Source organism: Alphaproteobacteria bacterium, from assembly GCA_016124955.1.
In the GTDB taxonomy this organism is placed as follows: domain Bacteria; phylum Pseudomonadota; class Alphaproteobacteria; order UBA9219; family RFNS01; genus RI-461.
In genome coordinates this window covers 1-226,263 of sequence record WGMR01000006.1, presented here as the reverse complement: position 1 = coordinate 226,263, position 226,263 = coordinate 1, and the positions used below count along the sequence as shown (strand labels likewise).

Annotated in this window: 223 protein-coding genes, 8 tRNA genes and 2 other RNA genes (1 of these 233 only partly in view); 127 read left to right on the top strand and 106 right to left on the bottom strand. The window is 60.1% G+C overall.

Annotated elements, in window-relative coordinates:
• Positions 1-605, bottom strand: the 5' portion of a protein-coding gene (locus tag GC131_05710; GenBank protein MBI1273560.1) for a hypothetical protein. 10 nt of this gene lie to the left of the window's left edge; only the first 605 of its 615 coding nucleotides appear in the window; its start codon is at positions 603-605; its stop codon lies beyond the left edge, outside the window.
• Positions 606-873: 268 nt separating this feature from the next.
• Complete coding sequence (locus tag GC131_05705) at positions 874-1,377, bottom strand: hypothetical protein (protein MBI1273559.1); 504 nt, start codon at positions 1,375-1,377, stop codon at positions 874-876.
• Between the two features lie 345 nt (positions 1,378-1,722).
• Between GC131_05705 and GC131_05700 the strand changes: the two genes are divergently transcribed.
• Positions 1,723-1,956 (top strand): hypothetical protein, encoded by a 234-nt coding sequence (locus tag GC131_05700; protein MBI1273558.1) that lies wholly within the window; start codon positions 1,723-1,725, stop codon positions 1,954-1,956.
• Between the two features lie 19 nt (positions 1,957-1,975).
• On the opposite strand, the gene wbaP is transcribed toward GC131_05700, so the two are convergent.
• A complete protein-coding gene (gene wbaP / locus GC131_05695) occupies positions 1,976-3,484 on the bottom strand; it encodes an undecaprenyl-phosphate galactose phosphotransferase WbaP (GenBank protein MBI1273557.1) in 1,509 nt (502 codons plus the stop codon).
• 243 nt (positions 3,485-3,727) lie between these two features.
• Complete coding sequence (locus GC131_05690) at positions 3,728-4,885, bottom strand: hypothetical protein (protein ID MBI1273556.1); 1,158 nt, start codon at positions 4,883-4,885, stop codon at positions 3,728-3,730.
• Between the two features lie 131 nt (positions 4,886-5,016).
• On the opposite strand from GC131_05690, the gene GC131_05685 reads away from it, so the two are divergent.
• The 3 genes from GC131_05685 (at position 5,017) to GC131_05675 (ending at position 8,689) form a co-directional block, all read left to right on the top strand.
• Positions 5,017-6,273 carry a hypothetical protein gene (locus tag GC131_05685; protein ID MBI1273555.1) on the top strand — a complete coding sequence of 419 codons (1,257 nt, stop codon included), beginning with the start codon at positions 5,017-5,019 and terminating at the stop codon, positions 6,271-6,273.
• Positions 6,274-6,336: 63 nt separating this feature from the next.
• Positions 6,337-7,404 carry a hypothetical protein gene (locus GC131_05680; GenBank protein ID MBI1273554.1) on the top strand — a complete coding sequence of 356 codons (1,068 nt, stop codon included), beginning with the start codon at positions 6,337-6,339 and terminating at the stop codon, positions 7,402-7,404.
• Entirely contained in the window at positions 7,361-8,689 is a 1,329-nt protein-coding gene (locus GC131_05675) for a hypothetical protein (GenBank protein MBI1273553.1), read from the top strand. Before GC131_05680 ends, GC131_05675 begins: the two co-directional genes overlap by 44 nt.
• On the opposite strand, the gene GC131_05670 is transcribed toward GC131_05675, so the two are convergent.
• Together GC131_05670 and GC131_05665 are read right to left on the bottom strand one after the other, a co-directional pair.
• Positions 8,686-9,735: a glycosyltransferase gene (locus tag GC131_05670; GenBank protein ID MBI1273552.1), complete on the bottom strand. Its 1,050-nt coding sequence runs from the start codon at positions 9,733-9,735 to the stop codon at positions 8,686-8,688. The genes GC131_05675 and GC131_05670 overlap by 4 nt on opposite strands.
• A gap of 12 nt (positions 9,736-9,747) precedes the next feature.
• Entirely contained in the window at positions 9,748-10,557 is an 810-nt protein-coding gene (locus GC131_05665) for a hypothetical protein (protein MBI1273551.1), read from the bottom strand.
• A 207-nt stretch (positions 10,558-10,764) separates the two neighbouring features.
• Here GC131_05665 and GC131_05660 point away from each other — a divergent pair, with 207 nt between their 5' ends.
• Positions 10,765-11,610, top strand: a complete 846-nt coding sequence (locus GC131_05660; protein ID MBI1273550.1) for an N-acetylmuramoyl-L-alanine amidase — start codon at positions 10,765-10,767, stop codon at positions 11,608-11,610.
• Positions 11,611-11,615: 5 nt separating this feature from the next.
• Here GC131_05660 and metA read toward each other — a convergent pair whose 3' ends face one another.
• The 5 genes from metA to petA form a co-directional block, all read right to left on the bottom strand.
• Positions 11,616-12,584 (bottom strand): homoserine O-succinyltransferase, encoded by a 969-nt coding sequence (gene metA / locus GC131_05655; protein ID MBI1273549.1) that lies wholly within the window; start codon positions 12,582-12,584, stop codon positions 11,616-11,618.
• Positions 12,585-12,774: 190 nt separating this feature from the next.
• Positions 12,775-13,323 (bottom strand): DUF924 family protein, encoded by a 549-nt coding sequence (locus GC131_05650; protein ID MBI1273548.1) that lies wholly within the window; start codon positions 13,321-13,323, stop codon positions 12,775-12,777.
• 72 nt (positions 13,324-13,395) lie between these two features.
• Positions 13,396-14,175, bottom strand: coding sequence for a cytochrome c1 (locus GC131_05645; protein MBI1273547.1), 780 nt, complete (start codon positions 14,173-14,175; stop codon positions 13,396-13,398).
• 11 nt (positions 14,176-14,186) lie between these two features.
• Positions 14,187-15,461: a cytochrome b gene (locus GC131_05640; protein MBI1273546.1), complete on the bottom strand. Its 1,275-nt coding sequence runs from the start codon at positions 15,459-15,461 to the stop codon at positions 14,187-14,189.
• A gap of 23 nt (positions 15,462-15,484) precedes the next feature.
• A complete protein-coding gene (gene petA / locus GC131_05635) occupies positions 15,485-16,045 on the bottom strand; it encodes a ubiquinol-cytochrome c reductase iron-sulfur subunit (GenBank protein ID MBI1273545.1) in 561 nt (186 codons plus the stop codon).
• Between the two features lie 218 nt (positions 16,046-16,263).
• On the opposite strand from petA, the gene GC131_05630 reads away from it, so the two are divergent.
• Together GC131_05630 and hemF are read left to right on the top strand one after the other, a co-directional pair.
• Positions 16,264-16,725, top strand: coding sequence for a tRNA methyltransferase (locus GC131_05630; protein MBI1273544.1), 462 nt, complete (start codon positions 16,264-16,266; stop codon positions 16,723-16,725).
• The gene (gene hemF, locus GC131_05625; GenBank protein ID MBI1273543.1) at positions 16,725-17,621 is read left to right on the top strand and encodes an oxygen-dependent coproporphyrinogen oxidase; all 897 of its coding nucleotides are present in this window, start codon (positions 16,725-16,727) and stop codon (positions 17,619-17,621) included. The genes GC131_05630 and hemF overlap by 1 nt, the downstream gene beginning before the upstream one ends.
• A gap of 4 nt (positions 17,622-17,625) precedes the next feature.
• Here hemF and GC131_05620 read toward each other — a convergent pair whose 3' ends face one another.
• From GC131_05620 to GC131_05610, 3 genes are read right to left on the bottom strand one after another with little or no spacing between them, the layout of a single operon-like run.
• A complete protein-coding gene (locus GC131_05620; protein ID MBI1273542.1) occupies positions 17,626-18,447 on the bottom strand; it encodes a carbon-nitrogen hydrolase family protein in 822 nt (273 codons plus the stop codon).
• A complete protein-coding gene (gene grxC / locus GC131_05615; GenBank protein MBI1273541.1) occupies positions 18,444-18,707 on the bottom strand; it encodes a glutaredoxin 3 in 264 nt (87 codons plus the stop codon). Before grxC ends, GC131_05620 begins: the two co-directional genes overlap by 4 nt.
• Before the next feature lie 50 nt (positions 18,708-18,757).
• Positions 18,758-19,507 carry a ComF family protein gene (locus tag GC131_05610; protein ID MBI1273540.1) on the bottom strand — a complete coding sequence of 250 codons (750 nt, stop codon included), beginning with the start codon at positions 19,505-19,507 and terminating at the stop codon, positions 18,758-18,760.
• Positions 19,508-19,549: 42 nt separating this feature from the next.
• On the opposite strand from GC131_05610, the gene GC131_05605 reads away from it, so the two are divergent.
• Positions 19,550-20,371: a methyltransferase domain-containing protein gene (locus GC131_05605; protein MBI1273539.1), complete on the top strand. Its 822-nt coding sequence runs from the start codon at positions 19,550-19,552 to the stop codon at positions 20,369-20,371.
• Between the two features lie 10 nt (positions 20,372-20,381).
• Here GC131_05605 and GC131_05600 read toward each other — a convergent pair whose 3' ends face one another.
• A complete protein-coding gene (locus GC131_05600; GenBank protein ID MBI1273538.1) occupies positions 20,382-20,726 on the bottom strand; it encodes a hypothetical protein in 345 nt (114 codons plus the stop codon).
• A 391-nt stretch (positions 20,727-21,117) separates the two neighbouring features.
• On the bottom strand, positions 21,118-22,479 hold the full coding sequence (locus GC131_05595; GenBank protein ID MBI1273537.1) for a pentapeptide repeat-containing protein: 1,362 nt from the start codon (positions 22,477-22,479) through the stop codon (positions 21,118-21,120).
• 252 nt (positions 22,480-22,731) lie between these two features.
• Between GC131_05595 and GC131_05590 the strand changes: the two genes are divergently transcribed.
• Positions 22,732-24,921: a PAS domain S-box protein gene (locus GC131_05590; protein ID MBI1273536.1), complete on the top strand. Its 2,190-nt coding sequence runs from the start codon at positions 22,732-22,734 to the stop codon at positions 24,919-24,921.
• 5 nt (positions 24,922-24,926) lie between these two features.
• Here the strand turns inward: GC131_05590 and GC131_05585 are convergent, their stop codons facing one another.
• Entirely contained in the window at positions 24,927-25,322 is a 396-nt protein-coding gene (locus GC131_05585) for a DUF305 domain-containing protein (GenBank protein ID MBI1273535.1), read from the bottom strand.
• Positions 25,323-25,496: 174 nt separating this feature from the next.
• Here GC131_05585 and recO point away from each other — a divergent pair, with 174 nt between their 5' ends.
• Complete coding sequence (gene recO / locus GC131_05580) at positions 25,497-26,255, top strand: DNA repair protein RecO (protein MBI1273534.1); 759 nt, start codon at positions 25,497-25,499, stop codon at positions 26,253-26,255.
• A 50-nt stretch (positions 26,256-26,305) separates the two neighbouring features.
• Positions 26,306-28,567, top strand: a complete 2,262-nt coding sequence (gene parC, locus GC131_05575) for a DNA topoisomerase IV subunit A (GenBank protein ID MBI1273533.1) — start codon at positions 26,306-26,308, stop codon at positions 28,565-28,567.
• Here parC and GC131_05570 read toward each other — a convergent pair.
• The 7 genes from GC131_05570 to GC131_05540 are packed head-to-tail and all read right to left on the bottom strand — an operon-like array spanning position 28,560 to position 35,975.
• On the bottom strand, positions 28,560-28,778 hold the full coding sequence (locus tag GC131_05570) for a hypothetical protein (protein ID MBI1273532.1): 219 nt from the start codon (positions 28,776-28,778) through the stop codon (positions 28,560-28,562). The two genes, parC and GC131_05570, sit on opposite strands and share 8 nt — an antisense overlap.
• 17 nt (positions 28,779-28,795) lie before the next feature.
• A complete protein-coding gene (locus GC131_05565; protein ID MBI1273531.1) occupies positions 28,796-29,047 on the bottom strand; it encodes a hypothetical protein in 252 nt (83 codons plus the stop codon).
• Positions 29,044-29,763 carry an HAD-IA family hydrolase gene (locus GC131_05560; GenBank protein MBI1273530.1) on the bottom strand — a complete coding sequence of 240 codons (720 nt, stop codon included), beginning with the start codon at positions 29,761-29,763 and terminating at the stop codon, positions 29,044-29,046. The genes GC131_05565 and GC131_05560 overlap by 4 nt, the downstream gene beginning before the upstream one ends.
• Complete coding sequence (gene rlmN / locus GC131_05555; GenBank protein MBI1273529.1) at positions 29,757-30,959, bottom strand: 23S rRNA (adenine(2503)-C(2))-methyltransferase RlmN; 1,203 nt, start codon at positions 30,957-30,959, stop codon at positions 29,757-29,759. Before rlmN ends, GC131_05560 begins: the two co-directional genes overlap by 7 nt.
• Positions 30,960-31,016: 57 nt before the next feature.
• Entirely contained in the window at positions 31,017-31,571 is a 555-nt protein-coding gene (locus GC131_05550; GenBank protein MBI1273528.1) for a hypothetical protein, read from the bottom strand.
• 4 nt (positions 31,572-31,575) lie between these two features.
• Entirely contained in the window at positions 31,576-34,614 is a 3,039-nt protein-coding gene (locus tag GC131_05545; GenBank protein ID MBI1273527.1) for a glycosyl transferase family 51, read from the bottom strand.
• Between the two features lie 5 nt (positions 34,615-34,619).
• Positions 34,620-35,975, bottom strand: a complete 1,356-nt coding sequence (locus GC131_05540) for a histidine--tRNA ligase (GenBank protein MBI1273526.1) — start codon at positions 35,973-35,975, stop codon at positions 34,620-34,622.
• Between the two features lie 402 nt (positions 35,976-36,377).
• On the opposite strand from GC131_05540, the gene GC131_05535 reads away from it, so the two are divergent.
• The 5 genes from GC131_05535 to GC131_05515 all read left to right on the top strand — a co-directional run bounded on the left by GC131_05535 (position 36,378) and on the right by GC131_05515 (position 40,638).
• Positions 36,378-37,373 carry a hypothetical protein gene (locus tag GC131_05535; GenBank protein MBI1273525.1) on the top strand — a complete coding sequence of 332 codons (996 nt, stop codon included), beginning with the start codon at positions 36,378-36,380 and terminating at the stop codon, positions 37,371-37,373.
• 3 nt (positions 37,374-37,376) lie between these two features.
• Entirely contained in the window at positions 37,377-38,414 is a 1,038-nt protein-coding gene (locus GC131_05530; protein ID MBI1273524.1) for a hypothetical protein, read from the top strand.
• 69 nt (positions 38,415-38,483) lie between these two features.
• Positions 38,484-39,488, top strand: a complete 1,005-nt coding sequence (locus tag GC131_05525; protein MBI1273523.1) for an NAD(P)H-dependent glycerol-3-phosphate dehydrogenase — start codon at positions 38,484-38,486, stop codon at positions 39,486-39,488.
• On the top strand, positions 39,489-39,902 hold the full coding sequence (locus GC131_05520) for an EVE domain-containing protein (GenBank protein ID MBI1273522.1): 414 nt from the start codon (positions 39,489-39,491) through the stop codon (positions 39,900-39,902).
• A gap of 28 nt (positions 39,903-39,930) precedes the next feature.
• The gene (locus GC131_05515) at positions 39,931-40,638 is read left to right on the top strand and encodes a queuosine precursor transporter (protein MBI1273521.1); all 708 of its coding nucleotides are present in this window, start codon (positions 39,931-39,933) and stop codon (positions 40,636-40,638) included.
• A gap of 68 nt (positions 40,639-40,706) precedes the next feature.
• On the opposite strand, the gene GC131_05510 is transcribed toward GC131_05515, so the two are convergent.
• Positions 40,707-40,964, bottom strand: coding sequence for a hypothetical protein (locus tag GC131_05510; GenBank protein MBI1273520.1), 258 nt, complete (start codon positions 40,962-40,964; stop codon positions 40,707-40,709).
• Between the two features lie 275 nt (positions 40,965-41,239).
• On the opposite strand from GC131_05510, the gene GC131_05505 reads away from it, so the two are divergent.
• The 8 genes from GC131_05505 to GC131_05470 all read left to right on the top strand — a co-directional run bounded on the left by GC131_05505 (position 41,240) and on the right by GC131_05470 (position 48,675).
• Positions 41,240-41,575 (top strand): flagellar biosynthesis protein FlgC, encoded by a 336-nt coding sequence (locus GC131_05505; protein ID MBI1273519.1) that lies wholly within the window; start codon positions 41,240-41,242, stop codon positions 41,573-41,575.
• 128 nt (positions 41,576-41,703) lie between these two features.
• Positions 41,704-42,168, top strand: a complete 465-nt coding sequence (locus GC131_05500) for a serine/threonine protein kinase (protein ID MBI1273518.1) — start codon at positions 41,704-41,706, stop codon at positions 42,166-42,168.
• A 16-nt stretch (positions 42,169-42,184) separates the two neighbouring features.
• On the top strand, positions 42,185-43,096 hold the full coding sequence (gene rapZ / locus GC131_05495; GenBank protein MBI1273517.1) for an RNase adapter RapZ: 912 nt from the start codon (positions 42,185-42,187) through the stop codon (positions 43,094-43,096).
• Between the two features lie 33 nt (positions 43,097-43,129).
• A complete protein-coding gene (locus GC131_05490) occupies positions 43,130-43,531 on the top strand; it encodes a PTS fructose transporter subunit IIA (protein MBI1273516.1) in 402 nt (133 codons plus the stop codon).
• A 32-nt stretch (positions 43,532-43,563) separates the two neighbouring features.
• Positions 43,564-43,857, top strand: coding sequence for an HPr family phosphocarrier protein (locus GC131_05485; GenBank protein ID MBI1273515.1), 294 nt, complete (start codon positions 43,564-43,566; stop codon positions 43,855-43,857).
• Positions 43,854-45,659 carry a phosphoenolpyruvate--protein phosphotransferase gene (ptsP, locus tag GC131_05480; protein ID MBI1273514.1) on the top strand — a complete coding sequence of 602 codons (1,806 nt, stop codon included), beginning with the start codon at positions 43,854-43,856 and terminating at the stop codon, positions 45,657-45,659. The genes GC131_05485 and ptsP overlap by 4 nt, the downstream gene beginning before the upstream one ends.
• A 3-nt stretch (positions 45,660-45,662) precedes the next feature.
• Positions 45,663-47,264 (top strand): tetratricopeptide repeat protein, encoded by a 1,602-nt coding sequence (locus tag GC131_05475; GenBank protein MBI1273513.1) that lies wholly within the window; start codon positions 45,663-45,665, stop codon positions 47,262-47,264.
• 88 nt (positions 47,265-47,352) lie between these two features.
• Positions 47,353-48,675, top strand: a complete 1,323-nt coding sequence (locus GC131_05470) for an adenosylhomocysteinase (protein ID MBI1273512.1) — start codon at positions 47,353-47,355, stop codon at positions 48,673-48,675.
• Here GC131_05470 and GC131_05465 read toward each other — a convergent pair whose 3' ends face one another.
• Entirely contained in the window at positions 48,676-50,001 is a 1,326-nt protein-coding gene (locus GC131_05465; protein MBI1273511.1) for a hypothetical protein, read from the bottom strand.
• 547 nt (positions 50,002-50,548) lie between these two features.
• Between GC131_05465 and GC131_05460 the strand changes: the two genes are divergently transcribed.
• Genes GC131_05460 through trxA form a run of 7 tightly spaced genes read left to right on the top strand, consistent with a single transcriptional unit; the run spans position 50,549 to position 61,711 of the window.
• A complete protein-coding gene (locus tag GC131_05460) occupies positions 50,549-52,591 on the top strand; it encodes a PAS domain-containing protein (protein MBI1273510.1) in 2,043 nt (680 codons plus the stop codon).
• Positions 52,592-52,643: 52 nt separating this feature from the next.
• Positions 52,644-53,117 carry a tRNA (adenosine(37)-N6)-threonylcarbamoyltransferase complex ATPase subunit type 1 TsaE gene (tsaE, locus tag GC131_05455; GenBank protein ID MBI1273509.1) on the top strand — a complete coding sequence of 158 codons (474 nt, stop codon included), beginning with the start codon at positions 52,644-52,646 and terminating at the stop codon, positions 53,115-53,117.
• Entirely contained in the window at positions 53,114-54,094 is a 981-nt protein-coding gene (locus GC131_05450) for a phosphotransferase (protein MBI1273508.1), read from the top strand. Before tsaE ends, GC131_05450 begins: the two co-directional genes overlap by 4 nt.
• A 24-nt stretch (positions 54,095-54,118) precedes the next feature.
• Positions 54,119-54,865 (top strand): NTP transferase domain-containing protein, encoded by a 747-nt coding sequence (locus GC131_05445; protein ID MBI1273507.1) that lies wholly within the window; start codon positions 54,119-54,121, stop codon positions 54,863-54,865.
• Complete coding sequence (addB, locus tag GC131_05440) at positions 54,862-57,831, top strand: double-strand break repair protein AddB (protein ID MBI1273506.1); 2,970 nt, start codon at positions 54,862-54,864, stop codon at positions 57,829-57,831. Before GC131_05445 ends, addB begins: the two co-directional genes overlap by 4 nt.
• Complete coding sequence (gene addA / locus GC131_05435; protein ID MBI1273505.1) at positions 57,801-61,328, top strand: double-strand break repair helicase AddA; 3,528 nt, start codon at positions 57,801-57,803, stop codon at positions 61,326-61,328. Before addB ends, addA begins: the two co-directional genes overlap by 31 nt.
• Before the next feature lie 56 nt (positions 61,329-61,384).
• A complete protein-coding gene (trxA, locus tag GC131_05430) occupies positions 61,385-61,711 on the top strand; it encodes a thioredoxin TrxA (protein ID MBI1273504.1) in 327 nt (108 codons plus the stop codon).
• On the opposite strand, the gene GC131_05425 is transcribed toward trxA, so the two are convergent.
• Complete coding sequence (locus GC131_05425) at positions 61,708-62,061, bottom strand: hypothetical protein (GenBank protein ID MBI1273503.1); 354 nt, start codon at positions 62,059-62,061, stop codon at positions 61,708-61,710. The genes trxA and GC131_05425 overlap by 4 nt on opposite strands.
• A 150-nt stretch (positions 62,062-62,211) precedes the next feature.
• Positions 62,212-62,883: a hypothetical protein gene (locus GC131_05420; protein ID MBI1273502.1), complete on the bottom strand. Its 672-nt coding sequence runs from the start codon at positions 62,881-62,883 to the stop codon at positions 62,212-62,214.
• Positions 62,884-63,057: 174 nt separating this feature from the next.
• On the opposite strand from GC131_05420, the gene GC131_05415 reads away from it, so the two are divergent.
• Entirely contained in the window at positions 63,058-63,516 is a 459-nt protein-coding gene (locus GC131_05415; GenBank protein MBI1273501.1) for a hypothetical protein, read from the top strand.
• A 29-nt stretch (positions 63,517-63,545) separates the two neighbouring features.
• Here the strand turns inward: GC131_05415 and GC131_05410 are convergent, their stop codons facing one another.
• The 3 genes from GC131_05410 to GC131_05400 all read right to left on the bottom strand — a co-directional run bounded on the left by GC131_05410 (position 63,546) and on the right by GC131_05400 (position 67,359).
• Positions 63,546-66,092 carry an Hsp70 family protein gene (locus GC131_05410; protein ID MBI1273500.1) on the bottom strand — a complete coding sequence of 849 codons (2,547 nt, stop codon included), beginning with the start codon at positions 66,090-66,092 and terminating at the stop codon, positions 63,546-63,548.
• 85 nt (positions 66,093-66,177) lie between these two features.
• On the bottom strand, positions 66,178-66,369 hold the full coding sequence (locus GC131_05405) for a hypothetical protein (GenBank protein ID MBI1273499.1): 192 nt from the start codon (positions 66,367-66,369) through the stop codon (positions 66,178-66,180).
• 36 nt (positions 66,370-66,405) lie between these two features.
• Positions 66,406-67,359, bottom strand: a complete 954-nt coding sequence (locus GC131_05400) for an NAD-dependent epimerase/dehydratase family protein (protein MBI1273498.1) — start codon at positions 67,357-67,359, stop codon at positions 66,406-66,408.
• 242 nt (positions 67,360-67,601) lie between these two features.
• On the opposite strand from GC131_05400, the gene GC131_05395 reads away from it, so the two are divergent.
• The 8 genes from GC131_05395 to ptsN all read left to right on the top strand — a co-directional run bounded on the left by GC131_05395 (position 67,602) and on the right by ptsN (position 73,716).
• Positions 67,602-67,688: transfer RNA gene (locus tag GC131_05395), tRNA-Leu, on the top strand.
• 25 nt (positions 67,689-67,713) lie between these two features.
• Positions 67,714-68,349: a ribonuclease D gene (locus GC131_05390; protein ID MBI1273497.1), complete on the top strand. Its 636-nt coding sequence runs from the start codon at positions 67,714-67,716 to the stop codon at positions 68,347-68,349.
• The gene (lptC, locus tag GC131_05385; protein ID MBI1273496.1) at positions 68,207-69,085 is read left to right on the top strand and encodes an LPS export ABC transporter periplasmic protein LptC; all 879 of its coding nucleotides are present in this window, start codon (positions 68,207-68,209) and stop codon (positions 69,083-69,085) included. Before GC131_05390 ends, lptC begins: the two co-directional genes overlap by 143 nt.
• A gap of 2 nt (positions 69,086-69,087) precedes the next feature.
• Complete coding sequence (locus tag GC131_05380; protein ID MBI1273495.1) at positions 69,088-69,912, top strand: hypothetical protein; 825 nt, start codon at positions 69,088-69,090, stop codon at positions 69,910-69,912.
• Positions 69,913-69,927: 15 nt separating this feature from the next.
• Positions 69,928-70,725, top strand: a complete 798-nt coding sequence (gene lptB / locus GC131_05375) for an LPS export ABC transporter ATP-binding protein (GenBank protein MBI1273494.1) — start codon at positions 69,928-69,930, stop codon at positions 70,723-70,725.
• A gap of 154 nt (positions 70,726-70,879) precedes the next feature.
• Positions 70,880-72,373, top strand: coding sequence for an RNA polymerase factor sigma-54 (gene rpoN, locus GC131_05370; protein ID MBI1273493.1), 1,494 nt, complete (start codon positions 70,880-70,882; stop codon positions 72,371-72,373).
• Between the two features lie 209 nt (positions 72,374-72,582).
• A complete protein-coding gene (gene raiA / locus GC131_05365) occupies positions 72,583-73,236 on the top strand; it encodes a ribosome-associated translation inhibitor RaiA (GenBank protein MBI1273492.1) in 654 nt (217 codons plus the stop codon).
• A 15-nt stretch (positions 73,237-73,251) separates the two neighbouring features.
• On the top strand, positions 73,252-73,716 hold the full coding sequence (ptsN, locus tag GC131_05360; protein MBI1273491.1) for a PTS IIA-like nitrogen regulatory protein PtsN: 465 nt from the start codon (positions 73,252-73,254) through the stop codon (positions 73,714-73,716).
• 18 nt (positions 73,717-73,734) lie between these two features.
• Here the strand turns inward: ptsN and GC131_05355 are convergent, their stop codons facing one another.
• Positions 73,735-73,956 carry a DUF1150 family protein gene (locus tag GC131_05355; protein ID MBI1273490.1) on the bottom strand — a complete coding sequence of 74 codons (222 nt, stop codon included), beginning with the start codon at positions 73,954-73,956 and terminating at the stop codon, positions 73,735-73,737.
• A 255-nt stretch (positions 73,957-74,211) separates the two neighbouring features.
• Between GC131_05355 and GC131_05350 the strand changes: the two genes are divergently transcribed.
• Together GC131_05350 and ald are read left to right on the top strand one after the other, a co-directional pair.
• On the top strand, positions 74,212-75,072 hold the full coding sequence (locus GC131_05350; protein ID MBI1273489.1) for a ferritin-like domain-containing protein: 861 nt from the start codon (positions 74,212-74,214) through the stop codon (positions 75,070-75,072).
• Between the two features lie 9 nt (positions 75,073-75,081).
• On the top strand, positions 75,082-76,209 hold the full coding sequence (gene ald / locus GC131_05345; GenBank protein MBI1273488.1) for an alanine dehydrogenase: 1,128 nt from the start codon (positions 75,082-75,084) through the stop codon (positions 76,207-76,209).
• On the opposite strand, the gene GC131_05340 is transcribed toward ald, so the two are convergent.
• The 3 genes from GC131_05340 to GC131_05330 form a co-directional block, all read right to left on the bottom strand.
• Entirely contained in the window at positions 76,190-77,236 is a 1,047-nt protein-coding gene (locus tag GC131_05340; protein ID MBI1273487.1) for a M48 family metalloprotease, read from the bottom strand. The two genes, ald and GC131_05340, sit on opposite strands and share 20 nt — an antisense overlap.
• A 134-nt stretch (positions 77,237-77,370) precedes the next feature.
• Positions 77,371-78,675 (bottom strand): methyltransferase domain-containing protein, encoded by a 1,305-nt coding sequence (locus GC131_05335; GenBank protein MBI1273486.1) that lies wholly within the window; start codon positions 78,673-78,675, stop codon positions 77,371-77,373.
• 109 nt (positions 78,676-78,784) lie between these two features.
• Positions 78,785-80,137, bottom strand: coding sequence for a hypothetical protein (locus GC131_05330; protein MBI1273485.1), 1,353 nt, complete (start codon positions 80,135-80,137; stop codon positions 78,785-78,787).
• 320 nt (positions 80,138-80,457) lie between these two features.
• Between GC131_05330 and GC131_05325 the strand changes: the two genes are divergently transcribed.
• Entirely contained in the window at positions 80,458-81,702 is a 1,245-nt protein-coding gene (locus tag GC131_05325) for a phosphotransferase (GenBank protein ID MBI1273484.1), read from the top strand.
• 36 nt (positions 81,703-81,738) lie between these two features.
• Positions 81,739-82,896: a phosphotransferase gene (locus tag GC131_05320; protein ID MBI1273483.1), complete on the top strand. Its 1,158-nt coding sequence runs from the start codon at positions 81,739-81,741 to the stop codon at positions 82,894-82,896.
• Positions 82,897-83,006: 110 nt separating this feature from the next.
• On the opposite strand, the gene guaB is transcribed toward GC131_05320, so the two are convergent.
• Both guaB and GC131_05310 read right to left on the bottom strand, forming a co-directional pair.
• Positions 83,007-84,470: an IMP dehydrogenase gene (guaB, locus tag GC131_05315; GenBank protein ID MBI1273482.1), complete on the bottom strand. Its 1,464-nt coding sequence runs from the start codon at positions 84,468-84,470 to the stop codon at positions 83,007-83,009.
• A 131-nt stretch (positions 84,471-84,601) separates the two neighbouring features.
• On the bottom strand, positions 84,602-86,245 hold the full coding sequence (locus tag GC131_05310; GenBank protein ID MBI1273481.1) for a phosphoenolpyruvate carboxykinase: 1,644 nt from the start codon (positions 86,243-86,245) through the stop codon (positions 84,602-84,604).
• Between the two features lie 290 nt (positions 86,246-86,535).
• Between GC131_05310 and GC131_05305 the strand changes: the two genes are divergently transcribed.
• The 5 genes from GC131_05305 to GC131_05285 all read left to right on the top strand — a co-directional run bounded on the left by GC131_05305 (position 86,536) and on the right by GC131_05285 (position 91,475).
• Positions 86,536-87,240, top strand: a complete 705-nt coding sequence (locus GC131_05305; protein MBI1273480.1) for a response regulator — start codon at positions 86,536-86,538, stop codon at positions 87,238-87,240.
• On the top strand, positions 87,212-88,942 hold the full coding sequence (locus tag GC131_05300; protein ID MBI1273479.1) for a HAMP domain-containing protein: 1,731 nt from the start codon (positions 87,212-87,214) through the stop codon (positions 88,940-88,942). Before GC131_05305 ends, GC131_05300 begins: the two co-directional genes overlap by 29 nt.
• A 99-nt stretch (positions 88,943-89,041) precedes the next feature.
• Positions 89,042-90,217 (top strand): acetyl-CoA C-acyltransferase, encoded by a 1,176-nt coding sequence (locus tag GC131_05295; GenBank protein MBI1273478.1) that lies wholly within the window; start codon positions 89,042-89,044, stop codon positions 90,215-90,217.
• A 56-nt stretch (positions 90,218-90,273) separates the two neighbouring features.
• Entirely contained in the window at positions 90,274-90,996 is a 723-nt protein-coding gene (gene phbB / locus GC131_05290) for an acetoacetyl-CoA reductase (GenBank protein ID MBI1273477.1), read from the top strand.
• The gene (locus GC131_05285) at positions 90,993-91,475 is read left to right on the top strand and encodes an NUDIX domain-containing protein (GenBank protein MBI1273476.1); all 483 of its coding nucleotides are present in this window, start codon (positions 90,993-90,995) and stop codon (positions 91,473-91,475) included. Before phbB ends, GC131_05285 begins: the two co-directional genes overlap by 4 nt.
• Before the next feature lie 52 nt (positions 91,476-91,527).
• Here the strand turns inward: GC131_05285 and gloB are convergent, their stop codons facing one another.
• A complete protein-coding gene (gloB, locus tag GC131_05280; protein ID MBI1273475.1) occupies positions 91,528-92,310 on the bottom strand; it encodes a hydroxyacylglutathione hydrolase in 783 nt (260 codons plus the stop codon).
• Between the two features lie 82 nt (positions 92,311-92,392).
• On the opposite strand from gloB, the gene GC131_05275 reads away from it, so the two are divergent.
• The 5 genes from GC131_05275 to GC131_05255 are packed head-to-tail and all read left to right on the top strand — an operon-like array spanning position 92,393 to position 96,726.
• Positions 92,393-93,136, top strand: coding sequence for a methyltransferase domain-containing protein (locus GC131_05275; protein MBI1273474.1), 744 nt, complete (start codon positions 92,393-92,395; stop codon positions 93,134-93,136).
• Positions 92,977-94,044, top strand: coding sequence for a hypothetical protein (locus GC131_05270; protein MBI1273473.1), 1,068 nt, complete (start codon positions 92,977-92,979; stop codon positions 94,042-94,044). The genes GC131_05275 and GC131_05270 overlap by 160 nt, the downstream gene beginning before the upstream one ends.
• Positions 94,019-95,224 (top strand): histidinol-phosphate transaminase, encoded by a 1,206-nt coding sequence (locus GC131_05265; protein ID MBI1273472.1) that lies wholly within the window; start codon positions 94,019-94,021, stop codon positions 95,222-95,224. The genes GC131_05270 and GC131_05265 overlap by 26 nt, the downstream gene beginning before the upstream one ends.
• Positions 95,202-96,122 carry a prephenate/arogenate dehydrogenase family protein gene (locus GC131_05260; protein MBI1273471.1) on the top strand — a complete coding sequence of 307 codons (921 nt, stop codon included), beginning with the start codon at positions 95,202-95,204 and terminating at the stop codon, positions 96,120-96,122. Before GC131_05265 ends, GC131_05260 begins: the two co-directional genes overlap by 23 nt.
• 10 nt (positions 96,123-96,132) lie before the next feature.
• Complete coding sequence (locus tag GC131_05255; GenBank protein MBI1273470.1) at positions 96,133-96,726, top strand: hypothetical protein; 594 nt, start codon at positions 96,133-96,135, stop codon at positions 96,724-96,726.
• 9 nt (positions 96,727-96,735) lie between these two features.
• Here the strand turns inward: GC131_05255 and GC131_05250 are convergent, their stop codons facing one another.
• Positions 96,736-97,653: a DUF2125 domain-containing protein gene (locus tag GC131_05250; protein ID MBI1273469.1), complete on the bottom strand. Its 918-nt coding sequence runs from the start codon at positions 97,651-97,653 to the stop codon at positions 96,736-96,738.
• Between the two features lie 112 nt (positions 97,654-97,765).
• Here GC131_05250 and GC131_05245 point away from each other — a divergent pair, with 112 nt between their 5' ends.
• The 8 genes from GC131_05245 (at position 97,766) to GC131_05210 (ending at position 106,798) form a co-directional block, all read left to right on the top strand.
• The gene (locus GC131_05245; protein MBI1273468.1) at positions 97,766-98,701 is read left to right on the top strand and encodes a molecular chaperone Hsp33; all 936 of its coding nucleotides are present in this window, start codon (positions 97,766-97,768) and stop codon (positions 98,699-98,701) included.
• Between the two features lie 68 nt (positions 98,702-98,769).
• Positions 98,770-99,351 carry a hypothetical protein gene (locus GC131_05240; GenBank protein ID MBI1273467.1) on the top strand — a complete coding sequence of 194 codons (582 nt, stop codon included), beginning with the start codon at positions 98,770-98,772 and terminating at the stop codon, positions 99,349-99,351.
• A 9-nt stretch (positions 99,352-99,360) separates the two neighbouring features.
• Positions 99,361-101,004 carry a hypothetical protein gene (locus GC131_05235; GenBank protein MBI1273466.1) on the top strand — a complete coding sequence of 548 codons (1,644 nt, stop codon included), beginning with the start codon at positions 99,361-99,363 and terminating at the stop codon, positions 101,002-101,004.
• A 12-nt stretch (positions 101,005-101,016) separates the two neighbouring features.
• Positions 101,017-101,979, top strand: coding sequence for a glycosyltransferase (locus GC131_05230; GenBank protein MBI1273465.1), 963 nt, complete (start codon positions 101,017-101,019; stop codon positions 101,977-101,979).
• Positions 101,969-102,382: a GtrA family protein gene (locus tag GC131_05225; GenBank protein MBI1273464.1), complete on the top strand. Its 414-nt coding sequence runs from the start codon at positions 101,969-101,971 to the stop codon at positions 102,380-102,382. The genes GC131_05230 and GC131_05225 overlap by 11 nt, the downstream gene beginning before the upstream one ends.
• Positions 102,383-102,453: 71 nt before the next feature.
• The gene (gene clpB / locus GC131_05220; protein ID MBI1273463.1) at positions 102,454-105,042 is read left to right on the top strand and encodes an ATP-dependent chaperone ClpB; all 2,589 of its coding nucleotides are present in this window, start codon (positions 102,454-102,456) and stop codon (positions 105,040-105,042) included.
• A 136-nt stretch (positions 105,043-105,178) separates the two neighbouring features.
• The gene (locus tag GC131_05215) at positions 105,179-106,309 is read left to right on the top strand and encodes a hypothetical protein (protein MBI1273462.1); all 1,131 of its coding nucleotides are present in this window, start codon (positions 105,179-105,181) and stop codon (positions 106,307-106,309) included.
• A gap of 195 nt (positions 106,310-106,504) precedes the next feature.
• Entirely contained in the window at positions 106,505-106,798 is a 294-nt protein-coding gene (locus GC131_05210; GenBank protein ID MBI1273461.1) for a hypothetical protein, read from the top strand.
• Here GC131_05210 and GC131_05205 read toward each other — a convergent pair whose 3' ends face one another.
• Both GC131_05205 and GC131_05200 read right to left on the bottom strand, forming a co-directional pair.
• Positions 106,799-107,401, bottom strand: a complete 603-nt coding sequence (locus tag GC131_05205; protein MBI1273460.1) for a redoxin domain-containing protein — start codon at positions 107,399-107,401, stop codon at positions 106,799-106,801. It lies immediately after the preceding gene.
• A 134-nt stretch (positions 107,402-107,535) separates the two neighbouring features.
• The gene (locus tag GC131_05200) at positions 107,536-107,982 is read right to left on the bottom strand and encodes a DUF1761 family protein (GenBank protein MBI1273459.1); all 447 of its coding nucleotides are present in this window, start codon (positions 107,980-107,982) and stop codon (positions 107,536-107,538) included.
• Between the two features lie 318 nt (positions 107,983-108,300).
• On the opposite strand from GC131_05200, the gene GC131_05195 reads away from it, so the two are divergent.
• Positions 108,301-109,056 carry an adenylyl-sulfate kinase gene (locus tag GC131_05195; protein ID MBI1273458.1) on the top strand — a complete coding sequence of 252 codons (756 nt, stop codon included), beginning with the start codon at positions 108,301-108,303 and terminating at the stop codon, positions 109,054-109,056.
• Between the two features lie 2 nt (positions 109,057-109,058).
• On the opposite strand, the gene GC131_05190 is transcribed toward GC131_05195, so the two are convergent.
• Positions 109,059-109,928: a transporter substrate-binding domain-containing protein gene (locus GC131_05190; GenBank protein MBI1273457.1), complete on the bottom strand. Its 870-nt coding sequence runs from the start codon at positions 109,926-109,928 to the stop codon at positions 109,059-109,061.
• Between the two features lie 86 nt (positions 109,929-110,014).
• Between GC131_05190 and lysS the strand changes: the two genes are divergently transcribed.
• A complete protein-coding gene (gene lysS, locus GC131_05185) occupies positions 110,015-111,514 on the top strand; it encodes a lysine--tRNA ligase (protein MBI1273456.1) in 1,500 nt (499 codons plus the stop codon).
• A gap of 104 nt (positions 111,515-111,618) precedes the next feature.
• Positions 111,619-112,020, top strand: a complete 402-nt coding sequence (locus GC131_05180; GenBank protein MBI1273455.1) for a hypothetical protein — start codon at positions 111,619-111,621, stop codon at positions 112,018-112,020.
• Here GC131_05180 and GC131_05175 read toward each other — a convergent pair.
• The 4 genes from GC131_05175 to GC131_05160 all read right to left on the bottom strand — a co-directional run bounded on the left by GC131_05175 (position 112,014) and on the right by GC131_05160 (position 113,421).
• A complete protein-coding gene (locus GC131_05175) occupies positions 112,014-112,598 on the bottom strand; it encodes a 5-formyltetrahydrofolate cyclo-ligase (GenBank protein MBI1273454.1) in 585 nt (194 codons plus the stop codon). The genes GC131_05180 and GC131_05175 overlap by 7 nt on opposite strands.
• Positions 112,599-112,625: 27 nt before the next feature.
• Positions 112,626-112,782: non-coding RNA, 6S RNA (gene ssrS / locus GC131_05170), on the bottom strand.
• A gap of 80 nt (positions 112,783-112,862) precedes the next feature.
• Positions 112,863-113,168 carry a cell division protein ZapA gene (zapA, locus tag GC131_05165; protein ID MBI1273453.1) on the bottom strand — a complete coding sequence of 102 codons (306 nt, stop codon included), beginning with the start codon at positions 113,166-113,168 and terminating at the stop codon, positions 112,863-112,865.
• A 19-nt stretch (positions 113,169-113,187) separates the two neighbouring features.
• A complete protein-coding gene (locus tag GC131_05160; GenBank protein ID MBI1273452.1) occupies positions 113,188-113,421 on the bottom strand; it encodes a hypothetical protein in 234 nt (77 codons plus the stop codon).
• Between the two features lie 164 nt (positions 113,422-113,585).
• On the opposite strand from GC131_05160, the gene tkt reads away from it, so the two are divergent.
• The 3 genes from tkt to GC131_05145 all read left to right on the top strand — a co-directional run bounded on the left by tkt (position 113,586) and on the right by GC131_05145 (position 117,054).
• Entirely contained in the window at positions 113,586-115,616 is a 2,031-nt protein-coding gene (gene tkt, locus GC131_05155) for a transketolase (GenBank protein MBI1273451.1), read from the top strand.
• A gap of 96 nt (positions 115,617-115,712) precedes the next feature.
• On the top strand, positions 115,713-116,723 hold the full coding sequence (gap, locus tag GC131_05150) for a type I glyceraldehyde-3-phosphate dehydrogenase (protein ID MBI1273450.1): 1,011 nt from the start codon (positions 115,713-115,715) through the stop codon (positions 116,721-116,723).
• Positions 116,713-117,054 carry a hypothetical protein gene (locus GC131_05145; protein ID MBI1273449.1) on the top strand — a complete coding sequence of 114 codons (342 nt, stop codon included), beginning with the start codon at positions 116,713-116,715 and terminating at the stop codon, positions 117,052-117,054. Before gap ends, GC131_05145 begins: the two co-directional genes overlap by 11 nt.
• Here GC131_05145 and GC131_05140 read toward each other — a convergent pair.
• Positions 117,051-117,416, bottom strand: a complete 366-nt coding sequence (locus GC131_05140) for a helix-turn-helix domain-containing protein (protein ID MBI1273448.1) — start codon at positions 117,414-117,416, stop codon at positions 117,051-117,053. The genes GC131_05145 and GC131_05140 overlap by 4 nt on opposite strands.
• Between GC131_05140 and GC131_05135 the strand changes: the two genes are divergently transcribed.
• Positions 117,415-117,615 (top strand): hypothetical protein, encoded by a 201-nt coding sequence (locus GC131_05135; GenBank protein ID MBI1273447.1) that lies wholly within the window; start codon positions 117,415-117,417, stop codon positions 117,613-117,615. The two genes, GC131_05140 and GC131_05135, sit on opposite strands and share 2 nt — an antisense overlap.
• Positions 117,616-117,619: 4 nt before the next feature.
• Here the strand turns inward: GC131_05135 and hemA are convergent, their stop codons facing one another.
• Both hemA and GC131_05125 read right to left on the bottom strand, forming a co-directional pair.
• Entirely contained in the window at positions 117,620-118,852 is a 1,233-nt protein-coding gene (gene hemA / locus GC131_05130; GenBank protein MBI1273446.1) for a 5-aminolevulinate synthase, read from the bottom strand.
• A 114-nt stretch (positions 118,853-118,966) separates the two neighbouring features.
• A complete protein-coding gene (locus GC131_05125; protein ID MBI1273445.1) occupies positions 118,967-120,229 on the bottom strand; it encodes a glycosyltransferase in 1,263 nt (420 codons plus the stop codon).
• 5 nt (positions 120,230-120,234) lie between these two features.
• On the opposite strand from GC131_05125, the gene GC131_05120 reads away from it, so the two are divergent.
• The 5 genes from GC131_05120 to queF all read left to right on the top strand — a co-directional run bounded on the left by GC131_05120 (position 120,235) and on the right by queF (position 123,546).
• Positions 120,235-121,179 (top strand): glycosyltransferase, encoded by a 945-nt coding sequence (locus GC131_05120; GenBank protein MBI1273444.1) that lies wholly within the window; start codon positions 120,235-120,237, stop codon positions 121,177-121,179.
• 78 nt (positions 121,180-121,257) lie between these two features.
• Positions 121,258-121,956, top strand: coding sequence for a 7-cyano-7-deazaguanine synthase QueC (gene queC, locus GC131_05115; GenBank protein MBI1273443.1), 699 nt, complete (start codon positions 121,258-121,260; stop codon positions 121,954-121,956).
• Entirely contained in the window at positions 121,956-122,312 is a 357-nt protein-coding gene (gene queD, locus GC131_05110; protein ID MBI1273442.1) for a 6-carboxytetrahydropterin synthase QueD, read from the top strand. Before queC ends, queD begins: the two co-directional genes overlap by 1 nt.
• Positions 122,291-123,046 carry a 7-carboxy-7-deazaguanine synthase QueE gene (gene queE / locus GC131_05105; GenBank protein MBI1273441.1) on the top strand — a complete coding sequence of 252 codons (756 nt, stop codon included), beginning with the start codon at positions 122,291-122,293 and terminating at the stop codon, positions 123,044-123,046. The genes queD and queE overlap by 22 nt, the downstream gene beginning before the upstream one ends.
• Positions 123,047-123,075: 29 nt before the next feature.
• Positions 123,076-123,546 (top strand): NADPH-dependent 7-cyano-7-deazaguanine reductase QueF, encoded by a 471-nt coding sequence (gene queF, locus GC131_05100; protein ID MBI1273440.1) that lies wholly within the window; start codon positions 123,076-123,078, stop codon positions 123,544-123,546.
• Between the two features lies 1 nt (position 123,547).
• Here the strand turns inward: queF and GC131_05095 are convergent.
• Positions 123,548-123,624 (bottom strand) — tRNA-Arg (locus tag GC131_05095).
• A gap of 116 nt (positions 123,625-123,740) precedes the next feature.
• On the opposite strand from GC131_05095, the gene GC131_05090 reads away from it, so the two are divergent.
• Positions 123,741-125,246, top strand: a complete 1,506-nt coding sequence (locus tag GC131_05090; protein MBI1273439.1) for a tetratricopeptide repeat protein — start codon at positions 123,741-123,743, stop codon at positions 125,244-125,246.
• On the opposite strand, the gene GC131_05085 is transcribed toward GC131_05090, so the two are convergent.
• Both GC131_05085 and GC131_05080 read right to left on the bottom strand, forming a co-directional pair.
• Positions 125,243-126,109: a hypothetical protein gene (locus GC131_05085; protein ID MBI1273438.1), complete on the bottom strand. Its 867-nt coding sequence runs from the start codon at positions 126,107-126,109 to the stop codon at positions 125,243-125,245. The genes GC131_05090 and GC131_05085 overlap by 4 nt on opposite strands.
• Positions 126,110-126,116: 7 nt before the next feature.
• Complete coding sequence (locus tag GC131_05080; GenBank protein ID MBI1273437.1) at positions 126,117-127,082, bottom strand: ATP-binding cassette domain-containing protein; 966 nt, start codon at positions 127,080-127,082, stop codon at positions 126,117-126,119.
• Positions 127,083-127,186: 104 nt separating this feature from the next.
• On the opposite strand from GC131_05080, the gene GC131_05075 reads away from it, so the two are divergent.
• Genes GC131_05075 through polA form a run of 3 tightly spaced genes read left to right on the top strand, consistent with a single transcriptional unit; the run spans position 127,187 to position 131,032 of the window.
• On the top strand, positions 127,187-127,408 hold the full coding sequence (locus tag GC131_05075; GenBank protein ID MBI1273436.1) for a zinc-finger domain-containing protein: 222 nt from the start codon (positions 127,187-127,189) through the stop codon (positions 127,406-127,408).
• Positions 127,409-127,413: 5 nt separating this feature from the next.
• Positions 127,414-128,178 (top strand): SDR family NAD(P)-dependent oxidoreductase, encoded by a 765-nt coding sequence (locus GC131_05070; protein ID MBI1273435.1) that lies wholly within the window; start codon positions 127,414-127,416, stop codon positions 128,176-128,178.
• The gene (gene polA / locus GC131_05065) at positions 128,165-131,032 is read left to right on the top strand and encodes a DNA polymerase I (protein MBI1273434.1); all 2,868 of its coding nucleotides are present in this window, start codon (positions 128,165-128,167) and stop codon (positions 131,030-131,032) included. Before GC131_05070 ends, polA begins: the two co-directional genes overlap by 14 nt.
• 9 nt (positions 131,033-131,041) lie before the next feature.
• Here polA and folP read toward each other — a convergent pair whose 3' ends face one another.
• Together folP and folK are read right to left on the bottom strand one after the other, a co-directional pair.
• Positions 131,042-131,899 carry a dihydropteroate synthase gene (gene folP, locus GC131_05060; GenBank protein MBI1273433.1) on the bottom strand — a complete coding sequence of 286 codons (858 nt, stop codon included), beginning with the start codon at positions 131,897-131,899 and terminating at the stop codon, positions 131,042-131,044.
• A 21-nt stretch (positions 131,900-131,920) separates the two neighbouring features.
• Positions 131,921-132,454: a 2-amino-4-hydroxy-6-hydroxymethyldihydropteridine diphosphokinase gene (folK, locus tag GC131_05055; GenBank protein ID MBI1273432.1), complete on the bottom strand. Its 534-nt coding sequence runs from the start codon at positions 132,452-132,454 to the stop codon at positions 131,921-131,923.
• 108 nt (positions 132,455-132,562) lie between these two features.
• On the opposite strand from folK, the gene GC131_05050 reads away from it, so the two are divergent.
• A tRNA-Arg gene (locus GC131_05050) sits at positions 132,563-132,639 on the top strand.
• Positions 132,640-132,766: 127 nt separating this feature from the next.
• Here GC131_05050 and GC131_05045 read toward each other — a convergent pair.
• From GC131_05045 to GC131_05035, 3 genes are read right to left on the bottom strand one after another with little or no spacing between them, the layout of a single operon-like run.
• Positions 132,767-132,988, bottom strand: a complete 222-nt coding sequence (locus tag GC131_05045; GenBank protein MBI1273431.1) for a hypothetical protein — start codon at positions 132,986-132,988, stop codon at positions 132,767-132,769.
• Positions 132,985-133,458, bottom strand: a complete 474-nt coding sequence (locus tag GC131_05040) for a hypothetical protein (protein MBI1273430.1) — start codon at positions 133,456-133,458, stop codon at positions 132,985-132,987. The genes GC131_05045 and GC131_05040 overlap by 4 nt, the downstream gene beginning before the upstream one ends.
• A gap of 8 nt (positions 133,459-133,466) precedes the next feature.
• Positions 133,467-133,715, bottom strand: coding sequence for a hypothetical protein (locus GC131_05035; protein MBI1273429.1), 249 nt, complete (start codon positions 133,713-133,715; stop codon positions 133,467-133,469).
• Positions 133,716-134,300: 585 nt separating this feature from the next.
• Here GC131_05035 and ffs point away from each other — a divergent pair.
• The 11 genes from ffs to GC131_04980 all read left to right on the top strand — a co-directional run bounded on the left by ffs (position 134,301) and on the right by GC131_04980 (position 143,046).
• Positions 134,301-134,399, top strand: an RNA gene (gene ffs, locus GC131_05030) — signal recognition particle sRNA small type.
• A 107-nt stretch (positions 134,400-134,506) separates the two neighbouring features.
• On the top strand, positions 134,507-136,321 hold the full coding sequence (locus GC131_05025; protein ID MBI1273428.1) for a DNA polymerase III subunit gamma/tau: 1,815 nt from the start codon (positions 134,507-134,509) through the stop codon (positions 136,319-136,321).
• Between the two features lie 35 nt (positions 136,322-136,356).
• The gene (locus GC131_05020) at positions 136,357-136,683 is read left to right on the top strand and encodes a YbaB/EbfC family nucleoid-associated protein (GenBank protein ID MBI1273427.1); all 327 of its coding nucleotides are present in this window, start codon (positions 136,357-136,359) and stop codon (positions 136,681-136,683) included.
• A gap of 10 nt (positions 136,684-136,693) precedes the next feature.
• Positions 136,694-137,290, top strand: a complete 597-nt coding sequence (recR, locus tag GC131_05015; GenBank protein MBI1273426.1) for a recombination protein RecR — start codon at positions 136,694-136,696, stop codon at positions 137,288-137,290.
• Between the two features lie 12 nt (positions 137,291-137,302).
• Complete coding sequence (locus GC131_05010) at positions 137,303-137,755, top strand: hypothetical protein (GenBank protein ID MBI1273425.1); 453 nt, start codon at positions 137,303-137,305, stop codon at positions 137,753-137,755.
• A gap of 44 nt (positions 137,756-137,799) precedes the next feature.
• Positions 137,800-138,114, top strand: coding sequence for a hypothetical protein (locus GC131_05005; protein ID MBI1273424.1), 315 nt, complete (start codon positions 137,800-137,802; stop codon positions 138,112-138,114).
• A gap of 145 nt (positions 138,115-138,259) precedes the next feature.
• The gene (gene ltaE / locus GC131_05000) at positions 138,260-139,291 is read left to right on the top strand and encodes a low-specificity L-threonine aldolase (GenBank protein ID MBI1273423.1); all 1,032 of its coding nucleotides are present in this window, start codon (positions 138,260-138,262) and stop codon (positions 139,289-139,291) included.
• A 68-nt stretch (positions 139,292-139,359) separates the two neighbouring features.
• Positions 139,360-139,434, top strand: a tRNA-Thr gene (locus GC131_04995).
• A 17-nt stretch (positions 139,435-139,451) separates the two neighbouring features.
• Positions 139,452-139,838 carry a hypothetical protein gene (locus tag GC131_04990; GenBank protein ID MBI1273422.1) on the top strand — a complete coding sequence of 129 codons (387 nt, stop codon included), beginning with the start codon at positions 139,452-139,454 and terminating at the stop codon, positions 139,836-139,838.
• Positions 139,839-139,842: 4 nt separating this feature from the next.
• A complete protein-coding gene (pyk, locus tag GC131_04985; GenBank protein ID MBI1273421.1) occupies positions 139,843-141,297 on the top strand; it encodes a pyruvate kinase in 1,455 nt (484 codons plus the stop codon).
• A 6-nt stretch (positions 141,298-141,303) separates the two neighbouring features.
• Positions 141,304-143,046: a tetratricopeptide repeat protein gene (locus GC131_04980; GenBank protein MBI1273420.1), complete on the top strand. Its 1,743-nt coding sequence runs from the start codon at positions 141,304-141,306 to the stop codon at positions 143,044-143,046.
• Positions 143,047-143,054: 8 nt separating this feature from the next.
• On the opposite strand, the gene GC131_04975 is transcribed toward GC131_04980, so the two are convergent.
• Entirely contained in the window at positions 143,055-143,180 is a 126-nt protein-coding gene (locus tag GC131_04975) for a 50S ribosomal protein L36 (protein MBI1273419.1), read from the bottom strand.
• 592 nt (positions 143,181-143,772) lie between these two features.
• Between GC131_04975 and GC131_04970 the strand changes: the two genes are divergently transcribed.
• From GC131_04970 to GC131_04930, 9 genes are all read left to right on the top strand, one after another.
• Positions 143,773-144,534: an AAA family ATPase gene (locus GC131_04970; protein ID MBI1273418.1), complete on the top strand. Its 762-nt coding sequence runs from the start codon at positions 143,773-143,775 to the stop codon at positions 144,532-144,534.
• Between the two features lie 52 nt (positions 144,535-144,586).
• Positions 144,587-145,312 (top strand): SCO family protein, encoded by a 726-nt coding sequence (locus tag GC131_04965; protein ID MBI1273417.1) that lies wholly within the window; start codon positions 144,587-144,589, stop codon positions 145,310-145,312.
• A 97-nt stretch (positions 145,313-145,409) separates the two neighbouring features.
• On the top strand, positions 145,410-145,802 hold the full coding sequence (locus tag GC131_04960) for a hypothetical protein (protein ID MBI1273416.1): 393 nt from the start codon (positions 145,410-145,412) through the stop codon (positions 145,800-145,802).
• 24 nt (positions 145,803-145,826) lie between these two features.
• Positions 145,827-146,588 carry a F0F1 ATP synthase subunit A gene (locus tag GC131_04955; GenBank protein ID MBI1273415.1) on the top strand — a complete coding sequence of 254 codons (762 nt, stop codon included), beginning with the start codon at positions 145,827-145,829 and terminating at the stop codon, positions 146,586-146,588.
• 73 nt (positions 146,589-146,661) lie between these two features.
• On the top strand, positions 146,662-146,892 hold the full coding sequence (locus GC131_04950) for a F0F1 ATP synthase subunit C (GenBank protein ID MBI1273414.1): 231 nt from the start codon (positions 146,662-146,664) through the stop codon (positions 146,890-146,892).
• A 5-nt stretch (positions 146,893-146,897) separates the two neighbouring features.
• Entirely contained in the window at positions 146,898-147,509 is a 612-nt protein-coding gene (locus GC131_04945; GenBank protein ID MBI1273413.1) for a F0F1 ATP synthase subunit B', read from the top strand.
• 9 nt (positions 147,510-147,518) lie between these two features.
• Complete coding sequence (locus GC131_04940; GenBank protein ID MBI1273412.1) at positions 147,519-148,031, top strand: F0F1 ATP synthase subunit B; 513 nt, start codon at positions 147,519-147,521, stop codon at positions 148,029-148,031.
• A gap of 11 nt (positions 148,032-148,042) precedes the next feature.
• Positions 148,043-148,675 carry a hypothetical protein gene (locus GC131_04935; protein MBI1273411.1) on the top strand — a complete coding sequence of 211 codons (633 nt, stop codon included), beginning with the start codon at positions 148,043-148,045 and terminating at the stop codon, positions 148,673-148,675.
• A 53-nt stretch (positions 148,676-148,728) separates the two neighbouring features.
• Positions 148,729-149,667 carry a hypothetical protein gene (locus GC131_04930; protein ID MBI1273410.1) on the top strand — a complete coding sequence of 313 codons (939 nt, stop codon included), beginning with the start codon at positions 148,729-148,731 and terminating at the stop codon, positions 149,665-149,667.
• A gap of 3 nt (positions 149,668-149,670) precedes the next feature.
• Here the strand turns inward: GC131_04930 and GC131_04925 are convergent, their stop codons facing one another.
• From GC131_04925 to GC131_04890, 8 genes are all read right to left on the bottom strand, one after another.
• A complete protein-coding gene (locus tag GC131_04925) occupies positions 149,671-150,063 on the bottom strand; it encodes a hypothetical protein (GenBank protein MBI1273409.1) in 393 nt (130 codons plus the stop codon).
• A complete protein-coding gene (locus tag GC131_04920; GenBank protein ID MBI1273408.1) occupies positions 150,060-150,635 on the bottom strand; it encodes a hypothetical protein in 576 nt (191 codons plus the stop codon). Before GC131_04920 ends, GC131_04925 begins: the two co-directional genes overlap by 4 nt.
• Complete coding sequence (locus GC131_04915) at positions 150,632-152,101, bottom strand: hypothetical protein (protein ID MBI1273407.1); 1,470 nt, start codon at positions 152,099-152,101, stop codon at positions 150,632-150,634. The genes GC131_04920 and GC131_04915 overlap by 4 nt, the downstream gene beginning before the upstream one ends.
• A gap of 2 nt (positions 152,102-152,103) precedes the next feature.
• The gene (locus GC131_04910; protein MBI1273406.1) at positions 152,104-153,312 is read right to left on the bottom strand and encodes a hypothetical protein; all 1,209 of its coding nucleotides are present in this window, start codon (positions 153,310-153,312) and stop codon (positions 152,104-152,106) included.
• Positions 153,309-155,042 (bottom strand): secretion system protein E, encoded by a 1,734-nt coding sequence (locus GC131_04905; GenBank protein ID MBI1273405.1) that lies wholly within the window; start codon positions 155,040-155,042, stop codon positions 153,309-153,311. Before GC131_04905 ends, GC131_04910 begins: the two co-directional genes overlap by 4 nt.
• A gap of 4 nt (positions 155,043-155,046) precedes the next feature.
• Positions 155,047-156,138 (bottom strand): prepilin-type N-terminal cleavage/methylation domain-containing protein, encoded by a 1,092-nt coding sequence (locus GC131_04900; protein MBI1273404.1) that lies wholly within the window; start codon positions 156,136-156,138, stop codon positions 155,047-155,049.
• On the bottom strand, positions 155,918-156,655 hold the full coding sequence (locus GC131_04895; GenBank protein ID MBI1273403.1) for a prepilin-type N-terminal cleavage/methylation domain-containing protein: 738 nt from the start codon (positions 156,653-156,655) through the stop codon (positions 155,918-155,920). Before GC131_04895 ends, GC131_04900 begins: the two co-directional genes overlap by 221 nt.
• Before the next feature lie 118 nt (positions 156,656-156,773).
• A complete protein-coding gene (locus GC131_04890) occupies positions 156,774-158,648 on the bottom strand; it encodes a hypothetical protein (GenBank protein MBI1273402.1) in 1,875 nt (624 codons plus the stop codon).
• Positions 158,649-158,716: 68 nt separating this feature from the next.
• Between GC131_04890 and GC131_04885 the strand changes: the two genes are divergently transcribed.
• Entirely contained in the window at positions 158,717-159,343 is a 627-nt protein-coding gene (locus GC131_04885) for a hypothetical protein (GenBank protein ID MBI1273401.1), read from the top strand.
• Here the strand turns inward: GC131_04885 and truA are convergent.
• The 4 genes from truA to GC131_04865 are packed head-to-tail and all read right to left on the bottom strand — an operon-like array spanning position 159,334 to position 163,289.
• Complete coding sequence (gene truA, locus GC131_04880) at positions 159,334-160,074, bottom strand: tRNA pseudouridine(38-40) synthase TruA (protein MBI1273400.1); 741 nt, start codon at positions 160,072-160,074, stop codon at positions 159,334-159,336. The genes GC131_04885 and truA overlap by 10 nt on opposite strands.
• Positions 160,071-161,003 carry a methionyl-tRNA formyltransferase gene (locus GC131_04875; GenBank protein MBI1273399.1) on the bottom strand — a complete coding sequence of 311 codons (933 nt, stop codon included), beginning with the start codon at positions 161,001-161,003 and terminating at the stop codon, positions 160,071-160,073. The genes truA and GC131_04875 overlap by 4 nt, the downstream gene beginning before the upstream one ends.
• A complete protein-coding gene (locus GC131_04870; protein ID MBI1273398.1) occupies positions 160,996-161,514 on the bottom strand; it encodes a peptide deformylase in 519 nt (172 codons plus the stop codon). The genes GC131_04875 and GC131_04870 overlap by 8 nt, the downstream gene beginning before the upstream one ends.
• A gap of 32 nt (positions 161,515-161,546) precedes the next feature.
• Complete coding sequence (locus GC131_04865) at positions 161,547-163,289, bottom strand: tetratricopeptide repeat protein (protein MBI1273397.1); 1,743 nt, start codon at positions 163,287-163,289, stop codon at positions 161,547-161,549.
• Here GC131_04865 and GC131_04860 point away from each other — a divergent pair.
• From GC131_04860 to GC131_04850, 3 genes are read left to right on the top strand one after another with little or no spacing between them, the layout of a single operon-like run.
• Positions 163,249-164,013, top strand: coding sequence for an exopolysaccharide biosynthesis protein (locus tag GC131_04860; protein MBI1273396.1), 765 nt, complete (start codon positions 163,249-163,251; stop codon positions 164,011-164,013). The genes GC131_04865 and GC131_04860 overlap by 41 nt on opposite strands.
• Before the next feature lie 18 nt (positions 164,014-164,031).
• Positions 164,032-165,348 carry a DUF21 domain-containing protein gene (locus GC131_04855; GenBank protein ID MBI1273395.1) on the top strand — a complete coding sequence of 439 codons (1,317 nt, stop codon included), beginning with the start codon at positions 164,032-164,034 and terminating at the stop codon, positions 165,346-165,348.
• Positions 165,349-165,384: 36 nt separating this feature from the next.
• Positions 165,385-165,882, top strand: a complete 498-nt coding sequence (locus GC131_04850) for a hypothetical protein (protein MBI1273394.1) — start codon at positions 165,385-165,387, stop codon at positions 165,880-165,882.
• Here the strand turns inward: GC131_04850 and GC131_04845 are convergent, their stop codons facing one another.
• The 4 genes from GC131_04845 to GC131_04830 all read right to left on the bottom strand — a co-directional run bounded on the left by GC131_04845 (position 165,883) and on the right by GC131_04830 (position 171,973).
• Positions 165,883-166,551 (bottom strand): hypothetical protein, encoded by a 669-nt coding sequence (locus tag GC131_04845; GenBank protein MBI1273393.1) that lies wholly within the window; start codon positions 166,549-166,551, stop codon positions 165,883-165,885.
• Positions 166,541-169,135, bottom strand: coding sequence for a glycosyltransferase (locus tag GC131_04840; protein MBI1273392.1), 2,595 nt, complete (start codon positions 169,133-169,135; stop codon positions 166,541-166,543). Before GC131_04840 ends, GC131_04845 begins: the two co-directional genes overlap by 11 nt.
• A gap of 87 nt (positions 169,136-169,222) precedes the next feature.
• Positions 169,223-169,915, bottom strand: coding sequence for an organic solvent ABC transporter (locus tag GC131_04835; protein ID MBI1273391.1), 693 nt, complete (start codon positions 169,913-169,915; stop codon positions 169,223-169,225).
• Positions 169,916-170,020: 105 nt separating this feature from the next.
• Positions 170,021-171,973: a 1-deoxy-D-xylulose-5-phosphate synthase gene (locus tag GC131_04830; GenBank protein MBI1273390.1), complete on the bottom strand. Its 1,953-nt coding sequence runs from the start codon at positions 171,971-171,973 to the stop codon at positions 170,021-170,023.
• A gap of 480 nt (positions 171,974-172,453) precedes the next feature.
• Between GC131_04830 and GC131_04825 the strand changes: the two genes are divergently transcribed.
• Complete coding sequence (locus GC131_04825; protein MBI1273389.1) at positions 172,454-173,779, top strand: hypothetical protein; 1,326 nt, start codon at positions 172,454-172,456, stop codon at positions 173,777-173,779.
• A 35-nt stretch (positions 173,780-173,814) separates the two neighbouring features.
• Here GC131_04825 and GC131_04820 read toward each other — a convergent pair whose 3' ends face one another.
• Positions 173,815-174,507, bottom strand: coding sequence for a uracil-DNA glycosylase (locus GC131_04820; protein ID MBI1273388.1), 693 nt, complete (start codon positions 174,505-174,507; stop codon positions 173,815-173,817).
• Positions 174,508-174,792: 285 nt separating this feature from the next.
• Here GC131_04820 and GC131_04815 point away from each other — a divergent pair.
• The 3 genes from GC131_04815 (at position 174,793) to obgE (ending at position 177,217) form a co-directional block, all read left to right on the top strand.
• A tRNA-Val gene (locus GC131_04815) sits at positions 174,793-174,867 on the top strand.
• A 150-nt stretch (positions 174,868-175,017) separates the two neighbouring features.
• A complete protein-coding gene (locus tag GC131_04810; protein MBI1273387.1) occupies positions 175,018-176,040 on the top strand; it encodes a hypothetical protein in 1,023 nt (340 codons plus the stop codon).
• A gap of 37 nt (positions 176,041-176,077) precedes the next feature.
• On the top strand, positions 176,078-177,217 hold the full coding sequence (obgE, locus tag GC131_04805) for a GTPase ObgE (protein ID MBI1273386.1): 1,140 nt from the start codon (positions 176,078-176,080) through the stop codon (positions 177,215-177,217).
• A gap of 3 nt (positions 177,218-177,220) precedes the next feature.
• On the opposite strand, the gene GC131_04800 is transcribed toward obgE, so the two are convergent.
• The 5 genes from GC131_04800 to GC131_04780 form a co-directional block, all read right to left on the bottom strand.
• Positions 177,221-178,051 carry an iron permease gene (locus GC131_04800; GenBank protein ID MBI1273385.1) on the bottom strand — a complete coding sequence of 277 codons (831 nt, stop codon included), beginning with the start codon at positions 178,049-178,051 and terminating at the stop codon, positions 177,221-177,223.
• 25 nt (positions 178,052-178,076) lie between these two features.
• Entirely contained in the window at positions 178,077-178,412 is a 336-nt protein-coding gene (locus GC131_04795) for a cupredoxin domain-containing protein (protein ID MBI1273384.1), read from the bottom strand.
• 156 nt (positions 178,413-178,568) lie between these two features.
• Positions 178,569-178,919: a cupredoxin domain-containing protein gene (locus tag GC131_04790; protein MBI1273383.1), complete on the bottom strand. Its 351-nt coding sequence runs from the start codon at positions 178,917-178,919 to the stop codon at positions 178,569-178,571.
• 42 nt (positions 178,920-178,961) lie between these two features.
• Positions 178,962-179,792: a hypothetical protein gene (locus GC131_04785; protein ID MBI1273382.1), complete on the bottom strand. Its 831-nt coding sequence runs from the start codon at positions 179,790-179,792 to the stop codon at positions 178,962-178,964.
• A gap of 129 nt (positions 179,793-179,921) precedes the next feature.
• Positions 179,922-182,186 (bottom strand): NADP-dependent malic enzyme, encoded by a 2,265-nt coding sequence (locus GC131_04780; GenBank protein ID MBI1273381.1) that lies wholly within the window; start codon positions 182,184-182,186, stop codon positions 179,922-179,924.
• Positions 182,187-182,301: 115 nt separating this feature from the next.
• Here GC131_04780 and GC131_04775 point away from each other — a divergent pair, with 115 nt between their 5' ends.
• From GC131_04775 to lpxK, 7 genes are read left to right on the top strand one after another with little or no spacing between them, the layout of a single operon-like run.
• Complete coding sequence (locus tag GC131_04775) at positions 182,302-185,019, top strand: PAS domain S-box protein (protein ID MBI1273380.1); 2,718 nt, start codon at positions 182,302-182,304, stop codon at positions 185,017-185,019.
• Between the two features lie 32 nt (positions 185,020-185,051).
• The gene (locus GC131_04770) at positions 185,052-186,212 is read left to right on the top strand and encodes an EAL domain-containing protein (protein ID MBI1273379.1); all 1,161 of its coding nucleotides are present in this window, start codon (positions 185,052-185,054) and stop codon (positions 186,210-186,212) included.
• Positions 186,213-186,218: 6 nt separating this feature from the next.
• Positions 186,219-187,556 carry a TldD/PmbA family protein gene (locus GC131_04765; GenBank protein ID MBI1273378.1) on the top strand — a complete coding sequence of 446 codons (1,338 nt, stop codon included), beginning with the start codon at positions 186,219-186,221 and terminating at the stop codon, positions 187,554-187,556.
• A 44-nt stretch (positions 187,557-187,600) separates the two neighbouring features.
• Positions 187,601-188,464 carry a UDP-2,3-diacylglucosamine diphosphatase gene (locus GC131_04760; GenBank protein MBI1273377.1) on the top strand — a complete coding sequence of 288 codons (864 nt, stop codon included), beginning with the start codon at positions 187,601-187,603 and terminating at the stop codon, positions 188,462-188,464.
• Positions 188,461-189,597: a glycosyltransferase gene (locus tag GC131_04755; protein MBI1273376.1), complete on the top strand. Its 1,137-nt coding sequence runs from the start codon at positions 188,461-188,463 to the stop codon at positions 189,595-189,597. Before GC131_04760 ends, GC131_04755 begins: the two co-directional genes overlap by 4 nt.
• A 22-nt stretch (positions 189,598-189,619) precedes the next feature.
• Positions 189,620-190,903: a 3-deoxy-D-manno-octulosonic acid transferase gene (locus tag GC131_04750; GenBank protein ID MBI1273375.1), complete on the top strand. Its 1,284-nt coding sequence runs from the start codon at positions 189,620-189,622 to the stop codon at positions 190,901-190,903.
• The gene (gene lpxK / locus GC131_04745; GenBank protein MBI1273374.1) at positions 190,900-191,874 is read left to right on the top strand and encodes a tetraacyldisaccharide 4'-kinase; all 975 of its coding nucleotides are present in this window, start codon (positions 190,900-190,902) and stop codon (positions 191,872-191,874) included. Before GC131_04750 ends, lpxK begins: the two co-directional genes overlap by 4 nt.
• Here the strand turns inward: lpxK and GC131_04740 are convergent.
• Positions 191,871-193,286: an exodeoxyribonuclease VII large subunit gene (locus tag GC131_04740; protein ID MBI1273373.1), complete on the bottom strand. Its 1,416-nt coding sequence runs from the start codon at positions 193,284-193,286 to the stop codon at positions 191,871-191,873. The two genes, lpxK and GC131_04740, sit on opposite strands and share 4 nt — an antisense overlap.
• 45 nt (positions 193,287-193,331) lie before the next feature.
• Between GC131_04740 and purD the strand changes: the two genes are divergently transcribed.
• On the top strand, positions 193,332-194,612 hold the full coding sequence (gene purD / locus GC131_04735; protein MBI1273372.1) for a phosphoribosylamine--glycine ligase: 1,281 nt from the start codon (positions 193,332-193,334) through the stop codon (positions 194,610-194,612).
• On the opposite strand, the gene GC131_04730 is transcribed toward purD, so the two are convergent.
• Positions 194,609-195,040, bottom strand: a complete 432-nt coding sequence (locus tag GC131_04730) for a nucleoside deaminase (protein ID MBI1273371.1) — start codon at positions 195,038-195,040, stop codon at positions 194,609-194,611. The genes purD and GC131_04730 overlap by 4 nt on opposite strands.
• A 58-nt stretch (positions 195,041-195,098) precedes the next feature.
• Between GC131_04730 and GC131_04725 the strand changes: the two genes are divergently transcribed.
• Both GC131_04725 and rsmD read left to right on the top strand, forming a co-directional pair.
• Positions 195,099-195,890 (top strand): pseudouridine synthase, encoded by a 792-nt coding sequence (locus tag GC131_04725; protein ID MBI1273370.1) that lies wholly within the window; start codon positions 195,099-195,101, stop codon positions 195,888-195,890.
• A complete protein-coding gene (rsmD, locus tag GC131_04720; protein ID MBI1273369.1) occupies positions 195,890-196,435 on the top strand; it encodes a 16S rRNA (guanine(966)-N(2))-methyltransferase RsmD in 546 nt (181 codons plus the stop codon). Before GC131_04725 ends, rsmD begins: the two co-directional genes overlap by 1 nt.
• A gap of 3 nt (positions 196,436-196,438) precedes the next feature.
• Here rsmD and mutL read toward each other — a convergent pair whose 3' ends face one another.
• The 9 genes from mutL to GC131_04675 all read right to left on the bottom strand — a co-directional run bounded on the left by mutL (position 196,439) and on the right by GC131_04675 (position 208,997).
• Positions 196,439-198,232 (bottom strand): DNA mismatch repair endonuclease MutL, encoded by a 1,794-nt coding sequence (gene mutL / locus GC131_04715; protein MBI1273368.1) that lies wholly within the window; start codon positions 198,230-198,232, stop codon positions 196,439-196,441.
• 73 nt (positions 198,233-198,305) lie between these two features.
• Entirely contained in the window at positions 198,306-199,574 is a 1,269-nt protein-coding gene (locus GC131_04710; GenBank protein ID MBI1273367.1) for a pentapeptide repeat-containing protein, read from the bottom strand.
• A 92-nt stretch (positions 199,575-199,666) separates the two neighbouring features.
• On the bottom strand, positions 199,667-201,265 hold the full coding sequence (locus GC131_04705) for a glucose-6-phosphate isomerase (protein MBI1273366.1): 1,599 nt from the start codon (positions 201,263-201,265) through the stop codon (positions 199,667-199,669).
• A 20-nt stretch (positions 201,266-201,285) separates the two neighbouring features.
• The gene (locus GC131_04700; protein ID MBI1273365.1) at positions 201,286-202,632 is read right to left on the bottom strand and encodes an insulinase family protein; all 1,347 of its coding nucleotides are present in this window, start codon (positions 202,630-202,632) and stop codon (positions 201,286-201,288) included.
• Positions 202,629-204,020 (bottom strand): insulinase family protein, encoded by a 1,392-nt coding sequence (locus GC131_04695; protein MBI1273364.1) that lies wholly within the window; start codon positions 204,018-204,020, stop codon positions 202,629-202,631. The genes GC131_04700 and GC131_04695 overlap by 4 nt, the downstream gene beginning before the upstream one ends.
• Positions 204,020-204,565 carry a DUF3035 domain-containing protein gene (locus GC131_04690; GenBank protein MBI1273363.1) on the bottom strand — a complete coding sequence of 182 codons (546 nt, stop codon included), beginning with the start codon at positions 204,563-204,565 and terminating at the stop codon, positions 204,020-204,022. The genes GC131_04695 and GC131_04690 overlap by 1 nt, the downstream gene beginning before the upstream one ends.
• Before the next feature lie 77 nt (positions 204,566-204,642).
• Positions 204,643-205,179: a signal peptidase II gene (lspA, locus tag GC131_04685; GenBank protein ID MBI1273362.1), complete on the bottom strand. Its 537-nt coding sequence runs from the start codon at positions 205,177-205,179 to the stop codon at positions 204,643-204,645.
• On the bottom strand, positions 205,137-208,034 hold the full coding sequence (locus tag GC131_04680; protein MBI1273361.1) for an isoleucine--tRNA ligase: 2,898 nt from the start codon (positions 208,032-208,034) through the stop codon (positions 205,137-205,139). Before GC131_04680 ends, lspA begins: the two co-directional genes overlap by 43 nt.
• Positions 208,035-208,076: 42 nt before the next feature.
• A complete protein-coding gene (locus GC131_04675; GenBank protein MBI1273360.1) occupies positions 208,077-208,997 on the bottom strand; it encodes a bifunctional riboflavin kinase/FAD synthetase in 921 nt (306 codons plus the stop codon).
• 92 nt (positions 208,998-209,089) lie between these two features.
• Between GC131_04675 and GC131_04670 the strand changes: the two genes are divergently transcribed.
• A complete protein-coding gene (locus tag GC131_04670; protein MBI1273359.1) occupies positions 209,090-209,611 on the top strand; it encodes a L,D-transpeptidase family protein in 522 nt (173 codons plus the stop codon).
• A 37-nt stretch (positions 209,612-209,648) separates the two neighbouring features.
• Here GC131_04670 and GC131_04665 read toward each other — a convergent pair whose 3' ends face one another.
• From GC131_04665 to GC131_04650, 4 genes are all read right to left on the bottom strand, one after another.
• A complete protein-coding gene (locus GC131_04665; GenBank protein MBI1273358.1) occupies positions 209,649-209,918 on the bottom strand; it encodes a 50S ribosomal protein L27 in 270 nt (89 codons plus the stop codon).
• Between the two features lie 27 nt (positions 209,919-209,945).
• Entirely contained in the window at positions 209,946-210,260 is a 315-nt protein-coding gene (gene rplU / locus GC131_04660; protein MBI1273357.1) for a 50S ribosomal protein L21, read from the bottom strand.
• Between the two features lie 173 nt (positions 210,261-210,433).
• Entirely contained in the window at positions 210,434-211,531 is a 1,098-nt protein-coding gene (locus GC131_04655; protein ID MBI1273356.1) for a hypothetical protein, read from the bottom strand.
• Positions 211,532-211,686: 155 nt separating this feature from the next.
• Complete coding sequence (locus tag GC131_04650; protein ID MBI1273355.1) at positions 211,687-212,436, bottom strand: glycosyltransferase; 750 nt, start codon at positions 212,434-212,436, stop codon at positions 211,687-211,689.
• Between the two features lie 147 nt (positions 212,437-212,583).
• Between GC131_04650 and GC131_04645 the strand changes: the two genes are divergently transcribed.
• A tRNA-Arg gene (locus tag GC131_04645) sits at positions 212,584-212,660 on the top strand.
• A 190-nt stretch (positions 212,661-212,850) separates the two neighbouring features.
• On the top strand, positions 212,851-213,426 hold the full coding sequence (locus GC131_04640; protein ID MBI1273354.1) for a GNAT family N-acetyltransferase: 576 nt from the start codon (positions 212,851-212,853) through the stop codon (positions 213,424-213,426).
• Positions 213,427-213,434: 8 nt separating this feature from the next.
• Here the strand turns inward: GC131_04640 and folE are convergent, their stop codons facing one another.
• The 5 genes from folE to GC131_04615 form a co-directional block, all read right to left on the bottom strand.
• Positions 213,435-214,046 (bottom strand): GTP cyclohydrolase I FolE, encoded by a 612-nt coding sequence (gene folE, locus GC131_04635; GenBank protein ID MBI1273353.1) that lies wholly within the window; start codon positions 214,044-214,046, stop codon positions 213,435-213,437.
• Positions 214,047-214,072: 26 nt separating this feature from the next.
• Positions 214,073-215,092 carry an inorganic phosphate transporter gene (locus tag GC131_04630; GenBank protein MBI1273352.1) on the bottom strand — a complete coding sequence of 340 codons (1,020 nt, stop codon included), beginning with the start codon at positions 215,090-215,092 and terminating at the stop codon, positions 214,073-214,075.
• 4 nt (positions 215,093-215,096) lie between these two features.
• Entirely contained in the window at positions 215,097-215,714 is a 618-nt protein-coding gene (locus GC131_04625; GenBank protein MBI1273351.1) for a DUF47 family protein, read from the bottom strand.
• A gap of 79 nt (positions 215,715-215,793) precedes the next feature.
• Entirely contained in the window at positions 215,794-216,273 is a 480-nt protein-coding gene (locus GC131_04620) for a DUF2147 domain-containing protein (protein MBI1273350.1), read from the bottom strand.
• Positions 216,274-216,276: 3 nt separating this feature from the next.
• Positions 216,277-216,840: a DUF2147 domain-containing protein gene (locus tag GC131_04615; GenBank protein MBI1273349.1), complete on the bottom strand. Its 564-nt coding sequence runs from the start codon at positions 216,838-216,840 to the stop codon at positions 216,277-216,279.
• A gap of 180 nt (positions 216,841-217,020) precedes the next feature.
• Here GC131_04615 and GC131_04610 point away from each other — a divergent pair, with 180 nt between their 5' ends.
• The gene (locus GC131_04610) at positions 217,021-217,326 is read left to right on the top strand and encodes a hypothetical protein (protein ID MBI1273348.1); all 306 of its coding nucleotides are present in this window, start codon (positions 217,021-217,023) and stop codon (positions 217,324-217,326) included.
• 2 nt (positions 217,327-217,328) lie between these two features.
• Positions 217,329-217,673, top strand: coding sequence for a hypothetical protein (locus GC131_04605; protein ID MBI1273347.1), 345 nt, complete (start codon positions 217,329-217,331; stop codon positions 217,671-217,673).
• Positions 217,674-217,681: 8 nt separating this feature from the next.
• On the opposite strand, the gene GC131_04600 is transcribed toward GC131_04605, so the two are convergent.
• Both GC131_04600 and GC131_04595 read right to left on the bottom strand, forming a co-directional pair.
• Positions 217,682-218,752 carry a methyltransferase gene (locus GC131_04600; protein MBI1273346.1) on the bottom strand — a complete coding sequence of 357 codons (1,071 nt, stop codon included), beginning with the start codon at positions 218,750-218,752 and terminating at the stop codon, positions 217,682-217,684.
• A 2-nt stretch (positions 218,753-218,754) separates the two neighbouring features.
• Entirely contained in the window at positions 218,755-219,186 is a 432-nt protein-coding gene (locus GC131_04595; protein ID MBI1273345.1) for a hypothetical protein, read from the bottom strand.
• Between the two features lie 88 nt (positions 219,187-219,274).
• Here GC131_04595 and GC131_04590 point away from each other — a divergent pair, with 88 nt between their 5' ends.
• On the top strand, positions 219,275-219,784 hold the full coding sequence (locus tag GC131_04590; protein MBI1273344.1) for a TrmH family RNA methyltransferase: 510 nt from the start codon (positions 219,275-219,277) through the stop codon (positions 219,782-219,784).
• Positions 219,785-219,795: 11 nt separating this feature from the next.
• Here the strand turns inward: GC131_04590 and GC131_04585 are convergent, their stop codons facing one another.
• Together GC131_04585 and GC131_04580 are read right to left on the bottom strand one after the other, a co-directional pair.
• Entirely contained in the window at positions 219,796-220,248 is a 453-nt protein-coding gene (locus GC131_04585; protein MBI1273343.1) for a hypothetical protein, read from the bottom strand.
• Positions 220,249-220,286: 38 nt separating this feature from the next.
• Positions 220,287-220,362 (bottom strand) — tRNA-Ala (locus tag GC131_04580).
• Between the two features lie 223 nt (positions 220,363-220,585).
• Here GC131_04580 and GC131_04575 point away from each other — a divergent pair.
• Genes GC131_04575 through GC131_04565 form a run of 3 tightly spaced genes read left to right on the top strand, consistent with a single transcriptional unit; the run spans position 220,586 to position 222,874 of the window.
• Positions 220,586-220,897, top strand: coding sequence for a YggT family protein (locus GC131_04575; GenBank protein ID MBI1273342.1), 312 nt, complete (start codon positions 220,586-220,588; stop codon positions 220,895-220,897).
• A gap of 13 nt (positions 220,898-220,910) precedes the next feature.
• Positions 220,911-221,801: a bifunctional methylenetetrahydrofolate dehydrogenase/methenyltetrahydrofolate cyclohydrolase FolD gene (gene folD, locus GC131_04570; protein ID MBI1273341.1), complete on the top strand. Its 891-nt coding sequence runs from the start codon at positions 220,911-220,913 to the stop codon at positions 221,799-221,801.
• Between the two features lie 38 nt (positions 221,802-221,839).
• Positions 221,840-222,874 carry a magnesium transporter gene (locus tag GC131_04565; GenBank protein MBI1273340.1) on the top strand — a complete coding sequence of 345 codons (1,035 nt, stop codon included), beginning with the start codon at positions 221,840-221,842 and terminating at the stop codon, positions 222,872-222,874.
• A 7-nt stretch (positions 222,875-222,881) separates the two neighbouring features.
• Here the strand turns inward: GC131_04565 and ettA are convergent, their stop codons facing one another.
• Entirely contained in the window at positions 222,882-224,558 is a 1,677-nt protein-coding gene (ettA, locus tag GC131_04560) for an energy-dependent translational throttle protein EttA (GenBank protein MBI1273339.1), read from the bottom strand.
• 82 nt (positions 224,559-224,640) lie between these two features.
• A complete protein-coding gene (locus tag GC131_04555; GenBank protein ID MBI1273338.1) occupies positions 224,641-225,951 on the bottom strand; it encodes a hypothetical protein in 1,311 nt (436 codons plus the stop codon).
• Positions 225,952-226,186: 235 nt separating this feature from the next.
• Here GC131_04555 and GC131_04550 point away from each other — a divergent pair.
• Positions 226,187-226,262, top strand: a tRNA-Glu gene (locus tag GC131_04550).
• The last annotated feature ends 1 nt before the right edge of the window (position 226,263 follow it).

Below are 226,263 nucleotides of genomic sequence, written 5' to 3'. Positions count from 1 at the left end.
GTCTGAATGACCGTGGGCTGCTGGTTGTTGTTAGGGCGAAGGCCCATCTGACGGGCGAAGTTCAGCTGCTTCTGGACTTCGTCATCGCCCGTGAATTCCGAAGCGTCGGCAAGGACGTCGGCGTACAGGCCGGCATCAGCGGCAACGATCGAGGGCTGGCTGGCATAGGTCAGCGCGGCAGCGATGATCGAGCCGTTGTCCGACTGGCTGCCGGTGCCCTGGGCGTTGGCGGACTTCACCGCGTTAACAACTTCGCGCAAAGCTGCGGCCATCTGCTGGGCCGTTTCGAGCGGCAGATCGGCGCTGAACAGCGAACCGAGCTGGCCCATCGCGGCGGCGGCGAGGCTTGAGTTGCTTTCAAGGTTGTCCTTGACCCCGCCCAGAATGGCAACGGCAAGCGCGCCTTCCTGGCCCGGGTTGCTGGCGATCAGCTGTTGAAAGGCATCAGCGTTGTTGCCTGAAAACGCGCCGGCGACCTGTTCTGCAATCGTGGCGGCTGAAGCCGGCGACGCAGCCAAACCAATAGCGATAATTGCTGCACTCAAAAATTTTGTAATCTTCATGGCCTTAAACCCCTTCATGTGTTGCCTGCCGCTGCGCGGCAAGACGTTTCCTGTATAGTCCGGAAGGCCCGATATCTATACATCGCACCCTGCCGTGGTATAGAACAATCACTGCCGATTCACAAAGAAAAAATGCACAAAAAATCGGCATAAAGTTGTTTTTTAGAGGGGTTTTTGCCTTAACCATAAATGCCGTTTGGCGGGGCATGCGGGAAGGCCGCGCCGGGGCGGGCTGCGCAACAAAAGTTAACGGGCGGGAACATACCCCGCCCGTGAATTACGGTTAAATTACCTGGTTAATAGCTGGCGATCAGCTCACACCCGCACTGCCGGCGGGGCAACGCGACATTTCGTTGATCCAGTACTGGCTGGCGAAGGGCGCATAGCCCTGGCTGGTCAGCCATTTGTTCTGGATCGTGTAGGCTTCATATTCGCGCGCATCGGGGCAGGGATATTTGCGCTTCGAAAACAGCTGGGCATGGTGCGCCAGTTCGTGCACCAGAAGGCCGAGCTGAACCGGGTCTTCCGGGTCCCAACTGTAATTATCCATGATCACGGTGCCCGGGATGTACAGCGACCGCGCATCGGCAAAATGCACACCGGCCATGTTCATGACCATGTTGAATTTTTTGCGGCTCGCGACGATGTTCGGCATGGAAGGGACGCGCACACCCATTTCCCGCTCGACCCACGACATAAGCTGGCTTGCCAGCGGGCCTTGAATTTTCGTGCCATCATCAACATCGGCCCTGGCGGGGGCGGCCATAAGCAGCGTGGCCATCGCTATCAAACAAAAACCCTTCGAAAATTTCATATCTGCACCGGTCAAAATGATTCGGATAAATCAATCACCAGTTCAGGATAGGGTTAACGGCTTAAAGTGGCCTTAATCATGTTCGCAATTTGAGTTTTCGGGATTTGCGTAAAGTTTTAGGTAATAAAGCCTTATCGAAGGTAAACTGTGCTTGATTGGGCTTTAGAGGGTGTACTAGAAAGCCTGTATTGAATTTATTGCGATTTTGACGCTGCTATTTTTAAGGTGTTTTTTATGCCCGTATATATCAAAAGGGCCACTTTTAACGCCGCCAAATGGACGGCTGTTTTTGGCGCCGCGGCAACAGCATGTACGCTTGTAACAAGCTTTCCCGGATGGGGTGGCGTGGCTGCGATTGTTGCCGGCGGCGCGCTTGCAACGGCCATGATTTCCTGGGTCGTAAATGGCGGCGATCGACCGGCGACGGCCACAATGGTGACGCTTGCATTCGCCGCCGCCATTGCATGCGCAGTTGGCGGGCCGCTGATTTCACCGCAAACCCTTATGCTAACCCGCTTCGCGACAACCGGCTACATCGCCACGGCTGGCGCGACGATATTGGAGCATATGCGGCGGTAGGTAAGTGCCGGGCGAAGCTTCAGTACGCGCCCTTGCGGCACAGCAGAACCGGGAAGGTTTTGCAGAGAATGGCGATATCGTGCCAAAGCGACCAGTTGCGCACATACCAGCGATCGAGCTGCACGCGGCGTTCATAGGAAACATCGTTGCGGCCGCTGACCTGCCACAGACCCGTAAGGCCCGGACGCACCGAATGATAGAAGGTGGCGTCGCGGCCATAGCGCGCCACTTCGCCGGTGTTGATCGGGCGCGGGCCAACGAGGCTCATATCGCCCTTGATTACGTTAATCAGCTGCGGCAATTCGTCGATGCTGGTCTTGCGGATGAAGGCGCCGATCCTGGTGATGCGTGGATCATGCTTCAGCTTCTGGTCGCGCGCCCATTCGGCCGCTGCGGCGGGATCGGCCTTCAGGTGCGCTTCCAGCACATCCTTGCCGTTCAGCACCATGGAGCGAAACTTGATGCAGCTGAACATCTTGCCGTTTTCGCCGATACGCTTGTCAAAATAGAAAGCCGGGCCGCCATCGCGCTTGATGCAGGCGGAAACGAAAGCGAACAATGGTGACAGCGCGATCAGGCCGCCGAGCGCGAGCGCAATGTCGAACGTGCGCTTGATGAAGCGCGGCAACGGCTCTTCCAGCCGGTTGCAGCGGGTCAGCAGCATCACATCGTGATTGAAGAAATATTGCGCTTCCATGCCCAGCACCGGAATGCCGTGCAGCGGCGGGCTTACCGCGAACGGGATATCTTCGCGCGTCAGCTCCGCAATCGCGCTTTCGGCTTTCTGCAGTTCCGGCCCATCGAGCGCGACCAGCACGTAATCGACCTTGTACCAGTTGCAAAGACGCGTCCAGGAACCATCGGCATCATCGAGGTGGCCTTCAAGATCGCCGATTTGCGCGACCACGTTGTAGCCGAGATGCTGTTCCGACATGATCGCGGCGCGCGCGTCGATTGCGGTCGGGCCCATGCCGACCAGCAGCGTGCGCACTTCCCAGCGGCCGTTCTTCTTCAGCGCGCTGCGCAGCAGCGAACGCAGCACAACCATAAGCACGCCGCTCATCAGCCAGTTGCTCATGAGCCAGAGGCGCGAAAGGTCCTGCTTTGCGGCGAACTGCATAAAGCCGTCGATCAGGATGCAGAAGAATACGGCGCCGGCAATTTGCTGCACTTCGCTCCAGAAGGGCAGGCGGCTGCGGTAATGGCCCTTGTGGCCAAGCCATAGCATCGTGCCACAGGAAATGACGGCGAAGTTGAGCAAGCGCGGCAGCGCGTCGGCCGACAGCATATCGCCGAGCATGCGATCAAAAAACATGTGATTGACGATGGCGGCGACCAGCCACGAAATGATAAAGCCAGCGGTCAGCGCAACCGCGTCCGACACCATGAACATGCGCAGCGGCTTGCGGATATCGCGCAGCGGCAACGGCTCGGCCGGCGGCGCGAGCCGCAGTTCGGGTTGCTGTGCGAGCGCCTCAATAGCGTGTGCTTCCGCCTCAAGGTCGATTTTGCGTGCAAGCTGGTTCATCGTTGTTTTTCGGTTCCGCTTTATTCTGTCTTTAACAGCAAACTTGGGTCAAACCGGCAATAAATACAAAGGTTAATAAATCGTCCTTCAAACCAATTTCTGACTGTAGTTTTGTGGCCTAAAAAAAACCAGTTAAAAAATACTTTCAATCTATTTTTCTTCTTTAAATCCAGATAGTTGGACGTAACCTCTTGGATTCTTTAGCACTTGCAGCATAGCCGAAATATTACCAATTATGGTTAATCAGGCGCTGGCGGGCTGGGCTGTTTGGCTGCTGCGCTCCTCGACTCCGTAAAGTCCGCGCATGGCTGCGATAATCTGGTCTTCCTGTTCCTCAACCCAGCCGCGGCGCGCGGCAATAGCAAGCCAATAGGATCCGGCGTCGTTTTGCAGCGCGCGCACCTGCCGCGCCACAAGCCGCGGATCGAAATGCGTTGCGCTGTGCGCATAATCGGGGATACCGAGATCGTTGCAGGCGCCGACACCTTTGCGTTCGTACACAAGATGCACGGCGGGCATGCCACCGAGCAGCCCCATGAGCGTTCCGTGCAACCGCACGGAAACCATAACGCCGGTATCGCGCGCGGCGATCACCTGCTGCGTGGTGCGAAAAGTTTCGCCCCAGCCAAGTTCGCGGTAGAATTTTTCGTCATTATTGCTGCGCACCGCGCTTTGCGTGATCACTTCGATTTCCGGTAAAAGCGCACGCAACTGTTTCAACCGTGCAATGTATTGCGCGCGCACGAAGCGTGTGCGCGGCAGGTCGCGGGCAATCAAATAGGTCTTGGCCGCGCGCGGCATGTTATACAAATCCTGCGTGCGGAAAAGTTCGTTGATGGTGAGATCGGGCGCACGCAGCATGTTTTTGTGCGGGCCAAGGGCCGCGACGGAACGGTCGTCGCGCAGGCATACGCAATCGATCCCGCGCAACACGGTGCGGATCATGCTGCCGACGGGGCCATCAAGCGGGCCGATGCTGAGCGGCAAATAGAGGCTCGGCAGACCGCTGCCCACTGTCCACATCAGTTGCGGCAGATGAGCGATGGCCGTCTTGCCGCTTTCGGTTGCCCGTCCGCTTCGCAGATACCCGCCGCCGACACCGACGACCATGCGTACCTGGCTGCGCAAGCGGTCATAGAGCGGGTAGCGGATTTTTTGCCGCCGTACATGCGCGAACGCGATATCGCGCGCAATGATGGCGGCTTCGCGCGCGCGGCGCGCGCCGGTCACACCGGGGATTTGCAGAATATGGGGGAGGTCGCTGAACGAGGCGGCATCGGAGGCGCCCACGGTGATCACGCCGGCATCGGGCAAGGCCCGCTTTATAAGCGCCATGGCAAGATCTACCATAAGGCTATCGCCCTGGTTTGCGCGGCTATAGGCGTGGGCTAGCAGGATCATGCGCCGGCATCATACCGGCGCAGGCGGCACAGAGTCACCCAAAAATTTACCATATATGTATATGATATTATTATGTTTTTAGACGAAATAAGAGTGGTTTGCAAAAGCCGGGCGCATTCGATTGCACCATCATGCCGGACAGCTTAATAACCGTGGCTATGATAGTGCGATCCATCATCTTGTTGGCAGTGCTGCTGCCTGCCGTTTCTGCCGCCCATGCGGCAGACAGGATCGTGGGCGCAACGCAATATGATTATGGCGCGGTTTGCGACGGCAAGACCGACGATACCGGCACGCTGAAGAAATGGATGGCAAGCGGCGGCACATTGTTTCTGATGCCGGGCGTGTGCATCGTTTCCGATACGCTTGAAATGAATACCCCAAACCAGCGCCTTGCCGGCATGGGCGGCGAGTTGCGCTTTGTTGCCGGGATCAGACACGGTTACGGCATCCATGTGAAAGCGGACGGTGTGTGGGTTGACGGCGCGCGGCTATCGAACCCGAACGAGCTTGGTACCGGCGCGGGCGGCCGTAATGTCGGCATTCTTGTCGCCGCGCATTACAGCCGCGTGACCAACAACACAATCGATCGGTTCCAGAACGGCATACAGGTTTCCTCGCGCGGCGAATACCAGAACCACATCATCAGCGGCAACTTCATTCGCGATGTAACGGGCGCGGGCACCGGCGGCCCGGATGGCGATATCGGCGAGGATCGCGGCGACGGCATCACGGTATGGGGTGCGCAGGCAACCATCACCGGCAATGTTATCAACTGCAAGGCGGGTCATGATTGCCGCATCGGCATCCATGCCGAAGGGCTTGGCGATCAGCAGCGCGCATCGCCGCCGCGCAGCAACGAGATGTTTACGGCAACAGGCAATATCGTGACCGGCCCGTTCCGCCGCATGATCGTGTTCGAAGACGTGACACACGGCGCGATCAACGGCAACAGCACGGCGGGCGGTAACTGGTGGGGTATCGCTTCGATCCGCAGCAGCAACATCGCCATCACGGGCAACAGCGTTTTGTTTGACCGCGACCCGGATAACAAAGCCGGTTGGGGTTATAACCCGGAATATGCCGGGATCATGCTGTATGGCCGCAACCGGGGCGTGACCGTCGCGGGCAACGCCATAAAAATGACGGGCGCGGCGCTGGCCGGTATCAATTTGCAAGGGTTGCCGCTGCATAGCGGCCGCGATGACAGAAACAGCGACGTGACCATTACCGGCAACACAATCACCGCCACGAAGGCTACCCGGCACGGGATCAGGGCGGTTTACAGCGACAGGGTGACAATTGCCGACAATGCGGTGCATGGCGTGGCGGACAAGGATATTCTCCGTTTCGGGGCCGGCATAGAAGGCGCGCCCGGCGGGCGCTGAGCTTGCATCAACCCGTGCCGCCGGGGTATCTAGAAGCAGCCGCCATTTCCATCAGGCCATACCGTGCAACAGCCGCCCATCATCTCGTCCGTTCCCGATCAGAAGCCGCCGATGCGGGTGTCGAACGACCTGCGGCGCGTTTATACCCTTTTATGGTGCGTGATTTACCTGATGGTCTATCACGTGTTCCGCGATGCCGTTCCGGACGCGTTCTTGCGCGACGCCGATAAAATCGCCGATCTGGTTGTCGGCGGCGGGTGGGAAGCTTCCGCTTCCTTCATGTACACGGCGCAAATCCTTTCCCTGATCCCGTTGCCGTTGCAGGACATAGTCGTGAACGTTATCGGCATTGTCTCCATCGTCGCGCTGCTTTCGCCAATCCGCACGCTGTGGGGCATGGCTATTATTCCCGTGCTGCTGGTGCCCTTGATGCTCAGCTCGATGCTGGCGCCGACCAAGGAAACCATTGTCATTCTGCTCACACTGTTTGTCGCGATGACGGCCTATTCCAGGCGGGCCGCATCGCAGGTTCTGTGGATTATCGTCGCGCTCTATGCGGCCTATTGCTTCATCCGCATCTATTACGCCATTACGCTCGCGCTGCTGTTATCCTTCATCATCATCGAACGTACGACGCCGATGCTGCGCGTGCTGTATGTATTCGCCTGTATTGCGGTGGCGATGCTTTTGCCCGACCAGGTTTATATGCAGTTGCAAGGCAGCCGCGATACGGTTGCGCACTTCCTGACCACCGGGAGCATGTTCGAGGTTCGCACCGTTTTCTTCAACCTTTATCCGCCCGACAGTTTCTGGCATTTCATATGCAATTATGTCTATGCGTTTGTGGTGCTGAATTTTCCGTTCGTGCGCTTCATGACCTATAAGGAATTTATTTTGTTCGCGAACGTCGTGCTGTGGTTCAGCCTTTGCGTTACGGGGCTGCGGTATGTCGATGGGCCGAAGCGTTATTTGATTTTCCTGTTCATCGGGCATCTGATGGTGTCGATTTTGTTCGAGCCGGATTTCGGCAGCTATATGCGCCACACATCGAGCACGTTTATCTATCTTCTGCCCGCGCTCGCGATCTATGAGCAACGGCGGCTCGAACGCCGTTACGGCCATGCCGGGTAAATCGCGTATTCGGGAAAGCGCCGGGGTTTTTCTTAGCCTTGGGCTGCGCGGCGTTGCGCTGCTGGCCAAGTTCGGGCTGCTTATCTATATCTCGCGCTATATCGGTCTTGCGGAGCTCGGCGTTTACGGCCTGATTATGGCCGCGACGGTGGTGGGCGGCAAGGTCATGAGTCTCGGGCTCTATTTCGTTGCCAATCGCGACATGGTCGGCAGCGCGCCGCTGCGGCAGGCGGCAATTCTGCGTGATCAGCAAATCGTTTATTTTCTCACCTATGCCGCCACCGCCGCGCTGCTTATGTGCGGCTGGCCGCTGCTTGCGCCGGAACACAGGCACTATCTGGTGTATTTTATCGTGCTGCTGATCATCAACCATCAGGTGGTCGAACTGTTTCAGGCCATCATCGCGCTGCACCGGCAATTGGCGGCGAACTTTGTCATGTTTCTCAACAGCGCCTGGGGCTTCGCGGTGATCGCCGTGGGGATCCTGTGGCCTTCGTTCCGCACGCTGGAAGTTGTGCTGGATATCTGGATCATCGGCACCGCGCTTGCCGGCGTTGTCGCGCTTGTGATCCTTTCGCCGCTGCCGTTCGCGCAGGCACTGCGCGTGCGGCCCGATTGGCCGTGGATCGGGCAATCCATCAGGCGCAGCTTTCCGCTTTATCTCGCGCTGCTCGGGCAGCAGGGCGCGATGTATGTCGATCGCTATGTCGTGACATGGTTCGAAGGGGTCGAGATTGCAGGCGTGCTGGTGATGTTCTGGTCGTTTGGCAATGCTGTGCAGGTTTTGATACAGGCGGGCGTGCTGCAGACCGCGTATCCGAAGATGATCCAGCACTATAAATCGAACGACGAGCCGGCTTTCTGGGCGCAGGTGCGCGATCTGGTCACGAAGATCACCGCCGCAGGCGCGTTTTTCTGTGTCATCGCTGCTGCGGCGATTTTACCGGTGCTTGAGATTGTCGATCGTCCGCTGGCGCGGGATTATGTGGGTGTTTTCTGGTTCATGCTCGTGGCCTTTCTGATTAAATTCGTAGCCGACGCGCTTTACTACGCGCTTTATGCGCGCCATCGCGACCGCGAACTGGTGATCGCCAATGTTTCCGGCCTCGTGCTTTCGGGGCTGGCCAATATCGCGCTGGTCGCGCTGCTGGGCATATGGGGCGCTGTGGCGGCGCAAACAATCACGGCAATCTATCTTGTCGTTATGCAGGCGTGGTATTTGCGCGCGACGCGTACACAGCATGCCAGCGGCGCGATTCCGGGGGATCTCGGTCCGCCGGCCTAGGTTTGTTCCAGCCCGTAAAGCCCGGCCAGCGCTTGCCGCTGGGCCTCTTCGTTATAATTGGCGCGCAGCACAAGCGCGTTTTGCCGGAATGCTTCCCATCCTTGCCCGCCCGCCAGCATGGCGATGACCTCCGTTGCCGCCGCGGGCGTATTTACCGTTTCATTGACCGGCAGGGCGGCAAGCGCCGGTATGCCGCGCGCAAGGATGGGCAGATCGAGCTGCGCCGCTTCAAGCACCGACATGGGGCAGGCTTCCCATGCGGCGGTGTGGTAATAAAGATCGCAATCCGCGAGGCGGGTCAGGATATCGGCGTGGCTCAGCCAGCCGCTGACCTCGACTCCCGCGTCGCGCAGCACGGCCTCGGCTGCCGTATCGCCGCCTCCGAGCCAGACGAAGGACGCACGTACATTGTTATGCCGCGCCAGCGCTGCGGTGGCGGCGAAGAAACCGGGGTCTTTTTGCGGCGCTGCGCGGCCGACCATAGCGACGCGCAGCGGCGGCACCTGCTTTGCCTGCCGCGTTTTGCGGAGCTGGACAAGATGCGGCGGCACGGCCACCGCGTTAGGCAGCGGCACGATGCGCTGCCGCGCCAGCATGCGCCTTCCCAGCGCCGCTTCATGCGGCCCGACAGCCGCAAGCGTGCCGCCCATGAAGGCAAGCCCCTGTTCGATCATGAAGTAGGCGGCGCGTAACGGCGCGGTTATATCGCGCCGTTCGAAGGCATAGCAATGCGGCGTGTAGATAATTTTGGCGCGCGGCAGGCCGCTCATGCGCCCCCAGGCGCCCGCGAAGGAGGAATGCAGATGGATCCAATCGGGTTGCAGCTGGCGGTAAACGCGGCGGATTTCCCGCACAGGCGCGAACAGCCCGCGCGGCAGGGTATGTAGCCCGGCGACGGTGTTTTTCCAGGCAAGGCCGTTATCGTCGCCCGCGCGCACGGCCGCAAGCAAATGGTGTTCCGCCTGCGGCGCATTGCGCACATAGGCAAATAACGCGGTCGCGGTGCCGCCCCCGAGTGACTCGGTAATGTGCAGGATTTTCTTCACGCAGGCAGGAGGTTATTTCTTCTTATTGATTTCTTCAAGCCAGTTCGCGCCGTAGCGCATGCGCAGAATTTCGATCAGCTGCCCGTCGCAGCTATAGGTTATGCGGCGGTATTCTTCGGGCGTATCGACGTTGCCCTGCAGAATTTGGCGCTCCCGGCTCATATTATTGATAAGTTCTTTCATATACAGGTTCATTTTCTGGTTGAACATCTCTTCCATGTCGGCGCGGGAAGCGGCTTGCACATGGCCGATCTCGGCCAACGCGGCCTTCATGTACTTCTTGATCCGCGGCATGGCTTCGCTCAGGAAGCGTTCGTCGGTGGTGACGTGTTTGTGTTCGTGTTCCAGGACTTCCTTATAGGAACAGGACCGGCGCGGAATTTCGCGCGCGACATAGATGGTGTTATCGCGAAAACCTACATCGAGCCTGAGCGAGGTTATCTGTCCGCAAGCGTAGCCGCGCATGTTATCGACCACCGATATATCGTAGCGTATGTCGGTGATCAGCTCGGACGTCGCAAGCCCGACGGGGATATGCCCGCGACCCTGGCCGACCTGGTCGTTCGGGTCATGATCGGTAAATCTTATCGCCTTGCTGCTGCCGTTGCTCGCGAGACTGCCGAGTTCAGCCAGCCGTGTGCGGTCATCGATCCTAACCGACGAATGGATAGGGACAATCTTGACGACAGGTTCGCGGTAGCGAAGACATCGGCTTTTGGGGTTGATATCGCCAATGCCGTCGTCGGCCACCGCAACGGGAACCGATGCGGCAGGCGTAAGCAACGCGGCCGATAAGGCCAGAAGGACAAACGTGCGATTCATGGGCTTATTCGTTCAATAAATAAAATATAAAAGAGACACACCCTTTATACGCACAAAGGCTAGAACAAATATATTAATAAACCCCGTTTTTGACATACTTTCCCGTATGTTAGTGGTGTTGTGGTTAACGCGGACTTGGCGAAAGACAAAGTTTGCCTTTAAAATCAGGGCCGATTCGCATGCGTGCCGCTAACCATATTGCAGGCCATGACCAGTTTGCCACCCGAAAGAAAGACTCGAAGACTGTTTCTGCGCGCCGCGCTTGGCCTTGCGGGACTCAGCATAACGCTCGCGCTGCCGCGTGAACTTCTGGCGGCCACGCGCATCGTTGCCAGCACGCAAGTCCTGCCGCTTCCGCCGCACAAGCCGGTGGCGCCGCGCCTGCTGATGATTGATCCGGGGCATGGCGGCCGCGACCCGGGCGCCATTGGCCGCAGCGGCACGCTTGAAAAAGACATCACGCTCGATATCGGCCGGCGGCTGGTGGAGCAGCTTGCCGCGCAACGGCATATCGTGGCCAAGCTGACCCGCGATTCCGATACCTTTTTGCCGCTGGCCGATCGCGTGGCCGCCGCGCGCTCGGCGCGGGCCGATTTTCTGGTTTCGATCCACGCCGATAGCGCGCCCAACGCTTCCGCGCGCGGCCTTTCGGCCTATACGCTTTCCAAGAACGCTTCCGACGATTTTGCCAAGGCACTTGCGGCGCAGGAAAACCTTGCGGACGCGGCGGGCGGCTTGCCGCCGGTGGGTGACGAGGATGTAACCGCCATTTTGATGGACCTGACCGCCCGCCACACCCGTAACGCCGCGCAGCGCGCCAAGGTTTCGCTGATCGACGGTATCGGCAAGGACTGGAAATTGCTGGAAAACCCCATGCGTGCGGCCAATTTCGCGGTGCTGCGCGCGCCGGATGTGCCTTCGATCCTTATCGAAACCGGGTTTCTTTCGAACGCCAAGGATGAAGCCATTTTGAAACAGCCGGAAATGCGGGAAAAGATCGCGGCCCTTCTGGCGCGCGAACTGGCGCCCGTGCTGGCCCGCACGGCGGGTTAGTTAGTTCAGCCGGCGCGTTGCGCGCCGGCAAATTGCGCCAGCGTGGGCCGTTCGTCCGCCGCGAGCTGGCCCAGATCGTAGGGCGTATTCTGGTAGATATAGTTGACCCAGTTGGCGAAAAACAGGTGCCCGCTGGAACGCCAGCGGTTCTTGATTCCGGCTTCGGGATCGTTGCCGGTGAAATAATCGTGCGGCAAGGCGATAGGCTTGCCGGCATTGCGATCGCGCCGGTATTCGTGCGCCAGCGTTTGTGTGTCGTATTCCCAGTGGTTGATCATATAGAGCATGCGCCGCTTCTGTTCGCGGATCAGGGCAATGCCGGCGGCATCGGAATCAATCAGGCTCTCCAGCCCGGCATCAAGGATGTCCTGCCGTTTCACTTCGGTATGACGTGAAACCGGGATATAGAATTCGTCATTGAAGCCGCGTAACAAATCATTCTGCGCAGCACAAGCATAGTGGTTGTAGATTCCGAACAGCTTGGCGGGCAGCGGGTATCTTCGAATACCGTGAAAATGGTGCAAGGCCGCCATGGCCGCCCAGCACATGGTCAATGTCGTGAAAACATGGCTTTGGCTCCATGCCAGGATTTCCGTAAACTCTTTCCAATACCCCACTTCTTCAAACGGCAAGTGACCGAGCGGCGCGCCGGTGATGATCAGCGCGTCATAGCGCTCGTTCGTGTCGCGGGCCTGCTGCCATGTGCGGTAATGCGCGGTGATGTGGGCGGGCTCGGCGGTTTTCACGCTGTGCGTCCCGGGTACCAGCAGCGAAACCGAAACCTGCAGCGGCGTGTTGCCGATCAGCCGTGCGAGCTGGGTTTCGGTCGCGATTTTGTCCGGCATCAGGTTCAAAATGGCGATGCTGATGGGGCGTATATCCTGCTTGGCCGCGCGGCTGGCGGGGATAAAGGATATGCGTTCCTGTTCCAGCGTTTGCAGCGCGGGCAGGTTGTCGGAAATAATGAGCGGCATCGAAATGCTCCACGGTCAAGGTTCTGGACCTCACCGGAGCGCGGGGCGTCTGGCCCGTACCCGGTGCGCTTTAGCGTTTTTTATGCGGCGCAAGCTGCCCATCAAATTCCCGCAGGGCGGCAGGCCGCCCGCGCATACAATACGCAAAACGCTTTTTTGCTGTCAAGCAAGGCAAAGGAGGGGCGAAGTGCTAGAAACCGCCGCCGTTTTTCAGGAAGGCTTCCTCGGCCGCGGTGGATTGGCGGCCCAGCGCTTCGTTGCGGTGGGGGAAGCGGCCAAACTGCTGGATTGTGTTGAAGTGCCGTTCGGCCCATTCCAGCCATTCCGGGTTTTTGGTGCGTTCGCGCACATAGAAAAGCGCGAGCCGTTGATCGCCCATATTTTCGGAATGTTCGAACGGCAGATAGAAAAACAGTTTGAAGTTGACGTCGATGCGGTCATCGAAATGCTTGATGATTGACGTGCGCGCGAGATCGAGCGCGAGATCGTCGGTCGCGAACGCCTTGGCGGTGTTACGGAACATGTTGCGCGGAAACTGATCGAGCAGCAGCAAAAGCGCGAGCATGCCGGAGGGCGTTTCTTCCCATTCCTTCAACTGGCCGCTGGCGGCCTGTTCATACAGGGGGGTGAAACGCTTGGTGATTTCCTGGTCGAGTTCCGGCGCGGGCTTGAACCACTTCTGTTCGCCCACTTCCATGAACCAGAAATTGACTATGTCTTCGGCGGTTATTTTGCTCATAGGGGTTTACGCTAATGGTTAGTCGTTAGCAAAACCTTACCGGACCGGTCCGGGGCCGTAACAGGCGGGCAATTAGTGGAGTTTTTCCCACACCCTGCGTTTGGCCACATACATGATACCTGCAAAAACCAGCAGGAAAAGCAGAACCTGAAGCCCCATTTTCTTGCGCTCTTCAAGCTTCGGCTCGGCCGCCCAGGTAAGGAAGGTGGCAACGTCCGCCGCCATTTGCTCGGTCGTGGCTTCGGTGCCGTCGGCATAGCTGACCATGCCTTCGGCCAGCGGCGCGGGCATGGCGATCTGGTGGCCGGGAAAGTAGCTGTTGAAATGCATGCCCGGCATCATCTTGGCTTTATCTTCCTCGGTCGGTTCGGCATAGCCTGTCAGGATCGAATAAAGATAACTTTCGCCGCCATGGCGCGCCTTGGCGATCAGCGATAAATCGGGCGGCAGCGCGCCGTTGTTGGATGCGCGCGCGGCATTATCGTTCGCGAACGGGGACACGAAGCGGTCGGACGGGCGCGCGGGGCGCTCATACATGTCGCCGTTATCGTCGGGCCCGTCGGTGACGGTATATTGCGCGGCGATTGCCTTGACTTCGGCCTCGTTAAAGCCGATCGCCTGAAGGTTGCGGTAGGAAAGCAGCTTCAGGCTGTGGCACGCGGCACAAACTTCCTTGTAAACCTGAAATCCGCGCTGCAGCGCCGCGCGGTCGAAGGTGCCGAACGGCCCGGCATGGTGCCAGCCGTGCGGCGGTTCGCGCGGTTCGAGCGCCCCTTCGGAAGCGAAGGCCGGTGCGGTCAGTGCCGCAAGAACGGCAAGGGCGGCGAGCGAAAGGGCGGGCTTGAAGCGCATCGTTTTTCTCCTCAGGCTTTCCGGGCCGCAAGCACGGCTTCGGAAATGCTGCCGGGCAGGGGAAGGGTTTTTTCGAACCGTGGCAGCAGCGGCAGGACGACGAGGAAGTGCAGGAAGTAATAGGCGGTGCACAGCTGCCCGATGATCACGAACATGCCTTCGGGCGGGTTGGCGCCGACCCAGCCGAGCAGGATGCACACGGCGACCAGAACCCAGAAAAAGATGCGGTAAAGCGGGCGGAACACCGCGCTGCGCACCTTGGAACGGTCAAGCCATGGCAGCGCAAACAGCACGAGGATGGAGCCGAACATCAAGATCACGCCGCCCAGCTTGGAAGAGATCAGAATGATGTTGGTGAAGGGGATTGTGATGTCCATCGTGAAGGCACGCAGAATCGCGTAGAAGGGCAGGAAATACCATTCCGGCACGATATGCGCGGGCGTCACCATCGGGTTGGCGGGGATGTAATTATCCGGGTGGCCCATATGGTTGGGCAGGTAGAACACCATCACGGCATAAAAGATCATGAAGACCGTGATCGCGAAGAAATCCTTCACCGTGTAATAGGGGTTGAACGGCACCGTATCCTGCGGGCCCTTGGTATCGATCCCGAGCGGGTTGTTGCAGCCGACCACATGCATGGCGGCGACGTGCAGCACGACGACGCCGAGGATGACGAAGGGCAGCAGGTAATGCAGCGCGAAGAAACGGTTAAGCGTCGGGTTATCAACCGCGAAGCCGCCCCACAGCCAGGTGACGATGCTGTCGCCCACCAGGGGGATGGCGGAAAACAGGTTGGTGATCACGGTCGCGCCCCAGAAGCTCATTTGTCCCCAAGGCAGCACATAGCCCATGAAAGCCGTGGCCATCATCAAAAGCAGAATGACAACGCCGAGAATCCACAAAAGTTCGCGCGGCGCCTTGTAGGAACCATAGTAAAGCCCGCGGAATACGTGGATGAACACGGCGATGAAGAACAGCGATGCGCCGTTGCTGTGCAGATAGCGGATCAGCCAGCCGTAATTGACGTCGCGCATGATGCGTTCGACCGAATTGAAGGCGTGGTCGGTCGATGCGGTGTATTGCATGGCGAGGAAAATGCCGGTCGCGATCATGACCGCGAGCATGAAGCTGGCGATGCCGCCGAAGCTCCAGAGATAGTTGAAATTGCGCGGCGTCGGGAACGTGCCGTATTCCTGCTGCATCATCGTGAAGATGGGCAGGCGGCTGTCGATCCATTCGACCAGCGGATTTTTGAACGGGGTGCGGGTGCTGTTATGCGCCATGAAAGATGCTCCTAAGGGGCGGCCTAGCCGATACGGATGCGCGAAGCGTCGGTGAAGGTATAGGGCGGAATCGCAAGATTCTTCGGCGCCGGGCCTTTCCGGATGCGGCCCGCGGTATCGTAGGCCGAACCATGGCACGGGCAAAACCAGCCGTTAAATTCACCCTTGTCGTCGGTCGGTTTTTGGCCAAGCGGAATACAACCGAGATGCGTGCATACCCCGACCATCACCAGCCATTGCGGCAAGGCTTCGTCACCAAACTTGGAACTTTCCACACGTTCTGCGTCCGTTTGCGGATCGCGCAGCGTTCCGGTATCCACCGCGCGCGCGGCTTCTATTTCCGTTGCCGTGCGATGGCGGATGAAAACCGGCTTGCCGCGCCAGACGACCGTGATGGCCTGGCCTTCCTGCACGGGCGAAAGATCAACCTCGGTTGAGGCCAGCGCGAGTACGTCGGCCGAAGGGTTCATGCTGTGGATCAAGGGCCATGCCGCGACGGCGGCGCCGACGCCGGCCATCGCCGTGCCCGCAAGCAGAATAAAATCGCGTCTTGTTTCGCCCAGTTGATCGGTGCTGTCGGCCATCAAAAACCCCGCAGAAGAAATGCGCCATCATCCCGGCGGCGGAAGCCGCGTGAAGGGATTCGCGTAACACTATAACCGAGGCCTGTTTTGCGCCCGCTTGTGTAATTCCGTCAAGGGGTTATGGTTATATCCGCGCCTGAACCGCGCGGTTTGTGACATCCCCGCCATGGCGCGCGCTCGCGCGCCTGCCTTAGCGGCCCGTTTCTTTGGCCACCATAATGCCTCTGCGCCTCGCTCTATATCAGCCGGACATGCCACCCAATACCGGGGCCATGATGCGGCTGTGTGCTTGTTTCGGCATCGGAATGGACCTTATAGAGCCTTGTGGTTTCGTGGCCGACGATGCCCGTATCAAGCGCGTTGCTATGGATTATATCCAGCAGCTGCAGATGGCGCGGCACCGCTCGTGGCAGGCTTTTCTGGACCAGCTTGGTCCTAAACGACTGATATTGCTTACAGTTAATGGCGCGGTACCCTATACGCAGCATGCCTATAATGAGGACGATGTGTTATTGGTGGGGCGTGAAAGCGCAGGCGTGCCGCCCGAAGTGCATGACAGGGCCGATGCGCGGGTTGTGATCCCGCTTCGGCCGCCTGCGCGATCTTTGAATGTAGCGATGGCGGCGGGCATCGTGCTTGCGGAAGCCTTGCGCCAGACGGGACGTGAACGGGGAACGTAATGGGACAGCCGGCGGAAAAAACCGCGAACGAGAATTTTATCTGCTCCGATGCGCACAAGGAACGCGCAGTCGTTTGGTTTCGCGCCTTGCGCGACAGAATTTGCGCGGCGTTCGAGCAAATTGAAACCGAACTGACCGGCACGCATAGCGAATTACCCGCAGGCAAGTTTGAGCGCACGCCTTGGGACCGGCCCGAGGGCGGAGGCGGCGAAATATCCATCATGCGCGGGCGGGTGTTTGAAAAAGTTGGTGTGAACATTTCGGCCGTGTCCGGCGAATTTTCACCCGCCTTCCGCAAACAGATCCCGGGCGCCGAGAGCGACCCGCGCTTCTGGGCAAGCGGCGTCAGCCTTGTCGCGCATATGCGCTCTCCGCTCGTGCCCGCCGTGCATATGAATACGCGCATGATCGTCACCAGCCGCCATTGGTTCGGCGGCGGCGCCGATCTGACGCCGATGTTCCCGCAAAGCCCCGAAGCAAGCACGGATGCGCGCGATTTCCATGCCGTGCTGGAGGGCGCTTGCGCCCGTCATGGTGCGGATTTTTATTCCCGTTTCAAACAGGCCTGCGACGAATATTTCTTTTTGCCGCATCGGGGCGAGCCGCGCGGGGCGGGCGGTATTTTTTACGACTATCACGATACGGGCGATTGGGAGGCCGACTTTGCATTCACGCAGGATATCGGCCGCGCGTTTCTTGACGCCTATGCGCCGCTGGTGCGCCGCCGCATGAACGAGACGTGGACCCCGGAGCAGCGCGAAGCGCAGCTGGTGCGCCGCGGGCGCTATGTGGAGTTCAACCTGCTATACGATCGCGGTACGCAATTCGGGTTGCGCACCGGCGGCAATACCGAGGCGATCTTGATGTCGATGCCGCCTGAAGCGAAGTGGCCCTGATCGTTTAATTCGGCAACTGGAAGTTGCGTCCGTGTTGCAGGCTGGGCAGCGAAGCGCGGGTTTTCGCAACCTCGTCGATATCAAGGTCGGCGGCAATAAAGCCGGGCTCGTTTTCGGCCTCCGCGAGTATTTTGCCCCACGGGCTGACGATCAACGCGTGGCCGTATGTTTTCCGTCCGCCGTCATGCGTGCCGCATTGCGCGGGCGCGAGGACAAAGCAGCCGGTTTCCACCGCGCGCGTGCGCAAAAGAATATGCCAGTGCGCCTGCCCCGTCGGCACCGTAAAAGCAGCCGGTACGGTGATGATCGATGCGCCCGCTTCCGCCAGCGCGCGGTACAGCATCGGGAAGCGCATATCGTAACATATGGTCATGCCAAGCTTGCCCCACGGCACCGGCGCAAGCACGGCGCGATCCCCCGGCGCGCAAGTTTCGGATTCGCGGTAGCTTTCGCCGTTCGGCAAATCGACATCGAACATATGGATCTTGTCGTAAGCCGCAACGCGCTTGCCTTCCGGGTTGAAAAGATAGCAACGGTTGGCAATTTTTTCTGCGCCCAGCTTGATGGCGAGGCTGCCGCACATGATCCATGTGCCGGTTTCGCGCGCCAGGCCCGCGAAGAAGGGCAAGCCGGGGTGCTTGTCTTCGGGCAGCGCGGCTGCAAGCTTTCTGGCGCGGTCGGCCATCAGCATATCGACATTTTCCGGCAGCGCGATGAATTGCGCGCCGTCCTTGTGTGCGGTGCGCACCAGCGTGCCGGCGGTTTCAAGGTTGGGCGCGATTTCGGGCCCCGAGCTCATTTGTATGCAGGCGGCGCGGAACTTCATGGATCACCTTGCAGCAAAGGATCAAGCCTGCCGGCGCGGTCAAGCGCGTACAGATCGTCGAAGCCGCCTATGTGCTGCGCGCCGATGAATATTTGCGGGATCGTGCGTTTTCCGCCCGAACGTTGCAGCATTTCCCGCAACAACGCAGGGTCGCCCTGCACATTATGTTCGGTATAGGTGACGCCCTTTTTTTCAAGCAGCGCCTTGGCGCGCAAGCAATAGGGGCAGTTCGGGCCGCTATAGACAATAATATCAGGCATAGGATTCCTCCTATGGCATTATACCGCGCCATACGCCCTTTGCGCCAGTGTCATGAAAGCTTATGCACGCGCGCGAGCGCGAGCACGGAAACCGTCCCGGCGCCTTCTTCCAGCAATGTGCGGCTGCATGCGTTGACGGTCGCGCCGGTGGTCAGCACGTCATCGACCAGCAGCACGCGCATGCCCTGCAAGAACGGCGCGTGGCGCGGGTTGATGCGAAAGGCGTCTTTCACGTTTTTCGCGCGGTCGCGGCGATGCAGCGTGCCTTGCGATGGCGTGGCGCGGTGGCGGATCAGAAGATCGGGCACGCATTTTTTCCCGCTCATGCCGGCAAGCTCGCTTGCCAAAATCGCGGCCTGATTGTAGCGCCGCCGCACGAGACGGAAATAATGCAGCGGCACGGGCGCGATCATATCGCACCCGTCCAGCAATCCGCGCCCCGCGCGTTTCATCCACCCTGCCAGCGCCTGCGCCGCAAAGGTCTGGTCTGCATGTTTGAACCCGAGGATAAGCGCGCGGCTGGCATCGTCATACACCAGCGCGGCGCGCGCGGCGGAAAAGGCGGGCGGAAAACCGAGGCACTGGCCGCAGCGGCTGCCTTCCAGCGCGGGTACGGCGAAGGGGATGCCGCACCCGTCGCAGCAGGGCGGACCGATGAAGTTCAGCTTGCGCCAGCAATCGGCGCAAACCGCCTGTTGCTGCGCCACCGGCGCGCGGCAGGCGAGGCACAAAGGCGGCAGCACGGCATCGAGCATGCCGTCCCACAGTTTCATGAATGATGCGACAAGCGGCTTTGCCATCAAGGCTTTTCCGGGCGGAGGGGTTGGCCTTATAATAGCGCAATGCATGTTCCCCGCAAAGCCGCTTCGCCGGAAACAGGGCCCGCCCGGCTGTTCGATCGCGCGCTGCTGCGCCGCCGCTTCATGCGCGCCGCGCCGGGGCTTGCGGCGCATCGCTTTTTGTTCGAAGAGACGGGCGGACGTTTGATGGAACGGCTCGGTGATATCAAGCGGGAATTCCCTTGCGTGCTCGATCTCGGTTGCCGGGAAGCCGGGCTGGCGCGCCAAATCGCGGCGCGGGCGGGCACGCGGCAGGTGATTGCGGCAGGGCTTGCGCCGCCGGAAGGCGCTCGGGCAATTGTGGCAGACGAGGAATTTCTGCCCTTCGCGTCCGGCAGCTTCGATCTGATCGCCAGCAACCTTGCGCTGCACTGGGTCAACGACCTGCCCGGCACACTTTTGCAGGCGCGCGCCTGCCTGAAGCCGGGGGGGCTGTTTATTGCCGCGCTGCCGGGCGGCGCGACGCTGCGGGAATTGCGCGATTGCATGATGCGGGCCGAGCTGGATATAACAGGCGGCGCAAGCCCGCGCGTTTCACCCGCCGCAGGGCTACGCGATGCAGCCGCGCTCCTGCAGCGCGCGAATTTTGCGCTGCCGGTGGCGGACAGCGAGACGATAGAGGTGACATACGAAGACATGTTTGCCCTGATGCGCGATCTGCGCGGCATGGGCGAAGCGAACGCACAGATTGCGCGGCTGAAAATCCCGACACGCCGCGCCGTTTTCATGCGCGCGGCCGAATATTATGCGCGGGATTATGCGGAAGCCGGCGGGCGCATCCGCACGACCTTCGAGATCGTGTGGCTGCACGGCTGGGCGGAATAGTTTTCCTAATTCAGCCAGCGTTCAGGTGAGCGGTATAATGGCGCTGGAATTCCTGCTTTTGCTGGCTGCTCAAGGTCGATTCAAACCTTTCACGCTCTGGCGTAAAATGCGGGTTCATGACGCTCATGCCGGCATAGTTTTGGTTGATATATAATTGAAACTGGGCCAGCATCCTTGCCGCCGCTTCCAGTTTTCCGTCTTTGACAAGAGTATCGGCCCATGCGGTGAGTTGTTTGGAGGCGTCTTTATACAAGACTTCAGCGCCAATCACATCGCCGGGGTTGAAGCCGGATGAATAGTTTCCCCCGAATAGATGTAAATGCATGCTCGAAATGGTAACCGCAAACTTGGACATCTGGTTGGCGGCGCCGTAGCTGGTCTCTGCAAGCCGTGTTTTTGCCGTAGCCCAATTTTGTTGAGTTCTTCGGTGCTATTGTTTTGCATGTTGTATATGCAAGACCGCATATCCAGGCGGAGTAAACGGGCATCCTGCTCGCTGATTATTTTGTCCGCTTCGACAGCCCTGCGTTGCAAAGTTTTTCCGGCTTCCTGGACAACGGCGGCGGTGTTCTCTGAATCCCAGATTGGCTTGTTCGTATCGTAGTCGGGGACGTTCATATGTTTAATCCTGCAAAATGAAAGGCTCTTGATCCGATAATAACCGGTTTTTCCGAAAGTATTCAGTTGTGATGCGGGTGCGCGGCATTAACCACGAATCGCGGCAAGCGGCTGACGGAGCGGGCGTTCTAGCCCTTTGGCTTCGTATAGCCCGTGACGTTCACAAGCTTTGCGCTGCCCATTTCCGTGCCTTCGATATCGGCATCGGTGATGTCGGCGCCCGTAAGGTTGCCGAAGGTCAGATCGGCCGAAGCAAGACAGGCGTTGCGCAGATTGGCGCCGGAAAGATCGGCCCCGATCAGGTTCGCCTTGCGCAAATCGGCGCCGGCGAGGTTGGCGCCATCGAGCCAGGCATAGGGAAGCTGTGCCCGGCATTCCAGTTCGCGCGAGCCGATGATCTGCAGCATGTTGAGCCGCGCGCCCGCCAGAAGGGCGTTCGTGAGTGTCGCGCGCTCAAGCTTGATGCCGCGCAGATCGGCCCCCCGCAGATCCGCGTTACGCAAATCGGCGTACGAAAAATCGGCCATCACCATGCAGGCATCGCGCAGGTTCGCCTTGCCCAGCTTGGCGCCCGAAAGCAGCGCGCCCGCAAGGTTGCGGCCCTTCAGGTTCTGTTCGCTAAGATCGATCCCGCCGAGATCGAGCCGCCTGCCTCGCTTGCCGTTGGTTTCGATCCATTCCTTATGTTGCGACAAAAGCTGTTCGACCGTTTCGCCCAGCTCGCGTATCGTTTTCGCGACCACGATATTCTTGGCCGAAGCGTGCGCCAGCTGTTCGCTATCAAGGATGGTGCCGATCATCTTGGCTTCATCAAGGATGGCTTTTTCAAGATGCGCGCGCAGCATGTTGGCGCCGCGCAGCTCCGCCCCGGCCAGGTTTGCGCCCGCCATGTCGGCATCGCGCAAATCCACGCCGGTAAGGTTGGCGTTGTTGAGCATCACTTTCTCCATCTTCGCGCCGCGCAGCACCGCGCCGGTCAGATCGGTTTGCACCGTGAAGTTGCCGGAAATCCGTGCACCTTCCAGCTGCGCGCCATGTGCGGTTGTCAGGTCATCGGGGTTGACGGGCGCGCGCCGCGCCTTGGCCGCGCTCCAATCCACCTCGCCTTTCTTGTTCCATCGCACCAGTGTGCCGTCGCGCAAATCCGCCTGGATGAGTTTGGCGTAATTCATCTTGGCGCCGCGCAGCACCGAGCCGCGCATATCGGCTTTGCTGAGATCGGTGCGCATCATATCGGCCTTTTCAAGATCGACGCCGTAAAGGTTGGCGCCTGCGAGGCTGGAGCCGGATAGCCGCGCGTTGGAAAGTTTGGAGCCGCTGAAATCCGCTTCTGAAAGATCGATGCCGCTGAGATCGTAGTAGGAAAGATCCATCAGCTTCAGGTTCGCCCGCGCTCCGCCGCGTTGCAGCCTTCGGTAGGCTTGGTGCTTTTCAACGATGTGATAAACGTCTTCCAGGGAGGGGCGTTTTAACTGCTGCTCTTCGTCCATTTGAAGTACCTTTCATACGTAACTAATTAACTAAATTCTGTAAGTTAAGCATTTATCAAAAATTATAATAAAAAGTTAAGAAAATGCCCGGGAATCCACGTTTTCCACGCATTTTTTCTTAACCGGAACAAATGCTGCAATACGGCGAATACCATCACCGATCAATAAGTTAACGGCTTTTTAGGTATCAACAGCGGACAATTTTAACCTTGAAGCCCCGCATATCCTTCCGCTGCAAAAGGGCCGCATCATTTGGTTAGCCACATCGCCATCAAAAGCTGGGTCAATTGGCTGTTCAGCCTGCCGAAGTCGAAAAACTTCTGGCTGATGATCGGCGTGATCATTGTAGGCACTGCGGCGTCGAGCGGGTTTTTCTATTTCGTGCGCAGCGAGATCAACTGGTTTATCGCGCGCCAGCTTGAAAAGCCCGCGCTCAAGGCAATCGACAGCCTGCAGCGCGAAGTGCATGCGACGCAGGATGTTGTCAGCGCGCTCGCGGGCGCCTACCGGCTCAAACCCGATTTGCAGCAGGAGGAAATCCGGGAATTCACCGAACGGCTGAACATCGACGCGCTGGCGATAGCGGGTTTATACAAAATCATTGTGCACGAAGGCCGCATGGTGATCGAGCGCAGTATCCTTGACAAAGATTTCCGCCTCAACGACCAGCAATTGCTTGCGTCCGTCACGAAGCTTGAAGCATTGCTGGAGCATACGCGGGAGACCAAAAGCATCAGCTCGGCGATTTTGCCCGGCGATACGATCAGCGCGCATAACGGCAATGTATTATTCGTGGCGCTTGCGATCGCGCGACAACAGGATAGTTATATCCTGAGCGTAACGCCGGTCGCGCCGCTGTTCGAGGCAATCGGCGTGCTTGTGCGCGACGATGTGCTGACCAGCTTTGCCGCAATCGAAAACCCGGATTTCAACAAAACCCCGTTCTTTTTGCTCGGTCGCCCGGTGATGGACCATCGTTGGCTGGGTGAGGAACAGGCGGGCCACGATATCATTCGGCTCAACGACAGGATCTGGGCGGTCGATTATACGGCGCAGCCGCGCGGCAACTATGCCGCCGTGCTGGTTTTGCCCTATCTTGTATTGCTGATCGGCGGTTTTCTGACCATCGCCACCATGGTCTATATCCGCACGCTGCGCACGCGCAGCGTAACGGTGGCCGACCTCGCGCTTTCACTGCAGCGCGCCAATGACGAGCTGAACCGCAAGATCGTGGACGAAGAGCGCATGGCGCGGGCGCTGCGCGACAGCGAACACAAATACCGCAATATTTTCGAGAATGCCGGCATCGGCATCGTGCAGATCGCCGCCAACGGCGAATGGCTGAACGCCAACAAAACCGCGGCGCGGACGCTTGGGTACCTTGATCCGCCCGATATTCTGACCGAGCAGCCCGATTTGCGCGGCAAGCTGTTCGTGGACATGGAGGCGCGCGCCGCGTGGTTTACGCGCCTGCGCGAAAGCAACCAGCGCGACCACGAAATTGCGCTTTTTACCAAGGATCACAAGATCATCTGGGTAAATATGAGCGGCCACGTGGTGCGCGACCAGGCCGGGCAAGTGAATTACTACGAATGCACCATGTATGACGTGACCGAACGCCGGCAGGCCGAGCTGGGCCTTATCGCCGCCAAGGAGCAGGCCGATTTCGCGAACCGCAGTAAATCGGAGTTTCTTGCGAATATGAGCCACGAACTGCGCACGCCGCTTAACGCCATCATCGGCTTTTCCGAAATCATCAAGGACCAGCTGTTCGGGCAGGTGGGGCAGCCGCAATATGTGGAATACGCCAAGGATATTTATGACAGCGGCGAATTGCTGCTTTCCCTGATCAACGACATCCTTGATATGTCGAAGATCGAGGCGGGCAAGCGCGCGCTTTCCGAAACCGTTGTGGATATGGAAAAGGTTGTGCATGCCTGCGTGCGGCTGGTGGCTGCGCGCGCCAAATCCCACCGTTTGCGCATGAGCACGCGCGTGCCGAAAGATTTGCCGCATGTAAGGGCGGAAGAGCGTGCGCTCAAGCAGGTAATGACCAACCTTCTGACCAACGCCATCAAATTCACGCCCGAAGGCGGCGCCGTGACGCTTACGGCGGGCATGGACGGCAAGGGGCGGCTTTGCATCACGATCGAAGATACCGGGATCGGCATGGCGCCCGAAGATATCCCGCTCGCGCTCGCGCCCTTCGGTCAGATCGAAAGCGCGCTCAGCCGCAAGACGCAAGGCACGGGACTTGGATTACCGCTCACCAAGGCACTGGTCGAGCTGCATGGCGGTATTCTTGACGTTCAAAGCCAGCTCGGCATCGGCACCACCGTGACCGTGATCATCCCCAAGGACCGGTTGCAGCCCGTGACCGCGGAGGCAAGAACCGTGGCCGCCGCGCCGCCGGAAGAACCGGAAAAAGAGCCGGAAATGTAAATGTCCTAGTGATGATGTGCGGGGTTCATCGTACCCGGTTGCACTGGCACGGCATGGGCCGCAAGCCATTGGTTCATCATTTTAATCTCCCGCTCCTGCGCCTTGATGATGCCTTGGGCAAGCTTGCGGATTTTTTTGTCTTGGCCGTATTCCAGCACGATTTTGGCCATATCGACCGCGCCTTCATGGTGGGGGATCATGCCGCGCACGAAATCCACATCCGCATCGCCGCTGAACGGGATGGCCATGCCGTGATGCATTTTCATGTTCGATTCAATATAGGCCTTGGTGGAAGGTGCAGGCATTTTCGCCGGGGCGGCCTCCGGCCCGCTCTGGACATAGGCGGCGCCGCTGCAATTGCTGATTTTGCCGACGATGCATGACCGGCTTTGCGCATGCATGCAGGCGGCGGCGGGGCTGACGGCTGTGAACAGTAGAATTGCGGCGGCGAGGGAACAGGCGCGGATAATGGGCATGCTGATTTCTCCTTTGCATCATGGGGGGCGGGGGCGCTAGATTCTAGGGCATGAAGATACCGCCCTGCCCCGTCATCATGCAACCGCCCGGGAATTGCCATGGAATGGCTTGATGAAGGTATTGTGCTTGGCGCGCGGGCGCATGGCGAACATGCCACGATCGTCATGCTGCTGACGGCGGACCATGGCCGCCATGCCGGTCTTATGCCGGGCGGGCAGAAGGCAAAAGGCTTGCTGCAACCCGGCAACCATGTGCGCGCGCGCTGGCGCGCACGGCTGCCCGAACATCTGGGCAACTACTCGCTCGATCTGCTTGCCACCTGCGGCGCGCAATGGTTCGACGATGCCTTCGCGCTCGCTGCCATTTCAAGCGCCTGCGCGATGACCGATGCCGCGCTGCCCGAACGGCAACCCTTGCCGCATGTCTATGGCGCGCTGCTGGCGCTTTTGGCGCTCGAGGATTCCGCGCTCTGGGGCGCGGCTTATGTGAAATGGGAACTGGGGCTGCTCGCCGCGCTCGGCTACGGGCTCGATCTCACGCGCTGCGCGGTGGAGGGAACGGCCGTCAACCTTGCGTATGTCAGCCCGCGCACGGGGCGGGCAGTTTCGCAAGGCGCAGGCGCCGCCTACCGCGAAAGGCTTTTGATGCTGCCTCCCTTTTTGCTCGGCGAAGCCGGGTGGGAACCGCAAGAAGTGCTGCAAGGCCTTGCGCTCACCGGGCATTTTCTTTTGCGCCATGTGTTTGCGCAAAAAGGGCAGGCGGACCATGCGCCCCGCGCAGGCGCGCTGCCCGCCGCAAGGCAAAGGCTGGCCGATGTGCTGGAGCGGCGCGCCGGCGATAACCGCGCGACGGCTTGACCTTTTTGCGCCCGCCTGTCACACCAGCCGCATCAAAACATATGTGATTCATGCCCAAGAAAACCGCAGCCCGTAAAACCAAAACACCGCCGCCCGCCGCGCCCATAAGCGACAAGAAGCTGGCCGACGCGCTTTCGGAACGCTATCTGTCCTATGCGCTTTCGACCATCATGTCGCGCTCGCTTCCCGATGTGCGCGACGGGCTGAAGCCGGTGCACAGGCGGCTGATGTTCGCGATGCGCGAACTGAAGCTCGAACCCAGATTGCCGCCGAAAAAATCGGCGCGCGTTGTGGGCGATGTGATCGGCAAATTCCATCCGCACGGCGATACGGCGGTGTATGACGCGCTTGTGCGCATGGCGCAGGACTTTGCGCAGCGTTACCCGTTGATCGACGGGCAGGGCAATTTCGGCAATATCGATGGCGATAACGCCGCCGCCATGCGCTACACCGAAGCGCGTTTGACGGAAGTGGCGTGGCTTTTGCTGGAAGGGATCGACGACGACGCGATCGATTTCCGCCCCACTTATGACGGCAGCGGTATGGAACCCGCCGTGCTGCCTTCTGCCTTTCCGAACCTGCTTGCCAACGGTTCGGCCGGGATTGCGGTCGGCATGGCGACATCCATTCCCCCGCATAATGTGGCCGAGCTGTGCGATGCGTTGAAACACCTTATCCATTATCCCAATGCCGGGTTCGACAAGCTTGCGGGTTTTGTACCGGGGCCCGATTTTCCCACCGGCGGCATTCTGGTGGAATCGCGCGAAGCCGTGACGGAAGCCTATAAAACCGGGCGCGGCGCCTTCCGCGTGCGCGCGAAGTATGAAGTTGAGGATCTGAAGCAGGGCATGTGGCAGGTTGTTGTCACCGAAATTCCCTACCAGGTGCAGAAAGCGCGGCTGATCGAAAAAATCGCCGAATTGCTGAACGACAAGAAACTGCCGTTGCTTGATGACGTGCGGGACGAATCGGCCGACGACATAAGGCTTGTGCTGGTGCCGAAAAGCCGCAACGTCGATCCCAAGGTGCTGATGGAATCGCTGTACCGGCAAACCGAACTGGAAAGCCGCTTCGCACTTAACCTCAACGTGCTCGATAAGGATTGCGTGCCGCGCGTGATGAATTTGCGCGAAGTTTTGCGCGCATGGCTGGATCACCGCATGGAAGTGCTGGAGCGCCGCTCGCGCTACCGGCTCGGGCATATCGAACAGAGGCTTGAAATTCTTGCCGGCTATCTGATCGTCTATCTCGATATTGATAGGGTCATCAAAATCATCCGGCGCGAAGACGAACCCAAGCCTGCACTGATCAAGGCCTTCAAGCTTTCCGAAATGCAGGCGGAAGCGATTTTGAATATGCGGCTGCGCAGCTTGCGCAAGCTTGAGGAAATGGAAATCAGGCGCGAAGAAAAGGATTTGCAGGGCGAGCGTGCGGCGCTGAAGAAATTGTTGAAAGACGAAAAGGCCCGCTGGCAGGCTATTGAAGATGAGGTCGGTGCGCTCAAGAAAACCTTTGCCAAAACCACGCCGCTTGGCGCGCGCCGCACCGAAATTGCGGACGCGCCGCCCGAGATATTGGTGCCGGTGGAAGCCGTGATCATACGCGAAAACGTCACGGTTATTTGTTCGGCCAAGGGATGGTTGCGCGCGATGAAGGGGCATGTCGCCGAAGACAAGGCGGCGCGCGGCGCCGTGAAATACAAGGAGGGTGACGAGGAACGCTTCGTTATCAATGCCGAAACCACCGACAAGATGCTCATGCTCGCGGGTAACGGGCGTTTTTATACGCTTGGCGTCGATAAGCTACCGGGCGGCAGGGGTTTGGGCGAACCCGTGCGTCTGATGGTGGAAATGCCGCAGGAAGCCGAAATCGTGGCGCTGTTTAAATACCGGCAAGGGCAAAAACTGGTGGTTGCTTCAAGCGATGGCCGCGGTTTTATCGTTTCAATCGATGACGTGCTTGCGCAAACCAAGAACGGCAAGCAGGTGCTGAATGTCGGCGCCGGCGCGCAGGCTGCGGCATGCGCCCCTGTGGAAGGCGATCATATCGCCGCGATCGGCACCAACCGCAAACTGCTTGTGTTCCCGCTTGAGCAATTGCCGGAAATGGCGCGCGGGCGCGGCGTGATCTTGCAGAAATACAAGGATGGCGCGCTATCGGACGTGAAATGTATTACGCTGAAGGAAGGCCTTAGCTGGCAGGCGGGCGATAAGACGCGCACCGAAGCTGATTTGCGCGCATGGCTGGGCGAGCGCGCGCAAGCGGGCCGCATTGCGCCGACGGGTTTCGCGCGCAGCAACAAGTTTAGCTGATTTGCTCGGCAGGCCACTTTTTGTGAGCCAGCACCCACAACATGGTTACGTTTGCGAACGGCACGAGTATAAGCAGCGCCCAAAGCGGTTTGATGCCCATGCGCGCGAGGATAAAACCCGCCAGCCCGATTGCATAGGTCATCATCACGCCGAGCAGGGTGAAGGCGGCCCAAGGCGGCAGCGTGAAGAACCATGCGGTTGGCGCATGCAGCGTATCGAGCAGCTCGATCATGCCGCGCTCCAGTCTTTTTTGTTCGGCTTTGCCGGGCGGGGGATTTTGGGGATGCGCGGCCATGCGCGGTGACCGAGCGTACCCGCCACCAGCACAATGCCGAGGAACGGCAGCAGCAGGTTGGCGAATATCAGCAATCCCCAGGCGGGCCGTAGCCCCACGCGCCGGAATATCCGCATCAACGGCCAGAGCGAAAGCGCGCAGAACAGAAGCGCCCCGGTGACTGGATGTTGGAGAAAAGCGTTCATTGCGGTTGCGGATAAACGGGCGGAGTGATGGAGGACATATCGGAGGGCAAGTGCCCCGCATGCAATTCGGCGATGATGGCGCACAATTCGTCCTGCGTCGCTGGCAGAAAATGCGCGCCGGCGGCACGCAAAACATCGTTATCATGCGTGCCCCATTGCACGCCCACCGCAACGGTGCCGGCGCCGCGGCCCATCGCCACATCCATTTCCGTATCGCCCACCATCACGGTTTCAAACGGCTTGGCGTCAAGCTGCTGCATGACGTAGTTTAACTGATCGGGGAATGGTTTGCTTCTCAGGCCAAGCGGTTTGCGGCTTTCGTCGGCGAGGATGCAGGCGAAGTGATCCTGCATCTGTTCGCGCCGCAAAACGTGCATTAGCGGCGCATCCGGGCGGCTGGTGATGATGGCATGGCGATGCCCCGCTTCGGTGAGGCGTGCGAGCGTTTGCGGAATGCCGGGAAAAAGCCTGACCGGCGTTTCCGGCAATGCGTCAAGTGCGTGCAGGCGTTCATAAAAACCGCGCCTGATCTCGTTTTGTTGCGCATGCGTGCCGGGCCAGCCGTAATCGAACCATTGCGGGTGGCCGAAACCGCGTTTCAGCAGGGCCGGATCGGGGAATTTCAGGTTGTTCGCGGCGCAGTGCGCGCGCGCGGCGCTTTCGTAATGCGGGTAGCTATCGAGCAAGGTGCCATCGATATCCCAGACGATCAGCATGCCGCGCCGCCTTCCGCCGCCGCGAGCGCCAGCCCCTGCGCCCTGTCTTTTTCGGCGATGATTTTTTCGATCGCCGCGCGCTCGGCGGCCGAAACGCGCACACTGGCCGATTTTAGCTGCCCGCAGGCGGCCAGAATATCGCGCCCGCGCGGCGTGCGCACCGGGCTGGCATAGCCGGCGGCGTTAACGATATCGCCAAAACGCTGGATGCGCGCGTCGTCTGAACATTCGAACGGCGCACCGGGCCATGCGTTGAGGGGGATAAGGTTCACCTTGGACGGGATGCCGGCCAAAAGTTTTACGAGTGCCCGCGCATCGGCGTCGCTATCGTTCACGCCCTTCAGCATCACATATTCAAAAGTGATGCGGCGCGCATTGGTAAGGCCGGGATAGTTACGGCAGGCTTCCATCAGCTCGGCCAGCGGGTATTTGCGGTTAAGCGGGATGATTTTGTCGCGCAGCTCGTCCGTCACCGCATGCAGGCTGACCGCGAGATTGACATTCAGCTCAGCCCCGCAACGCTCGATCATCGGCACGACGCCGGATGTGGAAAGCGTGATACGTCGCTTGGATATGGCGATGCCTTCGCCATGCATCGCGATTTTGAGCGCTTTGGCGACGCTGTCGTAATTGTACAGCGGCTCGCCCATACCCATCATAACGATGTTGGAAAGCATGCGCTCGTCCTTCGTCGAAGGCCATTCCCCGAGGCAATCGCGCGCCAGCATGATCTGGCCCACAATTTCGGCCGAGGTAAGGTTGCGCACAAGCCGTTGCGTGCCGGTGTGGCAAAAACGGCAGGTCAGCGTACACCCGACCTGGCTGGAAACGCACAGCGCGCCGCGGTCCGCTTCGGGAATATGGACGGTTTCGACTTCCTGCCCGTCCGGCATGCGCAAAAGCCATTTGCGGGTGCCGTCGGTCGATTGCTGGTCTTGCGTGATGCCCGGGCGCGCGATGCTGAAATGCTCCGCCAGCGCCTTGCGGGCGGGTTTGGCCAGCGTCGTCATCTGTTCGAAATCCTGCACGCCCCAGCAATACATCCATGACCAGACCTGCTTGGCGCGGAACGGCTCAAGCCCGCGCGCGACAAGCGCATCCTTCAGCTCGTCCATCGAAAGGCCGATCAGGTTTTGCCGGCCATCCTGGGCGGCGGGCTGCGTTGGTACGGGCGTGGTATCCATGGGCGTTGTCATGCCCCGAACGGGGCCGCAAAGTCAAAGCTTTCGCATTTTGGCGGCAAATATAAAGGCTTACTGCGCGGCCACCTTGCAGGCCTTGTTCAGCGCCTTCCAGGCCGCCGTGGCGCCCTTCAGGCTATAGCTGTCGGTTATGCTGCTGCCCTTGCGGTCGCGCCCGCGTACCGTCAGGGCGCTTTTACCGTCACGCATGGCAGCGACGATGATGCGGTCGGTCGTCGCGTCGCGCCCCCATGCATGGTCCTTGTCGGTGAACATAATATAATTCTTGCCGTCGATCGTCAGGCGTACATCGCTTTGCGCAAGGTAATCGAAGCCCGCCGTAATGTGCAGAACGTTCAGGCTGTTTTCCGCCGGGCGGTGCGTGACCATAATGTACGTGTCGCCGCGCCCGCGCATGCGCGCCTGTTTTTTCGGTTCGCTCTTCATGAAGCAGACCGGCAGGCCGTTTTCCTTGTAGCTATAGACGGCCCAGTCGCCGAACCTGCCGTGCAGCATGGGCGCGCCGGGCGGCGCGGGCAGGGGTGGAAGCTGTTGCTGTTCGGCTGCTGCGGGTGCGGCCAAAGCGACCGCGAGAAGAAGCGGGAATATGAAGGCTGGGCGATTCATGGCCCTAGGGTAGCGAAGCTGCGCGTGCGGTTTCAACCGCGCTGATCGTGGCGGGCTGCTTTTCATCCACAAGTGGTTGTAAAATAGGGGCCATCGCCGTCAGCATCTGAGCTGGCAAGGCGCTTGTGAAGCTGTATTTTGCGGCGTCGGGCCCGGCCACATAGGCCGTGATGCTGCCGAACAGGCGGTCGTCGATGAAGAAAACGAGGGTGGCCGTGCGTTTAACGACGCGCGACGATATCAGCCGTCCGCCGGGCGCGAATTCATCGAAGCGATGATCGCCCGTGCCGGTTTTGCCGCCGACGGGCAGCAAATTACCCGCCGCATCCTTGAACACGCCGGAAACGCGGCGCGCGGTGCCGTTCGCAACCACATCCATCAACGCCGTGCGCACGGTGGCAACAACCTCATGCGGCAAAACCTTTTCGCCCGGTCGGTCTTTGCGGGTCATGGCGGTTTGGTAGGGCGTGCCCGGCGCGAATTCGACCGATTTCAACCGTACGGTCGGCAGCTTTACGCCGTCATTGACGATGATGCCCATCAGTTCGGCCAGCGCGCCCGGCTTGTCGGCCGAGCTGCCGATCGCGGTCGCGAGGCTCGGCACCAGCCGCCCGAACGGATAACCGAGCCGGGCCCAACGCTGCTGGATGGTATCGAAGGCATCCTGTTCGAGCAAAATGCGGATGCGGTTGTCTTGCGCCGATTTATGGCGCGTGCGGAAAAGCCAGCTATAGGTTTGCAAGCGCTGGTCGCGGCTGGCCTTCAGCATGTCGCGCCGCGCCACGCCACGGTTTTCGCGCAACCATCCGACCAGCCAAAGTTCAAGCGGGTGCACGCCCGCGATATAACCGCGGTCAGCAAGGTTATAGGCGTCGGTGCCGTAGCTGACGTAATAGCGCGCGACCTGTTCGTCGCTCAGCCGGCGGCCCGGCACGCGTTCGCGCAGAAATTCCGCCAGCGCGCTCGCGGGCTGTTCGGGATAGACCGAACGGTAAACGGTCGTCAGCGCCGTCATGCTTTTGCGGCTGCGTTTGATCAGCCGCTCGAACGACTCTTCCTCGTCCAGCTTGCTGTATTCGACGAAGTAGCGATTGAGAAAGACGCTGCCTTCCTGATCGGCGAAGCGTTCAAGATATTCCTGCCGCGCCGGGTAATCCGGGTCACCAAGTATGACCTGTTTGCGCTCCGGGCCCTGCGCGATCGTGTAATTGACGATATCGCGCATCAGCCGGATGAAGGGCAGGTTGATCGAATGGCGGAAGGCTTCCGCAAGCGGGACGATCCTGTGATCGTCCTTATGGTCGAAATTGTTGAAGCGATGCACGCCGCCGCCGGTATAGAAAGTTTCGCGCGGGTTGGCGGAATAGCTGCGCTGGATCGCGTCATCCAGCATGGCTTGAAGGTTGCGGTCCTTGTGTTCGCGCAGCCATGTGATCGTCCATTTGGTCAGCGCATCCGGCGCGTCTTCTGTCACCTCGGCCAGCGCGTCGTCGTCGAAGGCGGCAAAGCGCTTGTGCAATTCGCTGAGAATTTCGAGATAGGTGATCATGGTCCGCAGCTTTGCGGTGGAACCGAGATCGAGCTTGGCGCCTTCATTCAGATCGAGCGGCTGATCGAGATTATCGGCCTGTACGCGCACCTCGTTGCCGCCTTCGCCTTTTTCATACAGCACGATGGTCCAGTTGATTTTGGTCGGGTCACTGTTTTCACCCAGCAGGCGGAAGCCCTGCAGCCCGGCTTCCTTGAGAAAATCCGGGTCTTTCAGCTTTTGCAGGAAATCGGTCACTTTTTCCTGCACCGGCATATCGAGCGTTGTGGAAGCGCGCATGTCAAAGCGATCGAGCTCGTACAGGCTCTTGATGCCGAAAAGATTTAACAAATGCATGCGCACCGCGCTGACGGCCTTTTGTGCGACAAAGGAATAGCCGGGTACCGGCGGCGGCGCGGCAAGGAACAAAAGCTTTTCCTTCGCCGCCGCATCGCGCAGCTTGGCCGTGATCACGCCCGCCTGGGCGAGCTGCGTGAGCGTGATATCGATCAATTGCTCAAGCTCGCCGCGGTTGGTGGCCAGATAATAGGATGGCCGCCGCTGCGCAAGGATAAGCGCCAGCACATGGCGGTAGGCTTGCGCTTTGACGCGTAGCAAATCCCGGTCATCTTCATCGAAGTTCAGTTGCGCGCTGGTGTCGTGCAATTCGCGCCCGAACCATGCCCACAACCCGTCGCCCACGCCGTTGATTTCTCCCCAGCCCGCGCGGGCGGAAAGCGGCGTGGCGTTCAGATAGTCCAGCACGATTTGCCGGCGCGTGCCGGTAGTATCGGGCCCGTCCATATAGGCGCGCATGCTGGCGGAGATGATCTGCTTGATCTTTTCGCGCGCGCTTGATGTCTGGCCTTCGGGTGAAAAACGGAACTTTTCAATCTGCGTCGCAAGCGTGCTGCCGCCGCCGGTGTTGACGCTGGGCACGAACAGGCCAAGGATGTGGCCAAACCCGGCCAGCATGAAACGGTCCCATTCGATCGCCGGGTTACGCGTGGGCGACGCATCGGGGTCAAGCAGCTCGCGGTTTTCGATGAACAGAAGCGTGCCGGTCAGCACCGGCGGGATGGCGTCGAAATTATCGAAGGTGCGCGTGGGGTAGCGCATGCTGTGCAGCGCCGCGCCGTTGCGATCATAGATGGCAAGCCCGGCGGTGGTCTTGGCGCGGTAAATCGGGAAGCCGCCGAAATGCACGAAGCGCATAAATTCCTTGGAAGGCTGCGCCTGTGCATTCACTTCATAATTGCTGCCGCGCAGCGCCTTGATGAAGTAAGGCAGGTAGGTATAGCCAAGCCGCTGGTTATAGGGGCCGTAGGTTGGGAACCAGGCGGATTGCTGCGGCCCATCTTCGACCGCAACCGTCATGGATCCGGCCATTTGTGACAGGTTGCGCGCCTGCAGGCGGGAGCTGCGCATTTCTTCGCCCGCCCAGATGCAGACGGCGACGATCCCGCTGATGAACATCAGAATGACCAGCAGCCATATGGGTTTGATTGAACGCATCGCGCCTAGCCCGCCCGCGCTTGCAGAAGTTTCGCCATATGCGCCGGCAGGTCTGCCGCAGGCACGTCGCCTTGCTGCTTGGCGTCCAGATCCTTGACCGTGACAATGCCGCGCTGCTTTTCTTCGCTGCCAAGCAAAATGCAATATGGCACGCCGGTGCGGCTGGCGTATTTCATTTGTTTGTCGAGCTTGGCGGCTTCGAGATAAACTTCGGTGTTGATGCCTGCGCGCCGCAGCTGCGTGGCCAGCGCGAGGTAATCGGCACGCAGCGCGGGATCGAGGTTCGCGACAAGCACCTGCAGATTGCTGGCGCCGAGCCCGCGCCAGCCGTTGCCGCGCAAATGGTCGAACAGGCGCGTCGCGCCGATCGAGATGCCGACGCCGGGCAGGCTTGATTTCGTGTAGTGGCTGGCGAGGTTTTCATAGCGCCCGCCCGAACATACGCTGCCCAGCTGTGGCGCGTCCGCCAGAAAGGTTTCATAGACCGTGCCGGTATAGTAATCGAGCCCGCGCGCGATCGCGAGGTTGAGGCGCGCGCGTTCTTCCGGCACACCCAAGGCCACGAGAGCGGCGACGACGGCCGTCAGTTCATCGAAGCCTTCCTTGAACAGCGGGTTGTCAATTTTCTCGGCCTGCAGCGCGGCGACGATATCTTGCTTGCTGCCTTTCAGCGCGACGAGCCGCAGCATGCGCGCGGCATCCTTTTCCGCCATGCCAAGCGTGCCAAGCGCTTCGCGCACTTTGTCGGCGCCGATTTTGTCGATCTTGTCGATTTCGCGCAGCACAAGACCCTGCTTGTCCGCCGGGACATTCAGCGCCGCCGCAAGGCCGAGCAATATTTTGCGGTTGCTGAAATTGATCGTGAAATCGCCGACCTGCAGCTCTTCGAATATCTGCGCAATGATCGCGGGCATTTCGGCATCGAAGACGGGATCGAGCTTGTCTTTGCCGATCACGTCGATATCGCACTGGTAGAATTCGCGGAAGCGGCCCTTCTGCGCGCGCTCGCCGCGATAGACGCGCTGGATCTGGTAGCGGCGGAACGGGAAGGCGAGTTCGCGCTCGTGCTCCGCCACATAGCGCGCCAGCGGCACCGTCAGATCGAAACGCAGCGCGAGATCGATATCGTGCCCCTGTTCGCGCGCGCCCGAAGATTGCACGAAGTAAACCTGCTTTTCGGTTTCGCCGCCCGATTTGGTGAGCAGCACATCCTTGATCTCGAACGCCGGTGTTTCAACGGGCACGAACCCGAAACGTTCATAGCCGCGCCTGATGGTATCGAGCATGTGCTGGAACGCCATCTGCTCGCGCGGCAGCAGTTCCATTGTTCCGGCGGGGGTGCGTGGGGCGGTGATCGACATCGATGAGCAGCGTTCGGGCAAGAAAATATGAAGGAATGACAGACGTTTTAGCGGTTTATGAAGCAGAAAGCTATGAGTCGCTGCAGATTTTTACCCGCTTGCCTTTCCGTATAACCTATTGAATATAATTGTATTTTTTAAAACCTGTGGTCACCCGGTAACCCTGCCGCCGCTTGGCTTTATGCGATGTTTGCTGTCCATCGCAGCCGCCCGTATGGGGGGACAGGCAGGGCAGGCAGGGATTTTCGTGTCCGAATCGGTAATATGTTGGAAAATAACAAAATTTCCCGGTTTTTGTGACATTGAATTAACTGCGAATTAGCCTTTTCAGGCGATTATGGTTAACTCGGACCCACACATGCCCGGCCAGCCAGTCTGTGCCGGCGAGAGCACGAGCCTGCTATGAGCGAAGCCAGCCTGCGCGATCTCAATTTCTCGGACCTGTATGTCAGGCTCGATCAGAAGGAAGTTGCGCTCTATTTGCCGCGCAAGGCCGGGCGCACGCACGCCAACCTTGAGGTGCCGCCCGAATATGCGGCCGTGACGGAACGCCTCGCGGCCGAACTGAACAAGCGGCAGGACAGCGACGGTTCGATGGATTTCGAAGGGCTGCGCTTTCGCCTTTCCAAACAACATATGGCGGATGGCACGCACTGGGCCTGTATCCGCCGCATCAATACCGATATTCCCGAACTCGAGAAGCTTGGGTTGATGCCCACGCTGCTCAACCACATGCGTCAGCTTGGGCAGCGCGACGGGCTGGTCGTTGTTTCCGGCGCTACCGGGCAGGGCAAGACCACGACTGCGACCGCGCTGCTGGTCGATTTTCTGCGCCACTATGGCGGCACGGCGGTGACGATCGAGGATCCGACCGAATACATCATCAAGGGCCGTCACGGCGACAGCGGTTTCTGCTTTCAGGTCGAAGTGGGTTCCGATGAAGAGTGGGCCTCCGCGCTGAAACGCTCTTTGCGCTGGGCGCCGCGTTACATATTCGTGGGCGAAATCCGCACACCCAAGGCGGCCGAACAATTGCTGCGTGCCGCATCGACCGGGCATCTTGTCGTTACGACCGTGCATGCCGGTGCGCCCGAAGAGGCTTTGATGGGCATTATCCACCTTGCCGAACAGGCGATGGGCCCGGGGGTCGAAAACATTTTGTCTTCGAGCCTCACGGCCGTGATCTACCAGACCATGCGGGAAATGGGGCCCTATATCCGCTATCTGTTCACCGAAGAAAACGCGCCCGGTGATCCCGTGCGCTCGCTGATCCGTGAACGCAAAATCGGCATGATTTCGACCTACATCGACAAAATATCGGCCAAGCTTAACACGCAAGGCACGTTCGGCGCCGCCGCGCCGGGCATGCCCGTGGCGGCGGCTACGGGGAAACGGTAGGCCATGCAAACGCCCGGGCAACATGATTGGCAGCAGGACGGGCGGGAAAGCACGCGCTTGCGCGATCTGGCCTTCATGGATTTGTATCTGCGCATCGATAAGCCGGGGGAAGCCCGCTACCGTTCGCAGGCGCGCGACGAATCCAACGCATGGTCGCGGCCCTTGCCAACGGCCTATATGGCTGAAGCGGCACAAATCGCGGAAAAGGTCCGTGCCGATTTTACAACGCCCGACAGCGCGTTCGAATATGACGGCGTGCGCTTCCGCCTTTCCTACCAAAAGCTGGCCACGGGCGCCGAATGGGTGATTTTACGCCGCATCAACTCCAAGGTGCCGAAGCTGGAAGATCTGAACTACGCGCCGCAGATCATTAACATGCTGCGCTCGCTCGGGCGCCGCGACGGGCTTGTGCTGATCTCGGGCTCAACCGGCCACGGCAAAACGACAACCTCTTTCGCGCTGCTCAAGGATTATCTCGAACGCAACGGCGGCGTCGCGATCTCGATCGAAGACCCGGTCGAATACATGCTCGATGGCCCGGTGGGCGAAAACGGCTACTGCTATCAGGTGCAGGTCGAGGATAACGAAGATTGGGTCACGCCGCTCAAGCGCGCCTTGCGCTGGACGCCGCGCTATATGCTGGTTGGCGAAGTGCGCAGCCCGCGCGCGGCGGAACAGATTTTGCGCGCCGCCACCACGGGCCATCTTGTCATCACCACCATCCATGCCGGTTCGATAGAAGAAAGTTTGATGGGGCTCGTGCATCTTGCCGAACAAAGTATCGGCCATTCCGCCAACTTCATGCTGGCGCAGGGCCTGACGGCGGTTCTGCACCAGACGCTCGGCACCAATTGCCCGTTTCTGCGCTATATCACCACGGAAGACGGCCATAACGGCGACCCGGTGCGCGCCCTGATCCGCGAAGGCCGCATCGGCATGATCAACACCTATGTGGACAAGCTGATTGCCCGCATGAACATTCTTGCCGGCCCCGGCCCCACCAACACTTCCATCACCGGGCTCGATCTCGGCAAGCGCTAGGCGGACAAACACGGACTTCCCTGCGGCGGCCGTTATGGTTATGGTGTTCCCCGCATCAGGAGGCGCTTCATGGCTTCGACTTTCTCGCATTTTGGTATCATCGGCGCGGGCGCATGGGGCACGGCGCTCGGGCTCTCGCTCATACGCGCCGGGCGGCAGGCGACGATCTGGGCGCGGGAACCCGATATTATCGCCGCCATCAACAAGCAGCATCGCAACCCGGTATTTTTGCCCAAAATCCCGCTCGATCCCGGCCTTCACGCCAGCGGCGATTTTGATGATTTCAAGAAATGCGATGCGCTGGTGCTGGCGGTTCCGGCGCAGCATATGCGTGTCGTGTGCGCTGACCTGAAGAAAAAAATCAAACCGAAAATTCCGCTTATCATCTGTGCCAAGGGCATCGAGCAGAAAACGCTTTGTTTAATGAGCGAAGTCGTGACCAAAACGCTGCCCAAGCATCCCATCGCCGTGCTTTCCGGGCCGACCTTTGCGGCCGAAGTAGCCAAGAACATGCCCACGGCCGTGACGCTGGCCTGCAAGGATAAAAAGCTCGGCCCCGCGCTGGCCAAGGCTATCGGCAGCCGCACGCTGCGCCCCTATGTTTCAAGCGATGTTATTGGTGTGCAGATCGGCGGTGCGGTTAAGAACGTGCTGGCGATCGCCAGCGGGGTTGTTGAAGGCCACAAGCTGGGCGATAACGGCCGCGCCGCCATCATCACGCGCGGCCTTGCCGAACTGGCGCGGCTTGGCGTCGCGTGCGGCGGGCGCGCCGAAACCTTTATGGGGCTTTCCGGGCTCGGTGACCTTGTGCTGACATGCGCGGGGCAGCAATCCCGCAACATGACGCTGGGCTTCGCGCTGGGGCAGGGCAGGAAGCTGAAGGATATTCTGGGCGCGCGCCGCTCGGTGGCCGAAGGTGTCTATACCGCCGCCGCCGCCGTGAAGCTTGCGAAGAAGCACAAGGTTGATGTGCCGATTATCGCTGCGGTCGATGCCATTTTGAACCGCGATGCCGATGTGGACGATACCATCGTCGCGCTGCTGGCACGGCCGATCAAGCAGGAAACGCGCTAGATGGCCTATTGGCTGATGAAATCGGAACCGCATGTCTATCCGTGGGCCGAGCTGGCGCGTGACGGCAAGGGCGGCTGGGACGGTGTGCGCAACCATCAGGCGGCTAACAATATGCGCGCGATGACGCCGGGCGATCAGGCTTTCTTCTACCATTCCAACGAAGGGAAGGAGATTGTGGGCATTATGAAGATCGTCCGTGCCGCCTATCCCGACAAAAGCGACAAGGCAGGCAAGTTCGTGATGGTGGATGTGGTGCCCGTGCGGGCGTTGAAGAAACCGGTCACGCTGGCGCAGATCAAGGCCGACAAGGCGCTGAAGGATATGGCGCTGGTACGGCAGGGCAGGCTTTCGGTTTCGCCCGTAACGGCCGCGCAGTGGAAGCGCGTTCTGGCGCTGGGTGAGCAAAAAGGCTAGACTTAAAAAACACAACTGGAGGCTCGGTATGCTTGAGCGCGATTTAAGCCTGAAAGAAACCGGTAACGACAAGCAATGGCAGCCGCGCTATATAGAGATTGTCGGATCCCTATATATTTGTGCCCTTCTGATAACGTGGGTAACGGCAGGCAAGCTGTTTCAGGCAGGGCCGTTTGTGCTTAGCGCATCCATATTGATTTACCCGCTCAGTTGCGTTTTCGGCGATATTCTGACCGAAGTTTACGGGTTTAACCGCACCCGGCGGTTGATCTGGATGGGCTTCGTTTCCTGCTTAATGCTTCTGGCTTTCACGCAGATTTCTATATTTTTACCACCCGCGGCCGACTATACGCAGCAGGAAGCGTTTGCGGAAATTCATGGCGCTTTGCCGCGCGTTGCGCTTGCATCCTATGTGGCCTACCTGCTGTGCGAATTTACCAATTCATGGGTAATGTCACGAATGAAGATACGGTCGGCCGCGCGGAATTTTCCGGTTCGCGCCGTTGTTTCAACGGTGGCTGCGCAGTTTGTCGACAGCATTGCTTTTTATGGCATAGCATTTCTTGGCGTGGTTCCGACCGAAGTGGTCGTTTCCATGATTATAACCGCATGGCTTATCAAGATTGCCTATGAAACCCTTGTCGTGCCTTTTACGACGCTGTTCGTCGTCAAACTCAAGAAGCTTGAAGGGGTCGAACATTTTGATCGGCAGCCGACGCCGATTATGAAATTCTGATTTAACCAAGAAAAAAGCCCCGCTTGTTACCTCAAACGGGGCTTAAGTTTGGAAACTGTTCCGGGAAACTAGTAATACTGCTCCATCGTGGTGGCGATACGCTGCTCGATCGGCAGCGTCAGGCCAACTTCGTGGGCGGCGCGCACGATGCGTTCGCCGATCGAGCCGACGCGCGCAGCGGCAGCGGCATAGCCCGAAGAGGCGCGACGGATCGCGGCCAGCGTCTTGTCGAGCGCGACAAGATTGGTCTGGTTGGTCATGGCGATCAGGCGATCAAGCGTATCGTCCGTGCTCGGCATCGAGCGTTGTTCGCGTTCCTGGGCCATGGTTAAAACCTGCGTCTGTTGGTCGTTGGTTTTCATTTTTCTGTTCCCCTGACGATACCAGTGATTCTTAAATTCCCCGTTAATTTCGCGCCAACATGGTTACCAGCGATTTGCGGCGAATCTCGTTTCGTGATGATCAATAAAAAGCAGGGGAATCTTTCAAAAACATTAATGCTGACAGTGTAAAATGGCCCGAGTTATGAACACATCGTTAAGCATAGCGGTGAGCGGGCTCGAAACCTCGTTCAGACGCATACAGGCTTCGGCAAACAACATTGCCAATATCGGCCCGTGGACGGTTGCCTGCATCGCCGGGCGAACCGGCGGGCAGCTATCAGCCCGTGCGGGCCATATCGCTGCCCGTGTCTGACGGCGCTGGCGGCGGGCTTGGTGTGCGTACGGAGCTGCAAGCCTACGAACCTGCTTATTACGCCGCTTCCGACCCATTTTCGCCCTATGCCAATGCGGATGGGCTCGTGGCCACGCCCAATGTGGATCTGGCAAACGAGCTCGTGCAGATAAAAATGGCCGAGGTCGCATACAAGGCAAATGCCTCGATCATCAAGACCAGCAAGGAGATGGACGATTACCTCCTCGATGCGCTGGTTTGATTAATTTCGCTTAATCTTTCATCAACCAATTCATAGATTTTTAACTATAAAATTTTTTTTCGTCGCGCCCATGTGCGGCACAAACCTGCCCGGTTTGTCTATGTCCATGGGCGTGCTAACCTTGGCCCATGACAGCCCCGACCCTGATGCACGGCACCTGCCTGACCATAGATACCAAGGGCGTTTTGCTGACCGGCCCTTCGGGTATCGGCAAATCCGATCTCGCGCTGCGGCTGATCCGGCAGGGCGCGCGGCTGGTGGCTGACGATCAGGTGCATGTATTGTGGGATTGCGAACATGTGATCGCCCGCCCGCCGGAAACGTTGCGCGGGTTGCTTGAAATTTATGGCATCGGAATTGTGAGATTGCCGGAAGACAAGTTGTGCGCGCAAGCGCCGCTTTCGCTGGTGGTCGATCTTTTGCCGCACGATACCGCGCCCGAACGCATGCCCGAACCGGACAATATGATGCTGCTTGACCACCCCGTCAGGCGCATTAGGCTCGGCGCGCTGCATCCTTCCACCCCGGCCAAGATCTTCACGGCGCTTTGTTGCCCGCTGGTCGAGCAAACACTCTCGCCCGCCTCCACCTAACGCGCGAACGGACCATATGACCACGGCCGCCGAGAACGACAACAACCATGACGAAACCGGCGGACGCCGCAGGGTCGTGATCGTGACCGGCATGTCGGGCGCGGGTATGTCCACCGCGCTCAAGGCGCTCGAGGATCTGGGTTATGAGGCGGTGGATAACCTGCGTCTTGGTTTGATCGGCGCCTTGGTCAAGCAAACCGCGCGCAGCCACATGCCGCTCGCGGTCGGTGTCGATACGCGCAATCCGGATTTTTCCGTGGCCGCGCTGCTGACCGGCTACCAGCAATTGCAGGCGGACGGCGCGCTGGACGCGAAACTTGTATTTCTTGAATGTTCGGACGAAGCCCTGCAACAGCGTTTCACCGAAACGCGCCGCCGCCACCCGCTGGCGATTGACCGGCCCGTAAGCGACGGCATCAGGCAGGAACGCGAGATGCTTTGGCAGGTGCGCGATGAAGCCGACCATGTGCTCGATACCTCGTTGCTTTCGATCCACGAGTTGCGGAGGCTGATTGTCGGCCATTACCGGCTCGATGCGGCTTCCGGGCTTTCCCTGTTCATCACATCCTTCGCGTATCGCCGCGGATTGCCGCGCGAAGCCGACCTCGTGTTCGATGTGCGTTTTCTCAACAATCCGCACTGGCAACCGCATCTGCGCCAGATGACCGGGCTTGATGCCGATGTGGCCGAGTATATCGCGCAGGACCCGGATTACGCGAAATTCCTGTCCGGCCTCGGTGATTGGCTGATCACACTGCTGCCACGCTATGCGCAGGAGGGAAAAAGCTATCTTACCCTCGCTGTCGGCTGCACCGGCGGGCGGCATCGTTCGGTATTGGTCGCCGAGCAATTGGGTACTATAATAGCGGCGCAGGGCTATATTGTCGGTATTGGTCACCGCGATCTTGACCGGCGGGGCAAGGACTAGGCCCCTGCGAGGATAACAGGCGAAAGGTATTGCATGATCGGCATTGTACTTATCACCCACGGCAAGCTCGGCACCGAAATGCTTGCGGCGCTTGAACACGTCGTCGGCCCGCAGAAACAGGCGATGGCCATCAATATCGGCCCGCAGGACGATGTGGAAAAGCGCCGCGCCGATTTGCTGGCGGCGGTGGCGGCGGTGGACCGCGGCAAGGGCGTTGTGCTGCTGACCGATATGTTTGGCGGTACGCCAAGCAACCTCGCTATCTCGATCCTCGGCAAGGCGAAGGTTGAGGTGATCGCGGGCGTCAATTTGCCCATGCTGATCAAGCTTGCTTCGGTGCGTGAAAGCAAGGCGCTGGCCGATGCGGTGCAGGAAGCGCAGGAGGCCGGGCGCAAATACATCAACGTCGCCTCCGCCCTGCTGCAGGCTTCATAAATATGGATGCGGTGACCCCGGGGGCCGGCAATATGGACGAAGCGCAGCATTCCGGCGGCAGCCTTTGCGAAATGGTGCTCGTTTCCAACCAGCGCGGCTTGCATGCGCGCGCGGCGGCGAAGTTCGTCAAGCTCGCGGGCGGCTTCAAGGCGACGATCGAGGTCACCAAGGGCGATGTGCGGGTTTCCGGCTGTTCGATCATGGGGTTGATGATGCTGGCGGCGGCGCGCGGTACCACGCTCAAGGTTTGCGCCGAAGGCGCGGAAGCGCAGCAGGCGATCACGGCGCTGGTCGATCTGGTCAAACGCAAGTTCGATGAAGAATGATGACAAAAGCGGGCGGTGAAAAAACCCTGACGGGCATCGGCGTTGCCGCGGGCATCGCTATCGGCCCCGCCTATGTGATCGAAATGCGCGGCCTGCAGGTGCCCGAATATTCGGTGCCCGCGGGGCAGACCGATGAAGAGGTCATGCGCTTTCAGGCGGCGATGGAAAAATCGCGCCGCCAGATCGCCAAGCTCAAGAATAAAGCCTCCAGCCTGCCTGCCAACGCGGCGGAGGAAGTGGGCATTCTGCTCGAGGCCCATTTGGCGATGCTGACGGGCTCCCGGCTTGTACGCGGCGTGGAACAAAGCATCAAGCAGGACAAAATCAATGCCGAGGCGGCGATCCAGCGGCAAATCGGCATTATCAGCGAAGGCTTCCGCGCGATGGACGATGCCTATCTGGCGGCGCGCGTGACCGATATCCAGGAAGTGGGCTCGCGCCTGATCCGCAACTTGCTCGAACAGAAATACAATCCGTTCGATAACATCCCCGATGGCAGCATCATCATCACCGAGGAAATCACGCCTGCCGATACCGCGCTGATGGACCCGACGCATGTAAGCGGCTTTGCCGCCGTGCTCGGCGGCGCCGAAGGGCACGCCGCGATCATGGCGCGCGCGCTCGGGTTGCCCGCCGTGCTGGGCGTGGCCGCGCTTTTACAAGGTGTATCGACCGGCGACATTGTCGTGATCGACGGGCGGCGCGGTGAAGTCGTGGTGCGCCCGACCGCCGCGACGTTGAAGCAGGCACGGCAGCAGCTCGCGAAACGCAATCGCGAACAGGAAAAATTGAAGAGCTTGCGCAAGCTTCCGGCCGAAACGCAGGACGGCACCGTGATCGGCATGCACGCCAATCTTGAATTGCCGCGCGAGATTGATAATGCGCTTGCGGCCGGCGCGCAGGGCATCGGCCTGCTGCGGACAGAATTCATGTTCATGAACCGGCCCGATTTACCGGACGAAGACGAACAGTATGAAACGCTGAAGAAAATGCTCGGCAAGCTGGACGGCAGAATGCTGACCGTTCGCACGCTCGATGTCGGCGGCGAAAAGCTTGCGACCGCGCTGGGCGACAGCATAGGCATCAGCGCCAACCCGGCGCTGGGGCTGCGCGCCATACGGCTCGGCCTCAAGCAGCCGCAATTGCTTGATACCCAGCTTGCGGCCGCGCTGCGCGCTGCGGCGCATGGGCCGTTGCGCATCCTTGTGCCCATGGTTTCGACCGTGCAGCAGATGCTGCAGGTCAAGGAACATATGCTGCAGGTGGCAAAGAAACTGCAGCGCCGCGGCGTCAAATTGCCGGAGAAATTGCCGCTTGTAGGCGCGATGATCGAAATTCCCGGCGCGGCGCTGGCGGCGGACGCGCTGGCGCAGGTGAGCGACTTTTTCGCGATCGGCTCCAACGATCTTACGCAATATACGCTGGCGATCGACCGCGGCGACGAACAGGTGGCGGATTTATACAACCCGCTGCACCCCGCTGTGCTGCGCTTAATCCATTTTACCACCACGGCGGCATTGCGCGCGCGCATACCGGTTTCGCTGTGCGGCGAAATGGCGGGCGACCAGCGTTACGTGCCGCTGCTGATGGGGCTTGGTTTGCGCGAACTTTCGATGGCGCCTTCGCGCATCGCCGAGGTCAAGCGCACCATTCGCGGTCTCAGCCTGACGGAAGCGAGCGGCTTTGCCGGTATGATCATGGCCAAGGCCGATGAACAGGAAATCAGGCACCTGGTCGAACAGGGCGGCATGTTCACGCCGACAGGTTGGCAGCTCAAGAAAAACACCAAGCAGGCGGGCTAACCGGTGGCCGCGAACTGGCTCCGCGGCTCCGGTGCTTTGTTGCTGCTGGCGCTGGCCGTTATGGCTGTTTACGCCGATGTTTATGACAACGCCTTTCTGCTTGATGACGAATTTTTGATCCTCAAGAACGCCTTTTTGCGCAATTGGGACTCGCTTGGCGATATTTTCACGACATCCAGCACGGCCGGGTTCGGCGGTACCGATAATTTTTACAGGCCACTGCAAATAACGCTCTATCTGCTGGTTTATCAATTCGCGGGCGCGTCGGAACCGGCCTTTCATTTCCTGAATATTATGCTGCATGCGGCCAACGCCTGCTTGCTGCTTGTGCTCGCGCGCGGGCTCGGGTTCAACCCGGTCGCGGCGTTTCTGGCCGCGCTGCTGTGGGCGGTGCACCCGGTGCATACCGAGGCGGTGACGTATATGAGCGCGACCGCCGACGTGCTGTACGCATTTTTCTGTTTGCTGGGCGCGGCGGTGTTGGCGCATGGCCCGGCGCGGCGCGCCATGCTTCCGGCTTGCGTCTGCTTTATCGCCGGGCTGCTCGCCAAGGAAACCGCGATTATTTTCCCGTTGCTTGCGATCAGCGTTGTGAGCTTCAGGCATGAAGGCGCGGGCCGTGCCAGGGCGCTGCTTGCAACCTGGCCGCTTTGGCTCATTGCCGCCATCTATATTGCGCTGCGTTTTACCTTGCTTGATTTTGATGGAATGGATTTCTACAAAACTCCGAACCACTATAGCGAAGACATGGCTGTGCGAGTCTGGACTTTCCTCGCGACCCTGCCTGCCTATTTGCAAATGCTGTTCTGGCCCGCGGGGCTGCATATGGAGCGCGAATTCCCGGTCTTTGCCAGCGCAGCGGCCGGGCCGGTGCTTGGCGGCGCGGCGATCATGCTGCTTGCGTCCGCATTGTTCGTGCGCGGTGCTTTCGGCAAGGCCGGGCGCGGTGCGCGCTCGCTCGGTTGGGGAATATTCTGGGCGGGCGCTGCTTACGCGCCGTGCACGGGTATTCTGTTGCCGGTCAATGCGCTTGTGCTCGAACATTGGCTTTACCTGCCCGCTGCGGGGCTTGCGATTGGCGCGGGGGAGGCGGTTGCCGTTACGCTTGGCCGTTGGCGGCGTGCGCAGAGCTTTGCCGTTATAGCCGCGCTTGCGGTTGCCGCAACGCTTGGTATTTGCACCTATCGGCAAAATACGGTCTGGCGCGATGCCGTGACTTTCTACAGCCACATCCTGCGCCATGAAAGCGGCGTGGCGCGCGTTTATAACAATCTCGGCATGGCCTATGAAGAACGCGGCGATTACGCCCGCGCGGTCGAACAATACCGCAAGGCCATCGCCTTGTATGATGTCTATCCGCAAACGCACCATAATCTTGCGCTCGCGTTGCTGCGCGGCCCGGGTGCCCGCGCCCATCTGGCGGAAGCGATTGCCGAATTGCAGCGGGCGATCGAGATGGACCCGGGCTTCTTTCATGCCTATGGCGCGCTGGCGGATGCCTATGCGGCTATGGGCGATGCTGAACAGGCAGAGTTTTATCGCAGCCGTTTCAAGGCCTTGATGCAGGAAAAGCGCCTGCAGGCCTACCCGCGCGCGCAGCCCTAAAACAGGGCCCCCGGCAGGCCTTGCCGTGGTTGACCCTGCCGCGCCCACCCGCTAAAAGCAGGCAACCCTTTACACCATGGAGTCACGCATGACCGCCGCCACCGCCCAGAAAACCGCCCCCGCCAACCAGGATTGCAAGGTGCGCGACATGTCGCTCGCCGCATGGGGGCGCAAGGAAATCGATATCGCCGAAACCGAAATGCCGGGCCTGATGGCGGTGCGCGAAGAATACGGCAGCAAGCAGCCGCTCAAGGGTGCGCGCATCACTGGCTGCCTGCATATGACGATCCAGACCGCCGTGCTGATCGAAACGCTGACGCATCTGGGCGCGGAAGTGCGCTGGTCTTCATGCAACATCTTTTCGACGCAGGACCATGCCGCCGCCGCCATCGCCGCAGCAGGCATTCCCGTGTTCGCCTGGAAAGGCATGACCGAGGAAGAATACTGGTGGTGCATCGAACAGACCATCACCGGCCCCGGCGACTGGAAGCCCAACTTGCTGCTGGATGACGGCGGCGATCTGACCAAGCATATGCACGAAAAATACCCCGCGATGCTGAAGGATGTGCGCGGTGTTTCGGAAGAAACCACGACCGGCGTGCACCGCCTGCTTGAAATGGCGGCGCGCGGCAAGCTGCTGATCCCCGCCTTCAACGTGAACGACAGCGTGACGAAATCGAAGTTCGACAACCTGTATGGTTGCCGCGAAAGCCTGGTTGACGGCATCCGCCGCGCCACCGACGTGATGCTGGCCGGCAAGATCGCTTGCGTCGCCGGTTACGGCGATGTGGGTAAGGGTTCGGCCGCCAGCCTGCGCAGCGCCGGCGCCCGCGTTATGGTGACCGAAGTTGACCCCATCAACGCGTTGCAGGCGGCGATGGAAGGCTACCAGATCGTGACGATGGAAGATGCCGCGCCGCAGGCCGACATTTTCGTGACCGCCACCGGCAATGCCGACATTATCACGCTCGATCACATGCGGGCGATGAAGGATCGCGCAATCGTTTGCAACATCGGCCACTTCGATAACGAGATCCAGATCGAACAGCTGAGCAACATGAAGTGGGACGAAATCAAGCCGCAGGTGGACGAAGTGACGTTCCCCGACGGCAAGCGCCTGATCGTGCTGGCCAAGGGCCGGCTTGTGAACCTCGGTTGCGCCATGGGCCACCCCAGCTTTGTGATGAGCGCTTCGTTCACGAACCAGACGCTGGCGCAAATTGAGCTGTGGCAGAACCCGGGCCAGTACGAAAAGAAGGTTTATGTGCTGCCCAAGAAGCTGGATGAAAAGGTCGCGCGCCTGCATCTCGACAAGCTGGGCGCGAAGCTGACGAAGCTTTCGGCCAAGCAGGCCGAATATATCGGCGTTGACGTCGCAGGCCCGTACAAGCCGGATACGTACAGGTATTGATCAGTTTGGCGTATAGGCGGCTTTGGTGCGTGCAACCAGTTTTTGTGCGCGCTTGGCTGCCAGACTGATGAAGATGGCTATCTGATTCAAGTCGCCGCCCGAAATGCTGAGCATGCCGGGTTCGGTGATGCCAAACTTTTTCTGTAAAACGCCTGCGAATTCTTCGTCGTATCCCACGCTTTCACCGATCCCGTGCGCGCGCGCCTCGTTCGCGTCAAAGGTGTGCGTTTGGTAGAGCAGACGGTGATGGAACCCGTGCGGATGGTTCCTCGTCATGCCAAATTCGACTTTTTGTTCAAACTTTTTTGCCAGTTCGGCCGGCGTGACGGTATATGGCCGCCTTTTATGCCGCGCTTCCGCTTCGCGTCCGGCTTTTATCAATTCATCGACCAGCCCCGTCATGGCGTTAAGCTCAACATCTTTCATGCGCCATGTTATCAGGTTTCGCACCAGCTTGAATCGCAAAAGAGCGGGTGAGATCCAGCTTTTGCCGTTGATGATTTTGGCAACCCTGTAGGCAAGGGCATGCGCCTCGGTTTTGCGCGCAGCAATCCGTGTATTCATGGCGTCCAGGTCCCGGAGACTCGGCCATGGCGCCGCGCCGTTGGCTACGGCGCGCACAGACAGGTGTTTATATACATGTTCGCGGAATTCGGTATGCAGAGCATTTACTTCGGCTTGTGCTCTGACGCGTTCGCCTTCGTCCAGTTCGGTTTTGGATGCATGTGACGAGATAATTTCGACATTGTCGCCCGGCTTTCTCGAATGGGCTTGAAAAACGCCGATGCTGCCCACACCCGCTTCGGGATGCATGTGGATATGGTCGCAGATCGACGCGAGCCAGAATGCGGCTGAATAGGCGTTTTTAACCTTGGCGACGACCTTGATTCCGGGGTTTCTTTTTTTAAACTCTTCCAGCAGATACGCCATTTCCTTCATGGTGGTGCTATCGCCACCCGGCGAATCGAAATCCAGCACCAGAACTTTCAGGTCTTTGCACTCTTCGGCGATGGCAAGGCTTTCCTTAAAGCCGCCGGCGCGCACATGCGCGCCTATCTCGCCATGGATGGCGATGCTTGCGACCTGTGCGATAGCAGGCTGTTCCGTTTCTTCGGGTGCGGGATCTGGATGTACTGCGTTATCCGGGGCTAATGCCTGCAAAGTCATTTCTTGAAAATCCTTGCTACTTAAATATCGAGCGTAAAATACAAAAAAAGCGGGTTGTTTAGGAAAAATTAATAGTTTCACGAACATGTCCGTGGCGGTTAACCGTATAAACTGCCGTGATCGCAGCGTTTTATCCATGGTGCCCGATGGAATCGGCAAAAGTGGTTCCGGGGCCTGATTCTGCAAGACTCTTTTAACCACTGCCGGGCTACCCCTTAGGGTACGGAGGCGTGTGCGAGCGCGCTTTCGTGCCTTGTTTTGCACAGCCTAGCCCGGGTCCCTTATGCACGGTCTATCAAGCCATATCGCGCGTCTGGCCATTGCCCTCTATATCGTGGCAGTGCTGATCGGCGTTGGTGCGGGCGCGCAGCTTTGGCTGTTCACCAATGCGCTGCTTGTCGTGCTGGTTTTGACGACCGTGATCGCGGGCCTCGTTTTCTGGCTTGGCCGCGTTTACGGCAACGACCGCGAAGACATGAACAGGATGGCGGAAGAGCGCCGCCGTTCGCGCGCCGTGATCAATACCCAGCATCGCGGCTATTGCCTGTTCAACACCGAAGGGCTGCTGCTTGAAACTGCGGGCGCGCATACGCTGCTCGGTATCCAGAAACTCAACCATTTCGATGATCTCGTGAAGGCCGTGCGCGATGGGGCCGATCTGCTTTCCATGTTCCGCCAGTTGCAGCAAACGGGCGAACCGTTCGCGATGAACACCATAAGCGTCAAGGGCCGCCCCGTTACGGTGCGCGGTGTGCGTCAGCCCGGTGCGAAACCGGATGAAACGCTCGATGTCGTATGGGTTCGCGATTACAGCGAGATCCAGGCGCGGCTCGACAAGGCCAGTGACGAGGTCAAGACCGCGCATACGAACGCCGGCAAGGTCTATTCGATCCTTGATCGCTGCGGCTTTCCGGTCTGGATCATGGGTGACGATCTCAAGATCGTCTGGTGTAACAGCATGTATGCGCAGGCGGTTGATGCCGCACGCGAAGATGTGATCGAACGGCAGATCGAGCTGTTCCCGCACAATATTCAGCCCGGCACGCGTGCGCTGGCTTCACGTGCACTTGGCACCGGCCAGCCGCAAACCGAACGGCACCATCTTGTTGTCAACGGGCAGCGCCGTCTTGTAGAGGTGACCAAGGCCGCGCTTGAGCCGGAAGGCGAGAGCCGTAGCCAGATCATGGGCTATGCCATCGACGTGACGGCGGAAGAGGAAAAAGACGAAGCGTTGCAGCGTCATACGCTGGCGCACAACGAAGTGCTTGAAAATCTCGCGACGCCTATCGCGGTTTACGGCTCCGATCAGCGGCTGGAATTTTACAACCGCTCCTATGTTCGGCTGTGGGACCATGACGAGAATTTCCTGCAATCGAAACCGACGCTGGGCGAGATCATGGAGGATTTGCGTGTGCGCCGCCGCGTGCCGGAATATGCCGATTTCCAGCGTTATAAGCGCGAACGCACCGCTCTGTTCACCTCGCTGCTCGAGCCGCGCGAGGATATGATGCATATGCCGGATGGCACGGCCTTGCGTATCGTGACCGTGCCGCACCCGTTCGGCGGGCTGATGTTCGTGCACGAAGACGTGACCGACAAGCTTGCGCTCGAATCTTCCTACAACACGCTGATCGCCGTGCAGCGCGAAACACTGGACAACCTGGCCGAGGGCATCGCCGTGTTCGGCTCTGACGGGCGGCTGAAGCTTTCCAACCCTGCCTTTTCGCGCATCTGGAAAATGCCGCAGGAAGATCTGGAGAGCGAGCCGCATATCAGCGACCTGCTGGAGCGCATGAAGCCCTTCTACCATTACGATAACTGGGCCAAGTTCAAGGGCGAGATGATCTCCTACACGCTTGACCGTACCGCGCGCGCCGGGCGGCTGGACCGCGCCGACGGCGCGGTGATCGAATTTTCCACGGTGCCGTTGCCGGATGGCGCGGTGCTGAACAGCTATCTTGACGTAACCGACACGGTGAAGGTGGAGCAGGCGCTGCGCGCCAGCAACGCTGCGCTGGCCACGGCGGACCGGCTGAAATCGGAATTTGTCGCCAACGTATCCTATCAGCTTCGCACACCGCTCAACACCATCACGGGTTTCGCGGAAATCCTCAGCAACCAGTATTTCGGCACGCTGAACGAACGCCAGCTCGAATATGCACGCACCATGATGGAAAGCAGCAAACGGCTCAAAGCGCTGATCGACGACGTGCTCGATCTCGCGACTATCGAAGCCGGGCGCATGATGCTCGATCGACGCAGCGTGCAGGTCTCGCAGCTTTTGCAGGCGGTCAGCCACCTGATCGGCGAGCGCGCGCGGCAGCAATCTCTGGAAATTGTGGTCGATTGCGACGCCGCCGTCGGCAGTATCGAAGTGGATGAAAAACGCATCAAACAGGTTCTGTTCAATCTCGTCAGCAACGCCATTCAATACACCCCGCCGGGCGGTCGCATCGTGCTGCAGGGCCGCAGACAGGAACAATGGGTTACGCTGAACGTGGTTGATAACGGCATCGGCATCTCGTCGCAGGATCAGGAGCGGATTTGGGGTAAGTTCGAACGCGCCAATCCGCAAGCGCGGCAAAGCGGTGCCGGGCTCGGCCTCGCGCTGGTCCGCAGCTTTGTCGAACTGCATGGCGGCAGGATCGAACTCAAGAGCCAATTGAACCAGGGCACCACCATCACCTGCATACTGCCGGTGCGCATGCCGGAAACGCAGACGGCCGACAGACGCCTGGCAGCGGAATAAGCCCGTACAGGAAGCATTGAGCTTTGCCCGGCCCGGCCTTATTGTAGGCCGCATGGCCCTTCCAAGCCCGATCAAGACCCTGCATTTACCCAAACCCGCCGCGACGGAAACGCTTGCCGCGCGGCTCGCGCCGTTGCTGGAGCCGGGCGATGTTTTGGCGCTGCATGGCGCGCTTGGGGTGGGCAAAACCACGTTCGCGCGCGCCCTTGTGCGGGTGATGATGGACGATGAAGCGCTTGAAGTGCCTTCGCCCACCTTTACGCTTGTGCAGACTTACGAAACGCCGCTGGGCACGCTCTGGCATTTCGATCTTTATCGTATCAAGCGGCCCGAAGAAGTGGCCGAGCTCGGTTTCGACGATGCGCGGCGCGGAATCATGCTGGTCGAGTGGCCGGAACGTGCAGGCGGCATGCTGTCGCGCGCGCGGCTTGATCTTGTGTTCACGCTTTCACCCCACGGGAAGCACAGCGTCGAGCTGGCGGGCGATGCGCTGTGGCAGGCGCGGTTGCAACAGGTGGTTTTATGAGCGAAGCCGCAGCGGGCAATGAAGCGCTTGAGGTGTTTTTACGTGAAAACGGATGGGCCGTGGCCGCGGCTGAGCCCTTTGCGGCCGATTGGTCGCAGCGCCGCTATACGCGGCTACGCCGGGAAGATGCGCAAACGCATTCCGCAATTCTGATGCAGGCCGCGCCCGACAAACATTTCATGATGTTTGTGCGCATCGCCGCGCTTTTGCGCCGGATCGGCGCTTCGGCGCCGCGCATTTACGCCGCCGACAGCCTGCGCGGCTTTATGTTGCTTGAAGATTTCGGCGAACAGAATTTCGGCCGCATGATCGATGCGGGTGCGGATGCGCGCGCCCTTCTTTTGCGCGCAACCGATGCGCTGATCGAATTGCACAAAGCCTTTGTGCCCGCCGGCGCGCAGGGTATCGATTTACCCGTCTATGATGCGCAACGTTTTATAGAACTTCTGCAACCCTTCCTCGATAACCTTGCGCCAGCATTATCCGGCGGCGCGCGGGAAGATTTCTCGGCCATTTGGCGCGTGCTGCTGGCGCTGCCCGCGGCGCTGCCGCAAACGCTGATGCTGCGCGATTTCATGGCCGATAATCTGATGGACCTCCCGGGCCGCGAAGGCCGGCTTTCTGTCGGGTTGCTGGATTTTGAACTGGCCGGCATCGGCCCCGCCGCCTACGATCTTGCTTCGCTGACCGAACAGGTGCGCCGCGATATCCCCGAAGATGTGCGCGAAGCCGTTCTGGCGCGTTATCTGCAAGCCTTTCCCGGCCTGGACGGCGCACAACTGGCCGATGCCTGCGCCATTTTGTCCCTGCAGCGGCATATGCGCATTCTCGGCATGCTGGGCGCGCCCGATATGCCGCAAACATCGCCCCGCAAGGCTTTTGTGCCGCGCATAAGGACATTCATGAAAACGCGGCTGGCGCGGTCCGCGCTAAGCCCGCTTAAAGGCTGGGTTGCGGCGAATTTTCCTGAATTCTGATCCCGAATCTGCTACCCGTTTCCCATGAACCCGTTCATCCCCCATACCGCGATGGTCCTGGCCGCAGGCATCGGGACGCGCATGCGCCCGCTGACATTGGCGACCCCGAAGCCGCTTTTGCGCGCCGGGCCGCGCACCATGCTCGATCGCGCAATCGATAAGCTGAAGGCGGTCGGCGTCGTGCGGGTGGTTGTGAATATCAGCTATCTGGCCGACCAGATCGAAGCGCATCTTGCCGCCCGGCACGACATCAAGATCGTTTTATCACGCGAAGCGACGCCGCTTGAAACCGGCGGCGGGATCAAGCATGCGCTCGCGTGGCTGGGGGAAGAGCCGGTGTTCGTGGTCAATGCCGATTTGCCGTGGGAAGACCCGCGTGAGGACCGCGACGCTGCCGCGCTTGAAAAGCTTGTGCAAGCATGGGATCCGGCGGCGATGGACGTGCTTTTGCTGGTCAAGGAACGGGAAAAGGCGCGCGGGTTCGGCACAAAAGGTGATTTCGCGCTTTTCGAAGATGGCAGGCTCGCGCGCGCCGGGCTGCCGCAGCCGCTACCTTATGTTTTTATATCGGCCATGATCGTAAAGCCCGAACTGTACCGCACCGTGCAGGACAAGGCTTTTTCCAATAACGTTATCTTCGATGCCGCTGAAACCGCCGGGCGGCTTTATGGTGTCGTGCATGAAGGGGGCTGTTACCATATTGGCACGCCCGAAGACCTTGCGGAAGCAAACCGTCTGCTGGAAAGCGGGGAAGGCTGGCTGTTTCCATGACCGGCGCGCCGCGTGTCACCACCATACCGGCGCATGAAGATTTTTTGCGGCGCCTTGCCGAAGGTCTGGTGGCGCAGGCGGGGGGCGATCTTTTAAAACTTAGCGACACACGTATCTTTCTTCCCACCCGCCGGGCCTGCCGCGTGCTGGCGGAAAAGTTTCTTGAAGTGAGCGACGCATCTGCCGCGGTTTTGCCCACGATCCGGCCCTTCGGTGACCTTGAAGAAGATGAAAGCCTGCCGCCCGAAATAACGGGCATGGCCGGCGGATTGCCCGAACCTATGCCGAAGCTGCAACGGCAAATGCTGCTCACAAGGCTTGTGATGGAGCGGGAAGGTGGGCTTGGGCTCGATCGCGCAGCGCAGCTCGCGGCCGCGCTTGCAGGGCTCCTCGATCAGATGCAGCGCGAGGAAATTGACGACCCGGCAGTGATCGCGCGCCTTGTGCCTGAAAATTATGCCGCACACTGGCAGGAAGTCGTAAGGTTTTTGGCGATCGTGACCGCCGAATGGCCGAAAATCCTTGCCGAAAGAAATATGTGCGATCCGATGGCCTGGCGCGTTGCCATGCTGCGCGCGCAGGCCGATGCGTGGGAAAAATCGCCGCCGCCCTGGCCCGTGATCGCCGCCGGTTCCACGGGCTCCATGCCCTCAACCGCACGGCTTTTGAGGGTTATCGCGCATATGCCGCGGGGGACGGTCGTGCTGCCCGGACTGGACCGGGCGATGGACGGGGAAAGCTGGCAGGCGGCGGGCGATACGCACCCGCAAGCAAGCATCAAGCGCCTTCTTGGCGTCATCGGGGCGGCGCGCGAACAAGTAAATTTGTGGCCCGGGTGCAAAACGGCAACGACGCCGCGCACGCAATTTATCGCCGAAACGTTGCGCCCGGCTGCCGTAAGCGACGGCTGGCGCGCGCTGCGCGACGCGCCGTTCGATGCGGACGAAGCGCTTGCAGGGCTGCAAACGGTCACGGCCGCAAGCTTGCAGGAAGAAGCGACCGTGATCGCGCTTGCGATCCGCGAAGCGCTTGAAGACCGGTCGCGCCAAGTCGCGCTGGTGACCGCGAACCGCAATCTGGCCGAGCGCGTGCGCATGGGTTTGTGCCGTTGGGGGATTGAAGCGAACGATACCGCCGGCAGGCCGCTCGACGGCACGCGGCTCGGCAGCTTCATGCGGCTGGTGCTGGCCGGTTGCGGCAGCGAAGCGGGGGCGGTGGATTTTCTCGCGCTGCTCAAACATCCGCTGGCCGCCTGCGGCCACACGAGAATACAATGCCGTGTGTTTGCGCGCGCGATCGAACGCACGGCACTGCGCGGCCCGAAGCTGGGTGCGGGGCCGGGCGCGATCGTGCAGGCGTTGCAGGATGCCGGGGCCGAAGAAAGCCTTTTAAACTTTACGCAATTGCTTGGCGCTGACCTCGCGCGCCTTGGGGACATGCTGCATGGCACTTGCGGGCTGCATGAGCTGCTTGCGGCCCATACGGCGCTTTGTGAACGCCTTGCCGCGAAGGATGGCGTGCCCGGGGCCGATATTTTATGGACGGGCGACGATGGCAAGGCGGCGGCAGACTGGCTGAGCGAATGGTCGGCAGCCGCCGCGGAATTTCCACCCATCAAAGGGTGCGATTACCCGGCGTTGTTCAGCGCCATGATGACGCAGGCGGTGGTGCGGCCGCGCGGCGCACGAAGCGCGCATCCGCGCGTACAAATTATGGGCACGCTGGAAGCGCGGCTTCTGCATGCCGATATGGTGATTTTGGGCGGCATGAACGAGGGAAGCTGGCCGCCCGCTCCACCGCTCGATCCCTGGATGTCGCGTCCGATGCGGCAGGATTTCGGCCTGCCTTCGCCTGAAGAACGCACAGGCCATGCCGCGCATGATTTTGCCCAGCTTGCGGCCATGCCGCATGTGCTGGTGACCCGCGCGGCGCGCGAAGGCCGCGCGCCCACGGTGCCTTCGCGGCTTTTGCTGCGCCTTGGCGTCACGGTGCAGGCGCTTGGCCGCGACGGCGGGGCGCTTGGGGCGGATGACAAATGGCTCGGGCTCGCGCGTGCGCTCGACCGGCCCGAAGGCCCGCCCGCGCCCATGCAACGCCCGGCACCTTCCCCGCCGCGCGCGGCGCGCCCCATGCGCTTTACCGTAACGGATATCGGGCTGCTGATGCGTAACCCCTATGGCTTTTATGCAAAACGCGTTTTGAAGCTTAAGCCGCTCGATCCGCTCGATGCACCGCCAACGGCGGCCGAGCAGGGCAGCTTCATCCACGATATTCTGCATGCCTTCATGGAACGGCACCGCGACGGCATCAGAAATGTGGCGGAAGCGGAACGGGAGCTGATCGATGCAGGGCGCGGGGCTTACCAGAAATATCTGAACTACCCGGCGGTGGAAGCGTTCTGGTGGCCGCGTTTTGCCGCCATCGCCCGCGCCTTTGTGAAAAGACAATGCGCGCTGCAACAAACGCGCGCCTATGCGGCGGGCGAATGCGAAGCCGCGCTTCCGTTTCAGGCGGGCGGCGCGGAATATCTTCTGGAAGGCCGCGCCGACCGCATCGATCGCACGCAGGGTGGCTACGCGATTTGCGATTACAAAACCGGGCGCGTGCCATCGAAAGACGAGGTGAAGCACGGCTATGAACCGCAACTTGCCTTGCTTGGCTGGATGGCGGAAGCGGGCGCGTTCAAGGGGCTTGCGGCCGGCGGGGTGGATGAGCTGTCTTACTGGCATGTTTATCCCGACGAAGCGGGCGGCGCACCGCGTTCGCGCTGCCATTATGGCGCGGAAGAAACGCGGGCCTTGATCGATGAAGCGCGCGCGGGGCTGGAAGAAATCGTGGCCGCCTATGCCAGCGATACCGCACCCTATCACGTGATCCCGGTCGCCAAATACCGCCCGCATTACGATGATTACGCGCATCTCGCGCGTATCGCCGAATGGTCTGCTGCGGATGGGGAGGAAGCATGACCGTCCGCACCGCCATCACGCCCGAAGCCGCGCAATTGCACGCCGCAAACCCGGCACATTCGGCATGGGTCACGGCTTCGGCCGGTTCGGGTAAAACCAAGGTTCTGGTCGATCGCTTTGTGCGTCTTTTGCTGACGGGCGCGCCGCCCGAACGCATTTTGTGCCTGACCTTCACGCGCGCGGCCGCCACCGAAATGGCGATGCGTATCGCCGACATGCTGGGCGCGTGGGCCGTCATTGATGACGATGCGCTCGAAGATGCGCTGGCCACGCTGTTCGGCGCGCGCCAGCCGGCGTCAGCGCGCGCTTCGGCCCGGCGGCTGTTTGCGCGCGTGCTGGATTGCCCCGGCGGGCTGCGTATTAAAACGATCCATGCGTTTGCACAGGAAATATTGCACCGCTTCCCGCTCGAAGCCGGGGTTTCGCCGCACTACACGCTGATCGAAGATGAGCAGGAAAGGCTTTGGCTGCAGACGGTGCGGGATGAAGTTCTGGTGCTTGCGGCGCGGGAACCGGGCACATCGCTTGGCCGTGCCGTGGCATTGCTGGCCGAAAAATACGGCAACCAGCATTTCGATACCGTGCTGGCGGAAATTATCAGCCGGCGCACGCACTTTATTCATCTGCTTGATATGTACGGCGGCGGCGAAGCGCTTGTTGCCGCGATCCGTGAAAAACATGGATTTACAGCAAACCAAACTTCTGAAAGTTGTGCGCGCGCCACCGTGCAAAATGCCGCGTTCGACGGCGCGGCGCTGAAGCGGGTTGCTGCGCTGCTTGGCGGCGGCAGCGACAGGCAAAAGGGCTGGGGCGCAGTCATAGCCGATTGGCTTTCCGGCGACGAAGCGACGCGGATCGCGCAGCTGGAAAATTACGCAAAGGTTTTTTTGACAGACAAAAGCACGCCGCGGAAACTTTTGAACAAAGGTGACGATCAAAGTCTCGTGCCTGCCGCGGAGCGGGAGGCTGAACGGCTTTCAGCGGTGCGTGAAGCCATGAAGGCGGTCGAGATTCTGGAAGCGACCGGCGCGGTTGTTGCGTTGGCAGAAGGGCTTTTGACGCACTATCGCCGCCGCAAGGAATTGCACGCGGTGCTTGATTATACCGATCTGATCGACAAAACCGTTGCGCTGTTGGGGCGCGACGGAGCGGCGGCATGGGTGCTTTTCAAGCTTGATGGCGGTATTGATCACTTGCTGGTCGATGAGGCGCAGGATACGGGTGCGGCGCAATGGTCCATCATTAATGCGTTAACGGACGAATTCTTTTCCGGCGCGGGCGCGCGGGAAAATGCCGCACGCACGGTCTTTGTGGTGGGCGATGAAAAACAATCCATCTACAGCTTCCAGGGCGCCGACCCGGCCATGTTTGCGGCCCAGCGCGTACGCTATGTCGCCCGCGCCGCAGCGGCGGAGAAAGATTTCAAAGAAGTTGCGCTCGAAACGTCGTTTCGTTCGTCCCGCCCCGTGTTGCATGCGGTGGATGCAGTGTTCGCTGATGTGGAAACGCGCGCGGGCGTTTCGCAAACGCCTGTAAGGCACGTCGTTTCGGCACGCATGCGCGGCCAGCCCGGCGCGATTGAAGTGTGGCCGCCCATCACTGCCGCGCGGGCCGATATCGTGCCGTGGGCGGTTGCGGGCGATGGCGGGGGGCATGTGCCGCCGCCCGCCTTGCTGGCGCGCACCATCGCACGTCGCATCCATGGCTGGATCGCTGGCGGAGAAATGCTTGGCGCGCGCGGGCGTGCGATGCAGGCGGGCGACATCATGATCCTTGTGCGTCACCGCGATTCTCTGGTCGAACACATGGTGCGGGAACTGAAGGCGCTTGGCGTGCCGGTGGCGGGCGTGGACCGCATGAAGCTGGCGGAGCAAATCAGCGTGCTCGATATGCTCGCGCTGGCGCAATTCGTGTTGCTGCCGGAAGATGATCTAAACCTTGCATGCGTTCTGCGCGGGCCGCTTCTGGGGCTTGGCGAAGAAACCTTGTTTGCGCTGTGCCACGATCGCAAGGGCAGCTTGTGGCAGCAAATGAGCGCCTTGGCGGGCAGTGACCGCACGGTAGCCGCGGCGCGCGGCTACCTCGAAGGCTGGCTCGGCCGCGCCGACCAAACTAGCGTTTACACCTTCTTTGCCGGCATTCTGGATGAACCGTGCCCGGCCGATACCGTAAGTGGCCGCCGCGCCATGGTGAAACGGCTGGGCGCGGATGCGCTCGATCCGCTCGATGAGCTTTTAAACGCCGCGCAGGATTTCACGCGCCGCGCGCCGGGCTCGCTACAGCATTTCGTTTATGCCGTACTGCATGCCGAAAGCGAACTGAAGCGCGAGCAGGATCAGGGCCAGGGGCAGGTCCGGATCATGACCGTGCACGGCGCGAAGGGCCTGCAAGCGCCCATCGTGATTTTGCCCGACACGATGGCGCCGCCGCTGGCGCGGCAATTGCCGCGCATTTTGCTGGATGATGGCGGGCTGCCATGCTTTGTGCCTTCGCAGAAGAAAGCGCATGCGGCGGCGCTGGCGTTGCGGGAAGCGGCGCGGGTGCAGCAGCTCGAAGAATACCGCCGCCAGCTTTACGTGGCGCTGACCCGCGCGGAAGAGCGTTTGTATATCTATGGCTGGCACAACAAACAGGAAAAAGAAGAAAAACAGGAACAGGATGAAAGCGATGATGGCGAGGCCGCTGCTGCCGTTTCGTGGCATGATCTTGCGCGCCGCGCGCTGCGTCCGCTGGACCAGGAAGTCTATGCATCGCGGATAAAGACCGCCGAGGGCGCGCGCCCGGAAATCGCTTTCGCGGAAGGCAGGGCAGAAGGCATCGCGGCGCCGGAAGCGAAGGTCATATGCAAGGCTGCCGCACCGGCCACGATTTTACCGCCATGGGCCAGCCGCGCCGTTGCGGCGGAGACCGGCGGGTATGAGAGTATCGATGACGGCACACCGCGCGCCACCCCGCTTGGCGGCAAGCAGGGCGCGGACGAAAGGCGTTTTCTGCGCGGGAAGCTGGTCCATCGCTTGCTGCAAATCTTGACCGGGCCCGGTTTCCCGGCAGCGCAGCGGGCGGAACGTGCCGCGCAATTTTTGGCGCAACCCGCGCATGCGCTGACGGCGGAAGAACGGGCGACGATCACGCACGAGGTTATGGCGGTGCTGGAAGCGCCGGCTCATGCCGCGCTGTTCGGCGCGAACAGCCGGGCGGAAGTGCCGATCGCCGGGCGCAGCGGCGGCAGGCTCGTGAACCGCAGGATCGACCGGCTCTGCGTGCAAGACAACGAAGTGTGGATCGTGGATTACAAAACCGATCGCCTGCCACCGCAATCGCTCGATCGCGTGCCGGAAGAATACCGTGAACAGCTGGCCGATTATGCGGCATTGCTGGCGCAGGTTTACCCCGGCAGGGCGGTCAAGACCTTCCTGCTGTGGACATATGGGGAAAACGGGCCGTGCCTGCTGGAAGTGCCGGAAAAATACCGCAAAATGTCCGCGGCGGCGGCTTGACCTTTCGCCCGGCAGCACCAATATAGGGTTTATAACGACATATAAGGGAGAATCAGATGGGTAACGCCACCAGCGCCGTAAGCGACAACAATTTCGAAACCGACGTCCTGAAGGCGGAAGGGCCTGTTCTGGTCGATTTCTGGGCGGAATGGTGCGGCCCGTGCAAAATGATCGGGCCCGTGCTCGAGGAACTGGCGGGCGAAATGGGCGGACGGGTGAAGATCGTCAAGATGAATGTCGATGAAAACCCGGTGACACCGAGCAAGTTCGGCATTCGCAGCATTCCTACGCTTTTGCTGTTCAAGGGCGGGCAGGTTGCCTCGACCAAGGTCGGCGCCGTGCCGAAAACCCAGTTGCAGCAGTGGATCGAAGGCGAAATCTAGGCCGGCATGACGTTGGGCCCGCGCGGCACCATCACATCATAATAGGGACCCGGCGAACGCACAGGCAGGACGGGCGTGCTCTGTGCGCCCATTTGCATGAAACCGGCTATGACGGCCATGCCGATAACGAAGCCAAGCATAAATGGTGCGATCACAGGGTCGGGTTTGCCAAGAATGCGTCGCGACTCCGGAAAAAGGCCTCCGACAATTAACACGCCAAGGCCGAACAAGGTTGCTGCGCCAAGAAGCCAATGGGATAGCACAACCGCGGCTGCGATGTTGCCGATTGAAAGAGCGGCCGCCCCGCCGGTCAACATACCTGCGGCGAACGGGAAAAGAGATTTTGTCATAGCAAAAAACTGTTTAAACGCGGCCACGCCGCAATCGGGCGATCCTATAAAGACGCGCAGGTTAGAATCAAGGTTAAAACAGAGCTAGACCCTGTTTTTTGCCTCGATTCCTGAGGGGCTGATACTTATTTTCGGTAGTTCCGGAGGCGGTTAGCCGAATTCGCCCGGCGGCGGATCGATCGGCACGTTCAGGTCTTCAAGCAGAAGCTCTTCGTTCGTAAGCTTCATCTGGCCGATGGTAAAATGCTCGCTTTCGGCGGTCTCTTCATCGTACACGTCCATTTCCTGCGGCGCGATCTTGATGTCGGTGCGGAACAGCGCGTTCTTGAACACGACCGTTGCGGTCAGCGTATAAAGGTTATCCTTGGTGATGCCCTTATAGGTCACGGGCATCAGCTTTTCATTCACCTGCGCCTTTTCTTCGGGCTTGGCGATCTTGTGCCATTTCACTTCTTCGGGCTTTTCCACGATGATAAAGCGACCGAGCTGGCCGCGCACATAGTGGAAGAAAAACTTGGCGTAGGGGATCGTGGTCTTGCGTTCGAGCTTGATCGGCGCTTTTTCGTTGACCTGGTAGATGGGCTCGTTGGTCCAGTTCAGCAGAGCGATATCGCCCGGCTTGTAGAGCATGAAGCGCTCGTTCGGCCCATCGATGCTGCCATCTGCAAGGCCATAGAAATTATATTCGTCATAGAAAGGAACCGGCGCAACGCGGACCTTCGTTTTGCTTTCATGCAGCTTGTAGGAAGCGGCCGCGTTGACCTCGCTGATCAGACGGGCGGTTTCCTCGGCGCTGACATCCTGCCAATCGAGATAAATCATGCAGTTGCTCCTGACCGAACCTGAGAGAAATGAGAAAACCAGAGTATCGTTAAGAGTTGATTTAAAACCGCGCTTTTCTGCGTGGCAAGCCCGGTAAAAAACAAGCCATTTCAACGGAAAACTAGCATAACAGGCTTAATCGTTCCTTAAAACCTGCGGCGTTATGATGGCGTAATGATCGGCCCCGACACTGATTTTGGGCTGAAGACATGGCCCGGGCCGATGCAACGAGGGCCGCATATGAGGAGAACGGGCAGCGTATTTCGCACCTTTTGCACGGCAGCAGCTTTCGCGAGCCTGACGCTCCTTTTTCTCACACCCATCAAACCCGCGCACGCAACCGATTTCACCGCCAGTATTTCAACCGGCGGCATGAATATCATGAATGATGTGCCGGGCGTTTGCGCTTCCGCCGTCACGGTTTGCGGCCGGCAATTGAACCCGGTGGCGGCCGAACTGGGCGGCGGGTTCACGGTCAAGATCGACGGGCATTTCCGCTCCAGCTACGAATGCAACATGATCGAAGGGCGCCCGGCATGGGTGCCCGTTACGGTCGAAGGCACGTGCGAATCCGTTCCCGTGATCATGCTGCCCGCGCGTTACGACGAAGACGAGGCGTGGAACGTCGGCTGATCCGCCGCGTTATTTTCCGGCAAAAAATCTCAGGCCTTGACGATGGTCGCCAGTTCGCCCGTGGCGTCGGAAGCCGTAAGCGCGACGCGGCTATCGAGCAGGCGGCTGACAAGCGGGCGCAGCCCCTCGATGTCGCCCTTGCCCATCAGCGTGCCGCCTTCGGCGATCATTTTCTTGAATTCTTCCTGATCGGGGAACAAATAAGGTTCGCCCGCCAGTCGGTTGAACCACATCTTGACATATTCCGGGTCGCGCCACGCGGCGGCGAAGAAAATTTCCCGCATCTCGCCGATATGACGTTCCGCATCCTCGAACGCCGGGTTTTCGGTGTCGTCGATTACCTTTTGTGTCTTGCTGGCGTGGTTTTCGAAACGCGCCTTCTCGTTTTCGTCGGCGTGCGCCCGTCCCGCGCGGTAGAATACCATGGTCAGCTTGCCCAACTGTCTTTGCAGCATGGCGGCGCGGTGCTGCTTGCCGAGCCGCGCCGTATCTTGCCGCACGAAGCGAATTTCCTCGCACACCTTGCGTAGCGCTTCGGGCTCTGACGCGTCTTTTAGCGCCTCCTGCTGGCGTTTCAGCCGCGCGCGTAACTCGCCCAGATCCGCGCCGCCATCGGGCCCGAGCGCGGCTGCGATATCGCCGCATTCCTCTTCCGCCTGTCCCATCAGCGCTTCAGCGAACTTCCGGCCATGGTCGTTATCGAAGCTGACCTGTCCCGCCTGCGGCGAATAGAAGCGCGGCGTTTGCAGTTCGATGCCGCCGCCCTTGCCGCCGGCACTGCCGGGCAGGCTCACGCTGGCCTGTAGAAGGCCGCTATCGCTCATGCGCCAGTTGAAGACGATCGGGTCACCCGCCTTGATGGCATAGCCTTCCGGCAAATCGCCCCCGGCGATACGAAACACGCCGACACAAAGATTAAGCTCGACCTTGTCCGGATATTCCACCTGAAACAGCTCGAAGCCCAGATGCGCGGGGTCGCCCGCCTGCAAATCGCGTGCGCTTTTGAATGTTGTCTTGCCTTCCGCCGGCAGCATCGTGGCCTTTTCCACCAGCGGGTACAGAATATTGCTCTCGCCCTGCAGTTCCTTCAGCGCCTTGACCGCGATGGTCTGGCTTGCGGGGATCGCGGCGGTGGTCGCGACCGTGCGGGTGATGGTAAAATCATGGTCGTGCATGTCCAGCTGGCGGTCCTGCCCGTCAAACAGGCGGATTGCGAAGCGGTTTTCACCCATTTGCCGGACCGGAAGATCGATTACCAGCCCGTCTGTGAGTTCGAGAAAGTCGGAAGCCCAGCCATCTTGTCCCTCGACCTGAATCTGTTCGGCTTCGCCGGTGCTGCCGGTGATGCGCACTTTCAGTTTTTCTGCATCGTTGCCGGTTCGCAGCGGGTAATCGAAATGCAGGTTGATTGCGGTTTCGGCTTCGACATCCACGCTGGCCTTCACGGGCTTGCTGGTTACCTTGCCTTCCGCATTCCATTCGCGGCTTTCGCAATACCACGCCGCACCGACCGCAACGGCCGTCAGCGGATCGAGCTTCATGTCGGTGGGGATGCCAAGCTCGTGCGATACGATTTCGCGGACCAGGGGCGTGCGCGAAGGCCCGCCCACGAACACAACGCGGTCGATGTTTTCGTTGGTATAGTTGTTTTCCTCCAGCACCTGCCGCGCGACCGCGATGGTCTGGTCGATCGGCTCGCGGATCAGCTCTTCGTAGCGTTTGCGCGTCACCAAAACTTCAAGATATACATCGGTGCCGCTGGCGTCCTGCAGGCGCAGTTCCTCGTCGGATGCAAAAACGGTGGCTTCGGGCGCGTTGGAAAGCTCGATCTTGGCCTTTTCGGCGGCAAGGTGGGATATGCGGACAAGGCGCCGATATTGCGGATCGCGCTGGAAATTTTCAGGCAGATCGAAATTTTCGGCAAGCCACGGACGCACAACTTCGTTCACCAGCATGCGGTCGAAATCGCGCCCGCCCAGCATATTGATGCCCTGATGGGCGATGATGCTGACCTCGCCCTGCAAGCTTTGCGCGAGCGCGAGATCGAAAGTACCGCCGCCGAGATCGTAGATCAGAAACTGGCCCGAACGCTTGGCCGCGCCGCCCATGGCGGCGATGGCCGCCGCAACCGGTTCTTGCAGCAATTCGATATTTTGCAAGCCCGCCATCTGCGCGGCGCGCATGGTGGCTTCCGATTGCATCTGGTTGAAGGCGGCGGGGATGGTGATGACGGCGCCTTCGATTTCCGCGCCGCCGGTGGCCGTCGCGGCCTGCCCGAGAAGCTGGCGGATAATCTCGGCGCTGCATTCTTCGGGCGTCAGGCTCATATTCGTGGCGGGAATGCTGATCGGGGTCGATGTGCCCATCAGCCGCTTGAAGCCCATCGCCACGCTATCGGGTGCGAGCATCGCCTGGTCATAGGCGCGGCGACCGTAAAGACGGTGGCCGCGCTTGTCGAAATAAATCACGCTTGGCAGGATGTCGCTGCCATCGACCGGGCGAAACACGGTTGCCTCGCCGTCGATCAGCCCGGCGATCACGCTGTTGGAAGTGCCAAGGTCGATACCTATATACATGCCAGACCGTACATCAATTCATCAAGGAAACGGGGTGTTTGCGCACGCAAATGCGCCCGAGCCTATCGATAAAACAGCTCGGCGGTTAAATTAACGTAAATGGTAAATTCAGGCCGGTGAGATAGAGTATATAGGCAACAATCACGAATGCCGCGACCGCCACCAGAACCCACATCAGCTTCCAGCGCTGTTTGCGGTCGGACCCGCGGCGGGCGCGGTCTTCCATGAAGGTGCGCTGGCGGGCCTTGCTTTCGTCGGATGGCTGGCTATCGGTCATGGGAATACAATACAGCAAAAGCGGGAGTGCGCAAAATCATGCCGCTTTCGGGTGCGGCCTGCGGGTGAACCGGCCGCCGGCGCGGTAGCGGTCCATATAGGTGGGTAGAATAACCTCAAGCGCCGTCGGCGTAATGCCCAGATCGGCCAGTTTATGCGCGCCTTGGCTGACTATATTGTCGCGTTTGAGCAATTCGACCTGGTCCGGTGTCAGCAAGGGGCGGGGCAGCAGTTGCAGAAAATACGCCTTCAGTTTTGCGGCCCAGAACGGCGCGGGCACGAGCCAGCGGTCAAGCCCGGTTTCCGCCAGCATCAGTTTTAAAAGCTGTTTGAAGCTGTAAACTTGTGGACCGCCAAGTTCGTAGGTCTGCCCGCTTGCTTCGGTGCGGGAAAGCGCCGCCATGATGGCGTCCGCGACATCGCCGACATAAACCGGCTGGAATTTTGTCTTACCGCCGCCGATCAGCGGCAAGGCAGGAAACAGTTTTGCGAGCCCGGCGAACATGTTGAAAAAACCGTCTTCGGGCCCGAACACAATGCTGGGCCGCAGTACTGTCGTGCCGGGAAATTCTTCGCTCGCCGCTTCTTCGCCGGCCGCCTTGCTGCGCGCGTAGGCGGACTTGCTGGTCGCGTCGGCGCCAAGTGCGGAAACATGGATAAAACGTTTGACGTTCGCAGCCTTCGCTATGCGCGCGATGCGGCGCGGCACGTCGGCATGGATGGTGTTGAACCTGTTGCGCCCGCGCTGGAACAGGATGCCGGTCAGATTGACCGCGGCGTCGGACCCGCGCAGCGCGGCGGCGACCGAAGCGTCATCGCGCAGATTGCATGGCACGGCGACGATCTGTCCGACATTCCCGGCGTGCTTGAGCGGCAGAACGCGTTCGGGCGACCGGGTGGCGATATGGATGCGTATGCCGGTTTTGGCCAGTTCCCGCACAAGGTAGCGTCCGATAAAGCCGGTGCCGCCGAAAATGGTGATCTGTTGCATCGTCGCCTTTCACAAAAAACCAGATAAACAATTGATAAGTAAGCAAGTTAGCAGCAATTGCCGGGCGCGCCAAGCGCGGGGCCGCAAAAACAAAACTGGCAATTACGAGCGGTAAACCCTATTAGATATCAATGTGCTGGCGATCCCGGCGCGGCTTGACTTGGCGGCTGGCGGGCCTTACGACCTTGCCTCTGCCGGGTGACCGGTCAGGATGTGTTCAGCCCGTATCCGGCAACGGATATGCCCAAGTGGCGGAATTGGTAGACGCGCAGGTTTCAGGTACCTGTGGCAGCAATGTCGTGGAAGTTCGAGTCTTCTCTTGGGCACCATCCTTATTAGTAAGGGCATGAACATATGACGATTACTCTGCACCGGGGCGATATCCCGGCCGGCCTTTCTTTCGGCGATAGCATCGCGATCGATACCGAATCCATGGGACTGAACTGGTCGCGCGACCGGCTTTGCGTGGTGCAGCTTTCATCCGGTGATGGCAACGCCCATCTGGTACAGTTTCCCAAAGGTTCCTATGACGCGCCGAACCTTAAAAAACTTCTGACCGATCAGAAAGTCTTGAAGATATTCCATTATGCGCGCGCCGATATCGTGCCGATTGCGCATTATCTTGGCGTGATGACGCAACCGGTTTACTGCACCAAGATCGCCTCGGCGCTGGTCCGGACCTTTTCAAGCCGCCACAGCCTGAAGATCCTGACCAAGGATCTGCTCGGCATCGAACTGTCGAAGGAACAGCAAACTTCCGATTGGGGCGCAGACAAGCTGAGCGAAGATCAACAACGCTACGCCGCGACCGACGTGCTGCATCTGCACGCGATCAGGAAGAAACTTGATGAAATGCTGGCGCGCGAAGGCAGGACGGAAGCCGCAAAGGCGGCCATGGAATTCCTGCGCCACCGTGCGCAGCTTGATCTCGAAGGGTTCAAGGATATCGACATCTTCTCTTATAACCCCATCCCGATGGCGTTGTCGTAGGCACCGCCCGGCCATGGTGAGCGCACAGCCCATGACCCAAAAACCGCCGGAGCAGGATTTGCCCGATGATACAGATATGCCGCTTGGCGCGCCGCCGGCCGGCGGCAAGCAACCCCGCCGCTGGCAGCAGACGCGCAAACCGGTCGCACATGACCGCGGCCACAGCACGCGCGTGCGGTTTTTGCGCATCGCGCTGCCTGCGCTCGCGCTCTCTATAATCGCCGCCGTGTTTTATTGGCCGGTCGATGCGCCGCAAGTGAAGGTTGTATTGCCGGCGGAACTGCCGAAGGTCACGATGGAACAGCCGCGTTTTACCGGCACCGACAGTGCGGGCCAGCCCTTCGTGATCACGGCCACGCGCGCGCAGCAGCTTTCGGGCCGCATGGCGGTCGTCGATCTTGATAACCTCGAGGCGGAAATCAGTTTGAAAGGCGGCACGGATACGCGCGGCCGGGCACGGATTGGCCGCTTCGATCAGGAACAGCGGCGGCTCTGGCTCGGCGGCAACGTGCAGCTCTCCGACAGCCGCGGCCACCGCTTTGCCGCGTATGAACTGAATATCGATATTCCCACCCGTACGGCCTGGAGCGAAAAACCGGTGCGCCTGAGCGGCGATTTCGGTACGGTCACGGGCGACGGGATCAAGGTTTTCGACGGCGGCAAAACGGTTATCTTCACCGGTCGCAGCAAGGCCGTGCTGAGCGGCAAGCAAACAAAAACGGAAACGGCGGAATAACCATGTCTTATGCAAACCGATTGATCGTCTCCTTGATCGCCTGCCTTCTTGTATCGCCCGTTCAACCTGCGCGGGCGCAAAGTGAGGGCGGCCTGATGGGCGGCCTTGGCGGCGGTGCACCGATCGAGATTACAGCCGAAGAAAGCCTGGAATGGCACGAACCGGAACAAATGTATGCGGCGCGCGGCGCGGCCAAGGCGGTGCGCGGCGATTTTACGGTCACGGCCGATCAGCTTTTCGCCTACCAAAAAAAGAACGCCCAGGGGCAGGATGAAATCGTGCGGCTGGTAGCGGAGGGCAATGTGCATATCGCCTCGGCCAGGCAGGAAGCCTGGGGGCAGCGTGCGGTTTATGATGTGACGCAGAAAGTCGCTGTGTTGACCGGCAGCGGCCTGAAATTCGCGGGCAACGACACGGTGGTGACGGCGCGTGATCGGTTGGAATACTGGGAAGCGCAGCGCAAGGCGGTGGCGCGCGGTAACGCCATCGCTTCGCAAAACGACAGGCGGGTGGAAGCCGATGTGCTGACCGCGCAATTCGTTGAATTGCCGAACGGCAAGCAGGAGCTTGAGCAAATGCTGGCGCAGGGTAATGTAACGGTGGTCACCAAAACCGATGTCGCGCGCGGCGAAAAGGCGGTCTATGACATGCGACGCGATATCGCCATTATGTCGGGCGGCGTGCGCGTGACGCGCGGCCAGAGCCAGCTTGAAGGCGCGGTGGCGGAAGTCGATTTCGCGACCGGCCTGAGCCGCATCATGAGCAATGGCAGCCGCAAGGCGGGCGACGGACGGGTGCGCGCGCTGCTGGTACCGGATAAGAAATAGCGGGCAGGAACAGGCATGAAACCGAAGAAAAAAACGATACTGAAGGCTGTGCCTACGCCCATGGATGCGCTGCGCGCGCAGGCCGCGCCCGATACAGGCCTTTCGGCCGCGCATCTCGGCAAGCGCTACAAAAAACGCCCGGTTCTGCACGATGTAAGCCTCAGCTTGCAGCGGGGCGAGGTGGTTGGGCTGCTCGGGCCTAACGGCGCGGGCAAGACCACCTGCTTTTATATTCTCACCGGCCTCGTGCAGCCCGATGGCGGCACGATCATGCTTGATGGCGCCGATGTCACCGGCCTTCCCATGTACCGCCGCGCGCGCATGGGGCTCAGCTATTTGCCGCAGGAAGCCTCGATCTTCCGCGGGCTTTCGGTCGAAGATAATATCCGCGCCGTGCTTGAGGTTGTGTCGGCCGAGCGCGACGTGCGCGAACAAATGCTCGATGAACTGCTGGCCGAATTCGGCATCACCCATCTGCGTCGTGCGCCCGCGCTCGCGCTTTCGGGCGGCGAGCGGCGGCGCGTGGAAATTGCGCGCGCGCTGGCTTCGCAGCCGCACTTTATATTGCTCGATGAGCCGCTGGCGGGTATCGATCCGATCGCGCTCGCCGATATCCGCGATCTTGTCGGCCAATTGCGCGACCGCAATATAGGCGTGCTAATCACCGACCATAACGTACGCGCCACGCTGGAAATCGTTGACCGCGCCTATATCATTCATGACGGCAAGGTGCTGATGGAAGGCCTGCCGGAGGAGATTGTGGCCCATGCCGATGTGCGGCGTGTTTATCTGGGCGAAGAATTCAGGATGTAGGCTTGGGCGCGCGTATTTGCGCCAACCCTTAAATTCCCGTTAACGGGCCGCACGAATGAGCGGAAAAACGCCTGATTTTATTATCTCGGCAAATTCGGTGCCAAATTTCGCTCCGGCAATGAAGCCTTAACTTTCGTTGCGTAGCCTTGTTGGCATGAACGTGACGCAACGCCTCGACATACGTCAATCCCAGTCTCTGGTCATGACGCCGCAGCTGCAGCAAGCGATCAAGCTTCTGCAAATGTCGAACCTTGAGCTTGGCGCATTCGTGGCGGCGGAACTGGATAGCAACCCCTTGCTTGAACGTGCCGAAGGCGAAGGCGACGATTTTCCGGTGGCCGAAGATGTGCCGGTTGTAAGCGAAAGCGCTGCGGCCGGGGAATTGACCGGTGATTTGCCGGTGCAGGAATATACCGATAGCGGCAAGGAATATAATGCCGATGATGCGTGGGCTGACGGCGTGGCCCATAACGCGGCCGATGGTGCCGCCAGCAGCCTCGGGCAAATTCAGGGTCACGGCCAGCAATTCAGCGATGGCGAAACATCTTTCGAACAAACGGTGGCTGCCGCCGTAAGCCTGCGCGAACACCTGCTTTCGCAGGTTCATGTCGATCTGTACGAACCCGATGAACGCATGATCGGGAGCGCCCTGATTGAAATGCTGGACGAGGCAGGTTATCTGCCGCCCGATCTTGACCTCGTGCGTTCCCAGATGGGGGCGACCGAAGCGCAGTTCGCATCCGTGATCGAAAAGCTGCAATCGTTCGACCCGCCAGGTATTTTTGCCCGCTCGCTGCAGGAATGCCTTGCGTTGCAGTTGCGCGAAAAAAACCGGCTGGACCCGGCGATGGAAGCATTGTTGGCTAACCTTGGGTTGCTCGCGAAGAACGACAAGGCGCAGCTGATGAAGCTTTGCGGCGTGGACGCCGCAGATCTTGCCGATATGGTTACCGAGATTCGCGCGCTCAATCCCAAACCCGCCACGGCCTTCGTCAATGACGTGGCGCAGCCGGTGGTGCCGGATGTGATCTTGCGTGCCGTGCCCGGCGGCGGCTGGCATATCGAGCTAAACACCGAAACGCTACCGCGCGTGCTGGCCAACGAACGCTACTACAATCAGGTCAGTGGCTCTTCGCTCAAGGCGGGAGACAAAAGCTATATCAGCGAACGTTGGCAGCAGGCGAACTGGCTGGTCAAGGCGCTGCATCAGCGTGCGACCACGATTTTGAAAGTCGCGAGCGAAATTGTGCGCCAGCAGGATAAATTCTTTGTCTATGGCGTGGCACAGCTGAAGCCGCTTATCTTGCGCGATGTCGCGGCCGCGATCGAAATGCATGAATCGACCGTAAGCCGCGTGACCAGCAACAAGTTTATCGCCACGCCGCGCGGCATTTTCGAATTGAAGTATTTCTTCTCCACCGCCGTTGGCGGGTCGGAGGGCGGCGAAAGCGTGGCGGCCGAAGCCGTGCGTCACCGCATCAAGACCCTGATCGAAGCCGAGCGGCCGGACGATATTTTGTCGGACGATCGTATTGCGGCCATGCTGAAGCAGGAAGGCATATCGGTGGCGCGCCGTACGGTCGCCAAGTACCGGGAAAACATGCATCTTGGCTCATCGGCCGAACGGCGCCGGCAAAAGGCCTCGTGACCGCTTTTGCATGCCGTGTTATAATGGCATGAATGACTTAATTATACTTTTATTTCAACAGGTTAGGTAAACTTGACACCCTTGCGGGATGCTTTCTATGCTGACGGCCATGAACCAGAAGCCGCAGCAGTCCATACCGGTTTAGAAAAGTCGCTCTTCGTGGCGCACCTTGACTGTACGGCCCCTTAAACCATCAGGATTGAACCTCCATGCAATTGTCCGTCAAAGGCAAACAGGTTGATGTCGGCGATACGCTTCGCCAACATGTCGAAAAAAGTCTTTCCGAGATCGTCAGCAAGTATTTCAATGCCCCGCTTGATGCACAGGTAACCTTCTCGCGCGAAGCGCACATGTTCCGGGCCGATATTCAGGTTCATGCCCGCCGCGGCATTACGCTGCAAAGCAGCGCACTTTCCGGTGATGCTTACCCCGCTTTCGATGAAGCGGCCGGGCGCATGGCGACGCGGCTGCGCCGCTATAAAAGCCGGCTGCGCGACCATCACCAGCAACAGCAGCAGGATAGGGCGGAACAGGAAGCCATTATCGCCAGCTCATTCGTTCTGCACGGCCATCAGGATACGCATGAGGAAGAGATTGCCGAAAACCCTGTCGTTGTCGCCGAAATGACAACGCCGATCGATACGCTTGCCGTCAGCGAAGCCGTGATGCGGCTTGATCTTGGCGATCTGCCGGCGCTGATGTTTCGCAACCGCGCCAATGGCGGGTTGAACATGATCTACCGCCGCACGGACGGGCATATCGGCTGGATCGATCCTTCACAAAATGTTGCCGTCAACAAACCCGCCCAGAGCGCCGCATCGGGGGCCACCAAGCCCGCGGCCAAAACCGCGATCAACAAATAATAAACAGGCCTGCTCATGGAAAAATTCGTTACATCGGATAGTGTCGTTTGCAACCTTGCGGCTGCCGACAAAAAACAGCTTCTGCAGGCGCTTTCCGCGCTTGCCGCCGGGGTCGTCCCGGTGACGGACCATGCGATCTTCGACGTATTGCTGGAACGCGAACGTCTCGGCACCACGGGCGTTGGTCACGGTATTGCCATTCCGCACGGCAAGGTCGCCGGGCTGAAGCAGGTGCACGGCTTTTTTGCACGGCTTGCCGCCCCGGTCGCGTTTGACGCGATCGACGAACAGCCGGTCGATCTTGTGTTCATGCTGCTTGCACCCACAGATGCGGGCGGCGACCATTTGAAGGCGCTGGCGCAGGTTTCGCGCATCCTGCGCGACCAGAAGATGTGCGAACGTTTCCGCGCCGCGCGCGATAACGCCACGCTGTTCGGGCTTTTGACCGAAGCGCAGCAAGCCGCCGAAGCAGCCGCCTAAACGAATATTACTGGGTTTTTAGTGGACCGAAACCGCTTCCAGCTCGTGCTGGAGGATGGTGGCGAAGGCCAGTGCCCGTTCGTTGACGACCGTAAGCGGGGTGCCATCGGCGGCGAATACGGCGTGCAATGTCTGGCCATCGACGCGCACGGCCTTGACGTAAGCGTAACTTTCGAGGCCGAGGTTATTCAGCTCCTGGCTGTCGAAGATGCTTTTGCCTTCAAGTTCGTCAATCCGCATTGTAACCCGCCTCGAAATACCGGTTAAAATAACGCCCGGGTTTTGAAGCCCCGGAAACTGTTTTTTTCTATATTTTTACTATACGGGTAAGGCGATAAATAATCCTTAATTACGGCCTAAGCGGCGGGCGGAAGCCAAGTTTTCCACAGATTTCTTGTGTAAAAACCGAGTCGTCTTGACGCTCGCCGGAGCGCGCCGCAAAGTGTTGCCACAGATAGGTTGGATTTTAGGAAAATGCACGATCTCGCAGCCGCCATGCCGGCCGCCAAGGCCACAAAACAAACAGAGCAGGCGCCTTTCAAGCCGGGCACCGATGAGCATAAGCGCCGCTTCTGCCGTATGTTGCTCGATACCTTCGATGCTTATAAGCCCACCGTCATCGCCTGGCCCGCGCTTGCGCCGGATGCGCTGGTGCGGCTGATGGGGCTGCCGTTCTGGGATGTCGCGGTGCAGACAGAAGGCTTCGCATCGTGCCGTGTGCAGGCGCTCGCCGACCGTCTGGAGGACCCGCTTTTGAAGGAAGCGGTGCAGCTCAATGCCTTCGAAGAAGGCCGGCACAAGCTGGTGATCGAACATATGCTACGTTTTTATGGCATCAAGCTCGCGCCGGAGCCGGATTATGCGCCGCCGCGCGACGCGGAATGGGCCTTTATACGCACAGGCTATGGCGAATGTTTCGACAGTTTCTTCGCCTTCGGCCTGTTCGAACTGGCGCGCCGTTCCGGCTATTTTCCGCCTGCGTTGGTCGAGGTGTTTGAACCCGTGATCCATGAAGAAGGGCGGCACATTCTGTTCTTCGTGAACTGGCTGGCCTGGGCGCGGGCGCAAAAATCGCTGCCCGGCAAGCTGTGGTTTGTCGTGCGCTGCGCCGCCGCGCTTGCAATCAGCGCGTTTAACCGCCTGTCGCTGGCCGGGGCCGCCGATGGCGGCAAAAGCGGGGATAATTTTGTCAGCGCCGGAGGTGATGCGCTCGCGGTTTCCCTGACGCCACGTCTGTTCCTTGAAACCTGTCTTGCCGAAAACGACCGGCGCATGGCACAGTATGACCCGAACCTGCTGCGGCCACGGATCATGCCGTTTCTGGCGCGGCAGGCGCTTCGCTTCATGAAAAAATAGGGGGAACCGATGCTGGTTGGCGTGCCGAAGGAAATCAAGGTGCATGAATACCGCGTTGGGCTTACCCCCGCATCGGCGCGCGAGCTGGTGCAGGCGGGCCATAAGGTGATGGTTGAAGCCGGTGCGGGCGCCTCCATCGGTTTTGAAGACAGTCATTATAAAACGGCGGGCGCGGTCATCGCGCCGGACGCGAAGAAGATTTTTGCCGAAGCCGATATGATCGTGAAGGTCAAGGAACCGCAATTGCCGGAATGCGCCATGCTGCGCGAAGGGCAATTGCTATTCACTTATCTGCATCTTGCGCCCGACCCGGATCAAACCAAGGCATTGCTTAGATCCGGTTGCGTGGGCGTTGCATATGAAACCGTGACCGATAAGGCCGGTCGCCTGCCGCTTTTGACGCCGATGTCGGAAGTCGCGGGGCGTATGGCTGTGCAGGCCGGCGCGCATTACCTTGAAAAAGTGCAGGGCGGGCGCGGCGTGTTGCTTGGCGGCGTGCCGGGCGTGCTGCCGGCGCGCGTGGTTGTGCTGGGTGGCGGCGTTGTGGGCACCAACGCCGTGACCATCGCCGTGGGCATGGGCGCGCGGGTCAAGGTGATTGACCGCTCGTTGCCGCGTCTCGCTGAGCTGGACGCCATGTTCGGTCCCCGCATACAAACGGTTTATGCAACGAGCGAATCGATCGAAACACATGTGCTGGCGGCCGATCTTGTGATCGGCGCGGTGCTTATTCCTGGCGATGCGGCCCCCAAGCTGGTGACGCGCGATATGGTGCGGCGCATGCAGCGCGGCTCCGTGATTGTCGATGTTGCGATCGATCAGGGCGGTTGTGTCGAAACCGCGCGCCCGACCACACATGCCGACCCGGTCTATACGGTGGATGGTGTGATCCACTATTGCGTCGCCAACATGCCCGGCGGTGTGGCGCGCACATCGACCTTCGCGCTCAATAACGCCACGCTGCCCTATACGCTGGCGCTGGCGGGCAAGGGTTGGCGCAAGGCGCTGGCTGAAGATGCCGGGTTGCGCAACGGGCTTAACGTGGCCTACGGCAAGCTCACCCATGCCGGCGTGGCGCGTGCATTGGGGTTGGCTTGCGTGGATGCGGAAACAGCCATCAGCACATCTGTGCCCTAAGCTGCCGGGGCATGCTGCCTATGCGGCGGCTTCTTACAAAAGCATGGAGCTCGCCGACCTTGTCCAGATTCTGGCCTATGGTTTGTTCATCGGCCATTTTAAGTAATCTTATGACCCTGTCTTCCATCGCCGGATGCGTGGAAAACGTTTTGCGCCATAGCTGCATGCACAGGGCCGTCATTTTTTCCGGCCGAACCGTACTTTTTGACGTGTGGTGTTTTGCCAGCGCATAGGCAACCAATACCGGGTTGTCTATGAGCTTGGCCGCGGCTTTATCTGCGGCAAACTCCCTTTGCCGCCTGTAATGCATGGCGATGAAGTTCGTAACAAGTGGGACAATCAGTGCCAGGCCCAAAGCAAACGGGAATGGCAGCAGCATCAATGATGTTGCGAGCGGCGCGGCAGCTGTACCGGAGCCAGAAGAAAAAAGAGACAAGGCGCTTATAAACGCAACATGAAAAAAATTGATACGCACATAGGTGTTTGTGAAGGTTCTGGCATTTTCCAACGGCGGGAATCTTTTGTAATCCCGGTTCATCAGGTGGCCGATTTCATGAGCCAGTATTCCGTATCGCTCTTCATCGGTGTATTTGTCTTCGTCAAGAAACCCTTCGTTGACGGAAAGTACCGCGGCAAGCCCGGGTTCATGTATGACCCTGATGGAGCCATCAATTATTTTTGATCGCCATATGCCGTTGTATCCGCATAGAACAACGGGTGTTTTTCTTTCGTCCAGTCCCGCAGCTTCGCTTAGTTCCTCAACCATGGCGACGACTTGGCGGAATTTCCCGTATAGTCTGTGTGAAGGGTCTATGCTGTATGCCGCTTTCAATTTTTCCAGACGCGCAGGTCTTTGTTCGTTTGTTAGAAACGACCCGCCTCCGAAAGACTTGAAAAGAAGGGCTGTTGCTATGGTCATGGCCAATGCCACGGGATTATGGACCCCTACAATGACGGCAGCGGCAAGAGAAAACAGCCCGATATGATGGCTTGTTTCGGACAAGCCTTCTGGAAAAAAGTTTTTCATAAATAAATTGTGGCCATAGTTTATGCGGCGACGGCAATATAGCAACGGTCAGATTTAGTGCAATATAAATATAGGCTGTACGCAACGGAGCGCATTAACCATGCGGCTCCTGGAGCAAGTGAAGTTGGGAAAACCTACTTTTTCACCAGAACTGCGCAGAAAAAACCATCGGTGCCATGTTGCGCCGGGGTAAGGCGCAGGTAATCGCCCTTGCAGGGCGGCGGCGCGGTCCCAAGCGCATCGGGCCATATCTCGGCATAGGGAATGAGCGCAAAATCGGCATGCGCGGCCAGGAACTTTTCGATCTGTTCCTCGTTTTCTTCGCGCAATAACGAACAAGTAGCGTAAACCAGCCTGCCGCCCCGTTTCACCAGCCGCGCGGCGCTGGCCAGAATGCGGGCCTGCTTTTCCTGCAATTCCGTCAGCGCGGGAATATCGCGGCCCCAGCGCGCATCCGGGTTGCGGCGCCATGTGCCGGTCCCGGTGCATGGCGCGTCAACCAGCACGCGGTCGAAATCGCCCAGATGTTTTCTGACCCACGGGTCGTTTTCGTCCTTCAGATCCTGCGTTTTGATGTTGTGCAACCCGGCGCGGCGGAAACGTTCCTGCGCGCGCTTCAGCCTTTTATCCACGACATCGCATGCGACCACATGGCCCTTGTTCCGCATCTGTGCGGCGATGGCCAGCGTCTTGCCGCCTGCGCCTGCGCAAAAATCGGCGGCGCGCATGCCCGGGTTCGCATCGAGCAAGAGCGCGACGATCTGCGAGCCTTCATCCTGCACCTCGATCGCGCCTTGCTTGAACAAATCAAGATTGCCGAGCGGCATGCGCGCCGAAAGGCGCAGGCCCACGGGGGAAAGCTTGCACGGCACGGCTGGAATACCTTGCGCCTTCAGTTTTTCTATTGCTTCTTCGCGCGTTATCTTGACGGGGTTGGCCCGCAGATCGACCGGCGCTTCTTCCATCTGGGCCGCCAGTTCCCGCGCGGCGGCATCGCCGTACAGTGCATGCAGTTTTTCATAAACCCATTCCGGGCATTCATGCTGCGTAGCTTCGGGCATATGCGGGTGCGCGGCCGTGCGACCCTTCAGGTTTTTCAAAAGTTTCTGTTCGGCTTCGTCGCAAGGGGCGGGGGCAAATTTTTCGCCGTTGCAATCCTTCATGATACTGTCGCCTTCGCGGCCGCGTACGGTCATCAGCCATGTCAGAAGCCGCGTGCGCGAGGTATCGGGCGCTTGCAGATGCGCAAGCCACCAGCCGATGCGCCCGTGATGGCGGATCACGCCGTACAGCATGGTCGATATCGTGGAACGGTCTTTTGCGCCGATATAACGGTGGGTACGGAAGTACTGGCCCGCGGCTACGTCCGCCGGTCGCGGCATGGCGCGCAGGCTTTCAAGGATATCGATAGCGGCTTGCAGATGTGCGGCTGGTTTCATGGAAACTTATACTGTCTTTCTTGGCTGCTATGTGCGGCGCCCGGCTGCTGGCCCGGCAATATGGCACAAAAAGAAAGGGGAAATGCAAATTAGTTGGTGGCAGCCGTCATTACATATGACAGGCGGCGCGGGCGGCCTTTTTCCTGTGTGTCGGAATATGCGCGACGTGCGCCGCAACCCGCCTTGAGAAACGCGAACTGCCATGGCTAAAATCACGGCCCATTTTGTTGGATCTGTAATAGGCCAGCTCTTGTTCGTGCACTTTGCGCAACAGTTTCCTGCGCGTACGGCTATCGATGAAAGCATGGTTGATGGCGTTGCGCGTAAGCGCTATGCGTTCTCTGGCACTAAGCCCCAGATTACGCCCAATATGCGCATATTCGTCGGCAATGCCGTGCGCGGTATTTTGCCCGGAAGGAAAAAGCAGGGCCGGATCGTCGGAACCAAGAACAACGTCGCAGCCGGCCTTGCGAAAACGATTGAGCGGGTGCTCGGAAGGATTGCCGTTGATGACTTCTTCCAACAGGTAATTGCTGGTCGGGCATTGTTCCACGGCAACGCCGTTGTTGCGAATAAGCTCGAGCGTGGCTTCATCCGTTGCCGCCTTTATGCCGTGGCCGATGCGGTCAACGCCAAGCACCTCGATTGCCTGCTTGATTTCACTAACGTCGGTGCTGGGCACTTCGCCTACGTGAACGGTGGTTCCGAGGCCGCTTGCCTTGGCTTTTTTGAAGGTTTCGGCAAAGTCGCCCAGGCTGAACTGATGCTCGTCGCCCGCCATGCCCCAGCCGGTGACATACTTTTTAGCCAGCCAGGATTTTCTGCGGTGATCGAGGCACATATCGAGCAGTTCGGCGGCCTTGCGTGGCCCCAAATGACGCTTGTCGGTGACAATAACCCGCGCTTCGATCCCGAACTTCTTGTTTGCCCGCTGGATCGCGCGGCAGATGGCATCCATGTTTTTCTCATAAGCCGCCGCTGCATCCGGGTCGTCTGCACGCACATTGTTAAGTGCGGATGTGCTGATCTCGGTATAGACCACGCCTTGTTCGTGGGCGCGGCGCAGGTAATCGAAGGTCAGCTCTTCCATATTGGCAGGCGTGCGGATGGCATCCACGGCCATGCCGTAAACCTGGTGGAATAGCTCGTGCGTTTTCATGTCATTGAGGCCGACGGGCATTTCCTTGCCGCGCGCCGCCGCCGCCTTTTCAATAACGTCTATGAGAAATGCACGGAAATCCGGCCTGCCCGACCATTGCTCGTCGCCGCGTAGCTTCAGGGCTTCAACAAGAACCGCTGCGGCTTTTAGCTTGGATAGCGCGCGCCAGTCTTCGCGGCTGCGTTCGCTTTCGGGAATGGCTTCTAGCGCGTCCCTGTTTTCGAAAAGAAATCTTTCAAGAAGATCGACCGTCCACACAGCGTTCAAATGAACGTGCATATCGGCCTTGGGCAATAGCGACATAATAAAAACCACGAATCCGGTTAACTATGAATATCAATGCATTATCGCTTATTTGGCCCATATGGAACAACGGTTAAAATCCTTTCGCTAGCTATAAATATGCATTTCCCTCTCACGCGGACAAAAAAAAGGTAACGACGATCCGAGCCCTGTTTGCCCGGCCGTTACTTTTGCTGTGTTAACTAGAAATGACACAAATTACTTGCGTTTTTCGCATGATATATTAAACAGCACGCACAATGAAACGGTAATTCTGGGGCCAGCATTACCTGCGATGATTTCTGGAATTGATATTTGCCCGTATATGGGCCGGGACGCATATGTCTGACGAGTCAAGCAAGTTTACATATTCGGAAGCGCAACTTTCCGAACTGACAACGTTGCTGCGCGAAGAAGGCGCGATCGGCCAGGATGTCGTGGTCGATAGCTTCCTGGCGGCCGGCGGCTCCGGCAGCGTTTTCCGGCTTCGCGGCGGCGCGCTCGATGGCAAACTCATCAAGCTTCATGTCTGGTATCCGGAAGGGCATCAGCGCCACGGTGACTATGACCGTGAGATGGAGGTGTTTGATACGCTCCAGCCGGTCGTGGGCGAACTGACAAATTCCGGGGTGGGCATTCCTGCGCCTCTTGCGCATGGCAAATTTTCCGATGACGGCAGGCGTAAAAAGATATCGGCAGCAGGCGGCCGCGACTTTTTCGCATGGAACACGATGGAGCTTTTGCCCGGCGCTTCCACCAATTCGCGTAGAATTGACTATGAACTGGAAGCGCATGAAAAACAGAGACTTGGGCAAAATATTGGCGATGTTCTGGCAATACTGCACAGATCGACCGACAAGATAGTCAGGCGGTATCGTTGGCGCTGGAATAAGCCGAAGATGATCGCCAAGGTGAGGCCCGCAGAAGAGTTTCTGTTCAAACAAACCCAAAACATGCTCGGGAAACCGGGCGGGCCTGCCGATTTAACGCGATGTGATGCATCGCTGGGCGCTTCCAGCACGGATGTGGAAACGGTTATGAAGGTTTGCAGCCGGGAAATCCTGTCCGGTTTCAGAAGGGCCGGATGGAACGAATTTTTCCGCAACATCATCAATCTTGGCGGCCTGTTGCCGATTTTGAAAAGCAGATATGTGCTGGCGCATGGCGACGCCAATCTCGCGAACCTGATGCTTGGCGGCAATGGCAACAAGACGGATGTGACCGCCGTGATCGATTGGGGCCAACCGCGCCACACCCTGGCGGAATTCGAACTTGCGCACCTTGGGGCCGTGGGAAGCGTGCTTCAGTATGCCATCAGGCGCTATGAAGATGCGTCGGGCAGAAAGCTTGATCACAGGCTTGTTTATGCCGCCGCTGCTGCCAACGCCTATCACTGGATGCAGGAAAGCATCAAAGCCCAGGACCACCTGAAGATGACCACAGACCCGGACAAGTATGACAGGTTCATACTGCGCCGCCAGTCGGCCATTGAAATGATGGAAATATGCCTGAACCGCCACGGCATGGAAGGCATGCGGCCGGTTGTAAACAGGTTGCGCGTGGCTCACGGTTACCCGCGGCTTTAAGGCATTCTCGGTATAGCTCATTTCTTTGGATACGGTATGTCTAGCGCATTTTTCAAAGTTAAAAAGTTTCTTTCTCCTGATGAACAAAGAGAGCTTAGCGGGCTCGTTCAGGACCGGCTTGGTCTGAGCGGCTACCAGATTCTGGGTTATCTGGGGCAAGGCAGATACGGCGTCACATATCTTGCGCAATCTTCCTCCGGTGAAATGGTGGTGATCAAGATCAGTCGGGAAACGACCAACCCTTATGTGCGGGAAATCTTCGATACCGAAGTGAAATCGCTGCAGACCATCAAACAGCAGAAAATCCGTTTTGCGAACGGCGTGCAGGTTCCGTGGCTGATCGAAAGCAAGAGCTTTGCCGAAGGCGATATGCCGGTTTTCGGTTCGGATAAAATTATCGGCTACCAGATTATGACGTGGATTCCCGGCAGTGAAACATCGCATGAAATCATTAACGATGCGCTGATCGAAGGCGATAAGGAAGGTTTTGTTGCCCGCTATGCCTCGTCTCTGGCGGCCTTGCTGGGCGATATGCATTTCAAGCTGGACAAGATGATCGGCAAGGACGATGTCAAGCCGCTCGAGAGCGACAGGGCCTACGAATATGCCCTGCTTGCCAAGGCGCATGCCGAGACCAGCGCACACAGGGTGACTGCGCTTGCGGCGACAAACAGCCTGATCGAAGATATCAAGAAGTCATTCGCGGAATCGGTCGCGCAAAACGGCACGGTTGTCATTCATGGCGATATGCATGCCGGTAACGTTCTTTTGCACCGCGATGGCGAAGTTAACAGCGTGTTTGATTTTTCCCATGTGCGCAGAACAGCACCGGAACTGGAGCTCGTAACGCTCTCGCCATCGCCTCTCTTTATGGTGCAAACGGCTGAAAAATACACTGTAGAGACCGGCCGGGTTCTTAACAAAAAACTCTTGTATTCGACCGCAGCTGCAATGTGCGTGCGGTACTATTTGTTCTTCCAGGAACGCGCCGCCGAAGGCGAGGCAGGCGCGGCAGAGAAGCAGGAACTGTACCGCTATGCCGCCGTAGCGCATCTTGAGGCGCTGGCCGCTGTCACCGGTAAATCGGAATATACCGAATATGCAAAGATATTGCGCGGCGAGGAATCGTCCGACCCGGTGGCGCGTCGCTTCGTGGACCGGGACACGCCGTCATCATTCCCGTGTCCCTTTTAAGCGCGCAGGTCGCCCCGCCTCGGCAGAAGCACTGGTTTGTATGGCGGGGTTTTGGCGGGCATAACGGCCCAGGGTCCTGATAAGGTTTTTCACGAAAGGCCGCGCCCGCCTTAATCCACCCGGTAATTCGGCGCTTCCGATGTTATCTGCACGTCGTGCACGTGGCTTTCGCGCAAGCCGGCGTTGGTGATGCGCACGAACTGGGCGCGCTTGTGCAGGTCCTCGATCGTCGCGGAGCCGGTGTAGCCCATGGCGGCGCGCAGACCTCCCACCATCTGATGCAGCACCTGCCCGACGGGCCCCTTGTAGGGCACGCGGCCTTCGACGCCTTCAGGCACCAGCTCGAGCGGGTCGGTGCCCTGTTTCTGGAAATAACGGTCGGCGCTGCCGCGCGCCATCGCGCCGACGCTGCCCATGCCGCGGTATGATTTGTAGGAACGGCCCTGATACAGAATTTTATCGCCCGGCGCTTCATCGGTGCCCGCGAACAGAGAACCCATCATCACGCAATCGGCGCCGGCCGCCAGCGCCTTGACCAAATCGCCCGAATATTTGACCCCGCCGTCGGCGATAACCGGGATTTTTTGTTTATGCGCAGCTTCGGCCGCATCCATCACCGCCGTCATTTGCGGCACGCCGACACCCGCGATCATGCGCGTGGTGCAAATCGATCCGGGCCCGATCCCCACTTTCACGGCATCCGCCCCGGCATCAATCAGCGCCTTGGCAGCGTCCATCGTTGCGATATTGCCCGCAATCACCTGCGCGTAATTGGAAAGCTTGCGCACCTTTTTGACCTGATCGAGCACCTTTTCCGAATGGCCGTGCGCGGTATCAACCACCACGGCGTCCGCGCCCGCTTCGAACAACAGTTCGGCGCGGCGAAGGTTTTCCTCGCCCGTGCCCACGGCGGCTGCGACGCGCAGGCGGCCCTTTTCATCCTTGCAGGCGCTGGGGAAGGCGTGCGCCTTTTCGATATCCTTGACGGTGATGAGACCGAGGCAACGATAGGCATCGTCCACCACCAGCAGCTTTTCGATACGGTGCTGATGCAGCAGGCGCTTGGCTTCGCTCTGGCCCACGCCTTCGCGCACGGTCACAAGCTCATCCCGCGTCATCAGTTCGGAAACCGGCTGCTGCATGTTGGTGGCGAAACGCACGTCGCGGTTGGTAATGATGCCGACAAGCTTGCCGGAAGGCTTTTCCACGACCGGAATTCCGGAAATCTTGAAATCCGCCATCAGCCGCAGCGCGGAAACCAGCGGCGCTTCGGGCGTGATGGTGATGGGGTTGACCACCATGCCGCTTTCGTAGCGCTTGACCCTGCGGACTTCTTCCGCCTGCGCTTCGGGCGCCATGTTGCGGTGGATCACGCCAATGCCCCCGGCTTGCGCCAGCGCGATCGCGAGCGACGATTCGGTTACGGTGTCCATCGCCGCAGAAATCAGCGGAATGCCAAGCGTTATGGTACGGGTCAGGCGGGTCGAGGTATCGACATCGGCGGGCAGCACCTTGGATGCCTGCGGTACAAGCAGGACATCATCGAACGTAAGGGCTTCCTTGAAGCTGGCCATGCGGCAAGATACTCGGGAAAAATCCTGAGTCAAGCACCGTGAAAAATAAATGGCTTAGAGGCAGGGGCGGGCGCGGTTTTTCTCGCTCCCGGGCCGGCAACCGCCGGCCCGGGACACGGAAAACAGCAGAATCAGACGCCCTTCATCGCGGCGGCACGGACCTTTTCGTCCACCTGCGCTTCGAACTTCTTGAAGTTGTCGGCAAACAGCTTGGCCACCTGGGCCGCGCTCTTGTCGTAGGCCGCCTTGTCGGACCAGGCCGCGCGCGGGTTCAGCGCATCGGCCGGCACGCCGGGCACGCTGGCCGGAATGGCAAGGCCGAACACGCCGTCATCAACAAACTTGGCCTGCTCCATCGCGCCGTTGAAAATGGCGCGCACGAGCGTGCGGGTGATGTTGATGGGCATACGTTCGCCAACGCCGTAACCGCCGCCGGTCCAGCCCGTGTTCACGAGCCAGCAATTGACCTTGTGATAGGCGATCTTTTCGCCCAGCAGCTTGGCGTACACGCCCGGCGCGCGCGGCATGAAGGGGGCGCCGAAGCAGGCGGAGAAGGTCGCCTGCGGCTCGGTCACGCCGCGTTCGGTGCCGGCCACGCGGGCCGTATAGCCGGACAGGAAGTGATACATCGCCTGTTCCGCGGTCATCTTGCTGATCGGGGGCAGCACGCCGAAAGCGTCGCAGGTCAGCATGATGATGTTCTGCGGCAGGCCGCCGATACCGGTTTCGGAAGCGTTGCTGATGAAATCAATCGGGTAGCAGGACCGCGAATTTTCGGCGAAGGTCGCATCGTCGAAATCGACCTTGCGCGCATCGTCGTCCATCACCACGTTTTCGAGCACGGTGCCGAAACGGCGCGAAGCGGCGTAAATTTCCGGCTCCTGCACCGGGTTCAGGCGGATCGCCTTGGCGTAGCAGCCGCCTTCAAAGTTGAACACGGTATGGTCGGTCCAGCCGTGTTCGTCGTCGCCGATCAGCGTACGCGAACCGTCGGCCGAAAGCGTGGTCTTGCCGGTGCCCGAAAGCCCGAAGAAGATCGCCACGTCGCCTTCGGCGCCGATGTTGGCCGATGCGTGCATCGGCATCACGCCGCGCTCGGGCAGCATGTAGTTCATGATCGAGAATATCGATTTCTTGATCTCGCCCGCATAGGCGGTGCCGCCGATCAGGACCAGCTTGCGCGCAAAGTTCACGATGATGAACGTGCCGCTGTTGGTGCCGTCGCGGGCCGGGTCGGCCTGGAACTCGGGGAAGTCAATGACGGTGAATTCGGGATCATGTTCCGCCAGCTCGGTTTCGGCCGGACGGATGAACATATTGCGGGCAAACAGGCTTTGCCAGGCATGTTGCGTCACGACGCGTACCTGCAGGCGGTAAGTCTTGTCGGCGCCGGCCAGCAGGTTCTGGGTGTAAAGCTCGCGGCCTTCGGCCCATGCCAGCATGCGCTTGTGCAGGGCGTCGAAGGTTTCGGCGCTGATCGGGCGGTTGACCTTGCCCCAATCAATCGTATTCTTGGTGTGGCTGTCTTCCACGATAAACTTGTCGTTCGGCGAACGACCGGTATGCGAACCGGTCAGCGCGCGCAGCGCGCCATCGGCGGTTAGTTCGGCTTCGCCCTTGCGCAGGGCGTGTTCGTAAAGAGCGGCGGGGAGAAGATTGCTGTGAACCGCGGTAAGACCGGTGAACCCGAGCGTGCTCAGATCATCCTGTTTGCGCGTGCTGGTTTTTGTATCCTGATTGGCAGGCTGGGCCAGTTTGGTCGCAGTCTTGCTCATTTGGTTCTCTCCCACTGTCGGTGAACGTTTGTTTTTTAACCAAAACAGGGCTTTGTCGCCCTGTTTGGCCGGCGCTTTATATCATACGGCCGGAGGAGTCAAAAAACTTTCATGCAAAAATTAACCAAATAAAATGCGAATACGCGCTTATTCGACCCGAATTTTCCACGCTAATTCCTTTTTTAGGACACAGTTTTTGTGCCATAATTTCGAAGTTTCAAGCCGTTACCTGCTTTCCATGCCGAAAAGCAGGTCTTAACCATCCCGAACAACAAAAAGAGGATTGTGCAGTGCCACAAAGAATCGCTCTTGTTGACGATGACCGCAACATTCTGACTTCGGTCAGCATGGCGCTTGAGGCGGAAGGGTTCGAGGTGAACACTTTCAATGATGGCGACGAGGCGCTACGAGGCCTCAGCCAGCGCCCGGCGGACCTTGCCGTGCTCGATATCAAAATGCCGCGCCTGAACGGAATGGAGCTGCTGCAGAAGTTGCGTGCGCAAAATACCACGGGAACGATGCCGGTTATCTTTCTCACCTCGAAAGACGAGGAGGTGGATGAAATCATGGGTCTGCGCATGGGGGCGGACGATTACATCAAGAAGCCGTTTTCCCAGCGTTTGCTGCTGGAACGCATCCGTGCGCTGTTGCGCCGTGAAACGGAGCGCGCCAGTGGCGGCGACAGCGACCCTGCCAACGTCATCGCGCGCGGCGACCTTGTGCTCGATGGCGCTCGCCATGTCTGCAACTGGAAGGGCAAGGAAGTTGACCTGACGGTCACGGAATTCCTGTTGGTCAAGGCGTTGGCGCAACGCCCCGGCCATGTGAAAAGCCGCGACCAGCTGATGGATGCCGCCTACGGCGAATCGATTTATGTTGACGACCGCACGATCGACAGCCATGTCAAAAGGCTGCGGAAGAAGTTCCGCGATGTCGATCCGGAATTTGCTCAGATAGAAACGCTTTATGGTGTTGGATACCGCTACCGGGAATAAGCCAGCGGAAGAAAGCAAGGCTGCTCGGACCCCCAAACAACGTCGCCGCCATGGCTGGTGGCTATGGCAGCACCAGCCCGATGGCAGCCGGCGTGTGTCCCCGCTTGCGCTGCGCATCCTTGCGGTTAACAGCCTCGCGCTTGCGATCCTTGTCGGCAGCTTGCTTTACCTTGGCCGCTATGAAGAACGCCTGATCCAGTCGGAAATCGAATCGCTTGGGGTCGAGGCGCACATTTTCTCGAACGCGCTCGGCGAAGGCGCCGTGATCCTCGATTACGAAGAGCGCAGCGTGCTTTCCCCCGAATTATCGAGCCAGATGGTGCGGCGTCTGGTCGAAGCTTCTGATGCGCGCATGCGTTTGTTCGATAGCGACGGCAGCATGGTTGCCGACAGCCGTGTGCTGGCGGGCACCGGGCGGCGTATCCAGATCGTAAGCGTGGACGAGGTCGTCTCGACCGGCTGGCTTTCGCGCGCCGCCGATACGGTCAAAGGCTGGCTGGCCGGCATTTTGCCCAAGCGCCACGGCTATCCGCGCTACATGGAAACCTATAACCAGAAAGCGGGACAGTTTCCGGCCGTCATCTATGCGCTGCGCGGCGAAACGCGCAACCAGGTCTGGTTGCAGGACAACGGCGATTTGTTGCTTACCGTCGCGGTGCCGGTGCAACACTATAAGCAGGTGCTTGGCGCGCTGATGGTTTCGCGTTCCGGTGCAAATGTTGATAATGCCATCGCCAATGTGCGTATCGACGTGCTTCGCATTTTCTGCGGCGTTCTTTTCATCACCATCCTGCTTTCGCTTTACCTTGCGCGCACAATTGCGCAGCCGGTCAAGCTTTTGGCCGAAGCGGTTGAGGGCGTGCGCCGGCGTGAGGCCGAGGTCAGCGGCCTTGGCGGCGCCGCCACATTGCTCTCGCAGCGGGAAATCCCGGATTTCAGCGCTCGCGCCGATGAGATCGGCGAGCTTTCCGCCGCGCTGCGCGCCTTGACGCAGGCGCTGGTGCAGCGCATCGGCGCGATCGAGAATTTTGCCGCCGACGTGGCGCATGAAATCAAGAACCCGCTGACATCGCTCCGCAGCGCCGTCGAAACCGCCGGGCGCGTCAAGGATCCGGAACAGCAGCAAAAACTAATGGCCGTGATCCGCGACGATGTTGACAGGCTTGACCGGCTGATCAGCGATATTTCGACCGCGTCCCGCCTGGATGCCGAACTGAGCCGCGCTGAAATGACCGCGATTGATCTCGGGAAGCTGCTTTCCGCCGTGACCGCGCTATATGGCACGCGCGGGCAGAGCGGCGTGAAGCTTGTGCAGCCCGTGCCGGACGGGCTGACAATCAAGGGCATAGAAGGGCGGCTTACCCAGGTATTTTCGAACCTGATCGATAACGCGCTTTCGTTTTCGCCCAAAGATGGTTTGGTCAATGTCCATGTGCGCCGCGACGAACATTCGGTGACCGTGACGGTGATCGATCAAGGGCCGGGCATGCCGGAAAACAAACTGGCTGATATCTTCAACCGTTTTTATACCGAACGGCCGCGCAGCGAAAAATTCGGCACCCATTCGGGCCTTGGCCTCAGCATCGCCAAACAGATCGTCGAAGCGCATCGTGGCCAGATATGGGCCGAGAACAATGAAAACGATATGGGCGGGATTATCGGCGCGCAATTCTTTGTTAAGCTGCCGTTGGCAGGCGGCTAATGCCTTTGTGCGGGGTTTTCACCCCGGCCTTGCGCCCCGCGCACAACAATTCTATTTTGCCCGTTAACACGGTCTTTTCAGCCATCAGGAGCCAGCCAAATGACTAACGTCGTGATCGCCTCTGCCGCCCGTACACCCGTCGGCTCCTTCAACGGTTCGCTCAGCAGCCTGTCAGCCCATACGCTGGCTGTGCCGGTGATCAAGGCCGCTATGGAAAGCGCCAAGGTGCAAGGCGCGGATGTGGGCGAAGTGGTAATGGGGCAGATCCTTGCGGCCGGCATGGGGCAGGGCCCGGCGCGGCAAGCGGCTGTGGGAGCCGGTATCCCGGTTGAAAAAACCGCATACTCGCTTAACCAGCTGTGTGGTTCGGGCCTGCGCGCGGTGGCCAACGGTTTCCTTTCGATCGGCAGCGGTGAACAGAGTGTCGTGGTTGCCGGCGGCATGGAAAGCATGAGCAAGTCGCCGCATTGCGTCCATCTGCGCAACGGCGTCAAGATGGGCGATACCGATATGGTCGATACCATGATCAAGGATGGCCTGTGGGATGCCTTCAACGGCTATCACATGGGTGTTACGGCCGAAAACGTGGCGCAGAAATGGCAACTGACGCGCGAAATGCAGGATGAATTTGCGGTGTCATCGCAGAACAAGGCCGAAGCCGCGATCAAGGCCGGTAAGTTCAAAAATGAAATCGTTCCCGTCACTATCAAGGACCGCAAGGGCGATATCGTCGTGGATACCGACGAATTCCCCCGCTTCGGCGCAAGCATCGAAGGCATGGCGAAGCTGAAGCCCGCTTTCCAGAAGGATGGCACGGTCACGGCGGGCAATGCTTCGGGCATCAATGACGGCGCAGCCGTCATGGTGTTGATGAGCGAGGAAGAGGCGGGCAAGCGCGGCGTGCAGCCGCTGGCCCGTATCGCGGCATGGGCTTCCGCCGGGGTCGATCCGGCGATCATGGGTACGGGCCCGATCCCGGCAAGCCGCGCGGCGCTGGCGCGCGCGGGCTGGAAGCCGGACGATCTTGACCTTATCGAAGCGAACGAAGCCTTTGCGGCGCAGGCGCTCGCGGTCAACAAGGAAATGGGCTGGGATCCGGCCAGGGTGAACGTCAATGGCGGTGCGATCGCGCTCGGTCATCCTATCGGCGCTTCGGGCGCGCGCGTGCTTGTTACGCTTTTGCACGAAATGCAGAAACGGGACGCGAAGAAAGGCCTCGCTACTTTATGCATCGGCGGCGGCATGGGCATCGCCATGTGCGTGGCGCGCGATTGATTGACGGAAACAGAAAAACAAAAAAAGCAGACAACAGGGAAAACAGGGGCAGGGATATGACAAGAACGGCAATCGTAACCGGCGGCACGCGCGGGATCGGCGAAGCCATCGCGGTCGCGCTAAAGGCGGCCGGCTGCAACGTGGCCGCCACCTATCACGGCAACGACGAAGCGGCAAAGGCGATGAGCGATAAAACCGGCATTGCGACCTGCAAATTCGATGTCGCGGATTTCGCAGCCTGCGCCGAGGGCGTGCGCAAGATCGAAGCCGATCTCGGCCCCGTCGATATCCTCGTCAACAATGCCGGCATCACACGCGACAGTTTCCTGCACAAGATGGAACCCGAACAATGGCACGCGGTGCTTGAAACCAACCTGACCTCGCTTTTCAACATGTCGCGCAACGTGATCGAAGGCATGCGCGCCCGCAAATGGGGCAGGATCATCAATATCAGTTCGATCAACGGCCAGTCGGGCCAGATCGGCCAGACCAACTATTCCGCCGCCAAGGCGGGCGTGATCGGCTTTACCAAGGCGCTGGCGCTTGAAGGTGCGCCCAAGGGCATCACGGTCAACGCCATCGCACCCGGCTACGTCGATACCGACATGGTGCGCGCGGTACCGTTCAATGTGCTGGAAGCGATTGTGGCGCGGATTCCCGTCAAGCGTCTTGGCAACACCGACGAGATCGCCAAGGCTGTGCTGTTTCTGGTCAGCGAGGAGGCTGCCTTCATGACCGGCAGCACGCTGACCATCAACGGCGGCATGTATATGTCGTGACCGCGCGGGCCGCCAAGGCGCGCAAGAAGGTCAAGCCTGCGGCGCAGTCTGCTGCCCGCTATCCCGACAGGCCGTGGGCCGGGGTCATCATTATCGTGCTCAAGGAAGACAATGTGCTGCTGGTGCGCCGCGCCAAGGAACCGCATGCGGGGCTTTGGGGGCTGCCCGGCGGCGCGATCGAGCTGGGGGAGGGCATCTACGATGCCGCGAAGCGCGAAACCCGGGAAGAAACCGGCGTCACCATAGACCCGTTCGCCATCATCGATATCAAGGAAATCATCCAGCGTGATGCCAGGAAGCGCGTGGAATATCATTATTGTCCCATCATCATCGCCGCGCATTGGGTAAAAGGCCGGGTGCGTGCGGGCAGCGATGCGGCGGAAGCGCAATGGGTCGCGGCCGCCGATATCGGAGCTACGGCGGGTTTTCCCGATACGGCTTTTCTTGTGCAGCGGGCGATGCTGCTGCGCGCGCTTTAATCCTTCGGACTTTCGATAAGGACGGCAGCCGTGCTTCGGGGGCCATGAAGGATCAGGAGAAACGGTCCTTGGCGGCGCGGAGCGCGGCAAACACCGCGATCGGGTCGGTCCCGGCCGGAAGGCCGCTTTTGGAAAGCGCCTGCTGGAAGCCTTTGTTATCGGCGCGCAGGAAGGGGTTGGTTTTCTTTTCGGTTGCCAGGCTGACGGGAAGCGTGGCGTGGCCTTGCTGGCGCTTCTTGCGCACATCGCTGATGCGGGCTTTGAGATCGGGGTTGTCTTCATCGAGCATAAGCGCAAAGCGCGCGTTGGCTTCGGTGTATTCGTGCCCGCAATAGACCTGCGTTTCGTCCGGCAGCTCGCGCAGCTTGCAAAGCGATTGCCACATCTCGTTCGGCGAACCTTCGAACAGTCGCCCGCACCCGAGCGAGAAAAGCGTGTCGCCGCAAAATAGCGCGTTCAGCCCGGCAAAGTAAAAGGCAATGCCGCCCGATGTGTGGCCCGGCGTTTCGATCACTTTCGCCTTGATATCGGAAAAGGTCACGCTGTCGCCTTGTACCACGCCGCGATCCATATCCTTGATGCGGGCGCGTTCCTTGTCGGGCGCGATAATCGCCGCGCCGTATTCGCGCTTCAGTTTGATATTGCCGCCGATATGATCGTTATGATGATGGGTGTTGAGAATAAGGGTCAGATGCCAATCGTTTTTCTTTAACGCCTTGCGCACGACATCCGGGTCCCCCGGGTCAACCACCATGGCAAGGCCAAGCTCGGTATCGCCCACGAGATAGATGTAGTTATCGGCAAATGCCGGGAGAATCTCGGTTATAAAAGCCATAGCGGCAGTTTCCACCATTGTTCGTTAAAATTTGCTATACAAGGCCCTGAACGGCAGGGAAGAAGCGGCCTGCGGAGGGCTGATGTACAGCGATATCGTCGATTTAAGGGAATTTTACGCCTCTCCGCTGGGCAGGGTTGCCGCGCGGCTGCTGGCACGCCAACTGGGCCGCCTGTGGCCCGATCTGCACCGCAGCAGCCTGCTGGCTTTCGGCTATGGCACGCCGCTTCTGCAAGCCATGCAGGCCGCGCCCGAACGGCGGCTTTTGTTCATGCCCGCGACGCAGGGCGTCGCCGGCTGGCCGCGGGAAGGCGCGAACTGTGCCTGTCTGGTCGATGAAGATACGTTGCCGCTGCCGAACGGCAGTATCGAAAACATCCTGCTGCTGCACGCGCTCGAAGGCGCAACCAACCCCGCCTATCTGTTGCGCGAACTTTGGCGCGTGCTGGCGCCGCAGGGGCGGTTGCTGTGCATCGTGCCAAGCAGGCGCGGCATATGGGCGCGGGCTGAAAGCACGCCGTTCGGCAATGGCGAGCCGTATTCCCCGTCCCAGCTCAAGCGTCTGTTGCGCCATGCCGGTTTCGTGCCGGAACGCACGGCGCGCATGCTTTATATGCCGCCTTCGCAATCGCGGTTGCTGCTTTCGGCGGCCGAGGGTTGGGAAAAATGGGGCGCGATACTGCTCCCCACCTTCGGCGGCCTGCTGGCCGTGGAAGCAAGCAAGCAGCTTTACGCCCCGATTTTCCCCGCCAAGCAGAAAAAGGCCGCCCTTGGCCTGCCGCTGCCCGATATGGCGCACCATCCGCGCCCTGTTCCCAGCAATTAGGCCGCAAAACGTGCCGTTCCGGGCGCTTGGGCCTAGGCAATACCTGCCTTTTCCGCTACATCAAAAACATGAGCGATAAACCCAAATTGAAGCAGCTGCGCGCGCAAATCGATAAGATCGATGCCGAATTGCACGCCACGCTGGTACGCCGCGCCGCCGTCATACACAAAGTGCGCGCCCAAAAGGATACGAAGGCGGTGCATATACGCCCTGCCCGCGAAGTCACCATGATACGCGATCTGCTGCGCCGTCCGCGCGGCTATCTGCCTGCCGAACTGATCGTCAGGCTTTGGCGGGAAATGATCCCGGCCTTCACCTTGCAGGAACAGCGTTTCACGATCGCGGTGACGGAACCTGACAACGCGCGCAGCCTGTGGGATAGCGCGCGCGATTTCTTCGGCAGCTCTGTGCCGTTGCGCGCGGTCCCGAGCGCGGCGGCTGCGATTGGCGCGGTGGCGGCGCACAAGGCGACGGTCGCGATGGTTCCCTTGCCGCAGCAGGGGGAGCGGACGCCGTGGTGGACGTTGCTGACGCGGCACAGGGACCTTAAGGTCTATATGGGGCTGCCTTACGTGGCAGGGATGAAAACCAATGCGCGCGGCGATACACGCGGCGCGCTTTTTATCAGCCGGCTTGTTTGTGGCCCGACGGGGAAGGATCGTACGCTTGTTGTTGTGGTATCGGCGCACGCGATGGCTGCCGTGCGGGCGGCTGCAAAACGTTGCGGGCTGGCGTTGGACGGGGTCTTAACCCATAAAAAAGGCCGCAAAACCGCATATTTACTTACTTGCCGCGGGCTGTTCGATGCCGCCGATGCTCGGCTGCACAAATTAGCGGGCGCGCTCGGTATCGCCGATGCTGACCTGACAGTGATTGGCGGCTATGCTATGCCCGTCGGGCGGACATAACCCCGGAAAACAACCAAGGGGGCGGTTATCGCCCCGAACAGGACCCGTCGAAAGACGCGCGGAGCAGGAAGTGGTCGGACCAAAGGCGCTGGAATTCGTAGAGAACCTTAAGCCCTACAGCATCAATCTTGCATGCAAGGAAGAGGGCGCAATCCGCCTTTCTTTCAACGAAGGCGCGTTTGGCCCCAGCCCGAAAGCGATCGAAGCCTACAACGCGGCGGCTGCCAAGCTGCATTGCTACCCCGATATCGCCTACTGCGATTTGCGTCATGCGCTTGCGGAGGCACATGGCCTGGAAGCGGACAACATTGTTTGCGGTACGGGCTCGGACGATCTTATCCTTCAGATCGCGCGCGGCTATGCCGGGCAGGGCGACGAGGTTTTGTACAGCCAGTATGGCTTCGGGGTTTACCCGGTTGCGGCGCGGGCGGCTTCGGCCACGCCCGTGGCGGCGCCCGAACACGATCTGCGCACCGATGTCGATGCCATGATCGCCGCGATCACGCCGCGCACGAAAGTTATCTTTCTTGCCAACCCGAACAACCCCACGGGTTCCTATATTACGGCGACCGAAGTTGAGCGCTTGCATGCGGCTGTTCCGCCGCATGTGGTGTTGGCGCTCGATGCCGCCTATACGGAATATGTCACGGCTGCGGATTATAGCGACGGCATCGCGCTTGCGCGCAAGCACCCGAATGTTGTCGTGCTGCGCACCTTCTCGAAAATATTCGGGCTTGGCGGGCTGCGTGTCGGCTGGGCTTATGGTCAGAAAAACATCATCGATGTGCTTGGCAAGCTGCGGCAGCCCTTCAATATCGCCATGCCCGCCGCCGCCGCCGCCATCGCCGCACTGCAGGATAAGGATTTTATCCGCCGTTCGGTTGCGCATAACGCACAGTGGCGCGATTGGTTGGTGCGTGAACTTTCGGCGCGCAACAGCATCAAGGTGTGCCCGAGCGTGTGCAATTTTGTGCTCGTGGATTTCGGCAGCCCCGAACGCGCCGGGGCGCTGCTTAAACACCTTGCCGCGCAGAAAATACAAATTCGTCCCATGAACGGTTATAAACTCGCTTCCCATGTGCGCATCACAATCGGGCTCGAAGACCAGATGAAAAAGCTTATGGGTGCGATCAACCAGTTCCTTGAACAGGAAAGCCATGCCGAACCAGTCGCTGTTTAACAAGGTCGCGCTTGTCGGCATCGGTCTGATCGGCTCTTCGCTGGCGCTTGGGCTGCGTAAGCACGGTATGGCCGGCACCATAACCATCGGCGACGCAAACCCGGATCATGTGGAGCGCGCCCGCGCCCGCGGTTTAGGCGACCATGTAACGGGCAGCAATGCCGAAGCCGTGCGCGATGCCGATCTTGTTGTGCTTGGCGTGCCGGTCAGCGCCATGGGTGCGGTTGCGGCCGATATCGCGCAGGCGCTGAAGCCGGGTGCGATAGTGGTGGATACGGGTTCGACCAAGCAATCGGTGATCCGCGATGTTGCGCCGCATCTTCCGAAGGGCGTGCATTTCGTGCCGGCGCACCCGATTGCGGGTACGGAAAATTCGGGTCCCGATGCCGGGTTCGCGGAACTGTTCGAAGGGCGTTATTGCATCCTTACGCCGCCGCCGGGCACGGACAAGGCGGCGGTGGAGAAGGTAACGGAAATGTGGGCGCGCTGCGGCGCGACGGTCGAGGCCATGGAAGCCGTGCACCATGACAAGGTGTTCGCCATCACCTCGCATCTGCCGCATCTGATCGCCTACACTATCGTGGGTACGGCGACCGATCTGGCCGACGATATCAAAACCGAAGTGATCCGTTATTCTGCCAGCGGTTTCCGCGATTTCACGCGCATAGCCGCCAGTGACCCGACCATGTGGCGCGATGTGTTTCTCAACAACCGCGAAGCGGTGCTGGAAATGATCCAGCGCTTCAGCGAGGATCTGACCGCGCTGCAACGCGCGATCCGCCATGGCGAGGGCGACAAGCTTTTCAATCTGTTCACGCGCACGCGCGCGATCCGCCGCGGTATTGTGGACGCAAAACAGCATGTGCCGGAAGACCAGAAACTGAAGCCCGGCAAATAGGCGGCTCCTCATGGACCTTAAGGAAACGCTGGGTCTGGCCGCCGTCATTACGGGCATTGCCAGCTATGTGCCCTATTTTTTCGGCATCGCGCGCGGGACGTGCAAGCCGCATGTATTTTCATGGGGTATGTGGTCGCTCAACGCGCTGATCGTCGTGATCGCGCAATTCCTGGAAGGCGCGGGGCCGGGTGCCTGGACGATGGGCATCACTTTTATTTGCTGCGGCATCGTGTGCGTGCTGGCCCTGTTCAGGGGCGAAAAGAACATCACGCGCAGCGATTGGGTGTGCCTTGTCATCGGGTTGATGGCGCTGCCGCTCTGGTATCTGACCGATGACCCGACCGGCGCGCTCATTCTTATCTTTATCGTCGATATCGTTTCCTACGCGCCGACTTTCCGCAAATCATGGAGCAAGCCGCAGGAAGAAGCGGCGCTTACATATTTGCTTTGTGCCATAAAATACATACTCGCCATCATGGCCATCGAAAATTATAACTTCGCGACCGTATTCAGCTGCGCTTATATCATTGTGTTCGAGGTTGGCATGGTGATTACGCTGCTGCTGCGCCGCCGCATTCTTGCCGCCGCGCCCGCCGTCACCTAACGGGTTTTTCTAGGGCCATTGCAGTTCGGGCAGCTTCAGCACCGCTATCGGCCCGATGTAAAGCGAGCGGTTCTGCACCGTGATCGGGGCGTCAACCGTTTGCATGCCGGTTTCCTTATCCGGTTTGCTGAACAGCAGCAGTGCGCCTTTCACGACGCCGCCCAGCGTGCGGTCCATCGTGCCGCCCGCTACAAGATCGTCAACCGCTTCCTGAAAACCCGTGATCTTGCTCCCCAACGCGCCTTCCGGCTGCAGGTTGCGGTCAAGTGCGATAGTGCCGTCCGCCAGCAAGCGCAGCGCGCCGCGTTCAAGCGCGATGCTTTCAATTTCGATGGTTCCGCCATTGTCGCGCCACGCCCCAAGCTCGGCGGCCGCGCCGCGCGGCAGGCCGCCGGTGAAATGCAACGCGAGCGCGAGCCGTTCGATAGCGCCGCCGGGTATGCCGCCGCCGGGAAAGGTCAAGGCGGTGGCTGCAAGTTCAAGCCGTAGCCCGTTGCCGCGCGCAAGCGCCGGTTGCCATGCCGCTGCGTCCGAAAGATCGAGCAGGAAACCGAGGCTGCCGGCATGGGCCTTGATAACGACGGCATTGCCAAGCAACGGCGCGGCCAGTGTCAGCGGCTTGTCTGACGTGACGCGGAAGCGCCACCAGTTCCACGGCGAAACGCCGATCTGCAACGTTTCGCTTTCAAGATCGAAGCCGCGCCCGTTGTGCCAGGTGACATTGGCGAGGTTGAAAGTTACGCGCCACGGGAACCCGCTTTTACCGGTTATTTCATAGGATACGGTATTGCCGGCGCGCGCTTCGCGCAGCGCGAAATCGGCGACCGCGTTCTCGCTTACATGTGCGGCGGCAAACCACAGGCAAGTCCATGCCAAAGCGACCGCGCAGGCGGTTTTAATGAGGAAAGGCATAAATTTCTTGGCCATGCTGGCCAGAGTGCAATGCTTTGGCTTGCGGTGCAAGGTTGGAAAAAACTATAATACCGGCTGTTTCCCGTCGTTAACTCAAGTCTAACTTTCATACGGTTACAATTACCGCATGCCATCCGTCGTATCAAATATGGCCGACGACCTTGTGCAGCCGTTCCAGATCGAAAGCAGCCATCTGCGCGGCCGCCTCGTTCGTCTTGGTCCTGCGCTCGATGCCATCCTGAAAAAGCATGCCTACCCCATGCCGGTTGCGCGGCTTCTGGCCGAAACCACCGCCGTGGCGGTCGCGCTCGCTTTTGCGCTTAAATATGTCGGCAAATTCACGCTGCAATCGAAGGGAGACGGGCCGGTCACGCTGCTCGTCGTCGATGTCAGCAGCGAAGGGGATGTGCGCGCCTATGCGCAATTCGATCACGATGCGGTGGCGAAGATGGGCGATGCGGGCGTCGGCCTGCTCGGTCGCGGCTATCTTTCCTTCACGGTCGATCAGGGCAACCGCCCCGGGCGCGATACCTATCAAGGCATCGTGGAGTTGCGCGGCAGCACCATTGCCGAAGCCACGCAGTATTATTTCCGCCAGTCGGAACAAATTCCCACCGGCATCATCGCGGGTGCCAGTGAAGGCGCTGATAACGCATGGCGCGGCGGCGCGCTGATGCTGCAGCAAATCCCGCGCGAAGGCGGTGCACCCCGCCCGCCGCCGGGCAGCACGGAAGAAGATGACTGGCACCGCGCCATGCTTCTGATGGGCACGTGCAGCGTGAGCGAGATGACCGAACGCAGCATCGCCGCCAACGACCTTTTGTTTCGCCTGTTCCATGAAGACGGCGTGCGCGTTTTCGACCCCCATAATCTCAGGCACAAATGCAATTGCGGCGATCGTGTCAACGGCACGCTGCGTATGTTCGGGCGCAAGGCGGTCGAAGATATGGTGGAAGGCAGCCTCGTAACCATCACGTGCCAGTTTTGTAATGCCACCTACAGTTTCGATGCCGCGCAGCGCGCAGCGCTGTTCGCGGACGCAGATAACCCCGCCAGCCCTTAAATTGCCGCAATCCCTTGTAAGTTTGGCGCAGCCGCATAATATGGTGGCCCAGCCTCCCGGAGATTGCCATGCGCCAGATTCTCGCCGCTTCGCTCGTTCTGCTTCTCGCCGCCTGTTCCACGGAACCCGCGCCCGCGCCGCCACCGCAAAAGCTCGATTATTCCTCGCTCGGCACAATCGACCTGAATGTCGCGCGCGTCAGCACGGTTAGCAACGCGGTGCAGACGCCGGAACAGCCGCCCTATATCGGCCATTTGCTGAAGCCGACCTTGGAAGACGCCGTGCAGCAATGGGTGGGCGACAGGATCAAGGCCGTCGGCTACAAGGGCTATGCCACCGTGCTGATCAATGTGGCCGAAGTGAAGCGCGAGACATTGTCGCGCGACAAGGGCTTCGATGCCATGTTCAAGCGCCAGCAGGCGGAAAAATGGATCGGCAAGCTTGAGCTGGCCGTGAATGCCGAAGTGCCGGATGACGGCTATAGCGGCTATGCCAGCGCATCTGTTTCCCGTTTTATCACGTTGCCCGAAGATTCCGAACCGTATGAGCGCGCTGCGGCCTGGAAAGTTATGCTCAATAACATGATGGCGGATCTGAACACCCAGATGCAGCAAAATATCCAGGCGCATCTGCGCGGCATTTTGCGCTAAGCCCCTTCCATGGCCGGTGCCGCACATTTACCGGTCTTTGCGCTGCTTCCGCCGCCGCGTACCGGTGCGCGGCGGCTCGCGAATCTTCTCATGTTCGCCTTTCCGGTTCTGTTCGGGCTGCTTGCATTGACGCTCGGGCAGGATGCCAACTGGGATCTGCGCAACTATCATTGGTACAATGCCTATGCGTTGCTGAACGGTCGCCACGGGTTCGATGTATTGCCCTCGCAGACACCGTTTTTCTATAACCCGTTGCTTGATGTGCCGTTCTATCTGATGGCGCGTGCGCTGCCCGGCATGGTGGTCGGGTTTGCGCTTGGGGCGGCGCAGGGCTTAAACGCCGTTCTGTTGTTTCTGCTGGCCTACAGCCTTGTGCTGGTGCCCAGCCCGCGCCGCCGTGTGCTGGCCGCTGCTGCACTCGCCTTGCTCGGTATGCTTGGCGGCGGCGGGCTCGCGCAGCTTGGCACCACCTTCAATGATAATATTACCAGCATCGGCATCCTTGGTTCCCTGCTGCTTGTCGTGACGCATCATGAAAGGCTTTTTTATGCGCCCATGGCGCGGGCGCTGCCGCTTGCCTTGCTGTGCGGGCTGCCCGCCGGGCTGGCGATGGGGCTGAAGCTTACGGCTGTGGGGTTTTGCGTTGCGCTGGTGGCCGCCTGCTTCGCGTTTTCCGGGCCGTTCTTGCGGCGTTTCCGACTGGCCTTCTTATGCGGGCTTGGCATCACCGCCGGGGTTGTTGTTGCGCACGGCGCATGGTCTTGGTTTTTATACGTGCATTACGGCAGCCCGGTTTTTCCCTATTTCAACGATCTGTTCGGCTCCCCTTTCGCGCCGCCGGTCAGCGCGCGCGATATCAAATTCGTGCCTTACGGTTTTTGGGACGTGTTGCTGTTTCCGTTCCGCTTCGCCGCCGCACCGGAACTGGTTGGCGAAATTCCGTGGCGCGATTGGCGCATTCCCATGCTGTACGCGCTTTTGCCTGTCTGCGCCCTGATCGCGCTGGTCGCAGGCCGCGGGCGTGATAGCGCACAGATCATCATGCCGCCGCAACCCGCGCACTTCGTGCTTTGGTTTGCTGCGATAGCTTACGCGTTCTGGGTTTTGATGTTTGGCATCTATCGTTATCTCGTGCCGCTTGAAATGTTGGCGCCGCTTGGCATCGTGTTTGCGATCGGGCTGTTGCCGCTTGCGCCGAAAACCAAATCTCTGCTCGCTATGGGCCTGTTGCTTGTGGCCGCCTGCAGCGTACAGCCGGGAGATTGGGGCCGGCTTGAAGGCTGGAACCGCGATTTCGCGCGCGTGACCGTACCGACCGTGGAAAACCCGGAAAACACCATGCTTTTGATGGCGGGGAAGGAACCCTACAGCTATGTCGCGACCTTCTTCCCGCCCGCTATGCCCGTTGTGCGCGTGGAAAGCAACTTTGCGCTGCCGGGCGAGGATAAGGGGATCAATAAGGTGATCCGCCAGCGGCTTGAAGCGCACAAGGCGGCGGGCGGCGCGTTCCTGCTGCTTATTCCGCGCTGGCAGGTCGATCTCGGGAACGGCGCGCTGGCGCATTTCGGCCTTCGCGCCGACCCCGCCAGTTGCCGCGATATGGAAGACAACCTCTACGAAGCCCCCATATTGTGCGATGTGCAAAAGCTCTGATAGGCTACCGGCATGACAGACCCCGCCGTCCGCCTTCCTTCCCACCTCCGCATCGCCGTTCTGGTGCCGTGCCATAACGAAGAAGCCGCCATCGGCAAGGTGGTGGATGATTTCCGCCGCGCGCTGCCTTCGGCCACCGTTTATGTCTATGACAATAACTCGACCGATCGCACGGCCGAACTGGCCCGCGCCGCCGGCGCGGTTGTGCGGGCGGAAAGCCTGCGCGGCAAGGGCAATGTGGTGCGTCGCATGTTCGCCGATGTCGAAGCCGATATTTATGTTCTGGTGGATGGCGACGATACATATGACCCGGCCTCGGCGCCGCGCATGGTCGAGACGCTGGTCGAAGGGCAGCTCGATATGGTCAACGGTGCGCGCGCCGCGGGCGGACAAAAAGCTTATCGCCCCGGCCACCGTTTCGGCAATGTGATGCTGACGGGCATGGTCGCCTGGATTTTCGGTAACCGCTTCAAGGATATGCTTTCGGGCTATCGCATATTTTCGCGCCGTTTTGTTAAATCCTTTCCCGCGCTCGCGGCCGGTTTTGAAACGGAAACCGAATTTACCGTCCATGCGCTTGAATTGCGCATGCCGATCGCAGAAATACCGACGCCGTACAAGGAACGGCCCGTCGGTTCGGCCAGCAAGCTCAGCACCTTCCGCGACGGGTTCCGTATCCTCTGGACCATCATTGTGCTGGTGAAGGAAGAAAAGCCTCTGATATTCTTCGGCCTGCTGGCGGCGCTATTTGCCTTTATCTCGGTCGTGCTTGCGGCGCCGATTGTGGTTGAATTCCTTGAAACCGGCCTCGTGCCCCGCATGCCGACGGCGATTTTATCGACCGGGCTGATGATCATGGCCTTCCTTAGCCTTGCTTGCGGCATGATCCTCGATACCGTCACGCGCGGCAGAATGGAAATGAAGCGCATGCGTTATCTGAACGTTCCCGCACCCGGCGCACGTGATGATCGGTAAGCTGCTGCGCCACCAAACCTTGCGGCAGTTCGCTACATTTACCGGTTGCGGTGCGATCGGCATGTTCGCCGATATGGCCGCGCTTTGGGTGGTGACCGAACTGCTGGGTGCCGGGCCTTATTTCGGGCGCGTACTTTCCTTCTTCTCGGCTTCCTTCGTAACCTGGGCGCTCAACCGCGCGCTGACCTTCCGCGATATTCCTTCGACCGATCCCGCATTGCGGCAGTGGGCGAAGTTCGTGGCGGCAAACGCCGTCGGCGCCTGCATCAATTATGCGATCTATGCGCTATGCGTCACCTTCATCCCGTTCTTTGCCGCGCAGCCGGTTTTTGCGGTCGTGCCCGGTTCGGCCGCCGGGCTGGTGTTCAATTTTACGGCCTCAAAAAAGCTGGTTTTTCGCTAATTCCGGCACCTTGTAAACTGGCAAATGCTGCTTAAATCTATAGTAACGACTATGGAATAAGGTGCAGAAGCATGGATCTCAACAAATATACCGATAGCGCCAAGGGTTTTGTGCAATCCGCGCAGTTTCTGGCGTTGCGCGAACAGCATCAGCGGCTGATGCCCGAACATCTGCTTAAGGTGTTGCTGGATGACAGCGCCGGCATGGCCAAGAACCTGATCGCCGCCGCAGGCGGCGATGCGCAAACCGTACTGGCGGCGGTGGATGCCGATCTGGGCAAGCAACCCAGGGTGCAGGGCGGCGGCGCGGAGCAATTGTATCTGACCGGCGAACTCGCGCGCGTGTTCGCGCAAGCCGAAGAAATGGCGAAGAAGGCGGGCGACAGCTTCACCACCGCCGAATATCTTTTGCTTGCGCTTCTAACCGTGCCCAGCGGCGCGCATATGGCGCTGACCAAGGGCAGCGTGAAGCCGGACGCGCTGAATAAAGCGATCAACGATATGCGCGGCGGTCGCACCGCCGATAGCGCCGGGGCCGAGCAGGGCTATGAAGCGCTGAAGAAATACACCCGCGATCTGACCAAGGCCGCGCGCGACAACAAGCTCGATCCCGTGATCGGGCGCGACGAGGAAATCCGCCGCACCATCCAGGTGCTGGCACGCCGCACCAAGAACAACCCCGTGCTGATCGGCGAACCCGGCGTGGGCAAGACCGCGATCGTGGAAGGTCTGGCGCAACGCATCATCAAGGGCGATGTGCCGGAAAGCCTGAAGGACAGAAAACTGCTTTCGCTCGATCTCGGTTCGTTGATTGCGGGCGCAAAGTATCGCGGCGAGTTCGAGGAACGGTTAAAGGCGGTTTTGCAGGAAATCGCGGCGGCGGCGGGCGAAATTATCGTGTTCGTCGATGAATTGCACACGCTGGTCGGCGCCGGCAAGACCGAAGGCGCGATGGATGCTTCCAATATGCTGAAACCGGCGCTGGCGCGCGGTGATCTGCATTGCGTCGGCGCGACCACGCTTGATGAATACCGCCAGTATATCGAAAAAGATGCCGCGCTGGCGCGGCGCTTCCAGCCTGTTTTCGTCTCCCAGCCCAGCGTGGAAGATACGATTTCCATTTTGCGCGGGCTGAAGGAAAAATACGAGCTGCATCATGGCGTGCGCATCACCGACGGTGCGATCGTGGCCGCCGCCACACTTTCCAACCGCTATATCACCGATCGCTTCTTGCCCGACAAGGCGATCGACCTGGTTGATGAAGCGGCCGCGCGGCTGCGCATGGAAGCCGACAGCAAGCCCGAAGAGATCGACGAGCTTGACCGCAAAATCGTGCAATTGAAGATCGAGCGCGAAGCCTTGAAGAAGGAAACCGACAAAGCCTCGGTCGCGCGGCTTGGCAAGCTTGAAGGCGAGCTGGCGACGCTGGAATCGCAATCGGCAGGCCTGACGGCGCGCTGGCAGCAGGAAAAGCAGCAATTGCACAGCGCGCAGAAGCTGAAAGAGGAAATCGACAAGGCGCGCGCAGATCTTGAGTCGGCGCAGCGCAAGGGCGATTTCACCCGTGCGGGCGAGCTGACCTACAGCATCATCCCCGGCCTTGAAAAGAAGCTGGAAGCGGCAGAACAGCAGGGCGAGAATGCGTTGCTCGATGAAGCCGTGAAGGATAGCGATATCGCCGCCGTCGTCAGCCGCTGGACCGGCATTCCGGTTGACAGGATGATGGAGGGCGAGCGCGAAAAATTGCTGCAGATGGAAGAGCAATTGAAGCGCCGCGTGATCGGGCAGGATGAGGCGGTGACGGCCGTTGCCGCCGCCGTGCGCCGCGCCCGTGCCGGGCTGCAGGATCCGAACCGGCCGATCGGTTCTTTTCTTTTTCTCGGCCCCACCGGCGTGGGCAAGACCGAACTTTGCAAGACGCTGGCCGCTTTTCTGTTCGACGATGAAACGGCGATGCAGCGCGTCGATATGTCCGAGTATATGGAAAAGCACGCAGTTTCGCGGCTGATCGGCGCGCCGCCCGGCTATGTGGGGTATGAGGAAGGCGGCGCGCTGACCGAAGCGGTCCGCCGCCGGCCCTATCAGGTGATTTTGTTCGACGAAGTTGAAAAAGCGCACCCGGATGTGTTCAACGTGTTGCTGCAGGTGCTTGATGACGGGCGCCTGACGGACGGGCAGGGTCGCGTGGTCGATTTTCGCAACACCATCATCGTTCTTACATCCAACCTCGGTTCCGATCTGATCGCGGGGCAGGAAGGCGATGATCTGACCCCGCAAACACGCGATGGCGTGATGGAGGTTGTGCGCCGCCACTTCCGGCCCGAATTCCTCAACCGGCTCGATGAAGTTTTGCTGTTCCGTCGTTTAAGCCGCGGCAACATGGCCGGGATCGTCGAAGTGCAGCTGGCGCGGCTGCAAAAGCTTTTGGCCGAACGCAATTTGAAGCTTGAAATCGGCAAGGATGCGCTCAACTGGCTGGCCGAAGCGGGCTACGACCCGGTTTACGGCGCGCGGCCGCTCAAGCGCGTGATTCAGCGCGTGCTGCAAAACCCGTTGGCGGAAGAATTGCTCGCGGGCAGGATCAGCGATGGCCAGACGGTTGCGGTCGCTACCGGCAAAGACGGGCTGACGCTCACGCCCAAAAAGGCCAAGGCAGCCTGAACTCTCCCGATTTTAACCAACATGGCCGCGAATCTTTCCGCAGGCTTGGTTAATGCCGTTGCTTTTTGATTGCACGCTACCTGCCATGCCCACTAAGTTGCGGCGGATATTTAACGGATGTTTTTGAAGGCATGACATGGCGGAACCGCCAAAACGCATACGGGGAAAACTTAGCCTGACCGGCGATGCCGCGGAGCAGGCGAAAGCCCGTCTCGCCGCCGCCGCGCCACCCGTCAATCCGGCACAAACTGTGCTGAAGGCGCTTGACGGCGTTATGGTGGCACAAGGCGCCGCGCTGCAAGATCGTCTGACGGTAATTGCCGCGAATATTGGCGCCGTAGCGGAAGGCGATTGGCGCGTGCTCGACAATGCAACGAAAGCCGTGCTGGCGCGCGCGGGCGATTGCCCGGAACCGGGCAAGCTGGTTGCCGGCCTTATTGGCATTGCCAGTCATTTCACCGCAATCGACCGCAAAGCCCCGGCGCTCCATCTGGCCCAGCTTGCCGTTGTGCATGCCGCCGCGGGCAGCAACGATCTGCAAACCGCGTCCATGCAGCTTGTGCAGCTTGTTGGCGAATTGGGGCGGGCACGGCTGGATGATGTCAGGGCCGCGCTCACGGCGCTTGCTTCGCGCGCCGCCGATTGCCCCAACCCGGCCGCCTTGGCCACATCTCTGCAAGTTGTAGCCGATAAGATGGTTGCGGAGAACAAACAGTTGTTTGCCGTTTTGACCTATGCGCAAGCGGCGCACATGCTGCCCGCAGGCGGCGTCGTGGCCCGCCGTGTCGCTGCCAGCATTGAAACAAGCCTGAAGGGCATCAATGATCCCGCTATCATCGATGTCGCGGCGGATGCCCTGCGCGTGGCCGATCCGGCAGGATGGCCGAAACGCGAAGCGGCGCTATGGGTCGCGCGCGTCGATACCAAGGGCAAGCGCCCCATGCAAGCCATAGAGCCGGCCAAGGCTGTGCTTCAATCCGATACCGCCACTTCGCAAATGATGCAGGCGGCGGGCGGCGTTATTGTCGCCCGTTCTGCCGCGCTGACGCCACAAGAAGCGTTGCGCCTTTTGCAAATGGTAGCCATAAGGACCGGCAGCAAGGCGGCAATGAGGCAGTGGGCCGATCGCTACGATCAGCTGCTTGCGGAAAACCCGAATCTTGCCGCCGGCGCGCGTGATAGCGCAGTGATCCGCTCCGCGAAGGCCCAGACCCCCGGCGGCAGTGCCTTTACGGTTTTTCTTAATAAGAAATTTCAGCCGGGCTAGGCTGTGTTGCAAATTGCAACATCGGCGGCGCTACGCGCTGCAATACGCAAAGAATCTCACAATTGATCCAATTTTGACGCATTGATATTGCACGCTCTTCATGCGTGCATATGCGCGTTTCTGTCTGGCACAGTCCTTGCGGATCAAGTGCTTGGAGGCGCAATCGCGCTTCCGGTATTTGCAACGGAGGCATGAATGAGCGGGGAGAAAAAAGTAAAGCCGGTATTGGAAGAAACCGAAGGCAGCCGGTATTACGGCGTGGCGCTTGATATTGTCGGTGCGTTGGGGGATGCCGGCTTCTCGCTCCTGCCGCTCGAGCCTTCGCAAGCTATGCAGCGCGAAGGCGCGCGTGTGGGCGGCGTATCGCCGCAAACCGCCTATAAAATCTACCGCGCCATGTGTTCTTCGGCGTCCGGAGAATGGGGCGGCACACTCGAAGACCCGTTCGCCTTGTTCGATTACCTGCTCAAGGGCGGCCAGGCGCACTGATCAGTATTTGACCGAACAGCCGTAGGATTGCGTCGAAGCGGTCGCGACCTGCTTGTCCGCTTTCAGCGCGTCAAGCGCGGCGGTGACATAATTTTCTGCCTTCGCGATATCGTCTTGGTCGGTGCTGCGAATGCTGTCGATTGCGCCCGCGTAAACAAGCATTCCGCCTTTGTCGATCACAAACATATGCGGTGTGGTGCGCGCATAATACATGCGGCCAATCTCGCCGCTTTCGTCGCGGATGATATGCGCGGGCGAAGCGCCGCGCTCGGCGGCAATTTCGTTTGCCTGCTCGTCACTGACATGACCCTGGTGGCCCGGGGCTGACGAAATCACGGAAATCCAGACAACATGGTCGGCGGCGGCCTTTTTCTGCAGGGCTTGCATATTGCCGCTGCCGTAATGCTTTTTCACGAACGGGCAATCATGGTTGGTCCACTCCAGAACCACGATCTTGCCCTTAAGCGCCGACAGGGTGACGGTTTTTCCGTTGGTATCGGGCGCGGTAAAATCGGGCGCCGGCTCGCCGATCCCGGCGGCATGCAACGGCATGGCGGCAAAAACGAACAGAACGGCAAAGGCGAATGGAATGAAGCGGCGCATAGGGTTTCTCCCTGCGTTAGAAGAGCAGCGAAGCCACTATCCCCATTGATGCCGGTGCCGTCAAGCTGTGCGCGAACATGCGGAAGGGCCGGGAGATATTCTCCCGGCCCCGCAGTTTTTTGCTAGCCGTTAAGCTAGATTTTCTTCAGTTTCAGCAAGATGCTGCCAGCCAGAAGCATCGACATCAGCTGATAGCCGCCATCGATCAGCAGGCTATGAACGCCCTTGCCAAGCGCGATATTGTGCATGCCAAGCGTCAAGCCAAGGACAAGCAGGCCGAAAATCACGGCGATTTTCAGCACGCCCGTAATATCCTTGGTGCCGGTCAGCTTAAGCAGCCAGTCAAGGAAGTAGAACAACACAAGGCCGTTCAACAGCGTCAGCACCATTGTCATCGTGCCCATCGAGCCGATATCGACGCTTGTGTCGCCGAAAAGATGCGGCCCGTACCAGAAGAACCCAAGTATCTGGACTAGGATCACGCTGACAATCACACCAAGATGGTTTAGCTTTGACATCGTAACCTCCCCCTTAATTACGTCCGGCAAATTTCCGGACGCATGAGGTATTTTACCAAGCATTGTTTAAGGGGCGTTTACATCGCGCCAAAAGCGCCTAAAACTTGATGCAATCTGTATTACGCAAGTGCAACAATGCGGCAAGCCACGGATATGGTTGCCATGCTTCCATGACGCATCGCACAAGAATACCGCTTATGCTTGCGGTGCAGCATGTTTTGTGCTGCAAATATTTGGCTATAAAGAATCACCCGATCTGAAGAAAAGCATGCTGCAGCGCGGGAAAAACGGGCCTTGGCCGGGAACGGCCGGGCCGGTTTTTGTATTATGGCGGTGACGTTTTAACAATATTTGGGAATAGAAATGAAAAAGATCCTGATTATGGGCCTGCCGAAAGCGGGCAAAACCACTCTGGCGGCCGCCCTGAAACCGCTGCTTCGGGCTGTGCATTTTAACGCCGACGCGGTGCGCGAGAACATCAATAAGGATCTCGGTTTTTCGGTCGGCGACCGTATCGAACAGGCGCGGCGCATGGGGTGGATGTGTGATCGCGCGGTCGAAGCCGGGCATTACGGCATGGCCGATTTTGTTTGCCCCACCGCGGAAACGCGCACTGCCTTCGGCGATGCCTTCACCATCTGGGTCGATACCAAGCAACCAACCCCCTTTGCCGATACCGCCAAGCTGTTCGAGCCACCGGGTAAGGTGGATTACCATGTATCGACGCAGGATGCCGAACATCATGCGCGCCTGATCGCGGCGCAACTTTTCACCGGCATGGGCTTCGATTGGCAGAAACCGACCGCGCTGTTCGTCGGCCGCTACCAGCCTTTCCATGACGGGCACAAGGCGCTGGTGCTGGAAGGCATCGCCCGGGTCGGGCAGGCTTGCATCGCCGTGCGCGATACGCAGGGAACCGATGAAAAGAATCCTTTCGGTTTTGCCGAAGTTGAAAAGCGTATCCGTGACGCGATGACGGAGCATGAAGGCAAGTTTGCCGTTATTCGCTTGCCCAACATCACCAACATCCTCTACGGGCGCGATGTCGGCTACAAGATCGAGAAGATCGAGCTTGGCGCGGCGCTCGAAGCCATTTCCGCTACCAAGGTGCGGGCGGCGATGCAGCAGGGCGCATAAGGTTATTGCGGCCTCGGCACGCGGATAAAGCTGTTCGGGTATTTTTCATATTTGTCCATGATCCGTCCCATTTCCCCGCTGTAAATCATTTCGTGCAGCGCGGTATCGATCATGGATTTCATCTGCGCATCCCCTTTGGGCAGTATGTAGCCGACGGGATAAATCCGCACCGGGTTGCCAAGCAGCGTGGCCCTGACCTGCCGTTCGGTGTTGTTGGCGTTATAATCGCCGACCGAATAAGCATCCGCGAATGTCACGTCGCCCTTGTGCAGCGCGATGCTTTCATAAAGCGCGCCCATGCCGCTCATGTCCGGCAAAAGATACAGCTTCGCCGCCGGAAAATCGGCCTCGGCGATAAATTTGCCGTTATCGTGATCGAGCGCGGCGATGGTGATATCGGGCCGGTTGATCGCGCCCAGGTCGCTGTCAAAGCGCGTATCGTCCGTTCGCGCCACGACAAAAAGCGGCTGATAATAATAGGGCGTGGAGAACAGCGCCTGTTTGCCGGTGGCGGGGTTGATCCAGTAACCGTTGCAAATGGCATCGACCTTGCCGCTTTCGATGCTTGTGACGGTCGTGGCCCAGCCAACCTCGGCCGTCCATTCCACCTTGATGCCCAGCAGCCGTTCCAGCCCGGCCGCGACATCGACATCGAGCCCCGAAAGCGCGCCGGTTGCCGGGTCCTTCATGACGTTCGGAACGAAGGTGACATAGCCGCACCGCAACGTGCCTGTGCGCATCACGCGTTCATAAACGCTTTCTTTCGCGCTGCCCGCGGTTTGTGGGCCTGCATCGCTGCCGAAATGAGAAATACCGAAGCTGACGGCTGCCGCGACAAGCGCGGGCGCTAAAAGCTGGCTGGCGAATTTCATTTTGTCTATTCCCGGTCTTGTGGCTAGTATCGGCAGGTTAGCTGAAACCGGCCCCCGGCTCAATTTCTGGTTCTTCAAGGTAGATTATGACGAATAAAAACGCCGCCGCCGTGGCGGATGAGGTCACGGATAACGAACAGCGCCTGCTGAAATTGCAGAAGCTGACGGAAACCCATGGCGACCCGTTCCATATTACCCGTTTTGACCGCACAACCGATGCCGCCCGGATCCGGCAGGCGTTCGAGGCGCTGGCGCCGGGCGACAAGACGGATAAGGAAGTCAGCATCGCCGGGCGCATCATGGCGATCCGCAACAACGGCATGTTTATCGATCTGCTCGATGAAACCGCGCGCATGCAGGTGTTCCACGACCTGAAGACAATCAGCGAGGAACGCAAGGCGCAGCTCAAGTTGCTCGATCTCGGCGATATCGTCGGCGTGCACGGAACCGTGCGCCGCACGCCGCGCGGCGAACTAACGGTCGATGCCGGCGCGCTGACCTTGCTTGCCAAGGCGCTGGAACAGCCGCCTGAAAAATATCACGGGTTGAAGGATGTCGAAGCGCGTTTCCGCCACCGCGAACAGGATCTGGTGGCGAATGAAAAAACCCGCACTACGCTGCGCGCCCGCTATCGCATCGTTTCCGCCATGCGCGAATTTCTCAACCAGAAAGGCTTCCTTGAGGTTGAAACCCCTGTGCTGCAGGTGATTGCGGGCGGCGCGCTGGCGCGGCCCTTCGTCACGCACCACAATGCGCTCGATATTCCCCTGTATCTGCGTATCGCGACCGAACTGCATCTCAAGCGGCTCGTGATCGGCGGGATTTCGGACAAGGTCTATGAAATCGGCCGCTGTTTCCGCAACGAAGGGCTTAGCCCCAAACACAACCCGGAATTCACGACGCTCGAGCTCTATCAGGCCTATGTCGATTACGAGACGATGATCGAGATCACGGAAGCGATTGTCGCGCATCTCTGCACGCTTCTGCACGGCACCACCAAGGTAACCTTCGCGGAAAAGGAAATCGATTTTACGCCGCCCTGGCCGCGCAAGGGCATGGCCGAATTGATTATGGAAAAAACCGGGCTCGATCTGCTTGCGGTGCGCGATGCAGGCGCCGCCCATGCGGCGGCTGCCAAAGCCGGCATCAAGCTCGAACCGGGGCTGAGCTGGGGTCAGATCGTCGAGGCGGTGTTCGGGGAAAAGGTGGAAGAAACGCTGTTCCAGCCGATCCATGTGATCGATTTGCCGAAGGATATTTCCCCGCTCGCCAAGGCACATCCGGAAAGGCCGTGGCTTGCGCAACGGTTCGAGACGTATGTGAACACGTGGGAAATTGCCAACGCCTTTTCCGAGTTGAACGACCCGCGTGAGCAGCGCGCCCGTTTTCTTGAGCAGGCGGAGCAAAAACGCAAGCCCGACGATCCGCCGCATCCCATCGACGATGATTTCATCAAAGCTCTGTCGCTCGGCATGCCGCCCATGGGCGGGCTCGGCATCGGTATCGACCGGCTTGCGATGCTGCTGACCGACAGCCAAAGCATAAGGGAAGTCATAGCTTTCCCGACCATGCGCCCCATTGATTAACCAAAACGCCCTGTATGCACCCCCTTTGGGCTGCGCAACTATTAAAGCTGCTGCATCCGGGCTCGCTTTGGGGTATAGAAGCGCCAGCGAAGGAGCAGACCCCCATGGGCGCCAAGGCATTAGATCTTTTTCAGGGCAGCGATTGGACCACCTACCGCGCGTCCGCCGCGCAGGCCTTCGATACGCTCGATCGCATGCAGGAAGCCTGCATGCCGCTGATGCCGCAGGACATGAACGAAGAACAGCACGCGCAGGATGCGCTGCATCTTGTCGGCGATCTTTCCGACGATCTGATGGGCGAGCTTGAGGTCGTAACGGCCGATCTGTACGCTATTTTGCAAAACAACGTCGCGCACCGCTGGGCGGTGGTTGAAATGCGCATGCATCTCGATCATATCCGCTATCTGTGCGCGGACGATCATATGGCTTCGGCGCAGGAACATCTGGCCCACACCGCCGATCTTGCACGCAAGATCAAAACGCTTTTAAAGCGCATCGATCAGTAACAGCTGATCGCCTCTTTTTCCGTTACAATCCAGTCCAGCTTCGCATCCGTGCGGCCCACCGGCACGGCATCCACTTCCTGCGCGGCATAGGCAACCCCGATCGCAAGCATGCCGCTTTCGCGCCGCAAAAGCGTGACGGAGCGGTCGTAATAACCGCCGCCATAACCAAGCCGGTTGCCGCCGCGGTCGAAAGCCAGCAAAGGCACAAGGATCGCGCGCGGTGTCACCACATCCGTTTCCGGCAGTGGTTCGGGAATGTCGTAATGGCCGGGCACAAGCCTGTCGCCATGCCGGTAGGCGCGGAAGGCCAGCGGGTGCCCGCGCCCGATTACAACGGGCAGGCAAAGCGCATGGCCTCGTGCCGTAAGCGCATGTTCTAGCGGCTGCGGGTCCAGCTCGCTGCCGCGCGGCGCATAGCTGCTGACGGTTGTGGCAGGCGGCAGGGGAACGGCCTGGATGAAATGGTCGCGCATACGCGCGCCGGCATCCGGCGCAGCTTGCTTGGCGGCCGTGCGCACGGCTTCAGCCGCTTCGCGCGCGGCGCGCTTGATCAATCTGATGTCGGGTGCGTTGTTCATAGAAACCGTCTGTGCGGGCGGTGAGCGGAAGGCGCCACGTCTGCCGGTGGCGTTGCGTTCCTCCATGGCCTGCACTGTGCAGGTGGGCGCCATATGGCCGGAACCAAGATTCCGGCCAGGGACAGCTCCCGTATGGTAGGTATCGGCCCTGGGGATTGCAGCCTGTCGTGCAGCGCAGCAGCCTTCCAAGGGGGAATGTAGGGATTGCGCAGGCAGGTTACAAGGGCGATAAGTCGTTATATATCAACGACAAAGGCGTAATGCTTACGCCCGCCCGCCTTCGCTGAACAAATTGGCCATGCGGCCCCGTATTTGTTCGACCGCGGCAACGAGGATATCCTCCTCCTTGTGCGTCTTGGCGGAAATTTCTTCCTTGTCCAGAAGCTCGTCCGCCATCAAAAGGCAGGTAAGCATGAAAAGGCGCGGCTCGGTGGTGTTGCCGGCCTGCACGGCCACGGAGCGCATTTTCTTATCGACCATCTGGGCGATATCGAGCAGGCGCTTTTCCTGACCCTCTTCGCAGTTCACATGATATTCGCGGCCGTAAAGCGTGACGATGATCTTGGGCATTGGCGCCTTTCCCCTTCGTTCAGGCTGATTGTTCTTGCAGCAAACGGTCGGCGCGTTCGATGGCGTGATCGAGCTTGGTCGCCACCTTCTGCGTCAGCGCCAGCGCATTGGCTTCGCGGCCCCGGCTCACCTTCAGGGCTTCCGCCTGCTTGGCAAGTTCCAGCTTCTGTTTTTCCTGCTGCTCGGTCAAATTCTGGCCGGCGCGTTCAATTTCGCCATAAAGCTCTTCGAGCGATGCCCTGAGGCGCTGCATGGATTTCCTCCGACTCGGTGTTAAGATACAGTAACGGCTAAGGGGACTCGGCGTCAATTAGTAAGAAATACACAGCCTTACCGGACATGCATCCTTTGCATTGACGTATGCGGCTCCGCAAGGCATATCGAAGCCGATAATCGCCGCCATGGAAGCATTCCGCCATGACCCAAGCCGCCCGGACCATAGCAATGCCAGATTCCCCCAATACGTCTTTGACCGCCGCCAGCCATACCGAGCTTGCCAACGCGATCCGCGCGCTGGCCATGGATGGCGTGGAACAGGCCAAATCCGGCCATCCGGGCATGCCCATGGGTATGGCCGACGTCGCCGCCGTTCTTTACACAAAATTCCTGAAGTTTGATGCCGCCGATCCGGCCTGGCCTGATCGCGACCGGTTTATTCTTTCCGCCGGTCACGGTTCGATGCTGCTTTATGCACTGAATTACCTCACGGGGTACAAGGGCATGACGCTGGACGAGCTGAAGCGCTTTCGCCAGCTTGGCAGCAAAACGCCCGGCCATCCGGAGCGGGATGTGCCGCTGGGTATCGAAACCACCACCGGCCCGCTGGGGCAGGGGATCAGCAATGCGGTCGGTTTTGCGCTGGCCGAGCGCGTGCTGAACGCCCGTTTCGGCGACGACCTGGTCGATCATCGTACTTTCGTCATCGCCTCGGACGGCGATCTGATGGAAGGCATTAGCCACGAAGCCTGCTCGCTGGCAGGGCATCTCAGGCTCAACCGCCTTGTCGTTTACTACGACGACAACGCAATTTCGATCGACGGACCGACCGACCTGAGCTTCAGTGACGATACGCTGAAGCGTTTTGAATCGTACGGCTGGGCGGTATCGAACATTAACGGCCACGATCCGGCCGCGATCACGCAAGCCACTGAGCAGGCGCTGCGCGCCGACAGGCCCGTGCTGATCGCCTGCAAAACCACAATCGGTTTCGGCGCCCCCACCAAGGGCGGCACCGCCGGTTGCCACGGCTCTCCGCTCGGCGCCGAAGAGATCAAGGCGGCGCGCGAAAAGCTGGGCTGGCCGCACGCGCCGTTCGAAGTGCCGGAAAATATTTTGCGCACGTGGCGCGAAGCCGGCAACCGCGGCGCGGTTGCGCGCGCAGCGTGGGCTGTGCGCCACGGCAAGGCGAACGCCGCACTGCGTACGGAATTCGATCGCACCATGTCCGGCGCTTTGCCCAAACAGGCGGGCGAGGTTCTGGATGCGCTGCGCCAGAAAATCGCGGCAGAAAAACCCAAGGATGCGACACGCGTTTCTTCGGGCAAGGTGCTTGAAGCGTTGCTGCCCGTGGTGCCGGAACTGACGGGCGGCTCGGCCGATTTGACGCCTTCGAACAACACGCAGGTGAAGAACCTCGGTGCGATCAAGGCGGGCAACTATGCCGGGCGCTACATTCATTACGGCGTGCGCGAACATGGCATGGCGGCGGCCATGAACGGCATGGCGCTGCATGGCGGCATTATTCCCTACAGCGGCACGTTCCTGCAATTCGCGGATTATTGCCGCCCGGCCATCAGGCTCGCGTCGCTGATGAAGCAGCGCGTCGTGTTCGTGATGACGCACGACAGCATTGGCTTGGGTGAAGACGGGCCGACGCATCAGCCGGTCGAACATTTGGCGGCGCTGCGGGCTATTCCGGGCCTTTTGGTCATGCGTCCGTGCGACGGCATCGAAACCGCCGAATGCTGGCAACTTGCGCTGGAAACGCGCGACGCGCCCAGCCTGCTGGCGCTTACCCGGCAGGGCATCCCCACATTGCGCGCGGCCACCACCGACAACATGTGCGCCCATGGTGCCTATGTGCTGGCCGATGCTGAAGGCGCGCGGCAGGTTACGTTGCTGGCAACCGGTTCGGAAGTTTCGGTCGCTATGGCGGCACGCGAACAGCTCAAGGCGGTCGGCATTGATGCCGCGGTGGTTTCCATGCCGTGCCAGGAACTGTTCGAACGGCAGGATGAAGCCTACCGCGCCGCCGTGCTGGGCGATGTGCCGCGCGTTGCGGTCGAAGCCGGCATCCGCCAGTGCTGGGACCGCTATCTGGGCCCGGATGGCCGCTTTGTCGGCATGAAGGGCTTCGGCGAATCAGCTCCGGCGGACGATTTGTTCAAGCATTTCGGCATTACCGGGGAAGCGGTTGCCGCGGCGGCGCAAGACTTGCTAAAAAGCTAATATCGATTGGTTTAACCCATTCGTCACCCCGGCGCAGGCCGGAACGGCGCTCTGTGCCTTGTGCCTGCTTCGGTGACGGACAAGAGGAGTATGAAAATGCCCGTTCGTGTCGCAATCAACGGTTTTGGCCGCATCGGCCGCATGGTTCTGCGTGCCTTGTATGAATCGGGCCGCAAGGATATCGAAGTCGTCGCCATCAACGATCTGGCCGATACCGCAACCAACGTCCACCTTCTGAAGTATGACAGCGTGCATGGCCGCTTCCCCGGCACGGCGGAAGCACAGGCGGACGCGATTGTCGTCAACGGCCACAAGGTTGCGGCCGTGCAGGTCGCTGACCCGGCCAAGCTGCCGTGGAAGGATATGAACATCGATGTCGCGCTCGAATGTTCCGGCCGCTTCACCAAGCGCGACGATGCCGGCAAGCATCTGGCCGCCGGCGCCAAGAAGGTGTTGATCTCCGCTCCCGCGACCGATGAAGACATCACGGTCGTTTACGGTGTGAACCATGGCGCGCTGAAGGCTTCGCACACCGTCGTGTCGAATGCTTCGTGCACCACCAACTGCCTTGCGCCCGTGGCTTCGGTTTTGCACAAGGCAATCGGGATCAAGCACGGTTTCATGACCACGATCCATTCCTACACCGGCGATCAGCGCATGGTCGATACCATGCACAGCGATCTGCATCGTGCCCGCGCCGCCGCGATCAACATGATCCCCACATCGACCGGGGCCGCCAAGGCGGTGGGCCGCGTGCTGCCGGAACTGAAAGGCAAGCTGGACGGCGTTTCGATGCGCGTGCCAACCCCGAACGTTTCGGTGATCGATTTCAAGATCGTGATGGCGCGCGATACTTCGGTGGACGAGGTCAATGCCGCCATCAGGGCCGCGGCGGATGCGGGTGAACTGAAGGGCATCCTTGGTTATTACGACGAGCCGCTGGTTTCGTCCGATTTCAACCACGATACGCGCTCATCCATCTTCGCGCTCAAGGAAACCAAGGTGATGGAAGGCAACTTCGTGCGCGTCATGAGCTGGTACGATAACGAATGGGGTTTCTCAAACCGCATGGGCGATACCGCCGTGGCGATGATGAATGCGAAATAAGGTTTTTCATATAGCCGTTATGGCCTTGCTGTTCGCGGCTGCCCCGCCCGCAAGTGCCCTTGCCAAGGGCCATGCCGGCCCGCTGACGCCGCCGATGGGGCGGGGAAGCCTTGAATTTTGCCAAAGCTTCGACCCGCCTTTGCCTGCCGCGCACCCGATGGGCAAGGTTTATCGCGACAAGATGGCCCGCGCCTTGCGTCAGCAGCATCCCGCAGCTGATTGTGCGGATATTACCAATTCGCTCAACGATATGAACCGTGCGGGCGGCAACCGTGGCCCGCAGCCGGGCGTTTTGCCCGTCGCCGGATGGCTGAACGAGGTGTTTAACTAGCTGCGTCCTGATTTAGGTTTTTTCCTATATATTTTTTCGGGCCTGCGGCTCCGCAATATTTGTTCAATAAAACTATTGGCCAGTTGTTTCTCCCGCGCATCGAAATTCTTCATTTTCTGGAGTGTACGGGTTTCCCAGGATGCTTTCAGGGTTGACTTGGCCTGCGTGTTTCCGAGCAATTCGTCAGTCGTGCACTCCAGGACACGGGCGATACGGGTCAGGGTATCAAGGTTGGGTTCGCGCGTGCCTTGTACGTAAAAGGCGAATCTTCGTTCCCCGAGCCCGCAAAGACGGGCGCAGGCAGAAGCGCTAAGGCCTTTGCTTTGCAGAAGTTTTTTCAGGTTTTTGGGAAAACTGGACATGGAACGGAATGTTCCGCAGCCACGCCGTTGCGTCTATGATCAATATGATCTATTTATTGCAGATCATTACATACGGATTCGGGTTATGCCGGGGCAAAACGACAATCGCGACATCATCATGTTCCTGATCATTGCTGCTGCGGGATTGGCGGTTGTCCGGCTTTTCATGCCTTTTTTGGCGCCGTTTAACGGAATCTAGCCTTTTAGGCGGCCGCCGCGCGCGGCAGATGTTGTTGTGCCCATAGGTAATCGAGCGCGCCGACAAGATCGTCGATCATCGCATCGGTATGGTAGGGCGAAGGCGTCAGCCGCAGCCGTTCCTTGCCCACCGGAACGGTCGGGTAATTGATGGGCTGCACATAGATATCGGCCTGTTCCAGCAGCCAATCCGCCACGCCCTTGCAGCATTCCGCGCCGCCGATCATGACCGGCACGATGTGGCTGTTTGACAAAAGCACGGGCAGCCCGGCGCGGCGCAGCAGCGAACGCAGCCGGTTCGCTTGCCGTTGCTGGAGCGCGCGCAGATCGTCACCTTGCTTGATAATCTCAAGGCTCGCGAGCGCCCCGGCGGCGATAGCGGGCGGCATCGCGGTCGTGAAGATAAAACCGGGCGCGTGGCTGCGGATTGCGTCCACAAGGTCCGGTGCGCCCGCGATATAGCCGCCCATAAGGCCGAAAGCCTTTCCGAACGTGCCTTCAATGATATCGAATTGATCCGCGATTTTTTCGCGCGCGGCAATGCCGGCGCCTTCAGGCCCGTACATGCCGACCGCATGCACCTCATCGAGGTATGTAAGCGCGCCATAGCGCTTTGCCATCGCGGCAATCTCGCGCAGCGGCGCGATGCTGCCGTCCATCGAATAAACGCTTTCGCATGCGATCAGTTTGGGCGCGTCCGGCGGCGCGGCGCGCAGGGCCGCTTCGAGCGCAGCGAGGTCGTTATGGGGAAAAATATGCTTTTCGGCTTTGGCGCGGGTGATGCCCGCAATCATAGATGCGTGGTTATCGGCATCGGAAAAAACGATACAGCCCGGCAGCAATTTGATCAGCGTCGAAAGGCCGGCTTCGTTTGAAATGTAGCCCGAACCGAAAATCAGCGCGCTTTCCTTGCCGTGCCACGCGGCCATCGCGCGTTCCAGATTGACGTGCGCATGCGCCGTGCCGCTGATGTTGCGCGTGCCGCCAGCGCCTGCGCCCCAACGGTCGATCGCTTCCCGCATGGCGCGGCGCACATCCGGGTGTTGCCCGAGACCGAGATAATCGTTCGAACACCATACGGTGACTGCCCGCACGCCCAGCGGCGTGTGCATCAATGCAGCCGGAAAATCGCCGCACTTGCGTTCAAGCTCGGCGAAGTAGCGATACTTGCCTTCACGCTTGAGGCCGGTGATGACGGATGCAAAGTGATCGCGGTAACGGGCGGAATTCCAGCTCATGGCGCGAGTTTAGTTATTTTGACGCATATGGCAATAAGCCATGAAGGGCGAAAAGCCCCGGATATTCACGAACATACCGGCGGCTGCCCGGCGGCATGCCGGTGTCTGCGGGCGCTAGACGCCGATTACCTTGATGTAATCGCGCACCATATTTTCAATGGAATATTGCTGCATATGGGCTTCCCGCTCCTGTGCGCTGCCCGCGGGCTCGTTGCGCCCGGCAAGCAGATCGGCCATTGCGGCTGCCAGCGCCACATCGTCATCGACCGGCACCAGCCGCCCGAATTTTCCGCCATCAAGGATTTCCGAAGGGCCGGCAGGGCAATCGGTGCTGATTGATTTGCACCCGGCCGCCAGCGCCATGATCAATACGCTGGGCAACCCTTCCGAGCGCGACGACATAAGATAACCGTCCGCTTTTGTGAAAAGCGCGAGCGGGTTCTTAAGGAAACCCGCGAAATCGACATCGTCACCGATACCAAGCTTGCTTGCCTGCCGTCCAAGTTCTTCGCGCAGCGGTCCTTGCCCGAGGATGATAAGGCGCGCGGGCTGTTCGCGGCGCAGTCTTGCGAAGGCGCGCAGCATCACATCATAGCCCTTTTGCTGCGTCAGCCTGCCGCAGGCAACGAAAACGGGCCTGTCTTTGGCCGTCAGCCAGCGATGATCGGTCGGTTCGGCGCCTTCGGCGCGGAAAGCGGCAAGATCGAAGCCGTTCTGAATCATCGACACCGGCGGTGCGGCACGCCCGAGCAGCGCGCGCATCGATGCTGCGGGCCGTTCGGCGCAGGCAATAATGCCCTTGCTGGCCCGGTAAAAGACGCTCACGAGCACCTTGAGGAACCGGCGGCGCATCTGGTGATCGATCTTGTCGTAGCTCGCGAGATCGATATGCACGCAGGGAAAAATGTTGTGGTAGCCGACCATGCGCCCGGCCACGATACCGAGCAGGGATGCTTTTTCCATTTCCGTGATCATGGCGGCGGGGCGGGCGCGGCGCAGATAGTGCATAAGCCATAAAACGCTCTGGAGCGGGTTCTTGCCGCCGATCTCGATAAAATTTACCCGCGGCGAAACCTGGTCAACGAAGGGGCCGGTCGCGCGCTGCACGATCAGGTCTGTGGCATAGCCGCGCGCGGCAAGGTCGCCCGCCAGCAGCACGGTCACCTTTTCGGCGCCGCCACCGCTCAGGTCTTCGATAAATATGGCGATGCGGGTTGATGTGGAATCGGATGCGCTCATGGAAACCGACACTAACCCAACATGCGGTAAAGGGCCATGGGGATGGGGCGATACGGCCCGGGCGGGCAAGCGGCTGTTAAAATGCCCGGCTTTGGTATAAAAAATCTGGCCAGCCCGGCCCACCCCGATCCACGGCATGCCATATGAAAATCCTTGTCGTCAGCAAACCATGGAAAGGCGGCCTCGGCCGCTACTTCTGCCATGCCCTCAAAGATATGTTTCCGGGGAAGGTGGAATGGGTCTCGACCCGCCCGCAAGGCCTTGCGGACTATTTGCGTTTTCAGCGCGATCCGGAAGGCTGGTGGCAGAGCTTGCGGCAAAGAATTGATACGGCGGATTGCGCGGCTGTTTTTTTCGTCGGTTATCGCAAGGAATTCCGTGCAATCCGGCCCGATATGCGCAACGTGCTTTATATCGTTGACGATGTGCGCATGCAGCCCGGCGACCTTGGCGCCTTCGGCCGCGTGTTCCTGTCAGACCCCGGCTATGAAAAAGACCTGCTTGCGCTGTTGCCGCATGATCGCTTCGGCGGCATTCTGCCTTTCGCGCATTATCCGCCGGTACACCGGCCCGCACAACGGGCCGTTCGCCGGCACGGCGTGTGCTTTATCGGCAACCGCGATGCCAAGCGCGATTACTGGATCGAACAGTTGCTGAAGAACGATATTCCCGTGCAAATTGTAGGCAACTATTTTATGAAAGCGCCCGTGTTCTGGCGTCATCCGTTTGCATTCCGCCCCGGCGTTGCCAACGATGCGATGGAAGGCATTTATGCAAGGCACAGCGTATCGTTCAACATCCATGCCGGCGTCGTGCGCGCCGGAACCAACATGCGCACGTTCGAAGCCGCGGGTTACGGCATTCCGCAGGTGGTCGAATATCTGGAAGGCATCGAAAAATATTTCGAGCCGGAAAAGGAAATTCTCTTTTACCGTTCGCCCGAAGACATGGCGGAAAAAACCAGCTACCTGCTCGGTAACCCGGGCTTTGCGCAGCAAATGGCCCAGCGGGCGCACAAGCGTGCGGTGGCCGAACATACCTATCGTCATCGTATTATGACGGCGCTGGGGCATTTGCTGCCGGTATAAACGGGCAATTCCGCCCCCTTTTCAACCCGGGCCTTACCCTATAGCTTGCACCCAACCCTGATAAACAAGGGAACGGGAATGAAGACAATCGTTATCTGCTCGGGCGGGCTCGATTCCGTATCGCTGGCGCATAGAATAGCGGCGCAGAACGAACTTGCGGGGCTGCTGTCGTACGATTACGGGCAGCGGCACAGAAAAGAACTGGATTGCGCCGCGCTTTGCGCCGCGCGCCTGAATGTGCCGCACCAGGTCATGGATATACGCGAAGTCGGCGGCAGCCTCACGGGTTCGGCCCTGACCAGCGGCGCGGATGTGCCCGATGGGCACTATGCCGAAGAAAGCATGCGCATCACGCTGGTGCCGAACCGGAACGCGATCATGCTCGCGATCGCTTTTGGCGTTGCGATGGCGCGCGGCGCCGAGGCGGTAGCGACGGCCGTGCATGGCGGCGATCATTTTATCTACCCCGATTGCCGCGCCGGTTTCATCGATGCTTTTCAGATCATGCAAAACCATGCGCTTGAAGGCTATGCGGATATCAAGCTGCTTGCGCCCTATCTGCACGGCCCCAAGGCGGATATCGTGAAGGATGGCGCGGCGCATGGCGTTCCCTTTGCTGAAACCTGGTCTTGTTACAAGGGCGGTGTCGTGCATTGCGGGCGCTGCGGTACATGCGTCGAGCGGCGTGAAGCGTTTGACCTGGCCGGCGTCCAGGACCCGACCACATATGCCGATGCCGCCTACTGGCACGAAGCAATCCGGAAAAAGAGAGCGTGATGTACAAGATCAGCAAGGAATTCCATTTCTCCGCCTCGCATCAGCTTGGCAAGCTTCCGGACGATCACCAGTGCAAGCGGCTGCATGGCCATAACTATATCGTCCTCGTTGAACTTGCGGCGGACGAGCTGGATGAATTTGGCTTCGTGCGCGATTATCAGGAGCTTGATGTGCTCGGCCGCTATATCGACGAACGTTTCAATCACCGCCACTTGAACGATGTGCTGGGCAGCGAGACGACGACTGCGGAATATCTTGCCCGGCATTTCTATGACTGGTGCAAGGAACGTTTGCCAAAAACGGTCGCCGTGCGCGTCAGCGAAACGCCGAAAACATGGGCGGAATACCGGCCATGACACCGGCTACGTCGGATGAAATCCGTGTCAGTGAAATTTTTGGCCCGACCATACAGGGCGAAGGCGCGCTGATCGGGCAACCGACGGTTTTCGTCCGCACCGGCGGCTGCGATTATCGCTGTTCGTGGTGCGACAGCCTGCATGCGGTGGATAGCCGCTTCCGTGCGGAATGGTTGCCGATGACGGCGCCCGAAATTCTTGCCGGCGTGCGGGCGCTTTCGGGCGATGTGCCTATCATGGTGTCTCTTTCCGGCGGCAACCCCGCGATCCAGCCGCTGGGCGAACTCATCCGGCTCGGCCGCGCGCAGGGCTATCAATTCGCGATGGAAACGCAAGGCTCGGTCAGCCGCGATTGGTTTTCTGATCTTGATGTGCTGGTGCTGAGCCCCAAGCCGCCTTCGAGCGCGATGAAAACCGATTGGGACGCGCTGCAAACCTGTATCGGGGCCGCGGGGCCGGGGCCTCGTACCGTGTTGAAATTTGTTGTCTTCGATCAGGCGGATTATGATTATGCGCGCGCCGCCGCCGCGCGGTTTCCGGGCTTGCCGGTTTTTCTTCAGCCGGGTAACCATACCCCGCCGGGCGTGGATGGAACGGCGGTTTGTGTGGATACCGAAGGGCTGAACCGCCGCATGCTTTGGCTGGTTGAAACCGTGGCGGCGGACCGCTGGTTTGGCGCGCATGTATTGCCGCAACTTCATGTTATGCTTTGGGGCAACAAAAGAGGCGTATAAAGAGGCGTATAACGCCGCGAAAGGTTGAAATGTCCGACAAATCCAAGACCTACAAAAACCTCAAACAGCTGGGCCGGAAAACGCAATTGCCGCAAAACCCGGAACAGGCGGTGCTTGAACGCGTGGCGAACCCGCAAGCGGGCGTTGCTTATTGCGTGCGTTTCACGGCGCCGGAATTTACTTCGCTTTGCCCCATAACCGGCCAGCCGGATTTCGCGCATCTGATGATCGATTACGTGCCGGGAAAATGGCTGGTGGAAAGCAAGTCGCTGAAACTCTATCTGGGCGCGTTCCGGAACCACGGCGCCTTCCATGAAGATTGCACGGTTTCAATCGGGCGGCGGCTGGTCGATTTTCTTAAACCGTCCTGGCTGCGCATCGGGGGTTATTGGTACCCGCGCGGCGGCATGCCGATTGATGTGTTCTGGCAAACCGGCGCGCCGCCGAAATCTGTCTGGATCCCGGATCAGGGCGTCGCTTCGTACAGGGGCAGGGGATAACTGGCGGACCCGAGAGGATTCGAACCTCCGACCTCTGCCTTCGGAGGGCAGCGCTCTATCCAGCTGAGCTACGGGTCCCTGTGCCGCCGTGAATTGTCCGGCGAAACGGGGGCAAACTAGCCCAGTTTGCCGCCAAAAGCTAGCGGCCCGTGCCGGGGGCTTGTAGATAGCCGCCATGCTTATATGATCGGCCCATGTCAAAGAAGAATGCGCCGGCCGGCGGCACGGTCGATCCCGTCCTTGAAGCCGCGCACAGGCAGCATGCGGGCGGCGACAGCAAGGGCGCGCTGCAAACGTTGAACCAGGCCCGCGCGCGCCGGGGGGATGATCCCGCGCTGCTTTTCGCCATCGCCAACATATTGCGCGATCTCGGGCAGCATCAGGGCGCGCTCGAAATCTACCGCATGGTCGAAGCCGCGCTGCCGGGCAATGCGGCTTTGCTCAACAACATGGCCAACACGCTGTGCGCGCTGAAGGATTTTACGGGCGCGCAGGCCAAGGCCGCCGCGGCTTGCGCGCACGAACCCGGCAACCCCGAACTGTATCTGACGGCGGCGAACATCGCTTGCGCCGCCGGCGATCTTGATGGCGCCGCGGCGGGCTTGCGGCGTGTGCTTGAGCTTGATCCCGCCCATGGCGGCGCGATGCTGAATATGGCCGAGATATTGGCCGATCGCGGCGATATTCCGGCTTCGCTGGAATGGCAGCAGCGCGCCCGCGCGCGGCTCGGCGATCATCCGCGGCTGCTGTTCAACATGTCGCAAAGCCTGTTCCGGCTTGGGCGGCTGGCCGAAGCGTGGCCGATGTATGAAACGCGGTTTCAAAGCGCGCCGGGCGGCAAGCCGCGCAGCGTGCCGCGCATCTGCCGTCAGCCGCGCTGGGACGGTGCGGCGCAAGGCAAGCTGCTTGTCTGGATGGAGCAGGGCGTGGGGGAAGAAATTTTATATGCTTCCCTGTTGCCCGATGCCATGGCGCGCTGCGCCGATATTGTGGTGGAATGCGATAAGCGGCTCGTGCCGCTGTTTGCGCGTTCGCTTCCCGGCATTGCATTCGTTGCGCGTTCGCAGCCGCCCGATCCATTGGCGGAAACCGCCGCCTTGCAAATTCCCGCCGCCTCGCTGGGGCAGCATTTCCGCGCCGGTTATGCTGATTTTCCGGCGCACAAAGGTTTTCTGCGCGCCGATGCCGCGAAGGCCGCGGCGATGCGGGAAATTTATCGCGCGCTGGGCAAAGGGCCCGTTATCGGCGTTTCATGGCGCAGCAAGCCACGCACGTATGAAGATCCGAAAAGCATCCCGCTTGGGCTGTGGGGCCCCGTGTTCGCGCACCAGGATGCCGTGTTTGTCAATTTACAGTACGGCGATTGCGCCGAAGATATCGCTTTCTGCCAGCAGCAGGGCTGGCGGTTGCACCACGATCCATCGGTCGATCCGCTGCAAAACCTTGATGTGTTTGCGGCGCAAGTTGCGGCCTGCGACCACGTGATCACCGTCAGCAACACAACCGCGCACGTGGCGGGTGCGCTCAATGTGACCGCCGATGTGCTGGTGTCGGCGGGCAAGGATGCGCCGCATCACTGGTTCGAGCGGCGCGAAAACAGCCCGTGGTATCCATCGCTGAAGCTGCGGTGGCAGAACAGCCCCGGCAGGTGGGGTGATTTGCTCGATGGCATAGCGCGTACGTTGCCTGCGCGGCGCTAGTGCGTTTGCGCGACCGCAAGCGCCAGCAGCATCACGAAAATCACGAGCGCGCCGCCGGCGATGATGTTGCCGTCATCCTTGCGGCCATGCGCGCGGTTCCACAGGCTGACCCAGAAGGTCGATGTAAGGCTCACGGCCGTAACATAGGCGGGATTGGGCGCAAGATACATGGCCGTGCCCTTGAACAGCATCAGCGCCGTGATAATCATCCCGATCGCCATGCCCTGTTTTAACCGTGCATGCAGCACGGCGGTGGCATGTTCGCGCCGCATCATCGCCTCGATCGCACCAAGAATGAAAAGGACAAGGCTAACGATCACGGCGTAATAGATTGTGTTGTTGGGCCACGGTGCATGGCTTTGTGCCAGTTTGTTGTTGATGTCGATGATGACCGCGAGCGGCAGGATGGGCGCGACGAACCTCAGCGCGTCCATCGTCACGTTGCAGCGGCGCAGGAAAAACAGGGAAACCATGATCCCGCCCATCGCCGCCGCGATCATCGCAAGATCGCCCGGGCGCGCCAGCAGATAATCCGCCTGCGTGCGGTCGAACAGGAACCAAAGCAAAAAGATAAGCGGCAACGCCAGCGGCAGCACCCGCAATGTTACCGCGCCGCCATAGCGCGCCCCGGCATCCATCAGGCGTACATCGTGGAAATAGCCAATCAGGCCGGTTCCAAGGCAGGCGAGGTAGAAAACCGGGTCATCCGGCGGCGTGAAGAACAGCAGCACGGGCGCCAGAAGCAGCACGGGCCCGCCGCCGCGTATAATGATCAGCGTCCGGCCGGGGATCTGCCATGTGCGGTTTGCATGCACGAACCAGCCGAGCAGCAGGCTGTAACCGAGGGATGCGAGCGCCCACATGGGTTTGTCAGGCCGCTTTGCTGCGCGTCAGTTGCAGGAAAATATCTTCGAGATCGGTTTCGTGCGTGGTGACATCCACGATCGTCATGCCCGCCGCCTGCACCGCCAGCAATACATGCCCGACCTTGGTGGCGCTCGGCTGGTAGCGCAGCCGCAGCTGGTTGGGCGGCACGGCTTCAAAGCCCTGAACGTGCAGCGGCTCGGGCAGCGCGGAAATTTCCTGATCGACCGTGATGGTGATTTCCTTGCTGTCCAGCTGGCGCAGCAGGTTCGGGGTTTTGTCGTTGGCAACAACCTTGCCGTTGTTGATGATGGCGATGCGGTCGCACATTTCTTCGGCTTCTTCAAGGTAATGCGTGGTCAGCAAAACCGTGGTGCCGACATTATTCAGCGCGCGCACATAGCTCCAGAGCGATTGACGCAGCTCAACATCGACCCCGGCTGTGGGTTCATCCAGCACCAGCACCTGCGGGCTGTGTACCATGGCCTTCGCGACCATCAGCCGCCGCCGCATGCCGCCCGAAAGCGTGCGCGCGTAGGATTGCGCCTTGTCCGCGAGCCCGAGCGCGCTCAGAAGCTCCATCGTCTTGCGTTCCTTCTTCGGCACGCCATACATGCCCGCCTGCAGCTCCATCAGCTCGAACGGCGTGAAGAAAGCATCGAGGTTCAGCTCCTGCGGCACGACGCCGATAGCGGCCTTGGCCCGGCGCGTATGGGTGTCGATATCGTGGCCCCACACGCTGGCGCTGCCGCCGGTCTTGAACACCAGCCCGGCCAGAATGTTGATGAGCGTGGATTTGCCTGCGCCATTGGGGCCGAGCAGGCCGAAGATGCTGCCGCGCGGCACAACCAGATCGACCGCGTCAAGCGCCGTCTTGGGCGGCATGCGGGCGCTGCCCTTATAGGTCTTGGTAAGCCCGCGAATGTCGATCGCGTGTTCGGGCGGCTGGCTGGGGATGGTGTTGGCGGGCATGGCCACTATATATGGGGATTGGCGGGGCGAAGTCCAGTGCGGCGGTGCCTGTGCTGGACAGCAGGGCGGCGGGCGCTACAATGCCGCCAGCAACGGGGGAATCGATGCAGGAAACGGCAAAAACCAAGGCGCAGCCGCTGGAAACCATCACGGTCGAAACCGGTTCGGTCGGTTGCGATGGCGCTGGCAGCGGCGCCCATATCACGCCGCAGCTTGGCCATCCGCTGGTCTATCTCAATCTCGGGCACGGCGGCGCGGTCGATTGTCCCTATTGCGGGCGGCGTTATGTGCTGGCCGCCGGGGCGCGCGCCGCGGGCGCGCACTAACGGCAATGGCCGCCTACCTTCCCAAAATCGTTTTGATCACCGGCGCCACCGGCGGCTTCGGGCAAGCTTTCGCGCGCCGCTTCGCCGCCGCGGGTTGCCGCCTCGTGCTCACCAGCCGCAAACCGGGCGCGCTCGATACGCTCGTGCAGGAAATCAAGGTGCCCGTGCACCAAATGATCCTCGATGTGCGCGACCGCAAGGCGGTCGAACAAGCCTTTGCCGCGCTGCCGGCAGATTTCAAGGATATCGACCTGCTCATTAACAATGCTGGCGGTGCACACGGGCAGGAACCGGCCTATGCAGCGAATTTCGACGATTGGGAAACCATGATCGACGTGAATGCCAAGTCGCTTGCGCTTTTTACACGCTTGGCGCTGACGGGGATGACGGCGCGGAAAGCGGGCCATATCATCAATATCGGTTCCATGGCCGGGTCCTATCCCTATCCCGGGGGCCACGCCTATTGCGGTGTGAAGGCCTTTGTTAAGCAGTTCAGCCTTGCGCTGCGCGCCGATCTGATCGGCACCGGCGTGCGCGTCACTAACATAGAGCCCGGTATGGCGCAGACCGATTTTTCGCTCAACCGTTTCAAGGGCGATGCTGCGAAGGCGGATGCCGTCTATGCGGGCGCCAACCCGCTGACGGCGCAGGACGTGGCCGAAAGCGTGTTCTGGGCCGCGACGCTGCCGCAGCATGTGAACATCAACCGCATCGAACTTATGCCGACAACGCAAGGCCCCGGCGCGCTGGCGGTGCATCGTGGCGGCTAAGGCGGCGGAACAAAAGCAGCAAGCGGCCCCGGCGGACGATACGCTTTATCTGGTCGATGGCTCCGGGTTCATTTTCCGCGCCTATCACGCTATCCGCGTCATGAACCGGTCGGATGGCACGCCAACCAATGCCGTGTTCGGTTTCTGCAATATGCTTATCAAACTGAAGGCGGATTTGAACGCGGAACGCATCGCCGTGGTGTTCGATGCCGGGCGCAAAACCTTCCGCAACGATATATACAAGGAATACAAGGCCAACAGGCCGGATCCGCCCGAAGATCTGATCCCGCAATTCGCGCTGGTGCGTGAAGCCACGCGCGCCTATGGCGTGCCGGCGGTCGAAGCGCAGAATTATGAAGCCGACGATCTGATCGCGTCTTATGCCCGCGCCGCCGCCGCAAAGGGGATCAAGGTGCGCATCGTTTCTTCCGACAAGGATCTGATGCAGCTGATCCGCGAAGGCGTGGAAATGTTCGATCCCATGAAGGCGGTACCGGTGGGAGAAGCGGAAGTGATGGAAAAATTCGGTGTCACGCCGGATAAGGTGATCGACGTGCAATCGTTGGCGGGCGACAGCACCGATAATATTCCGGGCGTGCCCGGCATCGGCGTTAAAACGGCGGCCGAGCTGATCAACCAGTACGGCACGCTGGAAAATCTGTTGAAGAAAGCGGCGGAGATCAAGCAGCCCAAACGGCGCGAAGCGCTGATCGAATATGCAGAGCAGGCGCGGCTTTCGAAAAAGCTCGTGACGCTCGATGACCGCTCGCCGCTGCCGCTGCCCATCGAAGCTTTGCAGGTGGAAAAAGACCATCGCGACAGGCTCGTGGCTTTCCTGCAGGCGCAGGAATTTCGCTCGATCCTCGCGCGCATGGGCGTTTCGGGCGAAACCGCACCTTCGCATGTGCATTTGATGGAAGCGGGAGGCGGGGATACGCCCCTGGCCGAAGCGGGCGCGCCGGATGCCGCGAAGCTTGCGGCGGTGAAACGCAATTATGAATTGGTGCGCGACCGCGCCGCGCTCGAACGCTGGGTGGCGCAGGCGCGGGCGCAAGGTTTTGTGGCGATCGATACCGAAACCAATTCGCTCACCGCCTGCACGGCGAAGCTGGTTGGCGTTTCGCTGGCGCTTGCGCCGGGGCGGGCCTGCTATGTGCCGGTGGCGCATGTCGATCCCTCGGCGCCCGAAGATGTCAGCGGCGGGTTCGATTTCGCGTCCGCCGCGGGCACGATGTTGCCGGGACAAATTCCGCTTGCCGATCTGGCGGCGGCGCTGAAGCCGCTATGCGCCGATGACGCGGTGCTGAAGATCGGCCACAATCTGAAATACGATATGCAGGTTCTGGGCCAGCACGGGATCGCATTTAACGCGATCGACGATACCATGCTGCTTTCCTATGTTCTGGCGGCGGGCGCGCACGGCCACGGCATGGATGAACTGGTCCAGCTGCATTTCGGCCATAAGATGGTTTCTTTCACCGATGTCGCGGGCAGCGGCAAAAAACAGGTGACGTTCGATCGCGTTCCGCTCGAGCAAGCTGCCGATTACGCGGCGGAGGATGCCGATTACACGCTGCGTCTGTGGCATTTCCTGAAGCCGCAAATTGCGCAACAGCATATGGCGCGGGTCTATGAACGCATCGAACGGCCGCTGGCCGCCGTGGTCGCGGATATGGAAAGCGCAGGCATTTTGCTCGATCGCGCCGTGCTTTCCGGGCTCAGCGAGGATTTCGCGAAACGGCTTGCAGTGCTGGAGCGCGCGATCCACAAGCTGGCGGGGCATGAGTTTAATGTCGGTTCGCCCAAACAACTGGGCGACGTACTGTTCGACGAAATGGGCCTGCCCGGGAGCGGCAAGGGCAAGAACGGTGCGTGGTCCACCAGCGTCGATGTGCTCGAACCGCTGGCGGATCAGCATGAAATCGTGGCCCGCGTGCTGGATTGGCGCGGCCTCGCCAAGCTCAAATCCACCTATACGGATTCGCTGCCCGCGCAGATCGATGCGAAAACCGGGCGCGTACACACATCGTTCTCGCTGGTCGGCGCGGCTACCGGCCGTTTGTCATCGACCGATCCGAATTTGCAGAACATTCCCATCCGCACCGATGACGGGCGTGCCATTCGCCGCGCTTTCGTGGCGGCGGACGGGCATATGCTGCTTTCGGTCGATTATTCGCAGATAGAATTGCGCCTCGCGGCCGAAGCCGCGAACGTCAAAGCCTTGATCGAAGCCTTCCATGAAGGCACCGATATTCATGCGCTTACCGCCAGCCAGGTATTCGGTATTCCGCTTGCGAAAATGACGCCGGACCGTCGCCGCGCCGCCAAGGCGATCAATTTCGGCATCATCTACGGTATCAGCGGTTTTGGGCTGGCGAAACAGGTCGGCACCACGCCCGGCGAAGCGAACGAATTCATCAAACAGTATCTCAATCGCTTCCACGAATTGCGCGATTGGCTGGAAATGACCAAGGATTTCGCGCGCAAGCACGGCTATGTCGAAACGCTTTTCGGTCGCCGCGTGCATGTGCCGGGCATCAACGATAAAAACGGGATGCGCCGCGCGTTCGGCGAACGGCAGGCGATCAATGCGCCGCTGCAAGGCTCGGCGGCCGATATCATCAAGCGCGCCATGATCCGCATTCCGCCCGCGCTCATGGCCGCGAAGCTGGGGGCCCGCATGCTTTTGCAGGTGCATGACGAATTGTTGTTCGAAGTGCCCGCGGGCGAGCTTGAGGAAACCACGGCGCTTGTGCGCAAGGTGATGGAAGAAGCGCCCCGCCCCGCCGTGACGCTGCGCGTGCCCATCGTCGCCGAGGCGGGCAGCGCCCGCAATTGGGCCGAAGCGCACTAACGCCCGGTTCTATGCGGCGGTTATTGCCGCCGCCATTTTCACGACGCGCGCCATTTGCTTAACATCGTGCACGCGTAAAATGCTTGCGCCGCGCGCAACGGCAATGGCGCAAACGGCGGCATCGCCTTCAAGCCGGTCGCCCTGTTCGGCATCCAGCGTGTGGCCGATGAAGGATTTGCGCGAAGCGCCGATAAGCACGGGGTAGCCGAGCGCCGCGATCCTGTCGCAGTGGTTGATCAGCATCAGGTTCTGTTCGACGGTTTTGCCGAAGCCAATTCCGGGGTCTATCGCGATCTGGTTTTCGGGCACGCCCGTGCCCTTCGCGCCCTGCACCAGCTTTTTCAGGTCGCGCAGCATGTCATCGAGAAAGTCCTCGTAATCCGGCGCGGTATGCGCCGCGCCGCGCTTGTCGTCGCCCGCCAGTTTGCCCGCAAAAAGCCGGGCGCGGTTGTGCATTAAAACCACGGGCGCGTTGTGCCGCACGGCGACATCGCCCATCGCTTTGTCGCCCTGCAGCGCGGTAATGTCGTTGATAATGTTGGCGCCGGCCTGCATTGCCGCTTCGGCCACGGCTGCCTTTGCGGTGTCGATGGAAATGGGAATATCGGTGGCGCGGCGAATGGCGGCGATGGCGGGCGCGGTGCGCGCAATTTCCTGTTCCGAAGGCACCGGCGTGGCGCCGGGGCGGCTGCTTTCGCCGCCGATATCAAGGATGTCGGCGCCGTCCGCGACCATCGCGCGCGCCTGTGCCAGCAAAGCGGCTGTGTCTGTCTTGACGCCGTCGCCGGAAAAGCTGTCCGGCGTCACGTTGATAATGCCCATGACAAGCGGGCCGTCTTTCCGGGCCAGAAGTTCGCGCAGCTGCATGGCGTTTGTTACCGGGCCGGGCTAATCGTGGTTGTTGTCTTCATCGCCCTCGGTCTTGCCGGTTACCTTGACGGGCCACTGTTTGGCGAAAAGGCGTACGTCATCGATATCATCAAGGTCGTTCAGCATTTCCGCAACGGTCTGATGAGTCACGGGGTCAACGAAGTCCGGCGCGATATCGCTGAGCGGCTTGAGCACGAAGCGCCGCCCCGTCCGGCGCGGGTGCGGCAGGATCAGACCGCCATCGTCGATAATCTCGCGGTTATAATATAGGATATCGATATCGATCTGGCGGGGGCCGAAATGTTCCGAGGTCAGGCGGCCGAGCTGTTTTTCCATGGTTCTGCAGAACTGCAAAAGCTCGTGCGGCTGCAATGTCGTGCGGCCCAGCACTGCCGCGTTCAGGAAATCGGGCTGATCGAGCACTTCGCGCGCCCCTGTTTCATAGATGGGAGAGGTCTTGATGATGCTGATCTGGCTGCCGAGCCGCCGCAGCGCCTCAAGAAACATCGCATGGCGATCCCCCAGATTGGCGCCCAAACCCAAAATAACCATACGTGAAACCTGACTAACTATTTGAAACAAGTCCTCAACCTAGCCATGAAAATTCTCTGGTGCCAAGCAGTGTTTGTAATTATCTGTTTGTGCTAAAGAAATCGTGATGTGCCCGTAGCTCAGCTGGATAGAGCATCGGTTTCCTAAACCGGGGGTCGGAGGTTCAAATCCTCTCGGGCACGCCACTCAGGTATGAACCTGAGTACCTGTTTTTTTTGCTTTCTTCCTTGCCAAGAAACTGTGCCGGAGGCACAGGACGATGTGTAAGCATCGTCGGTAGTTCATTCGCAAAGCGAATGCTTAAGTGCGCCTTTAATTCCTTTTTTGGAGTTTGTCTCTAATCCAAAAAACAATTGGGCCCACGAACATGCCCATTATCGCACCACCCCCGGTGCGGCCTAAATTGTAAAGCAACCCATCGCCCTCCCATGGGATACTGGAAGACAGGGCTTTGTATAAACCCCAAAGCATTCCGAGCAGCGCGCCGAGCAACAACTGTTTTTTCATAGACACTAGCTTGCTCTGTGCGGTCATGGTTCGAATCCTGAACGTTGGATTTCTTTCACTCTAAACTCCGCAATTTGCAGGGCAAATCCACCGTAGGTAAATAAGTCTCCCATCATTTCCCTGAAAATTATTACACATGCAAATACATGTGCCTGCTCAGAGCCGGGAAGACTTTTGCCAATCATATGCGCAATTTCGTTAAGTCCTGCGTATAGAATAAGCCAAAGAAATATGGTGAGTAATTCCGTGCCAAGCCAGAACAGGATATCCTTAAATCCCCGGCGGAAGGTGCTAGAAATTCTGAAATTCAAAAACACCAATATAGGGGCCACCGCCCATACAATGTGGGGTTCGTCTGCTATCAGTCCGACCACACCGATCATCACGACCCATGTTTTCCACCAAATCAGATTGGCTTCCCGGAGAAGGAAACCGGGATGGTTCACAAGAACTTGATCCATGCGCTGTAACTCTTCCCATATGTTTTTAGCTGTCATTGGTATGCCTACCTGCGGGAACGCTTATAAGGTTTAATGGCAAACGGTTCCTGTGTTCCCGACTTGCCAGTGTACGGGTTCGTGTTGCCCTTACTCGACCAGTTATTGAAGCGGTTTGAATCCGGCGTGGTGCGTTGATGGGGCATGACGTAAGTGCCGTTGCGGTTCATGTGGCCATGTACGCTTGTGGATTTTGCCTGAACATCACCGATGCCGAAAGCGATAACGAACAACATTGCATACCAAACTTTCTTCATAGGTTTCCTCGGCAACACAAGCGTTCTTCAAAAATGCTACTCATGGTAACAATTTGTGCTCGCAGATGACAAGCATTCAGCCGCTGATTTATATCTTGTGAATCAAACTGTTGCGTCATGAAATCAAATTGGATACATTGAATTCGGTCGTAATGGTAGCTCGCCACTATTGGAAAAAGACGCAAGAGTGGTTCGTCCCCACTGGCATGAGCGCAAGGGTGGTACGCTTCCACCGGCATAGGCCGTAACGGTGCTCGCCCCACCATCACCATAAAATTTGGAGGTCGTCATGGGATTCCCAGACGGCCCGCGTGGATGGGTAACACTGCTAATGGCTGTGCTCGAACTCATGCGGGTTATTCTCAACCTGTTTCTATAACGGTTTCCACTCGTCATGCTGTGCGTGGCGGGTGGTTTCATTTAAAGCCCCGAAAGGCACTGCCATTCCCCAGTACTTAGGTTCATCTCATACGGCACGCCATTGATCCCGCTGTGGATATTATTAAAGCACCTTTGTTTTCAGGCATTTTTATTGCATTCCATGCACTTGCCCCCGCGCTGGCGAATCCTGCTATAACCGAAAACGGGAGATTGGCGGTGGGCGTTGCTCTCGCCAATCCGGTCAGGTCCGGAAGGAAGCAGCCGTAACGAGTTTCAGCACGGGTCGCTGTCCAGTCTCCCACTTCCTGCAACGCATTGAACCGGTCGAGTGTGATTTGAGCGATTTATTCGGTAATACCAAGCCAGCGGTGGAAGCGACGGAAGCGGGTGACGGCAGCGGCGAGGAAGCCTTGTTTCCCGCCACGGGCACCGCCGCGACATTGATCGCGGCCGAAGCCGCCCCGCATTACCGGGTTCTGGCGCGCAAATACCGGCCCAGCAGCTTCGCCGAGCTGATCGGGCAGGAAACCGTGGTGCAAACGCTGACCAACGCCATCAAGGCCGGGCGTCTTGCGCAGGCATGGATGCTAACCGGCGTGCGCGGCATCGGCAAAACCACAACCGCGCGCATCATCGCCCGCGCGCTCAACTGCACCGGCGCCGGGGCGGATGCGGGCCCGACGGCCGAGCCTTGCGGCGTGTGCGAAAACTGCAAATCGATTGCCGCCGACCGGCACCCGGATGTGCTGGAAATGGACGCCGCTTCGCGCACCGGGGTTGACGATATCCGCGACATTATCGATGGCGTGCGCTACAGCCCCACCGCGGCGCGCTACAAAATATACATCATCGACGAAGTGCATATGCTTTCCAAGAACGCCTTCAACGCTTTGTTAAAGACGTTGGAAGAGCCGCCGCCGCATGTGAAGTTCATTTTTGCCACGACCGAAATCCGCAAGGTGCCGGTGACGGTGCTTTCGCGCTGCCAGCGCTTCGATTTGCGCCGGGTGGAAAGCCACGAACTTGCGCGGCATTTTGCCGATGTCTCCGCGCGCGAAGGCGTGCAGGCGGAAGAAGAAGCGATTTTGCTGATTGCGCGCGCGGCCGATGGTTCGGTGCGTGACGGGCTCAGCCTGCTCGATCAGGCGATCGCGCGCGACGGCAAGCAGATCACGGCGCGCGACGTGCGCGATATGCTCGGTTTCGCCGACCGGGCGCAGGTGATGGATCTGTGCCGCAAGGTCCTGCTCGGTGAAATGCAGGGCGCGCTCACTATCTTCGACGACATGATCCGCGCCGGCGCGGACGCGCTTAGCCTGCTGCATGATTTATGCGATCTCGTGCACACGCTGACGCGCGCCAAGCTTTCGCCCGATATGCTGCAGGGCCCCGAACTGCCGGAACATGAACGCAAGCTGGTGCAGGAACTTTCGGCGCTCGAAATCCCGGCGCTGACGCGCGCCTGGCAGATTTTGTTGAAGGGCATTGGCGAAGTGCAAATGGCCGATAACCCGGCCAAGGCAGCGGCCATGCTGCTTGTCCGGCTGGCCTACGCCGCCTCGCTGCCCACCCCGGCGGATCTGATGCGCCAGATGCGCAGCCAGCCCGGGGACGATGCGGGCGCCGGCCCGGGCGCGCCCGGCGGCGGTCCGCCCGGCGGCGCTACGGCACGTTATGCCGCCCCCATGCGCCGCGGCAGCGCGGCGGTTGCGGTCGCGTACAGCAACCCTGAACCTGTCGCAGCGGCGCAGGCCGAAGCCGCGGCCGGGCCCGCTTTGGCTTCGATGCCTGAAACATTCCGCGCACTCGTGGCGCTGTTTGAAGAAAAGCGCGAAGCGCGTCTCTATTCCCAGCTTTACGCCAGCGTGCAGTTGGTGCGCTTTGCGCCCGGCAAGCTCGATATTTGCGCAGGCCCCGGCGTGGCGGCCAACTTCGCCAGCCAGGTGGGTCAGTGCCTGCAGGATTGGACGGGTCAGCGCTGGCTTGTCAGCGTTGCGCGCGAAGGCGGCGCGCCAAGCCTGGCTGAACAGGATAGGCAGGCGGCCGAAGCCCGGCTCGAAGGGGTGCGCAGCCATCCGCTGGTGCAAAAGGCGCTTGCGGTGTTTCCCGGCGCCAAGCTCGCGAATGTAAGATTTGGCAAGGCAAACAAGAATGATGTTGCCATTGATGGCGTGCCCGGGGATGATGCGCCCGTGACGGACGGCGAGGAACAAGGCGACGCGTAAACGCACAGGAATTTAACCGCAGGAGGAGAAGGGGTATGAATAACAATCTCGGCCAGATGATGAAGCAGGCGCAGGAAATGCAGCAGAAGCTGCAAGAAATGCAGCAGCGCATGGCGGCAACCGACATCACCGGCAAGGCCGGCGGCGGCATGGTGGAAATTACCATGACCGTGAAAGGCGATGCGCGCCGCATCAAGATCGATCCGCAGCTTATCAACCCCAACGACAAAGAAATGCTGGAAGATCTTTTGGTCAGCGCGATCAACGATGCGCGCACCAAGGCCGAAGCCTTCATCGCATCGGAAACCGAAAAGATGATGGGCGGCATGAACCTTCCGCCCGGCATGAAGCTTCCGTTCTGATCCCGCCGCCGTGCAGATATCGCCCATCGACCGCCTGACGCAATTGCTGGCCAAGCTACCGGGGCTTGGGCCGCGCTCGGCCCGGCGCATCGTGCTTTTTCTGCTCAAGCGCCGCGAACTGCTGATGGAGCCGCTGGCGGATGCCTTGCGTGAAACCGCGGCCTCGGTCCGGGTTTGCACGGCTTGCGGCAATCTCGACGCCAACGATCCGTGCGGCCTGTGCTGCGATGCGCGCCGCGACCGCGGGCTTATATGCGTGGTCGAGGATGTGGCAGATTTGTGGGCGCTGGAACGCAGCCATGCCTATCGCGGGCTCTATCATGTTCTCGGCGGCACGCTTTCCGCGCTCGATGGCGTGCGGCCCGAAGATTTGCGCCTCGATGGTCTTGTGCAACGCGTGCAGCAGAATGGCGTGCGCGAAGTAATCCTCGCGCTCAATGCCACCGTGGAAGGCCAGGCCACCGCGCATTACGTGATTGAGCGGCTCGAAGGCACGGGCGCCGCCGTCACGCGCCTTGCGCACGGCCTGCCTGTGGGCGGCGAGCTGGATTACCTCGATGACGGGACGCTTACCGCCGCCCTGCAAGCCCGGCGTCAGGCATCGTGACCGCATTGGCCCTTGGCGCGACGCCGCGTATTGTATGTGTCTGCTGTTTATGGTTATTTCGGTGCCAGCCGGGAAAGCCGCACGAAGGTGCTAAGCGCGAATCCTTGTATGAAAGCCAATGCTGGGATACCCCTAGATGTTAAGTCTTCAATTTCCTTACCCCATGAGGCGGCCGTGAATATCGGTCTGGTGGTTAACGCGCGTGGCAAGGTGTGTCTTGTCCATGATGAACCGTTCGAATCGGCGCCCCTTTGGGTTGCCTATGATATTGATACTAAAAAGATAAAGATCATTTTCGATACCGGGGACGAATATGCGGTCGATTGGGTCGCGGATGAAGAAATAAACAACTACTTGCTGAAAATAAACAAGGTCCTTATCATACGCATGGAAAACAAGAAGCCCGTAGAAGGCTTCGATACTAGTTTCTTACGGTATCAGAACGGAAAGCATGTCGAAGGCTGACGTTTGATCGTGATCAACAACTGGTTTTTTGCAGGGGGACGAACATGGGTGCGTCGGAAGTCGCAGTCATTACCGAAGAAAGTGAAGAAACCGTCAGCGAACGCGCACGCAAGCGCGGCAGCAGCGATGGATGCCCGGCTAAAATGACGGTCAACCGCATCACCAATGTGGTCGAGGTGGCGAAGGATTTTTTCAAGAACACGGTTCGCAGCGTTGTGGTCAGCGTCCGTTATGGCGCCGACAAGGGCTTTACCGTGATCCATCAGGCGATGCAGTATGCCAAAACCGGCACGGTGGGCGTCACCGCCAATCTCGCGCGTACCGCCGCCTCCAACCTTATGAACCTGAAACCACGATAGCGCGCTGCTCAAAAGTGCGAAGAAAAGACGGGCCCGGCCGGCAGCGGCGGGGCCCGTTTGTTTTTACAAATCAGGTTTGATAGGCTGATAACGCGCTATGTAAATATTATCGATGTGGTGGGAGGTATCGTCGAGTATGGTCCGCATGATAGACCTTAGAAGCGATACTGTCACCAAGCCTTGCCAGAATATGCGGCAGGCTATGGCCCAGGCCGAGGTGGGCGACGACGTTTATGACGGAGATCCAACGGTCGTCAGATTACAAAACATGGCGGCGGACATGCTCGGGAAAGAAGCCGCCCTGTTTGTGCCAAGCGGAACGCAGGCCAATTTGCTTGCCCTTTTGTGTCACTGTGAAAGAGGTGACGAATACATCGTCGGACAGCAATCCCATACTTATAAGTATGAAGGCGGCGGTGCCGCCGTTTTGGGAAGTATTCAGCCGCAGCCGATAGAATTTGAAAAAGACGGGCGACTCGATCTCAACAAGGCTGCACGGTTTGTGAAGCCGTATGATCCTCATTTTGCGAAAAGCAAATTGCTGTGCCTTGAAAATACTTTGTCCGGGAAAATCCTTCCGGTTGACTATCTGTACGAAGCAAGGGCCTTTTGTGACAATCACGGGTTGTCTCTTCATCTAGATGGGGCGAGGGTTTTTAATGCTGCTGTGGCATTGAATATAGACGTCAAAAAAATCACGCGGCCGTTTGATACGGTGTCCGTTTGCCTTTCGAAAGGGTTGGGCTGCCCTGTCGGCTCGCTGCTGCTTGGCAACCGGGAACTCCTTAAGCGTGCCGTGCATTGGCGCAAGATGCTTGGCGGTGGTATGCGTCAGGCGGGTATTGTTGCAGCAGCAGGCATATATGCTCTGCAAAATAACGTTAAACGTCTGGAAATCGATCATGACAATGCGCGGACCCTTGCTAAGGGCCTGTCTGGTATTGATGAATTGAAGGTGGATATGGATGAGGTGCAGACCAACATGGTGTTTATCGATATTCCTGAAAACGGTGCCGCAGATATGGCCGGTTTTATGGCAGAGCAGGGGATAAGAATGTTTTCAGGCAAGAAGATACGGCTGGTGACACATTTGGATATTAACGAGACGGACCTTGGAAAGGTTGTGTTAGCATTTAAACGATATTACGAAACAAAGGGCCATCGCTGTAGCGCATAGCGGCAGAAGCGCCGCTTTTATCAGGGTAACAGTTCTGGTAAGTTTGAAGGCATTCACGAAGCAAGATTGCCGGTTTAGCTCAGGGGTAGAGCAACCGCCTTGTAAGCGGTAGGTCATCCGTTCAAATCGGATAACCGGCACCAGTTTCCCGGGTTTTGTCATGCAGCGACTTTCCGTCATATCCCTTGTTCTCGTTCTTTCCGCCTGCTCGTCATCGGGTGGGCGCGAGGGGTATGAATATGCCCTGCCGCTTACGGCGGGCGGGCGCTTATGCGTGATACAGTGCCAGCAGGCGCGTGAGTTTTGCGAGAAACAATGCGATTTCGGCCGCAACCAGTGCTTGCACAACATGACCCGGCGTGCGCTGACGGCCTACGAAGCATACGCAAAGCAGCAATTGCGCGATGGGTTGATGGTCAACCGCAATCTGGAAGATTTCGAACATCCCGAACGGTGCGAAGCCGATACCGCCTGTATTGATGAATGCAGTGACATATACCGGGGCTGTTATACCGGTTGCGGAGGCAAGGTCGTCCCTGCTAAATAAGCATATGTCCCATGCAGGTCCAGCCAGACCGGTTCACCGCGAACGCGCCACCAAGATCGTGGCGACGCTGGGCCCGGCCAGCAACACGAAAGACGCGATCCGCGATCTGTTCATGGCTGGCGCCGATGTTTTCCGCTTCAATTTCAGCCACGGCACGCATGATGATCACCGTCGCCGTATGGAAATTGTGCGCGGGCTGGAAAGCGAACTGAACCGCCCGATCTGCGCGCTCGCCGATCTACAAGGCCCGAAGCTGCGCGTCGGCGCATTCGCCAAGGGCGCGATCGATCTCAAGCCGGGGCAATCTTTCCGCTTCGATCTTGAACATAAGCCCGGCGATGAAAACCGCGTCTGCCTGCCCCACCCGGAAATCTTCGCGGCCGTCGGCGCGGGCAGCGATATTCTGTGCGATGACGGACGCGTGCGTTTGCGCGTCACCAGCGTCGGGCGCGACCATATGGTGACCGAGGTTATATCCGGCACCCGTCTTTCCGATCATAAGGGCGTGAATGTTCCGGGCGTGGTGCTGCCGCTTTCGGCGATGACAGATAAAGATAAGCGCGATCTTGATGCCGCGCTCGCGATGGGGGCCGATTGGGTTGCGCTTTCCTTCGTGCAGCGCCCGGAAGACGTGGCGGGCATCAAGAAGCTGGTGGCGGGGCGCGCCGCGGTGCTGGCGAAGCTGGAAAAGCCTTCTGCCGTCAAGACGCTGGAGCGTATTCTTGAACTGGCCGACGGCGTGATGGTTGCGCGCGGCGATCTTGGGGTCGAATTGCCGCCCGAAGATGTGCCAAGCATCCAGAAACAGATCGTGCGCGAAGCGCGCAAGCTCGGCAAGCCCGTGATCGTGGCGACGCAGATGCTGGAATCGATGATCGCGAGCCCGGCGCCGACGCGGGCCGAAGCTTCGGACGTCGCGACCGCAATTTACGATGGCGCCGACGCCATCATGCTTTCGGGTGAAACCGCAATGGGAAAATACCCGGTCGAAGCGGTGGCGATTATGGACCGCATCGCGCGCCGTATTCACACCGACCCGATCTACCGCGATATGATGGACAGCCAGCATCCGGATCTGCAGCATACGGCGGCCGATGCGATTACCGCTGCCGCACGGCAGGTGGTCGAAACCATCGATGCGGCCGCGATCGTCACCTACACGACCCACGGCGCGACCACGCTGCGCGCCGCGCGCGAACGTCCGCATGTGCCGATTTTGTGCCTGACGTCAAAACTCGAAACCGCGCGCCGTCTTGCGCTTTCGTTCGGCGTGCACGCCGTTCATACCGAAGACGTGCATGATTTTGCCGAAATGGTGCAAAAGGCTTCGCATGTCGCGCAGCATGATGGCATCGCCGAGGTCGGCCAGCGGCTGGTGGTTACGGCAGGCGTTCCCTTCGGCACGCCCGGCAACACCAATATCCTGCGTATTGCGTGGGTCGAAAACCAGTTGCTATAAAGCGGTATGTCCCGCCAGCTCCAAGCCGCCATCGATCATCACCGCGCCGGCCGCCTTAAGGAGGCGGAAAGCGGCTACCGTCTGGCGCTGCGGCAGCAACCGCGCAATGCCGATGCCCTGTCGCTGCTCGGCGTGGTGCTGGACGGGCTCGGCAAGCCCGACGAGGCGGTCGCGACCATACGCCGCGCTGTCGCGATCGACCCCAAGGCGGCGCTGTTCCGGCTGCATCTCGGCACTGCGCTGATCTCTGCCGCGCAATACCCGGAAGCGGTCAGGGAGCTGCAGCTTGCGGCCGGCATGGCGCCCGGCATGGCTGAAGCGCACTACAATCTCGGCAACGCGCTGCGCCTCGCGGGCAATGGCGCGGCTGCGGTGGAAAGCTATCGCGCTGCGCTGAAGCTTGCGCCGCATATGCTGCAGGCGCGCATGAATCTCGGCCTCGCGCTGGCCGCGCAACAGAAATACGACGAAGCGCTCGGCGAACTGCGTGCGACGCAGCTGGCCGCGCCCGGTAACCTTGAAGTGCAACTTAACCTTGCCAACGTGCTCGATCAGAAAGGCGATTACGATGCTTTGCTGGCCGAAGCGCAGAAGGCGCTGCAGATGGCGCCGAACCATGCGCACGCACATTTCATGTACGGGCTGGCGCTCAACCGCCTGTTCCGGGATGAAGAAGCGATCGGCGTTTATGAACGTGCGCTGAAGCTGGAGCCCGGCAACCCCGAAGGCTGGGATAATTATGCCCAATCATTGCAGGGCGCCGGGCGCTATGATGAAGCCGAGGCGGCCTACCGCAAGGGGCTGGCGCTGCGCCCGCATGACCCGGCCATCAATTACCATAATGCGCTGATCAGCTTGCTGCGCGGCAACCTCGCTGAAGGTTTCGCCAACTATCGCTGGCGCTGGCAGGCGGTGCCTGCGTTGCGGCGCTTGCAACATGCCGCGCCGCTATGGGATGGCGGCGATTTGCAAGGCAAAACCATTCTTGTGGTCGATGAACAGGGTTTCGGCGATTGCATCATGTTCTGCCGTTATCTGCCGCTTCTGAAGCAGCGCGGCGCGCGCGTTGTGTATGCCGCGCGCAAACCGCTGCACGCTTTGTTGCACGGCTTCGATGGCGTCGATGAATTGATCGACCGTGCCGCCGCGCCCGAAACGCCGTGCGATTGCCATGCCGCGATCATGGATCTGCCTGCGCATTTCGGCACGGTGCTGGATACGGTGCCCGCCGCCGCGTCCTATCTCGCGCCGCCGCCGGGCGCCGCGCCCGCGCTGCCTGCGGGGCAGGGGCTGAGGGTCGGCGTGGTATGGATGGGCAGCAAGTTCCATAAGCACGATTTGCGCCGCTCGGTGCCGCTGGAACAGTTCAAGGCTTTGTTTGATATCGGCGGCGCAACCTTCTACAGCCTCGTGCGCCCGACCGATATACGCGACGACGAAGCGGCGCTGCTGAAGACGCTGCCGGTTATCGATTGCGGCAGCATGATCGGCGATTTTGCCGATACCGCGCGCATCATGCAGCAACTTGATCTTGTGATTTCGGTCGATACTGCGGCCGTGCATCTTGCCGGGGCGCTTGGGCGGCCGGTCTGGGTGATGCTGCCGCTTGGGCCTGATTGGCGCTGGCTTACCGGGCGCGAAGACAGCCCGTGGTATCCGTCGGCGCGGCTATACCGCCAGACGAAGGCGCGTGAATGGGCCGATGTAATTGCAAACGTTGCCGCCGCGCTTGCGCAGCGTGCCGCCTAGCCGGGGGCTTAGCCCTGGCGCGCCTTGTAGCGCTTGTTCTTCTTGTTGATGATGTAAACGCGGCCTTTGCGGCGCACGAGCCGGTTGTTCGCGTCGCGCTTTTTCAGCGCCTTCAGTGAATTGACGATCTTCATAACCTTGTTCCTGCAAAACTTGTTTTGTCACCCGGAAGGGCCGCAAACTAGTGAACCGAACCGCCTACGTCAAGTTTCGCGGCTGCGAAGGTGTTTTTCCCTGCATCATTACGATGCGGAAATGGCAAAAACTCATGGCCAATCAATATGTTGTGTCTTTCCTGCATCAATGGACACAAACCGTTCCCGGCGCCCAATTCGTTAAGTGACTTGTTAACCTTCTATGATAAAGTTGAGTCGTGGTTAAAGGACATAAACCTTCAACCGCTTAGATACAAAGCCTTTGGGCAAATAGCCCCCGGGCCGGATGTATTGAGGTGACGCTATTACCGAGAACCGGGCAGCAGATTTCACCCCCACCAAGCGCCAGTTTGAGCGTCTCCCCGGTTTGAACCATTTACGACCCCCGAAAATCAAGTTTCTTGGATTGCGCGCGACGCAGCATTTGCTTGCGTGCAGCCAAAACCAGAGTCTGGCGTGCGGCACCAGCCTTGACCATGCGCGGTCCGGTGCACGCCACGAACCGCGTGGTCTGATGGCGGAGGGAGAACCTGACGCATAGATCGGACCATACCTGTAAGGGAGGTACCTGATGGGCAAACGTTCACAGCGCTCTAAGATCGAAGTCAATGCTGTAAAACACGATAGTGCCTACAACGTCCAGCCGCTGCACTCCAAGCGCTCTCCTTGGGATCCTCTAAGCAACCCCGCCTTCGACCGACGCGATCAAAGCTATGTTCGCAAGGTCAAACCGCAAAACGCCAATCAGGCCGCGCTGATGGACGCGATGGCCAAGCACAGCATGGTGGTTGCCGCCGGTCCCGCCGGCACCGGCAAGACATACCTTGCCATCACCGCCGCCGTGGAAGCGCTTGAAGAAGGGCGGGTTGATCGTATCATCCTTTCCCGCCCCGCGATCGAAGCGGGCGAAACCATCGGCTTCCTGCCGGGTGACCTGCAGGAAAAACTGGCGCCCTACCTGCGGCCTTTATATGACGCGCTCAACGACAGGCTCGGTGGCAAGCGCTTGAAGCAATATCTGGCTGACGGAGCGATCGAGATCGCGCCCATCGGCTTCATGCGCGGCCGTACGCTTAATAACGCCTTCGTGGTGATCGACGAGGCGCAGAACTGCACCTACACCCAGATCAAGATGCTGCTCACCCGGCTCGGCTGGCACTCCACCATGGTGCTGACGGGCGATCCGGACCAGAGCGATCTGCTTGAAGGGATGTCGGGTTTAAGCAAGATCGCCGACAAGCTCGATCAGGTCACGGGTGTCGCCGTGGTCCGCATGACGGACCGCGATGTGGTTCGCCACCCGCTGGTTGCCAGCATGCTGGGCGTTCTTTAAGCCCGCTCTGCCGGGGTTTGTTTTTCCCGGGCCGCCGCGCTAATATCGCGGCATGCCGGGGCTTGAACCACGTATCAAAAGACGCATCATCCGCATCGCCATTGGCTGCGTGATCGGCCTTGCCGTTGCCGGCTATGTCGTGTGGCATGATGGCGGGCGCGATCGCGCCCGCATGGAAGATATGCGTGATTTCGCGCTTAATGCGCCGGGCATTGAAATCGGCGGGCCTTTTACGCTGATCGACCAGAACGGAAAAACGGTCACCGAACAAATTCTGCAAGGCAAATATTCGCTTATCAGCTTCGGCTTCACCTATTGTCCCGATGTATGCCCTTCGCGCATCCAGGATATGGTGCTGGCGATCGATACGCTCGGCCCCGAAGGCAAGGCGAAGGTACAACCCGTTTTTATCACCATCGATCCCGCGCGCGATGACGTGAAGCAAATGGCAAGCTATGTCGGCTTGTTCGGTGAAGGGTTGATCGGCATGACCGGTTCGGCGGAACAGATCGATGCCGTTGCAAAGGCCTACAAGGTCTATTACGCCAAGAGCAGCATAGGCGAGGATGAAGAAGACGAAGCCGATCCGCACGCCGCCCATCAGCAAAGCAGCGAAGATGACGACGATTACATGATGGATCACACCACGCAGATTTATCTGATGGGGCCTGACGGCAAGTTTATTACCGCCTTCGGGGATGGCGTGCCGGACCAGATTGCGGCCGTTCTGAAGCAGCGGTTGCAGCCCGGCGGCACAGATTCGCCGTCCGCACCGTAAAGCGCATAAAAATCCAATATTCTCAATAGGTTATATGGGGATTTGGGCGCTTGACACACCCCCATCCACCCCCTAGGTTGCGCGCGGCTTCGGCCGCATGTTTTTGCCTTTGGCAGCGGGGGTTTTCATGGCGGATCGGCAATCGCCGGATGACCATAACCTCGCAGCGCTGGAAGCGAGGATCAGGGCGGCAAGGCAGCCGAAAACGGCGGATACGGGTGGCTTTAACCCGTTCGTCGCCGACCGGCAGACCTCCAAGGCCAGCAGGATCGCGTTCGAACTGGTCGGCGCAATCCTGATCTGCCTGTTCCTCGGGTGGCTGGCGGATAAGCAGTTCGGTTCCGCGCCCTTGGGTGCCTTGATCGGGTTGTTTCTCGGTTTCGGCGCAGGGGTCGCGAACGCTTACCGGTCGCTTGCGGGCATTAGCCGCGCGGTCGGTTGGCGCAAACGAGAAGATGAAGCGGGGGACAACCCCGAAGACGGAACGTAAAGAGGGTAGCAGGCAAGGGACATCATGGCAGCAGGGCACGCGCATAACCCCATGACGCAATTCGAACTGAAAACTCTCGCCGAGTTTTCATTCGCGGGCTACGATTTTTCCTTCACCAATTCCACGCTGTTCATGTTGATCGCCGTCACGCTGAGCGCCGGGATCGTTATTGCCGGTATGCGCCCCGCCGCGATGGTGCCGGGCCGCTTCCAGATGCTGGTCGAATATCTGCACAACAGCATCGCCAATATGGTCGAACAAAGCGCGGGTCCGCGCTCGAAGGCTTTTTTCCCTTTTATCTTCGCGCTGTTCATGTTCATCATGTTCTGCAACATGCTCGGGCTTGTGCCCGGCGGCTTCACGGTCACGAGCCACATCGTCATCAACTTTGCGCTCGCGCTGTTCATTTTCTTTCTGTGCACGGTTGTCGGTTTCGTCAAGCACGGCTTCCACTTCTTCGCATTGTTCCTGCCCAAGGATGCGCCGGTGGTGATGGTGCCGGTTTTGTTCGTGGTGGAAATCATTTCCTACTGCGTGCGCCCCTTCAGCCTTTCGGTGCGACTGTTCGCCAACATGCTGGCGGGCGGCATTTTGCTCAAGATTTTTGCCGGCCTCGTCGGCACGATGATCCTTGCCGGCGGCGTCGTCGGCTTGGTGCTTAGCCCGCTGCCTTTTATCCTTACGGTCGGCCTCACGGGCTTCAAGCTGTTCGTGGCCGGGCTGCAGGCTTACATTTTCTCGATCCTCACAGCCGTCTATCTGCATGACGCGATTGAAATGCACTAGGTTGCGGGCGGGAAACATTCGTTCAAGACACGTAAAACCAAACAGGTAAGTTCAACCAAGGGGAGTAAATAAAATGGAAAGTAACGCAATTGCACTTCTGGGCGCCGGTGTGGCGATGGTGGGTTCGCTCGGTGCCGGTATCGGCCTTGGCCTGCTCTTTTCGGGCTGGATTTCCGCAATCGCGCGTAACCCCGGCGCGGCATCGAAGTTCAACGGTATCGGCTTCATCGGCTTCGCCGTGACCGAGCTTGTGCTGCTGCTCTGCTTCGTTATCGCCTTCATGCTGATGGGCAAGGCGGGCTAACGTCTATGCGCATTTGGCTGCATAATCTGGCGCTTCTTTTTCTGCCGATGCTGGCTTTGCCGGCGTGGGCGGAGGAAGCCGCGGGCGAAGCGGCGGAAACCGCACATGCCGGCGGCGGCGACCAGTTGCCGCAGTTCGACATCGGCTTCTACCCGAGCCAGCTTTTCTGGCTTCTGGTCTGTTTCGGCATCGTTTACCTGCTGATGGGCCATGTCGCGCTGCCGCGCGTGCAAAAGGTGATCGGCGAACGCCAGAAGCGGCTCGCGGCCGATCTGGCCGAAGCCGGGCAAGCGAGCGAACGGGCGAAGGAACTCGGAGCCGCCAGCGAAAAATCTCTGGCCGATGCGCGCGCCAAGGCGCACGCTTCGGTGACCGATTTGCAGCAAAAGGCGCAAGCCGAAGCCGCCGCGCAGCAGGCGGCGCAGCAGGGCGAGCTGAATGCCCGTCTTGCGGATGCCGAAAAGCGCATCGCCGCCGCCCGCACGCAGGCCATGAGCCATGTGCAGGATGTTGCGGCGGATGTAGCGCGCGAAAGCCTGCGCAAGCTGGCGGGTATCGATGTGAGCCCGGCCGATATCAAGGCCGCGCTTGATCGCGCCGACCGCGAAGCCGCATAAGGGGCAGGGATGGAAGAGCTTATCGACAACCCGTATTTCTGGAGCGCGCTGGCCTTCGCCGTTTTTCTGTTGCTGGCGCTGCGCTATGGCCGCAAGCCGCTGTTCGGCTGGCTGGACGGCGAGATTGCCAAGATCCGGGAAGAGCTGGAACAGGCCAAAAACCTGCGCGCCGAAGCCGAAGGCACGCTCGATGCCTATCGCAAGAAGCAGGCCGAGGCGCAGGCCGAAGCGGAACAGATTGTGGCGCAGGCCCGCCGTGCAGCCGAAAGCCTGCGCATCCGCGCCGAAGGGGAATTGAAGGACCAGCTTGCACGCCGCGAACAGCAGGCAATGGAGCGCATCGCGCTGGCGGAGTCCGAAGCGTTGCGCGATGTGCGCGCGGCGGCGATCGATATGGCGGTACAGGCCACCGCGCAGGTTCTGGCGCAGAAGCTGGATTCTGCCCGCGCCGGCAAGCTGATTGACGAAGCCATCGCCGAGCTGCCGAATAAACTCGGCAAGAAAATCTCTGACGCAGCCTGAACGGCCATTCCATGAACGAACAGGAACTTCACCCGCCCGCGCCGCAGGAGCGGGTTTCGGATGTGTTGCGGGCCATCGGCGCTTCGATTGGGCCCAGCGATACCGTGACGTTCGGTGAAATCCTCACGCTGTTCGGCGTGCGCGGCTTTACGCTGTTGCTGCTCGTGCTCGCTTTGCTGAATATCGTGATTATCTTCCTGCCGGGCGCCTCGTTTATTCTCGGTATTCCCATGATCATACTGGCGGCGCAGATGGCGCTTGGTTACAAACGCCCGCTTTTGCCCGGTTTTATCACCCGCACCGCAGTGCCGCGCGCGCGGCTTACATCCGGGCTGGATGACGCCGTGCTGTTCGTGGAAGGCCTGGAAAAATATCTGAAGCCGCGCCTGTCGATCATCGCCGGCCCGCAGATGGATCGTATCAACGGCATTGTTTTGCTCGCGCTCAGCTGCATGGTTGCCATTCCCATTCCGCTTTTCAACGTACCGCCTTCGGTGGCTACGGTCGGCGTTGCGCTTGGGCTTCTGGCGCGTGACGGGGTTTGCTTGCTGATCGGCTATGTTATCGGGGTTAGCTGCGTTTTTATGTATCTGATGCTCGGCACCATACTAGCTATAGTGGGCGATCTGGTGCGGGACGCATAGCTTAACACTTAAAAGCTACACCGTCTCGCATGGGCATACTATAATATGCCCCTATGGCATTTTCGCTCAGAAGCCGTCAGTGGCAATACAAACAGGATAACAAAACGGGCGGCCGGGTTATTTCCCTGCCTGCACCATCGCCCGTTGCGGTGGATGCTTCCGCCTGGCCGGTTTATGTTTTCCTGCCGCTTGCGCTGCTGGCCGCATGCGGCGGTGCGCTATGGTCGTGGTATAGCGTTTCAGAACCGCTGCCGGTTGCCGACAATATTTCTGTGCAGCAGGTGGCGGAACTGCAAATGGCTCGTGCCGAAACGGCGCCCGCACCCGGCCCGGAGCCCGGCATTGTGCTTCCGGTTGAAGCCTTGCGCGATACCGCGCTTGCCGCGCTCGAACAACAATTGCGCGATACGCCTGCGATGCAATCTGCGGGCGCCGGGCAAGCCGCCGCGCCACGCCCTGCGGTGCAAGCAAAGCCCGCTATCAAGGTTGTGGACGTGCCGCCCGAACGCGCGCTGATGGCGGAAGCCGCGCGCTGGCAGGCGCAAGGGAATTTCCAGCAAGCCGTTTCCGCATGGGAACGCGCTTATGCCGTTGCGCCGCAGAACGATGCCGTGCTGACGGGCTATGCCGTCGCGCTGACGGGGCTGGGCACGGTCGATGCGCACGACAGGCTTGCGCGTCTTTCCTCCATGCACCGCATCGCGCCGGTGATCGCGGCCGATGCGCAGGCGCTGATCGATGAAGGCAGGCTCGATGCCGGGTTCGCGCGCATGCAGGAAGCCACCATGCTCGATGAAGGCAATTTACGCTATCGCCTCAACCTCGCGATCATCGCCGACCGGCGGGGGGATGATCTGACGGCGCTTTCAAACTACCGCGAAGTGCTTGAAAGAAACGGCGTACTTGCACCGGCGCAGCCCGGTTTGCCGATGACGATGGATGCGGTGCGCGAACGCGCCCGTTTCCTTGCCCGCCGTCACGGTTTGCAATAACGCCTAGCGGTCATTTTTGCCGATAACAATGTCGTTTTCCGGATCATAGGCCTGCCCGGAAAGCAAGGTAACGCGACGCGCCGGCGCATCCGGTTGTGCGCGCCATTCAAAAGTGACCTCGTCGGCGCTAACGTAAATGATATTGATATTTTCGTCGCGGTCTTTGTTTTGCGGGCTCCATTGTCGGCGGTCCATCCATACGGTCCAGCGCGAAGCCGAACTGTAGCTGATTGCCTCCAGCGTAACGGCATGCGGCGCCGCGGCGTTTTTACCGCCGTTCTTGATCAGCGTGGTTTCATCAGGCGTGAAGAACAGCGATGCATGCCGGAAGGTTTCCGCCACGGCGGGCTGTGCGAACAGCAAGGCCGTCAGGGTTATTGCCAGCATGCGTTTCATGGCTCGTTCCCCGCCACTTCCTGCATGCCGCCGAGCCAAACGGTATCGAATGTCAGGGTCGTGTCGATCCGCCCGGGCCCGTCCGGGCTTTCCGTGCGCGCCAGCGTAAACCCCGTTATGCGCGCCTTGCCCGGCAATTGCTTTTGCAAGATGCGCGCCACGTCATAGATGGCGCTGTCGTGCGCCGCCGTGGCTTGCAACGTGATGGTCGCTTGCCGTATTTCAAGGTCGCTGCCCGGCGCGGTCATGCTTAGTTCGGGTGACATGGTAAAGGCGATGTCGCCAAGCCCGTGCTGCCGCGCCAGCGTCTGGCACAGTTCCATCACCTGCAGCCTGTCGGGTGGCGTGGCGACGTTCGCGAGCTGGCGGGCATCGAACCTGTCACGCAAATTCCGCCAGGCGCTGTCGTGGTCATGGGTGCGCGTGCGTACAAGCTGCATGCGCCCGATCTGCTTTTGCAGCGTGTCTTCGCGGCTGCGCATTTCCTGCAAGGTCCAAAGCAGCGCGGGCGCGCCAAGCGCCGTCATGATGACGCAGAAGCAGGCGGCGAATATATAAGGGCGTGCGTTCATGGCGTTTCCTGCCTTGCTGCGATGACAAGGCGTGCCGTGCTTGCGGCCGGGTCCGCGCGCAGGCCGCTTTGCAAGGTTTGTTCCGGCAGAGCAGCCAGCGGCAACGCCGCCAGCTTGACCGTATGCCCCGGCAGCGCCTGTTGCAGCAGCCCGGCAAAATCCCGGAATTGCCGGGTCGCATCACCGGGCGTAAGACCGGGGGTCAGCGCGCGCAAATCTGCGGCGGTTTCGCCCGCCCTCCATTCCAGACGGTTCAACCGGAAGCGCGCGCCCATCGCCTCGGCCATCGTGTTCAAAAGCGTCCACGGTCCGGGCGGTTCGGATGCAAGCATCTGCTGCAGTCGGCTCACATCCCTGATCTGCATCAAGCGCCGCATCGCCGGGTCTGCTTCGCTTTCCTTGCCGCCGTCCTGTTGCCGCAAGGCTTCGATCGCGGCCAGCTTCCGCGCCACGGCATCCTCGTGCCGCCATGCGGCATGCCCGAACACAACGCCAAGCGACATAAGCAGCAATATCCCGGCCGCCGCCGCCGTCTGCGCCAGGCGGAAGGCATTCGCTGCCTTGCGTGCCTTTACCTGCGCGGGGTGCAGCATGGTGATGGCGGGTTCGGCCCCGGTTTGCAATCGTGCGACAAAAAGCGCATCCGAAAAACGCTCGTGATCGCCCGCCCGCACCGAAAATTTCAGATGCTGCGCCGCCTTGGCAGGCGTGTAGAAGCTGATGCCGCCCGGCGTGAAGCGCCCGGCATTGCCAAGCATATCGGCAAGCGAAGCATGGCACGTGACCTGCGCGATCACGCTCATATGCAATTGCGCGGGATCGGCAAGGCCGAGCCGCCCGAGATATTCGAAACTTGCGCGAATGTGATGTTGCAGCGCATCGCCTTCGATACTTGCCGCATCCGGAATATCGCCGACAAGCCGGGTGAAAACCAGCTTGCCGTTATGTGTAACGATTTGCCGCATGCCGCTGGCCTGCTGCCAGCTGACCAGCATGTGCCACTGGCTGCCGCCGCCTTCGATGGCCGCAAGCCTGTTGGCATGCCGCACGCCTTCAAGCGGCAGCAGCGCAATCGGCACGGGCCCGGCGCTGAACTGTCCGAGCCATTCAAGCCACGGCGCCAGCGGGCAATATTCGCCCACGGCCGCGAACATATAAGGTTGCCCCGCGCCGACGCTTTCCAGCTTTTGCCAACCGGTAATCTGCGGTTTCTTGAAAGCGATTTGCAACCGCCTTTGCAAAAGCCTGTTGCGGTCGAACGGCCCGAGCTTCGGCAGCGTTTCGCGCTTGAATTCCAGTGCGGCGAAATCGGCAAGGATCAAGGGTTGTGCGCGTTTGCCCGCCAGCAAAGCTTCGGCCAAACGCGTGGCTTCCGGGGTGTCCGGCGCGGGCGCGAAGAAATTTTCCCGGCTGCCGTAAAGCACCGCGCCGCGGTCGCCGATCAATAGGATGGGTTTTCTGCGCATGCCTAGATTCCCAAATTATTCAGGCTGGCGTAAACCGGCCCCAGTACGGAAAGCACAAGCCACGCCATGATCAGCCCGATCAGCAGCGTCAGCGCCGGTTCCAGCATGCCGACAAACCGTTCGGTGGCGTCCTGCGCCTCCTGTTCGTACAGGCTGGCGATATGCTGCCAGCAATGCGCCTGCTTGCCGCTTTGTTCGCCGGTGCGGATGATCTGCAGCGCCGTGGAATTATAAAGGCCGCCGGCCGCGAAGGCGTCCGTCATTGGCATGCCGCGTAAAATTTTGGTCACTGCCGCCGTGCAATCCTGCGCCAGCGCGCTGTTGCCAACCAGCCCCGCGGCATCCTGCAGCGCCTGCATGGTGTTGATCCCGCTTCCCTGCAACACGGCGAAATGGCGCGCAAACCCGGCCATCTGGAATTTTCGCAGCAAGCGGCCAAGCCCCGGCAGCGCCAGAAGCGCCCGGTCAAGCAGAAGCGCCATGCGCCCGCCCGCCGCATGCAGCGCCTTGACGGCGATAGCGGCCGCAATCGCCGTGCCCGCCATCAGCCACCAGTAGCTGGCGACGGCGCCTGCGACCGCCAGCAGCGCGCGCGCATGCCACGGCAAGCCGCCGCCGCTGTCGGCCACAAAATTCATCACCTGCGGCACCACCGTCGCCATCATGAACGTAATCACGCCAGCCGCGAGCAAAAGCAGAAAAGCAGGGTATCGCAGCGCGCGTTGTGTGCGGGCGCGCAGCGTTGCCGCCCAGCGGGCATGGGCGTGCATATCGTGGAAGGCTTGTGCCATGTTCCCGCTTTTCTCCGCCGCCCCAAGCATGGCCGCAAAGGCCCGCGGCATATGGCGTTTCTGGCGCGCGAAGGCTTGCGACAATGGCGCGCCTTCGCCCACATCGCGGCAAATTTCCGTCAGCGCATCGCGCAAAGCCTTGCTGCCGGCATGGTCGCGCGCCTGTTCAAGGCTTTGTAGAACCGGCACGCCCGCATCTTCCATCACTTCAAGATGATGGCAAAAGCTTATAAGTTCGCGGTCGTTGACCCGGCCCTGCAGGGCGGGAAGCCGCCAATGTACCGGCACGCGCCACGCGATCAGCTCCAGCCCCGTGCCGGTCAGCGTGCGATCGAGCTGCGCGAGGCTTTCGGCAGCAAGCAAGCCGCAAACGATTTGCCCCTGTCCATTGACGGCACGGTAATGATAACGCGGCATCACATACGCTCCGTCATATCGACGCTCTCGCCTAGGCTCTCAAGGCTGATGCTTCCGGCCAGCACTTTGTCTGTCCCGTCCTCGATCATGGGGCGGTAACCGTCTTGTTGCGCCTGCCCAAGCAGCGCCCGCCGCGACGCCTGTTTTGCGAACAGGTCTTCGAGCGCGGGCGTAACGCGCAGCACTTCCGCCACCACCGTACGGCCGCGATAACCGGTATGGCGGCAAGCGGGGCAACCTTGGGCGCTTCCGATCATGGGCGGCAACGTCTCAACGCGGTCAAGCCGCAGCATCCGCCGCTCTTCCGGCGTAACGGGTTTCAGCCGCTTGCAATCGGGGCACAGCATCCGCACCAGCCGCTGCGCTACAACACCGGTAAAATTCCCGGCCAGCATGCCGGGCTGCAACCCAAGATCGCAAAGCCGGGGCAGCACGCCGAGCGCGCCGTTGGTGTGCAGCGTTGAGAAAACGCGGTGCCCCGTCATCGCGGCACGCAGCGCCATTTGCGCGGTTTCATGGTCGCGGATCTCGCCTATGAAAATAACATCCGGGTCTTGCCGCATCACGGCGCGCACGCCTTCAGCAAAGCCAAGCCCGTGCTGTTCGCGCACCTGCGTTTGCCGCACGATGCCAAGCTGGTATTCCACCGGCTCTTCCAGCGTCATGACATTGATGCCGATCGAATTGATCGCCCGCAAAATGCCGTAAAGCGTCGTGGTCTTGCCTGAACCCGTCGGCCCTGTGACCAGCACCATGCCCGCGGGGCGTTTCAGCATTTTTCTGATCGCGCCCAGGCACTGCGCATTGAACCCGAGCGTATCGAGCGGCAACAGCGATTGCCGGTGGTCGAGCACGCGAATGACGATGTTTTCGCCCCATATGGTGGGCAGCAGCGAAACACGGAAATCCACCGTCCGTCCGCCGCATTGCATGGAAAAGCGGCCGTCTTGCGCAAAGCGGCTATTGGCGATGTTCATGCCGGCCATAATTTTCAGCCGCTGCGCGATGGCGGGCCAATGATCGCGGTGCAAAAGCTGCATCGGATGCAAAATGCCATCGATCCGGTAGCGCAGCCGCACGAAACCGGCTTCCGGCTCGAAATGCAGGTCGGAAGCACCGACCCGCACGGCTTCCTCGATCAAATGGTCGGCCAGCTCGATCACGGGGTGGATCGATGCCTGCGCATGTTCGGCGAAGCCGCCCGCGCCCTCTATCTGCTGCAGCAACCTGTCCGCCACGGCGTCATCGCCGTAATGCTGTTCGATCCCGGCCATCAGATCGTGCAAATCGGCGACGCAGGGCACGAGATCGCAGCCGGCGGGCATATGGTGACGCATTTGATCGAGCGCCATGATGTCGAACGGGTCCGCCATCGCCAGCTCGATCCTGTCGCCGTTGCGCACCAATGGAATTGCCCGGCATTGCCGCGCAACCGTTTTCGGCACCATGGCCGCCAGCGTCATGTCGATCTGCGCCGTGCGTATGTCGATGCGACGGTAACCGCCGCTGTCGGCCAGCGTTTCCGCCAGCAACGAAGCGTTGATAAAGCCAAGCTTGATCAGCGCCTCGCCCAAAAGTCCGCCCGCCACGCGCTGTTCGTGCAGCGCGATCCGGAGCTGGTCGGTGCTTATACGCTTGCCCGCGACCAGCCGTTCGCCAAGCCGCGCGCCGTTCACGCCGTCCGGCCTGCTTTGCGGGGTCATGGGGTCGCGCATACGGATGATATCGGCCATCGCTTCACCACATCGTATTGCAGCTGCCGTTGCCGAGCATGCTCACAAGCGCGTTGCGGCCGGCATAGGCAAGTATATCGTCGAACGGGTTAGTCTCGTTTACGTTCTGCAAGGCTTGCCAGAATTCCGCGCTTGTATCGCGTGCATTGCACTTCTCGGCGCCGGCGCCGGAACTGCTGCAGTCAGGCATGTTGGGAAAGGCCGTGCGGCCGCCGAGCAGATCGGCCTTATACGCGCCGCGCCCGTTCTTGCCGTGGCTGACGAATATGACGGCGACTTGCTGCCCGGTGCCTCCGTCATTCGTCTGGCGCAAAACAATTGGCATACTGCCAGCCGCGCCCCTAAGGTTGGCGCGGCACAGGCCTTTTTCGCTTTTGCCCGTTAAGGAACAGCCCGTTGCCTGCTGTTCGCCCGGCGCGCATGCGTCGGCATCCATATCGCAAGCCGTACACGGCGTGAAGGGCGGCACGATATTGGCGCTGTTTTCGGCCAGCAGCGGGTCTATCCGCATCGTGATCCAGCGGCCCCAGCCATCCTTGGCTTGCCCTTGCGTCAGGCCAAGCGATATAAACGGCGCAATACCTTCCGGTTGAATGCATTGGCCGCAAGGCGAAACGTCTGCGCTGGTATCGCCGCGCACGCGCCCGAGTTTTTTTCCGGCCTGTGCAGGCATGGGGCAGGGCAGGCAGCCGGTCGCCTGCACATAGGCGGCGGTGGCGCGCATCAGCGCCTGCAGGTTGGCTTCCGTGGCGCTGCGCTGGCCGGCGGTGCGCAGCGCGCCGAGCGCAGGCAAAACCGCGACCAGAATAGTTCCGATCACGGCGATCACGATCGCCATTTCAGCCAGCGTAAAGCCGTTGTGACCGGCCCAGCGGTTAGAGCGCCGTACACACCACATAGTTGCTGCCCTGAACATAGCTTTCGGCCGCCGTTTCATTCGTAAGCCCCGTGCCCGCGCGCATGGCGCCGGTATCAGGTTCGCCGTCATCCAGCCTGGTGTCGATCGCCAGCGCCGCGGTGCCCGGCACGCGGTTGAGGCAAACGACACTGGTGCCGACGGGAATGCCGTTGCTGAAGGCCCCGTTCTGGATGCCATAGATACCGTTGAACGGGTTGGCGGGCTGCGAAGCCGGGTTCGGCGCGCCCTTGATCAGGTTCGCGGCCCGCAAATGCGCCCAAACATAAACGCTTTCTACCTTGCCAAGCGCACTTTCCGTAACGGGCACGTTGTAGGTTTCGTTCAAATCTGCCGTGCCGATAAGGCCGTCACCATTACCCTTACCGAGGGCCAGCTCGTTTCCGAAACGCGTGAGGGCGGAAAGATCGTCGCCGGGCAGCGCGCCGAAATTCTGGTTGTAGCTCTGGAAGGCGGCCTGGAAAGACTGGATCCCGCTTATGGCATTGGTGATGCGGGCGTTCTGCATCACCTGTTGCGAGGCCAAGACCCCGCCGATGATGAGACCGATGATGACAAGCACGATGGCCAGTTCGACCAGCGTGAAGCCCTTCGTATGATGAATGGCGGGAGTGAGCATGGCAGGAGGCATGATGAGTTCCTGTGGATAAGGATGTTTTGTTGATACGTTTTCGAAACAAAGAGGCAGGCTGGCCATTAATTCCAGCGAACACCATCTTATGCAACTCCTTATTTTACAGATATTTACATGGTTAATAAGTTATCCACAGAAATATGAAGCTCTGTGGGTAAAAGTGGCAGGAATCTACAAAGTGTTACTGCTCGCGGGGTTCGCTTGCAGGCGGCGTAGCGACGACCGGCAGAAGCAGCGGGCGGGGGTCGCGCCCGAACTTGTCATATAACGCGGCATCGGCCATGTCCGGCGTCGCGCTCTTCACGATGCTGGCGCGCAGCAGGATCACAAGCTCGGTGGTCGCGCCCGTGTTGTCGTTCGATTTACCGAGCAGCCCGAGCGCAGGCGCTTCGTCGAACGGCGGTATGCCGGATTCATTATTCTCTGTGCTGTCCTGCATCAGGCCGCCCATAATCGCAACTTCGCCCGAACGCATGCGCAAAACGGAATCCATCTCCCGCACCGCCAGAACGGGGATCAGGGATTCGACCGGCGTGCTGTTGCCTTGCTGCGCGGCATTGAGGCCGATCGAAGGGTCGGGCACCTGCTTGACGATGCGCGAAATGGTCGGGCGCAATGTCATGGTGATTTGCTGCGTCTGCTGATCGACCGAAGGTTGCACGGTCATCACAAGCCCCACAGGCACGGTGCGCGGCGTACTGGTGAAAACCGGCGTGCCCGAAACCGGCACGCCGCCCGTGCTGATCGTGGTCGGGAACTGGGCCGAGGTTGTGAAGTAAACCTCGTTGCGCGCCACTTTCAGAACCGCGGTCTGGTTGTTCAAAACCGTCAGGCGCGGCGAAGACAGAATGCGCGTGGTGCCAAATTCGCGCACGAGGTTCAGAATGCCTGCAATATCCTCGTTGTTCAGCGATGCGGTAAAGGCGTTTTCCGCCGCCGTGGTCGGGGCGATGAAATGCGCGCCCGCGCCGACGGTGCCGAAGCGCCCGGCGAAATCAACCGCGCCGCCGAACAGCGTGCGCCAGTTGATGCCGCTGCGGTATTTTTCCGAAAGCTCGACCTCGACGATCCGCGCCTCGATCAACACTTGCGCGTTTGCGCCGTGCTGGAGCTGCTGCAGGTAATCTTTGATCGCCCTGTGCTGGCGGCCCGTGCCGTACACGGAAACGATACCGGCTTGCCGGTTTAGCGTAAAATCGGCCTTGGTTGCCGCACCGCCCGCGCCGGCGCTTTCTGCGCGTGCCAGCAAGGGCTTGCTGCGCCCGGTGGAAGCAAGGATGTTGCCGACCGTCTTTTCGACCTCGCCCCAGAAATCCGCATCGGCTACCGAACGTACGCGCGCGAGCGAGTTGTTGTCGTTCCCCGTATTGCCGTTGCCGTTTGCGTTGCTGTTGCCGTTGTTGCCGCTGCCGACATCGGAATCAAATACGTTGGTGGCGATCGAAACTTCGCTTTCGGTACGGCGGCTCAGGCTCGGGTAATCCAGCCGGTAGGTGAACATATAAGGTTCATCAAGCTCTATGCGCAGATATTTGCCTTCGGCCCGGTAACGAAGCCCCGCAAGGTCGCAAATGCGCTCCAGCACCTCGTCAAACGGCTGGTCCTTGGCGGAAAAGATGATCCCGCCTTCAATGCGGGGATCAAGCTCAAGATTGGCGCCCGCTTCGCGCGCGAGATCGACCAGAACGTCCCGCAACGCCACCTGGTCGGTCACGGTGATGCTTACAAGCTTGGCGGGCAAGGCTGCGGCTACGGCCGGTTGCGGGGCTGGCGCGGCAACCAGCGGCGGGATCGGCGGTTCCTGCAGCGTCCCTTCGGCCAGCAGATCGTCATGCCGTTCGCGCAGCGCGCGGTAATCTTCGCGGGTCAGGTTGCCGTCAGCCGGCGGCTCGCCCATCAGCACCCCGCAACCCGCAAGGCTACCGGCGAGAACCAAGCCTATGATTATAATAGATATTTTGTTGAGCGGGGTGTGCATAAGCATACATGAGCAGGTGAGGGCCGGGACTCTGCAGAAAATTATGGTTAATGTCAAAACCGGCCTCGTAACGAACATGCCTTGTTCATAGGTTTTACAAAAATGCTGGCGGGTAAATTACGGATGTATTAAGCAAGCGGCCTTAAATTCGGGTGACGACAACAACTAAGGCTACCGCCGTGAATACGCTTGTTTGGGCCGAAATATTCGGCTTTATCGCCCTCGTCATCAATCTGTGCGGCTATCAGATCAAACGCCCGCGGGTCGCGCTTTGGGTTCTGTGCTTTCCCTGCCTGTTCTGGATCGCGCATTTCGGCTTGCTGGGCCAGATAAGCGGTGCTTTCGTTTCTTTGATCGCCCTTGCCAGGAATTTCGGCGCCGCAACCCTGCCCGAACGGTATATGCGGGGCACGACCGCCGCCTGCCTTTTCGCCGTATGCACGCTTACGCTGCCGTCCGTGCACGCGCCTTACGAACTTTTGCCGCTTGGCGCGGCGCTCGGCATCGGTTCGGCCGTATTCTTTCGCGACCGGCCCCTGCCTTTTCGCGCCCTTTGTTTTTCGGGCGAATTTTGCTGGCTCGCTTATGCCTTGTATATTTCCTCGGCCGCGCTTGCGGTTTCCGGTGTGCTGATGATGCTGTCGGTCGCCGTCAGCGTCGCGCGGCACGATATGCCGTCGCTGCGCATGTTTCTTGCTTCCCTTGCGCCCGCGCGTCCGGTTCTGCAGCCGGTTCCGGTGCGCGTCGATGCGCGGGCCGGTAATCAGCCGTAGCTAACGCCCGCAAAGAAAAGCCCGTGCGCCGGGGCGGTGGGGCCGCCCTTGGTGCGGTCATGCGCCTTGAATGCCTGCGTAAAATCCTTTTGCGACCATTGCCCGGTGCCGACAAGCGCAAGCGTTCCCGCCATGTTGCGCACCTGATGATAGAGAAACGAACGCGCGCGGGTACTGATCGTCACCATATCCCCCGTGCGCCCAATCTCAAGCATGTCCAGCGTTTTGACAGGCGTGCTCGCTTGGCAGTTCTGTGCCCGGAAGGTTGAAAAATCGTGGTTGCCGATCAATTGCCGCGCGGCCTGCTGCATGGCCTCAATATCAAGCGGACGGGGCAGGTGCCATGCCTGCGCCGCCATCAGCACGCTCGGGGCGCGGCGGTTGTATATCTGATAGCGGTAGCTGCGCGCCATGGCATCGAAGCGGGCATGAAAATCATCGTGCACTTGCTCCGCCTGCACAACAACGACCTTGTGCGGCCGGGCGTGGAAATTGATGGCATCGCGCACCGTATCGGCGTCCGCGTCTTTGGTCAGATCAAAATGCGCGACCTGTGCCAGCGCGTGCACGCCCGCATCCGTGCGCCCGGCACCCTGCACGCGCACATTTTCGCCGGCAAAACCCTTGATCGCATCTTCAAGCGCTTGCTGCACCGTCATGGCGTGGTCCTGCCGCTGCCAGCCGGAAAACCCGCTGCCGTCATATTCGATCGTAAGCTTCCACCGCATCATGCGCCGTTCCCGAAAGCCGCGCCACTCGCAAGCCGTGCGCCGCGCAAGAATTCGCCGCCTCCCACGGGCGCTTTACCCGGGCGCTGCACGGTCAGCAGGCGCAGCGCGCCTTCGCCGCATGCGACCGTGCATTGATCGTCCAGCAACGTGCCGGGCGCGCCCGTGCCGGGGGCCGGCGCCGCCGCCAAAACCTTGATGGTTTCCCCGTCAAGCTTGCAAAAGGTGCCCGGCCATGGGTTCAGCGCGCGCACCTGCCGTCCCGTGGCGGCAGCGGGCTGTGCCCAGTCGATCGCGCCATCGGCCCGCGCCAGTTTGGCGGCATAGGTCATGCCTTCGACGGGCTGCGGCTTTGTGTGCAACGTGCCTTGCGCAAGGCCCACCAGCGCGCGCGTGATCATGCCCGCGCCCATGGCCGCGAGCGTGTCGTGCAATTGCGTCGCGGTGGTGTTTTCGGTGATCGGGGTTTTTTCCGCCAGAAGCATCGGGCCGGTATCGAGCCCTTCATCCATCTGCATAATGGTGATGCCGGTTTCATGGTCGCCCGCCAGCATGGCGCGCTGGATCGGCGCCGCGCCGCGCCAGCGCGGCAGCAGCGATGCGTGGATATTCAGGCAACCGAGCCGCGGCGCCATCAGTATTTCTCTGGGTAAAATCAGGCCATAGGCCACAACAACGGCGGCATCGGCCTTCAGCGCGGCAAACCCCGCCTGTTCTTCGCCATTGCGCAAGCTTTTCGGTGTGCGTACGGGAATGCCGTCGCGTTCCGCATATTCCTGGACCGGGGATTTTTGTTCCTTCTGGCCGCGCCCGGCCGGTTTGGGCGGCTGGCAATATACGGCCACGACATCGTGCCCCGCCGCGCGTACCGCCGCCAGCGCGGGCACCGAAAAAGCGGGCGTTCCCATGAAAACGAGGCGCAACCTATCCATCGCCGCCCAGCCGTTTCGCTTTTTCAACCTTGCGGATGATCATGTTGCGTTTCAGCGTCGAAAGATAATCGATGAACAGCACGCCGTTCAGATGGTCAATTTCGTGCTGGATGCAAATGGAAAGCAGATCCTCCGCCTCCAGCGCACATGACTTGCCGTCCTTATCGAGGTAACCAAGGCGTATTTTGCGTGGCCGCGTCACTTCGGCGTACTGGTCGGGTATGGAAAGGCAGCCCTCGCTATAGGTAAAGGTATCGTCCGATTGCCATGTGATTTCCGGGTTGGCGATCAAAAGCGGATCGGATTTTTTTTCCTTGGTGCTGACATCGATCACGATCACCCGGTTCAAAAGCCCCACCTGCGTCGCCGCAAGCCCGATGCCCTTGCCCGCATACATGGTCTCAAGCATATCGTCCATTTGCTTGGCGATCTGCTTGTCAACGGCGGCGACCGGGGCTGCGGTCTGGCGCAGCACCGGGTCGGGAATGATGCGGATATCAAGTTTCGTCATATTTGCCTCGCTCCGGCCATTCTACCGGAACATCAGGCGGGCACGTCAAATGTTTCCGGCGGCTTGCCATCCAGCGCGCGCCGCCATGCGGTTTCCAGCCCCCGCTCCAGCCCGTGCACAAAGCGCGGCGTATCGAACAACGGCAATACGTCGCGCTTGCCCGACAGATGCGCACAGATGCGCTGCCGCTCCGCTGCGTCGCGGGCCAGCCAAAGTATGGTTTTGTGATACTGCGCGATATCGCCGCATACCAGCTCGGGCAGCCCGGCGGCGGTCAGCAAGCTGGCCGCGACGCGCGAAACGAAGGTTCGGCCCGCCAGCGTAACGGTGGGGACGCCCATCCACAGCGCATCGCTGGTGGTTGTGTGGCCGCCGACCGGAAAGGTATCGAGCGCGATATCGACATGGTGGTAGCGCGCCAGATGCTCGGCCTGCTCCGCCATGCACGCGGTCACGATGCGGTCGGGGTCGATCCCGGCGGCTTGCATCATCGGCTGCAGTTGCCGGGTGCTGTGGGGGCTGGATTCGTACAGCCACAACACGGCGTCCGGCAGTTCGTTCAGGATTTCCATCCAAAGGCCGAAAATTTCCGGCGTGGTTTTATAGGTCTGGTTGAAGCTGCCGAGCACGAGCGCGTTTTCCGGCAATCCGTACGCGGTGCGCGGCTGCGCTTCGGGGCGCGGGCGGGCATCGTCGTTGATCTGGTAGCTGCCGGGCAGGCGGATGATTTGTTCGCGGAAGTGGCCGGCGTTTTCGGGCGGGATCGTCACGGCGTCGGCTATAAAATAATCGATAAACCCTGCGCCCAGCGTGCCGGGGAAGCCAAGCCAGTGCATCTGTACCGGCGCGGGACGGCAGGCGAGGATATCGAGCCGCCCGCCGCGCGTATAGCCTTTCAGGTCGATCAAAATATCGATCCCGTCTTTCCTGATCTGCGTCGCCACTTGCGCGGCGCGCAGGGCGCTTACATCGGTGAAATGTTCGGTCGTATCTTTGATGCGCTGGCGGATATCGGAACCGTCATCAATGCCGTAGCTATAAACGAAAACCTCGAACTTGCTGCGGTCGTGCAACGCAAACAGCCCGGCCAGAAGGTAGGAAGTTGCGTGCGCATGCAGGTCGGAAGAAATATAGCCTATGCGGATGCGTTCCCCCGCCGCGGGGCTGCGTGGCGGCATCGGCTTGATGGATGAAAATTTTTGTGCCGCGTAATTCTCGGCGCCTGCGCGCTGTGCATCCGGGTCGTCGCACAGCACGATCGCGGCGGCGGGCGGAAGCTGCACGGTTTCGGGCGGCTCAGTGAAATCGCATATCTGGCGGCGCAATAGCGCGAGCCAGCCCTGCCATTCGTTGTTGGCGGGCACAAGTTTTACGGCTTCTGTAAGCGCTGCGATGGCGGCGGGTATGTCGCCCCTCATTTGCTGCGTGCGCGCCAGCGTTTCGTGGAACTGCGCAATCTGCGGTTGCAGCTTGGTCAGGGCCGAGAGCGTCCGTTCGGCCTCGTCATACTGTTTTTGGGCAATGAGGCTGAGCGCAAGATTGAAACGTGCCTCGGCCCAATCGCCGCGCTGCGCCAGCGCCAGCCGGTACTGCATGACCGCCCGGCCGTGGTCGCCGCGCGCGGCCGCGATCATGCCGTCAAGATGAAGGAAATTGAGATCGCTTGGCGAAACCGTAAGCGCCTGCCTTACCGCCTCGGCCGCCTCGGGCAGCGCCCCGGCGCGGTAATGCTGCATGATCTCGTTAAATCGTTCGCGCTTTGGCTCGGCCATCATTCCCAACAAACAGGCTCTTAACCAACTGGATTTTTACCTCATTGCATGCCATACCCCTGTCACAAAGCATGGTGATCTTATACATACAATGAATCAGAGCAACTTGCCTATAGAGATAAGGCCGCGGCACCGACGCACTATTTCGGCGTTGCTGGAAGACTATATCGCCGAAGTGAAGAACGAACGCTTCACGCTGGCTGAATTTCTCTCCGCGCTCGGGCCGCGCGCGCACGGCGTCACGATCATCATTTTTGCGCTGCCGAACCTGATCCTCGGCGGCATACCCGGCGTTTCGACCGTGCTCGGGTTTCCCATTTTTTTGCTGGCGATGCAGATGATGCTCGGCTTCAATCGCCCGTGGGTGCCGAAGTTTCTTGGCCGCATTGAATTCAAGCGCAGCAGCTTCCAGACTGTGGTGGGCAAGGCGGCGCCCTATCTGAACAAGGTCGAACGGTTGTTCCGTCCGCGCTGGATGTTGCTGACGGGGCGTTATGCCAAGCATTTCCTTGGCGCGCTGTGCATCATTGTCACGCTGGTGCTTATGTTGCCCGTTTTGTTCGGCAATTTCATGCCCGCGCTGGGGCTGACCCTGATCGGGATCGGCCTCATTGAACGTGACGGCTTCTGCATCATCGGCGGGCTGCTGGCGGGCATTGCTTCTATGGTCTATGCTACGTTGTTCTATGGCTCTATCATGAAGGCCTTGCTGTACTTCATGCCCTGACCGAAGGATAAGCGCTGCGTGCATTGGGAATACATCATTGTCGGGTTGCTGATTCTGTTGAACGGCTTCTTTGCCATGGCGGAACTGGCGGTTTTTACATCGCGCCGCGCCTTGCTGCAGCAAATGGCGGATGACCGCTATCCCGGCGCCCGGCAGGCGCTGAAGCTGCTGCAGGATCCAAGCCTGTTTCTTTCCACCATCCAGACGGCGATGACGGTCGTTAGCATAGGGACCGGCACCTTCAGCGGCGCGACCTTTGCGGAAGAGCTTGGCATCTGGCTCGATGGCTTTGCCTGGATCGCGCCAAACGGCGGCTCCTTGGCCATGACAATCGTGGTTGCCTGCGTTTCCTATTTCACACTGTTTATCGGTGAGCTGGTGCCCAAGCGTATTGGCGTCGCACGGGCCGAAATTATCGCGGCGCGGCTCGCGCCCTTCCTTCTGGTGTTCGCGACCGTGACGCGGCCGGTGGTCTGGCTGCTCAAGGCCTCGACCGATTGGTGCTTGCATCTGATCGGCCTTGGCGGTGACCAGACAAGGGCGGTCACGGAAGAAGAGGTCAAGCAACTGATCACCGAAGGCGCACAGCTTGGCGTGTTCGCGCAGGCCGAAAAACAGATGCTCGAAGGCGTGATGCGGCTTGCCGACCGTTCGGTGCGCAGCGTTATGACCCCGCGCATCGATATGGTCTGGCTCGGCATCGACGAATCGCCCGAAGAAGTACGCAAGCTGGTCTCCGGCAGCGGTTATAGCCGTTTCCCGGTCGCGCGCGGGGATCTGAAGGAAGTCACGGGCGTCGTCTATACCAAGGATCTGCTCAATCTTATGCTAGCGGGCAAGCCACTCGATATCGCGGCGGTGCAGCGCAAGGCGCTGATCGTGCCCGATACCACGCCGGTGATGGATCTGCTCGATCAGTTCAAGAAATCCGGCCAGCATCAGGCAATCGTGATCGACGAATACGGCACGGTCGAAGGTATGGTGACGGTGACCGATATTCTCTCCGGCATCGCCGGTGAAATGCCGGAAACCGGGCAACAGAATGACGATACCAAGCCTGTGCAGCGCGAAGATGGCAGCTGGCTGATAGACGGCCTGATGCCGATCGACGAAGTGGAGTCCGGCACCGGCCTGCGCGGGCTGATGATCGCCGGGGGTGATTACCATACGCTCGCCGGCTTTATGCTGGCGCAGCTGGGGCGTATCCCCACGGAAGGCGACCATTTTGAATGGCAGGGCGCGCGGTTCGAGGTTATGGATATGGACAACCGCCGTGTCGATAAGGTGCTGATTGTACCCGCTCCGTCCTTGCCGGAAGACGGGCCGGGCAAATAAGGGCGGGCCGGATTATTTTACCATTTTTCCGCCACTATGATCGGTTATGCTGATAGGCTACCGGGTAAAGGGAGGTTCTGCATGCGGCGTTTTCTTCTTATGACAGGTGTCGTGATGGCCGTCGTCATGGTGGCCGGCGGCGTGGCTGCGCAAATCAGCCCGGATGTTGCGATCCGCTACCGCAAACAGGTGCTCAGCGCCATCGGTGCCCATTTTGGCGCACTTAGTGTGATTGCCCAAAACCCCGGCGTGTACGACCAAGACCTTACCTTCCACGCCGGCGCCATGACGGCGCTGGCCGATATGCCCTGGCAGGCCTTCGGTGCAGGTACCGATCAGGGCGCCGAGCGCACGACCGCGAGCAAGAAAGTCTGGGAAGATCCGGAAGGCTTCGTAAAGGCGCAGAATGCGTTCAAAGCCGAAGTTGCCAAAATACAGGCAATAGCGGATGCGAATGATATCAAGGCGCTGCCTGATCAGATCAAAGCTACGGTCGCGACCTGCAAGGCTTGCCACCAGACATACAGAGATTGACTAGAGTTTCGTAAGCGCGATAACCGTGCCTGCGGCAACCGCGAGGCACAAGGCTGCGCGCGCCATTATGCGCCCGCGCGACATCTGCCCGACCGTGCCGCTCAAGGCTTTATCGCGTCCCGTGATCATCGGCGTGATCAGATTGTGCTTTTTCCACAATAGATAGAAAAGCACCGCCGCGATATGCAGGCCCAGAAGCGGCAGCAGAATAAAATAGAAGTTGAATTCGTGCACGCCGGTGGCCGTGTGGCTCGCTTCCTTGCTCACAAGATGCGCAAGCGGCCCTTCCGAAAATATGTCGTCGTTGCTGAAAAGGCCCGATCCCGTTTGCGCAAACAACGCCAACAGCATGGCCAGCACGGCCCAGCCACCCATGGGGTTGTGGCCGCGGTGCGGCGTTGCGCGGCGCGAAAAAAGCCCGGAAGCATAGGCCAGAACGGCACGCCAGCCGCGCACGAAACCGGAAAAACGTGCGGTCTCGCTGCCGAAAAAACCCCACAAAATACGGAATAGAAGCAGCGCAAGCGTGATCTGTCCAAGCGCCATGTGCAAGCCCGTCATTTCCAGAAGCGCGGTGACATAAGCGGCGATCACAAGCGCGACAAGCAGCCAGTGAAACAGGCGCAGCGGCAGGTCCCACAGTTGGGATATTTGTTTTTCAGGCGGCATGCGTCGCAAGCGTATCACCGCCCGGCGGCGTTGTCGCGCGGAAATGCGGCAGCGCGTTGACCATCGATGTGTACAGCGCCGCCCAGTAAGGCAGTGATTGCACGAGCATCATGCATGCCCACAGCACGGCGCTGTGATTTTGCAACCCATAGCCGGCCAGCACGGCCGTGATCCCGCTTAGCAGCAGTGCGAGCAGGATGATTTCCTCGCGCGCCATCAAAAGGCCCTGCATGATCGCGGGTTTGTCCCGGCATTTCGGTGTGCGGAAGAACGGTTTGTTCGATGTGAAAAGCCCTTGCCATACGGCGCGGCCGACCGCGTGGGTCAGCGCCATGCCGGCGATTGCGGCGCCGAGCCTGTCTTTCCAAGGGCATTTTATGCGCTCGCTGTATAGCCAGAGACCCGCGACAACCTTGAACAAAAACACGCTCAGCGTCGGCACAAGAAACACCGAAGGCGGAAATTCAACCCAGCCGAGCATCAGAAGCGCCGACCAGAAAACCGCCGCCACCGCGAAGACAATGTGCGCAGCGTCGGCGAACCACGGCAGCCAGCCGGAAACGAAGTGATAGCGCTGGCCGGTGGTAAGCTCTTGCCCGCCCGGCATAAGGCTGCGCATATGCCGCTTCACGATTTGCACGGCCCCGTAGGCCCAGCGGAAACGCTGGGTTTTATAGGCGGCAAAGCCATCAGGGATCAGCCCTTTGCCGAAGGAATGATTGAGATAAACGGCCTCATGCCCGGCCTCGAACATACGCAGGCCAAGCTCGGCGTCCTCGCAAATGCACCATTCGGCCCAGCCGCCTACCTGCAGCAGCGCGGCGCGGCGGATAAGTGTCATGGTGCCGTGCTGGATGATGGCGTTGCGTTCGTTCCGTTGCACCATGCCGATATGGAAGAAGCCCGCATATTCCCAATGGCACATGGTTTTGAAACGGTCGCCCGGCCAGTCGCGGTAATCCTGCGGCGCTTGGACAAATCCCACATCGGGCTTCTCGAAATACGGCACGGTGGCGCGCAGCCAATCGGGCGAAACGATGTAATCGCTGTCGATCACGCCGATGATGGCGGCATCATCCGCCGTTTGCGAAAGCGCGAAGTTCAGCGCGCCCGCCTTATAGCCCGGCCATTGCGGCAAATGGAAGAAACGGAAACGCGGCCCAAGCGCGGCGCAATGGTCTTCCAGCGGTTTCCAGATCGCCTCGTCGCGGGTGTTGTTGTCGATCACCAGAACCTCGAAATTCGGATAATCGAGCGCCGCAAGCGCATTCAGCGTCTCAATGACCATTTGCGGCGGCTCGTTGTAGCAAGGCACATGGATCGAAACCTTGGGCGCGTCCGGCGGCGGCTGCCAGTCGTGCGGTTCGAAATGCCGCCGCCAGCGGTTCGACCACACAACTTCGGTCAGCTCGAAACCGTCCACCAGCAGAACCGCGAGCAGCACGATCTGCGCCGCCACCAGTCCGACCCACGCAAGCGAATTGGCGCTGATGATGTGTTCGGCCATTGCCGCCTGCGCCGCCCACACAAGCACGGACGCGACCGCCATGATCAGCCCGGCATAAAAAGCCTGCCCGGCGGGTTTAAGCGCCCTTTGGCGGCGCAAAAACCACAGCATGGGGCCGAGCGCGAGCAGGGTCGCGATCAGGCAGGAAAACTGCCAGTTGCTCTCCTCCACGATCTCGCCGCTCATGGGAAACTTGGTGTGGCCGTTGCGGTCCCAAATACCCCAATGCGATCCGACCGTGCCTTCGATCCGGCGCTTCCACGGCTGGTCGAAGGCTTCGACAACCGAATAATCGATCTGCTTTTCGGTGGCGGTGTTCAAGAAAGTGCGGATGAACTTGGCCTGATTGATGCGCGAAGGTTCGGCCGCCTTGACCCATTGCCCTTCGCTCGGCCAGCCGACTTCGCCGATCACGACATGCTTGCCCGGAAAAGCCTGCTGCACATCTTCGTAGCGCGCCATTACGTAAGGCACGGCTTCGTCGATATTGATGCCTTCCCAGTAAGGCAGTGTATGGATCACGATGTAATCGACCGCATCGGCAAGCTCCGGGTGTTTTAACCACACATGCCACGGCTCGGCGGTTGAAACCGGGATGCTAACTTGCCGCTTGACGCGCTCGATCAGGCCGATCAGGTCTTCGATGCCGATATCGTCGCGCAGAACCGCTTCGTTGCCGACGATCGCGCGCTTGATGTTGGCGTTATTGTGGACGGCGTTGATAAGGTTCGCGATTTCGCGTTCGTTGGTTGCCGGGATGCTATCGACCCACGCGCCCATCACGACATCAATGTTATATTTGGTCGCCAGCACCGGCACGGCTTCCATGCCCTGCGTGCTGCTGTATGTGCGTACGCTTCCCACATGGCCGGCAAGGATCTGCATATCCCGGTCGATCTGGCTCGCGCCGGCCCAATCGCCGTTTTGCGGGTTGCCGCCGTCGCGGTACGGGTTATAGGAAAGCCCGTTGATCTGCCCGGCCCATGGCCGTTCGGGCGTGCCGGGGTTCACCAGCGACCAGAGCGCGAAATTTACAAGCACAACAAGTGCCGTGATGGCGGCGATGCGGAAGGTCATGGAAAATCAGGATGCATTGAGCGGTGCAGCATTATAGCGTGCCGGCCAGCCATGCATCAGGAAAGTGGCAAAAGCGCGGCGGCGGCCTTATGACTCGCGCATCGCCTGGGTTTTCTTGCCCAGCGTGCTGATCAGCGTATCAACGCCCTCGCGGCTGACGATCGAGCTGAACTCGGCGCGGCGCGTCGCCAGCTCGCTGATGGTGGCGTCAAGGTAAACGTCGGTGATACGCCATTTGCCCTTTTCGTCCTTGCGCATCAGGTAGTTCAACATCACGGGGCCGTCATTCTTGGGCAGCAGGGTGGTTTGCACAATCAGGCCGCCGCCATGGGCTTCATGTTCGCCGCCCACAAGAAACTGTTCGCCATGATAGGCCTTGAAGCGGGTTGCGTAATTGGCCACGCTGAAAGCGGAAAAGGCATCGACCAGCTTGCCCTGTTCCTCGGCCGTGACCTTGTTCCATGAAGGGCCGACGGCGAAGCGGGTCATCTGCTGAAGGTCGAACGCTTTCTCGACCACAGGCTTCAACTGTTCATAGCGGCCTTCGAAACCGAGCTTGTCGCCCTGTTCCATGACGGCCTGCAACTTCTCATAGAATGCGCTGACGATCGCGCTCGCTTCCGTGGCGGATTTCTTGTCGGCCGCCGGCGCAGCCTTGTCGGCGCGCGGCGTGGTGATGCCGGCGGTCTTGTCGTCCTTGCCGTTCATTTCGGTCGCGGCCATGGCCGGCAACGTTGCCAGCAGCATGGTTGCAAGGATGACTGTGAACAGTTTGCTCATTATGTACGCTCCCTCATGGCCGGGGGTCTTCCCCGTCCCATTAAATGCCAGTCGATTGCGGCAAAACTGTGCCGCAGATATTACGTTTTGTTACGCCCACGGGGCTTAGGCCGTCGCCGTCGCCAAAAGCGTTGCGGCTTCCTTTTGCATGCCAAGTGCATCCATGGCCGTGGCGACGATGTGCGGCGCGTTCAGCTTCGCTTCATCATACTGCTTGATCGGCGAATCATGGTTCTGGAAGATGTCGGGCAGGACCATGGGCCGGATCTTGATGCCGTGATCGAGCACGCCCATCACCGCAAGGTGGTGCAACACATGTGCGCCGAAACCGCCGATCGAGCCTTCCTCGATCGTGATCAGCACTTCATGTTCGAGCGCAAGGCGTTTGACGAGATCGAGATCAAGCGGCTTGGCAAAACGCGCATCGGCCAGCGTGGTGCTGAGCCCGCGCGCCTCAAGCTCGTCCGCCGCCTTGATGCATTCGCCAAGGCGCGCGCCAAGGTTCAGGATCGCGATCTTGCTGCCTTCGCGCAGAATGCGGCCCTTGCCGATCGGCAGAACCTGTCCTTCTTCGGGGATGGCGACGCCAAGGCCTTCGCCGCGCGGGTAGCGCACGGCCGAAGGCGCATCGTCGATCGCGGTGGCGGTGGCCACCATATGAACCAGCTCGGCTTCGTCGCCCGCCGCCATGATTACCATGCCCGGCAGACAGCCAAGATAGGCGAGATCGAACGAACCCGCATGGGTCTGGCCGTCATTGCCGACCAGGCCTGCGCGATCCATCATGAAGCGGACCGGCAACTTCTGGATTGCAACGTCGTGCACGACCTGGTCGTAGGCGCGTTGCAGGAAGGTGGAATAGATGGTCGCGAACGGCTTATAGCCTTCGCAGGCAAGCCCGGCGGCGAACGTCACCGCATGCTGTTCGGCAATGCCCACATCGAACGTGCGTTCGGGGAAGCGTTCACCGAAAATATCGATGCCGGTGCCCGAAGGCATGGCGGCGGTGATCGCGCAAACGCGTTTGTCCTTTTCCGCTTCCTTGATCAGCGCGTTCGCGAAGATCTTGGTGTAGGTCGGCGCCGAAGGCTTGCTCGGCTTCGGGTTCTTGCCGGTGACGATGTTGAAGCCCTTGGTCACGGCATGCAGCTTGTCGGCGGAACTTTCGGCCGGCGCATAGCCGTGGCCCTTTTCCGTCACAACATGGATCAGAACCGGGCCGCCCTGCGGATCGTCGCGAACGTTTTCCAGAACCGGCAGCAGGTGATCAAGATTGTGGCCGTCGATCGGGCCGACATAATAGAACCCGAGCTCTTCGAACAATGTGCCGCCCGTCACCATGCCGCGGGCATAGTGTTCCGCCTTGCGCGCGGCTTCGCGCAGCGGGCGCGGGAACAGGCCCGCAAACTCCTTCGCCATATGGCGGATGTTGCGATATTCCTTCGATGACACGAGGCGGGAAAGATAGCCGCTCATGGCGCCCGTCGGCGGCGCGATCGACATGTTATTGTCGTTAAGGATGACGATGAGGCGCGAATTCATGTCGCCCGCGTTGTTCAGCGCCTCATAGGCCATGCCGGCGCTGATCGAACCATCGCCGATCACCGCGATCACGTTGTTTTTCTTCTTGCTGAAGTCGCGGCCGACCGCAAAGCCGAGTGCGGAGGAAATGGAGGTTGAGCTGTGCGCGGCGCCGAACGGATCGTATTCGCTTTCGCTGCGCTTGGTGAAGCCGCTCAGCCCGCCGCCCTGACGCAGGGTGCGGATCCGGTCGCGGCGGCCGGTCAAAATCTTATGCGGGTAGGCCTGATGCCCGACGTCCCAGATAACGATATCTTCGGGCGTGTCGAAGCAGTAATGCAGTGCGACCGTCAATTCGACAACGCCGAGCCCCGCGCCCAAATGGCCGCCCGTATGGGAGACGGCATCAATGGTCTCGAGCCGGACTTCGTCGGCGATCTGGCGCATCTGTTCCGGCTTGAGCTTGCGCAGCTTGTCGGGGGTCGGGACGGTATCAAGCAGGGGGGTCGCCGGGCGGCCGGTGCCTTGCGTCTTCACGTCAGCGGCTTCGACTTCGCACGCGGTTTTGACTGCGGTAACTTCATCGCGGTTGGAACGTGGTGCTGTGGTCACGCGGCTGCTCCCTGATCTTTTAGGAATTTTTTATCGCCTCCGGGTTGTCGGCTAACAGTTCTTAACCCATCGGCATGAACCGAAATGAATACCCGTTTCGGAGGCCAAAAAGCAAGCAAATGAAATAGTTGCGACTAAGAAAATGCCCGGTTGTTGCATTGAAAAATCATTGTTTTGGTTAACTGCCCTGCATGCCCGGTAACCGGGCAAAGGCATTGAAAACAAAAGAACTCATCATGGCTATAGGGCTAAATTGACCAATCTTAATGTTTGAATGGCCGGTTAAGGATTTGGTTAGTTAATAATTGATTGTGGTGACCAGAATTAGGCGTTTCTTAACCGGAATCCCATAATTTGTAGGGAGATAATTACGCGATAAGACCAATTTATTGGGGCGTGAAGGCTATGAAACATGTCCTGACCATCTGTTGTGCGGCGTTGCTTGCGCTCTGGGCCGCCCCGGTCTTCGCGATTGGCGGCACGGAAACAGTCGATGTGCCCCCGGTTCCCTATGAAAACCCCGATATTCCGAATGTCTGCGGCGTCAGCATGCTCAATTCCGCCTGCGCCCGGCTGAACCAAAAGTCCGCCAACACGGTCTTGCAGCCGCATGGCGAATGTTACTGGCTCGATAACGGGTCTGATAAAGAATACTTCGTGCCCTATAAAACGGTCGATGAATGGCACGCCTTCCTCGAACATCTGCCGCCCGGCGTCATCGCCAACAAATGCTGCCCGTCGCAAACCGTGACCATGGGCACGCTGTCGGATGGCCGCACGGTCGTGGCCAATCTCGGGTTCGGCCGCAGCAGCGGCGCCAACCAACTGCAGCAGAGCGTGTCTTCGGGGCAAGGTCTGCAAAAAGATTATGTGATGCACAAAACCCTGTGCACCACGCACTGGGACGGCACCACGACCTGCAACAATTGCAGCTGGACCGAGACGCTGACGCTGAGTGCGAACTGCACCAACGGCGTGTGGGCAACCAGCCTGGACCAGAAGGGCGATGATTCGCAGTGTAAGGCGCCGGATTACATCGCCCCCAAGCCGTGCCCGCCCGACAAGCCGCACGGCACCAAGTGGTGGGCCGGTGCGGGCAGCTACTACGAAGCCGGCACATCGCAGAGCTGCCATTACGAAGGCACTCAGGAAAACGAAATGCTGTGCTGGGACGGCAAGACCAAGCCCACCGGCCAGACCCGCGTGGCGGACAAGCATCTGGTCGGCCAGTGTGAAGGCTTCAAGCCGCCGACAACGGATTGCTTCGTGCACGTGTCGGGCCTGCTGATGTCGGATTACGTCGATCCGTACTGGTTCCAGCGCGCCTATGATCCCTCGCCGCATCTCGGCCTTGCGGCCGATAACATGGTGGGCGAAGGCACCACGGCGCTATCCTACAGCTTCTTCGCCAACGCCACCGCGTACACGTTCGACGGCATTGCCATCGGGCCGAAGGCGCGGTTGAAAATCTGGGCCAGCAACAACTATAAGGGCGGCCTTATAGTGAACATGAAGGGCCCGGCTTTGATCAACAACCCGATATGGCGCGGTATGCGTACATATAGCGGCGCGCTGGTCGATTCTGCGATCAGCAAGAACTTTACCGGCCTGTTTAAGGGAACAAGCATCCCGCTGCAATCGGTGTTCCCGCAAAGCGTGCGGCATTTCGCGAACGAGAATATGCACCGCTGGGGCACGGGCACCTCGGTCGAGGTCAGCTGCGAAGACTAGCGGTTCGCTGATAAACTAAAGCAAGGGCGCGGGCCTCAGGCCTGCGCCCTTCGCATATGGGCAACCCAATCACCTTGTAGCTTCCAGTTGCCGCGCAAAATGAAGCTGGGGTGGAAAGTTGGTGTTACCTCCGCGCCGTCGTAAAGCCTGCATGGGTGCGCCGTGCCGGCATGCTGCATCAACCCGTCCAGTCCCGTCAGCGCCCATAACGGCGTGCGGCCGAGCGCGATAATCGCGCGCGGCTTCCATTGCCGCAACATGGATTGCAGATGCGCGATATCTGCCGCAAAATCCGCGCGGCAAAACTTCCCCGCGAACTTTCCATATTCTTCCGCGAGCGTCACGCCGCCCCGCAACGCGGCGCGGCGTGACGCAAAAAAATGATCGATCTTGTTGCCCGGCGGCTGACGGCGAAAAACATTGGCGATGATGGCGCGCGCGCGGTCGATCCCGGCTTCGTGCAAGGCTTTGTCCAGCAATTGTCCGCTGCGACCGACAAACGGCCGGCCCGTGCGCGCTTCTTCCGCGCCCGGCGCTTCACCGACCAGCACGAGCCCGGACCATAGCGCCTTGTTTTGCGGGTAAGCATAGTCGGCAAAGGGCAGGCTGGTGGCCTGTTCCGGGCTTTCAGGCGTTTCGAAAAGGCGCAGGGCGGCTGTTTTCATGGGCTGGGTAACACCGGCGCGGGGCAAATCTTTTGCGCTGCAATAAATTCCCGAGTCTCGCATAGACAAGAAAGCAGTATTTCTATTGAAGTTTCCATGTATTTCATAAGCTTATATATCAGACTTGCCAACATGCTGCATTGCACCTAAGATTCAAGTTACGGGCACATATCGTCCCTGATTGTATCCGTAAATGCCTGTTTGCAGGCGTTTTCTCCCTGAACCTGGCCGCGCCCTTACGGGCGCGGCTTTTTTTCGGCCTGCGGGGCGCAATCACTGTGAAGCCTATCAAGCCGGGTTGCAAGACAGGCCCGCAAGATGGTAGATCGCTGCCTCTGTGATGAAGATGGGTGTATAGCTCAGCGGGAGAGCACTACCTTGACATGGTAGGGGTCACAGGTTCAATCCCTGTTACACCCACCATCTTTCCAGCCGCATGATTTTTGTCGCGCGTTACGTGGCTTATGGGGCCGCGGCGCGAAGGGCCTAGCCCCTTGGCAGTCTTGAAAAAAATCTTGCATTCATTGGCCCAGAGGGCAGTATAAAGGCCATAGGCCGCTGCAGGTTTTCTTCATGCCTGCCGGGGGGTTGACTCATCCGACAAGCCGCGCATTCCGCATCAAGGCTCAGAGCGATTACGGCATGATAGGTAAACTTACGTCCTTGCTTTTTGGCGGCGGCAACAAAGCGCCGGCCAAACCTGCTGCCAAGCAGTCTGCTGCCAAGAAGCCGGCGGCCAAGCAAAACAATCAGTCCGAGATACAAAAAAGGCTGGCGCAGCGCCGGGCCGAAATGCGTGCCCAGGGCGGCACCGCGCCGGCGCCCAGCACAACCGCGTGGCAGGCGGACCGCGTCAGCATCGTCCAGCAGCTTTGGGGCAATGATTGGCATTTGCCCGAAGGCAAGAACCTTGCGGTCACGCTTACCCGCCCCTTCGCGCTCGACCGGGAAATGAACGTGCTCGATCTCCATGCCGGTTTCGGCGGTACGGGGCGTCTTATATCGGCCGAGTTCAAAGGCTATTCCGATGGGCTGGAGCCTGACGAAAAACTGGCGGAAGCCGGCATGGAAATATCGCGCATGATGGGGATGCGGAATTATGCGCCGGTTTCCGTTTATAACCCGAACGAATTCACGCCCACCAAACTTTCCTATGATTGCGTGGTGATGCGCGAATTGTTCTTCGCGCTGCCCGACAAGCAAGCCTTCGCGCAAGCCCTGCGCGACAGCATGAAACCGCGCGGCCAGCTTTCCTGGACCGATTACGTTGTCGAAGATTCGATCCGCGAAAGGCCGGCGGTGGCTGATTGGCTCGCGCGCGATCCGCAAAAGCCGCAGCCGCTTTCCTATGACGGTTTGCAAAACTTCTGGGCCAAGGCCGGGTTCGATGTACGTGTAAACGATGACCGCACCCGCGAATATATGAAGACGATCAAGAAGTCGCTTGCCTATTTCCTTCGCTTTGTGACCAAGAAGAAGGAAATAGAGATGGAAACCAAGAAACTGATCGTCGCCGAGGTTGATATGTGGGCCACCCGCTATATGGCCTTTGAAAAGGGCATGAAATTCTATCGCTTCTACGCAATGCGGAAATAGCTTACTCGTCGCCCGGCCCCGTGGTAGAAGCTGGCCCATGAAATTCCTTGATCTCGCGCGCATCCATGTCAGAAGCGGCAATGGCGGTCCCGGTAGCGTCAGCTTCCGCCGTGAAAAGTTCGTTGCCTTCGGCGGGCCCGATGGCGGCAATGGCGGTCGTGGCGGCGATGTGGTGGTGGAAGCCGCCAATAACCTGAACACGTTGATCGATTATCGCTACAAACAGCATTTCGAAGCCAAGAATGGCCTGCACGGCATGGGCCGTCACCGCACCGGGCAGGATGGTGCTGATCTGGTGCTGCGTGTGCCGGTTGGCACGCAGGTACTCGAAGAAGACCAGGAAACCGTGATCGCCGACATGACGGAGGTGGGCCAGCGCCTTATCCTGTACAAGGGCGGCGACGGCGGTTTCGGCAACATGCATTACAAATCCGCCACCAATCAGGCGCCGCGCAAATTTACCCCCGGCTGGCCGGGCACGGCGGCAACGATCTGGCTGCGGCTCAAGCTGATCGCCGATGCCGGGCTTGTGGGGCTTCCCAACGCCGGCAAATCCACCTTCCTCGCGTCTTGCACCGCCGCGCGGCCGAAGATCGCCGATTACCCCTTTACAACGCTTGCGCCCAATCTGGGCGTCGTGCGTACCGGGCAAGGCGATGACGCGCTCGAATTTGTGCTCGCCGACATTCCCGGCCTGATCGAAGGCGCGCATGCGGGGCAGGGGCTTGGCGATCGTTTCCTTGGCCATGTCGAACGTACGCGCGTGCTGCTGCACCTGGTTGATGGCACGGCCGATGATGTTGCGGATGCTTACCGCGTGATCCGGCGCGAACTCAAGGCCTACGGCCACGGGCTTGCGGCGAAGCGGGAAATAATCGCGCTCAATAAGTGCGATGCGCTGACGCCAGCCGAAATAAAAAAGAAAAAAGCTGCGCTGGCGCGCGCGAGCAAGAAAAGGGTTTATGACATTTCGGCGGTCGCGCGCACCGGCGTGCCGGAATTGCTGCGCGTGCTGTGGAACCTGATCCGCAAGCCGGAAGGAACGCCGCGCCGTCGCGCAGTGAAGATGAAGGCGGGTAAGACGAAGGCGCCCAAACCAAAGCTTGCCGGGGCCAAGCCGCGCAAAGTGGCAGGAAGAACGAAAAAGAAGCCTGTCGTGCGGCGTAAAAAAAACTAGGGGCTATTCGGCGGCTATCAAACTGGCTGTACCGGCGATTTTGCGGCGAACGCCGCGCGCAAGCGCGATAATCACGCCAACCGTCATCGCATAAAACAGGATCTGGATGCCGCTCGGGCGCGCGATATAGCCTACCAGCGTGGCCAGCAATTCGCCCAGTGCGCTGTTCTCGGCCAGAATATGGCTCGTATCCCAAACGGTATCGCCGAGCGCCGGCAGAACATCCGCCTGCACGAGGAAATTAGCGCCGCGCGCCGCCATGCCGGCCGCGATAAGCAGCAAAAGCCAATTTGTCATGGTGAACATGCGCCCCGTGGGGATCAGGCTGAAGCCCGCATATATCATCCAGCCCGCCGCCGAACCGGCGACGATGCCGCCCGCAAGGCTGCCGGCAATCTCAAGCGGTGTGCTGTTAAACGCAAGACCTTGCAGCAGCAACACGATCTCGGCCCCCTCGCGCATCAGCGCAAGCCCGACCACGACAGCCAGCACCGAAAGATGCCGCGTGCCGATGCTTACCTCGTGGCCGATGGATTTGATCTTTGCCGCAAGCTCGCGCCCGTGGCTGTTCATCCATACGATATGCCATGTCAAAAGCCCGACGGCGGTGAACAGGATGCCGGCGTTCATAAGCTCCTGCCCGGTGCCTTCGGCCATGCCCGCGATGGCGCGCGCCAGCAATGCGACCAGCCCGGCGCCCGCCACGCCGCCGCATATGCCGCCAAGCACCCAGCGCCCGCGCATGGCCACGCCACGCGTCGCCGCCATCACCACGCTGATGATCAGCGCAGCTTCAAGCACTTCGCGAAAAACAATCAGGCCCGCAGCAAACATTCTTCAAGAACTCCCCGAACGGTTTTTATTGTTTTGCAATAATCGTGCCCTTGGCCGTATCTTCGTTGAACTCGCCAACGAAAGGATAGCTGCCGGGCTCGAGCGGGCCGATAAAAACCGTGCCCGTGCTGTTGCCGGGGATGACCTTCTCGCGGTTCAGCTTGTGGCTTTCGAATTCCTCGGCCGTCGGGTCGTTGTTGACGATGCTGAGTTTGACCTTTTCGCCAGCCGGAACTTCAGGCGTGGCTGGCTCGAACTTATGGTCCTTGATGGTGAGGGTGAAGGTCGGCGTTTCGGCATGCGCGGCCGGTGCAGCAAGCGCGAAAAGGCCAAGCAGAAAAGCGGAAGCAAAGCGTGTCATGGATGTGTTCTTTCCCAGCAGATGAGAGCAGGCCGTGAATATAATAAGAACTATTCTTAGCGGCAAGCAAATAATGAGAATTGTTCTTAATATCAATATTAGGATGTTGCCGTCTAATATATTGAAAAATATGAATTTTATTCTGATGCGCGGTTATTAGCGCGCGAATATTTTACCCTGCGCGGTCTTGGCGTGATATTCGCCGAAAAACATATAAACCCCTCGCCGCAATGGCCCGATCACCAGTGTGCCGACACTGTTGCCGGGCACGACAAGCTCGCGGTCCATTTCATGGCTGCGGAATTTTTCCGGCAGCGTGTCTTCGTTCACGATATGCAAGGCGATAGCCACGCCCGCGGGCACTTCGATCACGGCGGGCACGAATTCGTGGTTGCGCAGCGCGATCGTCATGCCCGGCACGTCGGCGCGGGCAGGCGGCGCGCTCAGTGCAAGCAGGATCAGGATGATTATGCGGCGCGTCGCGTGCCGCGCTGTCTGGCGGGTCATGGGCGCAAGCCTATCACAGGAATATAGCCGGGTCAGCCGCCGTTACGAAAGCGCGGCAACTGCAAGTGTGCTTGTGGCTGCCGGGCGCCTGCCGCTGCGTGGCGCTGTGGGTGCGGTTTGCTTGCGGCTTCGGTTCCATAAGTAATAGCCCGTCAGGCCGGCTGCTGCGGCGGCAAAGAACATTCCGGCCGGGCCGGTCGCTGCGGCGAACAGCATACTGGTCAGGTGATAGGCGGCAAAGCCCGTGAAAGGCAGGCTGGCGAGCCCGACAGTTATAAGCGCGTTGTTTTTCCACAAACGGCCGGTCGCCACCAGCACGAGCGGCAGCGAACAGGCGAGCGCCGTGCCGGGAACAGGCACAAGGATGCCCGCCGCCATGAGGATTGAGAACGCATCAAGCAGCTTGTCATTATAAAAAACGCGTTTGCCGGGTCCGGCGCGCTCTTCGCCCGGCCCTTTTTCGAAAATCGAGAAAAAGTCTTCCAGTTTTTGCAGAACGGCAACAGTGGTTTCCACCGGCAATTTTTTGTTCCTGATGGATTTCGGCAAACCTTTCTGCCCCCTGAAGGCTGCCCAGAAAAGCGCCAGCAAAATGCCGCCGGCTAATTGGCCCACGCCCGGGAATTGCACGAAGAAAGCGATAGTGCCGAGGATAATGGTCAGAAGCTGGATCCCGGTTTGCAGCGGCAGTATGTCGAACAGGCTGCCGACCGTAAGCTCCTCGCGTCCGGTAATTGCCTCGCGCGTGCGGCGCAGATGGCTTGTGATGTTCGGATGGCATGGGGCTGTGTTTGAATATGGGTGTGCGTCTGTTTTGCCTCCCGCTAGAGAAGCGTGCATGAGATCGCCATAAGCCTCTGCACCCGTGCCCATTCGTTAAAAGTACCACTATTCATCAACTAGTTAAATAAAAATAGTAATAACCAGCATAGCCAATAGACAACCATTTTGCAACAAAGCCCAATGATTACAAGGTGCCGTTAACCAACGGCGCACGGAAAGTTACTTTACGGATTGATAAGCGGCCAGAACGGCGGCGGTCACGATATCGGAAACCGTCGCGCCCATGGGCACAACCTGCGCGGGTTTTTCCAGCCCGTTCAGCACGGGGCCGATCATGGTGCCGCCGCCCAGCTTGCGCAGCATGCGCGAACTGATGCTGGCTGAAACCAGATCGGGCATGATCAGGATGTTGGCGGGGCCGGAAAGGCGGCTGAACGGGTACAAACGCTGCATCAGGGCATGATCGAGCGCGACATCGGCAGAGAATTCGCCCTCATATTCAAAATCCACCTTGCGTTCGTCCAGCAAGCTCAGTGCGGCGCCAATCGCTTCGGGTACCTTGCGCTTGGGTTGGCCGAAATTGCCGTACGAAAGAAAAGCAACGCGCGGTTCATGACCCATGCGCTTGGCCCATGTGGCGGATTGTACCGCGATATCGGCCAGCAATGCGCCGTCCGGTTCCGCGTTCACGACCGTGTCGGCAATAAAGACGGTGTGCGATGGCATGAGCGCGATCGAAAGCCCAAAGGCGCAGGCGGCAGGCGCGGTATCGATCGCGTTGCGGATATCGTCGTAGCAAACGGCGAAATTGCGCGTCAGGCCGGTCACCACCGCGTCCGCTTCGCCCGTCGCAACCATCACGGCGGCGAAGACGTTCCGGTTCTGGTTGATCATGCGCTGGCAATCGCGCAACAGGTAGCCGCGGCGGCGCAGCCGTTCATACACGTAATCGGTGAAGCGCTGGTTAAGCTTGGAAAGCCGGGCATTATGAATCTCGAGCGGTGTATCGATCGCGATGTTCAGCGTTGCAAGCTGTTCGCGGATGACTTCTTCGCGTCCGATCAGCACGGGCGTGCCGTAGCCGGAATCGCGGTACTGGATGGCGGCACGGATCGCGCGCTCGTCTTCGCCTTCGGCGAACACCACGCGGCCCGGGTTCTTGCGCACGCGCTCGAAAATCAGCTCGAGGCTGTCGGCAGTCGGGTCAAGCCGTAGCCGCAGCTCGCGCTGGTATTCTTCAAGCACAACGGGCTTGCGGGCCACGCCGCTCTTCATCGCCGCTTCGGCCACGGCCGAAGGGATGCGCGAAACAAGGCGCGGATCGAACGGCACGGGGATCAGGTATTCCGGCCCGTAGCGCAATTTGCGACCGCCATAGGCGGCTGAAACCTCGTCCGGGATATCTTCGCGCGCGAGTGCCGCAAGCGCTTTCGAAGCGGCGGTCTTCATCGCATCGTTGATCGTGCTGGCGCGCACGTCCAGCGCGCCGCGGAAGATATAGGGGAAGCCAAGCACGTTGTTGATCTGGTTGGGGTAGTCCGAACGGCCGGTCGCGACAATCGCGTCATTGCGCACTTCGCGCACCTGTTCGGGCGTGATTTCGGGGTCCGGGTTGGCCATGGCGAAGATGATCGGCTTCTTGGCCATGCCCTTGACCATTTCCTTCGTCACCGCGCCTTTGACCGAAAGCCCCACAAACACATCGGCGCCCTTCAACGCCTCTTCCAGTGTGCGCAGCTTGGTGGGTACGGCGTGCGCCGATTTCCACTGATTCATGCCCTCGGTGCGGCCTTGATAGATCACGCCCTTGGTGTCGCACATGATCACGTTTTCGTGCGGGATGCCGAGCGTCTTGAAAAGTTCGACGCAGGCGATGGCCGATGCGCCGGCGCCGTTCACGACCATGCGCGTGTTCTTCATGGTTCTGCCCGTGACATCGAGCGCGTTGATCAGCCCCGCGCCGGCGATGATGGCGGTGCCGTGCTGGTCGTCATGGAACACCGGGATGTCCATGATTTCGCGCAAGCGCTGTTCGATGATGAAACAATCGGGCGCCTTGATATCTTCAAGATTGATGCCGCCGAACGAAGGGCCGAGATAGCGCACGCAGTTGATAAATTCCTCTACGTCGCGGGTATCAACCTCGATATCAATGCCATCCACGTCGGCAAAGCGTTTGAACAGAACCGCCTTGCCTTCCATCACCGGTTTGGAAGCAAGCGCACCCAGGTCGCCGAGCCCGAGCACGGCGGTGCCGTTCGATATCACGGCGACGATGTTGCCGCGCGCGGTATAATCATAGGCGGTGGCGGGGTCGGCATTGATGCGCAGGCACGGCGCGGCCACGCCGGGCGAATAAGCGAGCGCAAGATCGCGTTGCGTGGTCAGCGGCTTGGTGGCCTTGATCTCAAGCTTGCCCGGGCGCCCGCTGGCGTGCATCGCAAGGGCTTCTTCGTCGGTGACAAGCTTTCCTGATTCTGACATTTTCGATCCTGGTTTATTGCTTTATTGCGGGGGTTGTAGCACGGGATTTGCCATATTTTACAGCTTAACCGTAAAATCAATCATTGGTTAGCAATTTCCAAGCATACAGTCTTCCATGTTCTTTGCTCAGGGCCAGCCTGCCAGCCGCACGATGAAATCTTTGCTGCTATGCAGCAAAGATGTGTCGCGGCACGGCTTGTCCTTGTTACTGGCTTTTCTGGCGTGGGCTTTTATCACTATGCCTGCCTTTGCGCAAACCGGCGCGAGCGATCTCGCGATGGGCGGAGAGCGGTCAAGCCTTGTGTTCGGCCTTCTGGTCGGCGTGCTGCTGACCGCCTGCTTCTACCTGTTCTTTATCTGGACGGTGTTCCGCGATCTCAGCCAGATGCTGCTGATCCTGATGCTGCTGTTCCTTGTCACCCATCTTTCGATGTCGAACGATCTTGTGGTGCAAACTTTCGGCATTGGCGATCTTGTCACGCTGCAATATCTCCAGAACTTCGCGCTGATCGGCTTCTATATAGCCAGCCTGTTTTTCACGCTGACTTTCCTTGATGTCGGCTCGCACATGCCGGGTATGGGCGGCGCGCTTTATATTGCGATCGGGATGCAGGTTCTGCTGCTGGTTTTCGCGGCCGTGGTTGACCGCAAGCTCGTGCACTTTTTTATGCCCACGATCGGCTCGCTCACCATCGGCCTGATCCTGTTCACCGGCCTGCTTGGCATGTACCGCCAGGTATCGGGCAGCGCGATCCATCTGCTCGCCTTCTCGATTTACCTGATCGGCGGTATGGCTTCGCCGTTGCACGATCTTGGGGTGTTCGGCGCCAGCTTCGGCATCAACAACCTTATGTACTTCGCTTCGGCCACTTCGGCGATCCTGTTCGCGGTGGTGATCGCGGGCCAGTTCACGGCGCAGCAGGAAACCTCGGCCCGCGCGCTGGCAAAAAGCAACGAGCGGTTCTCGCTCGCCGCACTGGGCGCAAACGAAGGTTTGTATGACTGGGATCTCGTCAACAATACGGTCTATTTTTCCGACCGTTTCAAAAAAATCGTTGGCAAAAACCTGCGCGACAGCGCGCAAGGCATCAAAGACTGGATGCGGCTGATCCACGCGCCCGACCGGCTGCGCGTACGGCAGGCGTTGCGCCAGTTCCGGCGCAGCAAGGACGAAACCATCGATTTCGAATACCGCCTGCTGCGGCCCGATAACAAGCGGCGCTGGCTTTATTCGACCGGCGTGGCCACGCGCGACCCCGCTTCGGGCAAGGTCGTGCGGCTTGTCGGTTCGCTCGGCGACATCACCGCCAAGAAGGCGGGCGAATTCGCGCTGAAGGACAGCGAAGCGCGATTCCGTAGCATCACGGAAGCGCATCCGGTTCCTGTGTTGATCGCGCGCGCGCGCGATGGCGCGCTTGCATACGTTAGCCCCGGCGCGGAACCGATGCTGGCGGTGACGCAGGCCGATGTGATGGGCCGCAACCTCGCCAATTTTTTCGCAAGGCCCGACGATGCCCAGAAGCTGTTCGCGCGGCTGGAAAAGGACAAGCAGGCCAATATGGAAGAATTCGCGATGCGCCGCGCCGATGGCACCGCGCTGCCGGTGGCGGTTTCGGCGCGGCTGATCGATTACGATCACGAACCCGCGGCCGTGATCGGCCTTTATGACCTGAGCGAACGCAAGCGCGCGGAAGCGCAAATCGCCAAGCAACAGGATGCGCTGCAGCAAAGCGAGAAAATGGCGGCGCTCGGCGGCTTGCTCGCCGGCGTGGCGCACGAGCTGAACAATCCGCTTTCCGTCATCGTGGGGCAGGCAACGCTTTTGGGCGAAGGCTCGAAGGAAGAAAAAACCGTCAGCCGCGCCGACAAAATATTCAAGGCGGCCGAACGTTGCAGCCGTATCGTCAGAAGCTTCCTTGCCATCGCGCGCCGCAAGCCGCCCGAACGGCGGGAAATGCAGCTCAATAGCACTGTTGCCGCCGGGCTGGAATTGCTGGCCTATCAGCTGCGCAACGAGAATGTCGAGCTCAAGCTCGAGCTGTTCGAAGGGCTGCCGCCGATCGTGGGCGACCGCGATCAGCTCACGCAGGTCGTGACCAATCTTGTGCTCAATGCGGCGCAAGCGATGCAGGGCTGGGATGGCAAGCGCATCATCACCATCAAGACCGCGCACGATGCCGCGCAAAAAACGGTGAGCCTCGATGTCAGCGATACCGGTCCGGGCGTGCCGGATGAAATTCGCACGCGCGTGTTCGAACCGTTCTTCACGACCAAGGCGCCGGGCGCGGGCACCGGGGTCGGGCTTTCGCTGTGCCTCAATATCGTCGAAGCGCATGGCGGCCGGCTCGAGCTGCGTGAAACCGAAGGCGGCGGCGCCACCTTCCACATCACCATGCCTGTGCCGGATACGGGCGCAGGGATTGCGGACGACACGCAGGCGCAAGTGGTGCAGCCGGTCAAGGGGCTGCGGCTGCTTTTGGTGGACGACGAAATTGAGTTGGCGCAAACGCTGGCCGATATGCTGCAGCCCGACGGGCACAGCTTCGATTTTGCGGTCAATGGCCAGGTCGGGCTCGAAAAGATGCTCGCGGGCAAGTATGATTTTGTCATCAGCGACCTTCGCATGCCGGTGATGGACGGCCCGACCATGTACCAGAAACTGTGCGAAGCGAAACCGGATTTCGCCGGCAACATCATTTTCGTCACGGGCGATACGCTGACCGAAAACGTGCGCGATTTTCTCGAACAGAACCCCGTCGCCGTAGTCGAAAAGCCTTACACCCTTAACGATATCCGCCGCGCCCTTGAACAGCAGTTGCGGAAGACAGCCTGAGCGGGCAGGATGCCGGAAAGGAATGAATCGGCATGACAAAACGCCTTATGGTGGTGGACGACGAGGAAGACATCTGCGAGATCATCGCGGACGTCGCGGAAGGGCGGGGCTATGAAGTCGCCATCGTCACCGATGCCGAACAGGTCGTCGTCAAACTAGAAAAATTCACGCCCGACGTGATTATGCTTGATCTCATGATGCCGGGAACGGACGGGGTCGAACTGCTGCGCGTGCTGGCCGATAAGGCCAAGCAGGCCAAGATATGCCTCATGAGCGGTTCCGATAGCCGCGTGCTCAACAGCGCGCGCCGTCTCGGCAGCGCGCACGGGCTCGATGTGTTCGGTGTTTTCGAAAAACCCATCGATATAGGCACGCTGCGCGGCGCGCTCGATCAGCTCGCGCAGGGCGGCGATCAGGGCATGAATGCCGCCGATATCGCGCAGGCGATCTCGAGCGGGCAAATCGTGATGTATTATCAACCGATCGTCGAGATCGCGACCCGCAAGGTATTCGGGTTTGAAGCGCTGGTGCGCTGGAACCATCCGGTGCGCGGCATCTTGCAGCCGTCGGATTTTCTCGATACTGCGGCGCAAGACGGCATGATGGAGCCGATCGCCGATTTTGTCATTCAGGCCGGCGTCAAGGAAGCGGCCAAATGGCAATCGGGCGGCGAGGAGCTGACGGTTTCCATGAATATCACGGCCGGCTCCTTGCTCGATCTATCGTTGCCCGACCGCATCAACGATCTGTGCGGCCAGCACAAGCTTCCAACCGGCCTTGTTATCCTTGAAGTAACGGAAAACGAGGCGATGAAGGATGCAAAACGTACGATGGACGTGCTGCTCCGGACCCGGCTGCGCAATATCGGCGTCGCAATCGACGATTTCGGCACCGGCCATTCATCCCTGCGCGAACTGCAGCGCATGCCCTTCAGCGAAATGAAGATCGACAAAAGCTTCGTGATGGACATGGCCGGCAACAAGGATTGCCAGGTAATCGTCAATTCCATCATCGATCTCGGTCACAATCTCGGTCTCAAGACGGTGGCCGAAGGCGTCGAAGACGCGCGCGCATGGCGGCTGCTTGCGGAAAAAAACTGCGATATGGCGCAAGGCTTCCTGATCGGCCGTCCCATGGCGGCGACCGATATTCCCGGCTGGCTCAAGGGCTGGCGCGAAAAGCCGCCGGTTTAGAAGCCCATGACCGAAGACCGCCGCGACCTTCTCACCGATCTGCTTGCCCGTGCGCGCCGTGCGGGCGCCGATGCCGCCGATGCCATGATGGTGGATACGCAATCGCAATCCGCCATGGTCCGCCTTGGAAAAACCGAAGTGCTCGATCGCGCCGAAAGCGCCGATCTTGGCTTGCGCGTGCTGATCGGCAAACGGCAGGCGATCGTGTCATCGACCGATTTTTCGCCCGCCACGCTTGATGAACTGGCGCAACGCGCCGCCGCGATGGCAAAACTTGCGCCCGAAGACGAATTTTGCGGCCTTGCCGAACCGGGGCAACTGGCGGGTGCGCTGCCCGCGCTCGATACCGATGACGGCAGCGAACCTGCGGCGGAAAAGATATTGCAGCTCGCAAAAGATACCGAAGCGGCCGCGCTGGCCGTGCCGGGGGTCACCAATTCTTCGGGCGGGGAGGCAAGCTGGGCCGCCGCCGCCGTCACGCTGGCCGGCAGCAATGGTTTCGCGGGCAGCTACCGGCGCACGCGGCACGATGTCGCGGTGGCGGTGCTGGCGGGCGAAGGCACCGCCATGGAACGCGATTACGATTATTCCTCAGCCACTTTCTTCACTGATCAGCGCGCGGCGGATGACGTAGGCAGGCGCGCCGGCGAACGCGCGGTCAAGCGGCTTGGCGGCCGCAAAATGCCGAGCGGCAAGGTCCCCGTTGTGTTCGAACCGCGCGTGGCCGGAAGCCTTGTCGGGCATCTTCTTGGCGCTATCAGCGGCGCCGCGATTGCCCGCGGCACCAGTTTTTTGAAAGACAGCCTTGGTAAGCAGGTGTTCCCGGCCGGCATCACGATCACCGATGATCCGCTGCGTGCGCGTGGTCTGCGTTCGCGCCCGTTCGATGCGGAAGGGATAAAGACGCAAACCCGTAACCTGGTCGATAGCGGCGTGCTGACGACATGGCTGCTCGATCTGCGTTCGTCGCGGCAGCTGAAGATGCAAAGCACCGGGCATGCCGCGCGTTCGCCCGGCGGCCCGCCCGGTCCTTCGGCCACCAACGTGTACATGGCCGCAGGAAAAGTTTCGTTCGCGGAACTAATTGCCGACATCGAGCGTGGCTTTTTCGTCACGGATATGATGGGAATGGGAGTCAATGGAGTAACAGGTGACTACAGCCGCGGCGCCAGCGGCTTCTGGATCGAAAAGGGGCAGATTGCCTTTCCGGTCAACGAGATGACGATCGCCGGAAATTTGAAAGAGATGTTCCGGCACCTCGTTCCCGCCAACGATTTACGGTTAAGAAACGAGATTGAAGCGCCGAGCGTGCGTATTGAAGGCATGACAGTCGCCGGCGTTTGAGTTATTTTGTTTATGCCTGATTCGCCCAATATTAGAGGCCGCAAATGCCAGACGATACGCGTAGGCTAACCCCCGCTACGCCGCCGTTTGTTTCTCAGGATCCAGGTAATCCTCCGCAGCTTCGTTATCGAACAATCTGGATATCCGATATTCATCTCGGCACCCGCGGGTGTCAGGCTGAAACGTTGCTGGATTTCCTGAAGCACACGGAATCCGATTACCTGTATCTGGTCGGCGATGTCGTCGATGGCTGGCAGCTGCGCAAGCGCTGGTACTGGCCGCAGGCGCACAACGATGTGATCCAGAAAGTTATGCGCCGCGCGCGCAAGGGCGCGCAGGTCGTGTTCCTGCCCGGCAACCACGATGAAATGGCGCGCGATTATCTCGGGCTCAATTTCGGCGGCGTGCAGGTCAAGGACAGCATCATCCACACCACGGCCGACGGCAAGCGCCTCTATATTCTGCATGGCGATCAGTTCGATGCGGTGATGGGCTGCGCCAAATGGCTTGCGCATCTCGGCGATGCCGCCTACACGCTCGCGCTCGGCATCAACACGGTCTTCAACTATGTGCGGCGCAAGCTGGGCTTCAGTTACTGGTCGCTTTCCGCCTATCTCAAGCACAAGGTCAAGAACGCGGTTGAGCATATCGGCGCGTTCGAAACCTTCATCGCCGAAGAAGCGCGGCGGCAGAATGTCGATGGCGTCGTGTGCGGCCATATCCATCATGCCGAAATGCGCATGATCGGCAAGGTGCTGTACTGCAACGATGGCGATTGGGTGGAATCCTGCACCGCGATGGTCGAACATATGGACGGGCGGCTGGAAATCATCCACTGGACCAAGCAGCGCGATGCGCTGCTTCAGATGGCGCCGTCCGAAAGGGCCGGAGAGCTGGCCCCTGCATGAGCCGTATTTTAATCGTATCAGATGCGTGGCACCCGCAAACCAACGGCGTTGTCCGCACGCTTGAACATACAAGCGCCGAGCTTGCGAAAATGGGCCACACGGTCGAAATGGTGGGCCCGGATATTGATGGAAGCCTGACCTTCCCGCTGCCCACATACCCCGAAATCAAGCTGGAAATGTTCGCCTATGGGCGCATTCGCAAAATCTACCGCGCCTTCAACCCCGATTATATCCATATCGCCACCGAAGGGCCGCTTGGCTGGGCGGCGCGCCGCGTTTGCCTGATGCAGGACCGGCCTTTCTCCACCGCCTATCACACCGCGTTTCCCGAATATGTCGCCAAACGCTCGCCGCGCGGGATCCGGCGGCTGATGAAGCGGCTCACCTATATGCTGATGCGCCGTTTCCATGCTCCTTCGGGCGCGCTGATGGTGGCCACGCCTTCGATCACGCGCGAACTTTCAACCCGGCGCTTCCATCGTATCAGGCCGTGGTCGCGCGGCGTCGATACCACGGTGTTTAAGCCCTATGGCAAGGATGTCCCGGCCTACCGCGATTTGCCTCGGCCGATCGCGGTTTATGTGGGTCGCGTGGCGGTCGAAAAAAATCTTGATGATCTTTTGTCGCTCGATATGCCCGGTAGCAAAGTGATCATCGGCGACGGGCCGGATTTCGACATGCTGAAGGCAAAATACCCGAAGGCGCATTTCCTCGGCAAGAAAACCGGCGAAGACCTTGCGCGCCACTATGCCGGCGCCGATGTGTTCGTGTTTCCGTCCCGCACCGATACGTTCGGGCTGGTGCTGCTGGAAGGCATGGCGTGTGGCCTGCCGGTTGCGGCCTATCCTGCCCCCGGCCCCCGCGATATTTTTGCCGACGCGGAGGAGGTCAAAAGCTTTGCCCGGCTTGATGAAGATCTGGGCCGCGCCGTGCGCGATGTTCTGGCCGCGCCGCCCGATCCGGAAGCGGCGCGTGCCTTTGCCTCGCGCTATTCGTGGGCAAGCTGCACGGGCCAGTTCCTGCAGAACCTGCAGGCCGAAACGCAGTTCGGCAAGCGCAGAACCCGGCGTATTCGCCGGGCGATCGATTTTCTGCAATCCTTGCGGCGGCGTTTTTTCGGTGCGCCCCTCTAAGGTATCTATATACTAGATTTCCATGAGCATCTGGCAGTCCCTTTACCGCCTCGGCACCGGGGCGGGCGCGCCCCTTGTTTCCCTGTTGTTGCAGCAACGCCTGCGCCGCGGCCGGGAAGACCCTGCGCGCGTGGCCGAACGGCGCGGGCAAGCAAGCGCCCCGCGCCCGCCCGGCGCGCTGGTCTGGTGCCACGCCGCCAGCGTGGGCGAGATGATGTCGGTGTTGCTTTTGCTTGAAAAGCTGGGGGAAGATTTGCCCGAAGCGCATTTCCTGCTCACAACCGGCACCGTAACTTCGGCTGCCGTCGTGGCCGGGCGTCTGCCGCCGCGCACCGTGCACCAATATATCCCGGTCGATCGTATCGCTTTTGTGCGCCGCTTCCTCGATCACTGGAAGCCCGATGCTGCGCTGTGGGTCGAAAGCGAACTGTGGCCCAACCTTTTGGCCGAGGCACGCGCGCGCGAAATTCCGGCGGCCCTGATCAACGCGCGCATGTCGGCGCGTTCGCTGCGGCGTTGGGGCGCTATGCGCGGCTGGATCGCACAGCTGCTTTCCACTTTCCGCCTGTGCCTGACGCAAACCGAAGCCGCCGTAGCCGCCTTCGAAGAGCTTGGCGCGCCGCGTGTGCAATATGGCGGCAACCTGAAATACGCCACCATCCCGCTGCCCTATGATGAAGGGAAGCTCGAATTGTTGCGCGAACAGGTTGGCCCGCGCCCTGTTTGGCTTATGGCTTCAAGCCATCCCGGAGAAGAAGAAACCGCCATTGCCGCGCATAAGGCGCTTGCCGCTAAATTCCCGGATCTGCTCACCATCATCGTGCCGCGCCACCCGGCGCGCGGCGAAGCCATCGCCGCGTTGCTCGCGCAAAACGGGTTGCCGTTCGCGCGGCGGAGCGCGGGCGCCTTGCCCGGCCGGGAAACCGGCGTTTATCTGGCCGATACATTGGGCGAGTTGGGGCTGTTCTACCGCCTCGTGCCGGTGGTGTTCATCGGCGGCACCTTTGCGCAAGTGGGCGGCCATAACCCGATCGAGCCCGCCTGGCTCGAAAGCGCGATCATTTGCGGGCCCGATATGACGAACTTCAGCGAAGTGATTGCGCAAATGAAGCATGCCGGCGCCGCGCTGCAGATCGAAGCCCCGGAAGCGCTGCATCGCGCGTTACAACATTTGCTGAGCGATGGGGAAAAGCGCGCGCAAATGGCGCAAGGCGCGCTACGGGTTGCGCAAAACAATCAGGATGTGCTCGATCGCGTGATCGAAATGCTGCGGCCCGTTTTGCCCGAAGCGGGGAGGGGCGTATGAGGAAGACGCCGGCTTTCTGGTATGGGTTGCCCAGCGCGCCTTCCTACGCGCTCGAACCCGTTTCCATGGTCTATCAGGCGGGCGGCACGCTGCACCGCGTTGCTGCGCGGCCCTACCGCGCGCCGCAGCCGGTGATCTGCATCGGCAACCTTGTTGTGGGCGGTGCGGGCAAAACGCCGGTCGCGCTTGCGACCGCGCGCATGCTGCAGGAAATGGGGCAAAGGCCCGCCTTCGTTTCGCGCGGCTATGGCGGCAGCGCGCAAGGCCCGCTGCTGGTCGATCCCGGCAAACATAGTGCGGCGGAGGTGGGCGATGAGCCGCTTTTGCTGGCGCAGGCGGCGCCCACATGGATATCCAAGAACAAGGCGAAGGGCGTTTCCATCGCCGCCGAAGACGCGACGCAGGTTATCCTCGATGACGGTTTGCAAAACCCCACCGTTTATCATGACCTTGCCTTTCTCGTGGTCGATGGCATGCGCGGGCTGGGTAATGGCCGGGTTTTGCCCGCCGGGCCGCTACGGGAATCGCTGCGCGCCGCGCTTTCCCGCATACAGGCGGCCGTGATCGTGGGCCCCGACAGGCACGCGACGGCGGAACAATTCTCGCACGCCGTGCCGGTGTTGACCGCGCGGCTGGAACCGGCATTGCCCGAAGGCTTCAATAAAGCCGGGAATTTCGTGGCTTTTTCCGGCATCGGCAACCCGGACAAGTTTTTCACGACCTGCCGCGATGTGGGCCTGCATCTCAGCGCGGCCTATGAATTTCCCGATCATCATCCCTATAGCGCGGGCGATTGGCAGCAACTGGCGGAAGTGGCGCAGCGCCACAGCGCGCGGCTCGTCACCACGGCCAAGGATGCCGTGCGGCTTATGCCGGAATGGAGGGCGCAGGTGAATGTTGTGCCGGTCGAGCTTGTGTTCGATAACGGGCCGCAGATGCTGCATCTGCTGCACCGCTCGATCAGGAATTAATCGAACAGCTTGCCCTGTTTCTGTTTTTTGCTCCCGGCCTCGCCGTCAATCACGGCCTTGCGCTCGCCGTCGTGGAATATGATATCGACCGCGCTGCCGCTTTGTGCCATCGCCGCCGCCGTTATCGCATGGCCAGCGCCGTCGCGCACAAGCGTATAGCCGCGCTGCAAAACTTTTTTCGGCGAAAGGCTTTCCAGAAGCGGCGCGGTGCGGGCCAGCAGCGCTTCACGTTGTTCGTACACGCGGCGCATGGCAAGCCCCATCGCGCGCGCATCCGCCGCCAGCCGCGTTTCCGCCTGCGCCAGAATTTCGCGCGGGTGGCGCAGCTTCGCTGCGATGCGCGCGAGCGTATCGGCACGGGCCTGCATCGTGCCGCGCACCGCCGCGGCCAGCCTTTCGCCCCGGTCGTCGAGCCTTTGCAAAAGCGGCTCCAGCATCCTGCGCGGGTCGCCAAGCGTGCGCGCCAGCGCCGCCAGCCGCTCGGTCCGGCCCTGCAATTCGCGTTTCAGCGCGCCGCGCAGGCGCGCGCCGGCGTTTTCCAGCGCATCGATCAAGTCCGCGCGTACGGGCACCGCCATTTCGGCTGCCGCCGTCGGCGTCGGCGCGCGCACATCGGAAGCAAAATCAATCAGCGTAGTATCGGTTTCGTGCCCGACGGCGGAAATAAGCGGAATTTTGCTCGCGGCCGCCGCGCGCACCACAATTTCTTCGTTGAACGGCATCAGATCTTCGATCGAACCGCCGCCGCGCGCGACAATCAGCAAATCGGGCCGTGCCGCGCCATCGTTTGCGCCAAGCCGGTTGAAACCTTCGATCCCGGCCGCGATTTGCGCCGCCGCGCCCTCGCCCTGCACCGCCACGGGCCAGACGATCACATGGCAGGGAAAGCGGTTGCGCAGCCGGTGCAGAATATCGCGTATCACCGCGCCGGTGGGGGAGGTCACGACCCCGATCACGCGCGGCAGGGAAGGCAGCGGTTTTTTGCGGTCCTCGTCGAACAGCCCTTCGGCGGCCAGCTTTTTCTTTCTGTCTTCAATCAGCTTGAGCAAGGCGCCTTCGCCCGCCAGCGCCATTTGCTCGACCACCAGCTGGTATTTCGATTGCCCGGCATAAATCGTCAGCCGCCCGGTGCAGATAACCTCCATCCCCACTTCGGGGCGCATCCCGGCGCGGCCCGTTGCGCCGTGCCAGATAACGCCCGCCAGAATGGCTTTATCTTCCTTCAAGGTCAGGTAAACATGCCCGTTGCTGTGGAATTTGCACTCGCTGATCTCGCCGCGCACGCGAATCTGGCCGAAACGGTCCTCGACCGTGCGTTTAAGTTGCCCCGAAAGCTCCGAAACGGTAAATTTCGGCAGGTTGCTGCCGGGGCGCGGCTGGTCGATCAGGCTGGGTGTTGCGTTTTTGGGCATGCCACTATTGTAGCCGGATTAAACGGATATGGAAGCGGGGCGGATATGAAGGTTCTGGTTATCGGCGCGGGCGGGCGCGAACATGCGCTCTGCTGGGCTATCGGGCAATCGCCGCAATGTGAAGCGCTGTTCTGCGCGCCCGGGAATGCGGGCATCGCCGGCATCGCGACCTGCCTGCCCGTCAGCGCCGAAGATAACGCCGCGCTGGTCGCAGCCGCGAAGGAACATAAAATCGATCTGGTCGTGGTCGGGCCCGAAGGTCCGCTCGTGAACGGGGTGGCTGATGCCATGCGTGAAGCGGGCTTCGCCTGTTTTGGCCCGGGCAAGGGCGCGGCTGAAATGGAAGGATCGAAAGGTTTTATGAAAGACATCGTGGCGCGTGCGGGCGTACCCACCGCCGCCTATGGCCGTTTTACCGAAGCCGAGGCGGCCCGCGCCTATATCCGCGAACGCGGTGCGCCCATCGTTGTAAAAACCGATGGGCTTGCGGCTGGCAAGGGCGTTACGGTCGCACGCACGCTCGATGAAGCGCTGCAGGCGGTGACGGACGCGATGGAAGACAAGGTCTTCGGCGATGCGGGCGGCGAGCTGGTGATCGAAGAATTTATGGAAGGGGAAGAAGTAAGCTTCTTTGCCTTGTGTGATGGTGAAAACGCCGTGCCTTTCGCGTCCGCGCAGGATCATAAGGCGGTGTTCGATGGCGATAAAGGCCCCAACACCGGCGGCATGGGCGCCTATTCGCCCGCGCCCGCCATGACGCGGGCGCTGCAGGAACGCGTGATGGCGGAAATGATCATGCCTACCATGCGCGCCATGGCGGCGGCGGGGCGGCCATATTGCGGAGTGTTGTTCGCCGGGCTCATGCTTACGAAAAGCGGGCCGAAATTGCTTGAATACAACGTGCGCTTCGGCGATCCGGAAACGCAGGCGATGCTGCCGCGCCTCAAAAGCGATTTGCTGCAGGTTCTGTTCGCGGCCGCGACCGGCAAATTGGGCAGTGTGAAACTCGAATGGCACGATCATGCGGCGCTTTGCGTCGTGATGGCGGCCGAAGGCTATCCCGGGAAATACCGCAAAAACACGGTGATCGGCGGGCTTGAAAACGCCGGGCGGGTGCCGGGCACGGTGGTGTTCCATGCGGGCACGGCGCGCAACGATGCGGGCGCGGTCGTGGCCACGGGCGGGCGCGTGCTTGGCGTTACCGCCACGGGGCCCGATATACGCGCCGCGCAGGCGCGCGCCTATGAAGCGGTGGACAGGGTGCAGTGGCCGGAAGGTTTTTGCCGCCGCGATATCGGCTGGCGCGCGGTCGGAAAAGCGGCCTAACGCCTTTCCTTGAAAAATCCCTTCAGCAATTCTGCGGCCTTCTGTTCTTCCACGCCGCCATAAACTTCGGGCGCGTGGTGGCAAGTGGGCTGGGCGAAGAATTTCGGCCCGTGATCGACTGCGCCGCCCTTCGGGTCGTACGCGCCGTAATAAAGCCTGCGTATGCGCGCGAACGATATGGCGGCAGCGCACATGGCGCATGGCTCAAGCGTCACGTAAAGGTCGCACGCCGTAAGCCGCGGGCTGCCCAGTTTGGCCCCGCCCGCCCGCAAAACAAGCATTTCTGCGTGCGCCGTGGGGTCGTTGCCCGCTTCGGTGCCGTTGGCGGCCTCGGCCAGAACATGGCCGTCCGCATCCACCAGAACGGCGCCCACAGGCACTTCCCCCGCCGCTGCGGCAGCCCCGGCCAGCGCCAGCGCCCGTTGCATGAAACCGGTCATAAGGGTTCGCTCGACCTCGTTCGTCTTATTCATTATGCTGCCTAGCATGAAAAACGGGGCAAAGAAACACGTGGCGAAAGAACCGGCGGAAAAGAAGTTTGAAGGCGAACGCGTCGCCAAGTTCCTGGCGCGCGCGGGCGTGTGTTCGCGGCGCGATGCGGAAAAGCTGATCCTCGCGGGCCGGGTCGCGGTTGACGGCATTGCGCTCAAAAGCCCGGCGCAAAACATTACGGCGCAAAACAAGGTCACGGTCGATGGCAATGCGGTGGGGGATCCGGAAGTTACGCGCGTCTGGCGCTATCACAAGCCCGCCGGGCTCGTTACCACCTCGCGCGATCCCAAGGGCCGGCCGACGGTGTTCGATAAACTGCCCCATGGGCTGCCGCGCGTCGTCAGCGTCGGGCGGCTCGATCTCACGACCGAAGGGCTTTTGCTGCTCACGAACGATGGCGAGCTGGCGCGCCACCTTGAATTGCCGCAAAACGCGTGGCTGCGCCATTATCGCGTGCGCGTGTTCGGCCGGGTCGATGAAAAGCGGCTCAGGCTGCTGGGCAAGGGCGTTCGCATCGCCGGTATGCGCTACGGGCCGATCCGCGCGGAGCTGGAAGATAAAATTGCCGACGGCGCGAACTCGTGGATTTCCGTTAGTATTACCGAAGGCAAGAACCGCGAGGTTCGCAAGGTGATGGAATATCTCGGCCTCAAGGTCACGCGGTTGATCCGCACATCCTTCGGCCCGTTCCAGCTTGCCAAATTGCCGCGCGGCGAAGTGGAAGAAGTGCCGCGCCGGGTGCTGAAAGAACAGCTCGCGAACTTTTTCAAGGATAAGGGCCGGTAATGCGTATCGTCGGCGGCAGCCTTGCGCGCCGCGTGATAGCAGCCCCGCCGGGGCCGGAAACCCGCCCCACGGCGGACCGCGTGCGTGAAGCGGTTTTTAACGTCATCGCCCATAATGACTGGGCTGATCTTGATGGCGCGCTGGTTTGCGATGCTTTCGCGGGCTCCGGCGCGCTGGCGCTCGAAGCGCTTTCGCGCGGTGCGGCGCATGCCTGGCTGTTTGAAAAATCCGTGCCCGCGCTGAAAACGCTGCAACAAAATACCGCCAAGCTTGGGCTGCAAGAACAATGCACGGTGCAACGGGCCGATGCGCTGCGTCCGCCGCGTGCCGAAAAGCCGTGCAGCCTTTTGTTCCTCGATCCGCCCTACCGGCAAGATCTCGTGCCGCTTTCCTTCGCCGCCCTGCGCGCCGCGGGCTGGGTGGCGCCGGGCGCGCTTGTTGTGGCGGAAGCCGCGGCGAACGAGGCGTTGGCGGTGGACGGGTGTGAAACGCTGCTCGGCCGTCGCTATGGCGATACGGCGGTGCATTTCCTGCGCGCGGTTTAACGGTCAGCGTCGCTCGAACAATTTTTCCAGGTCCGCCAGCTTTAGTTCCACATAAGTGGGCCGCCCGTGGTTGCATTGCCCGCTGTTGGGCACCGCTTCCATTTGGCGCAGCAGCGCATTCATCTCGTCGCCGTTCAACTGCCGCCCGGCGCGGACGGAGCCATAACAGGCCATGGTCGCGCAAATATGCTCGAGCTTCTCGCGCAGGCTGTGTGCCGCGCCATATTCGGCGATTTCCTCGGCAAGGTCGCGCACAAGGCCGCGCACGTCTCCCGCGCCGAGCAGCGCGGGCGCTTCGCGCACCAGCACGGTGCCGGGCCCGAACGCTTCGATCACGAGCCCCAGCTCGGCAAGCTCCTGCGCGCGCGCAACAAGCTGCGCCGCCAGCGCTTCGCCCAGCTCGACGGGTTCGGGGATCAAAAGCGCCTGCCGCGCGACTCCGCCGGTATCCAGCGCGGCCTTCATGCGTTCGTACACAATGCGTTCATGCGCCGCATGCTGATCGACGATCACGAGCCCGTTTTGCGTCTGCGCGATGATATAGGTGGCATGCACCTGCGCGCGCGCCGCGCCCAGCCTGTGCCGCTGCGTGTCTTCATCCCCGCCGGTTTCTTCCACCCGCGCTTGCGGCGCATCGCCCCGCACCAGCGAAAGCGTTTGTGCAAAGCCGTTCCCGCCGCCTGGCGGGGCAAAGCCGTGCTGCTGGCTTTCGGCAAAACCGTGCCCGCCATAGCCAACCGCTTGCGGCGCGCGCATGGCTTCAAACGCGGCGGGCGCGAGCGTATTGGCGGTCGTTTGCGCATAATCGTGCAGCGCGCGACGCAACGCGGAAACCACCATGGCGCGTATCTTTGCGGCATCACGGAAGCGCACTTCGGCCTTGGCCGGGTGAACGTTTACATCAACGTCCCGCGCGGGCAGCGTGACGAACAGCGCGAGCATGGGCGAGCGGCCACGCGGCAATAAATCGCCGTAGCCCGCGCGCACGGCGGAAAGCAGCAATTTATCGCGTACCGGCCGGTTGTTGACGAAAAGATACTGGTCGCGCGGCGTCGGGCGGTTCAGCGTCGGCAGGCCGATCAACCCCTCCAGCCGCAAGCCTTCGCGGTCATACGCAAGCGGCACGGCGTTGGCGGCAAAATCATCCCCCAATACGGCGGCGAAGCGCGCCCGCCGCGCATCGGGCAAAAGGCCGGGTGCTGCTTCATAGCGCACGGGGCGGCGGCCTTCCTCGTTTAACGTAAAAGCCACATCCGGGTGTGCCAGCGCGAGCCGGTCAACCGCTTCGCGCACGGCATCGCCTTCGCCGCGCACGGTCTTCATGAATTTCAGCCGCGCGGGCGTGGCGAAAAACAGATCGCGCACCTCGATGCGCGTGCCCTTCTGGATCGCCGCCGGTTTGACAGCGCCCACGGCGCCGCCCTCGACCGCGATGCCGAAACCTTCGCGCGCGCCCGCGGCGCGGCTGGTGATCGCGAGCCGCGCGACCGCGCCGATGGATGGCAATGCTTCGCCCCGGAAACCAAGCGTGCCGATGTTGAACAAGTCGTCGCCTTGTAGCTTTGACGTCGCGTGCCGTTCGATCGCGAGCGGTAATTCGTTTGCGTTCATGCCGCAACCGTCGTCGCTGATCGCGATCAGGGCCTGCCCGCCGTCGCGCAGCGTGATATCGATGGCGCGCGCCCCGGCATCAAGCGCGTTTTCAACCAATTCCTTCACGGCGGCGGCGGGGCGTTCGATCACTTCGCCGGCGGCGATCTGGTTCACAAGCGTTTCGGGCAGGCGGCGTATCGTCATGCCGCCAGAATGCCCCAGCCATACCGGGAATCCAAGGCCGGGAGCGCTAAAAATGTCCTTTATTTGTAAGTATTTACCGGGCCACGTCGGCGGCGTTATCGAACAGCGCGCCCTTGGTATCGGCGTCCTTGAAGATCGCGCCGCGCATGTCGCAGCCGCGGAAATTGGCATAAGTAAGATCAGCGCCGGTGAAATCAACCTCGCGCAGATCGCTGTCGGAAAGATCGGCATAGCGCAAGGTTGCCTTCTTCATATCGGTCTTCATCGATTTGCCGTCGCTCAGAACAAGCGGCTCCAGCCGTGCGCCGCGCATCGCCGCGCCGTGCAGCCGCGCTTTCTCGAAATTGGTGCCGCGCATGTCGGCTTCCAGCAGGTTGGTTTGGCGCATGTCGGCTTCGCGCATGTCGGCGGCCTGCATTTGTGCGCCGGAAAGATCCTGTCCGTACAACATAACGCCGACCGCGCGCATCATGGTCAGGCATGACCGTTTCAGCGGCGGTGCGCTGCGCAAATCGTATTTGCTCACATCCATGCGGGTGCCGGTCGCGCCGCCGCTGCCGACCCAATCGGTGTGCTGGCGCAGCAATTCTTCGAACGGCAGCGGAAGGTTTTCGACCGTCGGGCCGATCGGCGCGTCGGTCAGCGCTTCGGCCATGTTCGCGCCGGTAAGATCGGCTGCGCCAAGCGTGGCGCCGCAGAGCACGGAATCCTTCAGGTTGGCGTCGCGCATGTCGCACATGCTCAGATCTGCCTTTTCGAGGTTGGCGCCCGAAAGGTTGCAGTTGCGCAGGTTGCCGCGCACGATCGTGCAATGGCGCATCATCGCGTCTTCGAAGTTCGTGTTCATGGCGATCGCGCCGGAAAGCTTCGCGCCGGTCAGGTTGGCGCCGCGCATGTCGGCGCTGCCGCCGTCGGCGTTGTTGACGATGCCGCCGCCGCTCATGGTGCTGACATTGCCTTCGCGGTCGCGCGTAACGATAGACCCTTCGCGCAAATCCACGCCGGTAAGATCGGCACCGATCAGAACCGCGCCGCGCAGGCAGGTGCCGCGCATGTCGGCGCGCACGAGGCTGGCCTTGGTGAAGTTGGCGTCGCGCAGGTCGCACGCGAAGAAGCAGCAATAATCCGCCTTCACTTCCGTGAAATCGACGTGATAGAGCACCGAGCCGGTGAAGTCCGCGTGCGACATATCGTGTCCGCGAAAGGAAAGCAGCGAAAGATCGTGGTTGGCGAGCACGGCGCGCGCGCCGCCGACCTTGGCATTGCGGAACATCGCATGCTTGCGGATGATGGCGTTGAGCCCTTCTTGGTCAATACGCGTGAGCTGGCGCGATTCGGTCATGGCGGATGGCTGCTGTTTTGCGGGCAGACTTGCAATTTTGCACGGTCAAACCTTAACAGGCTATGAATGCGGCATACAGCGAAATCTGGCCGCTAGCTGCGGTTAATCCGGCCACGTAAATAATCAATCAAACCCTGCGTGGATGCATCATGCTGCCCGCCGCCCGGGTGGCCCTTCAGCGCGTCCAGCACCGGCCCGGCCAGTTGCTTGCCAAGCTCCACACCCCATTGGTCGAATGGGTTGATATCCCAGATCATGCCTTCCACGAACACCTTGTGCTCATAGAGCGCCAGCAGCGCGCCAAGTTTTTCGGCATCCAGCCGTTCGAGCATGATCAGGCTGCTCGGGCGGTTGCCGGGGATGGCGCGGTGCGGTGAACCCGCCGTGATGCGCCCGGTCAACAAGGCTTCACCCTGCGCCACGAGGTTCGCGAGCAAGGCCTTGTGGTGCGCGGGCATACCGTGGGCATCTTCGGCAACGCCGATGAAATGCACGGGGATCATCGCCGTGCCCTGATGCAGCAATTGGTAAAAACTGTGCTGGCCTGTGGTGCCGGCGGCGCCGAAGATTACCGGCGCAGTCTGGTAATCAATTTCCTTGCCGTCGCGGCTGACGGATTTGCCGTTGCTCTCCATCTCCAGCTGCTGCAGCCATGCGGGCAAAAGGTTCAGCGCCTGCGCGTAAGGCAAAACTGCCAGCGCCGAGGTATCGTGGAAATTGCGATACCAGACACCGAGCAGCGCGAGGATCACGGGCATGTTCTGCGTCAGCGGTGCGGTGCGGAAATGTTCGTCCATCGCGTGCGCGCCAGCCAGCAGCGCGCGGAATTTTCCGAAACCAAGCGCCAGCGCGATCGAAAGCCCGACAGCCGACCAAAGGCTGTAACGTCCGCCGACCCACTCCCAGAAATCGAACACATTGTCGCTCTCGATCCCGAAAACCCCGGCTGCCTGCCGGTTTGCGGTGACCGCAACCATATGCTGCCGCACCGCCTTGGGGTTGCCGCTGATCTTGCGTTGCAGCCATGCGCGGGCCGATGCGGCGTTGGCGATGGTTTCCTGTGTCGTGAAGGTTTTGGATGTGACGACAAAAAGCGTGGTCGCGGGGTTGCAGTTTGCGAACACCCGCTGCAATTCAAGCGGATCGACATTGGCGACGAAATGCAGGTGCGGGGCCGCGCCCGGTTCCTGCAGCGCGTCGATCACCAGCCGGGGGCCGAGATCGGAACCGCCAATACCAATGTTGACGATATCGGTGATCGGCTCGCCGGTCGCGCCCAGCCATTTGCCGCCGCGCACAGCTTCGCTGAATTCTTCCATGCGTTTCCAGCAGGCACGTATTTCGGGCATGATGTCATGCCCGTCCTGCGTGACCGCGCGGTTGCTGATGTTGCGCAGCGCGATATGCAATGCCGCGCGGCCTTCGGTATTGTTGATCTTTTCGCCTGCGAACATGGCGGCGCGGTGCGTAATCATCCGCTGTTGTTCCGCAAGATCATGGAGTAACAACATGGTGCCGTCTTCGACAAGGTTTTTGGAAAAATCGAGCGTCAGGCCCGCCGCCGCGAGCCGCATGCGGTCATAGCGTCCGGGGTCGCCCGCGAAGGCCTGCTTCAGCTTGAAAGCGGCCATGCGCTGCCGTTCCTGCTGCAACGCCTTCCATGCGGCGGATTGTGTAAGGGCGGAGGCCATCTTTTCCTGTGCTTCCCGGGTTATTCCTTTGCCATCGGCGCGGTCTTGTCGGCCTTTATAGCACCGCTTTCGCCAACCACCACCAGCGTAAGCTTGGCGGGGTCGAGCAGGCGGGCAGCCACCCGCTTGATGTCGTTCAAGGTCACGGCGTTGACCAACCCCGCGCGGCGATCGAGGTAATCGATCCCCAGCTTGTCCTGTTGTACGCCAAGCAGAACGCCGGCGATCGCACTGGTCGATGAAAAAGCCAGCGGCAGCGAACCGGTGATGTAGCTTTGCGCCTTCTTCAGCTCGTCCGCCGTGATACCGCCCTTGTAGGCTTTTTCCCATTCGGCGCGCGTCACCGCCAGCGCTTCGGCCGCCTTGGCGGTATCGGCCTGCGCCTGTCCAAGCAGCACGGCCGCATGATCCATGGGCGCCAGACCGGTGCCGATACCGTATGTCAGCCCGCGCTTTTCACGCACTTCGGTCATCAGGCGCGATTCGAACCCGCCGCCGCCCAGCACATAGTTCAAAATGCTCGCGGCGTACCAATCCGGGTCGTCGCGGGCGATGCCGGGCGCGGCGAACAGAATAATGCTTTGCGCGCCCTTGCGCTCAAGCAGTGTCAGCGTGCCGTCCAGCTTCGGCTCGGTGGCCGGTATCGCCGCCAGCGCCGCATGGTCCGGCAGCTTGCCGAAAATGGCGTCGATCGCCGCGCCAAGTTTTTCGGGCGTAATATCGCCGGTGGCGGCGATCAGCAAATTATCGCGCGCCATGCGCGTGCTCGCAAATGCGCGCAAATCTTCGGGTGTGATCGCGGAGAGCGTCTTTTCACTGCCCTGCGAGCGCATGGCATAGGGGTGGCCGGGGAAAAGCTGCGCGAACAGCGTGCGCCGCGCCTGCCATTCCGGGTCGCCCAGTTGCTGCCTGATACCGGCGATTTGCTGCTTGCGCGTGCGCTCGATCGCGGCTTCGTCGAAACGCGGCTGCGCCAGCGCCATGCGCGCGAGTTCCGATGCACGCGCGAATTTGTCGGTCAACGCCTTGATGCCGCCGCCGATCGTATCGCGCGAAGCGGAAATGCCGAAGCTGATTGCATCGTCCGCCAGCGCTTTTTGGAACGCTTCGCTATCCAGCTTGCCTGCGCCCTGTTCAAGCAGGTTGGCGGCCAGCACGCTAAGGCCTTGCTTGTCTTCCGTATCCTGCTCGACCCCGCCGCGGAACGAAAATTGCAGCGATACAACGGGCACGCTGTGATCTTCCACCAGCCAGGCCTTCAGCCCCGCCGGGCTCGTGACTTCCTTGATATCAAGCGCACGCGCGGGCGCAGGCAAAATGCAAAGCAGCATCAGCGCCAGAAGTGGTATGAAGGCGGCGCGCTTCATCGAATGGCTCCTTGCGCGGGCATTGAAACGCCGCTGGCGGCGGCCGTTTCGTGTTTTGCGTTGGGGTCTGGCAGCAGGAAGCCGGTCGTGAAGCCGGTTTGCGCGAACAGCGCGCGCAAGCTCTTGTTTACCTGCGCGGCCGTTACGGCGCCGATCATGGCGGGCCAGTTTTCAACGTCTTCAACCGTGCGCCCGGTCGTAAGCGCGATCCCGAAGCTGTAGCCCGGCGCGGTCAGGCTGTCGCGCGCGAACATCGCGCTGCGCTGCAGCCGCAATTTCGCATCCGCCACCTCGGCGTCGCTCACGCCGTTGTCGGTCAGCGCCTTGATCTCGGCATTCAACGCCTGCTCGAGCTTTTCCGGCGGCGTTTCGCCCTGCGGCGTGGCCGCGATCGTGAAGGTGCCGTGATCGACCATGCTGCCCTGATAGCGGGCATCCACCCCGGCTGCCAGCTTCAGATTGACGACAAGGTTTTTGTAAAACCTGCCGACCTCGCCGTCGGCAAGGATGTTTTCAAGCACTTCAAGCGCGATCGAATCTTCCTTGCTGTCGTGCCACGAAGGCGCGGTATAAACGCGTTGCACCGTTGGCTGCAAAACCTCGGAGTCACGCAAAATCACGCGCTTTTCGGCGTCTATTTTGGGTTCCGCAAGCCGCGCGCGCGCGGGCACCGCGCGCGCGGGGATCTGGCCGTATGTTTCTTCCGCCAGTCGTCGCACCTTGTCCGCCGTCACATCGCCGCTGATGATCAGCACGGCGTTGCCCGGCGTGTACCAGGTGCGGTAAAAGGTGCGCGCATCCTCGGCATTCAGCTTTTCGATTTCCTTGCGCCAGCCGATTACCGGCGTGCCATAGGGGTGGTGCGTGAAGATCGCTGAAACCATGGCTTCGGAAAACCTGCCATCCGGGTCGTTTTCGGTGCGCTGGCCGCGTTCCGCCAGCACAACTTCAAGCTCGGGCTTCGCTTCCTGTTCGCGCAGCAAAAGGTTGGCCATGCGGTCGGCTTCCATTTGCATCACAAGCTGCAAGCGGTCGGCGGCGACGGCCTGGTAATAGGCGGTGTAATCCCACGATGTGAAGGCGTTGTCCTCGCCGCCTTCGGCGGCGATGCGCTTGCTGAACTCGCCCGGACCGACGGCAAGCGTGCCCTTGAACATCAGATGTTCCAGATAGTGCGCAATACCCGATTTGCCGGCCGGTTCGTCGGCTGCGCCGGCCTTGTACCACAACATCTGGCTGACGATGGGCGCGCGGCGGTTGCTGACGACCACGACCTGCAGCCCGTTCTTAAGCGTGAATGTAGCGGGGGAGAAAACCTTGGCGTGCGCGGCGCCCGGCAGCAGCGCAAGCAACAGCAGCGTCGCGGCGCAGCGAAGGGCGGGTGTCATCACAGGCCCAGAAAGCCCGATTTGCTGCGCTCGATCATCGGCGTCGCGCCTTCAACCGCGTCCTTGCCTTCGTTCTTGTTGTCCTTCAGCCGTTCAAGTTCGGCGGGCGCGTCAACGACGGCGGCGGGCGATTCCTGATCCTTGCGCCACCACAACAGATAATCGATGTAGCGGCGGTTGCTGACAACAAGGTCTTGCGCCTCGCGGTCTATGGTTTTCCTGATATCGGGTTCGACCTTGTCGGCACCCGCTTGTTGCAAAAGCGCCTGCTCGGCGCTGCCCGGCTCGCCCTTGCCGCCGGCGGTGTCGCTGTTGAACACGACCTGCTCGGCGCGGCGCGTCATGTCAATTTCCTGCGGGCGCGGCGTTCCGGGGGAGGGGGGCTTGAGTGTGAAATCGGGCGGGATCGCGAGCGGCGGCCGATCGACCACCGCAAATTCATCCGGCTGTACGCGGCCGAGCCCGAGCGCTTCGCGCGCGCCGCCGCAACCGGTCAGCGCCAGCGGGGCAAGAAGGACGGAAAGAAGAAGCAAACGTGTCATCATTTACCTGCTCATGCCATGAAATTAAGGCAATCTTGTGCTGGCGATAGGCCGGGCAAAGATTGCGGTTAAAGGCGATTCTAGCGATTGTCCGGCCTTCTGGCCAGACCGTCCAGCAAAATCAGGCATACGCCTATCACAACGGCGCTGTCAGCCACGTTGAAGGCCGGCCAGTGCCAGCCAAAAGCATGAAAATCAAGGAAATCGCGCACCGCGCCGAAGCGTACCCGGTCCGCGATGTTTCCAAGCGCGCCGCCGACCGTAAGCCCGAGCCCGAAGGCGAGCAATCGCTGCTCCGCGCGCCACAGCCATGCCAACAGCGCGCATGTGATCAAGCCCGCCACGGCGGTCAGCGCCGCCGGCATCATGTCGTGGTGGTTATACAAAAGCCCGAAGCTGACGCCACGGTTCCAGTTCAGCACGAGGTTGAAGAACGGCGCGATCTCGATCATCGGCCCGGTCTCTGCCAACAGATGTTCTACGTACCATTTGGTTGCGAGGTCGCTTGAAAGAATAACGAACGCCAGCAGAAGCGCATGCGTAAAAAGGCGGGGCCGGGCCGGGCGCGCGCGCATCACGCCGCCTGCTGATCGAGCTTGGCGACGGTGTCGTTGCATCGTGTGCAAAGTGTCGGTGCGCCGGCATGGCTCCCCACTTCCGGCAAAACGCGCCAGCACCGTTCGCACTTGCCGCCCTGCGCCATGCCGATCACGGTCGCGGCGCCCGGCACATCTTCCAGTGTAAAGGCGCCTTCCGGCGGCTTGTCCGTGCTGATGGTCAGGTCTGAAGCGATGCAAAGCGTCGTGAAGTACATGGATTTCAAAATCCCTGCGGTTGCCGCATCGACATAGACGGTCGGGTGCGCCTGCAAGCTGGATCCGATCTTGCGCTCGTTGCGCGCCAGTTCCATCGCGCCCGTCACCACGCGGCGTGCGGCGCGCACGGTTTCCCACTTTTTCGCCAGCGCGTCGTCGCGCCATGCGGCGGGGATCACGGGGAACTGCTGTAAATGCACACTGCCTTCGCTGCCTTCATGGCGCTGCAACCATGCTTCTTCGGCCGTGAAGCAGGCAAGCGGCGCGAGCCACGCGACCAGGCAATCGAAAAGCTGCTCCATCACCGTGCGCCCGGCGCGGCGGTGCAGATGGTCGAAGCTGTCGCAATACAAGCTGTCCTTGCGCACGTCGAAATAGAAGGCGGAAAGATCGGTGGCGCAGAAATTGTGCAGTTCGGTCAGCATGCGCGTGAAATCGAGATCGGTGATCGCCTTGCGGATGGTCGCATCGACCTCCACCAACCGGTGCAGCACCCAGCGCTCAAGCTCCGGCATTTCCGTGTGCGGCACGCGCTCGGCGGCGCTTATTCCGTCCAGCGCGCCCAAAAGATAGCGCAACGTGTTGCGCATGCGGCGGTAAAGCTCGCCCGTCTGCTTCAATATCTCGGGCCCGATGCGCAGATCCTGCGTGTAATCGGAAGACGCGACCCAAAGACGTAAAATATCCGCGCCCATCTGGTCGGTGATGGTTTGCGGGGCGATCACGTTGCCGAGCGATTTTGACATCTTGCGGCCCTGTTCATCGAGCGTGAAGCCGTGCGTCAGCACGCCTTCGTAAGGCGCGCGCCCGCGCGTGCCGCAGGATTCGAGCAGCGATGAATGGAACCAGCCGCGATGCTGGTCCGATCCTTCCAGATACAGCGTCGCGGGCCAGTCGAGATCGGGCCAAACGCCGGCGCCGTTCATGCGATCAAGTACGAAAGTGTGGGTCGATCCGGATTCGAACCACACATCGACGATATCGAACACCTGTTCGTAATCCGCCGCCTTGTATTTATCGCCAAGGAATTCCTGCGCGTCATGGCTGTACCATGCGTCCGCGCCATCCTTGGCGAAGGCCTGCGCAATGCGTTCGAGCACGTCTTTATCCTGCAACACCTCGCCGCTTTGCTTGCTGGTGAACAGCGCGATCGGCACGCCCCATGCGCGCTGGCGGCTGATGCACCAGTCCGGGCGGCTTTCGATCATGCCGCGGATCCGGTTTTCGCCCACGCCGGGGACCCAGCGGGTTTCCCCGATCGCGCGCATCGCCGTTTCGCGCAAGGTTTCCTTTTGGCCCTTCGGCGCCTTGTCCATCGCGATAAACCATTGCGGCGTGGTGCGGAAGATCAGCGGCGCTTTCGAACGCCACGAATGCGGGTAGGCGTGCGTAATGTTGGCCTTGCCCATAAGGCACCCGGCTTCCGCCAGCGCCTTGATCACGCCGCCGTTGGCGTCGCCTACCTTGCCGTCCTGCTTATAGACCAGCTTGCCCGCGAACAGCCCGACCCAGGGGCGGTAGCTGCCATCGTCCGCCAGCATGTCCGGCACCTCGATATTGTTGGCGCGGCCGAGGTTGAAATCGTCCTCGCCATGGCCGGGCGCGATATGCACGAAGCCGGTGCCCTGTTCGGTGGTAACGAAATCGCCCGCCAGCAACGGCACATCGAAATCGTAATAACCGCCGGCCTGCGGGTTGCCGCGGAAAGGGTGTGCGCATACGGTGCCTGCAAGGTCCGAGGCTTGCAGCGCGGCAAGCGTTTCCGCTTCCTCGATACCGGCGGCCGCGCAGAATTTGGCGCGCAATTCCTTTGCCGCCACAAGCACGTCGCCCGCTTTTGCGCCCGCACCTTCGGCCACATGTTTCACGTGAAACATCTCGTATTCGAAATCACCGAAGGCAATGGCGCGGTTGCCGGGTATGGTCCATGGCGTGGTGGTCCAGATAACGATGCTCGCATCTTTCAGTTTGGCGTTCGCGGCCTTCGCGACCGGAAACTTCACGAAGATCGTGGTCGATTTGTGATCGTGGTATTCCACTTCGGCTTCCGCCAGCGCGGTCTTTTCGACCACCGACCAAAGCACCGGCCGCGCGCCCTTATAGAGCAAGCCGTTCAGAAGGAATTTGTGGATCTCGCGCACGATCTGCGCTTCGGCGGCGCGCGTCATGGTGCTGTAGGGATTTTCCCAATCGCCGAGCACGCCGAGCCGCTGGAATTCCTCGCTCTGCACATTCATCCAGTGTTGAGCGAAGTTGCGGCATTCGGCGCGGAACTGCAGCACCGGCACCTGGTCCTTGTCTTTGCCCTTGGCGCGGTATTGTTCCTCGATCTTCCATTCAATCGGCAGGCCGTGGCAATCCCACCCGGGAACGTAGGCGGTATCCTTGCCCGTCATTTGCGCGGTGCGATTGACGATGTCCTTCAGGATTTTGTTGAGTGCGTGGCCGATATGGATGTTGCCGTTGGCGTAGGGCGGCCCGTCGTGCAGCAAAAATTTCTCGCCGCCCTGCGTCTTGGCTTGCGTGCGGATTTTCTGGTACAGGCCCATTTGCCGCCAGCGGCCGAGCAGTTCAGGCTCCTTCTGTGCCAGCGCTCCGCGCATGGGGAAGCCGGTCTTGGGAAGGAAGACGGTGTCTTTGTAATCGCGGTTGGTCATGGGGCCTGTTTAGACCACAATCCGCCGCGAAAATCAAAGCTATCAGGCCAGCCTCAGCGGCTGCTGCAGGGCTTGCCGTGCGGTGCCGCAATCCTTTGAAATCTGGGCCTTTAATGCGGCGAGGGAGGGGAACTTCTCCTCCGGGCGCAGGAAATCGATCAGCTCAACCCACCAGGTCTGGCCGTATAAATCGTCGGAAAAATCGAACAGGTGGAATTCCAGCAATTCGGTCGTGCCGTCCACTGTCGGGCGCACGCCGATGTTGGCAACGCCGGGAAAGCGATAGGTGCAGTCTTCCTTGCAGGCCATCACGGCATAGACGCCGCGTTTCGGGCGCAGGTAATCGCCGAGCGATATGTTGGCGGTGGGAAAGCCCATGCTGCCGCCGCGCCCGTCATGATGTACGACTTCGCCCATGATCGACCATGCGCGGCCGAGCATGGCGGCAGCCGCGCGCGCATCGCCTTGCTGCAAACATTCGCGTATGCGGGTGGCGGCGTAGCGTTCGCCGCCGGGATCGAGCACGGGTTCAACCGCCGTGACGCCTATCCCGAACGGTTCGAGCCACGAGCGCAGCAGCGCTGCGTTGCCGCCGCGATCCTTGCCGAAAACGAAATCGGAACCGGTAACGATATGCCGCACGCGGTATTCTTCGAACAGGGTTTCGCGCGCGAACTGTTCGGCTGTACGTGCCGCAAAATCGGGCGTGAAGGGAATGACATGAACCTGCTGCATGCCGTAATTGAGCAAAAGATTGTGTTTGACCGAAGCGGGCGTGAGGCGGAAATGCGGCTGTTCGGGTTTGAACAGGCGGCGGGGGTGCGGTTCGAACGTCATGCCGGCGGGGAAGGTGTTCAGCGCGCGCGCCTTTTCGATCGCCGTGCGCAGCACGGCCTGATGCCCGCGATGCAGGCCATCGAAATTGCCAAGTGCGTAAACGCCGCTAAGAGATGTTGTAGGCATGACCTGGTTGCTCTTTGGTTGCAGCAGACATTGCAAAGACAGCCTGGCTGCGCAAAAATAGTTCCGGTGAAACAGGATGTAAGAATCACTTCATGGATATAGTTGTAGCAGCACAAGGCAGGGGCGTCACCACCGGTACGCTGAAATGCGGCAGCGCCGAATTTCCTTGCGCCTTGGGCCCGGCCGGCATTGTGGATAAGAAATGCGAAGGCGACGGCGGAACGCCGACGGGAACGTTTTTGCTGCGCGAAGTATTGTACCGCGCGGACCGTTTACCAAAACCGGAAACGGCTTTGCCTTTGCGCGCTATCGCGCATGACGACGGCTGGTGCGACGCGCCGGACCATGCGCAATACAACGGCCCCGTGAAGCTGCCCTTCACCGCAAGCCATGAAAAGCTTTGGCGCGAGGATGAAATTTACGATGTGCTGGTTGTTCTGGGCTACAACGACAGCCCGGTGGTGCCGGGCAAAGGCAGCGCGATTTTCATGCATGTCGCGCGGCCGGATTTTACGCCCACGCAGGGATGCGTGGCGCTGAGGCGCGAAGATTTACTGGCGCTATTGAAGTCGTGCGCGCCCGGCAGCCGGTTGACGGTTATGCCGCCGGCTTAACGAGACAAAAAAGTTACGATGGAAAGCAGCCCGGAGGTTACTTGGCTGCAGCGGCCTTGGTTTCAACCGACACGTAAGTGCGCCCGCCGGAGGAAATGCGGAACTTCACGCGGCCTTCGACCTTGGCGAAGATCGTGTGATCGCGGCCAATGCCAACGTTGGTGCCGGGGTGGAACTTGGTGCCGCGCTGGCGGATGATGATCGCGCCGGGCTGCGCCGTCTGGCCGCCGAACAATTTGACGCCAAGGCGCCGGCCTGCGGTATCGCGACCGTTGGATGAGCTGCCGCCTGCTTTCTTATGTGCCATGGTTTAATCCTCTGCTTGGCCGTTCGATCAGGCAGCGATGCCGGTGATGCGGATAACGGTCAGATCCTGACGGTGGGTGTTCTTGCGGCGGTAGTTCTGCCGACGCTTCTTCTTGAAAACGATAACCTTGCGGCTGCGGCCACGGCTCACGACCTCGGCCGTCACCTTGGCGCCCGCAACGGTGGGGCTGCCGAGCTTGGCTTTGCCGTCGGCATAGACCATCAGCACGTCGGCAAGTTCAAGCTTGCTGCCGATTTCGCCATCGAGCTGGCTGTCAACTTCAATCACATCGCCTTCGGCAACTTTGAATTGCTTGCCGCCGGCCTTCACCACTGCGAACATTTTATCCACCCAAGCCCCGGAAAGCCTTTGGGCAACCGGGATTGTCTGATTGTTTATGCGGGCACAGGGCCGCCAAAGCGCCCAAGGCCGCAAGAGGCGCTTAAATGCCGAAATAAAGCGCCCTTGTCAATATAAAGCAGGGGCCGGGGCCAAAAATGCAGGATAAATCAGGTTTATTGGCTTTCGAGGGCAGTGGTTAACGCGTTAACCACTTGCTGCATGCCCGCGCGGTCGAGATCGTGGAAAAAGGGCAGCCCGATGGTGTGGCGGGCCAATTTGTCGGTTACCGGCATGGGGTCGCGCATTAGGTTTTTGTATGCGGGGTGGGCATGGCATCCATCGCCCCACCAGCGCCGGGTGCTGATCCCGGCCGCCGCCAACTGTTCGGCCAGCTTGGGAGCCGGCATCGGGGTCAGGACGTTGCAGGAATTGGAAACCGAACCATCGTTGAAACCGGGCGCGGTTTTGATGCCCGGGACCTTCGCGATTTTCCCGGCATAGGCCGCTGCCGCCTGCGCCAGCTGGCGGCGGCGCCAGCCCCAGTTATCGAGCGCGGCAAGGCCGATCGCGGCGCCATATTCGGAAAGCTTGGCGTTGCCGCCGGGAAGATCGGCCACCGGCGCGCCGAGAAAACCGAAATTGCCCCATTGCCGTGCGCGCGCGATAAATTCGGGGTTCCGGGAAAGCAGCAACCCGCCTTCGCCGATGCCGAAGCATTTGGTCGCGTGCAGGCTGATCATAACCGGTGTGTTGCCGATGGCCGCGTTTTTCTTGGTCGCGACGCTATCGAAGGCCGCCGCGCCGTCGATTAAAACCGGAAGGCCTGTCTTGGCCGTGAATTTTTCCCATGCCACATGATCGAGCGCGGCGCCGAACGGCGACACTGCGACGATGGCGGAGAATTTGTGCAGGTCGGTGCGTTGCGCCGTCGTATCGGGATCAAGCGCCCAGGTATCGGCGTGCACGTCCGCGAAATGCACTTTCATGCCGGCCGCGATGGCGGCGCCGGGCGTTGCGGCGAAGGTCCATGACGGCATCAGGCATGTGCCGCTGCCGCGGTTCATGGCCTGCAGCGCGCAGGTAAGCGCAAGCGTGCCGTTTGCGAACAGCGCGATATTTTCGCGCAAAACGTTAAAATGGCGCGCGAGCCGTGTTTCAAGTTCGCCCTGCAGCTCGCCGAAATTGCTGTACCACCGGGCCTTATCGATGCGGCGCAGATAGGGGCTGAGTTGTGTTGCGGTCGGGAGTGCCGGGCGCAGAAGCGGCACCATAGGGCTTTTGCCCGCCGCTTTCCGTTTTACGGCGGGTTGCTTCGCTGGGCGTTTTTTTGGGCTGCTGCTTAGCAGAGCGGTGCTCCGTAATAGGGGGATTCGTAAGGCGTTTCAGGTTTAGCATGATCGCGCGGGCCCGGCAAAGCGGGAGGACGCTAGTGCGTTTCAGTCGCCTTGTGGGCTTTGGGTGTGCGCCGTAGCAGCCAGTAAACGCCCAGCAGATCCGCGAGCCCCTTAAGCCCGCGCCCGACGATATCGGATTTGGAAACACCAAGCCGCCGCGGCCGGTCATTGACCGGCATGTTGATGACCGTATGCCCGTAGTGCCGGAACAAGGCGGGCATGAAGCGGTGCAGCCCGTTGAAAAACGGCAGCATAAGATAGGTATCGCGCCGGAACAGCTTCAGTCTGCAACCCGTATCGGGGCAGCCATCGTGCAACACAGCCTTCCGCACCGCGTTGGCGAAACGGCTGGCCATGCGTTTGCGCCAGCTATCCTGCCGGTTCGTGCGCCAGCCGCAAACGATGACGCCGGCATCCTGTCCGCCTTCCCATGCGCGCGCGGCAAGGCGCGGCATATCGGCCGGGTCGTTCTGCCCGTCACCGTCGCAGGTCATGATCCAGGGCGCGCTTGCGTGGCGCACGCCGCTGCGAATGGCGGCGCTGAGGCCCGTGCGGTGTTCGTGTACTACAAGGCGTATGCGCGCATCGGCTGTCATAAGGTGGCGGATTTCCAGCGCGGTGCTGTCGGTGCAGCCGTCATCGACGAAAACGATTTCATATTGCTCCGCGATCTGCGGCGCGCCTTCGAGCGCGCGCGCCACCTCGCCCGCCAGCGGCATGACGTTGCCGGCTTCGTTATGCACGGCGATGACGACGGAGAGCAGGGGCGGGGCTTCGGGCATGACAGCGGTTATAATGCCGGAAGCGGCCAAGGCAAGGAAAACAGGTAAATAGTGACGCTTTTGGGCTATTCGATTGACGCCCGGCCCCGCTTTTGGCTATGGTGCGCCGCCTCGGGGGGGCCGGCTTGCCGGCGCCCGCTAGCGCAAGCACCCGTAGCTCAACTGGATAGAGCACCAGACTACGAATCTGGGGGTTAGGAGTTCGAATCTCTTCGGGTGCGCCATTTTTCCATCACGACACGTTGGCGCACGGCATGTGGCTGCGAAATATTTCAGGCAGACGATCTTTTGCTTTCAAAAAATGCGCGATATGTGTGGCGCGGTTTTTTTAACCGGCCATTAACCATGAAAATTATTTTTTCCTTAATCATGCATTTCTAGAATATTTGAAGATTTTTAAGATGAAAAAAGATTATGAGCAATCACGCTTCAGGCAAACATACGCATCTAACTGTCCGGCCGATTACATTTGACGATTGGCGCGCCTATAGGGATTTTTACAAAGGCCTTGACGATCCCCATATGTTCAAAGGTTTTTTGCAAGGCAAGAACCTGGACGACGAGCAAACCTGGAAAGACCTTTTTCAGCAAACCATCGGCAGGCAATCTCCGCCCTTCGTCATGTTCGGTCTTTGGGACGGGGACAAGCTGGTCGGCCAGAGTTCGATAGATTTTACCGTCGACAACGATGGCCGCGTTACCGCGCTTCTGGCGGGTTCCGAAATTGCCCCGCAATACAGGGGGCATGGGCTGGTGGATAAATTTTATCAGGCCAGAATGAAATATCTGGAGGATTTTAACGGCGATATTATTACAACCATCAAGAGCGACAACCATGCCTCGATCAAGGCCGCTGAGCGCAACGGTTTCGTTCATACGGGCGAGGTTGATCGCCACGGCTACCTTGTTTTCTCATCCGGCCCCGTAAGGCCGGAGGCCATCAACAAGGCATCGGTGCCTGAACCTAGGCCGGGCGAAAGAGGCGGCTAGCCCTTCGGTTACTGCCTTATCAAATCCATGAATTCGGCCCGTGCGCGCGGGTCGCGGCGGAAGGCGCCGCGCATGTGGCTGGTCACCGTGCTGGCTTCGGCCTTGCGGGCGCCGCGCGTGGTCATGCACTGGTGCGAAGCTTCGATCACAACGGCGACGCCGCGCGGCTGCAGCACGCGCTGGATGGTGTCGGCGATTTGCGCCGTCATGGCTTCCTGGATTTGCAGCCGCCTTGCATAAACCTCGACCAGCCGCGCGAGCTTGCTGATGCCGACGACGCGCTTGTCGGGCAAATAGCCGATATGTGCCCGGCCGATGAACGGCACCATGTGATGTTCGCAGTGCGAGTGCAACTCGATATCCTTGACGAGCACGATGCCGTCATAGCCGCCCACTTCTTCGAAGGTGCGGGAAAGGATTTCATCCGGGTCCATATCGTAGCCCGCAAAAAATTCCAGATAGGCATCGACGACGCGGCGCGGGGTATCGCGCAAACCTTCGCGCGCGGGGTCATCGCCCGCCCACGCGATCAGCGTTTTCACGGCATCCATCGCCTCGGTGCGCGAAGGGCGCGCGCCGGGCGGGGTGTTTTCATTGACGATAGAGAAAGCTTTCTTCATCACATTTTCATACAGCAAACGGGCCACTAAAGGAAGAAATGTATTGCCCACATCGAAAGCCAGCCGATCAGGCCCGCCATCGGGATCGTTAATATCCATGCCCACAATATGTTAACCGCGACGCCCCAGCGCACCGCCTTTACGCGCTGCATCGAGCCGACGCCGACAATCGCGCCCGTGATGGTGTGGGTGGTCGAGATTGGCAGCTTCAGCGAGGTCGCCAGCATGATCGAAAGCGCCGCCGCAGTTTCGGCGCAGAAGCCGCTATGCGGCTGCAGCCGCGTGAGCCGCGTGCCCATGGTGTGAACAATGCGCCAGCCGCCTGCGGCGGTGCCGAGCGCGATGGCGCTGTAGGCGCAGATCAGAACCCAATAGGGGATATGAAATTCCGTCATGTAGCCGGAGGCGAATAGCGCGCCGGCGATAATGCCGGCGGTTTTTTGTGCATCGTTGCCGCCGTGGCTGAGGCTGAGCAGCGCCGAGGAAAGCAGTTGCAGTTTGCCGAACAGCTTGCCTGCGAAACGGCGGCCCACACGATGGAACAGCCAGACGACGGCAAGCATAAGTATGTGCGCCAGCAACATGCCGATGGTGGGCGCCAGCACGATGAACATAAGCGTTTTGGTCCAGCCCGAGGCGATGATGACATCGAGGCTCTGGCCGATACCGCCCACCGCCGCCGCGTTGGCCATGGCCGAACCGGCATAGCCGCCGATCAGCGCGTGCGACGAACTGCTGGGCAGCTTCCACCACCAGGTGAGCAGATCCCATGCGATGGCGCCGAGCAGCCCCGCGAGGATGACATAGGGCGTGACGAAATTAAGATCGACCATGCCGCTGCCGACGGTTTTCGCCACCCCGGTATCGAACACGAACAGCGCGGCAAAATTGAAGCAGGCGGCCCACAGCACGGCCTTGAACGGCGAAAGCACGCGGGTGGCGACGACGGTGGCGATGGAGTTGGCGGCATCGTGAAAGCCGTTGATGAAATCGAACGCGAGCGCGACGATGACGATCGCGATGGTCAGGACGAGGGCGCCGTCCATGCCTTTAGCCGTTCTTCACATGCACATGCTGCAGCGTGGCCGCCGCCGCTTCGCACGCATCCATCGTGCGATTGAGAAAACCGTATATCTCGCGCAGCTTCATGGCCAGCATCGGATTCCCCTCGCTGTTCAGAAGTTCCGCGACCGCGCCGCGGTTGATATCCTTCGCGGTTTTATCGAGCGCGAACATTCCGGCGCAGTGGTTTGCGGTCGGTTGCTTGCCTTTGAGTGCGATCAATGCGGCGTGCAAATGCCCGGCGCAGCTTTCTACAACCTCGCACAACCGGATCACCGGCTTTGGCACCGGGTCAATATGATAGGCGGCGAGGCGGTGTGCAGTATCCTCGATGCCATCGATGATGTCATCGAGCGCATGGGTGAGCGCAAGGATATCTTCGGGATCGAGCGGGGTGAAAAAGCTGCTGCCCAGCCTTTCGTTCAAGGCGGCCACGGCAGCATCGCCCGCGCTTTCAAGCTCCGCTATCTCGCTGGCTGTAACGGCCAGCCCGGGCGGCTTGCCTTGCACGCCTTGCGCCAGTTTTTCGGCAGCGGCGACTATCAGGCCCGCCTGTTCGAGAAAAAGTTCAAAAAATTGTTCCTGACGCGGCAGAAGGTTCGGCATGCGTCCCCCTCATCCATGGGGTTGATCGGACGTGCGGATCATGGTTGCTGCGGCTGGATGAGTCAACCGGCTTGTGCCGCTATTTCTTCCGGCATTCCGGCAGGCGCGGTTCGCGGGTCCAGACTTCTTCCTCGCCTATGGCGGAGATGATGATATAGCCGCGCAGCAGCAGTTTATCCTTGCCCTGCGGTGTGATGCGGCCGCTGTATTTAAAGCCGTTACGCGGATTGTAGAGCCAGCCGCTGGAAAAGCTGCCGTCTTCATCGGGTTCGAACCCGCCGACAAATTGCATGCCGCACAAAGGCTGGCCGCGCTTTTTCTTGTCCGGATTTTTTATGTCCTGGCCCTTTTCTTCATTCGGGGACGGATCCTTGATGCCGAGCCAGTGCAGGCGGCCGCATAATTCTTCCGGGTGGTTTTCGCAGCGGTAGAGCTCGACCCCCGCATCCTTTTTGCCCGTGAGCCACAACCCTTCGACCGCAGCGATATCCGGTGGCGCCGCGAAAGCGGGCGCGGCGAAGACAGCAAGGGCGAGCATGGCGGCAGGAAATTTCATCATGGTTTATATACCTTCTTCTGGCGGTGGTTGAGCAGCGTCTTCGGAAGTGCGGCAGCGCGGCATGTCGTTCTTGCGGGTCCAGATTTGGTCTTGCCCCAGCATGGGCATCAGGAAGTAGCCGCGTAGCTTGATGTGGTCGTGATCGACGGGAACGATGCGCGCGCTGAAATTGTTGCCGTGGCGCGGGCTGTAGATCCAGCCATTATCAAAAGTGCCGTAGGATGAAAATTCGAACCCGCCCATGAACTGCATACCACAAAGCGGGCGCTTGCGCTTGGTCGGATCCGGGTTGCGGTTGTCGCGGCCTTCATCGCTGGCCGGGTCGGGATCGTCGGGTCCGAGCCAAACAAAACGGCCGCACAGTTTTTCCTCGCAGCGGTACAATTCCACGCCGCCTTCGCCGCCTTCGGTCAACCACATGCCGGTGATTTCAGCGAACGCCGCCGTGGTTTGATCGACCGGCTCCACGCCTTCTTGCGCGCGGGCCTGTGGCAGGAATGGCACGGCAGCGAGCAGGAGGCTTGTGAACAGGGTGGAGGCAACAATGCGGAATGGCGGCAAGCTCATGCCCTAACCTACGAAGTGACAATAATAAAACATGCTACGTTAGCCCGCCAAGATGGCAATAATGGGGTGTGAATATGTCCCAATAATGCCCATTGCGTTGCGAATCAAGATGTTAAATGATACCGCTAGTTTCTTCCATGTGTCGCCCTGTGGTGGCCATCGACCTTCCGGAGCATGATCATGAACAACCGCGTTACGTTTCTTGCCGCCGCAATCATCAGCGGACTTACGCTGCTGATGGTTCTGGCCAACGTCATATTCGTCAACGGCAACCGTTCGTTGCAGACAGATATCAGCCAGCGCAGCCAGCAGATTAATGCCGCAAACACCTTCGCGCAGGTCTATCAGAGCTTGCTGCAGGCGCTCGCCAATGCCGCCGTGAAGGAAAAGGACACGCAGGTCAGGGCGTTCCTGAAGGAACAGGGCCTTCAGTTCGCGGATGAACAGCCCGCCGCCCCCGCGCCCGATACCAAGAAAGGAAAGTAGCCATGAAGACCGAGGTAACGCTTGATCGTTTGCTGTGGCTTGTTGCCGCGCTCGCGCTTTCGCTTTTTATTCTTGTTGGCTTTCAGATGCAGCAGATTTTGATCGACCGCGCTGCGTTGAAAAAGGTTTACGACGGCCAGCAGGTTTCCGTCGAACGCGGCGCGAAGGTGCAAGGCCAGCTCGATGCGCTGGCGGTCGGCACCCTGCATCTCGCGGAAGCGGGCAACAAGCACGCGCAAGGCATCGTCACGGAGCTGAAAAAGGCCGGAATCACCATCAATCCGGAAAAGGCCAAGCCCGCCGAAGGTGAAGCCGCCGAAGGCGAAAAGGCCGAAGAAAAGAAGTAGCGCGCCGGCTATCCTGCGCGTTCGGCCACGGCCGCCAATTCGATATGGGCTGACCACAAAAATTGGTCAACCACATGCGCGCTTTCGCAACGATAGCCGCCGTCGTGCAATATTTTCATATCGCGCGCGAAGCTGGCGGCATCGCAGCTTATGCTGACGATGGTCCGCACGGCTGATTTCGCCAGTTGCCGTATTTGCGCCCGCGCGCCATCGCGCGGCGGATCGATAATTGCCGCGTCATAGCCTTTCAGCTCAAGCACATCGAGCGGGTTGCCGGAAAGATTGCGTGCCTCCGCCTTCAGATTGGCGCGCGCGGCTTCGCGCAAAACCGCGACCGCGGCTTCGTCGCCATCCACCGCATAGATTTGTTTTTCCGGTTCAAGCGAAAGCGCGAAGGTGCCGATGCCGCAGAAAAGATCAACGATTTTCCGGTCTTTTGCCGTTGCCGCGACGGCGATATTGGCCAGCGCGCGTTCGCCCTCCGCCGTCGCTTGCAAAAAACCGCCGGGCGGGAAACGCACGCTGCCGTGCGGAAAAGTGACCATGAGCGGACGCAGCTGCGCGACCGGCTCGGTCGGGCCGCGATCCCACTTGCGCCAGCCGAGCCGCGCGACGCCCAGTTTTTCGGCCAGCGCCGCGAGTTGCCGGCGCTGTTCCAGTTCAAGCGGCGGGCCGCCGACGAGCACGAGGTCTATATCATCGCCGATCAAGGTCGCGCGCGCATCGCAGGTTTTACCTTTGGGCAGCCAGGCGGCAAGATGCGCGCGCAGTTTTTCGAGCAGCGCGAACAGCGCGGGGCACAGAATATGGCATTCCTGCAGATCGATAATGTCATGGCTGCGCCAGCCGTTGAAACCGGCGACGATGCCCGAAGAGGTGTGGCGCAGCGCAAAAGCCGCGCGCCGCCTTGTGCGCGGCGGGCTGCTTTCCGGGCCCGTAAGCGCAATATGTGCAAGCCCGGTGCGGTCGAGCTGTTCGCACACGCCCGCGAGCTTGTGCGCACGGTAGGCTTCGGGCGCCATATCCTGCAGGCGGCAGCCGCCGCAGGCGGGAAAATGCCGGCAAACCGCGTTTGTCATCTTCAGCCCGCGATGGCGAGGATTTTGCCGCGCATATCCTGTGGTATTGTGACCGGCTTGCGCGTGGTTTCATCGATGAAGACGGAAACGGTTTCGCAGGCAGCGACCACCGTTTCATCCCGGAAGACGGCCGATGCCATCTTCATCGAACTGGCGCCGAAGCCGGTGACCTTCAGCCCGGTTTGCACCAGCGCGGGATAATGCAGCTCGCTCAGATAATCGGCGCTGATGTGCACGAGCACGAAAATGCCGTTGCAATGCGGCCATTCCGGCATCGCCTTCATGAACATGCTGACGCGGATATTCTCGAAATACTGGGCGATCGAAAGGTTGTTGGCGTGGCCAAGCGCATCAAGGTCGCTGAAGCGCACCTGGTCGTCATGCCAGAATTTATAGGTGGCGCGGGCGAGAAAGGCGGGGTCAAGCTTTGACATGGATGGCGCGTGCAAGCTGCGTTAGGATGATGTATTGCAAGTGTACCGGCTCGGGCCTGCCGTGGAAAGGCCGCTTATGGGGGCGTTTATGCGCGGTTATTTCGGGATCGGGGTTGAAAGCATCAGCAAGGCGGGCAATGTGGGCAACCTCGTGCGCTCGGCCCATGCCTTCGGCGCCAGCTTTTTCTTCACCGTCAACGCCGCGCTGAGCGAAGCCGAGCTGAACGCCACCGACACATCCCACGCAGGCGGGCATTTGCCTTTTTATAAGTACAGAGATGTGGCGGGCATGCGCCTGCCGGAAGATTGCCAGCTTGTTGGCATTGAATTGATGAGCGAGGCGGTGGATTTGCCCAGCTTCCGCCACCCGCAGCAGGCGGCCTATGTTCTGGGGCCCGAACTTGGCAGCCTTTCGCCTGAAATGGTGGCGCGCTGCGCGCATATCGTGAAGATCCCCACCAAATTCTGCGTGAATGTCGGGATCGCCGGCGCGATGGTGATGTATGACCGGCTTATCACGCTCGGCCGCCACGCTCCCCGCCCGATCATGCCGGGCGGTATCGCAGACGAAGATTTGAAGAGGGGGAGGGGGAGATAATTATATATTGTTTATGGTCTTGTCTTCTCTGAGACGTTTCTAATTTTTAGTGCTTTTCTAATTTTATCTATTTGTTCATTTCTAAACTCACTTTCTGGTTCTAATGCATCAGATTCCAGAGCCCATAACCCCTTACATGCATCCGTAAAATTATATCCCCTGTGTTCCACTAGGAAATACTTGGCTGGGCAATAATTCTCAACATTCTCTTGAAATGCCTCCAAGCGGGATGCGAGGACACGATAGTCGTTGGCGGCATTTCTCATGCGCTCAATAAAGTATTTAAATTCAGGGTGATTTTGTTGTGGGAGTCCCCAAATATTTCCATATTCTATAATTTTTTGATGAATTTCCTGCCGGAGTTTTTCAAGTTCCAAGATAGGGTAAACTAGGAAGTGCGATATAAAAAAGCCTAATGCGCCAAGTATTGCTGGAAAGATGATCTGGGAAATGTCCATGGCCATAAAGGTCCTGTGTAACTTTATCACATGGAGGCGAAGGGTGGTGGACCTGATCGGGATCGAACCGACGACCTCGTCATTGCGAACGACGCGCTCTCCCAGCTGAGCTACAGGCCCGTTCCAGAAAACGGACGACAGTAATAGCCATTTTCGCGCCGTCCGTGCAAGCGCCGATGCGGTTTTTCCGCTCCCCGCCGATTCCGCCCCGCAGCGGTCGCGCGGGGACGAAGCGGCTCGAACAAATAGCTATCATATTGATAAAGAAGCATAAATTAACTTGCCAGCGCGGGCGCGGGCGGCTAACTTGCCTGCAACCGCGCTTTTTCTTTGGGGGAACGCCATGGGGCTTTTCGATATCATTCTTGGGCCGCTTTTGACGGTGATCGACATGGTGCTCGATCTTTACGTGTGGGTGCTGATCGCCTCGGTCATTCTTAGCTGGCTTGTCGCTTTCAACATCGTCAACACAAGCAACCGTTTCGTTTATGCGGTGGGGGATTTCCTGCACCGTTTGACCGAACCGGTGCTGCGCCGCGTGCGCGGCATTTTGCCCGCCATCGGCGGGGTCGATCTTTCGCCGCTGATCGTGATCTTCGGGATCATGTTCTTGCGGATGGTCATTCAACGCCTCGCATTCGCGCTTGGCGTATAGGGGGCCCTTGGGCATGTCTGCGCGCGTGATTGATGGCAAGGCGGTGGCGGCAAAATTGCGCGGCGAGGTGGGCGCGCAGGTCGCGGTGTTGCGCGAAAAATACGGCGTGCAGCCGGGGCTCGCGGTCGTGCTGGTGGGCGAAGACCCGGCCAGCAAGGTTTATGTGGGCAACAAGGAAAAGGCGGTGGCCGAAGTTGGCATGGCTTCTTTCCCCCACCATCTTCCGGCCGATACCAAGCAGGCCGATTTGATGCAGCTCGTGCGCCGGCTGAACGAAAACAGCGCCGTGCACGGCATATTGGTGCAAATGCCCTTGCCACAAACAACAACTGGGGGGCTGGATGCGCAGGCGGTGATCGAAGCCATCGAACCCGCCAAGGATGTGGACGGGTTTCACCCCGTCAATGCCGGGCGGCTGGCGACCGGCTTGCCCGCGCTCGTGGCCTGCACGCCCACGGGTTGCCTTGTGCTGCTGCGCGAGGTGCATGAAAACCTGGCGGGGAAACATGCGGTCGTGGTCGGGCGCTCGAACATCGTCGGGAAGCCGGTGGCGCAATTGCTGCTGCAGGCCGATTGCACGGTCACCATCGCCCATTCCAAAACGCAGAATCTGCCCGATGTTTGCAGGCAGGCCGATATTCTGGTTGCCGCCGCCGGGCGGGCCGAGATGATCAAGGGCGACTGGATCAAGCCCGGCGCCACGGTGATTGATGTGGGCATCAACCGCATCGAAGACCCCAAAACCGGCAAAAACAGGCTTGCGGGCGATGTGGCCTTTACCGAAGCCGCCGCGGTGGCCGGGGCCATCACGCCCGTGCCGGGCGGGGTCGGGCCGATGACGATTGCCTGTTTGCTGCGAAATACGCTACAAGCAGCATGCGCGCAGCATAACATTACGCTTTGATTGAACCCTAGCCAGCAACAAACGATCGGGAGGCAAGCATGATTACGGCTTATTACCGTGCAAGCGGCCAGATCCACGATACGCGTTTGACGGCCAATGACCCGTTGCCGGCCAATGTTTGCTGGGTCGATCTTTTGACGCCGGGCGAAGCCGAGCGCGAAGCGGTTTCGAAGGCGCTTGGCATCGATCTGCCGACCATGTCGGAGATGGAGGAGATCGAAGCTTCGAGCCGTCTTTATACCGAAGGCAATGCCGTGTACCTGACCACGGCGGTGCTGATCGGCGCCGAAACCCCGAACCCGGGCGTGAGTGACCTTACGATCGTGCTCGCGCCGCATTGCCTCGTGACCCTGCGTTTCGCCGAGCCGCGCTCGATCGACGTGTTCGCGCACCGCGTGCGCAAGCAGCCCGATCTGCTCGCCACCGTGGATGACGGCATGCTCAGCTTGCTCGATGCAATCATCGACCGCACCGCCGACATTCTCGAGCTGATCGGCAAGCATGTTGATGATCTTTCGCGCAAGGTGTTCCACCCGGCGGGCAGCAGCAATCTGCTGGAAGACGAACACGCGCCGCGCGTGCGCCGCCGCCGTTCCGACCGCGAACGGCCGCATCATTCCGAACGGTTGAACGAGATTTTACGCGGCATCGGCCAATCGGGCGATATGGTGCACCGCGTGCGCGATTGCCTTTCCGGCCTGACGCGCATGATGGCGTTCCTCGGGCCTATCGTGACTTCGCGCTTGCACGGCGAGCAGTTGACGCGCTTTAAAACTCTGGACCGGGATTTGCGCTCGCTCAGCGACCATGCGCAGTTTTTGGCACACGAATCCGGCTTTTTGCTCGATGCCACGCTCGGCCAGATCAATATCGAGCAGAACAACATCATCAAGATCTTCTCGGTTACCGCCGTCGGCTTCCTGCCGCCCACGCTGCTGGCCAGCGTGTGGGGCATGAATTTCGACCATATGCCGGAATTGCACGAACCGTGGGGTTATGCGCTGGCGTGGGTCATGATCATCGTTTCCGCGATCATCCCGTTCATATATTTCAAGCGGCGCGGCTGGCTCTGATACGCAATTAGCGCGTCAGCGGCTTGTATTTGATGCGATGCGGCTGGTCGGCATCGGTGCCGAGGCGGCGGTGGCGGTCAAGTTCGTAATCCTGATAATTGCCTTCGAACCATTCGACATGGCTGTCGCCTTCGAACGCCAGAATGTGCGTGGCGATGCGATCGAGGAACCAGCGATCGTGGCTGATCACCACGGCGCAGCCTGCAAATTCCATCAACGCATCTTCGAGCGCGCGCAGCGTTTCGACATCGAGATCGTTGCTCGGTTCGTCGAGCAGGAGAACGTTCGCGCCCGATTTCAGCATTTTGGCCATATGCACGCGGTTGCGTTCGCCGCCCGAAAGCGTGCCGACCTTCTTTTGCTGATCCGGCCCCTTGAAGTTGAAGGAGCCAACATAAGCGCGGCTTTGCATCTGCTTCTTGCCAAGCTCGATGATATCGAGCCCGTCGGAAATTTCCTCCCACACCGTTTTGTCCTTGTTCAGCGCGTCGCGGTTCTGGTCGATGTAACCGAGCTGGACGCTTTCGCCGATCTTGACCGTGCCGCCATCGGGTTTATCGGTTTCCGTGATCATGCGGAACAGCGTGGTTTTGCCCGCGCCGTTGGGCCCGACGATGCCGACGATGCCGCCCGGCGGCAAGCGGAAGGAAAGGTTATCGATCAAAAGCCGGTCGCCGAAGCCCTTGCGCAGTCCTTCGGCTTCGATCACGACATTGCCGAGCTTGGGCGGGGCGGGGATGACGATTTGCGCGTTTTCGGGCGCGCGGTCGCGGTTCTGCGCCACGAGGTTTTCATAGGCGGTGATACGCGCCTTGCTTTTCGCCTGCCGCGCCTTGGGGGAAGAGCGGATCCATTCCAGCTCGCGCGCCAGCGTTTTCTGACGCCCGGTTTCCTCGCGCGATTCCTGTTCCAGCCGCTTTTGCTTCTGTTCCAGCCATGCCGAATAATTGCCTTCGTAGGGGATGCCCTTGCCGCGATCAAGCTCGAGGATCCATTTGGTCACGAGATCGAGGAAGTAGCGGTCATGCGTGACCAGGATGACGGCACCCGGATATTCCGAGATGTGCTTTTGCAGCCATGCGACGCTTTCGGCATCGAGGTGGTTGGTCGGTTCGTCAAGCAGCAGCAAATCGGGTTTCTGCAAAAGCAGGCGGCATAGCGCCACACGGCGCCTTTCACCGCCCGAAAGCTTGGTCACATCGGCATCGCCCGGCGGGCAACGCAGCGCATCGAGCGCGATTTCAACCGTGCGGCCAAGGTCCCACGCATCGGCGGCATCGATCTTTTCCTGCAGCGCGGCCTGTTCATCAATCAGCTTTTGCATTTCGTCCGGGTCCGTGACCTCGCCCAGCTTGTTGCTGACATCCTCGAACCGGTCGAGCAGGCCCTTGGTTTCGGCCAGGCCGGCCATCACGTTTTCCTCGACCGTCAATTTGGGATCGAGCTCCGGTTCCTGCGCCAGGTAACCGACCGTGGCGCCGTCGGCCACCCATGCTTCGCCGGAAAATTCCTTATCCATCCCCGCCATGATTTTCATCAGCGTAGATTTGCCCGCGCCGTTGGGGCCGAGCACGCCGATCTTGGCGCCGGGGTAGAAAGAGAGCCAGACTTCGTCCAGCACCTTTTTGCCGTTGGGGAAGGCCTTGGTCAGGCCCTTCATCACATAGATATATTGCGCAGCCATTTGCCGTTCCGCCTCGTTTTCGTATGGAAGCCGTTTAGCAGATGGCGCGGGTGTTGTCTAACGAAGGGGTGGGGTTCGTGCGCTAGACCGGGCCGCGCGGACGGTGCAGATGCATCCATCCGAGCCCGAGTTTGCCGCGGTTGTGCCAGATCTCGCCGATCGTGCGGTTTTCCGTAAGTTCGCGGCCTTTCATTCTTTTAATGATGGTGCCGATGCGCTGCCGCCACGTTTTAACATAATCCTTGCGGTTTTCTGCGGATATGGTCGGTATATACTTGTTTTCTTCCGCCAGCGGTTTCAGCTGACTCATCATTTGATCGACGCTTGTGTCGCCTTCGACCGGGACTATGTTCTGTTTGAACAGCGCATTGAAATGCTTGATGAGAACGGAGACCATGACGCCTTTGGGCGTTTGTTCGGCGCCGAGAGTGAAGCCGCCCTTTTTCTTCACCACATTGCGGAAAGAGGCATGGTACCGCATGCTTGTGACCGGTTCGCCGCCTTCATCGAGGGCGGGCTGGGTATAGTTGAAACGCAGCGGCGCATAGCCATGCGCGCCTACCGCGGCGAGCCTGTCGAGCGGGTCGGTCAGGCTGGCCATGTTCTGCGCATAATAATACGGGTCCATCAGATGCGGTTCGTCAACCTCGCCGAAGCGCAGGAAGCCGCCGTGCTGTTCAAGCGCTTCTGGCCGCTTTTCCTCGAGGAACTTGAGCACCGCTTCGTCCTGAATCTTCAGCAGCTGATCCATCAGCCCGATGCCCGAGAATTTCGGGTCCGTGAAAATAAAGTTGGTGTGTACGGTCGGTACGCCTTCCTTGTGGGCATAGACCACGAAATCCACGCCGCCGATGATTTCGCCCGTTTCCGGGTGGCGCAGCATGATCGAATAATCGCGGTACGGGCCGATTTCGTCCATCAGCGCGCGGTCGAAATTGCTTTTGCTGGGGATTGAGAAGTATGTATCGACCGGGCCGACCTCGTCCGGGTCGGTGAAAAGGCTTGCGATCTTGCCGTGATATTCATCGACCCGGCGCGCGAAGCGATCAACGGGGTCGCCATCCTTCATGATCAGGCCGGCGGTGCGAAATTCGTCAACAAGGTCTTCGCCGTAATCCCTCAGCGCTTCCCTGATGGTATAATTTTCGTCCTGAAACTTTTCAGCCGGGACGCGGGCCCATAGTTTTTCAAACAGCGCGCGCTCCTGTTCCGAAGCGAGCGGTTCAACGGCTATGTCTTTTTTGAATTGCTTGATGCCGCCGCGCCGCTTTCTGATCTGGCTCAGGTTCGCTTGGTTCGCACTTTTTCTCAGCCGTGCGCGTGCAACGGCATCGTCAAAATTATCGACCGGTTCGGGTGCGGGAGCGGCAAGTGCGGCTGATGGCTCTGACATGAAATGGGGCCTTAAAATCCGAAAAAAACGATATGGGTTCTTATTGTGCCCGTACCATACAACAAACTGGGAAAGAATTAACAAAAAACAATGTTTTCATATATACATCAACCAGTTATATGTATTGCGGATTCGCCGAGAAACGCGTTTCCGGCCGAACGGCGCGCAGCCGCGATTTTATGCTCGCTTGCTAGCCGGGGGCAGTGTGGCTACAACAACCGCCTTCCGGCCCCTCGTCCCCTTCGTCTAGAGGCCCAGGACATCGCCCTCTCACGGCGACAACACGGGTTCGAATCCCGTAGGGGACGCCAT

Bases quoted from the DNA above. Each gene is read 5' to 3' on its own strand.
- GC131_04710 (MBI1273367.1), bottom strand. From the start codon at position 199,574: ATGACCGAATCGCGCCAGCTCACGCGTATTGACCAAGAAGGGCTCAAC.
- folD (MBI1273341.1), top strand. From the start codon at position 220,911: ATGTCTGCGCGCGTGATTGATGGCAAGGCGGTGGCGGCAAAATTGCGC.
- GC131_05585 (MBI1273535.1), bottom strand. From the start codon at position 25,322: ATGCATGCGCAAAGCCGGTCATGCATCGTCGGCAAAATCAGCAATTGC.
- addA (MBI1273505.1), top strand. From the start codon at position 57,801: ATGGTCTGCTGCGGATGGGGAGGAAGCATGACCGTCCGCACCGCCATC.
- GC131_04965 (MBI1273417.1), top strand. From the start codon at position 144,587: ATGCCGGGGCTTGAACCACGTATCAAAAGACGCATCATCCGCATCGCC.
- GC131_05600 (MBI1273538.1), bottom strand. From the start codon at position 20,726: ATGTCCAAGTTTGCGGTTACCATTTCGAGCATGCATTTACATCTATTC.
- GC131_04900 (MBI1273404.1), bottom strand. From the start codon at position 156,138: ATGGCATCCAGAACGGGGCCTTCAGCAACGGCATTCCCGTCGGCACCA.
- GC131_05310 (MBI1273481.1), bottom strand. From the start codon at position 86,245: ATGAGCAAGACTGCGACCAAACTGGCCCAGCCTGCCAATCAGGATACA.
- GC131_04765 (MBI1273378.1), top strand. From the start codon at position 186,219: ATGACCGAAGACCGCCGCGACCTTCTCACCGATCTGCTTGCCCGTGCG.
- GC131_05460 (MBI1273510.1), top strand. From the start codon at position 50,549: ATGAACACCATAAGCGTCAAGGGCCGCCCCGTTACGGTGCGCGGTGTG.
- GC131_04640 (MBI1273354.1), top strand. From the start codon at position 212,851: ATGAGCAATCACGCTTCAGGCAAACATACGCATCTAACTGTCCGGCCG.
- GC131_04620 (MBI1273350.1), bottom strand. From the start codon at position 216,273: ATGATGAAATTTCCTGCCGCCATGCTCGCCCTTGCTGTCTTCGCCGCG.
- GC131_05645 (MBI1273547.1), bottom strand. From the start codon at position 14,175: ATGCGCTTCAAGCCCGCCCTTTCGCTCGCCGCCCTTGCCGTTCTTGCG.
- GC131_05660 (MBI1273550.1), top strand. From the start codon at position 10,765: ATGACCAGTTTGCCACCCGAAAGAAAGACTCGAAGACTGTTTCTGCGC.
- lptB (MBI1273494.1), top strand. From the start codon at position 69,928: ATGAAACCGAAGAAAAAAACGATACTGAAGGCTGTGCCTACGCCCATG.
- obgE (MBI1273386.1), top strand. From the start codon at position 176,078: ATGAAATTCCTTGATCTCGCGCGCATCCATGTCAGAAGCGGCAATGGC.
- GC131_04895 (MBI1273403.1), bottom strand. From the start codon at position 156,655: ATGGCCAGCCTGCCTCTTTGTTTCGAAAACGTATCAACAAAACATCCT.
- ald (MBI1273488.1), top strand. From the start codon at position 75,082: ATGCTGGTTGGCGTGCCGAAGGAAATCAAGGTGCATGAATACCGCGTT.
- GC131_04825 (MBI1273389.1), top strand. From the start codon at position 172,454: ATGAAACATGTCCTGACCATCTGTTGTGCGGCGTTGCTTGCGCTCTGG.
- GC131_04565 (MBI1273340.1), top strand. From the start codon at position 221,840: ATGATTACGGCTTATTACCGTGCAAGCGGCCAGATCCACGATACGCGT.
- parC (MBI1273533.1), top strand. From the start codon at position 26,306: ATGCCCAAGAAAACCGCAGCCCGTAAAACCAAAACACCGCCGCCCGCC.
- GC131_05510 (MBI1273520.1), bottom strand. From the start codon at position 40,964: ATGGCCCAGGAACGCGAACAACGCTCGATGCCGAGCACGGACGATACG.
- GC131_05415 (MBI1273501.1), top strand. From the start codon at position 63,058: ATGATCGGCCCCGACACTGATTTTGGGCTGAAGACATGGCCCGGGCCG.
- petA (MBI1273545.1), bottom strand. From the start codon at position 16,045: ATGGCCGACAGCACCGATCAACTGGGCGAAACAAGACGCGATTTTATT.
- GC131_05235 (MBI1273466.1), top strand. From the start codon at position 99,361: ATGGCCGGTGCCGCACATTTACCGGTCTTTGCGCTGCTTCCGCCGCCG.
- GC131_05620 (MBI1273542.1), bottom strand. From the start codon at position 18,447: ATGAAGTTCCGCGCCGCCTGCATACAAATGAGCTCGGGGCCCGAAATC.
- guaB (MBI1273482.1), bottom strand. From the start codon at position 84,470: ATGGCCAGCTTCAAGGAAGCCCTTACGTTCGATGATGTCCTGCTTGTA.
- GC131_05200 (MBI1273459.1), bottom strand. From the start codon at position 107,982: ATGCTTGGTAAAATACCTCATGCGTCCGGAAATTTGCCGGACGTAATT.
- GC131_05255 (MBI1273470.1), top strand. From the start codon at position 96,133: ATGGACCTTAAGGAAACGCTGGGTCTGGCCGCCGTCATTACGGGCATT.
- GC131_04960 (MBI1273416.1), top strand. From the start codon at position 145,410: ATGTTTTTGCCTTTGGCAGCGGGGGTTTTCATGGCGGATCGGCAATCG.
- GC131_05070 (MBI1273435.1), top strand. From the start codon at position 127,414: ATGGCCGCCTACCTTCCCAAAATCGTTTTGATCACCGGCGCCACCGGC.
- GC131_05190 (MBI1273457.1), bottom strand. From the start codon at position 109,928: ATGAAATTCGCCAGCCAGCTTTTAGCGCCCGCGCTTGTCGCGGCAGCC.
- GC131_04845 (MBI1273393.1), bottom strand. From the start codon at position 166,551: ATGCCGCCTGAAAAACAAATATCCCAACTGTGGGACCTGCCGCTGCGC.
- GC131_04725 (MBI1273370.1), top strand. From the start codon at position 195,099: ATGAAAAACGGGGCAAAGAAACACGTGGCGAAAGAACCGGCGGAAAAG.
- GC131_05230 (MBI1273465.1), top strand. From the start codon at position 101,017: ATGACAGACCCCGCCGTCCGCCTTCCTTCCCACCTCCGCATCGCCGTT.
- GC131_05665 (MBI1273551.1), bottom strand. From the start codon at position 10,557: ATGAATCGCACGTTTGTCCTTCTGGCCTTATCGGCCGCGTTGCTTACG.
- addB (MBI1273506.1), top strand. From the start codon at position 54,862: ATGACCGGCGCGCCGCGTGTCACCACCATACCGGCGCATGAAGATTTT.
- GC131_05195 (MBI1273458.1), top strand. From the start codon at position 108,301: ATGGGCCTGCCGAAAGCGGGCAAAACCACTCTGGCGGCCGCCCTGAAA.
- GC131_04835 (MBI1273391.1), bottom strand. From the start codon at position 169,915: ATGAGCAAACTGTTCACAGTCATCCTTGCAACCATGCTGCTGGCAACG.
- GC131_04790 (MBI1273383.1), bottom strand. From the start codon at position 178,919: ATGACCCGCCAGACAGCGCGGCACGCGACGCGCCGCATAATCATCCTG.
- GC131_04795 (MBI1273384.1), bottom strand. From the start codon at position 178,412: ATGACACGCTTTGCTTCCGCTTTTCTGCTTGGCCTTTTCGCGCTTGCT.
- lptC (MBI1273496.1), top strand. From the start codon at position 68,207: ATGAAATGCTGGCGCGCGAAGGCAGGACGGAAGCCGCAAAGGCGGCCA.
- GC131_05500 (MBI1273518.1), top strand. From the start codon at position 41,704: ATGACAGCCCCGACCCTGATGCACGGCACCTGCCTGACCATAGATACC.
- GC131_05595 (MBI1273537.1), bottom strand. From the start codon at position 22,479: ATGGACGAAGAGCAGCAGTTAAAACGCCCCTCCCTGGAAGACGTTTAT.
- GC131_04600 (MBI1273346.1), bottom strand. From the start codon at position 218,752: ATGACAAACGCGGTTTGCCGGCATTTTCCCGCCTGCGGCGGCTGCCGC.
- GC131_04605 (MBI1273347.1), top strand. From the start codon at position 217,329: ATGAAGACCGAGGTAACGCTTGATCGTTTGCTGTGGCTTGTTGCCGCG.
- GC131_04875 (MBI1273399.1), bottom strand. From the start codon at position 161,003: ATGGATAGGTTGCGCCTCGTTTTCATGGGAACGCCCGCTTTTTCGGTG.
- GC131_05320 (MBI1273483.1), top strand. From the start codon at position 81,739: ATGTCTAGCGCATTTTTCAAAGTTAAAAAGTTTCTTTCTCCTGATGAA.
- GC131_04970 (MBI1273418.1), top strand. From the start codon at position 143,773: ATGGGCAAACGTTCACAGCGCTCTAAGATCGAAGTCAATGCTGTAAAA.
- GC131_04700 (MBI1273365.1), bottom strand. From the start codon at position 202,632: ATGAAGCGCGCCGCCTTCATACCACTTCTGGCGCTGATGCTGCTTTGC.
- GC131_05515 (MBI1273521.1), top strand. From the start codon at position 39,931: ATGCTTGAGCGCGATTTAAGCCTGAAAGAAACCGGTAACGACAAGCAA.
- folK (MBI1273432.1), bottom strand. From the start codon at position 132,454: ATGGTTATTTTGGGTTTGGGCGCCAATCTGGGGGATCGCCATGCGATG.
- phbB (MBI1273477.1), top strand. From the start codon at position 90,274: ATGACAAGAACGGCAATCGTAACCGGCGGCACGCGCGGGATCGGCGAA.
- GC131_05040 (MBI1273430.1), bottom strand. From the start codon at position 133,458: ATGACAGCTAAAAACATATGGGAAGAGTTACAGCGCATGGATCAAGTT.
- lpxK (MBI1273374.1), top strand. From the start codon at position 190,900: ATGAGGAAGACGCCGGCTTTCTGGTATGGGTTGCCCAGCGCGCCTTCC.
- GC131_04595 (MBI1273345.1), bottom strand. From the start codon at position 219,186: ATGTCAAAGCTTGACCCCGCCTTTCTCGCCCGCGCCACCTATAAATTC.
- GC131_04695 (MBI1273364.1), bottom strand. From the start codon at position 204,020: ATGACACCCGCCCTTCGCTGCGCCGCGACGCTGCTGTTGCTTGCGCTG.
- gap (MBI1273450.1), top strand. From the start codon at position 115,713: ATGCCCGTTCGTGTCGCAATCAACGGTTTTGGCCGCATCGGCCGCATG.
- GC131_05160 (MBI1273452.1), bottom strand. From the start codon at position 113,421: ATGCAGCGCCTCAGGGCATCGCTCGAAGAGCTTTATGGCGAAATTGAA.
- GC131_04555 (MBI1273338.1), bottom strand. From the start codon at position 225,951: ATGTCAGAGCCATCAGCCGCACTTGCCGCTCCCGCACCCGAACCGGTC.
- GC131_05225 (MBI1273464.1), top strand. From the start codon at position 101,969: ATGATCGGTAAGCTGCTGCGCCACCAAACCTTGCGGCAGTTCGCTACA.
- GC131_05020 (MBI1273427.1), top strand. From the start codon at position 136,357: ATGAATAACAATCTCGGCCAGATGATGAAGCAGGCGCAGGAAATGCAG.
- GC131_04785 (MBI1273382.1), bottom strand. From the start codon at position 179,792: ATGGGCACGGGTGCAGAGGCTTATGGCGATCTCATGCACGCTTCTCTA.
- GC131_05605 (MBI1273539.1), top strand. From the start codon at position 19,550: ATGCATGTTCCCCGCAAAGCCGCTTCGCCGGAAACAGGGCCCGCCCGG.
- GC131_05140 (MBI1273448.1), bottom strand. From the start codon at position 117,416: ATGTCCAGTTTTCCCAAAAACCTGAAAAAACTTCTGCAAAGCAAAGGC.
- GC131_05560 (MBI1273530.1), bottom strand. From the start codon at position 29,763: ATGCTGATCGTCTGGGATATCGATGGCACCTTGCTCGATAGCTACCCG.
- GC131_04915 (MBI1273407.1), bottom strand. From the start codon at position 152,101: ATGCGCAGAAAACCCATCCTATTGATCGGCGACCGCGGCGCGGTGCTT.
- GC131_05540 (MBI1273526.1), bottom strand. From the start codon at position 35,975: ATGTCGATCACCGCCCCACGCACCCCCGCCGGAACAATGGAACTGCTG.
- trxA (MBI1273504.1), top strand. From the start codon at position 61,385: ATGGGTAACGCCACCAGCGCCGTAAGCGACAACAATTTCGAAACCGAC.
- GC131_04975 (MBI1273419.1), bottom strand. From the start codon at position 143,180: ATGAAGATCGTCAATTCACTGAAGGCGCTGAAAAAGCGCGACGCGAAC.
- GC131_04680 (MBI1273361.1), bottom strand. From the start codon at position 208,034: ATGACCAACCGCGATTACAAAGACACCGTCTTCCTTCCCAAGACCGGC.
- metA (MBI1273549.1), bottom strand. From the start codon at position 12,584: ATGCCGCTCATTATTTCCGACAACCTGCCCGCGCTGCAAACGCTGGAA.
- GC131_04705 (MBI1273366.1), bottom strand. From the start codon at position 201,265: ATGGCCTCCGCCCTTACACAATCCGCCGCATGGAAGGCGTTGCAGCAG.
- GC131_05260 (MBI1273471.1), top strand. From the start codon at position 95,202: ATGCCGAACCAGTCGCTGTTTAACAAGGTCGCGCTTGTCGGCATCGGT.
- GC131_05145 (MBI1273449.1), top strand. From the start codon at position 116,713: ATGCGAAATAAGGTTTTTCATATAGCCGTTATGGCCTTGCTGTTCGCG.
- GC131_04905 (MBI1273405.1), bottom strand. From the start codon at position 155,042: ATGGCCGATATCATCCGTATGCGCGACCCCATGACCCCGCAAAGCAGG.
- GC131_04810 (MBI1273387.1), top strand. From the start codon at position 175,018: ATGCCTGCCGGGGGGTTGACTCATCCGACAAGCCGCGCATTCCGCATC.
- GC131_05135 (MBI1273447.1), top strand. From the start codon at position 117,415: ATGGAACGGAATGTTCCGCAGCCACGCCGTTGCGTCTATGATCAATAT.
- GC131_05640 (MBI1273546.1), bottom strand. From the start codon at position 15,461: ATGGCGCATAACAGCACCCGCACCCCGTTCAAAAATCCGCTGGTCGAA.
- GC131_05550 (MBI1273528.1), bottom strand. From the start codon at position 31,571: ATGAATCGCCCAGCCTTCATATTCCCGCTTCTTCTCGCGGTCGCTTTG.
- GC131_04890 (MBI1273402.1), bottom strand. From the start codon at position 158,648: ATGTTCGTTACGAGGCCGGTTTTGACATTAACCATAATTTTCTGCAGA.
- GC131_05565 (MBI1273531.1), bottom strand. From the start codon at position 29,047: ATGAACGCTTTTCTCCAACATCCAGTCACCGGGGCGCTTCTGTTCTGC.
- GC131_05425 (MBI1273503.1), bottom strand. From the start codon at position 62,061: ATGACAAAATCTCTTTTCCCGTTCGCCGCAGGTATGTTGACCGGCGGG.
- GC131_05075 (MBI1273436.1), top strand. From the start codon at position 127,187: ATGCAGGAAACGGCAAAAACCAAGGCGCAGCCGCTGGAAACCATCACG.
- ptsP (MBI1273514.1), top strand. From the start codon at position 43,854: ATGATGACAAAAGCGGGCGGTGAAAAAACCCTGACGGGCATCGGCGTT.
- GC131_05035 (MBI1273429.1), bottom strand. From the start codon at position 133,715: ATGAAGAAAGTTTGGTATGCAATGTTGTTCGTTATCGCTTTCGGCATC.
- GC131_04590 (MBI1273344.1), top strand. From the start codon at position 219,275: ATGCGCGGTTATTTCGGGATCGGGGTTGAAAGCATCAGCAAGGCGGGC.
- GC131_04860 (MBI1273396.1), top strand. From the start codon at position 163,249: ATGATCTCGTTAAATCGTTCGCGCTTTGGCTCGGCCATCATTCCCAAC.
- GC131_05250 (MBI1273469.1), bottom strand. From the start codon at position 97,653: ATGGCCAAGAAATTTATGCCTTTCCTCATTAAAACCGCCTGCGCGGTC.
- GC131_05390 (MBI1273497.1), top strand. From the start codon at position 67,714: ATGACGATTACTCTGCACCGGGGCGATATCCCGGCCGGCCTTTCTTTC.
- GC131_04575 (MBI1273342.1), top strand. From the start codon at position 220,586: ATGGGGCTTTTCGATATCATTCTTGGGCCGCTTTTGACGGTGATCGAC.
- GC131_05380 (MBI1273495.1), top strand. From the start codon at position 69,088: ATGTCTTATGCAAACCGATTGATCGTCTCCTTGATCGCCTGCCTTCTT.
- GC131_05125 (MBI1273445.1), bottom strand. From the start codon at position 120,229: ATGCCGTGGATCGGGGTGGGCCGGGCTGGCCAGATTTTTTATACCAAA.
- GC131_05330 (MBI1273485.1), bottom strand. From the start codon at position 80,137: ATGTCGCTATTGCCCAAGGCCGATATGCACGTTCATTTGAACGCTGTG.
- tsaE (MBI1273509.1), top strand. From the start codon at position 52,644: ATGGCCCTTCCAAGCCCGATCAAGACCCTGCATTTACCCAAACCCGCC.
- tkt (MBI1273451.1), top strand. From the start codon at position 113,586: ATGACCCAAGCCGCCCGGACCATAGCAATGCCAGATTCCCCCAATACG.
- GC131_05610 (MBI1273540.1), bottom strand. From the start codon at position 19,507: ATGGCAAAGCCGCTTGTCGCATCATTCATGAAACTGTGGGACGGCATG.
- GC131_05215 (MBI1273462.1), top strand. From the start codon at position 105,179: ATGGCGGAACCGCCAAAACGCATACGGGGAAAACTTAGCCTGACCGGC.
- GC131_05530 (MBI1273524.1), top strand. From the start codon at position 37,377: ATGCAAACGCCCGGGCAACATGATTGGCAGCAGGACGGGCGGGAAAGC.
- ptsN (MBI1273491.1), top strand. From the start codon at position 73,252: ATGGAAAAATTCGTTACATCGGATAGTGTCGTTTGCAACCTTGCGGCT.
- mutL (MBI1273368.1), bottom strand. From the start codon at position 198,232: ATGACGATACGCCGCCTGCCCGAAACGCTTGTGAACCAGATCGCCGCC.
- hemF (MBI1273543.1), top strand. From the start codon at position 16,725: ATGGGACAGCCGGCGGAAAAAACCGCGAACGAGAATTTTATCTGCTCC.
- GC131_04630 (MBI1273352.1), bottom strand. From the start codon at position 215,092: ATGGACGGCGCCCTCGTCCTGACCATCGCGATCGTCATCGTCGCGCTC.
- GC131_05445 (MBI1273507.1), top strand. From the start codon at position 54,119: ATGAACCCGTTCATCCCCCATACCGCGATGGTCCTGGCCGCAGGCATC.
- GC131_04865 (MBI1273397.1), bottom strand. From the start codon at position 163,289: ATGATGGCCGAGCCAAAGCGCGAACGATTTAACGAGATCATGCAGCAT.
- GC131_05240 (MBI1273467.1), top strand. From the start codon at position 98,770: ATGCGCCAGATTCTCGCCGCTTCGCTCGTTCTGCTTCTCGCCGCCTGT.
- GC131_04870 (MBI1273398.1), bottom strand. From the start codon at position 161,514: ATGACGAAACTTGATATCCGCATCATTCCCGACCCGGTGCTGCGCCAG.
- GC131_04760 (MBI1273377.1), top strand. From the start codon at position 187,601: ATGCCAGACGATACGCGTAGGCTAACCCCCGCTACGCCGCCGTTTGTT.
- GC131_04675 (MBI1273360.1), bottom strand. From the start codon at position 208,997: ATGCCTACAACATCTCTTAGCGGCGTTTACGCACTTGGCAATTTCGAT.
- GC131_05355 (MBI1273490.1), bottom strand. From the start codon at position 73,956: ATGCGGATTGACGAACTTGAAGGCAAAAGCATCTTCGACAGCCAGGAG.
- GC131_05685 (MBI1273555.1), top strand. From the start codon at position 5,017: ATGCCGGACAGCTTAATAACCGTGGCTATGATAGTGCGATCCATCATC.
- GC131_04800 (MBI1273385.1), bottom strand. From the start codon at position 178,051: ATGTTTGCTGCGGGCCTGATTGTTTTTCGCGAAGTGCTTGAAGCTGCG.
- GC131_04950 (MBI1273414.1), top strand. From the start codon at position 146,662: ATGGAAAGTAACGCAATTGCACTTCTGGGCGCCGGTGTGGCGATGGTG.
- GC131_05080 (MBI1273437.1), bottom strand. From the start codon at position 127,082: ATGCCCGCCAACACCATCCCCAGCCAGCCGCCCGAACACGCGATCGAC.
- raiA (MBI1273492.1), top strand. From the start codon at position 72,583: ATGCAATTGTCCGTCAAAGGCAAACAGGTTGATGTCGGCGATACGCTT.
- gloB (MBI1273475.1), bottom strand. From the start codon at position 92,310: ATGGCTTTTATAACCGAGATTCTCCCGGCATTTGCCGATAACTACATC.
- GC131_04665 (MBI1273358.1), bottom strand. From the start codon at position 209,918: ATGGCACATAAGAAAGCAGGCGGCAGCTCATCCAACGGTCGCGATACC.
- GC131_04935 (MBI1273411.1), top strand. From the start codon at position 148,043: ATGAACGAACAGGAACTTCACCCGCCCGCGCCGCAGGAGCGGGTTTCG.
- rplU (MBI1273357.1), bottom strand. From the start codon at position 210,260: ATGTTCGCAGTGGTGAAGGCCGGCGGCAAGCAATTCAAAGTTGCCGAA.
- folE (MBI1273353.1), bottom strand. From the start codon at position 214,046: ATGAAGAAAGCTTTCTCTATCGTCAATGAAAACACCCCGCCCGGCGCG.
- GC131_04840 (MBI1273392.1), bottom strand. From the start codon at position 169,135: ATGACCTTCCGCATCGCCGCCATCACGGCACTTGTTGTGCTTGTAAAT.
- GC131_04850 (MBI1273394.1), top strand. From the start codon at position 165,385: ATGATCGGTTATGCTGATAGGCTACCGGGTAAAGGGAGGTTCTGCATG.
- queE (MBI1273441.1), top strand. From the start codon at position 122,291: ATGGGCGGAATACCGGCCATGACACCGGCTACGTCGGATGAAATCCGT.
- GC131_05270 (MBI1273473.1), top strand. From the start codon at position 92,977: ATGGGGCGCGATACTGCTCCCCACCTTCGGCGGCCTGCTGGCCGTGGA.
- wbaP (MBI1273557.1), bottom strand. From the start codon at position 3,484: ATGAACCAGCTTGCACGCAAAATCGACCTTGAGGCGGAAGCACACGCT.
- GC131_05520 (MBI1273522.1), top strand. From the start codon at position 39,489: ATGGCCTATTGGCTGATGAAATCGGAACCGCATGTCTATCCGTGGGCC.
- queF (MBI1273440.1), top strand. From the start codon at position 123,076: ATGTCCGACAAATCCAAGACCTACAAAAACCTCAAACAGCTGGGCCGG.
- zapA (MBI1273453.1), bottom strand. From the start codon at position 113,168: ATGCCCAAGATCATCGTCACGCTTTACGGCCGCGAATATCATGTGAAC.
- GC131_05300 (MBI1273479.1), top strand. From the start codon at position 87,212: ATGGTGTTGGATACCGCTACCGGGAATAAGCCAGCGGAAGAAAGCAAG.
- GC131_05705 (MBI1273559.1), bottom strand. From the start codon at position 1,377: ATGAAATTTTCGAAGGGTTTTTGTTTGATAGCGATGGCCACGCTGCTT.
- GC131_04730 (MBI1273371.1), bottom strand. From the start codon at position 195,040: ATGCAACGGGCGCTGGCGCTGGCCGGGGCTGCCGCAGCGGCGGGGGAA.
- rpoN (MBI1273493.1), top strand. From the start codon at position 70,880: ATGAACGTGACGCAACGCCTCGACATACGTCAATCCCAGTCTCTGGTC.
- rlmN (MBI1273529.1), bottom strand. From the start codon at position 30,959: ATGACAACGCCCATGGATACCACGCCCGTACCAACGCAGCCCGCCGCC.
- GC131_04770 (MBI1273379.1), top strand. From the start codon at position 185,052: ATGACAAAACGCCTTATGGTGGTGGACGACGAGGAAGACATCTGCGAG.
- GC131_04955 (MBI1273415.1), top strand. From the start codon at position 145,827: ATGGCAGCAGGGCACGCGCATAACCCCATGACGCAATTCGAACTGAAA.
- GC131_05535 (MBI1273525.1), top strand. From the start codon at position 36,378: ATGAGCGAAGCCAGCCTGCGCGATCTCAATTTCTCGGACCTGTATGTC.
- rapZ (MBI1273517.1), top strand. From the start codon at position 42,185: ATGACCACGGCCGCCGAGAACGACAACAACCATGACGAAACCGGCGGA.
- GC131_05690 (MBI1273556.1), bottom strand. From the start codon at position 4,885: ATGATCCTGCTAGCCCACGCCTATAGCCGCGCAAACCAGGGCGATAGC.
- GC131_05470 (MBI1273512.1), top strand. From the start codon at position 47,353: ATGACCGCCGCCACCGCCCAGAAAACCGCCCCCGCCAACCAGGATTGC.
- rsmD (MBI1273369.1), top strand. From the start codon at position 195,890: ATGCGTATCGTCGGCGGCAGCCTTGCGCGCCGCGTGATAGCAGCCCCG.
- GC131_04775 (MBI1273380.1), top strand. From the start codon at position 182,302: ATGTTCTTTGCTCAGGGCCAGCCTGCCAGCCGCACGATGAAATCTTTG.
- folP (MBI1273433.1), bottom strand. From the start codon at position 131,899: ATGCAGCTGCGCGAACTTCTGGCCCGGAAAGACGGCCCGCTTGTCATG.
- lysS (MBI1273456.1), top strand. From the start codon at position 110,015: ATGACGAATAAAAACGCCGCCGCCGTGGCGGATGAGGTCACGGATAAC.
- GC131_04625 (MBI1273351.1), bottom strand. From the start codon at position 215,714: ATGCCGAACCTTCTGCCGCGTCAGGAACAATTTTTTGAACTTTTTCTC.
- GC131_05180 (MBI1273455.1), top strand. From the start codon at position 111,619: ATGGGCGCCAAGGCATTAGATCTTTTTCAGGGCAGCGATTGGACCACC.
- GC131_04820 (MBI1273388.1), bottom strand. From the start codon at position 174,507: ATGCGAGACTCGGGAATTTATTGCAGCGCAAAAGATTTGCCCCGCGCC.
- GC131_04655 (MBI1273356.1), bottom strand. From the start codon at position 211,531: ATGGTGCCGCTTCTGCGCCCGGCACTCCCGACCGCAACACAACTCAGC.
- GC131_05085 (MBI1273438.1), bottom strand. From the start codon at position 126,109: ATGTGGGCGCTCGCATCCCTCGGTTACAGCCTGCTGCTCGGCTGGTTC.
- GC131_05450 (MBI1273508.1), top strand. From the start codon at position 53,114: ATGAGCGAAGCCGCAGCGGGCAATGAAGCGCTTGAGGTGTTTTTACGT.
- GC131_04740 (MBI1273373.1), bottom strand. From the start codon at position 193,286: ATGCCCAAAAACGCAACACCCAGCCTGATCGACCAGCCGCGCCCCGGC.
- GC131_04690 (MBI1273363.1), bottom strand. From the start codon at position 204,565: ATGATGACACGTTTGCTTCTTCTTTCCGTCCTTCTTGCCCCGCTGGCG.
- GC131_04750 (MBI1273375.1), top strand. From the start codon at position 189,620: ATGAGCATCTGGCAGTCCCTTTACCGCCTCGGCACCGGGGCGGGCGCG.
- GC131_05005 (MBI1273424.1), top strand. From the start codon at position 137,800: ATGGGTGCGTCGGAAGTCGCAGTCATTACCGAAGAAAGTGAAGAAACC.
- GC131_05120 (MBI1273444.1), top strand. From the start codon at position 120,235: ATGAAAATCCTTGTCGTCAGCAAACCATGGAAAGGCGGCCTCGGCCGC.
- GC131_05090 (MBI1273439.1), top strand. From the start codon at position 123,741: ATGTCAAAGAAGAATGCGCCGGCCGGCGGCACGGTCGATCCCGTCCTT.
- GC131_05400 (MBI1273498.1), bottom strand. From the start codon at position 67,359: ATGCAACAGATCACCATTTTCGGCGGCACCGGCTTTATCGGACGCTAC.
- queC (MBI1273443.1), top strand. From the start codon at position 121,258: ATGAAGACAATCGTTATCTGCTCGGGCGGGCTCGATTCCGTATCGCTG.
- ltaE (MBI1273423.1), top strand. From the start codon at position 138,260: ATGATAGACCTTAGAAGCGATACTGTCACCAAGCCTTGCCAGAATATG.
- queD (MBI1273442.1), top strand. From the start codon at position 121,956: ATGTACAAGATCAGCAAGGAATTCCATTTCTCCGCCTCGCATCAGCTT.
- GC131_05295 (MBI1273478.1), top strand. From the start codon at position 89,042: ATGACTAACGTCGTGATCGCCTCTGCCGCCCGTACACCCGTCGGCTCC.
- GC131_04610 (MBI1273348.1), top strand. From the start codon at position 217,021: ATGAACAACCGCGTTACGTTTCTTGCCGCCGCAATCATCAGCGGACTT.
- GC131_05485 (MBI1273515.1), top strand. From the start codon at position 43,564: ATGGACGAAGCGCAGCATTCCGGCGGCAGCCTTTGCGAAATGGTGCTC.
- GC131_05045 (MBI1273431.1), bottom strand. From the start codon at position 132,988: ATGACCGCACAGAGCAAGCTAGTGTCTATGAAAAAACAGTTGTTGCTC.
- GC131_05350 (MBI1273489.1), top strand. From the start codon at position 74,212: ATGCCGGCCGCCAAGGCCACAAAACAAACAGAGCAGGCGCCTTTCAAG.
- GC131_05175 (MBI1273454.1), bottom strand. From the start codon at position 112,598: ATGAACAACGCACCCGACATCAGATTGATCAAGCGCGCCGCGCGCGAA.
- GC131_04925 (MBI1273409.1), bottom strand. From the start codon at position 150,063: ATGAAACGCATGCTGGCAATAACCCTGACGGCCTTGCTGTTCGCACAG.
- GC131_05545 (MBI1273527.1), bottom strand. From the start codon at position 34,614: ATGCGTTCAATCAAACCCATATGGCTGCTGGTCATTCTGATGTTCATC.
- GC131_05265 (MBI1273472.1), top strand. From the start codon at position 94,019: ATGCTATGCCCGTCGGGCGGACATAACCCCGGAAAACAACCAAGGGGG.
- GC131_05335 (MBI1273486.1), bottom strand. From the start codon at position 78,675: ATGAAACCAGCCGCACATCTGCAAGCCGCTATCGATATCCTTGAAAGC.
- hemA (MBI1273446.1), bottom strand. From the start codon at position 118,852: ATGAGCTGGAATTCCGCCCGTTACCGCGATCACTTTGCATCCGTCATC.
- GC131_05525 (MBI1273523.1), top strand. From the start codon at position 38,484: ATGGCTTCGACTTTCTCGCATTTTGGTATCATCGGCGCGGGCGCATGG.
- GC131_04650 (MBI1273355.1), bottom strand. From the start codon at position 212,436: ATGCCCGAAGCCCCGCCCCTGCTCTCCGTCGTCATCGCCGTGCATAAC.
- GC131_04980 (MBI1273420.1), top strand. From the start codon at position 141,304: ATGTCCCGCCAGCTCCAAGCCGCCATCGATCATCACCGCGCCGGCCGC.
- GC131_05210 (MBI1273461.1), top strand. From the start codon at position 106,505: ATGAGCGGGGAGAAAAAAGTAAAGCCGGTATTGGAAGAAACCGAAGGC.
- GC131_05490 (MBI1273516.1), top strand. From the start codon at position 43,130: ATGATCGGCATTGTACTTATCACCCACGGCAAGCTCGGCACCGAAATG.
- GC131_05630 (MBI1273544.1), top strand. From the start codon at position 16,264: ATGCCTCTGCGCCTCGCTCTATATCAGCCGGACATGCCACCCAATACC.
- GC131_04755 (MBI1273376.1), top strand. From the start codon at position 188,461: ATGAGCCGTATTTTAATCGTATCAGATGCGTGGCACCCGCAAACCAAC.
- GC131_04920 (MBI1273408.1), bottom strand. From the start codon at position 150,635: ATGAACGCACGCCCTTATATATTCGCCGCCTGCTTCTGCGTCATCATG.
- GC131_04930 (MBI1273410.1), top strand. From the start codon at position 148,729: ATGGCATTTTCGCTCAGAAGCCGTCAGTGGCAATACAAACAGGATAAC.
- grxC (MBI1273541.1), bottom strand. From the start codon at position 18,707: ATGCCTGATATTATTGTCTATAGCGGCCCGAACTGCCCCTATTGCTTG.
- recO (MBI1273534.1), top strand. From the start codon at position 25,497: ATGGAATGGCTTGATGAAGGTATTGTGCTTGGCGCGCGGGCGCATGGC.
- GC131_04940 (MBI1273412.1), top strand. From the start codon at position 147,519: ATGGAAGAGCTTATCGACAACCCGTATTTCTGGAGCGCGCTGGCCTTC.
- GC131_04670 (MBI1273359.1), top strand. From the start codon at position 209,090: ATGGATATAGTTGTAGCAGCACAAGGCAGGGGCGTCACCACCGGTACG.
- ettA (MBI1273339.1), bottom strand. From the start codon at position 224,558: ATGGCTGCGCAATATATCTATGTGATGAAGGGCCTGACCAAGGCCTTC.
- GC131_04585 (MBI1273343.1), bottom strand. From the start codon at position 220,248: ATGGCCATGGACATTTCCCAGATCATCTTTCCAGCAATACTTGGCGCA.
- GC131_04945 (MBI1273413.1), top strand. From the start codon at position 146,898: ATGCGCATTTGGCTGCATAATCTGGCGCTTCTTTTTCTGCCGATGCTG.
- GC131_04990 (MBI1273422.1), top strand. From the start codon at position 139,452: ATGCAGCGACTTTCCGTCATATCCCTTGTTCTCGTTCTTTCCGCCTGC.
- pyk (MBI1273421.1), top strand. From the start codon at position 139,843: ATGTCCCATGCAGGTCCAGCCAGACCGGTTCACCGCGAACGCGCCACC.
- truA (MBI1273400.1), bottom strand. From the start codon at position 160,074: ATGATGCGGTGGAAGCTTACGATCGAATATGACGGCAGCGGGTTTTCC.
- GC131_05405 (MBI1273499.1), bottom strand. From the start codon at position 66,369: ATGACCGATAGCCAGCCATCCGACGAAAGCAAGGCCCGCCAGCGCACC.
- GC131_05245 (MBI1273468.1), top strand. From the start codon at position 97,766: ATGCCATCCGTCGTATCAAATATGGCCGACGACCTTGTGCAGCCGTTC.
- GC131_05340 (MBI1273487.1), bottom strand. From the start codon at position 77,236: ATGAAAAACTTTTTTCCAGAAGGCTTGTCCGAAACAAGCCATCATATC.
- GC131_05420 (MBI1273502.1), bottom strand. From the start codon at position 62,883: ATGATTTATCTCGATTGGCAGGATGTCAGCGCCGAGGAAACCGCCCGT.
- GC131_04780 (MBI1273381.1), bottom strand. From the start codon at position 182,186: ATGTCAGAATCAGGAAAGCTTGTCACCGACGAAGAAGCCCTTGCGATG.
- GC131_05205 (MBI1273460.1), bottom strand. From the start codon at position 107,401: ATGCGCCGCTTCATTCCATTCGCCTTTGCCGTTCTGTTCGTTTTTGCC.
- GC131_05410 (MBI1273500.1), bottom strand. From the start codon at position 66,092: ATGTATATAGGTATCGACCTTGGCACTTCCAACAGCGTGATCGCCGGG.
- GC131_05275 (MBI1273474.1), top strand. From the start codon at position 92,393: ATGTACAGCGATATCGTCGATTTAAGGGAATTTTACGCCTCTCCGCTG.
- purD (MBI1273372.1), top strand. From the start codon at position 193,332: ATGAAGGTTCTGGTTATCGGCGCGGGCGGGCGCGAACATGCGCTCTGC.
- GC131_05650 (MBI1273548.1), bottom strand. From the start codon at position 13,323: ATGAGCAAAATAACCGCCGAAGACATAGTCAATTTCTGGTTCATGGAA.
- GC131_04615 (MBI1273349.1), bottom strand. From the start codon at position 216,840: ATGAGCTTGCCGCCATTCCGCATTGTTGCCTCCACCCTGTTCACAAGC.
- GC131_05325 (MBI1273484.1), top strand. From the start codon at position 80,458: ATGTCTGACGAGTCAAGCAAGTTTACATATTCGGAAGCGCAACTTTCC.
- clpB (MBI1273463.1), top strand. From the start codon at position 102,454: ATGGATCTCAACAAATATACCGATAGCGCCAAGGGTTTTGTGCAATCC.
- GC131_05675 (MBI1273553.1), top strand. From the start codon at position 7,361: ATGAGCAACGGCGGCTCGAACGCCGTTACGGCCATGCCGGGTAAATCG.
- lspA (MBI1273362.1), bottom strand. From the start codon at position 205,179: ATGCAACGACACCGTCGCCAAGCTCGATCAGCAGGCGGCGTGATGCGC.